This window comes from Mesorhizobium shangrilense (genome assembly GCF_028826155.1).
In the GTDB taxonomy this organism is placed as follows: Bacteria; Pseudomonadota; Alphaproteobacteria; order Rhizobiales; family Rhizobiaceae; genus Arvimicrobium; species Arvimicrobium flavum.
Map to the genome: position 1 here is coordinate 3364294 of NZ_JAQGPN010000001.1, position 225543 is coordinate 3589836.

A 225543-nucleotide genomic window follows, 5' to 3' on the forward strand; every position below is an offset into this window, starting at 1 on the left:
CCAGCAAAACCCCAGATGACCAACACGTCGCGACTTGATTGTACCAAGCTGAGGCCGGATGACCATTGAATTCACTCGGCTGACAGCTCGATAGGCGACGGGATGCATAATCCGTCACGCTGCCCCCGGCAAATCGGTCGGCTTGGCGAGTTGGCAGGGGACCGCATGCAAAAGAGCGGTCCCGCCGGGAAGGTCGAGCGCGGCATGTTCACTGCCGCTCTCGACCACAGCAGCCTGCCATGATTGGACGCACCCGAATTCAGGCCGCCTGACGATCCGGCGCATGCGCCTCGAAGGCGTCCAATTGCCCCTTCAACGCACGCTGGAAGGCCGGGCGCGCCTCACAGCGCTCCTTGTAGGCCTTCAGTTTCGGGTAGCTGTCGAGCAGGTCCGTATGGCGCAGGATGCGCAGCACATGCGTCATCATGATGTCGCCGGCGGTGAAGCCGCCATCCAGATACTGCTTGTCGTCCAGCCAGGTTTCGAGATCGTCCAGGCGTGAACGGAGAAACGCCTCCGCCTGCGGACGCCGCTCCTTGGCCCAGGCTTCCTCAGGATGGAACAGGTCGATGACGGCGAGTTCCTGGACGAAAGGCTCGATCGAATTGAGCGCCGCAATGACGTTCTGCGCGACCCGCGCCCTGCCCGCGTCGTCGCGCGGCATCAGTATATCGCTTTTCCCGGCGATGTGCAGCACGATGGCGCCGGATTCGAACAGGACCAGTCCCTTGTCCTCCAACACCGGGACCTGGCCGAACGGCTGCATGGCTCGGTAGGCTGCCGATTTCTGGTCGTCCGTGTCGATGAGGCGGACCTCATAGGGTAGCCCGGCTTCCTCCAGCGCCCAGCGGACCCGCAGGTCGCGCACCAGTCCCTGCGCCATCAGCGGCACCCACTTGAACGCGGTCAGCGTAATCATGCGGCTTCTCCCTTCGCCAGCTTCTCGACATAGTCCTGTTCGCGATCGAGGCACTCGTTCCAGCCGCTGACATGGCTGTCGCGGGACTCGACCGACTTGAACGGCGTCTGGTGGAAACTCTGCACGGTCTTGCCGCCTGCTTCCCGGAAGGTGACGGTGATCAGCGTGTCCATGCCCGGTTCCGCGGGCGTCCCGTCCCAGGCAAAGCTGTAGACGATCCGCTTGTCCCGTTCGATCTCCTTGAACTCGCCGCCCATCCAGTTCTCCCCGTATTGCTCGCTCGCAATACAGGCGCGCCACTTGCCGCTGGGGCGGAAATCGAGGTCCAGATGTGTGCAGGTAAAATCCTTCGGTCCCAGCCAGCGCATCATGTGGTCGCGGCTCTCCCAGATTCGGAAAACCAGCGACACGGGCGCATCGAAGGTGCGTTCGATCAAAAGCTCGTCATCACGCAACTGCTTGCGATCAGTGCTTGCGTCCATCGTCATCTCCTTTCGTGAGTTCCGCGAGGTAGGCATCCATCTTGTCGAAGCTGCCCTGCCAGAAACGCCGGTAGCTCTCGAGCCAGTTGTCGACCGCCTTCAACGCCTCCGGTTCCAGCCGGCACGGCCGCCATTGCGCCTCGCGGCCGCGGGAGATCAGCCCGGCGGCCTCGAGCACCTTCAAATGCCGGGAAATCGCCGGCAGGCTGATGGCGAAGGGTTTTGCCAGATCATTGACCGTCGCCTCGCCTTCGGAGAGCCGCGCCAGGATGGCCCGGCGGGTCGGATCGGCGAGAGCCGAAAGCGTCGACGATAGCTCATCGTGCATTATTTTACCAGCTTGTTATTTAACTGCATTGCTAAATACAGGAGGAAAATGCCGCCGTCAAGCAGGCAGCTTGGACGCGACCAGCAGTCGTCTCCGCCACGTTCGGGGTCCTCACCACCAGCCGAAGCCGAAACCCGCTAGGTATACACCGACAAGTACGACGACTGCGCCGCCGCCCAGATACAGCGGCGGTCGATTGACGGCTTCCAAGACGCTCTCAATGGCGTCGTCAGGCAGCAGCAGGAAGAGCGCGCCTTCAATGACGGCGATCCAGCCGAGCAGCGAAATGATGGCGGCGGGCGTCGGCGACCAGACATTGTGGCCAAACACGAGAAACAGGCCGGCGAACAGTTCTATGACCGACATCACCGTCCGCAGCAGCCGCTCGCGTCCGTAGGCGCCGAACACGGGGACGAAATAGCGCCGCCGCAACAAGATGCCGGCGCCCATGATGACAAGGGCAACACCCAGAACCTTGGCGAGATAGAGGCTTAGCTGCATGGTCGGCGTTGCCAGCTGCCGTGCGGACCGACGCGAGGGACGACCTGCACGAAGGTGCGGATGCGCGACTATACGGCAGCCTCGCGGCTTTCGCTCAATCCTTCTTCACGTGCTCGGGTTTCCCCTTGCGCTTGGTTTCGGCGAACTCCTTGAGCTGCTTCTCGCTCATGGACTCATACATCTCTTTCGATGCGCCCTTGAGCTCGCTCTTTTCGGTATCGCCGCGCTTGGCGGAAAGGGCGGCGCCAGCGGCCTTCTGTTGCGCCTTGGACTTGGCAGGCATCGGCTGATCCTCATGACATTGACCATGCCGGAGAACGCCACGCTTCGGATGCGGTTCCGTCGCGAGAAGGATGGACCTTACGCCAGGGTGAGGCCGAACCCCTGCAGCAATCGCTGGGTGGCGAAGTCGACCTTGCCCGACGTGAAGAAGGCGAGGTCGCGCATGTCGCTCGACGGAGAGGCCTCGCTTCGCGGCCGGATCTCGCTGAGCAGCGAGGCAGCTCGCCTGGCGATCGCTTCGGCTGGATCAAGCCAGTCCACCGGCCACGGCGCCGTCTTGCGCATGCGGTTCACCAGGAAGGGATAGTGGGTGCAGGCCAGCACCACGATGTCGGTGCGCTTGCCGTCCTGCTCGATGAAGCAGGGGGCGATCTCCGCCCTCACCGCCTCCTCGTCGACAAAACGGTCACGCATGTAGATTTCGGCAAGCCGGGCGAGTTGCGTGCTGCCGACCAGCCTCACATGGCATTTCTGTGCCCATTGGGTGATCAGGTCGCGCGTATACTGCCGCTTGACCGTGCCGGGGGTCGCCAGAACCGAGACCAGTCCCGAGCGGGTGCGTTCCGCAGCCGGCTTGATCGCCGGCACGGTGCCGACGAAAGGAGTGCCGGGATAGGTCTCGCGAAGGGCTGCGAGCGACAGGGTGGACGCCGTGTTGCAGGGAATGACGGCAATTTCCGGCTGGAATCGCTTCAGCAGGTCGCCGAAAAGTTCGATGATGCGGGCGTTAAGCGCCGGCTCCTCCCAATCGCCATAGGGAAATGCCGCGTCATCGGCGACATAGATGAAGCGGCGGTCGGGCATCAGCACCCGCGCCTCGCGCAGCACCGTGAGGCCGCCGATGCCAGAATCGAACATCAGCACCGGCCGATCAGACATTCGTTTCGTTTCCGCCGCTGGAGCCATCTTCGGGCGCAACGTCTTCTCCATGCGCCTCGCGGTCGGCTTTGGCCTTCCGTTCCGGATAGCCAGCGCCGCGCGGCTCCTTCGGCGAGAAATAGTCGAGCGAGGCGACGACGCCGCGCAGCACCTTTATCTCCGCCTCCGAGAACCCGGGCCTGGTCAGCACGGCGCGCAGATTGTCGACCATCTTGGGCTTCTTCGGCTTGGGCCGGAAGTAGCCGCGCGTGTCCAGCGCCTCTTCCAGATGATCGAACAGGCCCTGCAACTGCACCTTCGGCGCGGGGGGCATCTCCGGACTGCCGAACGCCGTGTCGGTTTCGCGCTCGAGCCCCGACTTCATCCACTCATAGGACATCAGCAGCACCGCCTGCGCGATGTTGAGCGAGGCGAAGGCTGGATTGACCGGAAAGGTCACGATTTCGTCCGCAAGCCCTACCTCGTCGTTGTAGAGACCGAACTTCTCGCGGCCGAACAGAACGCCGACGCGCTCGCCTGCAGCGAATCGGCTGCGCAGGCCCCTGCCCGCCTCGACCGGCCCGCGCACGGGCTTGAAGTTGTCCCGCTCGCGCGCCGTCGTCGCCATCACGAAGTTGAGATCGGCGATTGCGGAGGGCAGGTCGTCGAAGAGCCTGGCATTGTCGATGACATGGTCGGCGCGACTCGCCGCCGCGCGCGCCTTTTCGTTCGGCCAGCCGTCGCGCGGCTTGACCAGCCTCAGCTCGGAGAGGCCGAAGTTCGCCATGGCCCTCGCCACCATGCCGATGTTCTCGCCGAGCTGTGGCTCGACAAGAATAATGGCCGGTCCTTCTGTCAGCATCGTGCGGTCGCGGTCGGTCCCAGCCATTTCAAATCCAGTGTCGATGAGGCGCCGCACCGTAAAACGTTCGCGGCCGGCAAAATCAAGGCGGGCATCCCAAATGGGGAAGCCATTTCTGAATCACCGCACCTTCATCTGCCTGTCAAACAACGCCCTTATCAAGCCGCCCGACAAGCCACGCAACGCGAAAAGCATGACGGAGCGACAAACGATGGACGACCACACCCAGCGCAACGACCAGAATTTTCCGACCAGCCAGCTGGAAGCCGCCGACGGCCCCGGCCGCAACCCTACGCACAACCTGACGATGGGCGAGATCATCTCGGCGCGGTTCTCGCGGCGCGGGCTTCTCAAGGGCGCGCTGGCGGTGTCGGCGATCTCCACGACTGTCGGACCGATGGCGTTGATCGCCGCCGACACGGCGCGCGCCGCCACGGCAGCATCCGCCTTCGCGTTCCCTGAAGTGGATGCGGGCGTCGACGCCGATCATCACGTCGCGCAAGGGTATGACGCGGACATCCTGCTGCGCTGGGGCGATCCGATCTTCGCCGACGCGCCGGAGTTCGATCCCGTCAACCAGACCGCGGATACCCAACGCCGCCAGTTCGGCTACAACAGCGACTATGTCGGCTATGTCCCGATGCCAGGCGCCGAAGATCCCAGCAGCCACGGCCTGCTGGTGGTCAACCACGAGTACACCAACGAGCACCTGATGTTCCCCGGCATCGTCAAGATCGTCGACGGCAAGCCCGAGGTCGCCGCCGCGGACCAAGCCCGCGTCGACATCGAGATGGCCGCGCATGGCGGCTCCATCGTCGAAATCCGCAAGGCGGAGGGCAAGTGGCAGGTGGTCAAGGACTCGCCCCACAACCGTCGGATCACCGCCGACACGGAGATGGCGATCAGCGGCCCCGCCGCCGGTCACGACCGCATGAAAACCGGCGAAGATCCTGCCGGCCGCAAGGTGCTGGGCACGCTCAACAACTGTGCCGGCGGCGTCACCCCGTGGGGCACCTACATCATGGCGGAGGAGAATTTTCACGGCTATTTCGTCGGCGAACTCCCGGCGGACCACGCCGAAGCCGCGAACTACGACCGTCTCGGCGTGCCTGACGCGACTTACGCGTGGGGCAAATACTACTCCAGGTTCGACGTGTCGAAGGAGCCAAATGAGCCGAACCGCTTCGGCTGGATCGTCGAAGTCGATCCGTTCGACGCCAACTCGACGCCCAAGAAGCGAACCGCACTCGGTCGCTTCAAGCACGAAGGCGCCGAGTCGATCGTAGCGCCCGGCGGTCAGGTCGTTTTCTATCTCGGCGACGACGAGCGTTTCGACTATGTCTACAAGTTCGTGACGACGGGTCGCTTCAATCCGGACGATCGCGCCGCCAACATGGACCTGCTGGACGATGGCACGCTCTACGTCGCGCGTTTCGACACCGACGGCGGCATGGAATGGCTGCCGCTGACGCACGGCGCCGGCCCGCTCACCCAGGAAAACGGGTTCAACAGCCAGGCCGACGTGGTGATCGAAACGCGCCGTGCGGCCGACCTCCTCGGCGCCACCAAGATGGACCGTCCCGAAGACGTCCAGCCGAACCCGAAGAACGGTCACGTCTACGTGATGCTGACCAACAACACGAAACGCGAGGCCGACCAGGTCGATGCCGCCAACCCGCGCGCCAAGAACGCGTTCGGGCACATCATCGAGATCATCGAGGATGGGGGCGACTTCGCGGCGACGAAGGGCCGGTGGGAGGTCCTGCTGCAGTGCGGCGATCCTTCCGTCGCGGAGGTCGGTGCGACGTTCTCGACCGCCACGACGGCCAACGGCTGGTTCGGCATGCCCGACAACTGCGCCATCGACGCCGCCGGCCGGCTCTGGGTGTCGACAGACGGCAACAACCCGAAGGCGACCGGCCGCACGGACGGGCTTTGGGCGGTCGATACCGAGGGCGAGGCCCGCGCCACCTCGAAGCTGTTCTACCGGGTGCCGGTGGGCGGCGAGCTTTGCGGCCCGGTGTTCACGCCGAACGACGAAACCCTGTTCCTTGCCGTCCAGCATCCGGGCGACGGCGGCGACGACTGGGAAGGCTTTGGTCGCGCTTCCTACTATGAGGACCCGTCGACCCGCTGGCCGGACTTCAAGGACGACATGCCGATGCGGCCTTCCGTGGTGGTGATCACCCGCCAGGGCGGCGGCAAGATCGGCGTCTGACGCCCCTCGCTACGGCGGGCCGCGCATCAACGGCCCGCCGCTTTCCGCGTCAACTCCCGAAGCTTGCGACCCGAGTCCCGTTCTTCTTCTCGAGCTTGGCTGGGAGCGGTTCGACGAACAGGGCAGTTGCAACACGGCGCCCCGCCTCGCGCCTCCTGCGTCCGAACGAGATCACGCCAGCGTTCAGACAAATTGAGCCGTTTGCGTGCATCAAGCCCCTTTGCTATAGGCCGCATCCAGAACGCGGCTCCTGCCGCATCCGACCATCCATTTCCCGAAAGAGGCTTTTCCCATGGCGAAGATCAAGGTCGCGAATCCGGTCGTCGAACTCGACGGCGACGAGATGACGCGCATCATCTGGCAGTTCATCAAGGAAAAGCTGATCCACCCCTATCTCGACATCGATCTCGAGTATTACGACCTCAGCGTCGAGCATCGCGACGCCACCAACGACCAGGTGACGATTGACGCGGCGAACGCCATCAAGAAGCACGGCGTCGGCGTCAAGTGCGCCACGATCACGCCGGACGAGGCGCGCGTCGAGGAGTTCAAGCTCAAGAAGATGTGGAAATCGCCGAACGGCACCATCCGCAACATCCTCGGCGGCGTCATCTTCCGCGAGCCGATCATCATGAAGAACGTGCCGCGCCTGGTGCCCGGCTGGACGCAGCCGATCATCGTCGGCCGTCACGCCTTCGGCGACCAATACAAGGCGACCGACTTCAAGTTCCCGGGCAAGGGCAAGCTGTCGATCAAGTTCGTCGGCGAAGACGGCCAGACGATCGAGCATGAGGTCTTCGACGCGCCGGGCTCCGGCGTCGCCATGGCCATGTACAACCTCGACGAATCGATCCGCGAGTTCGCCCGCGCCTCGATGAACTACGGCCTGCTGCGCGGCTATCCAGTCTACCTGTCGACCAAGAACACAATCCTCAAGGCCTATGACGGCCGCTTCAAGGATATCTTCCAGGAAGTCTACGAAAGCGAGTTCGAGGCCGCCTTCAAGGAAAAGAAGATCTGGTACGAGCACCGTTTGATCGACGACATGGTGGCGTCGAGCCTGAAGTGGTCGGGCGGCTACGTCTGGGCGTGCAAGAACTATGACGGCGACGTCCAGTCCGACACCGTTGCGCAGGGCTTTGGCTCGCTCGGCCTGATGACCTCGGTGCTGATGACGCCGGACGGCAAGACGGTGGAAGCGGAAGCCGCCCACGGCACCGTCACCCGTCACTACCGCCAGCACCAGAAGGGCGAGGAGACCTCGACCAACTCGATCGCCTCGATCTTCGCCTGGACCCGCGGCCTGGCGCATCGCGCCAAGCTCGACGACAACGCAGAACTCAAGAAGTTCGCCGAGACGCTGGAGCGGGTCTGCATCCAGACCGTCGAGGCCGGCCACATGACCAAGGATCTGTCCTTGCTCATCGGTCCCGACCAGCCGTGGCTCTCCACCACTGGCTTCCTCGACAAGATCGACGAGAACCTGCAGAAGGCGATGGCCTGACGCCATTGCGCAAACCCGTTCTCTACGGCGCCGACTACAGCGTATACGTCCGTATCGCGAGGTTGGCGCTGCTGGAGAAGGGTGTTGAACACGAACTCGCCGCCCTCGACATCTTCGCCGAGGGCGGCGCCCCCGAATGGTACCGCGAACTGCACCCTTTCGGTCGTATTCCGGCATTCGAGCATGACGGCTTCCATCTCTTCGAGACCTCCGCCATCACCCGCTATGTCGACGAGGCGTTTGCCGGCCCTGCCCTCCAGCCCGAAGAGCCGCGTCGACGCGCCGTGATGAACCAAATCATCGGCCTGCTCGACGCCTACGCTTACCGAGCCATGGTCTGGGACATTTATGTCGAGACCGTTTCCAAGTCGAAGTCGGGTAGCGAGGTGGATCAGGCGCGCGTCGATGCGGCGATCCCTATCGCGGAAAAAAGCCTGGCGACGCTTGCCCGACTCGGCCATGGCGGCCGCTGGCTCGTCGGCGACGAGCTGTCGCTCGCCGACCTGCATGCCGCGCCGATTTTCGCATATTTCGCCAAGGCGCCCATCGCCGCGCCGATGCTCGACCGCTACGGCGAGCTCCGCGCCTGGTGGGAACGCATCCAGGCACAGCCGTCCTTCGCCTCGACCGAACCGACGAGCTGAAGCCCTACACGGTTGCAGGCCGCGCGCCACCTCGCTACATGCGCCCCATGAAAGCATCCGAAGCCGATATCGTCATCGTCCCGGGCCTCGGCAATTCCGGTCCTGATCACTGGCAGAGCCGTTGGGAAACACGCCTCTCCACCGCTCGGCGCGTCGTTCAGGATGATTGGCTGTTCCCGGAGCGTGAACCCTGGGTGTCGCGCGTGGCCGACACGGTCAACCGGGCCGAGCGGCCGGTCGTCCTCGTCGCGCACTCGCTCGGCGTTCCAACCGCGATCAACGCTATCCCAAAATTCGAGACCGCGGTTCGCGGCGCGCTCTTCGTCGCGCCACCCGACCTAGAGAGGCCGAACCTGAAACCGAAGATGGCGAAGCCCTTCGGCCCCTACTCCCGCGATCCGCTGCCTTTCCCCTCCATCACGATCGCGAGTCGCAATGATTTCTACTGCGATTTCGCGGTGGCGGAGGAATTGGCGGACGCCTGGGGATCGCTGCTCGTCGATGCCGGCGAAGCCGGCCACATCGACGCCGAGTCCGGCTTCGGACCATGGCCGGAAGGCTCGCTGATGCTGGCGAAACTCCTGTCCCGCCTGTAGCGCCTATTTCGCGCTCAGGGACTGCCGCGCCGCCGAGAGGATGCTCTCCGCGCCGCGCGCGATGAGCATCGGTTCGGAAGCGGTTGCGAAAAGCTGAAAGCCCATCTTCGTGTAGCGGCCCGCCATCCTCGGATCGACGACGAAGATCGCGCGCAGCTTGTTCGCCTGTTGCGCCCGTCTGGCGATGTCGGCGATCGCCTCCATCATATCCTCGAGCGCGGTGTTGACCGTCTTGCCGCGGGTCCAGGCGATCGAAAGGTCGGAGGGGCCCACAAAGACGCCGTCGATGCCGGGCGTCTCCAAAATGCCGTCGAGCGCGTCGATCGCCGCACGCGTCTCGATCATCGCGAATGCCAGGGTACGCTTGTTGGATTCGGCCAGCCAGGCGGCGAAGTCGCCCTGGCCGTGGCGTGGGAATGCGTAGGTCGGCCCCCACGACCGCTCGCCGAGCGGCGGATACTTCATCGAGGCGGCAAACGCCCTGGCGTCGGCAACCGAGTTGATCATCGGCGCGATGACCGCTTCGGCGCCAAAATCCAGCGCTCGGCTCGCCATGTCGAAGCGGCCGACCGGGATGCGCACGATGGCATGCTTCCTGGCGTTGAGGATGGGGACGATGCCGCGCAGGACGCTGTCCTCATGGTGCCCGCCGTGCTGCATGTCGAGCGCCACGGCGTCAAAACCCTGTCCCGCGATGATCTCGACCGTCAGCGCGTCGGGGACGCCCGACCATGCAGTGAAGAGCGTTTCGCCAGCTTCGAGACGTGATCTGAGAGACATTGCGGGTTCCTGGGCAACGAAGGTTCCCGCAATCAAATCATAGGCGATTGAGATCGCAACAAAAATCGGCCGCTCGCGCGAGCAGCCAATTGGTCCAGCTGAGATCAGCTGTTCTTCACGGACTCGACCGCCTGCGCCATGAGTTCTTCCATGGTACGACGGATCTGGTGATCGGACTGGTCTACGCCGGCAGCGTCGAAGTCCTTGCGCACCTTGCGGAACACATCGTCATCCCCAGCTTCCTCGAAGTCGGACACCACGACTTCCTTGGCATAGGCCTCGGCGTCCGGGCCCGACTTGCCAAGCTTCTCCGCCGCCCACAGGCCAAGCAACCTGTTGCGTCGGGCGGTCGCCTTGAACCGCAGCTCCTCGTCGAGCACGAACATCCGCTCGAAACCCTCCTCACGGTCCTTCATGCTCGTCATCGGATACTCTCCATGTGCAAAGGCGTTTTGGCGTATGTAGTCGGTTCCCGCTCAAACCAAAAGGCGCGCCCGCGGTCAATACGTCGCGTATCATGTTGCACCGCAACGAGGTAACGGGGAAAGCGGTTGATTGCGGGATTTCGCCGTTGAGCATACGTGACGATTAGGATAGACAGCCCTACATACACATCGAAGCCGCATTTTTGCCGCAGAATCGAAGGGTACGGTCCAGTGTCGACTGCCCTCCCAACCTCAGAGATACATTGATGAACCGTCGCCGCCGCATTTATGAAGGCAAGGCCAAGATTCTCTATGAGGGTCCTGAGCCCGGAACGCTGATCCAGTTCTTCAAGGATGACGCCACCGCCTTCAACAAGAAGAAGCACGAGGTGGTCGACGGCAAGGGCGTGCTGAACAACCGCATTTCCGAGCACATCTTCAACCATCTGAACCGCATGGGGATTCCGACCCACTTCATCCGCCGCCTCAACATGCGTGAGCAGCTGATCAAGGAAGTCGAGATCATTCCGCTCGAGGTGGTGGTCCGCAACATCGCGGCCGGCTCGCTGGCCAAGCGTCTCGGCATCGAGGAGGGCACGGTGCTGCCGCGCTCCATCATCGAATTCTACTACAAGGCCGATGCGCTCGACGATCCGATGGTCTCCGAGGAGCATATCACCGCCTTCGGATGGGCCTCCCCCCAGGAGATCGACGACATCATGGCGCTCGCCATCCGCGTCAACGACTTCCTCTCCGGCCTCTTCATGGGCGTCGGCATCCAGCTCGTCGACTTCAAGATGGAATGCGGCCGCCTCTACGAAGGCGAGATGATGCGGATCGTGGTGGCGGACGAGATTTCGCCCGACTCCTGCCGCCTGTGGGACGTCAACACCCAGGACAAGCTGGACAAGGACCGCTTCCGCCGCGACATGGGCGGCCTGGTCGAGGCCTATCAGGAAGTCGCACGCCGCCTCGGCATCATGAACGAGAACGAGCCGCCGCGCCCCACCGGACCGGTGCTCGTCGCGTCGAGCGACATGCCGAAGGGCACCAAGCCGCATTGAGCGGCGATGCTCAACCCATCACAGTTCCCAGAAAGCAGGATAGCCGCGTGATCAAGGCCCGCGTCACAGTCACCCTCAAGAACGGCGTGCTCGACCCGCAGGGAAAGGCGATCGAGCATGCGCTCGGCGCCCTCGGCTTCGGTGATGTCGGCTCTGTGCGTCAGGGCAAGGTGTTCGACGTGGAGTTGCAGGCCACCGACCGCGCAAAGGCCGAGGCCGAGATCAAGGCCATGTGCGACAAGCTGCTGGCCAACACCGTGATCGAGAACTACACTGTCGCGCTAACCTGAGGTTGCAGGAGGCGACGGTGACCGAGGTCACGAACGAGTTGATGTATGAGCTGCTGAAGAAGATTCATCAGCGAATGGACAAGTTTGAGAATGCGCTGGGCGAGGCCAAGCACGAAATTGTCGCAATGAGGCTTCAAGGCCTAAGCACCCAGACCGACATCAACAATATCTACGCCGTCACCGCGCGCATAGACCAACGTCTTGAACGGATCGAACAGCGCTTGGAACTGCGCGAACTCGCCGAAAAGCCCCAAGCACCCTACACGCCACCATCATGAAATCAGCCATCGTCCTCCTCCCCGGCCTCAACCGCGACCGTGACATGATCGCGGCGCTGACCAAGATCGGTGGCAAGGCCCCTGCCACCATCTGGGAAACCGACACCGAGATTCCGGATGTCGACCTGATCGTCATCCCGGGCGGCTTCTCCTATGGCGACTATCTGCGCTGTGGCGCGATCGCGGCGCGCATGCCCGTCATGCGTGCGGTCGCCGAGAAGGCCGAGAAGGGCGTCATGGTGATGGGCGTCTGCAACGGCTTCCAGATCCTGCTCGAAGCCGGCCTGCTGCCAGGCGCACTGATGCGCAACGCCTCGCTGCGGTTCGTCTGCCGCGAAGTGAAGCTGCAGGTGGCGAACGCCAATACGGCCTTCACCCGCAACTACCAGCCCGGCCAGATTATCCGCTGTCCGGTCGCCCACCACGACGGCAACTTCTTCGCCGACCCGGATACGCTGGCCCGGATCGAAGGCGAAGGCCAGGTCGTGTTCCGCTATGCCGAGAACACCAATCCTAACGGATCGATCAATGACATCGCTGGTATCGTCAGCGCCAAGGGCAACGTGCTCGGCCTGATGCCGCATCCGGAAAACCTGATCGAGAAAGCGCATGGCGGTATCGATGGCCGCGCCCTTTTCGAGGGCGTGCTCGGCATCGCCGCCTGATGGGGCTCAGCTTGATGCAATTTCGTGAAATGCCTTTGGCGAGCGCCCTGTTGCTCGCCTGCGCCGTCGCGCTTGCCGCGTGCCAGTCCAAGCCAAGCAATACGAGCAGTGGAGGCTCCGGAAAGAGCGCCGCGTTGCGCACCATGGAGCAGGTGGCGATCGCCGCCCACAAGTGCTGGTTCGAAAGCAAGGACAAGGCGTTCCAGGCTTACCGCTTCGCCAACGAACTGAACTCCATGAGCAGCCAGCCCCGTTTCCTGCTGGTGCCCGCGAAGAACTTTGGCGGGCTTCCTGCGCTGGTCGTCCAGGCGCGCGGCAATTCGAGCCAGGTCGAAGCGTTCGGGCCGCTTCTCTCCGAGCCGCTGGGCGCGCGCATCTCAGCCGATCTCGAGCGGTGGCGGACGGGCAACCCAAGCTGCAGCGCCGCGGCCTGATCGGCCGCAGAGCGCCTGTTTCTAGCTATAGGTTGCGACGGCGATCATGCCGCCTCGCTGAAATATTCGCCACTTCCCGCGACTCAAGCGTAGCCACTTGAGCGACGCACGCTACAGTGAACCCAACTTATGCGCGAAAGGGGGGCGGCATGAGCAACACCATTTTGGACATGCTTTTCGGTTGGGAAGGCGCGCCAACAGCGTGGCTTACTTTTGTCGCCGCGATTGCAGGTACATTGATTGCCCTGCGGACGTCCGGACGCTCTACCTATGGCAGTACCGTGACTTTGGAGCGTTCTCGATGGATAAACTCACTGCGTGAAAACATCGCGGGCATGACTTCGGCTGTATCCAGCGCGCGTGCTCAGGCAGATATCGGCCAATATGCAGGTGCCGAAGCGCTCGAAAGAATACACAGATTGGCTGGCACTCTAATGCTTCAGCTAAATCCGAACGGAGCTATTGAGCAAAACCTTCTGAAACTAATTCAGCCCTACATCATTAGCGCAGCCAATCCCCAAGGCGCACAGCAGTTTACAGACTATCAGAACGCAATCTTCATTCATTCACAATTTTTGCTCAAAGAGGAATGGGAGAAAGTTAAGACTGAAGCTTCAAGTTCGCTTTGGAATTGGACTGTTGGAGGCCGCCGGCGGCGGCGGCGCAAGCGGGAGTATGAACGCTACTGTCGCACTAAGGAAGCTATGCTACACGAGACTACAGGGTCCCCATCCCACCCCCCGATGCCCGTCGCAGGCACCGAGTTCATACCCCGAGGCTAAACTGGCCTTGGCGCTGAGGATACAGGCGGGTCGCCAAACCCTCGCTGATGGAGCGATCATTGGATCGCGGCACGTGGTCGATTGCGATACGATCGAGTTCTCGCGAGCGCATTCGCCGCTCATGCGCTCGACATAATTCCTACACCCTCTAATCCCAAATCCGCCGGACGCCTTCGCGATGCGCGTCCGAGCGTGAGACGCCGATGTCCTTCAACTGATAGTCGGTGAGCTCCAACAGCGCCAGGCGGGTGCGCCGGCGCTCCATCATCCGCGCCATAGCGTTCACACATGACATGATGGCGATTGCGCCCCGGCGCAGCACGCTATTCCCGTTTGTGGCGGACTGTCTTTGCGGAATTGTCTCTATTGTCATCATCGCCATGATCCGACTTGGTACATGCTGGTGACAATTCAATTGCTTGACTCGAATGCAGTGACAATCTACTGAATTGTCATGATGACAAATTGGCTTCCCGATCTCTCTTCGGGCTCCGGCCCGCTCTATCTGCGCCTGGCGGACAAGGCCGAGGCGGACATCGCCTCCGGCGCCCTGCCCGCCGGCCGAAAGCTGCCGCCGCAGCGTGACCTCGCCTACGACATCGGCGTGACGATCGGCACGGTCGGTCGCGCCTATTCGCTGCTGCGCGAGCGGGGGCTGGTCAATGGCGAAGTCGGGCGCGGCACTTATGTGCTCGAGCGCGAGGCCGACAAATCGCCGGCCGTCGCTCCCGTTCTTGCCCATTCGGGCGACAGCACGCGTCATCTCGACGCCCCGGCCGGAAAGCTGCGGTTCGACAGCACGGCAGCTCCGGACATCGGCCAGAGCGCGGCCATCGCGGAGCTTTTGTCTACGATCATGCGCGAGCATCCCGGTGAGATGGCGAGCTATACGCGCACGTTCCCAGACCATTGGTCCGAAGCGGGCGCCAACTGGCTATCGCGAAACGGTTTCCGGCCGGATCCCGGAGGGATCGTGCCAACCCTCGGTGTCCATGCAGCGGTCATGTCGGTCATTGCCGCCCTCACCGTCCCCGGCGACTACATCGTCTACGAGCACGTCACCTATGCGCAGCTGGCGCGCAGCGCCGGCCTGATCGGGCGACGGGCCGCCATGGTCGAAGTGGATGCGCAAGGTCTCGATCCCGAAGATTTCGAGCGTGTCTGCGCCCAAAAGCACCCGAGGATGGCCTTTGTCATGCCGACCGCGCAGAACCCGACCGTGGCTAGCATGCCGGGGGAACGGCGCGCCGAGCTGGTGCGCATCGCACGCGCTTATAACGTGCTACTGATCGAGGACGACCTCTACGGGGCCATGGCCGAGGATGCGACGCCCCTACTGACGGAGCTTGCGCCCGAACGCACGTTTCTGGTCGGCGGCCTGTCAAAGGCCGTCTCCGCGGGGGTGCGGGGTGGCTGGGTCGCCTGCCCGCAACACTATCGCCATCGTGTCCGCGTCGCCCATAAGATGCTGACCGGCGGCATGCCGTTCCTGCTTGCCGAGCTCGGAGCGCGGCTCGTCCTGTCTGGTGCAGCGCGCGACATCCGCACACGCGCCCTCGACGAGGTCAACGCCAGGCTTGCGATCGTGAGAACCGCGCTCGACGGCTACGACTACCGGATGGAGCCCAACATCCCTTTCATCTGGATCGCGCTGCCCGAGCCCTGGCTCTCCGGCACCTTCAAGCAGGCAGCCTATGAAGCCGGAGTGCTGATCGACGACGAGGACGAGTTCAAGGCCGGCCGCAGCGACAAGTCCTTTCACCGGGTGCGCATCGGCATTTCGGCCCCGAAGAGCCGGGAGGACGTGACAAGGGGGCTCGCCACGCTGCGCCGCCTGCTCGACGAGGGTCGCGCCGGCTACGACAGCTTCGGCTGAGGCCGCGACATATCCACATTCCGGCGATTTTCTTGCGGTTTGCGGTGTATCGCTCCGCCCGCTTGCGCTATGGAGCCGCTGACGCCGCAACCGGACACGCCTCGAGACGATGACGATCCCCAACGACGTGAAGATCACCGACGAACTGGTCAAGGCCCATGGCCTGAAACCAGACGAGTATCAGCGCATCCTCGACCTGATCGGCCGCGAGCCGACGTTCACGGAACTCGGCATCTTCTCAGCCATGTGGAACGAGCACTGCTCGTACAAATCCTCCAAGAAATGGCTGCGCACCTTGCCGACCAGCGGCCCGCAGGTCATCCAGGGCCCGGGCGAGAACGCCGGGGTGGTCGACATCGGCGACGGCGACTGCGTCGTCTTCAAGATGGAGAGCCACAACCACCCCTCCTACATCGAGCCCTACCAGGGCGCGGCGACCGGCGTCGGCGGCATCCTGCGCGACGTCTTCACCATGGGCGCGCGGCCCGTCGCGGCGATGAATGCGCTGCGCTTCGGCGAGCCCGACCATCCCAAGACCCGGCATCTGGTTGCGGGCGTGGTTGCCGGCGTCGGCGGCTATGGCAACTCCTTCGGCGTGCCGACGGTCGGGGGCGAGGTCAACTTCGATGCCCGCTACAACGGCAACTGCCTGGTCAACGCCTTCGCCGCGGGCCTCGCGAAGACCGACGCGATCTTCTACTCCAAGGCCGAGGGCGTCGGCCTGCCGGTCGTCTACCTCGGCGCCAAGACCGGGCGCGACGGCGTCGGCGGCGCGACCATGGCTTCGGCCGAGTTCGACGACAACATCGAGGAGAAGCGCCCGACCGTCCAGGTCGGCGACCCCTTCACCGAAAAATGCCTGCTGGAGGCCTGCCTCGAGCTGATGGCATCCGGTGCGGTCATTGCCATCCAGGACATGGGCGCTGCGGGCCTTACCTGCTCGGCAGTCGAGATGGGCGCCAAGGGCGACCTCGGCATCGAGCTCGATCTCGACCACGTGCCCGTGCGCGAGGAGCGCATGAGCGCCTATGAGATGATGCTGTCGGAAAGCCAGGAGCGGATGCTCATGGTGCTGCGGCCAGAAAAGGAAGAGGAAGCCGAAGCGATCTTCCGCAAGTGGGGCCTCGACTTTGCCATCGTGGGCCGGACCACGGACGACCTGCGCTTCCGCATCCTGCATCAGGGCGATCAGGTCGCCGACCTGCCGATCAAGGATCTTGGCGACAAGGCGCCGGAATATGACCGCCCGTGGACTGAGCCGAAGAAGCCGGCCGCTTTGGCGGCTAACGACGTTCCCCAGGCCGACGTCGCCGATTCCCTGCTCAAGCTCCTGAACTCTCCGAACGGTTCCAGCCGCCGCTGGGTGTGGGAGCAGTACGACACGCTGATCCAGGGCAACTCGCTGCAACTCCCGGGCGGCGACGCCGGGGTCGTGCGGGTCGAGGGCCACCCGGCCAAGGCGCTCGCCTTCTCGTCCGACGTCACGCCGCGCTACTGCGAGGCCGATCCCTATGAGGGTGGCAAGCAGGCAGTCGCGGAATGCTGGCGCAACCTGACGGCAACCGGCGCGCTGCCGCTGGCCGCAACCGACAACCTCAATTTCGGCAACCCAGAGCGCCCGGAGATCATGGGCCAGTTGGTCCATGCCATCAAAGGCATCGGCGAGGCCTGCCGCGCACTCGATTTCCCGATCGTCTCGGGCAACGTTTCGCTCTACAACGAAACCAATGGCCAGGGCATCCTGCCCACCCCGACGATCGGCGGCGTCGGCCTCGTCGCCGACTGGTCGAAGATGGCGCGCATCGCATTCGCCGACGAGGACGAGGCGATCCTTCTGATCGGCGCACCGGCCGCCTGGGGAACCCACCTCGGCCAGTCGGTCTATCTGCGCGACATCCACGGGCGCGCGGACGGCCCGCCTCCGCCAGTCGACCTGTCGCATGAGAAAGCCGCCGGCGTGCTTGTGCGGGGTCTGATCGAGGAAGGCGTCGTGACGGCTGTCCACGACCTGTCGGACGGCGGCCTCGCCGTCGCATTGGCGGAGATGGCGATGGCTTCAGGCATCGGTGCAACCATCAGCGCCCTGGAGAACACGGACCCGATCCCGGTCTTCTTCGGCGAAGACCAGGGCCGCTATCTCGTGACCATGCCGCGCGACAGGCTGGATTGGTTCTTCAACACGCGCATGAAGGACGCAGGGATCTTCGCCCCCTGGATCGGCACCACCGGCGGGGCCGAGTTGAAACTCGGGAACGCCCGTGGGATAGCTGTTTCGGACCTCAAGGCAGCCCATGAATCATGGTTCCCGCGGTTCATGGAAACGGAGTTTGTGTGATGGCTATGGACGCGCGCGAGATCGAACGCATGATCAAGGAAGGCATCCCGGATGCCAAGGTCACGATCCGCGATCTTGCCGGCGACGGCGATCACTACGCGGCCGAAGTCGTAGCCGAGAGTTTTAGGGGCAAGTCGCGCGTCCAGCAGCACCAGATGGTCTACAACGCGCTCCAGGGCAACATGGGCGGCGTGCTGCATGCGCTGGCGCTGCAGACCAGCGTCCCGGAATAGCCCCCTCTTCTGTCGGACTCTTTCTTCTTGCCGGCTGACGCGCAGAGATCGCGTCGCTGGCTCGTAGACTACCCTCACCTCTCAAGGGCAGAAGGTCTCGCCCTCACCTTCCCCTCACCGCCACCATGGGCCCGGTCGGAAAGCCGCCGCCCTCCACATATTGCTGACCGTCGTGCAGCGCCGAGATTGCGCCGTCGAAGAACAGCGCATTCGGGCAGCCCAGGCCGTCGCGGAACAGCCGCGCAAAGCTCCCCAGGCTGACCGGCTCGCGTGAAATGGCGAATACCACGGTCTTGGACTCGCTCACGCCGACGCCATTGCGAATGTAGCGTGAGGAGCCGTTCGGCTCGAAGCGTGGATGAATGCTTCCGTCGATGACCAGCATCGGCCCGGACTGTGTCGCCATCCAGACATCGTCTCCCGCAGCGGCGAATGCCTCTGTCTCCTCGACGCCCGCCCTTCCCTGCCGGTCGACAAAGAACACCCCATTCGGCTTCATGAAGAAATTGCCGAAGCCATCGCTTCTGTTGAGCGGCGTGCGCTCGACGCCGTTCTCTACATAGAGCCCGACCGGCGACGTGTCCTCGTGATACATGCCGGCGTTCATGGCGAAGTCGAACGGCGCCTCCAGCGCCAGCGCGCCGAGGCTGCCAAACGGCTTGCCGGCGCGATCCGTGTGGTGGAGGCTGATCTCGTGGCTGGCCGCATCGACCTCGCAGACGACGTAGAGGACTGCTTCGAACGCGAGTTCGCGGCAGGATGCGGGCAGTGTCTTGTCAGCAGTCATGGTCGGTCCCATGCGTAGGCGCAGAACGAGAGCTCCCCAGACGACCAGCACGGCTACGATGGCGATGCCGACGACTCCTGCCAACCATTTCATTTGCTGAAACTAGCCACTGCCCGCGAGCGCGCCTGCGCAGGAACATGATGCGCGCACGACGCTGCCCGAGTTACGTGCTTTCGGCACGGAAAGCAAAAGCGCTCCCTCCCCTTCCTCACACGAGGCGGCGGTGAGATGGTGAGAGATAGAGGACGGCTGCATCTCGCATGCGGAAACCCGGTCGGCGCGGGGTTCTTCGAACACGGCGAGGCTACGATGAAGGGAAAGCTGAAATGACAGGCAGTACACCCATCCGGCTGGGCATCGTCGGCGTCGGCAAGATCGTCCGCGATCAACACATTCCGGCCTTGGCCCGGAATCGTGACTTCGAACTCGTCGCCGCAGCCAGCCGGCACGGTCGGATCGACGGCATTCCCAATTTCTCGTCCATTGACGAATTGCTGGCAAATGTCGCCAATCTCGACGCGGTCTCGCTGTGCATGCCGCCGCAGGCGCGCTACGAGCCGGCACAGAAAGCGCTTGCCGCGGGCAAGCATGTTTTCCTCGAAAAGCCGCCTGGCGCGACCGTGAGCGAAGTCGACGATCTGAAGGAACTCGCGCACACCATGGGCGTGTCGCTGTTTGCGAGCTGGCACTCGCGATATGCGCCGGCGGTGGAGGCGGCACGCAGGTTCCTCACCGCAACCAAGGTGAGGTCGGCGGCCATCGTCTGGAAGGAAGACGTCCGGCGCTGGCATCCGAACCAGGCATGGATCTGGGAGCCTGGCGGGTTCGGCGTCTTCGACCCCTTCATCAATGCGCTTTCGATCGTCACGCACATCCTGCCGCCGCTCCATGTGACCAAGGCTGTTCTCGACTTTCCCGCGAACCGAGATGCGCCGGTGGCCGCACGCATTGAGTTCGCCGGCGCCGGCGGCCTGTCGGCGACTGCGGACATCGACTGGCTGCAGACGGGACCGCAGACCTGGGACATCACCGCCGATACGGACACGGGACGCATGGTGCTCTCAGGCGGCGGCGCGCAGCTCTCGATCGACGGCCAGCTCATCCAGGATGATCAGGAGCGCGAGTACCCTGCACTCTACGAGCGCTTTGCCGAGATCGTGCGCGCCGGCGTTTCGGACGCCGATGTCGCCCCGCTCCAGCACGTTGCGGACGCCTTCATGCTGGCCAGGCGCAACGTGGTCGAGGCGTTCTACGATTGAAGCCTGGGGCGAAGTCCCGCAACCCTTCTTGCAATCAATGAAAAAGCCGCCGGGTCACCCCGGCGGCTTCTTCGCATATCGATGAACGCAGCGCCTACTGCGCGGCGGTCGACATATCCGTGAGCATGGCGTCCGCCACCTCGGCGCCGGAGGTCTTGCGGCGCTCGTCGAGGATCAGTTCGTCCCGCGACTTGGCGATGCGGCGGATCGCGCTCATCTGGCCACCAGTGCCGGCCGGGATCAGGCGACCGACGATGACGTTCTCCTTGAGCCCCTGCAGCGTGTCCATCTTGCCGGCAACGGCCGCCTCGGTAAGGACGCGGGTGGTTTCCTGGAAGGACGCGGCGGAGATGAAGGACGGCGTCTGCAGCGAAGCCTTGGTGATGCCGAGCAGCACCGGCTGGCCGACTGCAGGATTCTTGCCGTCCTCGATCAGGCGTTCATTCGCCTCGTCCAGTTCGATCACGTCGACATGATCGCCCGGGATGTAGACGGAATCGCCCTGCTCCGTGATCTCCACCTTCTGCAGCATCTGGCGAACGATCACCTCGATGTGCTTGTCGTTGATGACCACGCCCTGCAAGCGGTAGACTTCCTGGATCTCGTTGACGAGATAGGAAGCCAGCGCCTCCACGCCCTTGATCGCCAGGATGTCGTGCGGCGCCGGGTTGCCGTCGAGCACGTAGTCGCCCTTCTCGATGACGTCGCCGTCCTGAAGATGGAACGGCTTGCCCTTCGGGATCAGGTATTCGACCGGCTCCAGCGTCGAGTCGTGCGGCTCGATGATGATGCGGCGCTTGTTCTTGTAGTCGCGGCCGAAGCGGACCGTGCCGTCGATCTCGGCGATGACGGCGTGATCCTTCGGACGGCGAGCCTCGAACAGCTCGGCAACACGCGGCAGACCACCGGTGATGTCCTTGGTCTTGGCGCTTTCCATCGGGATACGCGCCAGCACGTCACCCGGCTTCACGTGAGCGCCCGGCTCGACCGAAAGGATGGCCTCGACCGAGAGCATGAAGCGGGCGTCGCCGCCCTTCGACAGCTTGCCGACCTTGCCCTTGGAGTCGAGCACGGTGAGCGCCGGCTTGAGGTCCGCGCCACGCGGCGTCGAGCGCCAGTCGATGACCTCGCGCTTGGTGATGCCGGTCGACTCGTCGGCCGTCTCCTGAACGGAGATGCCGTCGACGAGATCCTCGAACTCCACCCGGCCCTCGATTTCGGTGAGGATCGGACGGGTGTACGGGTCCCACTCGGCGATGCGCTGGCCGCGCTTCACCTTGTCGCCGTCGTCGACATAGACGCGGCTGCCGTAGGTGACGCGGTGCGTCGCACGCTCCTTGCCGGCCTCATCGAGGATCAGCACCGCCATGTTGCGGCCCATCACCACGAGCTGGCCGTCCGAGTTGCGGACGACGTTGCGGTTGCGGATCTGCACCGTGCCCTCATACGAGGCTTCCAGGAACGACTGGTCGACGACCTGCGCCGTGCCGCCCATGTGGAAGGTACGCATGGTGAGCTGGGTGCCCGGCTCGCCGATCGACTGCGCCGCGATCACGCCGACCGCTTCACCCTGGTTGACCGGGGTGCCGCGAGCCAGGTCACGGCCGTAGCAGACCGCGCAGACGCCGACGCGCACTTCGCAGGTGAGCGCCGAGCGGATGCGCACCGACTGGATGCCCGCCTTCTCGATCACGTCGACATCACGCTCGTCGATCAGCTTGCCGCCCTTGACCAGCAGATCGCCGGTGAGCGGGTGGTTGATGTCGTCGAGCGCGGTGCGGCCCAGCACACGCTGACCGAGCGATGCCACGACCTGGCCGGCGTCGACGATCGGCTGCATGGTGAGGCCCTTGTCGGTGCCGCAGTCGACCGCATTGACGATGCAGTCCTGCGCCACGTCCACAAGGCGGCGGGTCAGATAGCCCGAGTTCGCGGTCTTCAACGCAGTATCGGCGAGGCCCTTGCGAGCGCCGTGCGTGGAGTTGAAGTACTCCAGAACGGTCAGACCTTCCTTGAAGTTCGAGATGATCGGCGTCTCGATGATCTCGCCAGAGGGCTTCGCCATCAGGCCGCGCATGCCGGCCAGCTGACGCATCTGGGTCGGAGAACCGCGGGCGCCCGAGTGGCTCATCATGTAGATCGAGTTCATCGGCTTCTGGCGGCCAGTCGCCTTGTCGAACTCGACCGCCTTGATGCGGCCCATCATCTCGTCGGCGACCTTCTCCGAGCACTTGGCCCAGGCGTCGACGACCTTGTTGTACTTCTCGCCCTGCGTGATCAGGCCGTCATTGTACTGCTGCTCGTACTCCTTGGCCAAAGCCTCGGTGTCGGAAACCAGCTTCTCCTTTGTGTCCGGGATCAGCATGTCGTCCTTGCCGAACGAGATGCCGGCCTTGCACGCGTGGCTGAAGCCGAGCGCCATGATGCGATCGCAGAAGATTACGGTCTCCTTCTGGCCGCAGTGGCGGTAGACCGTATCGATCATCTTGGAGATGTTCTTCTTCGTCATCTCCTGGTTGGCCGTCTCGAACGGGACGTTGTGGTTCTTCGGCAGCAGCTCGCCGAGGATCATGCGGCCGGGCGTCGTGTCGTAGATCTTCGAGACGACGTTGCCGTCCTTGTCGACAGTCTTGAAGCGGCCCTTGATCTTGGCGTGCAGCGTCACCGCCTTGGTCTCAAGCGCATGCTGCAGTTCGCCCATGTCGGCAAACGCCATGCCCTGGCCCGGCTCGTTCTCGTTGACGATCGACAGATAGTAGAGACCCAGAACCATGTCCTGCGACGGCACGATGATCGGCGCGCCGGAAGCCGGATGCAGGATGTTGTTGGTCGACATCATCAGCACGCGCGCTTCCAGCTGCGCTTCGAGCGACAGCGGGACGTGCACGGCCATCTGGTCGCCGTCGAAGTCCGCGTTGAAGGCGGTGCAGACCAGCGGGTGAAGCTGGATCGCCTTGCCTTCGATCAGGGTCGGCTCAAACGCCTGGATGCCCAGGCGGTGCAGCGTCGGCGCGCGGTTGAGCAGGACCGGGTGCTCGCGGATGACCTCGTCCAGGATATCCCAGACTTCCGGCTTCTCCTTCTCGACCAGCTTCTTGGCCTGCTTGACGGTCGAGGAAAAACCCTTCGCGTCGAGGCGGGCGTAGATGAACGGCTTGAACAGCTCGAGCGCCATCTTCTTCGGCAGGCCGCACTGGTGCAGCTTGAGCTCCGGACCGGTCACGATGACCGAACGACCGGAATAGTCGACGCGCTTGCCAAGCAGGTTCTGGCGGAAGCGACCCTGCTTGCCCTTCAGCATGTCGGACAGCGACTTCAGCGGGCGCTTGTTGGCGCCGGTGATGACACGGCCGCGACGGCCGTTGTCGAACAGCGCGTCGACGGCCTCCTGCAGCATGCGCATCTCGTTGCGGATGATGATGCCGGGCGCGCGCAGCTCCTTCAGCCGCTTGAGGCGGTTGTTGCGGTTGATGACGCGCCGGTAGAGGTCGTTCAGGTCGGACGTGGCGAAACGGCCGCCGTCCAGCGGGACGAGCGGGCGCAGGTCCGGCGGGATGACCGGGATGACGTTGAGGATCATCCACTCCGGACGGTTCCCGGATTCCATGAAGTTCTCGACGACCTTCAGGCGCTTCAGCAGCTTCTTCTGCTTCAGCTCCGACGTCGTGGAGGCGAGTTCGGAGCGCAGCTCACCCGCGATCTTCTCCAGCTCCATGCCGGCAAGAAGCTCCTGGATGGCCTCGGCGCCGATCTTGGCGGTGAAGGCGTCTTCGCCGAAGTTGTCGACGGCGAGCATGTACTCCTCTTCGGAGAGAAGCTGATGCTGCTTGAGGTCCGTCAGGCCATTCTCCATGACGATGTAGTTCTCGAAATAGAGAACCCGCTCGATGTCCTTGAGCGTCATGTCGAGCAGCGTGCCGATACGCGACGGCAGCGACTTGAGGAACCAGATGTGGGCGACCGGCGCAGCCAGTTCGATGTGGCCCATGCGCTCGCGGCGCACGCGCGACAGTGTTACCTCGACGCCGCACTTCTCGCAGATGACGCCCTTGTACTTCATGCGCTTGTACTTGCCGCACAGGCATTCGTAGTCCTTGATCGGACCGAAGATGCGCGCGCAGAACAGGCCGTCACGTTCCGGCTTGAACGTGCGGTAGTTGATCGTCTCCGGCTTCTTGATCTCGCCGAACGACCAGGACAGGATCTTGTCCGGGCTGGCCAGCGAGATCCGAATGGAATCGAAAACCTGCGCCGGCGCCTGATTGTTGAAGAGATTCATGACCTCTTGGTTCATGCCGTTCTCCTTTGCGGGGCCTCGTGACCCCCTGAAATTCTAGTAGGCGGCGTCACCGCCCTTGCGTTGCCGTGGCAGCGCTGGGAAGGCGCTGCCGGGCTTCAGTCGACGGCCGCCGCTGCGGCCGTCGAGGGATGCTGCTACTCGGCGGCATCCGGCAGCCGCTGCGGCTGCTCGTCGACCCTGGTGTTCTCCAGTTCGACGTTGAGGCCGAGCGAACGCATTTCCTTGACCAGCACGTTGAAGCTCTCCGGGATGCCGGCCTCGAAGGTGTCGTCGCCACGCACGATCGCCTCGTAGACCTTGGTGCGGCCGGCCACGTCGTCCGACTTCACCGTCAGCATCTCCTGCAGCGTGTAGGCCGCGCCGTAGGCTTCCAGAGCCCAGACCTCCATCTCGCCGAAGCGCTGGCCGCCGAACTGCGCCTTGCCGCCCAGCGGCTGCTGGGTGACGAGGCTGTACGGGCCGATCGAACGGGCGTGGATCTTGTCGTCCACCAGGTGGTGAAGCTTGAGCATATAGATGTAGCCCATCGTCACCTTGCGGTCGAACGGCTCGCCCGTACGGCCGTCGTACAGCGTCGACTGACCGCTCGAGTGCAGACCCGCCTGCTCAAGCATCTCGTTGATGTTGACCTCGTGCGCGCCGTCGAAGACCGGGGTCGCGATCGAGACGCCGCGCTTCATCTGCTCGCCGAGGCGAACGATGGAGTCGTCGTCGTAATTGCGCACCGGCTCGTTCCGGTCGTTTGCCGGAATGATGTCCTCGATGGTCTTGCGCAGCGGCTTGATGTCGCCGCTCTTCTTGTAGGCCTCGATCAAGTCGCCGATCTTCCTGCCCATGCCGGCGCAGGCCCATCCCAGATGCGTCTCCAGGATCTGGCCGACGTTCATGCGGCTCGGCACGCCCAGCGGGTTGAGCACGATGTCGGCATGCGTGCCGTCCTCGAGGAACGGCATGTCCTCGACCGGTACGATGCGCGACACGACGCCCTTGTTGCCGTGACGGCCGGCCATCTTGTCGCCCGGCTGCATCTTGCGCTTCACGGCCACGAAGACCTTGACCATCTTCATGACGCCCGGAGGCATTTCGTCGCCGCGCTGCACCTTCTCGACCTTGTCCATGAAGCGCTGCTCGAGCGCCTTCTTGGACTCGTCGTACTGGCCGCGCAGAGCCTCCAGCTCGCTCTGAAGCTTCTCGGACTCGACGGCGAACTGCCACCACTGCGACCGCGGATAGTCGGCCAGCAGCTCCTTGGAGAGCGTGGTGCCCTTCTTGAAGCCCTTCGGCCCGGCAATCGCTTCCTGGGCTGCGAGCATGTCGGAAAGACGGCTGTAGACGTTGCGGTCGAGGATCGCCTGCTCGTCGTCGCGGTCCTTGGCGAGACGCTCGATCTCCTCGCGCTCGATTGCCATGGCGCGTTCGTCCTTCTCCACGCCGTGGCGGTTGAAGACGCGCACTTCGACGACCGTGCCAAAGGTGCCCGGAGGCATCCGCATGGACGTGTCGCGGACGTCGGAAGCCTTCTCGCCGAAGATGGCGCGCAGGAGCTTTTCCTCCGGCGTCATCGGGCTCTCGCCCTTGGGCGTGATCTTGCCGACCAGGATGTCGCCCGGCTGCACTTCCGCGCCGATGTAGACGATGCCGGCTTCGTCGAGGTTCTTCAGCGCCTCTTCCGAAACGTTCGGAATGTCGCGCGTGATCTCCTCCGGCCCGAGCTTGGTGTCGCGGGCCATGACCTCGAACTCCTCGATGTGGATCGAGGTGAAGACGTCATCGGCGACGATGCGCTCCGACAGAAGGATGGAGTCCTCGTAGTTGTAGCCGTTCCACGGCATGAACGCGACGAGCACGTTGCGGCCCAGCGCCAGATCGCCGAGATCGGTCGAAGGACCGTCCGCGATGATGTCGCCCTTCTCGATCCGGTCGCCCATCTTCACCAGCGGACGCTGGTTGATGCAGGTGTTCTGGTTCGAGCGCTGGAACTTCATCAGACGGTAGATGTCGACGCCGGACTTGCCGGCCTCGAGGTCTTCCGTCGCGCGAATGACGATACGCGTCGCGTCAACCTGGTCGACGATGCCGCCGCGGCGAGCGCCGATGGCGGCGCCGGAGTCACGGGCGACGATCGGCTCCATGCCGGTGCCGACGAACGGCGCTTCGGCGCGCACCAGCGGCACGGCCTGACGCTGCATGTTCGAACCCATGAGGGCGCGGTTGGCGTCGTCGTTTTCCAGGAACGGGATCAGCGCCGCGGCGACCGACACCATCTGCTTCGGCGACACGTCCATCAGGTCGACGTTCTCGCGCGGCGTCATCATCACCTCGCCGGCGTTGCGGCAGATGACGAATTCGTCGACGAAGTGCCCTTCCGCGTCCAGTTCGGCGTTGGCCTGCGCAACGAAGTGCTTGGCCTCTTCCATGGCGGAGAGGTAGACCACGTCATTGGTCAGCTTGCCGTCGACGATCTTACGGTACGGGCTCTCGATGAAGCCATACTTGTTCACGCGAGCAAACGTCGCCAGGCTGTTGATAAGACCGATATTCGGGCCTTCCGGCGTCTCAATCGGGCAGATACGGCCGTAGTGGGTCGGGTGAACGTCGCGCACCTCGAAGCCAGCGCGCTCGCGGGTCAGACCGCCTGGCCCGAGCGCCGAGAGACGACGCTTGTGCGTGATCTCGGAGAGCGGGTTGGTCTGGTCCATGAACTGCGACAGCTGCGAGGAACCGAAGAACTCACGCACTGCGGCGGCGGCCGGCTTGGCGTTGATCAGGTCCTGCGGCATGACCGTGTCGATCTCGATCGAGGACATGCGCTCCTTGATCGCGCGCTCCATGCGCAGCAGACCGACGCGGTACTGGTTCTCCATCAGCTCGCCGACCGAGCGCACGCGGCGGTTGCCGAGATTGTCGATGTCGTCGATCTCGCCCTTCCCGTCGCGCAGCTCGACGAGCGTCCTGACCACGGCAAGGATGTCCTCCTTGCGCAGCACGCGCACGGTGTCCTCGGCGTCGAGTTCGAGGCGCATGTTCATCTTGACGCGGCCGACCGCAGAAAGGTCATAGCGCTCGGCATCGAAGAAGAGCGAATTGAACATCGCCTCGGCCGTCTCCAGCGTCGGCGGCTCGCCGGGGCGCATGACACGGTAGATGTCGAACAGCGCGTCCTGACGGCTCTCGTTCTTGTCGACGGCGAGCGTATTGCGGATGTAGGCGCCGACGTTTACATGGTCGATGTCGAGGATCTCGATCTCCTCCTCACCGGCCTCGATCAGCACCTTAAGGGTCTTCTCGTCGATCTCGTCGCCGGCCTCGAGATAGATCTCGCCGGTCGCGTAGTTGACGATGTCCTCAGCGAGATAGGAGCCGAACAGATCGTCCTCGGTCGCCTTGATCGCCTTCAGGCCCTTGTCGGCCAGCTGCTTGGCCTGGCGCGCGGTGATCTTCTTGCCCTGCTCGACGACGATCTCGCCGGTGTCCGCGTCAACCAGGTCGTTGACCGCCTTCAGGCCCTTGAAGCGCTCCACGGAGAACGGGATGCGCCAGTGGTCGCCGGACTTCGTGTAGGTGATCTTGTTGTAGAACGTGGACAGGATCTCCTCGCCGTCCATGCCGAGCGCCATCAGAAGGCTCGTGGCCGGGATCTTGCGGCGACGGTCGATGCGCGCGTGCACGACGTCCTTGGAATCGAACTCGATGTCGAGCCAGGAGCCGCGATAGGGGATGACGCGGGCGGCAAACAGCAGCTTGCCCGACGAGTGGGACTTGCCCTTGTCATGGTCGAAGAAGACGCCCGGCGAACGGTGCATCTGCGAGACGATGACGCGCTCGGTGCCGTTGATGATGAAGGTGCCGTTCGACGTCATCAGAGGCATGTCGCCCATGTAGACGTCCTGCTCCTTGATGTCCTTGATCGACTTCGAGCCGGTGTCCTCATCGACATCGAACACGATCAGGCGCAGCGTCACCTTGAGCGGCGCGGCGAAGGTAAGGTCGCGCTGGCGGCATTCGTCGACGTCGAACTTCGGCGCCTCGAACTCGTACTTGACGAACTCGAGCATCGACGAGCCGGAGAAATCGGAAATCGGGAAGACCGACTTGAAAACAGCCTGCAGGCCCTCGTCGGGACGGCCGCCCTTGGGCTCGTCCACCATGAGGAACTGATCATAGGACGCCTTCTGGACCTCGATCAGATTCGGCATCTCCGCAACTTCGGGGATCTTCCCGAAGAACTTGCGTACGCGTCTGCGGCCATTGAAAGTCTGTGTCTGGGCCATCGTCGCTCCTTGGCTATCCTCTTGGGGAGGGCCCCGCCGGACCCGCCTTGCAATTCTCGACCGCCGACAGCGGCCCTTCTTATGCCTCCGCCCTCGGGCGGCAATTCCAAAACGGCTGAAAACCCGTTTCCTGAAAGCCGGATCCGGCGTTCAGGAAAGAGGTTCTCCAGCATTTCCCCGACGCACGGGCGCCCCGCCAGGCGAGGCTGACGGGCGGCAGTGGCGCCGCCCGTCAGGTACCCGTGTTACTTCAGCTCGACCTTGGCGCCAGCCTTCTCAAGCTGTTCCTTGATCTTGTCGGCCTCGGCCTTGTTGACGCCTTCCTTGACCGGCTTCGGAGCGCCTTCGACCAGGTCCTTGGCTTCCTTGAGGCCGAGACCGGTGATGGCGCGGACTTCCTTGATGACTTCGATCTTCTTGTCGCCAGCGGCGGCGAGAATGACGTCGAACTCGGTCTTCTCTTCAACCGGCGCAGCGGCGGCAGCAGCGCCACCGGCAGCAGCGACAGCCACCGGAGCAGCGGCGGACACGCCCCACTTCTCTTCCAGCAGCTTCGACAGCTCGGCCGCCTCGAGGACGGTCAGAGCGGAGAGGTCTTCTACGATCTTGCTGAGATCAGCCATTTTGGTTTTCCTTGTTCGAACACGTGTATTGCTTGACAGCGAGGAACGGCCTCATGCCGCCTCGTCCTTCCGGGCATAGGCGCCAAACACGCGGGCCAACTGGCCTGCAGGTGCCTGGACGACTGCGGCGATCCGGGTTGCCGGCGTCTGAACCATGCCGACCAGCTTGGCGCGCAGCTCGTCGAGCGACGGGAGCGTGGCCAAAGCCTTGACTCCGTCGGCATCGAGAGCGGTCGAGCCCATCGCGCCACCGAGAATGATCAACTTGTCATTCCCCTTGGCGAAATCGGACGCGACCTTCGGCGCCGCAACCGGATCCTCCGAGTAAGCGATCAACGTCTGTCCAGTGAACAGATCGACGATGTTCTCGGATTCCGTGCCCTGAAGAGCGATCTTGGCGAGACGGTTCTTCGCGACTTTGACGGTGCCGCCGGCAGCACGCATCTTCGTACGAAGATCGTTCATCTGCGCAACGGTGATACCGGCATAGTGGGCCACGACGACCGAGCCGGCGCTCTTGAAAGCGTCGTTCAGGTTCGTGACGAGCTCGCGTTTTTCCGCTCTATCCACTGCCTATCTCCAGTTGACCTCCGCTCGGACTTCTCGAGACGGAGATCGGGTTGCCTTTTGCCGCACGGAACACCTCAAGGAGGAGCCCGTACGACGCTCGAGGATCCTGTCCCCTTTCGTTGCGCCGACTGTTGCCAGACGGCGTGCGGACAAAAGGCACACACGGTTCGAACCTTTCATCGGAGCATTCGCTCCTTTGTCGGGTCTTCACCCGTCTCATGCAGGCCAGATGATTAAGGTCGAGCGGGGCTCGGCCGCCTGCAATCTCGGACAGGATGTCCGGAAGCTTTCGCCTCCGGTTCCGGATCCCGATCTCCCGGGATCCGGAATTCTTCATGGCGCCGGCAATCACGACCGGCGCCCCATTCATCAGGACGCGGGCGCGAGGCTCGACGGATCGAGCTTCAGGCCGGGACCCATCGTTGTCGACAGCGACACCTTCTTGACGTAGTTGCCCTTGGCGCCGGTCGGCTTGGCCTTGGTCACCGCATCGGCGAAGGCGCGGATGTTCTGGGCGAGCGCCTCGGCATCGAACGACGCCTTGCCGACGCCGCCATGCACGATACCAGCCTTCTCGACGCGGAACTCCACTGCGCCGCCCTTCGACGCCTTGACGGCGCCTGCGACGTCCATCGTGACGGTGCCGACCTTCGGGTTCGGCATCATGCCGCGCGGGCCGAGCACCTTACCGAGGCGACCGACGAGGGCCATCATGTCGGGGGTCGCGATACAGCGATCGAAATCGATGGTGCCGCCCTGGACGATCTGGACCAGGTCTTCGGCGCCAACGATATCCGCGCCGGCAGCCTTCGCCTCATCCGCCTTCGCGCCCTTCGCGAACACGGCGACGCGCACGGTGCGACCCGTGCCGTTCGGCAGATTGACGACGCCGCGGACCATCTGGTCGGCATGGCGCGGATCGACGCCGAGATTCATCGCGACCTCGAAGGTCTCGTCGAATTTCGCCGACGCACGATCCTTGAGCAGCTTCACCGCCTCGTCGAGCGAGTAGGCTTTGTTGCGGTCGATGCCCTCACGGGACTTGGCTACACGCTTTGCGATCTTTGCCATCGTCTCAGCCCACCACTTCGAGGCCCATCGAGCGGGCGGAGCCCTCGACCATGCGCATGGCCGCCTCGACGTCGTTTGCGTTCAGATCCTTCATCTTGGCTTCGGCGATCTCGCGCACCTTGTCGCGGCTGATCTGCCCTGCCTTCGCCTTGCCCGGCTCCTTGGAGCCCGACTTCAGATTGGCGGCCTTCTTCAGGAAGTACGTCACCGGCGGCGTCTTCATGACGAAGGTGAAGGACTTGTCCTGATAGTAGGTGATCACCACCGGGATGGGCGAACCCTTCTCCAGTTCCTGCGTCTGAGCGTTGAACGCCTTGCAGAATTCCATGATGTTGATGCCGCGCTGACCAAGCGCAGGACCGATCGGGGGCGACGGAGTCGCGGAGCCCGCAGCGACCTGGAGCTTGAGCTGGCCGGCTACTTTCTTAGCCATCTCTTTGTCTGCCTTTTCTGATGCCGGATGTCCGGCGGTTGCAGTTCGGTGGTACGGTTCGAATGGCCGGCTAAGCCAACCTCACCTCCCACCACTTCGACGAAGACAACTCGCCCTCGCCCGCTGGCCGGAAATCCGGCCAGGCTTCGATCAGCCCTTTTCGACCTGACCGAATTCCAGATCGACGGGCACCGCGCGCCCGAAGATCGAAACCTCCACCTTGAGGCGCGCACGCTCCTCGTCGACTTCCTGAACGAAGCCATTGAACGAGGCGAACGGCCCATCGGATACGCGCACCTGCTCACCGATCTCGAAGGTGATCGAGGGCTTCGGCCGCTCGACGCCTTCCTGCACCTGATTGAGGATGCGCTGCGCCTCCGATTCCGTGATCGGCACAGGCTTGGCCTTGTCGCCACCGAGGAAGCCCGTCACGCGCGGCGTATTCTTCACCAGAGAGAAGATCTCGTCGGTCAGATTGGCCTTGAGCAGCACATAGCCAGGAAAGAACTTGCGCTCGGCATCGACCTTCTTGCCGCGACGGATCTCGACAACCTTCTCGGTCGGCACCACGATCTGCTCGATCTGATCGCTCAGACCCTTCTGGCGCGCCTTGTTTTCGATGTCCTCCGCGACCTTCTTTTCGAAATTCGAATAGGCGTGGACGATGTACCACCGGGCAGTCATATCGATAATGTCTCCGTAGGACCGGTGTTAGCGCCCAATGCCGAGGATCAGCTCAACGCCAAATGCCATCAGCTGATCGGCAGCAAAGAAGAAGATCATAGCAAGCGCAGCAAAGGCCAGGACCATAGCCGTCGAGATCATGGTCTCGCGCCGGGATGGCCACGTCACCTTTGCAGTCTCCTGCCTTACCTGCTGCAAGAACGTGAAAGGGTTCGTGGTCTTCGATGCCATCTGCCGCTCTGTCTCGCGAGGACCCGTTGATGCCAGGCCTTCTCAGTCTTCCGATGAAGGCGTGAAGCCCCACCATCTCGACGAAACTACACGCGACTTGCGCTTCGTTCCGCCATGCGATTTGGGCGCGTCAAGCTGATCCCTCAGCTCCACGCGCCGCGTGTCCGTCGCGCCTACATAAAGCCGATTCTCGCCACATGCAAGTGCCGAGCTCCGTTTCACGCAAACGCACCGGTTCGGAACCATCCAATCGTCCCGACAACGGCTGTCTCATATGATTCCCAGGCTCGAGGCCTGGCTGGCAGGGGCAGCAGGGCTCGAACCCGCGACCTGCGGTTTTGGAGACCGCCGCTCTACCAACTGAGCTATACCCCTAGTCCGCCGGCTTGCCGACGCGAGCGTGCTTTAACGGGTCTTTGCCGCCGCTTCAAGTCGGAATCTCTGTCGATCGCTCAGTCGCGCGATCGTAAATGCAGTATCTCGCCATCACGGCGATCCAGCCTGCTGCGCGGCGCCGTCGGAGGCGGCCTCGCAGGCGCCTTCCCCGAGAGGACCGGTTCTCCACGACGTTGGCCCCTGCCGGACGCCGATTGCGATTCGGGCCAATGCCTGACGCCTCGACACCGATATGATCGGAGGAAAGTCGCCCGATTCGTTCGTGTTGCGGCCCGCAATGTCAGGATGGCCGACAAGAACGGGAACATGCCGGGCTGCACGGTTGACGGTGCGGGGTCGGTTCCATTTAATTGCGTGGCTCTCGGACATGACGAGAGCCCCTTCCTCCGACAATTCCGGGGTGTGGAAGGATCGTTGTCCGCCGCGGTTTTCTCCATCACGCATAGTTTGAAAGAGTTTTCGATGAAGATCGCCACCTGGAATATCAATGGAGTGCGCGCCCGCATTGGCAATCTGCTCCACTGGCTGCAGGAAAGTCAGCCCGACATCGCCTGCCTCCAGGAAATCAAGACCGTCGACGAGCAGTTCCCCCGCGCCGAAATCGAGGCGCTCGGTTACAACGTCGAAACGCACGGCCAGAAGGGTTTCAATGGCGTCGCGATTCTTTCCAAGCTGAAGTTCGACGAGGTCAATCGCCGGCTGCCCGGCGACGACGAGGACGAACATGCGCGCTTCATCGAAGGTGTGTTCTCCACCGACCAGGGCGCGCTGCGCGTGGTCTCGCTCTATCTGCCGAACGGCAACCCGATCACCGAGGAGCGCAAGTTCGGATACAAGCTGAAGTGGATGGAACGGCTGGAGCGCTGGGCGGAGTCTCGCCTCGATCTCGAAGAGCCCCTTGTACTGGCGGGCGACTACAACGTGATCCCCGAGTCGGTCGACGCCAAGTACCCGCAGCAGTGGGTGAATGACGCCCTCTTCCAGCCCGTGACCCGCCAGTCATTCCGACGGCTCGCCGCGCTGGGTTTCACGGACGCGATTCGCAATGTTACCGACGCCGGCGACACATTCACGTTCTGGGATTACCAGGCAGGCGCGTGGCAGAAGAACAACGGCATCCGCATCGACCATCTGATGCTGTCGCCAGAAGCGGCGAACCGACTGACGTCCGCTTCGATCGAAAAGCACGTCCGCGCCTGGGAAAAGCCGTCGGACCATGTGCCGGTGGCCATCGACCTGGCGCTTTCGGCGCCGGCAGCCTGACGACCACAACCCTGATCGAGACGGAGCCATGTCACTCCTAGATCGCCTCTTCGGCCGCACCCCGACCACAACCGAAGCGTCTCGCGACGGCGCCGGCGTCCCGGGCGGCCTCGCGCAAGAGCAACTCGACGCCGCGGTCGAGTACGCCCGCCATCTTTGGAGAGTCATCGACGAGAAATACGAGCCTATCCTCGCCGAGGCAGAACTGACTTGCATCGTCTGCGGCCACACGGACCGGCGCAGCGGCTATGGCCTGCACCACGACAATTGCGTGTTCGGCGGCGGCGCGCTCGAACGCTACGAATGTCCCGCCTGCGGCTGCATCTTCGGAACCAAGAAATACCTGGACCTATCCGACGCGGCGGTCGATGCCGACTATCGGTTCCTCTACTCCTACTACTCGGAATCCGATTCGACCCCGAATGAGATCCGCACCTTCAATTCCCTGACGCCCAGGCAGGACGGGCTCTATCTCGACTGGGGTTGCGGCGGCATCTGGAGCAAGACCGTCTCCACCCTGCGCGAACGGGGGTTCGATGTCTGGGGTTACGAGCCGAGCGCGCCGACGTCAGGAAACCATGTCGTCCGCTCGCGCGCCGAGATAAGCGGACGCTTCGACGGCATATTCTCAAACAACGTCATCGAGCATTTTCGCGACCCGGTGGCGGTCTTCAGGGATTTCCATGGCCTGTTGAAGGCGGGCGGTGTCATGGCGCACTCCTCACCCTGCTACGACAAGAACTATACCTTCACGCGGTTTCACACCCTGTTTCTGACCGGCCGATCCGCCGACGTGCTCGCCAAGCGCACCGGTTTTGCCGTTGTCGACGAGATTCGGGACGGCGAGTACATCAATGTCGTCTTCCGCAAGGTCGACGACTGACCGACCGCACTGCGATGGCGCTGCCTGCCGCTCCGGCCGATGGGGCCTGCTGATGGCGGAAAGCAGTCTTCCGTGCTAACGTCGTCGCATGAAGACGGCTCTGCTCGGCCTGATCATCCTCGGCGCGCTCGATTTCGCGGTGACGCCGGCGGCAGCCGATTGCAAGTGTCGCGCCAACGGCAAGCTCTTCCATCATGGCGAGGTCGCCTGCCTCAGCCTGCCGACGGGCCAGCAGCTTGCCCGATGCGACATGGTTCTCAACAATTCTTCGTGGCAAAAGGTTCAGGACGGTTGCCCGGAAGCTGCCGCCCAATCGCCTGCCGCGGCATCGCCTCCCGAACCGCATGCGCAGCCGCCCGTGCTTCCGATCGATCCAGCGGCACTCTAGGCTAACCGGGAACGCTTGGCTCAGAGCGACAGCCGCATCAAGGGCCGGTTGTTTGTCTTGCGGTTCACCTCCACGAACCCTGCCCTGTCGAACACGCGCTTCGACCCGACGAACAAACCGACCGAGCTTGCGTCCCGCGACAGCTCCATCGGGCATGCGTCCAGCAGACGCGCGCCGTTTTCCCGCGCCAAGTCGATGCCTGCCGCCACTAGGCGGTGCGTGAGCCCGGCGCCCCTTGCCGTCGATCGCAGAAAGAAGCAGGAGATCGCCCAGACACCATCATCTGCGATTTCGGCGCGGTCCAGCGGCGCGGAGCTGCGCTGGTGGTTGTTCCATTCGGGCACGTCGGCGCGTGGGCCTATCTGCATCCAGCCGACCGCCCGGCTGCCGTCCAATGCCAGCAACCCCGGCGGCGGACCGGCCTCGATGCGACGCCGGATGAAGGCCTTCTTCTCCTGGCTGTTGTTGTCCCGCCGCGCCTTCGGGGACATCCTGAAATAGGTGCACCAGCAGCCGTAGCAGGCGCCCTGCTTGCCGAACAGATCCTCGAAGTCCGGCCACAGGTCGGGGGTGAGCGGGACAATTCTTGTGGTCATCGTCGGCTCCCCAGCGAGGCGTCTTGTCCGAGCAATCGGACTCGCGTAGCATTTCGATTGTTCTCTATATGTTCGCAAACATGGGCGCAGCTGTCAACGATTCGAGCGACGGATTCTGCCGCGACTGCCTTGCGCGGCAGCACGGGGGCGAACGCCGCTGCCACCGCTGCGGAAGCCCAAGATTGCTGCGCCATCCTGAGCTCAGCGCGCTGCATGTCGCGCACATAGATTGCGACGCCTTCTACGCCGCGGTCGAGAAGCGCGACCGCCCAGAACTCCGCGACAAGCCGGTCATCATCGGCGGCGGCAAGCGTGGCGTGGTGTCGACCGCCTGCTACATCGCCCGCATCAACGGCGTGCGTTCGGCGATGCCCATGTTCAAGGCGCTCGAAGCCTGCCCCGAGGCGGTCGTCATCAAGCCTGACATGGAGAAATATGCGCGCGTCGGCCGCGAGGTACGGGCCATGATGCAGGCGTTGACGCCGCTGGTGGAGCCTGTTTCCATCGACGAGGCGTTCCTGGACCTGGCAGGCACCGAGCGCCTGCATGGGCTGCCGCCGGCGCATGTGCTCGCGCGGTTTGCGCATGAGGTGGAGAAGACGATCGGCATCACCGTCTCCGCCGGCCTGTCCTATTGCAAGTTCCTGGCGAAGGTCGCCTCGGACTTCCGAAAGCCGCGGGGCTTTTCGGTGATCGGCCGCGCCGAGGCAAAGGATTTCCTTGCGGATCAGCCGGTGACGCTCATCTGGGGCGTCGGCAAGGCCTTTGCGGCCGTGCTGGAACGCGACGGCATCCGCACCATCAGACAGATCCAGAAGCTCGAGCGCAACGACCTCATGCGCCGCTACGGCACCATGGGCGACCGGCTGTTCCGCCTCTCCCGCGGCGAGGACGACCGGCGCGTCCAACCCGACCACGACGCCAAGAGCGTGTCGGCGGAGACGACCTTCGAGACCGATCTCGCGACGTCGGCCGAGCTGGTGCCCGTCCTGCGCGCGCTGTCCGAGAAAGTTTCCTCGCGCCTGAAGCGCTCGGACATCGCCGGCCGCACCGTGGTGCTCAAGCTGAAGACCCACGACTTCAAGCTCCGTACGCGCAACCGCCAGCTCGCCGATCCTACGCGCCTTGCCGATCGGATCTTCCAGACCGGCCTTCAGCTGCTCGCCAAGGAGACCGACGGCACCAGGTACAGGCTGCTCGGGATCGGCGTCAGCGACCTGACCGGCGCAGAACGGGCCGATCCGCCGGACCTGGTCGACCTGCAGGCCCGCAAGCGCGCGCTCGCCGAGGGGGCGATCGATTCGCTGCGCGAAAAATTTGGCCGCAGCGCGGTCGAGACGGGGTACACCTTCGGCAGAGGCCGAAATGCACACCCGTCGGAGGCGCCGGAAGACTGACGTCTTCCCTTCACCAAAAATCCCTGGATCAGCCGTTCCGGTCTCCCGGCCGTTGCGATGCGCTTCGCGAGTTGGCATCAAGCGCGCATGAATGAGCAATCAATCCCGAAAGCCGCCATCTGGATGGCGTGCTCGATCGCATGTTTCCTGACGATGTCGGTCGCCGGCCGCACCGCCACCGCGGAGCTCGACGTGTTCCAGGTGATGGAGATCCGTTCCGTCATCGGCTGGTTCATGCTGTTGCCGCTGGTGATGCGCGCCGGCGGCTTCGCGGCGATGCGGACCAGACGGCCTGTCCAACATCTCGGGCGCAATGTCGTCCACTACGCCGGGCAGTACGCATGGCTTTACGCCCTCGGCCTCATACCGCTCGCGGAGCTGGTGTCCATCGAGTTCACGACGCCGGTATGGACCGCGATCTTCGCGGTCGCTTTCCTGGGCGAAAAGCTGAACCCCGGCAAGATCGTCGCCATCGTGCTCGGCATTGTCGGCGTTGCAATTATCGTACGGCCCGACGGACAAAGCGTCGAACCCGGACACCTGATCATGCTCGCAGGCGCCCTGGCGTTTGGCGCTTCCCTCGTGATGGTGCGGTCGCTGACCCGCACAGAAAGCGTCGTGCGGATCATCTTCTGGATGCTGGTCATCCAGTCGTTCATTGGCATCGTACCGGCGATCCGGGCCTGGGAGACGCCTTCCGCGGAGGTTTGGCCTGCCCTCCTGATCGTGGCGTTCACCGGCACCTTCTCGCATTATTGCCTGGCCCGTGCGCTCTCCCATGCCGAGGCCACCGTTGTGTCGCCGATGGACTTCGCGCGTCTTCCGCTGTCGGCGCTGCTCGGCTGGGCGCTCTATGCGGAGCAGATCGATATGCTGACGGCCGCGGGCGCGGCGCTGATCCTGGCCGGCAACCTCGTCAACATGCGGCGCGCGAATGGCAGACCGACGGATCAGGAAGCCGTGCAGAGGTCGAACAGCTAGGGGTGTTGCGAAGCGCAAAAGAGTGGTGCGGATGAAGGGACTCGAACCCCCACGCCTTTCGGCACCGGAACCTAAATCCGGGGCGTCTACCAATTCCGCCACATCCGCGTGCGACCGCATTCCCATGTGCGGAGGCCGCTGTCAATCAACCTGCGTCGATCAGTATGGCGGTTCTTCGTAGACCGGCGCGGCGCCGTCCATCAGCGCCTTGATCTGCGGCGCGCCGTCTGAAGCGAGCGCGACGAGCACGCCGAAGCTCCTGACGCGCATGTCCTTCTCCATCTGGAGCCCCTCGCCTTCCGGCAGATAATAGCGTTCGATGCCGTAGGTCACGGACAGCCTCGAGCCGCTGTCCAGACCCCAGGCGGCCGCCGCCGTGCCGCGGATCACGAGTTCTCCCTCGCCGACTGGCGCGTCGCCCGGAACGCCGAGGGTGGCCGATCGGACGCGCCAGTATCCATCGCCATCCTTGCCGATCCGCACGAAGATCTGCCCGGCTTCGCTGGTCGCCTGGCCGGCCGGCAGGTTGGCTACCAGGTCGGTCGGGATGCTGGCGATCTCGTAGCCCAGCCGCACATAGTCGCCACGCAGCAGATCGCGGGGATCGACGGGCTCCACCTTGAGCAGCACTTCCGCGCCCTTGCGCAGGACTGACGCCCGACCGGCGATCATCCACCCCAGAAACGCTATCTGCAGCAGCGCGACCAGCACGGCGAGCAGGATTGAACGACGCATCGTCATGCGACCCTCCCGGCAACCACCGGTCTTGCGCCCAGGCGCCTCTCGATCCGGCTGATAATGAAAGCGACGGCAGCCAGCGCCAGACCTGAAAACAGGAACAGCCCAGCCGTGTCCATCATGGTTCCGACGGTGATCACATAGGCAAGGCAAAGTTCGACCGTGAATGCCGCGTAGGCGATCCAACGCATCAGGGCGCTCTCCCGGCCGCGAAGCACCAGGGCTGCCACGATGCCGGCGAAAGCCACCAGGGTGGTCAAAAGCATCGGCCCGAACTGGTCGTAGACCTCGACCTGGATCATCGACATGCCGACCATGAAGCCGATCAGCGGGTGGGCCGGATAGGGACCGCCGAGCTGGGCGAGCCGTTCGACGGCGTCGCCGGCCCACAGGGCCGCGGCGAACACGATCGCCGACACGACGACCAGCGCGACGCCCATCTCCATCTGCCGCCCGTCGATACCATAAAGAAATGCGTAGAGGATCGCCGACAGGACGAGAAGATGGCGCGCCGCGCGGCTGCGGGTCCAGTATGAGATTGCCCAGCTTGCGGCGCCAAGCAGCAAGAAGCCATGCGGGTGGCCGGTCGACGGATAGTCGAACTCGCGCATCAACAGCCAGACGACAGCTATGATCACCGACGCATTCGTGAGGACGGGCGATCGCAGGCCGATCGCGGCAACCATCGTACCAGCGCACCAGATGAGGATGGCTTCAGTCTCGTCGCCGGCAAAGTGGTACATCTGGCCGATCAGGGCGATCGAACCTCCGAAGGCCACGGCGCCAAGCACGAAGAGCGCTTCGCCGAAGCCCGGATGATCCCGCTGCTTCAAGACGGCGCCGCCGACATAGCTCGTTGCGATCAGCGCGAACAGGCCGAGCACGCGGGCGATGCGCGGAATGCCTTCCCAATTGGCCGCCACGAAGATCAGAATGGACGCCCCAAGCAGTATTGCCGCCATGATGGCCAGTACCGATCCGAAGGATGCGCCCGCCGTTTGGCGCGACCCGACATCCCGGTCGAGCAGGTCCGCCGTCCTGGCATCGATCAGCCCTTCACGGGTCCATCGCTCAATGTCCCTTCGAACCCGCATCTGATAGTCGAACATCCGTTGACCCCAACCCTTGCGCGCAGCGCGGCGCCACTTCCGCCAAGCGCCGTAAACCCCTGACGCGACGTCACTTTCGAGTCGACGACACAGTTTGGCCCCAGGTGCTAAAACCGATTAATGTTGCATTGCACAATACGCATTGCTGCTATGCACCAATAGCAGTTCAAATGCGGATTGGGCGCGCCTATCTAGGCTTCGTACACAGACAGACAAAAAAACGAACCGAAGACGAAACGAGCACTACCATGAACCTGATCCGCAACTACCGCAACTGGCGCCGCTACCGTGAGACGGTGAGCGAGCTGAACCGGCTGACCAACCGCGAACTGAACGACCTCGGCATCACCCGCAGCGACATCCCGTTCGTCGCGCGCAAGTCGGTCTAAGGCATATCCGCGCCGACAGTGGCGCGACAAGGACACGTGAGAACGAAAATGAAACTGATCCGCACTTTCCGTGACTGGCGCGCTTACCGCGCGACGGTCGCCGAGCTGGGTCGACTTTCGGACCGCCAGCTCTTCGACCTCGGCATCAACCGGGGCAGCATCGAAATGGTCGCCCGCAGGGCGGTCCGTTAGCTATAGGAACTTCGTCGGCGCCTACCTCCTCCCAGGCAATGACGAATACGGCCGGCAATCACCTCCTCCCGATCGCCGGTCGGACCATAGCGCACCCGCCGAACCTCCTCCCTCGGCGGGTGCAGCTTTCCCAGAGGCCTCCGCAGCCTCTCTAAATATTGGCGGAAGGAACTTCGTCGGCGCCTACCTCCTCCCAGGCAATGACGAATACGGCCGGCAATCTCCTCCTCCCGATCGCCGGTCGGACCATAGCGCACCCGCCGAACCTCCTCCCTCGGCGGGTGCAGCTTTCCCAGAGGCCTCCGCAGCCTCTCTAAACACTGGCGGAAGGAACTTCGTCGGCGCCTACCTCCTCCCAGGCAATGACGAATACGGCCGGCAATCTCCTCCTCCCGATCGCCGGTCGGACCATAGCGCACCCGCCGAACCTCCTCCCTCGGCGGGTGCAGCTTCTCCAGAGGTCTCCGCAGCCTCTCTAAACACTGGCGGAAGGAACTTCGTCGGCGCCTACCTCCTCCCAGGCAATGACGAATACGGCCGGCAATCTCCTCCTCCCGATCGCCGGTCGGACCATAGCGCACCCGCCGAACCTCCTCCCTCGGCGGGTGCAGCTTCCCAGAGGCTTCCGCGGCCTCTCTAAACACTGGCGGAAGGAACTTCGTCGGCGCCTACCTCCTCCCAGGCAATGACGAATACGGCCGGCAATCATCTCCTCCCGATCGCCGGTCGGACCATAGCGCACCCGCCGAATCTCCTCCCTCGGCGGGTGCTGCTTCCCAGAGGTTTCCGCAGCCTCGCTAAACAATGGCGGAAGGAACTTCGTCGGCGCCTACCTCCTCCCAGGCAATGACGAATACGGCCGGCAATCTCCTCCTCCCGATCGCCGGTCGGACCATAGCGCACCCGCCGAACCTCCTCCCTCGGCGGGTGCTGCTTCTCAACCGACAGTTTCGCCCAATCGATGTGACCGCTTTCGGCTCAGCGCACGCCGCCGACGCCGCGCCGTTTCCATTCGTCGAGCGGCATGACGTCAGGAGCGCCGCCGCCGGGCTCGTACCAGCTGTCGATCGCCCACTTGCGTCCAGAGGGATCGACGAGGACGGCGGTGAAGTGCGGATAACGTCCATCCGCGAAGAATCCGCGCGAGACATTGCGGGACACCGTGTGATGCTTGAGCAGGCCACGGCTCGCCAGCAGCTTCAGCAGGGAGGATGTGTTGGTGGATTCGTCGACGCAATCCATCTGGCCGCGTTCGCGGCCGCGTCCGAAGTCGGATTTCGGTCGATCCTTGATTCCAACGGCCGCCACCGCCCGCCGCTCGTAGAACTGAACGACCTTTGCCACCGCGCGCCGTTCCGCCTCGGGCGACGACGCGCCCGACTTCATGATGGATGCGATTTGCCTCAGATCAGCCGCGCCGAAGTCGATGCGCGTCTTGTAGTAGCACGAGTAGCCGTGACAGACCGTGAGGCGATCGCCGGCATTCGCGGCTTGGACGGAAAAGACCGCCAGAACCGGCAGAATGAGACGACAAAGACAGGAACCGATTCCCCCGAGCCTCATTCGAACGAGCATAGTTTGCATTCGAACGCGCGCAACAGCGTTTCGCCACATTGCTTTCGGCAGCCCGGAGGCATATTTCCGGCGGCATGACACTGAAGCCAATCCACATCATAGGCGGCGGTCTCGCCGGTTCCGAAGCTGCCTGGCAGGCCGCCGAAGCGGGCGTGCCGGTGATCCTGCACGAGATGCGGCCGGTGCGAGGCACCGACGCGCACAAGACCGAGAGCCTGGCGGAACTCGTCTGCTCCAATTCCTTCCGCTCCGATGACGCGGCGACGAATGCGGTCGGTCTTCTTCACGCCGAGATGCGGCTGGCGAACTCCCTGATCATGGCTTGCGGCGACGCGCACCAGGTGCCGGCCGGCAGCGCGCTTGCCGTCGACCGCGACGGGTTTTCGGCGGCGGTGACCGCAAGGCTCGAAGCGCATCCGATGATCACGATCGTGCGGGAAGAGGTGGCAGGACTCCCGCCCACGGACTGGGATCAGGCGATCATCGCCACGGGTCCCCTCACCGCGCCTTCGCTGGCGGACGCGATCGCCCGGGAGACCGGCGCCGATGCGCTCGCCTTCTTCGACGCCATCGCGCCCATCATCCATTTCGACACGCTCGACATGGACGTGTGCTGGTTCCAGTCGCGCTACGACAAGGTGGGGCCGGGCGGCACCGGCAAGGACTACATCAACTGCCCGATGGACAAGGCGCAGTATGAGGCATTCGTGGCCGCGCTGCTGGAGGGCCAGAAGACCGAGTTCAAGGATTGGGAGGGCACGCCCTATTTCGACGGCTGCCTGCCGGTCGAGGTCATGGCCGAACGCGGACCGGAAACGCTGCGCCATGGCCCGATGAAACCGATGGGGCTCACCAATGCGCACAATCCCACCGTCAAGCCCTACGCCGTGGCGCAACTGCGTCAGGACAATGCGCTGGGCACGCTCTACAACATGGTCGGCTTCCAGACGAAGCTGAAGCACGGGGAGCAGGTGCGCATCTTCAGGATGATCCCGGGTCTGGAGAACGCGGAATTCGCGCGACTGGGTGGCTTGCACCGCAACACCTATATCAACTCGCCGACTTTGCTCGACGGCTCGCTGCAGTTGAAGTCCCGGATCGGCCTGCGCTTCGCGGGGCAGATTACCGGCTGCGAGGGCTATGTCGAAAGCGCGGCGATGGGCTTGCTGGCCGGCCGATTCGCAGCCTCCGAACGCCTCAATCGACCGCTCGCGCCGCCGCCGGCGACCACCGCCTTCGGCGCACTGCTGAATCACATAACGGGCGGCCACATCGTGTCCGACGACGAACCCGGAAAACGCTCTTTCCAGCCGATGAACATCAATTTCGGCCTGTTCCCGCCCCTCGAGCCGGGCACAAAGCTGCGGCCGGACGATTTCGAGGGGCGCTTCCGCGGCAAGGACAAGGCGATCGCCAAGAAGAAGGCGACCACGGCGCGCGCCCTGCGCGATTTCCGATTCTGGCTGGAGGCCGCGGCGGCTGCGCAGGCGGCCGAATAGCGTCGCCGCGCCTTCCGCTGCACGTCCCGGACAGACCTACTCCGCCGGCTGCACCGCAGCGCCGCCTTGCGTCGTGCCCTTGCCTGGCAGCCCGGGCATCCCCGCCTGGTCGGGATGCATCCTCACATATTGGGCCTTCAGGTCCTCGGATGTCTTGCGGCTGCCGTCATGGCTCCAGCCGGGCGGCGCGAACATGTAGAGCAGCCGTTGGCGCATCGTCAGCCCGGGTCTGCGCACGTCGCCCAGGATCGAGATCCACTCGTGGAAGGCCACGTAGAAGAGGTTGAAAGTTCCGATATTGTGGACGATGCCGAACTTCGGCACGTCCTCGTCCCGCTCCTCCACGAACGTGCCGAACATCCGGTCCCAGATGATGAAGGTCGCGCCGTAGTTGGCGTCGAGATAGCGCGGATTGTTCGAATGGTGCACGCGGTGGTGGGAGGGCGTGTTCATGACGAACTCGATCGGCTTCCACAGCTTGCCGACCAGTTCCGTATGCAGCCAGAACTGGTAGGCGAGATTGATGCCGCCGACGAACAGGATCATCAGCGGGTGGAAGCCCAGCCAGGCAAGCGGCAGGTAGAGCAGGAACGAGCCGGTGAAGATCGTCGTCCAGGGCTGCCGCAGCGCCGTCGTCAGGTTGAAGTGCTGGCTGGAATGATGGTTGACGTGGTCGGCCCACCACCACCGGATGCGGTGCAGCCCGACGTGATAGACGTAGCGGCGGAAGTCATCGAGGATGAAGCACAGAACCACGGCCCACCAGCTAAATCCGGGGTCGAAAACCCGGTACTGATAGGCCCACTGCATCATGGCGATCAGCACGACGGCGTAGATGATGCCCGTGGCGACGTTGCCGACGCCCATCAGCAGGCTGGTCATCGCATCCCGGTGCTCATACTGCCCCTTGCCCTTGCCCAGCCAGATCAGGCCGAGCTCGATCAGGATGCCCGCCACGTAGAGCGGGATCGCCAGTTGGCCCGTGTTTGGAAAGTGGATGTTCGCCAGACTGTCCACCCCGGCCCTCCCCCGTTAACAATCGGTTTACTATGCCCGACGGCGCGATGGAGGGGAAGCCGCAACCAGAGCGCGCAACCCAGTCAATCCAACATCTTTATGAAATTGGTAAAAATGCGTCAGGGCTCGGCGGCTGCAGAGCCCCGGCTGCAAAGTCGCGATCTTCGGAGCGGGCGAACTGGAAATGCATGCGCCGCAACGTGACGTCGTTGAACCGCACGGTCAGGACATCGCTCCCGTCGCGGACGACTTCCGCAACGTCGGGCGAAGTGAGCTGACGCGTGACGAACCGGTCACCCATCCCGTGAACGAAACCCGTCGCGCCGGCGTCCATCGCGAGGAAGGCCGTGCGGCGGTCGCGCGTCAGCACGATGCCGCCGAACTCTTCGACGCCAACTTCGGGATAGTCGCGGCGGAACTGCGCGACTGCGTCCTCCTCGCCAGCGAGAAGAGCGCGCTCCTTCTTGCCGACGAACCGGAGCAAGATATCGACAACGAGAAGGCCGCCGACGATTAGGCCGATCAGGACGGGCAGGCTCACCGATGATCCTCCGAGCGCCGGTCCCCGCCGGCTTCGGGCCGTTTGGTAGCACAGGACGCAGTGGCGTCAAACGCGGGCCGCGTCACCAGCCGCGGGCAGCCTTTCTGAACAGGGTCCAGTGTCTTTTCCACCCGGCAATGTCGGTCGTCTCGGTGAGAGCCTTGCCACGCTTTCGCAACAGTCCATCGAGATAGGCCGGCGTCAGCGCTGCCGGGAGGAAAGCGGGACGCAGGGTCTCCGGAATGACGGCCGCGGCGGCGCTGAATTTCCCGAGGTGCTCCCGTGCCAGGGCAATTGTTGCATCGATCGCGCGCACGCCAGCCTCTTCGGCATGATCGGCGATGAACTCCTCCGGCGAGGTGCCGGCCGCAGCCAGTATGTCGCGCGGCACAAAGCACTGCCCACGCGCCCGGTGGAGCGGCAGAAGCCGCAGCAGGCCGGTGATCGCCTGGGCGCAGCCGGCATGACCGGCAAGGTCCGGATGCTTCGGCGCAGCCGTGGAATCCAGCACAAGCGCCGCGAGCTGCATGATGGTCGACGCCGTCTCGCCGCAATAGCCCTCGAGGTCGCCTCGCGATGGCATCGGGTCGTTGAACAGATCAAACATCCGCGCCTCGAGGTAGTTCTCGAACGCCGCGCGCGGCAATCCGAACTCGGTGATCGCGCTGAGCAGCGCCTCAGCGACGGGATGTCCGTCCGCAGAGCGTTCCGAACCGCTGTCGATCACCTCGCGCCACCATTGCAGGCGAATCTCGGCTGCAAGGATTTCGCTCGTGCGGTCGCGAATCCCGGATATCTCGGCATTGAAGGCGTAGAGGGCGAAGAGCGCCCCGCGCTTGGCCTCGGGGGCGTAGAGCGCGGAAAGATAGCGGTCCAGGTCGGCATCCCGGACCGCCTTCATGACGATCGATTCGTGCGCTGTCACGTCAATCGACGGCAATCAGGGCCGCCGCAACCGCCCGGTCTTCGGCAAGCAGGACGTTGTAGGTACGAACGGCGGCTCCGGTCGACATCGGGTCCGCGGCGATGCGCACGTTCTTGAGTGCCGCCCGCAGGTCGCGTGGCAACGGCCGGAGTTCCTGGCCCATTCCGACCAGCAGGATCTCGATATCGCCCGCCTCGGCCAGAACCTTCTCGAAATCGGCGACGTCGAGGGCCGTCCTGTCAGCCGGCTCCCAGCCATGGATGCCGCTGGGCAGGCACAGCAGCGAACCGCGATGCGACATGTCGGCAAAGCGGAAGCCACCGTTGCCATAGGCTTCGATGGGCGCGCGGCCGGGAAAGTGCGCCGCGCGCATGACGAGGCCCGCCGACATCGCGATCAGGTCTTCGACGGTTCGGCGCCCGGCGGCAGAATCGTCTGCTGCTCCGGCTTCTCGGGAGCCAGGTTCTCGGGCCGCAGCTTGAACAGGATCAGCAGCGGACCGGCGACGAACACCGACGAATAGGTGCCGACCAGGATGCCGAAGATCATCGCGAAGGTGAACGAGCGGATGACCTCGCCGCCGAACAGGTACAGCGCGATCAAGGCAAGCAGCGTCGTCACGCCGGTCAGGATCGTTCGGGACAGCGTCTGGTTCATCGAGAGGTCAAGCAGCTGCTCGATCGGCATCTTCTTGTATTTTCGCAGGTTCTCTCGAACACGGTCATACACGACGACGGTGTCGTTGATTGAGTAGCCCACGATGGTCAGGATGGCCGCGATGCTGGTTAGGTTGAATTCCAGCCCCGACAGCACGTAGAGCATGACCATCATAGTCACGTCGTGGATCGTCGAAATGATCGCGCCGAGACCGAACTGCCACTCGAAACGGAACCAGATGTAGATCAGCATCGCCACCATGGAGGCGAGCACGCCCATGGTTCCGTACCAGGCGAGTTCCGAGGACACGGTCGGACCGACGGACTCTACACGCCGGAAATCATAGTCGGCGGCGAGTTCGCTGCGGACCTTCTCGACGACCGATTGCTCGGCATTGTCGCCCGCCTGCTGGCCCTCGATGCGGATGAGGAGTTCGCGATCCGAACCGAACTCCTGGACCTGAACGTCGCCCAGGTTCAGGTCGCCGAGGCGGGACCGGACGTCGCCCGAGTCGGCAGCCCCCTGCTTCGCCTGGACCTCGATGCTCGTGCCGCCGCGGAAGTCGATGCCGTAGTTCATCTCGATCGAGAAGAACAGGACGACGGCAGCGATCGAAAGGGCTGCCGAAATGACGAAGGCATAGCGCCGCAACGACATGAAGCCGATCTTCGTGTCGTTGGGAATGAACCGGATCATCCCGTTCGGCAGTTCCTTCGGCCGCATCTTCTTCAGCCAGAGCGCGATCATCCAGCGCGTCAGCGTAAACGCGGTGAACACGGTGGTGATGATGCCGATCGCGAGCGTGACGGCAAAGCCGCGTACAGGCCCCGAGCCGAGATAGAACAGGATCACGGCCGCAATGAAGGTCGTGAAGTTCGCGTCAACGATTGTCGCGAGGGCTCGCTGGAAGCCGGAATCCAGCGACTGCACGAGCGATCTGCCCGATCGTCGCTCCTCGCGCACGCGCTCGTAGATGATGACGTTCGAGTCGACCGCCATGCCGACGGTCAGCACGATACCGGCGATGCCTGGCATCGTGAGCGTCGCCCCAAGCACCGACAGGATGGCGATGATCAGCGCGACGTTCGCCATCAGCGCAATATTGGCGATGACGCCCAGCGTCCCGTAGGCCGCCAGCATGAATCCGACAACCAGGATGCCGGCAATGATCGAGGCGAACTTGCCGGCGGCAATGGAGTCGGCGCCCAGGCTCGGGCCAACCGTACGCTCTTCCACGATCGTCAGGTCGGCCGGCAGCGCGCCGGCGCGCAGCAGCACGGCAAGGTCGTTGGCGCTCTGCGGGGTGAAGTTGCCGGAGATCTGGCCGCTGCCGCCGAGGATGGGCTCGTTGATGCGCGGCGCGGAGATCACCTGCTTGTCCAGAATGATGGCGAACAGCCGTCCGACATTCTGCTGCGTTGCCTGACCGAAACGCGTTGCGCCCTTGGCGTCGAAGCGGAAGGACACGACGGGCTCATTCGTGCGCTGGTCGAAGGTGGCCTGCGCGTCGACGAGGTTCTCGCCGGAGACGATGACGCGATCCTCGATCAGATAGGGAACCGGTGGATCGTCCATGGAATACAGGACCGACGAGCCGGCCGGCGGGCGGCCCTCGATGGCCTCCTGCACCGAGGCGGACATGTTCACCATCTGGAAGGTCAGCTTGGCGGTCTGGCCAAGGATTTCCTTGAGCCGCTGCGGGTCCTGGAGACCGGGTACCTGGACCAGGATACGATCGCCGCCCTGCCGTTGGATGATCGGCTCGGTCGTGCCCAGCTCGTTGACGCGCCGCTCGATGACCTGGATCGACTGCGTCACCGCGTTGTTCAGGCGGTGCTGAAGACCGTCCTCGGTCAAGGTGTAGCGCAGGAGCCCCGGCTCTGGCTCTTGCAGGGACAGCTCGGAAACGACGCCGGTGCCGAACAATCCGGAATTGATCGGCTGGGTGAGCTGCGCCAGGGCCTCTTTCGCCTTCTGCAGTTCGGCAGCATCGCGAATGCGCACCTGCACGCTGTGGCCCGAACCCGACAGGCCCGTGTATCCAATCTTGGCATCGCGCAACAATGTGCGGATGTCGTCCCGGGTCGCCTGGAGCCTCTCGTTGACGAGATCCTGTTCATCGATCGCGAGCAGGATGTGCGAACCGCCCTGCAAGTCGAGGCCGAGCGTCATCGGCCGTTTCGGCGCCCAATCCGGCAGCGCGTCAAGCGCCGACTGCGGGAGCATGTTGGGAAGCGAAAACAGGACACCGAGAAGGACGACCGCCCAAATCGAGATCGTCTTCCAGCGCGAAAAGTAGAGCATGTGGTTCGTCCGTTAAGGCGGCGCCCCGGCGGCGCTGCTCGGAATGCGGCTATTTCTTGGCGTTCTGATTGGCGATCGGCTCGCCTTTCACGCGGACATCGGAGATCGTCGCGCGCAACGCCGTGACCTTCATGCCGCCGCCGAGGTCGATCTCGAGCTCGTTGTCATCGGTGACCTTGGTCACTTTGCCGACCAGCCCGCCACCGGTCACCACCGTATCGCCGCGGCGGATCGCCGCCAGCATCTCGGAACGCTTCTTCAGCTGCGCTCGCTGGGGGCGGATGATGAGAAGATACATGATCACGAAGATCAGGACAAACGGCAATATCTGGATCATGATATCAGCGCCGCCGCCGCCGGCGGCCTGTGCGTATGCCGGTGTCACAAACATCAAAGTGCTCCCCAAGTCGGATGAAAAAGGCGCGATTGAGCGCCCGAAAAGTTGCGCGGAATATAGTTACTCGAACAATCAATGCAACCGCTCCTGCTGTCGCGGCCGGTTCTTTCCCCCACCTCTCTCGCGTGCTAGAGCCGAGCGCCTGTCAACGCCGTGAAAATACTGAAGAATGTCCGACACCCCAATCGATACGCTGAACCGCAAGCTGGACCTCCTCATCGAGGCCATCTCGCGCATCGCTCCGCCCACTCCCCAGCCCACGGACCTCGACATCGCCGATTGCTTTGTGTGGTCTGCCGAAGCCTCCTTGCTGGAGCCGGTCTCGCGGGTGAACCGCGTTGACATCGGACTTATCAAGGGCGTCGACCGCGTGCGCGACATCCTGTTCGACAACACCGAACGCTTCGCTTCCGGGCTGCCCGCAAACAACGTGCTGCTCTGGGGCGCACGAGGCATGGGCAAGTCATCCCTGGTCAAGGCCGTTCACGCCAAGATCAATTCTGCTCGCAAGCCGGCAGCCGCGGCGCTCAAGCTGATCGAGATCCACCGCGAAGACATCGACACGCTGCCCAGGCTGATGACGCTGCTGAAGGCCTCGCCCTACCGGTTCATCCTGTTCTGCGACGACCTGTCCTTCGACCATGACGACACATCGTACAAGTCGCTGAAGGCGGCGCTGGAAGGCGGCGTCGAAGGCCGTCCGGACAACGTCATTTTCTACGCGACATCGAATCGCCGCCACCTCCTGCCCCGCGACATGATCGACAACGAGCGGTCGACTGCCATCAACCCGTCCGAGGCGGTTGAGGAGAAGGTGTCGCTGTCGGACCGCTTCGGCCTGTGGCTTGGCTTCCACAAGTGCTCACAGGACGAATACCTGGAGATGATCGACGGCTATGTCCGCTATCACGACCTGAAGATCGACGCCGATCAGCTGCGCGCCGAGGCGCTGGAGTGGGCGACGACCCGCGGCAGCCGTTCGGGGCGCGTCGCCTGGCAGTTCACGCAGGATCTCGCGGGACGCCTGGGTTCTCCCTTGAAGGACTGAAGTGTCGTCATATGCGCGTTTCGGAGGCGCTCCGGCGCCTTTCCGGGAATGCGTGCGGCGTATCGTCGAAAACGCAACCGCAAAAATGTGAAAGACCCGCCCCCTTTGGGGACGGGTCGATCGGACGGGCCTGGAGGTCCGGTGGCCCGCTCCCGAAACTATTCGAGGAAGGTTTTCGGATCGACGGGAGCCGAGTTCTTGCGCACCTCGAAATGCAGCTTGGGCGTCGCGGCGTTGCCGCTCATGCCCGAAACCGCGATCTCGTCGCCACGCTTGACCTTCTGGCCGCGCTGGACCTTCAGCTCGCTGGCGTGGCCGTAGACGGTGACCAGCCCGTTCTCGTGTCGCACCAGAACGGTGTTGCCGAACTCCTTCAGCCCGTCGCCTGCGTAGATGACGACGCCGTTTTCGGCAGCCTTGACCGGCGTGCCCTTCGGCACGGCGATGTCGATGCCGTCGTTCTTTGAGCCGCCGCTGCTGCCATAGCCGGAGACGACCCGGCCACGCACCGGCCAGCGCATGCGGCCGATCCCGGTGGCGTCGGGCGCCGCATCGCTGCTCTCCTGCTCAGCCTGCTCGATTGCCTTCTTGGGCGGGGTGTATCCGGCGACCGTCCCGCCGTTCTTCTCGGCTGGCGATATGGACGCAGTCTTGGCCGCGTTATCGACCGCAGCCGGGCTTGCAGCGGCGACAGCCGCCTTGCCGTCCAGCCTCAGCACCTGGCCGATGCGGATGTTGCCATTCTTCAGACCGTTCGCCTCTTTGAGCGCAGTGACTCCGACGCCGGTCTTGCGTGAAATCTTCGACAGCGAATCGCCCTCGACCACCGTGTAGGACCCACCGGCCGGCGCTGCCTTCGGCTGCGCTGCGTCAGCCGAGGCGGTTGGCGTCGTCGAAACTTCGCGCACCTTGGGCGCGTTGGGCAGCACGGCGACGTTTTCGCGCTGTTCGGCGGGCTTCGGCGCATCCGTCGGCTTGACGCCGCGCGACGACTTCGCCTCGGCGGTCTTCGGGTCGTTGTCCGGAGCGGAGATCCCGGCCTTTGCGGAATAGACATAGGTAGGAATCACGACCGTCTGACCCGTCTTGAGACCGTTCTCGGCCGAGATGCCGTTCATTTTCATGATGATGTCGGCCGGCACGCCAAAACGCCGCGACAGGTTGTAGACGGTCTCGCCGTCCTTGGCCGTAACCTGGGTTCCGCCGGCGCGCGACCAGCCCTTGATGGTGTCCTCGACCGCCGGCGCGGCCGCTACCGCCCTCGGCGTCACTGCAACCGGGGCCTGTTCGACGGCAGTCTGGGCGCGGGCAACGGCATTCTGCGCTGCAGGCGGTGCGGCGCGGGGCGAGGCAACCGGCGGCAGAGCGCCGCGGCTGACGCTGCCGCGCGACACGTCGACCGGCTGCACCGCCTCGCGATTCGCGACCGAGTTGGGAGACTGATCGCCCGGATAGGGCTGATCCTGGATGATCTGGCGCTGGTTGGCCGTGGACCCGGTGAACAGCCCATCGGTGATATCACCGAAGCGCATCGCGCTCGAGCTGCACCCTGCAGCGAGCCCGCCGAGCAGGATCACGGCGCTGTGCGCCAGAATGCGCTTTCTTTTGATTGGAAGACTGACCCGCATGACACCGAACCCGTACCCACACCGACTAATTACAATTAAAGCGTGTTAATGTTACCGGGCGGTTAAGCCGCGCTGACTGACGCAAAGGTTCGCACGATTTTCCATGCAGGCCCTGTAGCGCAGAGGACCCGAGCAGCCGGATGATGACGTCCTCGCCGCAAAATTCGCCGGAGGGCAGAGCGGCGGCAGGGAAGCGGATCCGGACGCGTCCGCGCATAACCGGACCTGAATAGATGACTTCCCACGCTACGAAGGAGGCGCCTATGACCGCCAGTCAGTATTCTCTGCTTGCAGCCGTGATCTTCTCTGTCGTTGCTGTCCTGCAAATCGTTCGCGCAGCCAGGGGTCTGCCGGTCACGGTCGGGCAGACGTCCATTCCGATTTGGGCGAGCTGGCTCGCCTGCGGCGTCGCGCTCATCCTGGCCTGGCTTGGGTATACGGCTTCCAACGGCTGATCCGGCCCTGATCCGGATCGAACGACGAAGCCACACCTAGAGTGAGGTAGCGATTCCCTGGATCATCGGCTGGAAACGCACCTGGCCCAGGTCTATCCGGTCGAACCGGCTCCCGACCTTGGTGAGCCTGGTGAGGAGTTGCGGCTCCTCAGCGGCGCCGATGACGGCGATCATGGTGCCGCCGCTCGCAAGCTGGTCGGCAAAGCTGCGCGGCAGGCTATCGAAAGCCGCCCAGACCACGATTCGATCGAACGGCCCCTCGCCCGGCAGCCCGTTGGCCCCGTCGGCGTGGCGCACGTGGACATTGGTGATGGCCATGGCCTCGAGCCGCTCCTTGGCGAGGTCTGCCAGCGTCTTATAGCGCTCCACCGTGGCGACCCTGCCGGCGAGCCTGGACATCACCGCAGCGGTGAAGCCCGAGCCCGTGCCGATCTCCAGCACCCGATTGCCCGGTTCGATGGCCAGCGAATCGAGCACCATCGCCTGCAGGTCGGCGCCCTCGATGGCTTCGCCGCACTCGATCGGCGCCATTCGGTTGGACCACGCGACATTTTCCCAGCGCTTCGGGATGAACGCGCTGCGCGGCGTCGCTTCGAAAGCCGCCACCAGCTCCTTCGAGGCAATGCCCTTGGCTCGAAGCCGCAGGAGGAACGCGGCGAAAGCCTCGCGGTCCTCTGCGCCGTTCTTCATGCGATGGCCTTCGCCAGACCGGCCTTGACCTCATGCGCCGTGAAATCGAGCTTCAGCGGCGTCACGGATATGCAGTTGTTCTGCAGCACGGCGATATCGGTGCCCTCGGCCAGATCGGCCGGCTTGCGGCCGAACCGCAGCCAGTAGTACGGGAAGCCGCGCCCGTCAGCGCGCTCGTCGACCCAGATGCCGTAGGCGAGCTTGCCCTGGTCGGTGACCACCGCCTCGCGCACTTCGTCGGGCCGGCATTTCGGGAAGTTCAGATTGACCAGAACGCCCTGGGGCAGTTCCATCCTGGCGATGCGGTCGATCAGCCGCGGCGCATGCGCTTCGGCCGTCTCATAAGGGATGATGCGGGCGCCGTCTTCGTAGTTGTAGGCTTGGCTCAGGGCAATCGAACGGATGCCGAGCAGCGTACCCTCCATCGCGCCTGCGACCGTTCCCGAATAGGTGACGTCGTCGGCGACGTTGGAGCCGGAATTGACGCCCGACAGGATGAGATCGGGCGGAGAAGGCATGACATTCTTGACCGCCATGATGACGCAGTCCGTCGGCGTGCCGCGCACCGCGAAGTGGCGATCCCTGACCTTGCGCAGCCGCAGGGGCTGCGAGATCGACAGCGAATGGGCGAAGCCCGACTGATCCGTCTCCGGCGCGACGATCCAGACGTCGTCGGTCAGCTGCCGCGCAATGCGCTCCAGCGAAGCGATGCCTTCGTCGTGAACGCCGTCGTCGTTGGTAAGGAGAATTCTCATCAGACTGCTTCGATCTTCTCGAGTCCGCCCATATAGGGCCTAAGCACTTCAGGAATGGTTACGCTTCCGTCCGCGTCCTGATAATTTTCCATCACCGCGATGAGCGCACGGCCGACGGCCACGCCCGATCCGTTCAGCGTGTGGACGAAGCGCGTGCCCTTGCCGATCGAGGCCTCGTCCGTCGGACGGTAGCGCGCATCCATGCGCCGCGCCTGGAAATCGCCGCAGACCGAGCAGGACGAAATCTCGCGATAGGCGTTCTGGCCGGGCAGCCAGACCTCGATATCGTGGGTCTTGCGCGCACCGAAGCCCATATCGCCGGTGCACAGCACGATGGTGCGATAGGGCAGTTCGAGCCGCTTCAGCACCTCTTCGGCGCACTGCGTCATCCGCTCGTGCTCGTCGACAGAGGATTCCTGGTCGGTGATCGACACGAGTTCGACCTTGTAGAACTGGTGCTGCCGCAGCATGCCGCGCGTATCGCGCCCCGCCGAGCCTGCCTCGGAGCGGAAGCACGGCGTCAAGGCAGTGAAGCGCATCGGCAGCTTTTCGTGCGCGGTGATTTCGTTGCGCACGAGGTTGGTGAGCGGGACCTCGGCGGTGGGGATGAGCCCAAGCCGGCTCTCCCCGTGCGGCACGAAGAAGAGATCCTCCTCGAACTTCGGCAGATTGCCGGTGCCATAGAGCACCTCGTCACGCACCAGCAGCGGCGGGACCACCTCGCTATAGCCATGCTCCGTCGTGTGCAGGTCAAGCATGAACTGGCCGAGCGCGCGCTCCAGCCTCGCCAGCTGACCCTTCAGCACGGTAAAGCGCGAGCCGGACAGCTTTGCCGCCCGCTCGAAGTCCATCATGCCGAGCTTCTCGCCGATCTCGAAATGCTCGCGTGGCTTGTTGCCCATGCGCGGCTGGCGCGCGGCGATCAGTTCGTTTCCCCAGCGCCTGATCTCGACATTGTGGTTTTCGTTCTTGCCGAGCGGAACGTCGTCCAGCGGCACGTTCGGGATGACCGCCAGCGCGTTCTCCAGCTCCTTGTCGAGCCGCCGCTCCTCGGCTTCGCCACCCTGGATGAATGCCCTGAGTTCAGCCGCCTCGGCCTTGAGCGTATCCGCGAGCGCCATGTCCTTGGCGCGCATGGCGTTGCCGATGTCCCTGGAGACCAAATTGCGACGCTCCTGCGCCTCCTGCAGCCGGCCGAGATGAGCGCGACGCGCCTCGTCCCTGGCGATCACTTCCTCGACCACGGACTCCGCTGCCTCCGGCGACTGCCCGCGCTTCTCCAGCGCCGCAGCGAGAGCCTTCGGGTTTTCGCGTATCCACCTTATGTCGAGCATCGTGCTGAGTATCCGTTACAGAGTGCATCGGCCCGATACCGTAGCATCGCCACGCTGCATCGGAGCCGACTGATTCACCTAATCTCAAACCTTGAATCGTGGTTGGAGAAGGGCGCTGCGCGAATGGCCGTGCACGACGAACGGGCCGACCGTAACGCGAAGCAAAAGCCATGACGGGGTAAACCGACCGGCGAAAAGGTGCAAGCCCATGTCGCCGGAGACGGAGGACGCGAACCGATTTCGCGTCACACGTGCGAGGAAGGCGTTAGCTCTTGAGCGTGGCGGGCGTGGAGGTCTCTTCCGCTTCGCTGCTTTCAGAAGCCATACGTTCTTCTTCCCGCTTCCTCTCGATCAGCCGCGCCGTCCAGATCGAGATCTCGTAGAGCAGGATGGTCGGCAGCGCGAGGCCGATCTGGCTGATCGGATCCGGGGGCGTCAGAACGGCGGCGACGACGAAGGCGATGACGATCGCCCATTTGCGCTTCTCGGCCAGCGTCTGGGAGGTCAGCAGGCCGACGCGCGCCATCAGCGTGGTCACGACGGGCAGCTGGAAGACCAGACCGAAGGAGAAGATCAGCGTCATGATGAGGCTGAGATATTCCGACACCTTGGGCAGCAGAGAGATCTGAACGTCGCTGCCAGGCCCGCCCTGCTGCATGGCCAGGAAGAACCACATCACCATCGGCGTGAAGAAGAAATAGACCAGCGCCGCACCCAGCAGGAAGAGGATCGGCGAAGCGACGAGAAACGGGAAGAAGGCGCGCCGCTCGTTCTTGTAAAGGCCGGGGGCGATGAACTTGTAGATCTGCGTCGCGATCAGCGGGAAGGCGATGACCAGTCCGCCGAACATGGCGAGCTTGATCTGGGTAAAGAAGAATTCCTGCGGCGCGGTATAGATCAGCTCGACCTTGTCGTTCGGCAAGCCTGCCCAGTGCACCGCCCATTTGAACGGGATGACCAGCAGGTTGAACAAGTCCTTGGCGAAGAAGAAGCAGACAAGGAAGGCCACGAAGAACCCGCCGATCGACCACATCAGCCGCGTGCGCAGCTCGATCAGGTGTTCAATCAATGGAGCTGACGATTGATTGATCTCGTCCTCGTCGGAAGTCTTCGTCACGTAGCGCTTCCCACGGTCTTCTTTGCCTTGGCCGGCGACTTTGCGCTCGCCCGCACTGCAGGTTTGTCGGTTGTCTTCTTCGGAGCCTTCGCAGCAGCCGTCTTCGCCTCAACCTTGGCAGCCGCCTTGCGTGCCGGCTTTGCGGTGGAGGCGGCCGGGGCCACGGGCTTTGCCGCGGCGGCCGCGCTGGACGCTTTGGCGCCCGCCGGCTTCGTGGCCTCGGCCGTCGGCGTGATGACCGGCGGTTCGGGCATCGTAGTGGGTCCGGCAACCGGCATCGCGGTGGCGCCGCTCTTCAGCGGCTCAGCGGCGACCGGCTGATCCGACACAGCCTCGACGGAGGCAGGTTCGGCAGGCTTGGGCGGCGTCTTGAGGCTCTCCAGCCCGGCGCGGACGTCGGCCGCCGCCTTCTCGAACGGATTGAGAGATTTCTTGATCTCGTTCGCCGGATTCAGACTGCGCAGCGAATCGACCGACTTCTTGACGTCGTCAAGCTCGGCTTCCTTCATCGCCTCGTTGAACTGCTTCTGGAAATCGCCCGCCATGGTGCGCAGCTTCGACGTCGTGCGGCCGAAGGTCCGCAGCATCTTGGGTAAATCCTTCGGCCCGACGACCACGATCATCACGACCGCGATCACCAGCATTTCGGTCCAGCCGATATCAAACATGGCTCAACTTTCGGCCCGGAGCTGCCGGGGGCGTCCGGTTAGCTCTTCGCTTTCTCGGAGGGCTTGACGGTCTCGTCGAGGCGATGCTCGACGGTCTTCGCGTCGTCAGCGGCGTCCTCGTCGGACATGCCCTTCTTGAAGCTCTTGATGCCCTTCGCCATGTCGCCCATCAATTCAGGGATCTTGCCTCTGCCGAACAGCAGCAGCACGACCACCAGCACGATGAGCCAGTGCCAAATCGAAAACGAACCCATTGCTACTCTCTTTCGAAGTGTGTCCTCGGCAGTGATCTATGCGTTTTCTCCGCCGGTTTCAAACACAAGTACATCTGAAGCGCGCAATGTTAACCAGATGTCTCTCGCCTGCGGCGACAAGGCGCCGCATCTGACCCGTGCCCTGATCGGCGTCTCGGATCCGGAGACCGCCAGTTCGAGCAGTTCGACGACGCCCAGATATCGTCGCGAGACGATGCGGGCCTCGGTCTCTCCCTTTTCCTCGCTGACGTCGAAACCGGATGTCCGGACCGCGACGGACAGCTCTGTTCCATCCTGATGGGCGCTGGCGGCCACCCGACCGACCGGCAGCTCGACCGCCCCTCCTTTCGCGCGCCCCTGAAAGACGTTGAGCTCCGAGAAGAACCCGGCCGCGAACAGGCTTGCGGGTCTGAGATACAGCTCTTCGGCCCTGCCGGCCTGGACCAGCCGCCCGTCCTTGAGCAGTGCGATGCGATCGCCCATGCGCATGGCCTCTTCGGCGTCATGGGTGACGACGATAGCGGTCGCCCGGCTTTGCCTGAGCACGTCCAGCGTCTCTGCGCGCACGCTGTCCTTCAGCCTTGAATCCAACCCGGAGAACGGCTCGTCCATGAGAAGTACGGCCGGGCGCGGCGCCAGCGCGCGGGCAAGCGCTACCCGCTGCTGCTCTCCACCCGACAGCACGTGCGGATAGGATTTGGCGTAGTGCTGCAGTCCGACCCGCGCGAGCGCGATCATCGCCTCCTCGCGGGCTTCCTCGCGGGACAGCGCGGTCAGGCCGAATTTCACGTTTTCGAGGATCGTCAAATGGGGGAACAGCGCGAAGTCCTGGAAGACCAGGCCGATCGAGCGCTGCTCCGGCGGCAGGAACACGGACGGACCGGCGATCTCCCGGTTGTTGAGCAGCACCCGTCCGGAGGACTGGCTTTCTATCCCCGCTGCGATCCGAAGAAGCGTCGTCTTGCCGGAGCCGGAAGGACCCAGCAGGCAAAGCACTTCGCCTGGCTCGGCGGTCAGCGACAGGTCGCGCAAGGTTTCTGCATCCGGCCCGAAATCGTGGCGGATGTTCTCGAATTCCAACCGCGCGGCAAAGGTGACGCCCGCCGTCACGCGCGACGCGGCTTGCCGGCGTTCGTTCTGCAAGCTCGAAGCTCCGTTACGGGGTCCGCTCAATCATCCTGGGGACGCGGTGTCAACAGCCCGAGTTCTTCCAGGTCGATGTCGGTCAGCGGATCCTCGTCTTCCGTGAGGGCGTCTGCATCGCTCGGCGGCACAGGCATCGAGAAATTGGCGGGCATGCGCGTCGACAGCAGTCCGGCGCCCTTCAGCTCTTCGACGCCCGGCAGGTCACGCAGTTCTTCCAGCTGGAAGTGGTCGAGGAACTTGTCGGTCGTGCCATAGGTTACCGGCCGGCCCGGCGTCTTGCGACGGCCGCGGATGCGCACCCACTCGGTTTCCAGCAGGGTATCCAGCGTTCCCTTGGACGTCTCAACGCCGCGGATCTCCTCGATCTCGGCGCGCGTCACCGGCTGGTGGTAGGCGATGATGGCGAGAACCTCCAGTGCGGCGCGCGAGAGCTTCTTCTGCTGGACCGCATCGCGGCTCATCAGGAAGGCGAGATCGCCCGCCGTCCGGAAGGCCCACGCATCGCCGATCCGGACCAGATTGACGCCGCGCCGCTGGTAGACGGCCTGCAGTTCGGCTAGCGCCCCCTTGAGGTTCACGCCCTCGGGAAGCCGCGCCGCCAGCGCCCGCTCGCTCACCGGCTCGGCGCTGGCGAAGATGATCGCTTCGGCCATCCGCGCGGCTTCCGCGAGCATCATGCGCTCGGCGGGATTCGTAATCGCCGCAGCTCCGTCGTCAGCCAACGGCAGGGGAATGACCGTAGCACTCCCGGTCTCGTTCATGACGCTGCCTCTGCTGCGTTGATCTCCGGAGACTTGCCGCGCAGGTAGAGCGGCGCGAAAGCTTCGAGCTGGCGCATCTCAACCTGGCCTTCGCGCACAAGCTCCAACGTCGCCGCGAAAGAACTCGCTATCGCGGTCGAACGTTCCTCCGGCGTGCTGACATACTGGATGAGGAAGCTGTCGAGCGCCGTCCAGTCACCGGCCGAACCGATCAGCCGCACCAGAATCTCGCGCGCCGCCTTGAGCGTCCAAACACCGCGTCGCGCGATGGTGACGTTGGTGACGGCCTGTTTCTGCCGCTGCGCCGCATAGGCGCTCAGCAGGTCGTAGAGCGTGGCCGAGTACTCGTTGCGCTTCTCGACGATGACAAGCTCGGGCATGCCGCGCTGAAAGACGTCGCGGCCGAGGCGATTGCGGTTCACCAGCCGTGCGGCTGCGTCGCGCATCGCCTCCAGACGCTTCAGGCGGAACTGCAGCACCGCCGCCAGTTCCTCGCCGCTTTCGCCCTCGTCGCCCGGCTTTTTGGGTATGAGCAGGCGGGACTTCAGGTAGGCGAGCCACGCCGCCATCACGAGGTAGTCAGCCGCGACCTCGAGCCTTAGAGCCCTCACCTGTTCTATGAACGCAAGATACTGCTCGGTCAGCGCGAGGATCGAGATGCGCGCCAGATCGACCTTCTGGTTCCGCGCCAGATGGAGCAGGAGGTCGAGCGGTCCCTCAAAACCGTTGACGTCGACGACGAGCGCAGGGTCTCCGGTAGCGCGCGAGTCGTTCTTCTCGCTCCAGAGCGCTTCCATTGGGACGGGTTTGCCCGCCCTGCTCTCCGCTGGATCCGCCAAGCTCTCTCCGGTCAGGCCACCGCCTCGAAATAGGTCGCGAACTCCGCCCGCACCGCTTGCTCCTGCTCGGCGTCGCGCGCCGCGACGGCGGAAAGCGCCCGGTTGGCTCTCTCCAGCGACTTGCCGGCCAGCGGCTTCACCTTCGACACGATGCCCGTCATCTCTTCCATCACCCCGTTGCAGTGAAGGACGATATCGCAGCCGGCGGCAAGGATCGCTTCGGCCTTTGACGGGAAATCCCCAGAAAGCGCCTTCATCGACGTGTCGTCGCTCACCAGCAAGCCGTCGAATCCGATCTCGCCGCGGATGATCTCATCCACCACCTTCGCCGACGTCGTCGCCGGATGATCGGCGTCGACAGCGCTGTAGACGACATGCGCGGTCATCGCCATCGGCAGATCCTTCAGGGCCTTGAACGGCGCGAAATCGTGCGCGCGGAGCTCCGCGATCGGCGTGTCCACCGTCGGCAGCTCGAAATGCGTGTCCGAGAAGGCGCGGCCGTGTCCGGGAATGTGCTTCATCACCGGCAGAACGCCACCCGCCATCAGCCCTTCCGCCGCGGCGCGCCCGAGCGCGGTCACGCTTTCAGGATCCTTCCCGAAGGCGCGCGCGCCGATCACGTCGCTGGCTCCCTCGATCGGCACGTCAAGCACCGGCAGGCAGTCGACGTTGATGCCGAAGCGCAGGAGGTCGAAGGCGTGCAGTCGCGCCAACAGCCACGCGGCGCGCAAGCCGGCCTGCCGATCCTGCCGATAGAGCGCGCCGATCGCCGAGCCCGCCGGATAGTTCGGCGCGATCGGCGGCCGAAGCCGCTGCACGCGCCCGCCCTCCTGATCGATGAAGACCGGGGCGTCGGGTCGGCCGACAGAGTCGCGCAGCGCCGCCACGAGATCTGTGATCTGCGCCGGTTCACCGATATTGCGCGCAAACAGGATGAAGCCCCAAGGCCGCACGCCGCCATAGAACAGCGCTTCTTCCGGGGTGAGTTGCTTGCCGGCGCAGCCGAGGATAACGGATTGTGATTCGCTCATGGCGCCAACCTAGCGTGAAGTGCACTGCCTTAAAAGCAATCGGCGCGGCCCGGGGGCCACGCCGCAGAAATCCGCAGGACGAAGTCGTCTACTTCGAAACGAAGCAGTTGCCGCCGGCAGCCTTGTAGCTCTCGCAAAGCTTGATCGCCTCGTTCCGGCTGCCCGCCGGCACCCGCACGCGCCAGAAGGTGCCCTTGCCCGCAATCTCCGCCTTGACGATGTGAGCGTTGCGGTCGCCCAGCACGCTGGAATAGCGGCGCGAGAGATCCTGGTAGGATGACCGGGCGGCCGCCTCGCTGGGCTGCGAAGCGATCTGCACCGCCCACGATCCCGCGGCTGGCGCTTCCGTCGTCAATGCGGCGACCTGGTCGGCCTTGACCTCGCCGACGATGTCGAGCGGCTGGTCGGCGGGACGCGACGGCGCCACCGGCACCCGCTCGGGGATCGACGCGCGCGGCTGCGCCGGCGGATTGGCGACGGCGGCCGTTTCCTCTGCGGCCACGGGCTGCGCAGCCGCTGGCGTATTTGCCCCGGACGTCGCTGCAGCAGCCGTATCCGGCCCAGCAGCGGCATCCCTCGCTCCCGCATCAAGTCCCTGTTCCGCCGTCCCGGAGATGGTCGGGGCGGTCAGCGAACCGGCCGCGGTCGTCGAACCGACCGAATCCGGCTCAGGCGCGACATCCTCGCGAGGAACCAATGTTCCGTCCGGCTTGACGACCATGGTGCGGACCTTGCGCGGGGCAACGGCGGCGACCTCCTCGACCGGCTGCTCGTTGTCCGCGGCAATCGCCTGCTCGATGCGGTCGGCGTCCTTCGTGACGTCGCCAGCCAGATCCTCGATGTCGGCCGATTCGTCGATCAGCTGCGGCGCGGCTTCCGGAAAGCGCTCGGCCATGTCGACCGGCTCTTCCTCGGTCGAGATCAATGCTTCCTGGTTGGGCTGCGACGCCGGCGCACCGGCCGCACGGTCGAACACACCGCTTTGCTGGTTCGGGACCGCGGTCCCGCCAGGGTTCTCCGGCTTCACCTTGACCGGCTCAGCGTCGGCCTTGACCAGGGCGGGCTCGCCTGATCCGCCGCTACCGCCGGACAGCGCGAACGCTCCCACCGCTCCGATGACCGCGATGCCGCCGACGATGGATGCGATGATGAGTCCGCGCCGGGGAGAAGGCCGCCGGACGGCCGCCAGCTCGCCGGCCATCGCCGCGTCGTCCTCGAAATCCGGATCGACCTCGAAGTCGCGCACGCCTGTGTCGTACCCCTGAGCCTGCGACGCATCGCGCCTCACCTCGAAGTCGCTCGCCTTGCTCCGCTGCGCAAAGTGTGCTGCCGCCGCTCCAGCGCCAGCCACTGCATAGGGCGCGGCTGCGAAAGCCGCTGCGCGCCCTTCGTCGGCGTCGTAGCCGGACTCCAGGTCAAAAGCCGGGGCTGCCTCAGGCTCGGGTTGGGCGGCCTGGATGGTTTCAATAGCCGGCTCGCCGAAGGCTGCGGCGAGTTCGGCGTCCAAATGATCGAAGGACGGCACGTCGTCCTCCGCATACTGGACCTCTGGGATATCCAGGTCGTCGGCGAGCGCAACCGCATTCTCGGGCACGTCGATGGTCTCGATATCGGGAACTTCCTCGACCTCGACCGGCAACTGCTCGACGGGCTGATAGCTCTGCGGCGCCGCCTGCGGCTGCTGCGGGCGGTCATAGCCACGCACCACCGCGGCGAGCTCCGCGATGGCGTCGTTTATGTCATCCTGCTCGGGGCCATCCTCGGTTCCCGCCTGCAACTCCTCCTCGCGGGACCCTTCAGGGGCCTGGGTCCGGTAATCCTCCGCTTCGGCAGCATATACAGCCACATGTCCGGCTTCGAAGCCGGCATCGGCCGTCTCGTCCGCATCGTGGGAGATCGCCTCGTCCCACTGGGTCTCCTCGGGCGTGTCCTCGCCAGCCACGCGGGCGGCTGCATCGTCGCCGTCAGACCACTGCGCGGCTTCCGCATGGAGCCCGCCGGCAAGCAGGGATTCCAGATCGTCCTCGAAGTCCGTCGGCGTCACGTCGCCCGGAGCGGCATGGGCCTCCTCGAACGAGGCGGCATCGTCGGCCTCTAAAGTGGCTTCGTCGGCCTCGAAAGACGTGGTTTCGTTCTCCTCGAACGACACGGCTGGCGCTGACGACGCGGTAAAGTCCATGTCGACTTCGGCCATGGCGGCATCGAACGCGCCGGCAAACTCATCGGCTCGGGGCGAAGCGACGTACTGAGCTGCGGGGGCTTCCTGCTCGGTGGCGGCGACGGCGTCGGCCTCCGGCTCGGACATCCACTCCCGATCGTCATCCTCAAGCGCATCCTCGAAGGACGCCACCAGCGCGTCGTCCAGATCCGCGGCAAGCGCGGCGCCGTGATCGAACTCGTCGACATAGCCCTGGACGTCGGCGTATGACTGATCGGGATGATCGCGGGCTACGTCACTCTCGTCGCCGTAGCCATCCTGGGCGAACCCATGCGCCTCGGCGGCATAGGAGCCACGGGCCTCCTCGTACGCGGGAGCCTCATAGGCCGCCTCATCCGCCACACCGCTCGGCGCGGAGTCGTCAGACCCGACGTTCGCCGCGTAGTCCATGTATGTGGGCTCGTCCTGCTCATCGGAACCGCGCTCGTTCTCCGCTGGGTAGGCAGCCTGGTCAGGCGTGGCGTAGGTTCCGGAATAATCCACGGACGCGACGTCGCCATAGGCCTGCTCATCGAGCGGCGGCTCTTCCTCGGCCAGAACCGCTGGCGCCTGCTCGCGCTGGAAGGACACGGCGGCGCTTGCCCTGCCGTCATCCAGGGCGACGTGGGAGGGCTGCGACATGGCCGACAGCTCCGGCTCGAGCGCTCCCATCAGTTCCTGCTCGAGATCGATCGAGAAATCGAGATCGTCGTCGCTGACATCCACCTTCGGCGCCTCGACCTGATGAGCCGTCACCGGCTCCAGGGTCGCCGTGGACTGCGGGCTGCGAAACGGAACCCGGGGATCGAAACCCATGATTCTGGTCAATTCCGCGAACGGGTCGTCGTTATTCTCCGACGTTGCCGGAGGCGCTTTTTTCAGCCAGTTTGCGTCTGCCATGGTGTGTCCACACTCGTACTCGGTTCGCACGCCGCCGACGTGACGAAGGGTTGGCCCCTACCAGCGCAATGTGGGCGAAAGGTGGCGGTATCCCGGCGCTTTTCTAGCGCATCTCGGTCGGCGCATCCGCTCCGATCAGCGCCAGTCCCGACGTCAGGACGCTCGAAACCGCCTGAACCAGCCCTAGCCTGGCGAGCGACAAATTAGGGTCGTTAACCTTAACAAACCGTAAGTCCGGGTTGTCCGTACCGCGATTCCATTGCGTGTGGAACGCACTGGCCAGATCAAAGAGGTAGAAAGCGATCCTGTGCGGCTCCTGGGACAGCGCCGCAGCCTCGATCATGCGCGGATATTCGGCCAGCTTCCGGATCAGCGCGACCTCGCTCTCGTCCGTGAGCATCGCTACGTTTGCGATCAGGGCGTCCGTTCCGATCTGGTCCATGCCCAGTTGCTCGCGCGCCTGCCTGAACACCGAATGGCTGCGCGCCGAAGCATACTGCACGTAGAAGACCGGATTGTCCTTCGACTGCTCCGTGACCTTGGCGAAGTCGAAATCGAGCGGCGCGTCGCTCTTGCGGTAGAGCATCATGAACCGGATGGGATCGCGGCCAACCTCATCGACCACGTCGCGCAGCGTGATGAACTCCCCTGCCCGCTTCGACATGCGGACCGGCTCGCCTTCGCGGTAGAGTTTTACCAGCTGGCAGAGCAGGATGGTCAGGCTGACCTTACCGTCAGTCACCGCCTTGGCCAGCGCCTCCATGCGCTTGACGTAGCCGCCATGGTCGGCGCCGAGCACGAAAATGAGCTCGTCGAAGCCGCGCGCCACCTTGTCGTAGATGTACGCCACATCGGCCGCGAAATAGGTGAAGGAGCCGTCCGACTTGATGAGAGGGCGGTCGATGTCGTCGCCCACCGCTGTCGAGCGGAACAGCGTCTGCTCACGATCCTCCCAGTCGTCGGGCTTCTCGCCCTTCGGCGGCGGCAGCGTGCCCTTGTAGATGTGGCCCTTCATCGTCAGGTCGTTGATGGCCGTGCGGATCATCCTGGCATTGTCCGCATGCAGCGTGCGTTCCGAGAAGAAGACCTCATGGCGCACGTCGATCAAGGCCAGATCCTCGCGGATCACCTCCATCATGGCCTCGACCGTACGGTCCTTGACCAGCACCAGCGCCTCGTCCTCCGGCATGTCGAGCAGCGTGCGGCCGAACTCCTTGGCGAGCGCCTGGCCGACCGGAACGAGATAGTCCCCCGGATAGAGGCCGGGCGGTATATCGCCGATTTCCTCCCCGAGCGCCTCACGGTAGCGCAGCATGGCGGAGCGCCCGAGCACGTCGATCTGGGCGCCGGCGTCGTTGATGAAGTACTCCTTGGTCACGTCATACCCGGCGAAGGCGAGCAGGTTGGCGAGCGCGTCGCCCACCACTGCGCCGCGGCAATGGCCCACATGCATGGGTCCGGTCGGGTTGGCCGACACATATTCGACATTGACCTTGCGTCCTGCGCCAAGGACCGAGCGCCCATAGTCGAGGCCGCCTTCCAGCATGCGGACGAGCAGATCGTGCCAGTAGCTGTCCGCCAGCCTCAGGTTGACGAAGCCCGGACCGGCGACTTCCGCCGACACGACGGCCGGATCGGACTTCAGCGCCGCGACAAGCCGGTCCGCAAGCGCGCGCGGGTTCTGGCCGGCAGGTTTCGCCAGCACCATGGCCGCGTTGGTGGCGAGATCGCCGTGACTCGAATCGCGCGGCGGCTCGACCGCGATGCGCGAAAGATCCAGTGCGCCACCATCTTTGTCTTTGAGTTCAAGCGCTTCGACTGCGTTCCTGACGCGTGCGCTGAAATCGGCGAAAATGTTCATCTGGTTGTCTCTGGACCGAGAGAGGGCGGCGCAAGGGCGCGCGGCCCCAATATTTCCTGGGCCGTCCGCCTATCCCAAATCCGGCGTATGGTCAAACAAGCGCCGGTGCTCCTTGAGCGCATATGTGTCCGTCATGCCCGCCAGGAAATCCGCGACGTGACGCGCTTTCACGCGATCGTCCGCGCGGCCAAGCGTTTCGCGCCAGCCCTCGGGCATGATCGAGGGATCGGCGAAATAGGCGTCGAAAAGGTCGAACACCACCTGTTCGGCGCCCATTCGCATGCGAAGGACGTCGGGGTGCCGGTAGAGATTCTTGTAGAGAAACGCCTTCAGCTGCTTCTCTTCCTGGGCCATGCCCGGAGAAAAGGTCACGATCGGGCGGCCAGCGGCGCGCACCGCGTCTGCGTTCTTCGGGTTCACCTCGGATAGATTGGCCTTGGCCGCCACGATCACGTCCTCGACCATGATCGTGATCTGCCGCCGCATCAGCTCGTGCCCGGTGCGGACGGCATCGAGGGCGGGATAGCGCTCACGGACGGCGGCGAGGATCGATCCCGGCAGGGCAACCTCCTCCAGCATATCGAGCGTCAGCAGGCCGGAACGGAGGCCGTCGTCGATGTCATGCGTGTCGTAGGCGATATCGTCGGCAATGGCAGCGCATTGCGCCTCGAGGCTGGCGAAGCGGTCGAGCTCGAGATCATACAGTTCGTTGAAGTCGCGGATCGGCTGCGGGAGGGGTTTTTCCAGCCCCGCGCCATTCACGTCGGCCAGCGGCCCGTTGTGCTTGACCAGTCCCTCGAGCGTCTCCCACGTCAGGTTGAGGCCGTCGAACTCTGCATAGCGCCGCTCCAGCTTGGTGACGATCTTCAACGACTGGGCATTGTGGTCGAAGCCGCCCCATTCCTTCAGCTTGGCGTCGAGCGCATCTTCGCCGGTATGGCCGAACGGGGTGTGCCCAAAATCATGGACCAGCGCGATGGCCTCCGCCAGATCCTCGTCGCAGCAGAGCGCCCTGGCGAGCGCGCGCGCGATCTGCGCAACCTCGATCGTGTGGGTTAGCCGCGTGCGGTAATGGTCGCTCTCGTGGACGACGAACACCTGCGTCTTGTGCTTCAGGCGGCGGAAGGCGGTCGAATGGATGATGCGATCGCGGTCCCGCTGGAAGGGCGTGCGCGTCGGGCTTTCCGTCTCGCCATAGAAGCGGCCGCGTGAGCGCGCAGGGTCGCAGGCATAGGCTGCGCGGGGGCGGTAGCCGAAACCTATGTCGCGCAGTTCAGGTGCCTCTGTCATCGCCCGCCGAGAATCTGGCGGCGCGCCGTCGATCGGTGCGCCTGACCTGAGAGGTAAAGCCGCCTGCGAGGTTAGGCAACAAGCAGATGGCCCGATCGGCCGGGGCGTTGACTTGGCGTCGGGCGCTTCATACCTATCTGGAAGACCATCGATGAAGGCCAGGACCATGGGCGCAGACGCAAAAACCGGCATGAAGGTCGAGATGACCGAAGCCGCCGCCAAGCGGATTTCCTCGATCCTGTCCAAGGAAGCAGGCAAGACGGCGCTACGCGTTTCGGTGGAAGGCGGCGGTTGCTCGGGATTTTCCTACAAGTTCGACCTTGTCGAAGGCCGCAACGACGACGACGTCGCCATAGAGAAGAATGGCGCTACCGTGCTGATCGACGATTTGTCCCTCATCTACATGGGCGGCGCGGTCATCGATTTCGTCGACGACCTGATGGGCCAGTCCTTCCAAATCAGGAACCCCAATGCGGTCGCTTCCTGCGGCTGCGGGACGAGCTTTTCCATCTGAAGCACCGCCGCAAAGCAGCCGTTCGGCCGGGTTCAGGCCGGCGGCAGGAACGGCTGACTGAGCTTCTGGAAGACCGGAAGCGCCTCCAGCCGCGCGGCATGGGCGGCAAGCGCTGTGTGCTTCGCGATCAGCGGCGCGAGATCCGGATGCGAATCGCCCAGATGCCGCAGCGCGACGGTCACGGCGATATCTGCGTGGCCGATCCTTTCCCCGAACCAATAGGACGTCGACGCGCTCTTCCGACTCTCTTCCAGCACTCCCAGCGTATTGGCGATCTGTGTCGTGCACCGTTCGACCCAGAGCGGCGACACGCCTTCCTTGTGCAACACCCTTTCGTAGAAGAGGCTGACCGCCTTGTCGGCGAGCCCGGTTGCCAGCGCCGCGATCCCCAGGGCGCGATGGCGCTCAGGCTCCGTCTGCGGATACATGCGCCGCCCCGCGGGAACCAGCCCGTCGACATAGTCGAGTATGACATGGCTCTCGACCAGAACGTCGCCGCTGTCGAGCACCAGCGTCAGCACCCTCAGGAGCGGATTGTATTCAGCCAGCCGTTCGGCATCACCGAAGGTCGACCATGGACGATGTTCGAACGGGATCTCGTAGAGCGCCAGCGCAATGCCGACACGGCGAACGTAGGACGAATCGTACTGACCGATCAGGATCATGGGCGTCGCTCTCCGGTTGACCGGACAGTGAAGGGTCGCGGGCTTTCCCGCAAGCGGGGACTCCACGGGTGCGGCCACGCCTCCTGCCGCGACCTGACAGCCCGAAGGTCGCGCTGACCGCCAAAAGAAAAGGGCGCCGCAGGGGCGCCCTTCCCGATCCAGACTTGTTCGCCGGATTACTCAACAATCGCGGCGACGATGCCGGCGCCGACGGTGCGGCCGCCTTCGCGGATGGCGAAGCGCAGGCGCTCCTCCATGGCGATCGGCACGATCAGCTCGACGTCGACCGTGATGTTGTCGCCGGGCATCACCATCTCGGTGCCTTCCGGCAGCGTCACCACGCCGGTCACGTCCGTCGTGCGGAAGTAGAACTGCGGACGGTAGTTGGTGAAGAACGGCGTGTGGCGGCCGCCCTCCTCCTTGGTCAGGATGTAGGCCTCGGCCTTGAACTTCTTGTGCGGCTTCACCGAGCCCGGCTTGGCCAGAACCTGGCCGCGCTCGACGCCCTCGCGGTCGACGCCGCGCAAGAGCGCGCCGATGTTGTCGCCGGCCTGGCCCTGGTCGAGCAGCTTGCGGAACATCTCGACGCCGGTGCAGGTCGTCTTCGAGGTCGGACGGATGCCGACGATCTCAAGCTCCTCGCCGACTTTGACGATGCCGCGCTCGACGCGACCCGTCACCACCGTGCCGCGGCCGGAGATCGAGAACACGTCCTCGATCGGCATCAGGAACGGCTTGTCGATCGGACGCTCAGGCGTCGGGATGTAGCTGTCGACGGCCTCCATCAGCTTGCGGACCGCGTCCTCGCCGAGCTCCTTGTTGCTATCCTCGAGGGCGGCCAGCGCCGAGCCCTTGATGATCGGAATGTCGTCGCCCGGGAACTCGTACTTCGACAGAAGCTCGCGCACCTCCAGCTCGACCAGCTCGAGCAGCTCCGGATCGTCGACCATGTCGCACTTGTTCAGGAACACCACGATCGCCGGAACGCCGACCTGACGGGCGAGCAGGATGTGCTCGCGGGTCTGCGGCATCGGGCCGTCGGCCGCCGACACCACCAGGATGGCGCCGTCCATCTGCGCCGCGCCGGTGATCATGTTCTTCACGTAGTCGGCGTGGCCGGGGCAGTCGACGTGCGCATAGTGACGGTTCGGCGTCTCGTACTCGACGTGCGACGTCGAGATCGTGATGCCGCGCGCCTTCTCTTCCGGCGCCGCGTCGATCTGCTCGTACGCCTTGAACTCGCCGAAGAACTTCGTGATCGCCGCCGTCAGCGACGTCTTGCCGTGGTCGACGTGTCCAATCGTCCCAACGTTCACATGAGGCTTCGTACGCTCGAATTTACCTTTGGCCATCGTCTCTTTCCCTGCACAGCAATGCTGATGTGGTTCTCGAATGCGGCGCGATTAGCGACTACGGCCTCAAAAGACAAGACCCAAGCAGAAGAGATGCTCGCGCCTGGACGTTTCTGGCCAGCATGGTCAAGCCGCAGTCCGTTTCGTGGAGCCGCAGATATGGGTATTCTCCTCGCCAGTTGAAAGGCCTGCCGGAAGCCCCTTGGATCAAAGAAAAAACTGCGACTGCCGGGATTGGCGGCCTTCAACCGCCACCGCAGTCGCGCGCCACGCCCATCATGTTACGCGCGCGTCTAAAGGTTGCGCAGGCACGGCAGCGCTCAGCGCGTCTTGCGGGCCATGAGCGTGTAGGCCTTGTGCAGGATTTCCAGGTCGTCGCGGTGTTCGTCGAGAAATCGGTCGATGCCCTGCTGCGGGCGGTTTTCCACCGGGCGGTGCAGACGCCACTCATAGTCGTCGAAGCTGACGATGCCGCCCGGCTTCAACATCGGCCAGCAGAGACTTGCATCGGAATAGACCTCCGCCGCCGTGTGTCCGCCGTCGATATAGATGGCGTCATAGCGATTGCCCGCGAGCGTGGGCAGCACGTCTTTCGAAAAACCCTTCAGCTTGGTCCAGCGGCCCGCATGGCCGGAAACCGCGACGTTGTGGTCGAACCGCGCCTCGTAGCCGGTCGCCTCGAAGAAATCCACGCAGGTCATCGTGGACGAGGGATCGGTGAGGATATTGTCGAGGAACCAGAGCGCAGTGCGCCCCTCGAACGTGCCGACCTCGAGGAAGTGGACGTTTGGCTTCCCTCGGAAGACGCCCAGATGCTCGTTCCAGAACGGAACATAGGGCGTGATATAGTCTTTAGTGAACCTGTAGCGGCCTTCGTCATCAGCCGTTGCGACCGTATCCGAGCCTTCCATACCGCCTCCCGCGGATCACCTCGCGAACCGGCGGCCCCACGACCGATCGACGGCTGCGACTGGACAACTGCATTCGACGCAAACGGCAAGCACGTTACCGTTACCCCGGGATCTGGATATTGTCGAAAATTCGCGTGCGGCGCCAGTCGTGTCGGTGACGATGCATCGATGAAAATCGAACTTTTTAAAGGTGAACTGGAGCGGGTGAAGGGAATCGAACCCTCGTATTCAGCTTGGAAGGCTGCTGCTCTACCATTGAGCTACACCCGCTTCGCTGTGTCCGGCAAGCTCCATCGGAGCTTGCGCGTGGCTCTCGGGCCGGCAGTGGTGGAGGAGGTTGGATTTGAACCAACGTAGGCTGAGCCAACGGATTTACAGTCCGTCCCCTTTAACCACTCGGGCACTCCTCCAGACTGCAGCCGGAGCCATGCAACGAGGCGTATTTCGCGCCCTTCGGCCGAACATCGCTGTCCGCCCGAACTTGCGAAGCGCCTTATGGCGACAAGGCTATTGCCTGTCAACCACAACGATGCGGGTTATACCAAATTGGCAAGCAGCCCGCCCCGGCGCTGTGGATGGTTTACATTTTGCCTCCGGCAGGACATCTCAGAGGCAGCCGCGCGCGGCGCATAGAAGCACACGTCCCCAGGAAGTCATATGAACGAGAAGAAGCCCGGAACGCCAAAGGACGCGCACTACGCAAAGCTTCGACGCGCCCACCGCGACCAGAAGGCGGGCGGACCGCCAAGGCATCGGCCGCGGCCGGATGTGCCGGCGGGTCCCGCTGCGGTCGACGGGCTGGTGCGGCTCTACGGCCTGCACACGGTGCGCGCCGCGCTCGACAATCCGCGCCGCACGATCCGCCGCATGCTGGTCACGCGCAACGCGCTGGAGCGGCTGGGCATCGCCGACGTCGCCGCCCTGCCCTTCGCCGCCGAACTGGTGGAGCCGCGCGACATCGACAAGATCACCGGATCGGAGGCCGTTCACCAGGGCGTGGTGATCGAAGTCGAGCCTTTGCAGGCGAAAAGGCTCGACGCGCTGGGCGACGTCTCGCTTGTCGTCGTGCTCGACCAGGTGACGGATCCTCACAATGTCGGCGCCATCCTGCGCTCGGCCGTCGCATTCGGAGCCGGCGCGCTGATCACGACGCAGCGCCACAGCCCGGCCGAGAGCGGCGTGCTGGCGAAGTCGGCGTCCGGCGCTCTGGAGCACATCGACCATATCGAAGTGCGCAATCTGGCCGACGCCCTTGATCAGCTGCACGAAGCCGGTTTCCAGACCGTCGGACTCGATTCGGACGGCCCCGCGGAGCTGGAAAGGAGTTTTTCCGGCGACAGGATCGCGCTGGTGCTGGGAGCGGAGGGCAAGGGCCTGCGGCAGAAGACGCGCGAGACGGTGACGACGCTGGCGCGGCTCGACATGCCGGGAGTGATCCGCTCGCTCAACGTATCGAATGCGGCGGCTGTGGCGCTCTATGCGGCGCGGCGATGGCTGGTGACGGGAGGCGAGTAGGGCTCGATCGCACGCACCGCGGGCTTTCCCGCCGCGCCCGCCCCGCCTGCCGTGAGGGTCCATCTCCCGGAAGTCGCATGGCAACCGGAATCACGGATGCCCCACATGGCGGCGCGCCATGCCAAACTGTCCAGGAGCCTCCGCATGGCCGTCGCGAGCGGCCTTGCCGGCGCTTAGGCCTAGAAATCGCAGGGTGCCTCGATGGGATCACTCGCCCGCACTGCGCGCGCCAACGGCCGGGCGCGAGACTACTCGCCCACCCGGTTTCCCGCCATCAGCTCGAGCGCCTTGACCAGCGCGGAGTGATCTTCCTTCGCACCGCCATTGGCAACGCAGGCGGAAAAGAGCTGCTGCGTCGTCGATGTGTTGGGCAGCGCGACGCCGAGCGACCGGGCCCCTTCAAGCGCCAGATTGAGATCCTTCTGGTGCAGTTCTATGCGGAAGCCCGGCGCAAATGTGCGCTTGATCATGCGCTCGCCATGCACTTCGAGGATTCGGGAGGCGGCCAGGCCGCCCATCAGCGCCTGCCGCACCTTGGCCGGATCGGCGCCGGCCTTGGACGCGAAGACCAGCGCCTCGGCGACGGCCTCGATGGTGAGCGCCACCACGATCTGGTTGGCGACCTTGGTGGTCTGGCCGACGCCGTTGCCGCCGACCAGCGTGATGTTCTTGCCCATCTTCTCGAAGACCGGCCTCGCCCGTTCGAAGGCATGCTCCGGCCCGCCCACCATGATGGTGAGCGACGCAGCCTTGGCGCCGACCTCGCCGCCCGACACAGGCGCATCGAGATAATGTGCGCCAGTCGCCTCGACCTTTTTCGCGAATTCCTTGGTGGCAATCGGCGAAATGGAGCTCATATCTATGACGAGCTTTCCAGGTGAAAGACCTGAGATCGCACCATTTTCTCCAAGGAGAACGTCCTCCACCTGAGGCGTATCGGGCACCATCAGCACGACGAAGTCCGTGGCCGCGGCGACGGCGCGATTGCCGGTCACGGCCTTCAGTCCCTTTGCCGTGAGGTCGCGATGCGGCTTGCTGCGGTGATCCGTGGTGATCACCTCATAGCCGGCGTCCAGCAGGTGCCCTGCCATGGGCGCGCCCATGATGCCGAGGCCGATGAAGCCGATCTTGTCCATCATTTTCTCCCAGTTTGAGGAGGGGCGTGCCGTCCTCATCTGCCAGCCGAGGCCGTGCGTGCCGCCTGTCTTGCGAATGCACTGAACCAGCCGAGCCCGACTTCCGTGCCCTCCTTCGGCTTGTATTCGGCCCCGACCCAGCCGGCGTAGCCGATGCGATCGAGGAAATCGTACAGGAACGGATAGTTGATCTCGCCCGTCCCCGGTTCGTGACGGCCCGGATTGTCCGCGATCTGGATGTGCGCGATGCGGTCGAGATTCTTCTCGATGGTCCGGGCGAGATCCCCCTCCATGATCTGCATGTGGTAGATGTCGTACTGGAAATAGAGGTTGTCCGAGCCGACCCGGTCGAGGATCGCCATCGCTTGCGCGGCGCCGGTGAGGAAGAAGCCCGGGATGTCGATCGTATTGATCGCCTCGACCAACAGCTTGACCCCCGCCTCTTTCAGCTTCGGCGCAGCATATTTCAGGTTTTCCACGAAGACGTCTTCCAGGACCGCGCGCTCGACGCCGACAGGTGCGATTCCCGCCAGGCAGTTGACCCGTTCGCAGCCCAGCGCCCTGGCATAGGCGATTGCCGTGTCGACGCTGCTGCGGAACTCTTCGACGCGATCCGGCAGGACCGCGATGCCGCGTTCGCCCCTGCCCCAATCGCCCGGCGGCAGGTTGAACAGAGCCTGCGTCAAGCCGTTGCGTTTCAGCCGTTCGGCGACAACTTCCGGCGGATGGTCGTAGGGCCCGACATATTCGACAGCCTCGAAGCCGGCGCGAGCGGCGGCATCGAACCGGTCGAGGAACTCATGCTCAGTGAAGAGCATCGAAAGATTGGCTGAAAAGCGTGGCATTGTGATTTCGCCCCCCCGATCAGTCGAGCAGCACGATCGCCGTCGGTGCGTCTTCGTTTTTTTCGGCGAGTTCCTCGAACTCGGTGATGCTGTCGATCTCGGCGCCCATCGAGACGTTGGTGACGCGCTCAAGGATGAATTCGAGGACGACGGGGACCCGATGCTCCTCCATCAGCCGCTTCGCCTCGGCAAAGCTGGTCGCGAACTCTTCCGGTCGGCGGACCCGAACCGCCTTGCAGCCCATGGCTTCGGCGACCGCGACATGGTCGACGCCGTATCCGGCCTGCGGATCGTTGGCCCTGTTGATGTTCTCGAAGGCCAGGCTGACCTCGAAATCCATCGAGAAACCACGTTGCGCCTGACGGATGAGGCCCAGATAGGCGTTGTTCACGACGACATGGATGTAGGGCAGCTTGTGCTGGGCCCCGACCGCAAGCTCCTCGATCAGGAACTGGAAGTCGTAGTCGCCCGACAACGCGACGATGTTGGCGTCGGGATTCGCGGCGCGCACGCCAAGCGCCGCCGGCAGCGTCCAGCCGAGCGGCCCTGCCTGGCCGCAATTGATCCAGTTGCGCGGCTTGTAGACATGCAGGAACTGTGCGCCGGCGATCTGACTGAGTCCGATGGTGGTGACATAGGTCGTGTCGCGGGGAAACGCTTTGTTCATCTCCTCATAGACGCGCTGCGGCTTCAGCGGCACGTTGTCGAAGTGGGTCTTGCGCTTCAGCGTCTTCTTGCGCTGCTGGCATTCGCCGACCCAGACTGACCAGTCGCGCAGCCTGCCAGCCGTCTTCCACTCGGTGGCGACGTCGAGCAGCATCTTGAGCGCGGCCCCAGCATCGGAAACGATGGCGAAGTCCGGTGCGAAGACACGGCCGATCTGCGTCGGTTCGATGTCGATGTGCACGAACTTGCGGCCGGCGGTGTATTTCTCGACCGATCCTGTGTGGCGGTTCGCCCACCGATTGCCGATTCCCAGCACGAAGTCGGACGCCAGCATCGTCGCGTTGCCGTAGCGGTGCGACGTCTGCAGGCCGCACATGCCGGCCATCAGCCGATGGTCGTCGGGGATGGATCCCCAGCCCATCAATGTCGGAATGACGGGAACGCCGGTGATCTCGGCGAACTCGATGAGCAAATCCGACGCGTCGGCATTGATGATGCCGCCGCCGGCCACGATCAGTGGCCGTTCAGCCTCATTGAGCATCGCCAGCGCCTTCTCGGCCTGGGCGCGGGTGATCGACGGCTTATAGGCAGGCAGCGAGGCGTAGGTGTCGATGTCGAACCCGATCTCGGCCAACTGGACGTCGACGGGCATATCGATCAGCACGGGGCCTGGACGCCCCGAACGCATCAGGTGAAACGCCTTCTGGAAAGCCATCGGCACGAGATATGGCTCCATCACCGTGACCGCCCACTTGGCGACCGGACCGGCGATCGCGGCGATGTCGACGGCCTGGAAATCTTCCTTGTTGAGACGTGCACGGGGCGCCTGGCCGGTGACGCAGAGGATCGGGATGGAATCGGCCGATGCCGAATAAAGCCCGGTAATCATATCCGTCCCCGCCGGCCCCGACGTGCCAAGGCAAAGACCGATGTTTCCGGCCTTGGCTCGGGTATAGCCTTCCGCCATATGCGAGGCCGCCTCGACGTGACGGGCCAGTATGTGACGGATCGAGCCCCTCGCCCTCAGCGCCGAATAGAAGGGATTGATGGCTGCGCCCGGCACGCCAAAGGCGGTGTTGACGCCCTCTTTTTCCAGCACGAGAACCGCCGCATCGACTGCGCGCATCCTTGTCATGACCCGATCTCCCGGTTCGACTGGAGGGAAGTCTCACACGGGCAGATGCATTTCGCAATTTTTTCAAAAAACTTTTTCGTTTTCAAATGAGAAACGTATTTGATTGTTTTCAAATCGTTTTTGTTTTTCAACATTGACGCCATTCCAACTTTCGAAAAAGTTTTTTATGCTCGGAGAAAATCAGGAGCGGCTCACCAAATGGAGACAAACGAGAAGCGCCAGCGTGGCCGACCACGCGCTTTCAACCCCCAGCCGGACGCCGGCGCGGTGCAGTCCCTGGACCGGGCGTTGCGCATCCTCGGGATCGTCGCCGCCAGGGACGGCCTGTCGCTGAGCGAGGTCGCCGCAGCGTCCGAACTGCCAGCGTCGACTACCTACCGCATGCTGACCACGCTCGAGGCGCATGCCATGGTGGAATTCGACAAGAACGAGCAATTATGGTCGATCGGCGTCGGCGCCTACCGCATGGGCGCCGCCTTTCTGCGCCGACGCAAGCTGGTCGACCGCGCGCGCCTCATCATGCAGGAGATCATGGAGAAGACGGGCGAGACGGCCAATCTCGGCGTCGCCGAGGACGATTGCGTGGTCTTCGTCAGCCAGGTCGAGACCCACCAGGCGATCCGGGCGTTCTTCCGGCCGGGCACCCGCAGCCCGTTTCACGCCTCCGGCATCGGCAAGGCGATATTGGCGCACCTGCCGCCCGAGCGCGTCGCCTCTATCCTGCGCAGGGCAGGTCTCGAAGCCTTCACCGACAAGACGCTGTCGACTGGCCCTGCCCTGGCTTCCGATCTTGCCGCGATCCGCGCGCGCGGCTGGTCAGTGGATGACGAGGAGCGTCACCCAGGCATGCGCTGCATCGCAGCCGCCATCTTCAACGAATTCGGCGAACCCATTGGAGGCATTTCGGTTTCCGGCCCGACGATCCGCGTGACCTCAGAGCGCGTGTCCGAGATCGGGCCGCGCGTCCGCGACGCCGCGGCCGCCATCACCGCCATGATCGGCGGGCATCGGCCTGATTAGCGGTCCAGCGAGCGGGGGTTCCGACATCATGCCGCCATCATCGCACAGCCAAGACATTTCGATGCGCACCGTCGTCCCCGCCTTGCTGTTCCTGGCGACCCTCTGTTTCGGGCTGGGGATCGTGCTGCCGCTCCTGCAGGTCGATCGGCTCTATGTGTTCATTGACGAGCCGTCGCTCGCCGGCATCGTCGCGAGCCTGTGGACTGGAGGCGACAGGGCGCTGGCAGCGGTCGTCGCCCTGTTTTCCATCGTCTTCCCTGCCGCCAAGCTGGCCCTGCTCAACGTCTGGGCCTATGCGGGGCGGGAGGCGCACGATCGCATCCCGGAATGGTTCCGGGCGCTTTCGAACTGGTCGATGCTGGACGTGGTGCTCGTGGCGCTGGTCATATTCGCCGCCAAGACCAGCGGCTTCGCCACGGCTTTCACCAGACCGGGACTCTGGTTTTTCACCGCTTCGGTACTGTTGACCGTCGCGGCGTCCTACGTGCTGAAAAGGCAGAAACTTTTAGACCAAAGTCAATGACGGTACTGCTGGATGCGCGTGGTCCTGAGACCCGCGAGGCCATATTCATCGATCGAGGACTGCCAGGACAGAAACTCTTCCGTGGTCAGCTTGTAACGCTGGCAAGCCTCCTCCAGGCTCAGCAGTCCGCCGCGCACCGCAGCCACGACTTCCGCCTTGCGGCGGATGACCCAGCGGCGTGTGTTCGACGGCGGCAGATCGGCGATCGTCAGCGGGCTGCCGTCCGGCCCGATGACGTATTTGACACGCGGTCTAACGAGATCGGTCATCGTACTCTCTACAAAACCAAGACCCAATCACGCTCAACTTACCGTGACAGCTTTAAAAATGCATAAACCGGATCAAGCTTCGGGCAAGGTTGCCAAATCCTCGGTCGACGTGGCGGGAACGCCTCGCTTGACCTATATTGGCGGCGCATGCATGAAGCCGCCACGGCAGGAACCGCAAAGCCCATGAACAGCCTCGACCTTCCCAACCGACCCGAAGACACGCGCGTCGTCGTGGCGATGTCGGGCGGCGTCGACTCCTCGGTCGTCGCCGGACTGATGAAGCGCGAGGGCTATGACGTGGTCGGCGTGACGCTGCAGCTCTACGACCATGGGGCCGCCGTTCACCGCACCGGCTCCTGCTGCGCCGGCCAGGACATCGACGACGCCCGCCGGGTGGCCGAAACGCTCGGTATTCCCCACTACGTGCTCGACTACGAGGAGCGTTTCAGGAAGGCGGTCATTGACCCGTTCGCCGAAAGCTACGTCGCCGGCGAGACGCCGATCCCCTGCGTGTCGTGCAACCAGACGGTGAAGTTCGCCGACCTGCTGACAACTGCACGCGAGCTCGGCGCGGACGCGCTGGCGACCGGCCACTATATCCGCAGCCGCCCCAACGGGGCGCATCGGGCGCTCTACCGCCCTGTCGACGCCGACCGCGACCAGAGCTACTTCCTCTTCGCCACGACGCAGGAGCAGATCGACTACCTGCGCTTCCCGCTGGGCGGCATGTCGAAGCCGGAGGTTCGCGCCATCGCCGAGGAAATGGGCCTGACCGTCGCCGCGAAGGCCGACAGCCAGGACATCTGCTTCGTGCCGCAGGGCAAGTACTCCGACATTATCGCGAAGCTGAAGCCGACGGCCGCAACCCCCGGAGATATCTTGCATATCGACGGCCGGGTGCTCGGGCGTCATGAAGGAATCCTCCGCTACACGATCGGCCAGCGGCGCGGTCTGGGCGTCGCCTCGGGAGAGCCGCTCTATGTGGTCCACCTCGACGCCGAACGCGCCCGCGTGATCGTCGGCCCGCGCGAGGCCCTGGAGACCCACCGGATCTTCCTGCGCGACATGAACTGGCTGGGCGACGGCGCCTTCGCCGCTATTCCGGCCGAAGGCCTCGAAGTCTACGCCAAGGTTCGCTCCACGCGCCCGCCGCGCCCGGCCGTCCTGCGCCATGCCGATGGTCGTGCGTCGGTGGAGCTTGCCGATGGCGAGGCCGGCATCGCGCCGGGCCAGGCCTGCGTGCTCTATACCGACGACGGCAACGAGGCCCGGGTACTCGGCGGCGGCTTCATCGAGCGTTCGGAGCGCGGGGCGGAAGCAGAGCGGATGCTGTCGAGGCTCAGGACCCTGCCCGTCACGACGTCGGTCGCCTGAGCGCCGCCCAGAGAGCGACGGCATCGACGCACCCGTTCAGGCGGTCTCGTAACGCGTGCCCGAAGCGCGGCGACTGATCCGGCGCTTCCTGTAGGTCGCCATCGGCGCCTCGATGAAGTGGTAGGTCGCGATCGCGAGGGGAAAACTCAGCGCGAACGTGACCGCTGCAGTCACGGGCCACGCCTGGGTTTCCCGCAGCACATAGGCGATCGGGAAGTGCCAGAGATAGAGCGCATAGGACCATCGGCGTGTGCATCGCCACGGCTGCGCCAAGCAGCAGCCCCCGCTAACCGGGAGTCGAAGCGGTGGTAGCTGAACTTCGGGTCGGAAAACACCTCGTAGGACGCGTATCGCCACACGCACGCCGCGGCAAAGAGGCCGAACACCCAGCGCGCCGGGTGCTCCTTTCTGAGCAGGGGCGCCAGCAGGATCGGCCAGATCAGATAGAAGTGCTCTTCGACCGCGAGGGACCAACTGTGAGCGACTGGCCCGGTCGGGTTGAACGGTATCACGATGTCACCCAGATAGAGGGCGGCGACAAGGACCTGTTCCGGCGCGGCGATGCCCAGCGCCAGCATCATCGCCAGCATCGCGTAGAGTGGCGGCGTGAGACGCAAGAACCTGTTGCGATAGAAATGCAGCAGATCGACGCGTCCGTAGGACTTGATCTCCTCGACCAGGATCGAGGTGATCAGATAGCCGCTGAGCACGAAGAACAGGTCCACCCCGAAGGATCCGCCCGAAAACCCCGGCACCTTGCTGTGCATCGCGATCACCGGAATGATCGCAACGGCCCGCAAGCCCGTTATCGCGGGATTATAGCGCACGTCGCCCACTCAACCCTCGATCGCGCAAGATAAGGGCGACGCCTTTAAATTGCGTTGAGGCGGCCGAAGTCGCGCCAATGCGCGGTTACGCCCTCCGAATCGGGCGGCTGACCGCCAGACGCATGCGCAGACTCAGTCGTGCGTGACGGTTCCCGCAGTCAGGATCCTCAGCACCATGATCGCCTCTTCCCCCGTGGTGCGGGGAGTGTCGCGCGTCTCGATGCAGCGGATGAATTCGTGAAGCTCTCGGGTCAGCGGCATTCCCTGCGCGACGTCGATATAGGTCGGCTCGTTGGTGGTGAACGCCCATTGTCCGCTGTCCATCCAGACCGCGTGGCGGTAGACGGCGAGCTTTTTCTCCCACGGCTCGACGTCGTCGAACACCGCCATGGCCTTGTTGCCGACCACCGTCAGCCGCCTCTCGCGGTAGGGGTTGAGCCTCGAGGTGAAGAGATGGCTGCGCAGGCCGTTGGGGAAGCGCATGTGGAGATGCGCAAAATCGCTCAGATTGTCGAGCAACGCTGCCCCCTCACCCCGCACCTCAAGCGGCGCCGTGCCGGTGATGGCCAGAATCATGGACAGATCGTGCGGCGCGAGATCCCAGAGCGCGTCGTTCTCCGTGTGGAACTTCCCGAGGCCCAGCCGGTGCGAATGGATGTACCGAACTTCGCCGAGCTCCCCCTTGTCGATCAGCTCCTTCAGCTTCTCGAAAGCCGGGTGGAAGCGCAGCACATGCCCGACCATGAAGATGCGCCCGTTTGCCGCGGCGGCCGCCACCGCGCGTTCGGCGTCGGCCACCGTCAGCGCGATCGGCTTCTCGACCAGCACGTCCTTGCTGTTCTCGACGGCGCGGATCGCCGATTCGGCGTGGAACTGGGGCGGCAACGCCATGACGATGGCGTCGACGTCGTCGCGGGTGAAAATCTCGTCCGGAGCAATGGCCAGGCAGTCATGATCGCTGGCAAAACCCTCCGCACGCGCAGCATTGGCGTCGGAGACGGCATGGAGGGCGCCGAGCCCTTTAAGGGTGCGGATGTGATTGGATCCCCAATACCCGCAACCCAGCACAGCGATACGCGGCTTCATTCGAAAAACAAGAAATGTCCGAAAACTAGGTTGGCGGAGACATAGCGGCGCGGCGGTCCGAACTCAACCCCGACGACGACTGGCATCGGAGGATGGAGCAGGACGCGGCTCAGCGGATGGACGCATGCGCCGTCCAATAGTCACCTCCAGCAGCGTCAACCAGGTCGACTATGGAGATGAAAAAACCCGTGCCGAGTGTGCTTGACAGGGCGGACCGGTCAACCTTATATCCGCCCGTCCTTGGCGAGCCCCCGGCGGTTCGCGGCCGCTGACGCGGCAGATCGGGGCGGAGTAGCTCAGCCGGTAGAGCGCGGGAATCATAATCCTAAGGTCGGGGGTTCGAGTCCCTCCTCCGCTACCACTTTTAACACAGCACCCCAGAGCCCCTCGCCCCCGCGATCGTCTTACGATCGATGCTTCGGCCAGACACGCGGTGCTGCCAGGTTCGAGGCCCCTTCAATGGCAACGCCGGCTCAATCCGCCTTGCGGATGAATATGAAGCGGCTGCTGACCGTATAGTTGAACAGAAAGACCGAAAGTATCGCGATGCACTGCGCCAGCATGTAGTACATCACCTGGTCGAGCAGCAAAAATATCATCAGATTGACCACTCCCCCGAGCACCGCCATGCCGAAGAATTTCGGCAGTGCGATCAGGTGCGGCTCATCGGACTGAAAGGTGTATCGGCTCTGGAGGAAGTAGTTCACGACAACCGCCACCGAAAAGGCCGTCGTAGAGGCGAGCCCGGCTTGGACGCCTGCGATCTCGACGAGCAACGCCAGGATGAGCAGGTGCACCAGCGAGGCCACGCCCCCGCAGATGAAGTAGCGAACAAACTGGGAGTCTAGCAGGGAGAGCGGCCAACGTCTCTCGACGCCGCTGCGCAGCGCCAGCAAACGCCGTCGCCCCGGACCGCGGTCCACGATTCGGTTGGCTCGAATGGCAGACACGAGAAATCGTCCTCCCATGGTCCTGCCGGATCCAGCGGACACGCCGGATCGCCCCGCAGGCGGATGCGCTTCAATGCGGCACGTTCTCGCGAGCAGCGTTCGCGTGCCCCGTAACCTTGAAAAACACCTCGTCCCGATAGTCGCGAAACGTATCGATCCCGGTGATCGGCTTCCGGCTCCGTATCAGCGCGCGCATGCCGTGCGCATGCGCAACGGCCCAGTCGCGATCCACCCTGTCACCGATCATGATGGCGGCGCTTGCCGGCACGCGGGCGCGTTCGAGAACGCGCTGGAGGCCTGCAGGATGGGGTTTGAGCACTCCGACCCCAGGATCGCCTGCCCAAACCACGATGTCGGCGGCCAGTCCCAGCGCCCTCAACTTCTCGAAAGCCGGATAGTCCGACAGGACCGCCAGCGTCTTGCCGCGCGCCGCAAGACCATCAAAGACGCGTTCCACATTGGGGTAACGGCATGGCAGCAGGACATCCAAGGGCCGCGTCTCGATCCATTCGCGGACAACGGCCTCGACGGCTTCGGCTGAACGACCGGTCCTGCTCGCGGTCAAGGCATATTGCTGGGTCTCGAAATCCTGCGTCTGCGCCTCGCCCAGCCTCTCGCGACATTGGCGGAAGGCGCGAAGCACGCGCGCGGCGCCGAAGCTGCGCGATGCGACAGCTTCGCGCGCGAGGCGGAACAGCATGGCCATGCGCAGGCGGCGCTGGTCGTAGAGCGTACCGTCGAGGTCGAAGACGACGAGACGTATCCTGTCCCAGTCCACCGGCCCGTTCGGCAATGCCACGTTCTTCATGGCAGCGGCGTGATGCTCGGCAGGAACGGCGTGGCGATGAAGTCGAGGAACGGCATGTCGACGACCGTCGCGAACAGGAACACGACAATGGTGGCGGCAAGCATCACGTCGAGCCGGCGCGAGTGAAACAGCCTCTCGGGACGCTGCGCGACCGACCCCGGCCGTGTCGCCAACCACAGGTAGACCGCGAAAAGACCGCTGACGAAGGGGAAAACCAGAATGTATTCCACCCTGTACTTGACCAGGAAAACCCCCATCAGGAATGCCGACATCATGGCGTATACGAAGCAGGACACCATCAGGCTCTCCTCCGTGTAGTAGCGGAAGGAGCGCCTGTACCGCGCAAGCACGGCCACCCCGGCAGTCGCCGAGATGTCGCGGTATTCGCAGTAGCGCTTGGCGGCCATCAGGAACGCGCCCGCCATCCAATAGGCAGCGAGAACGCTGATCGGCGGCACCATCGTCGTCTCCACCATGGCCCAGCCGAGCAACAGCCGTATCGGGTTGTTGAGGCATTCCATGAGGACGTCCAGGTAAGGCTTATCCTTGGCCCTGATGGGAGGCACATTGTAGAGGATGCCTGAAACAAGGAAGGCGACCGAAGTGGCGAAGAAGAGCGTCCCCAGCAGGTAGGCGATGAGCAGCCCCACCACAGCGAACAGCGCATATTCGGCATAGACGAGCCCAGGCAGCAGGGCGACCGTCACGGAGCGCCGCTGCGACTTGGTAGGGTGCGCCGCATCGTATTCGCGATCCAGCCACTCGTTGATGACATAGTTCGAGGAAGCGATGCAGATCGCACTGGCGATGCCGGCAGGCACCGTGACAAGAAGCTTTGCCGGTTCGGGCGTCCCCAGGGCACAGGCGAGAACGATGCCCGGCAGAATGAATACGTGCTTGGTCGTATGGTCCAGTCTGGCCAGTGAGAGATAGTCGACAGCCCGGCCCAGGCGCAGCGGCTTCAGCGGCTCTATCGGTCTGGTGGCTTCCTGATTGGCTTGCATGGCGTTTCTTTCCGCGACGCTAGGGGGCTCTCGGGATCGCAGGGCCTATCCCCCGGTTCCCGCTTGTGCCTGACGAAATCCGGCCTGCGGGCGAGCGGGCGCCAAAAGGCAGGACGAAGGAACTGAAGACGGCGCAGGGGCATCGAGCAGCAGGCGAGACCAGGCGTGGTCATCCCGCGCCACACGGGGATCCAGCGGAGCTCCGGTGTAGGGAGACCGGCCGCGGATCCAAACAGCAAGAACAGGTTGGCCAATGCGGCCTCGCATACGAGGCACGCGTGCAGGCGCTGCGATGCTAGTAATGGCCAGTGGACCTGCGCCCATTCGCACTCGCTTCTTCGATCTGTTGTCGCCGTCGACCCTGAAAAGAACGGTCAAAACCCCACCCGTTGCTCGGTCCCCCGAGCAATTCCGTCGGTCAGGTCTCAGCTCTGATCATGCAGAACTCTGGACGACGGACCTAGAATAGGCAAGTGCCGCACCCCGACGTTGCTGTCGGGAATACTCGCATCTGGCGATAACCCAATGCCATCGTTTCGATCGGAATCCGCGATCGAGCTCGCGCCGGACCGCGCGGAAACCGATTGATCCTCAGTCACGGTGGCGGGATCCATTTTTCTCTTATTTTCAGTCGTTTATAGACTTAGACTAACGTATCGAGGCGACATCAACGCGGCCCTGAAGCCCGTTCTCGATTCTGTCCTGCAACGAACACGCGCGTGCGGCAGTTCGCGTTTCGATCTCGCAAAATCCGAAGGACCTGCGGGGTTTTACTGACAGGTCGTAGGCTTCGCTCTCCTTTGCAAACGGCACTCGTTGGACCACCATTGCTGCGGTGCGGATCTCCATGTTCGCGTGACGTAGCAGAGAGGGACCTTCTCCCCTCGAAGACATCTATTTGCACTGTTATTACTCTCTAAGCATCTCATTGTTCTTCATTTGTTTTTTCCGACGAGACTTGAAAAAGGCAACCACTTCGCAGTCTGGGATCGAAGTATTTCATGGAAAAGAAGCTGGAGATGTTCGGGCGCACACTTGTCATCGCCCCCCACCCGGATGACGAAGCGCTTGGCGCTGGCGGCGTCATCGCGAGGCTCAGCAACGCCGGACACGATGTGTACGTGGCCATCGTGACGACCGGCCGCGAGCCGGAATTCTCGCGCGCCGACGTCGCCAGGGTTCATGGCGAGGCAGAAACAGCTCACGCGATCCTCGGGGTCAGGCGAACGCTCTGGCTTGATCTGCCGGCCGCGCAACTGGTGGATACGCCGCGCCAGAAGCTCAACGCAGCCGTGCGGGAAACCATCCTCAACGTGCGACCCGACACCGTTCTCCTGCCCTATGCCGGAGACGTGCATATCGACCATCAACTGGTTTTCGAGGCGGCGCTGGTGGCTGTGCGGCCGCACCAGGCGGAGTATCCGTCGACCGTGCTCGCCTACGAGACACTTTCGGAGACCAACTGGAACGCGCCCTACCTGACGCCGTCCTTCCAACCGAACGTGTATGTCGACATCAGGGAGACGCTGGACCGCAAGATCGAGGCGATGAAGGCGTACGCCTCGCAGCTTCGCGCAAGTCCGCATGAAAGATCGGTCGAGGCGCTCAGGGCGCTCGCGACCCTGAGGGGAGCCACTGTGCATCGCGCAGCGGCGGAAGGCTTTGTGCTCGTGCGTAGCGTAGTCAACCCATAACCCCCGGGAGCTCGATCATGAACCTGCGCCAGGGCGCCAAAGAGTTCGAGCAGCCGCTCGCATACAACTGGCCACAGTACGATGAGGAACAGATCCGCGACGTGGTCGCAGTGCTTCGGTCGGGCAAGGTCAATGCGTGGACCGGCACCCTGGTGCACCAGTTCGAACAAGCCTACGCCGCGCTTTTGGGGCGCAAGCATGCGATCGCCCTCTCCAACGGCACGGTTGCCCTCGATGTGGCGCTTCACGCGATCGGGCTGAAGACCGGAGACGAGGTCATCGTAACGCCGCGGAGCTTCGTCGCATCGGCGTCCTGCGTTCCGATGGCAGGCGGGGTCCCGGTCTTTGCGGATGTCGATCCGGACAGCCAGGCGATCACGGCCGAGTCGATCGCCGCGGTGCTGACGCCGCGGACGCGGGCCGTCATCGTCGTTCATCATGCCGGCTGGCCGGCCGACATGGACGCCATCATGTCGCTCGCCGATCGCCATGGCTTCCTGGTGATCGAGGATTGCGCGCAGGCCCACGGGGCGGAATATGCGGGACGGCCTGTGGGGAGTTTCGGGCATCTTTCCGCTTTCTCCTTCTGCCAGGACAAGATCATCACCACGGGCGGCGAAGGCGGACTGCTCCTGCTGGACGACGATGTCCTGTGGAACCGGGCCTGGAGCTTCAAGGACCACGGCAAGGATTACGGCGTGCTGTCCCAGAACCTGGCCGTAACCGGCTTCCGCTGGCTGGTGGGGTCGTTCGGATCGAACTACCGCATGACGGAGATGCAGGCCGCGATCGGTTTGCGGCAGCTGCAGCGATTGCAAGGCTGGTCGGACCAACGCGCCGCCAATGCGCAGATACTCATCGACGCGTTCCGCCAGGTTCCCGGATTACGAACGCCGGAGCCCCCGCCGAACATCCGTCACGCATGGTATCGCTTCTACACATTCGTGGAGCCGGAAAGGCTCAAGCGGGGGTGGGACCGCCGACGGATTCTGACTGCCATCAATGCGGCCGGCGTCGCCTGCTTTGCGGGAACCTGCCCGGAAATCTACCGGGAAAGGGCATTTGTCGAGGCAGGCTTCCAACCGCCAGCGCGCTTGCCCAATGCAGCTGCGCTCGGAGAGACGAGCCTCGCCTTTCTCGTCGATCCTTGTCAGACCTCCGTCGGGATGCAGCGCGCGGCCGAGGTGGCGACAACGGTGATGCGGAGCGCGACGCGAAAGCTCGTGACATCGCTGAAGAGGAAACCGGCTCCCGAAAGCCGATCGATCCGGTGGATTGGAACCAAGGGCAATGCACGCAACCGTGTTGGTCTCGTCGGCAGGCAGGCGGGTGGGGCTAATTGATTGCTTCCGCCGATCGGCGTCGGCGGCTGGCATCGATCTCCGCGTGCTGGCGTGCGACCTGGAGCCGGAGCTCAGCGCTGCCTGCCAGGCGGCGGATCGCGCATATGCCGTCCCCCGATGCGACGATCCCGGCTTCATCGATGCGCTGCTCCGCATCGCGGCGGATGCGGACGTGGACCTGATCGTCCCGACGATCGACACCGAACTGGGTCCGCTAGCCGCCGCTGCCCAGCGCTTCAGGACGATCGGCACGCAGGTCCATGTAAGTCCGGTCCCGGTGATCGATGTCGTGCGCGACAAGCTTAGAACCACCGAAGCGCTGGACGCGGCTGGCGTTCCCGTCCCCTGGGCCATTCCGATGGAGGCGGCTCGCGCCGCCTCCGATCAGGTGTCGTGGCCGGCATTTCTCAAACCGCTCAGCGGTAGTGCGAGCCGGGGCATCAGGATCGTGCGCAGCGCCGACGAACTTCCGGCAGAGCCCGATGAGCCGATGATGTTGCAGCAGCTTCTGGTCGGGCCCGAGTACACGGTCAACATGTTCATCGACGCCACCGGCTCGCTCCGCAGCGCAGTGACCCATCGACGGCTGCGGGTGCGCGCCGGCGAGGTCGAGAAGGGGCGCACCGAGCGGGACCCGCTGTTTCGCAGACTAGCGGAAGGCGTGGCGCGCGCCCTGCCCGCGGCGCGCGGGGTGCTCTGCTTCCAGCTCATCATCGATGAATCTGCCGGCCCGCGCGTCTTCGAGATCAACGCCCGATTCGGTGGCGGCTATCCCCTGGCGCATTTCGCGGGCGCCGAATATGCGCGTTGGCTCCTCGAGGAACTGGTGGGGCTGCCTTCCACCGCGCATGACAGCTGGCGTGCCGGCGCACTCATGCTGCGCTACGACGCCGCCGTGTTTGCAGGCTGAACGGAGATCCCCAAGATGCGTCCGCTCACCATCATCTTCGACCTCGACGACACGCTCTATCTTGAGCGGGACTATGTGCGCAGCGGCTTCGCGGCCGTCGGCGACTGGCTCGAGCAGGAGACAGGCGTAGGCGGTTTCAGTGCAAGCTGCCAGCGACTGTTCGATGCGGGCCGTCGGTCCCGCATCTTCCAGAAAGCTCTGGTCCTCCATTCCATCGATCCGGATCCGACGCTGGTGGAACTGCTGATAGGGGTCTATCGCTCGCATTCGCCGGCCATCAATTTGGCGCCGGACGCGGCGCGCTATCTCGAGACGCGACGCCGGACGTCCCTCCCCTCTGGCCTGATCACCGATGGTCCATGCGGCACCCAACAGAGGAAGGTACACGCACTCGGCATCGCGGAGCAGCTCGATCTTCTCGTCTATACCGACGCCCTCGCGCCCGGCTGCGGAAAGCCGCACCCGCGCGCCTTCGAGGTGACGGAAGCGTGGGCTGCCCCGACCGGCCTGCCCCTGGCCTACGTCGCTGACAATCCGACGAAGGACTTCCTCACGCCCCGCCAGCGCGGATGGCTCAGCGTGCAGGTGGCGCGGCCCGAGCGAGTGCACCTCGCGAGAGCGCCGAACGCGGCCTACGAAGCGCAAGCGACGATTTCCTCGCTGGATGAACTCGAGCCGTGCCTGCAACGGCTGCAATCGCAGCAACAACCGGCCGAGGCGCGGCGCGACGCCGCCCGTTCCGATGCTTTCGCCTGAATTCCCAGAGGTTACCGGCTGCTCGAAGGCTGGTATCCTGCGCGACGTGGTGGTCGCACAATGGTACCCGGACGCAACAGAAGATAGGTGATCGAGTGCTTCTCGTAGCTCCGGTCCGATCCTTCGGCAGACGACTGCGGCAATCGTGGCAGGCAGAAGAAGCGCTGCGCTCCCGGCTGGTCAATGTCGGCCACCTCCTCACAGGGAACCTGGCCAGCTCGATCGTCGGAATGCTGAGCTTCGTCATCACCGCGCGGGCGCTGGGCGCAACGGACTACGGCATTCTCGCCCTTACCTACAGCTACACGCGGGCGGTCGGCTGGTTGTTCGGGTCCCAGTCCTGGCAGCCTCTCATCAAATATGGGGCCGAACTCACCGGCCAGGAGCATCACGACGACTACCGCTCTCTGTTGAAGTTCGGCCTCGTCGTCGACGTCCTGGCCGCCGCCCTCTCCTATGTCGCTGCGGTCGGCGCGGCGCTCCTCTTTGGTGATCTTGCGGGCATTCGCGGCGACACGCTCAACCAGGTGCTGATCTACTCGACGGCGCTGCTCTTTCAGATCAACGGACTCCCGACGGCCATCCTCAGGCTTGCAGGCCGCTTCCGGCTCGTCGCCTACAGTTCCGTCATCGGTGGTGTTGTCAGGCTTGTCCTCTGCGCCGCGGGCCTGCTGGCCGGCTGGGGTCTCATGTTCTTCGTCATCGCCTGGGCCTTCTCGCAGATCGTCGGCTCGATCGCGCTGCTGGTCCTGGCGCTGATCGAAGCCAGGCGTCAGGGCGTGCGCCGCCTGCTCAGCGCTCCCCTGGCGGGCATAAGAAAGCGCTTCGACGGTCTTCTGCGTTTCACCATCGGCAGCAACCTGGAGCTTACCATCCGTTCGAGCGCCAACGAATTCGATACGCTGCTGGTGGGCCTGCTCACCGACGCAGCCGGCGCGGGTTTTTATCATATCGCCAAGCGGCTTGGCCGCCTGATGCTGCAGATCGGCGTGCAGGTTCAGGCGGTCGTCTATCCCGATGCGGCCCGCCTGTGGGCGCAGGGAGCCGTCGACGAGTTTCGCCGCACGGTGTTCCAGACCGCCGTCATGCTCGCCTTGTTCGGCGCGGTGATGGTGGTGGGCACGATCGTGGCGGTTGGGCCGTTCCTGAACCTGACGATCGGAGCTGAATTCGCCGCCGCTGCGCCGCTTGCCATCGTGCAGATGATCGCCGTCGCCATCACGTTGACAGGAAGCGCGCATCGAACCGCGCTCCTTGCCATGGGCAAACAACCGACCGTTTTGAAGATCGTTCTGGTGGTTACGCTCTTGTTCCACGCAACCGCGATCGCGACGATCCCCTTCATCGGCGCCATGGGCGCCAACGTCGCCCATGTCGTAATGGCGATCGCGTGGTCGGTTGCGCTGCTGCAGGCCTATCGCGCGGTTCTCGCGGAGCCGGCAGACGCTCTGGGGCCTGCGGCGGAGAAGTTGCCCGCGGAGTGACGAGGCCAGGCCGTCAGGCCGGCACTCGCTGCATCCAACGCGAATGCCAGGCGTTGAACACGAGGATCGTCCAGAGCTGCGGACCCCAGTTGCGACGGCCGGACAAGTGCTCGCTCCACCTTTGCCGTACCGCCGCCGCGTCGAACACACCCGTCCGCTGCAGGAGGGAGTTCGACAGCAGTTCCTCCGCGAACGACCTCACGGGTCCCCTAAGCCAGTCGTTGATCGGAACGCCGAAGCCACGCTTCGGACGATCCACGATGCTCTTCGGCAGGTGTCGCAAAAGCAGCTTGCGCAGCGCCACCTTGCCCTGTCCGTTCGAGATGCAAAGGCTCCTCGGCGAGCGCCATGCCGCTTCGACGAGCCGGTAGTCCAGCAGCGGCGCCCGCAATTCGAGCCCGACGGACATGGATGCGCGGTCCACCTTCACCAGTATGTCGTCCGGCAGGTAGGCGACGGTATCCTTGAACATCATCCTGTCTGCGCCGTCCGCGCCCTCGGGATATTGCCTGGACGACATTGCGGTGGCCGGCTCGTACCCTCGGATCACCAGCCTCGAGGGGTCATTCCATTCGGAGAGGAAGTTCAGATACCGGAGATCAAAATCGCGGATCAGGGCCAGATCCGCAAGTTTCTTCAACCTGTCGCCGGTGAGTTCATCACCCAGTTCCGGCCGGAAGTAACGCCCGACCTGCGCGAGCTTCTCGGTCAGGCCGATGGGTGACACGGCGATGGCGCGAAACGCGAAACGGGGAATCCGGTTCGCAAGCCGCTGTATCTGCAGCATCTGCTGATAACGGGCATACCCTCCGAACAACTCGTCGCCCCCGTCGCCCGAGAGCGCCACGGTGACATGCTCGCGCGCGAGCCGCGATACCACAAGCGTCGGAATCTGGGACGGATCGGCGAACGGCTCGTCATACACTTCGGCAAGATCGCCTATGACATCGAGCGCCATCCGCGGCGAAGCAGTGATCTCGGTATGGTCGGTGCGCAGACAGCGTGCGACCTCAGCCGCGACATCCGCTTCGTTGTACGCCTTTTCGTGGAACCGAACGGTGAATGTCCGGATCGGCGTCGGCGACATTTCCTGCATCACCGCGGTGACGAGTGACGAGTCCACACCGCCCGACAGAAACGCGCCGACACTGACATCGGACACCATCCGCTCGCTAACGCTTGTGCGCAGGGTGCTCTCCAGGGAGCGCATCGCCTCGATCTCATGCTGCCCCCGATCCGCGATGGATCGTTCTGCGATCTCCTGCACGTCCCAGTAGCGGACGATCAACGCCCGCAGATCATCGATCGACACCGGACGTTGAACGGTCGAGACGCTGAGGAACGAGCCCGGCGGCATCTTCAACACCCCGTCATATATCGCGTAGGGCGCCGGGACATATTTGTATCTCGCATAGAGCGTCACCGCGCCCATATCGAGCGATGGATTGGCGAAATCGGGGTGTTTGCGGATTCCCTTGAGCTCCGAGGAGAAGCAAAGCGAGGCCCCGGAAAGCGCCACGTAGAGAGGCTTCTTGCCAAGTCGGTCACGCGCAAAGGTAACTGTCCGCTGCAGCCTGTCGAAGAGGGCGAAGGCGAACATCCCGTTGCAGCGCCTGAGGGTTTCCTCAAGACCGTACATCTCGACGGCCGCCAGCAGGACCTCGGTATCGGAGCGTCCGCGGAACGCCACCCCCTGCGACGCCAGTTCGTCGCGAAGTTGCAGGAAGCCGTAGATCTCGCCGTTGAACACGATGGTATAGCGGCCGCTTGCCGAGTGCATGGGCTGCGCGCCCAGCTCCGAAAGATCGACGATCGAAAGCCGTCGATGACCGAGACCGACCTGGCATTCCGGGTCGAGCCATGTTCCGCCGGCGTCAGGCCCGCGATGCGCCAGGGCTGCGGTCATGTCGCGCAGGGTCGCTTCCGCCCGGCCGTTGTAGCTCGGTCGATAACTCACAAAGCCGCAAATGCCGCACATGACAGCCTCCAGCCACGCCGCCGTTGGCGTCGAAACGCGTTACTCGGATCATGCAACATCATGGGGAGGATCGCCTCTCCCGGGGAATTTCGAAGCTCCCCTTGAACGCCGTCTTGTGGCGAAGGAGCGAGGCATACAGATCGGATATCTTCTGTACGTGCGTCGAGGTGCTGTATGCCGAGCGGGCGGCGGCGCCGGCGGCTTCGGCGATCCGGTTCCTGAGGCTGCGGTCCGTCAGTATTCGATGCACGGGCTCCAGGAAGGCATCCGGATCGTCCGGAGGCACGAGGAAGCCGGTTACCTCGTTCTCGATCGCCTCCGGATTGCCGCCAGAATTGGTCGCGACGACCGGGGTTCCGAGCAGCATCGCCTCTATCAGCGTGCGGCCAAAGGGTTCGCGCACGGCCGGCACCAGCAGGACGTCGGTCCCGCACATCCAGGTTTCGACCGGCGACCGGAAGCCCATGAAATGGATCTTGTCGCCAATGCCCAGGTCGCGCGCATAGGCTTCCGCCGTTCTGTCCGCTCCGACGTCCTCCACGGGAACGCCGAACACGAGGCCGGCGACTGGAACGTCGGGATAGCGCTCGGTGAACCTGCGAACGACGTCGATGAACACACGTGGGCGCTTGCGCGCGATCAGCGTGCCGAAATAGCTGAGGATTCGCGTGTCCTCACGAAGCCCAAGGTGGCTCAGCACCGCCCTGCGCGCTTCGCTTCGGTCGGGCGTCTGCATCGGATGGTCGAACGGACTGTGGATGACCGACAGCTTGTGCGAAATCGGCAGGATCGGCGAGGCGGGGCTGGCAAAGCCCGAAACGCTGACGATGTGGCTGGCCAGAATGGGCGCCAGCAGGTTCACGCCGCGCGTTTCAGGATCCGCTCGATGATGCCACACATGGCGCACCCCCGCCAGGCGCGCCGGCAGTGACCAGGCTGCGTGCATCTCGCCGTCATTGGTGTGCACGATTGCTATCTGGTTCTCGCGGAGAAATCTGGTGAACGGCCCGATGCAGCCCAGGAAGGGCATTGCCAATTGACCGAACCCTGTTCTGGAACCGATGCGCAGCCGGCCTGGAAGGTTCGTGCTTGGACCGGCCACAAAATCTATCCCGTGCGCGGTGAGCAGCGCCGCCAGTTCTCCCCCGCCATCGAGCAGGACGACAATCGGGCGCCACAGCTTGCGATCGAGAGCCTTGATCAGCCCGATCGACGAGATGTGACTGCCCCCGAACTCCTCGCCTCTGAATGGAAAAAGTACATTTCTGGATCCGCAGGTCACCGCACTTTTCTTCCGGATGAGAGCACGTGTCCGATAGAAGCACGTCGCGGGGCGCTGTCACGTCAGGCAATTCCAACGGACACATCGACGATCAGCCGCCGCAACACGACATGTGGTCAGCGCCTCGCGAACACCCATTCGTCGCAACCGATGACCAGCCGATCGACGAATGTCTTTCGTGGACGCAGGAAAGCCTTTTGCAGCGTGAAGCCGCGCTTGCGCAAAAACTCGACCAGTTCTTTGGAAGCTACGGATTCATAAGGGTATCCGCCCATCCAGTCATGCAGGTCGGTCGCATGCTCCATCCCGCGACGCTGCTTGCCGGCGCCGCCGTTGAGAACGTAGCGCACGGCAGAGACGGCCGCGGAATAGGCGCCGCGCAGAGTGGCCTGAACCACCGCCGGTGAAGATTTGTAGAGCCGTTTCTCGACACGCCAGACGCCACACAGCGGCGTCTTTCGATAAAGGGCCAGGGCCAGGCGGCCGTTTTCATTCACGGCGTCGGCCGCGCATTCGATCGCATCCCACATTGCGCCCGTGTGGTGGAGCACGCCCCACGAATACACGTAGTCGAAGCGTCCAAGCGCCGCGTCGTGCAGCCCGAACACCGATGCTTCAAGCGCCCGGAAGTCGGCGCCCGGTGCAAAGCGTTCGATCACACTCCGCGTGGTCGCCACAGACTCCGGGTCGATGTCGATGCCCACGACCCTCCCGGCGCCGAGGCGCAAGGCAGCAAGGCTGTGCAAGCCGCTTCCGCATCCGATGTCGAGGAAGGACCGGCCCTGCAGCGCATCGACACCCAGCAGCCGCTTCAATTCGTTCGCTGCATCTCGTATCCGGTTCTCGTCAATGAGGGCCGAGTATCTTTTCCAGTTCTCTCCGAACGCGAAATGCGTGGAGACGTCCTTCAGACCGTTCTCACTCTTGCTGGCAAAAGCTGTCATTTCGCTCTCCACGCCGGACGCCCCACCGATGCCGGCCCGACCGACCAGGCAACACTGCGCTGATCGGCGAAGCGCAGGCACAATCATGCAGACCCGGCAAGCCTGTCAGGTCAGGCAAAACCGCGAACGGCGGTCGCCTCCTTGTCGTCTCCGCGCCGCGCGGCTCAATCCCTAGAGACCAGAACCGGTCTATGCCGCCGGGTTTTGTGCCGCACCTGCCGCCATGCCGCAGCGGTCCCGCGCCGTTTCGCAAAGAAATGCCCTGTAGCGCGCCGCCACATGCTGCAGCGAATAGGTGCTCTCGATGCGCTGCCTTGCCGCCCGCGACATTGCCGCGTACCGGCTGGGATCTATGCTGACCATCCGCTTCATGGCTTCAGCCAGGGCTGGAGGATCGCTCGCGGGCACAATGAAGCCCGTGTCCTCCACGATTGCGGCCGCATCGCCGACATCCGTCGATATGACCGGCTTGCCCAGGCTCATCGCCTCGGCGACCACGTTCGGAAACCCCTCGGTACGCGACGACAAGACCAGACAGTCGATGTCGCGATAAAAGCCCACCATGTCGGACACGTTGCCGCGAAGCTCCACCGCATCGGCCGGAAGGCCTGCCGCGTCGAGCATGTGGCGGACGGCGTCGCTGTCGGGTGTGAGCCCCGCGCCTGCCGCGATGAAGCGGGCATCGGGATGTGCCCGATGCACCTGCGCCGCCGCCGCAAAGAACGTGCCGTAGTCCTTCTGCCGATGCAGCCGCCCCGCAATGCCGAAGACGGTCGGGGTGACGTGGCCGACCGGGGCGTGCGGAACCGGGTCGAACCCGTTGGGGATGACGATGCAGTTCTGATTGCGGTAGCCGTAGCTGCGGTGCAGGTCGAGCGCACGGCGGGAATTGAACACGATGCCGGCCGGTCGGGACGACAGCAGCCGGGTCAGCCGCAGCGCCATCCTCGTGCTGGCGCTCAGCGAACCGATATCGTCGAGCGACTGCCTCACGTTCCAATAGACAGGCACATCGAGGCGGGAGTGCCACGCTCCCAGCTGGCCGACGATCATGGCATGGTACAGCCAGCACATGACGGCGTCCGGACTCTCATCCCGGATGATGCGCCCAAGCTTCATTCCAGCGCCCAGAAGACCTGCCGTCGAACGTGCGTTGAGCGAGCGGACGTCCAGCCCGTACTCGGCGACCAGCGCCTGGTGGCGGTCGGACACGTCCATCAGCGAAACGATGATGGGGCGGTCCTCCGCCGAGGCGCGCGCCAGCCGCAGCAGCATGACCTCGGCCCCGCCGCTTGCAAGCATGTTGGTGATGAGATGCAGGACACGCATGGCCGGACGGATGCCCTCCCCGCTTAACCGGCAGACGGGGCGATGGCGCCAACGGGCCGGGCGGCCGCGGCGACGTCCGGCCTGATCGGCGCATCGGTGTGCCGGATCGTCGGGTCCCCGCGCACGTCGAAGACCTTACGATCCCCCGTCAGTATGGCCTGCGCGGCGAGCAGCCCGGCAAGGCTCGCCCAATCCGAACCAGGCCGGTTGACATGGTATAGATCGGGATAGCGGGTGAGGCCGTGCAGCAGCGACTGGCGGCGCTCGGTCTGCTGCTCGCGCCAGCTTGCGGCGGCATTGGTGCGCGGCAGGCGCCGGACCTCGGTTCCGATCAGCCGCGCTCGATCAATCAGGCTGCACGACGCCAGCTGCTCGATCGCAAGCTCGGCTACCTCGTCCTCGCCGCGCGCCATGATTGCGTCGTCGGACTGGCAGAAGAACTCGACGCAGAGCGCAGTATGGCCCGCGGGCACCATGCCGCCGCCGAACGCCGCATAGTTGGTCACGCGCCCGACCGGCATGTCGGGATCATTGACCTCCAGCCAGGCGTGGGGAAACCGCGGGGGCTCGTCGAGGAAGAGGTAGACGAGGATAACGCTGCGCTGGAACTCGCGCGAGTCGGACCGGCCGTCGACCGGCCATCCGAGCAATTCGACGAGTCGCTCGATCGGCAGACTGGAAATCACCTTGCGGGCCGTGCGCAGGTGCGATTTTCCACCTTCCGCAAACTCGATCTCGAATCCTTCCCCGGGACGCGGGCGAATGGCCACGACTTCCGCATGAAACCTCACCCTCCCGCCTTCGGTCTCGATCTGGCGGTGAAAGGTCTCGAACAGTTGGCCGGTGCCCCGCATCGGATGCCGCCACGCCGACTGGGTCTGGACACCGCCGCGGCGGGCAAGACTGAGGGCCTGGCGGACCATGCCGCCCGAGGCGGATGGCCCGGACGCGGCCTCCGGCTCCGGCGCAGCCATCTCCGACCAGCGCCGCCCCCGGAACTTTTCCCAGTATCCCTGAGCCAGCACGCGGGCGAAGACGCTGCCGACGCGGCCATGCCAGTAGGCCTCGTAGGATGACGGCGATCCCGCCCTCGCACCGAGCCAGCCGCGCAGCATCGCCCAGCCGCCGGCAAGCAGCCACGAGGGCGGGATGCCGCGCAGCATCCCGCGATATCGGCTGGACAACTCCACGATACGGCCCTGATACAGGCTGCCGACGCGGTGGGGATAGGGCCCATACTCCTCCCCGAGCGCCTGGCTCCACAGGGTGTCGACTTCCGGAAAGCGTGTGTAAAGTTCCTTGCGGCCCAGATCGACGATGAAGTCTCGCCATCTCAGCGATCGCATCAGCCCCCCGACGCCGTCGTCCCGTTCGAGGATGAGGGGCCGGACGCCGCCGCGGCACAAGGCGAGCGACGCGGCCAACCCCGACGGCCCCGCCCCGATCACGATGACGTCTTCACGATCTGCGGGGGCTGTGTTCTGGGGCATTGGCGGCTGTTCGTCAGTTGGCGTGTGGAACCCTTCAAAGCTGATGATACAGGCGGCCGTCTGCCGAGGCCGTCAGGAAATCCCCTTCTTTTGCGGTTGCCGCCCTGCACGTAGCGTGCCTTAGCAAGAGAATTCTTCTTCACCGATACATCGCGGCCTGACCTCCAAGCCGCGGAGGCCTAAAGGGAATCTCGTCCACTTTGAATTTCGCGTGGGGTGTTGTCATGCGCGAGGGGGATGCGCGCAATAGCGGTGGTTTCGTCCTCTCGCTCGACTTCGAGCTGATGTGGGGCGTCAACGGCACGCGCACGATCGATCAGCATGGTGAACACGTGCTTGGCGCACGCCAGGTGATCCCGCGCCTGCTGGACCTGTTCGAACAGCATGGCATTGGATGCACCTGGGCAACCGTCGGCTTCCTGTTCTGTCACGATCGCGACGAGCTTCTGTCGTCGCTGCCGCAGATCAGGCCGGCCTATGTCGACCGAAAGCTGTCGAACTACGCCTATCTGGACCAGGTGGGCGCCGACGAGCGCCGCGATCCCTACCATTTTGCTCCCAGTCTCATCAGCCGCATCGCCGAACGGCCGCGTCAGGAGATCGGGACGCACACGCTCAGCCACTACTATTGCCTCGAGGACGGGCAGACGGCGGAGGCTTTCAGGGCCGACCTAGACGCAGCGCTGAAGCTCGGGTCGGCTGCAGGCCACAGGATTCGCTCGATCGTGTTCCCGCGCAACCAGGTCAGCAACGAAGCGCTCGGCGTCTGCAGGGACGCCGGGGTGACCATCTACCGTGGCGCGGGCCGCCCCGCCGGCGGGCTGGGGGTGCCGCGCAGTCGCGACAGTCGGCTCCGGCGCGTCATCCGGTTGGCCGACAGCTATGTCGAAATGGGTCCTCGCGCCGAGCCATCCGTCGAGACGCACGCCGGCATGGTGGACGTGCCGGCAAGTCTTTTCCTTCGGCCATTCTCCCGGCGGATGGCTGCTGGTGAACGCTTCAAGATCCAGAGGATCCTGGCCGCCATGAGGCGGGCAGCGCAGCGTGGAGGGCTTTTCCACCTGTGGTTCCATCCCGAGAATTTCGGTGTCGACCAGGAGCGCAACCTCGGCATGATGGCCACGATCGCCAAGGAAGCAGCCCGCCTCCGCGAGCTTCATGGCTGGCCGTCCCTCAACATGGCCGAGGCGGCGGCCGTGGCCATCTCCGCGACGGGCGCCTCCGCACAGCGTCTGGAGAGCGCGAGCGCCAGATGAGCCCTGCACAGATCGACGCGGTCACCGCTCCGGCGCAATTCCCCGCCTCCTCTTCCGAACGGCGTCCCAGGATCGCCGTCATCGCAAGCCTCACCTCTTCTCTGGTAAATTTCCGGCTCGAGCTCCTGCGCGGGCTGGTGCAGCGTGGCTGCGAGGTCCACGCCTTCGCCCCCGAGGACGACCGCGAAACCATCGAAAGGCTGCGGGCCCTCGGCGTCGGCTTTACCCGCATTCCGATGTCGCGCACGTCGGCTCGCCCGACGGAGGACCTCGCCACGCTGCTGGCGCTCGTGCGCGGCTTCCGCGCCTTCCGACCAGACATCGTCCTGCCCTACACCATGAAGCCGATCATCTACGGCGGCATCGCCGCGAGGCTCACCGGCACGCCCCACCGTTTCGCCCTGGTGACGGGCCTTGGCTACGTGTTCATCGATCGCACGCGCAGTCTGCGGGCGGCAGCGCTGCGCTGGCTGAGCGTGCGCCTCTATCGGACGGCGCTACGCGGCGTGGAACGCGTTTTCGTCTACAACGAGGCCGATGCTGCCGAGCTCCACGCACACGGCATCGTGGCCGACGAGCTGGTCTCCCGCGTGCCCGGATCAGGCGTGGACACCACTCATTTCGCGGCCAGCCCGCCACCGGCCGGACCACCCGTCTTCCTGATGGTCGCTCGGCTGCTGAGGGACAAGGGCGTGGCGGAATACGTGGCGGCGGCAAAGTTGCTGCGCGCCCGGCATCCACAGGCGCGCTTCCAGCTGCTGGGTCCCTTCGATCCCAACCCTGCCGCCATCTCGCGCGCGGAGGTGGACGCCTGGGTCCGAGACGGGGCCATCGAATATCTCGGCCAGACGAAGGATGTGCGTCCCTATCTTGCGGCTTGCTCGGTCTTCGTGCTCCCTTCCTACCGCGAGGGCATGTCGCGCACCATTCTCGAAGCGATGGCGACAGGCCGTGCGGTCGTGACCAGCGATGGCCCGGGCTGCGCCGAGCCCGTCGCCCACGGCTTGACCGGTTTCGTTGCGCCCGTCAGGAACAGCGAGGCGCTGGCTGCTGCAATGGAGACGTTCGTGATCGATCCCTCCCTGATAAGCGACATGGGCGCCGCTGGACGGCGTCGGGTGGAGGAGAACTACGACGTGCGCGTCATCAACCGCGTCCTCTTCGCGGGCATGCGCCTCGATCAGACCATGGCGGAACTGGAGGCCCTCTCCGCAAGCGGCCGGGCGCGCACAGCATGAGTGACTTTCCGGTACGCGAGCGCATCGCCGTCGTGGGTCTCGGCTATGTCGGCCTTCCGGTGGCCGTCGCCTTCGCAAGAGTGGCAGAACACACGGTCGGCTACGACATCGCGGAGGCTCGTGTTCGCGCCCTCAACGAGGGCCGCGACGAGACCGGAGAACTCTCGGCGTCGGAGCTGGGCTCGACGCGCCTCCGCCTGTCGAGCCAGGCCGAAAGCCTCGCCGGGGCAACCATGTACATCCTGACGGTTCCGACGCCCGTCGACGGCGCCCGACGACCGGACTTCCGTCCGCTCCTGTCGGCCTGCGCCGCTGTCGGTCCACACCTGCGCCAGGGCGCGATCGTGGTCGTCGAAAGCACCGTCTTCCCGGGCGCCACGGAGGAAGTCTGCGGGCCGGCGCTCGAGCGGGCGTCGGGGCTCAAATCAGGGCACGACTTCTTCCTCGGCTACTCTCCCGAACGCATCAATCCGGGCGATCGCGAGCATCGGCTAGAGACCATCGTCAAGGTGGTCTCCGGCCAGGACGCGGCGACGCTGGAGCGGGTGGCGGACGCCTACGGCGCCATCGTCAAGGCCGGCATTCACCGCGCGAGCTCGATCCGCGTCGCCGAGGCGGCCAAGGTCATTGAGAACACGCAGCGTGACATCAACATCGCCCTGATGAACGAACTCTCGATGATCTTCGAGCGGCTCGACATACCGACCAAGGAAGTGCTCGCGGCGGCCGGTACGAAGTGGAACTTTCTGCGCTTCTCGCCCGGCCTGGTCGGCGGCCATTGCATCGGCGTCGACCCTTACTACCTGACCGCCAAGGCCGAGGAAGTTGGATATCAGCCGCAGGTGATCCTCGCCGGACGCCGCATCAACGACGGCATGGGCAGGTTCGTCGCCCAGAAGGCGATCAAGCTGATGGTTTCGGCCGGCATCGCGCCGAGCAGCGCCAGGGTCGGGGTGCTGGGCATCACCTTCAAGGAGAACGTGCCCGACCTGCGCAACTCCAGAGTCCCGGACATCATCGACGAGCTGAAGAGCTTCGGCATCGATCCGCTGGTCCACGATCCGCATTGCTGCGCCCTGACCGCGAAGCACGAATACGGCCTGTCTCTCGACGAACTGCCTCGCTTCCGCAATCTCGACGCGCTGATCCTCGCCGTGCCCCACGCGTCCTATCTCGCCGCCGATGCAGGCGTCGGCGACATGGTCCGCTCCGGAGGCGTGCTGATCGACCTGAAGGGCACGCTGGCGGATGGTCGCAGGTCAGACGACCTCGTGCGGTGGAGCTTGTGACCGCAGCTATTCGGCGGCAGCCGGCCTCACATCATAATAGTCGCGATACCAGCGCACGAATTCGCGTATTCCCTCGCTGACCGGCGTGTCCGGGCGGTAGCCGGTCAGTCGCTGCAGCAGCCCGGCATCGGCCCACGTCGCCGGCACATCGCCTTTCTGCATCTCCATGTAGTTCCGCTCGATGGGACGACCGATCTCCTCCTCGATCGCTTCTACGAACTCCATCAGGGGAACGCTCTCGGAGTTGCCGATATTGACGACCCGGTATGGCGCCGCGGCGCTCAGGCTGTCACCCTCGACCGGCTCGCCCCGCCCCTGGACCGCCGGCGGCGGCACGTCGATCAGCAGCCGGATGCCGCGCACGAGATCGGTCACATAGGTGAAGTCCCGCGCCATCATGCCGTGATTGTATACGTCGATCGGCCGCCCCTCGAACCCCGCGGCGACGAACTTGAACAGCGCCATGTCGGGCCGTCCCCAGGGTCCGTAAACCGTGAAGAACCGGAACATGGTCGTCGGGATGTTCCACAGATGGGCGTAGGAATGGGCCATGCTCTCATTGGCCTTCTTGGTGGCTGCGTAGAGCGTCAGCTGGGTGTCGGCCTTCTGCCGTTCGCTGAACGGCATCACGTCGTTGGCGCCATAGACCGAGGACGTCGAGGCCATCAGGAGATGGCCGACGCCGATCTCGCGCGCGCATTCGAGTACGTTGAAAGCGCCGACGAGATTCGCGTCGACATAGGCGCGCGGGTTTTCCAGGCTGTAGCGGACCCCCGCCTGGGCGGCGAGATGCACGATGACATCCGGCTTTGCCTGTGCACAGGCGGCGCGGAGCCGGTCCATGTCCTCCAGTAGATCCTCATGAGCCGAAAAGTGGGGATGCTGGTGGAGCATCGCGTGGCGCCGCCGCTTCAGCGCCGGGTCATAGTAGTCCGTCATGGCGTCGTAGCCGACGACGCGGAAACCTTCGCGCAAGAGGAGCTGCGAGAGGTGAAAGCCTATGAAGCCTGCCGACCCTGTGACGAATACCGTGCGCATCGATGATCTCTCTTGATTAAAGAGCAAATTCCAATTGATTTTCGAACCGGGTTCGCCAGTTCCCCCGAATGACGCCTCAAGGCAAGCTTTTCCGCTCGGGCGAACAAGATCCTACGCCCTCGACGTTCCACCTGCCATCGGGTGATCCCGCCCCAGGGATGGTGTGACAATGAATGAATGCCGCCGTGCAGTCCGCCGCGAGTCAGGTTTTTCCTCGTGGGAGCCCGCAAGGTCAAATCACATCACCGGGCTGCCTTTCCCGGACAAGAATGCCCCGCTCGCAACCCTTGCCGTCCCAGCGCCGGAAACCCATGGCCGCGCAGGCGTTCTGCATCGACGTTAGTCATGCCGCCCCAAGGCTGCCGATCGTGCGGGAATCGCCCGATCCCCTACAACGCGCGGTCGTTTTCCTGACCTGACAAATGGAACCAGTCCGTCGATTCTGCACACTGAGCTACTGACCGCGTAGGCTGCAGTTCGTGTGGAGGGCGCGGGGAATTCACGCTTTTGCGCGCGGATAGCCCGCGCGGAGGACACGGAGCCGATCGCGTGCGCCCGATCGAGAGCAACACCTCGCGCCACGGCACACCGGCAATCAGTCCCGGCGGGCTTCTCAATTCGAGGAAGCGCCCCTTGCGCGGGTATGCGCCAAGCGATCGAAGCGACGTCTCCGAGACCTTCCGGGTGCCCGACTACATCCGCCTTGCGAACATCCGTTCGGTTGTGGAGGTCGTCCCCGACGCCACGGACGAGCCGTCCGAACAGCTGCTCTGGCACGCCTACCACACGAGTTGGACCGGCGTCGTCGCGCTCGCCCTCAACGGCGTCGCCACAACCGCCGTGGACCGGGTGATGGACCGGATCGTTCCCTACTTTCCCCTGACCATACCAGGCGTCGTCTATATCGATGCGCGCAACGACGCCCTGCTCGCCTGGGTCCTTGCAAAGTCGGATCTGGTGATCGGGAAGACGAAGTGGTTTTACCGCAGGGCTGACCGATGCCCGGGGCGGTTGATCCCGTCCTCGCTTTGGCTCTCAGCCAGTCCCCAGTTCACCGATGCGGCGGAATTGCCCGTCTCGCCTTCCAGGCAGAGCCTCGATTCGGTCGCCAGGCCGCGCGCCTGGGCAGATTTGCTCTGTGCGCCGGCGAACCTCGACGGTGGCGCCGGATGGGTGGCAGGCGCAGGTCTCGTGGAAAGCGCGCCCCATATCGCAACAGCAGAGAACCCCTGAGGAGAGGCGGATGAGTGGAGGCTTTCATGAACCCCTTGTTCGGCACGAGCCGACCGTAGGGCCCTCCGACCGGAGCTTCGGACTGACGGTGGGCGGCATACTGGCGGCGATCGGCGTCGTCAGGAGCGCGTTCCACTGGGAGGTCGGCGTGGCCTCGGCGGTGATGCTCGCCATCGCCTCCGTTCTGATTGTGCTGGCGCTAGTCCGCCCGACCGCGCTGGCCGGCGCGAACCGTCGGTGGATGCAGCTCGGCGCCCTGCTCGCCCGGATCGTGAATCCGCTGGTGCTGTTCGTCGTCTACGCGGTGGCGTTTGTGCCGATCGGCCTGTTCCTGCGGCTGCGCGGCTACGATCTGTTGCGACTGAAGCCAGCCCCCGCAGGCGCAAGCTATTGGATCAATCGAACGTCCGACACGATGGTCGAACGCATGACAAAGCAATTCTAGGGAGCACTGAGATGGAATTGGTTCACGAGGTATTCGACTATTTCAAGACGCGCAAGAAGTACTGGCTTGCGCCCATACTGGTGTTCCTGGCGCTGTTCGGCGGCCTGCTGTTCCTTACGCAGGGAACCGCGGTGGCTCCGTTCGTCTACACCCTCTTCTAGAAGCCGTGGGATCATTTGGATGAACATCCTGGGTATCTCCGCCCTGTATCACGACAGCGCCGCGGCGCTGGTCAGGGACGGCCAGATCATCGCGGCCGCGCAAGAAGAGCGGTTCACGCGCATCAAGCACGATTCGGACTTTCCGCATCGGGCCATCGCCTATTGCCTCGAGGAAGCTGAATGCGACCTCGAGGCCATCGATCACGTCGTCTTCTACGACAAGCCGTTCCTGAAGTTCGAGCGTCTGGCGGAAACCTATCTGGCGACCGTCCCGCACGGCTTTCAGTCCTTCCGCACAGCGATGCCGGTCTGGGCCAAGGAGAAGCTGTTTCAGAAATCGCTTCTCCGCAAGGAACTGGCCAAGCTGCCGGGGGCAAAAGGATGGAACGGATCGCTGCTGTTCACCGAGCATCACCAGTCGCATGCCGCCAGCGCGTTCTTCCCGTCGCCCTTCGACAGGGCGGCGGTCGTCACGCTCGACGGCGTCGGCGAATGGTGCACGACCTCGGTGGGCCGCGGCAACGGCAACCGACTTGAGATCGACCACGAGATCCACTTCCCGCATTCTCTCGGACTGCTCTACTCCGCCTTCACCTACTACACCGGCTTCAAGGTCAATTCCGGCGAGTACAAGGTGATGGGCCTCGCGCCTTACGGCGTACCGCGTTTTGCGAAGCTCATACTGGACAACCTTCTCGACCTCCGTGACGACGGCTCGTACCGGCTGAACCAGGACTACTTCAACTACTGCACCGGCCTGACGATGACCTCCGAGAAGTTCCACGATCTGTTCGGGGGACCGCCACGCAAGCCGGAGGCGCCGCTGACCCAGAGGGAGATGGACCTTGCCGCCTCCATCCAGGAGGTGACGGAACAGGCCGTCATGCATATTGCGCGGTTTGCAAGGCGCAGCACAGGCGAACGCAACCTCTGCCTGGCTGGCGGCGTCGCTCTGAACTGCGTGGCGAACGGCAAGCTCCTCAGAGCCGGCGTGTTCGATTCCATCTGGATTCAGCCGGCCGCAGGCGACGCCGGCGGCGCGATCGGCGCGGCGCTGGCGGTTTGGCATCAGCATGCCGGCATGCCGCGACCCGAACTGAACGGCAGCGGCGATCACATGAAGGGGGCCTATCTCGGCCCCGCCTTCTCCAACGAAGCCATCGAACTGCGGCTCAACGAAGCCGGAGCGCGCTATGAGCGCCTCGACGACGACGAGGTGATCTTCAAGACCGCGGATCTGCTGGCCGGGGGACAGGCCGTCGGCTGGATGCAGGGACGGATGGAGTTCGGGCCGAGGGCGCTTGGGGCGCGCTCCATACTCGGGGATCCCCGCTCGCCGACCATGCAGAAGACCTTGAACCTGAAGGTCAAATACCGCGAGAGTTTTCGACCCTTCGCACCGTCCGTCCTGCGGGAGGATGTCAACGATTGGTTCGACTGCGATGTCGACAGCCCGTACATGCTCTTGGTCGCCGACGTCGCAAAGCGCCGTCAGCGCGACATGACCTCGAACGAGCGCGCCCTGTTCGGCATCGACAAGCTCAATGTCCCGCGGTCGGACATCCCTGCCGTGACGCATGTCGACTACTCGGCGCGGGTGCAGACCGTGCACCAGGAGACCAATCCCCGCTACTGGGCCCTGTTGTCGGCCTTCAAGCAACGAACCGGCTGCCCCGTCCTTGTCAACACCAGCTTCAACGTCCGCGGCGAGCCCATCGTCTGTACGCCCGAAGACGCCTTCCACTGCTTCATGGGGACAGAGATAGAAAGCCTCGTCGTGGGCAACTGCCTGCTGAGGAAGGAACACCAGGACAGCAAGCTGGCGGTGAACTACAAGGAGCAATTCGCTCTCGATTGACAGATTGGCATTCGCGAGGTTCGCCATGTCCCGGCGAAACTGTCTTGATTGGGACCGCGCCGAACGCGCATTGCGTGCGGGGCACGACGGAAGAAGCATGAAGCTTGCGCCAAAATGCTTAAAGGCGCTGCGGATGCTGACCCTGGCGTGCTGCCTTGGCGTGGCCGTTGGCGCGTCCCCGAGCGGTGAGAGTTCGGCAGCACCCCAATCGGATGATGATCTCCTGGCTGCGGCCGTCCGCGTCGCCGGCCTGTTCGCCCACCACCTCGCAGCCGGCGGCGGCTATGTTTGGGCATACTCTCCCGATCTTGTCACACGTCGTGGCGAAGGCGGCGAAGTGGAACCGGGTGTGATCCTCAACCAGCCGCCTGGCACGCCTGCGGTGGGCGCAGCATTCATCCGTCTCTTCGAACTGACCGGGGATCCGCAATGGATGACAGCCGCCGACGCCGCAGCCCAGGCGGCTGTAAACACCCAGCTTGTGTCCGGCGGCTGGTACAATTCCGCTGACACGGAGCCCAACGCGCGTCAGAAATGGTGCTACCGCGTTCGGGTCGACAAGGATCAATGCGATCTGATCGAAGGGAACAAGCAGCGCAATCACAGCACGCTCGACGACAACATCACCCAGAGCACTCTGGGATTTCTCCTGTGGTACGACGCGATCTCCAAAGGCCGCAACCCTGCCGTCGCGAGGGCGATCGACTACGGCCTGGATCGCCTTCTGACGGCGCAATACGCAAATGGCGCCTGGCCCGTCAAACTGGAGCGCGTCTACCCGCCCCGCCTGTTTGCTGCGGCGTGGCGGGCAAGGCTGCCTGCGAACTGGCCGCGGGAGTGGGTAAAGCCGCCCAATCCGACACTGATCTTGAACGATCACGTGATGCGCGACATGATGAGCCTGCTTCTTGCGGCCGACCGGCATGTCGAGCGGGACGATCTGCTGCCGGCGGCACGGCGAAGCGGCGACTTCCTGCTCGCCGCACAATTGCCGGCGCCCCAGTCCGGCTGGGCGCAGAGCTACAATCTCGACCTCGAGCCCATCTGGGGGCGGAAGTTCGAACCTCCAGCGGTGGCATCGGACGAAACGACCGGCGCCATCAATGCGCTGCTCCAAATCTACCTGAAGACAGGTGAGAAACGATATCTGGCGGGAGCCCTGGACGGAGCCAAATGGCTCGAGCTGAGCCGCCGGCCGACCGGGGACTGGGCGCGCTTCTATGAACTCGGTTCCAACCGCCCCCTCTACGTGACCGAGGAAAACCGGTTGACTTATGACGAGGACAATCTGCGCAAGGGCTATACGTTCGCCAGTGACTTCAATATTCCGGCAACGCTGCAACTGGTCGAGCGGGTTGCCCGCGGCGAAAGGCCCGAAGAATTCGACAACTGGGATTGGGTCGTCGGGCTCGGGCACCATAACCTTGACGCCGCGCGCGCCAAGATCCGTCAGGCGGACCCTCAGGGAAAGATCGTCGAAGACGGATGGATCCAGAGCAGCACCTTCGTCGAGGGTGTGTGGTCCCTCGGCGAACCGCTCCATGAGTAGCGAAGGGGCAGATCGGGGTACGCGCGCTTCGATCGAGCAACGGCGCGCTCGCTGCGTTTACTGCACGACTCGACCGATTGTTTCCGGCCTCGAACCGCTCGCGATTTTCCGCGCCTCGGCCCGCCACCCTTCGCCGAAGCGCACCACAAGGAGGTCCGCTGCCAGGTCATTCGCCTCCGCGCTGGCGTGCGTATCGAAACGGTTGACGATCAGCCGCTCGTGTTGCTTCTCCGCCCGGAGCGCCGAGCTCAGATCGACACAGACGATATGTTCCTCTTCGCACAAGACGAGCATGTGCTTGATCAGTGCGTCGTTGGGGCTGGTGCCCAGGGGCCTTGTCAATTCGGGCCACATGTAGACACCGATCGGCACGCCGGCCTCGCGCGCGACCTGGATGAGATCGCGAAACCGTTCGTCCCCGCGGCGCGCCAGCGGATCGTCTGGATTGAGAAAACGCGCGTAGTACGCGTCGACGTCAATCTTGCCCATCTTGATCTGCGCTTCGTCGAACGCGCGGGCGGCCAACCAGTACAGGACCGACACGGCGGTAAGCTCTCGATGCAGGAACCCCGCCAGCCTCATCGGGCGCGGAAGGGGCTCCTCGGGATCGTCCAGATCGTTCAGATACCATTGCAGGAGAATGAAGTGGGGATTTGCTGACTGAATGGCCAGGCGCATGTTGACTTCGTGCTGCTCATAGTTTGCGCCGGACACCCCAAAATTCAGCACCTCGAACCTGAGATCTCCGGCCGAATTGAGTTTGGCATCGAGACGGTTGGAGACGCGCTCATTCTCGAGGAGACCGGGAGCCCAGGTGAAGGAGTCGCCGACCACTGCGATCCTCATCACGCCCGGCGCCGGAGCGTGGGTAAATTCCCGCTCGCGGAACTTCAGCTTGTTCGCCTGAGGGGGATTGGCCGCATACCATTGGCGCGACATATAGGAGAACCGATCACCCGTCGTGGAGATATCCGACAGCGCCCACCGCGCTGCAAACTCGACCGCAAGATACGACAACACCACAGCCACCGCGACGAGCAGGCCGTTCGCTATTCCCTTCTTTGTCAGGATCACCATGAATGCCCCGTTTCGTCGCGTCAGAACGTGAGATCTGGAGACCTCTCTTTTTCACCTTCCAAGTCATATGACGCGGATATCCGCCCGGACGCAGTAGTGCCATGCACCGCGGCAAAGTCATGCCGGGATTTTTCCTATCGGCGAGCGCGTTTTCAGACGCGCGATGACCTCTGGATCTTCGATCATCACTCGGGCCGAGCCTCTGCGCGGACGACACGACCCCTCGTTTCCGCAATGCTTGGACCTTGATAAGATAGCACTGCAGGGAAGTTGCTCGCTTGCAAGCAGGGATGCCCGCGTCATCAGTCAAGGAGCCACACGCACCTTGTCTCTTCTGCGCCTTGTTCTTTGACATCGTGTTGACGCTGAACCGCTTCCACGCATATCGTCTGACTGCGTGAAGGAACCAGCCGGCGAGCGGGAGGAACGCTTTCTCGTTGCGGGTTTCCGGCGCAGGTCAGGAGACACCATCCGGCGCCGCGCGCCGGTCAAACGGGAGGGTTTGAAGTGCTTGACGATCTCATTGAAGAATCCAGATCTCGCCGCGACGTGTTCAAGGCGATCGGAGCAACCGCACTGGCCGGCGCACTGCTGGGCTCGGCCGGGTTCGACCCCGCCATTGCGCAGGAGCTAAAGCCCTCCGGCAAGCCGCTGAAGGCCGCCATGGGCAATGCAGGCCTTCAGGCGACGTGGTGCGCCCAGGGCAAGCAGGCCGCAGAAGCCTGGGGCAAGCTCATGAATGTCGAGATCACCTGGTTCGACGGGGAACTCTCCGCCACCAAGCAGCGTGCCGCCATCGACAACCTCGCGACGCAGAAGTGGGACTTTGTCGCCCTGCAAACGTTTGGCATCGGCACGCTGAACGACCCCATCAAGAAGGTCATCGACTCCGGTACGCCGGTCATCGCCATGGACACGATGATGGCTCCGGAAGGCCAGTTGGCCCTCCACACTTTCATCGCCCCCGACAACATTTTCATGGGCTCGGTCGTAACCACCGAGATCATGAAGAAGATCGGCGGCAAGGGTAACGTCATCATGACACAGGGCGCGCTCGGCCACACCGGCGCCCAGGGCCGCGCCAAGGGCTTCAAGGAAGTTGTCGCCAACTACCCCGACGTGAAGGTGCTCGACGAGCAACCGGCCGACTGGGACGTCACCAAGGTGGCGCGCATCTGGGAGTCCCTGCTGACGAAGTATCCGGACATCGCAGGCGCCTTCTTCCACAATGACGACATGGCGCTGGCCGCCCACAATGTCATGAAGGCGAAGGGGCGCACCGGCATCGTCATCGGCGGCGTCGACGCCATGCCGCCGGCGGTGAACGCCGTGCTCGACGGCACGATGGTCGCGACGGTGCGCAACCCGTCCAGCCGCATCCACGGCTGGGCCGTCGCCGCCGGCGTAGCTGCCGTCACGGCGGGCGAAGGCGGCAAGGAGATCCCGAAATACATCTGGGCGGACGGACCGGTCATCACGGCCGACACCGCGCCGGGCAATCTCTGGCTGCAGTCGAACTTCCTGATGTGATCGGCCGGAACGTTGGCTGACGACACCGTAGCAATGGCCGGGGGTTCATTCGAACCCTCGGCTTTACCCTCGGTTGCTCCCGAGGCGACGCCGATCCTCGAGATGGTCGGGGTCTCGAAGGCGTTCGGCGGCATCCATGCGCTGCGGGACGTCGACTTCTCGCTCATGGAAGGCGAGATCCACGGCCTCGTCGGCGAAAACGGTGCCGGCAAGTCGACCATGATGAAGATCATCGCCGGCGTCTATCACGGCTTCGAGGGCGAGATGCACGTGGCTGGCCAGACGGTCCTGTTCCGGTCGCCGCGCGACGCTCTGGCCGCCGGCATCGGCATGGTGCACCAGGAACTCTCCATCGTTTCCGACCTGACCGTCGCGGAGAACGTCTTTCTCGGTGTCCAGCCGACGGCTGGCGGGGTGGTGAACTGGTCGCGCATGAAGCGCGAAGCAAAGGCGCAACTGGCGAGCCTCGGCCTCGACATCGACCCCAGCGCTCGCATGGGCAGCCTGCCGGTCGGCATCCAGCAATTGATCGAACTGTCGCGCGTGCTCTTCTCAGGCGCGCGTATCATCATCCTGGACGAACCGACCTCCGCGCTGTCTCCGCCCGAAGTCGCCCGCCTGTTCGAGGCGCTGCGGCGCCTCAAGCGTCAGGGCCGCACCATCGTCTTCATCTCGCACTTCCTCGATGACGTGCTTGAGATCTCCGACCGCATCACCGTGTTCCGCAACGGACGCAAGGTGGTGACGGAACGGACGGAAGCGCTGACCAAGGACAGCATCATTTCGCACATGATCGGCCGCGGCTCGGCCGACATGCACATGGGCGAGAGCACAGAGCTTTTCGGCGACGACACGCGCCCCGTCGTGCTCGAGGCGCAGGGTCTCAGTGACGGAGCGATGATTAAGGACATCTCGCTAAAACTGCGCGGCGGCGAAATCACCGGCATCTATGGCTTCATGGGCTGCGGCCAGGTCGAGTTGTCCCGCGCGCTGTTCGGAAAGGGCAAGCTCGTTTCCGGAACGCTGACCCTCGACGGCAAGTCGGTGCACTTCCGTTCGACGGCGGCCGCGCGTCGCGCCGGCGTCGCCTACCTGCCGGAAAGCCGCGGCATGATGCTGTTCCGCACCGAGCAGGTGTTCAAGAACATCTCCATCTCCATCCTCGACCGCATCCACAGTCTGCTCCTCAAGCCACGCCGCGAGCGCGAGATCTCAGAGGCCCAAATCAAGGACCTGCAGATCCGGCCGCCCAGGACCGACATCGCGCTTGGCAACCTGTCCGGCGGCAACCAGCAGAAGGTCGCGCTCGCCAAGTGGCTGACCTACCTTCCGAAGGTGCTCATCCTCTCCGAGCCGACACGCGGCATGGATGTCGGCGCCAAGGAGGACGTCATCCGTATCGTGAAATCGCTGCGCGACAAGGGCGTCGCGGTGCTCGTGCTGTCGACCGAGCCCGAGACGATCCTGACGCTGGCCGACCGGGTGACCGTCCTCAAACGGGGCCTCGTCGCCAGGGAATTCACCACCGGCCACATCGAGAAGGCGGACCTGCTCGATGCGGCGTGACGCCTTGAACCGACACTAGGGGAAAACCACTGCATGACGACGGTCACCGAAGCCGGGCAGCCCTTCGACCTCAAGCGGTTCCTGGCCGAGCAGATGCGCAACATCGCGCCGGTCTTCACGCTGATCGTGCTTATCATCTTCTTCTCGGCGCAGGCGCCGAGCTTTCGCACGGTCGACAACATGATGAATATCCTGAACCAGGCGTCGATCACCGGCATCATCGCGGTCGGGCTCACCTTCGTCATCCTGACCGCCGAGATCGACCTTTCGGTTGCGGCCATCGCCAACGCCATCGGCATCACCATCGCCTACTTCACGATCCAGCCCGACTACGTGAACATCGCCAACGTGCCGATGCAGGGCTGGATCGCCATCATCCTGACGCTGACGGCATGTTTCGCGCTCGGACTCGTCAACGCCTTCGGGGTGACCGCCGTCGGCATACCGTCCTTCATCATGACGCTGGCCATGATGCAGATCGCCAACGGCATCTCGGCGCTGCTGGTGCGCGGCCAGATCGCCTACACCTACCCCGACCTCATCACGACGCTGGGATCGGGAAGCATCTTCGGCATAAAATGGTCGATCATCGTCTGCGCGCTGTTCCTGCTCGTCGCGCATCTGGTGCTGACCTACACGCGCTTCGGCCGCTACGTCTACATGGTCGGCGGCAACCGCGAGGCGGCCGAGTATTCGGGCGTCAACGTCAAGCTGATCCTGGGATCGGTCATGGTCATCTGCGCCATGTGCGCGGGCATCGCCGGCATGATCGGCGTCGCCTATTTCGGCTCGGCCCAGCAGAACCAGTTCGACACCTTCCTGCTGGACGCGATCGCCGCCGTCGTCGTCGGCGGCACCAGCCTGTTCGGCGGGCGCGGCGGCATCGGCAACACGATCATCGGCCTCCTGGTGCTGGGGGTTCTCAACAACGGGCTCGACCACATCGAGATCGACAGCTTCCTGAAGATCCTGATCCGCGGGCTTATCCTGCTCGCAGCACTGGTCATCAACGTCTACGCGCAGAAGCTAAGGGAGAGCGCCAGGGAGTGACGCCGGCGGCCTAAGCTCCCTCCCCGGCAATGATCCGCGCCAAGTCGTTCACTTCGTCGATGGAGTGGATGCGGGTGCGGTTCACCGCGATCTGCCGTCCGAAGCGTAGCGCCGGGCGTTCGCAGTTCGCCCGCAGATCCGGGTCCTCGATCGTCTCGAAGTCGGCATTGTGGGCGAGCCCGAGGATGCGGCGGTGCACCTCGACGCCGGCGAAGCCCAGCAGGTCCGTCCAGATCTCAGCGAGCATCGCGTTGAGCGCCTGTTCCGAACCCAGCGCATCCTCCTGGTCCTCGAACAGGCTCTTTGCGTAGAGAATGCCGGTGCGCTCGGTGCGCCACAGACGCGCGAACTCCGTCCTGAACACCGACCAGATCTCTGCTGCCACGCCGAGCAGCCATTCCCGCATCTCTGCGCGGTCTCCGTTTCTTTCATGGCCTGGCTGCGCAAAAAAGCTCATCCAGAAATTGGCCAGCAGCATGCCGACATCGAACGCCATCGGCCCGTAGAACGCGAACTCGGGATCGATGACGCGCGTGTCCGCGTCCGTCACCATCACCGAGCCGGTGTGCAGGTCGCCGTGCAGCAGCGTCTCTGCCTTGGCGGCGAACAGATGCTTCATGCGCTGCGCCTCAACTTTCAGATCGCGGTCAGCGCGCAGTTCCGCGACCACCGCGTCGAGCTGGGGCGAGGTGTGCCGGTTCATCTTCGCGTCGAAATAGGGATCGGTGAAGACGAGGTTCTCGGTGATGTCGCAGAGCTCGACATTGTCGGCGAACAGCGCAAGGTCTTCCTTGCGCTTGCGCGTCGGCATGCAGAGATCCGAGCCTTGGAACAGCGTGCGCGCGCAGAACAGGCCGAGGTCGCGGCCAATCTTCGGCGGCATGGCGCCTTCGATAAGCCGGCGGCGCAGGATAACATGGGGGCTGAGATACTCCATGACGATGAGCGCTTGGCGCTCATCGAAGTGGTACACGGCCGGCACCGTGCCGACGCCGGCGCGCGCCTCCTGTCGGATCAGCGCGTGGTATTCGAAGAACGAGCGCTTTAGCGGCAGCGGCCAGCTCTCGCCGACCAGCCGGACATAGGGAAGCGCCTGCTTGACCACGACGCCGCCGGCAGGACCTTCCACGATGAATACCAGGTTCAGATTGCCGTCGCCGACCTCGCGGATCTTCCACTTCGAACTGTCCGGTCCGACCCTTTCGGCGACGGCGGGGATCTCCTGCAGCCGCGCACCAAGGCTTTGTGCGTCGAGCGCCGCGAAGGCGCGTCCTTCTCCCGTGACGCTATGCAAGTCATCCCTCCCCGTCTGACAGGCCCCGTTCCACGGCCGGGTCGTGCTTTTAGTGCCTCAACAATGGGCCTTTGCAAAGCTGAAATGACCTTGAGGCCGATCCCGCCGGCACATCGAGCGACCGAGGAAGCCGCCAGGATGGGGAGCCCGGGAAATGGTTGGCGAAACGGGCCGGCCCGATCAGAACGGCCAGCCGTACCGGCCGATCATGAGGGCGAGGACGACGAGCGTCAGGGGGAACAGGAGATCGAACGCCCAGGCAAGCGCCCGTGGCGTCCTGCGAGGCTGTTCCGGCCGGTCGTAGTCAGTTCCGAGATTCTTGGTCATCGTTGCAAGCCCCGCCTGACGCACAGAGTTTGCCACCGACCTGTTAAGCGGACCCTGCGAAATCCGATCGGATTTTCACGATGGGCAAAAGGGACCGGAAACGCTTCACTGCGTCAGGCGCCCTCTGGCGGCAGCAGGCTGAGTTTCAGGTGCTGCAGCAGCATGATCGTCTTGGAATCGACGATGCGGCCATCGAAGATCGCGTTCATCGCGTCGTCGAAGGTCATCTCCAGCACCTCGATATCCTCGCCCTCGTGGGCATGCCCGCCCCCATCCGAGATGCGGTCGGTCGGCGTGTAGTCGGCGACGAAGAACGACAGGCGCTCAGTCAGGTTGCCAGGGCTCATGAAGGGCGTGTAGAGATGCCTCACCTGCCGCAGACGGTAGCCGAGTTCCTCCTCGGCCTCCCGGCGTATCGCCGTTTCGGGGTCGTCGGCGTCCAGCAGGCCGGCGCAGGCCTCGATGAGCGGCTCCTCGTGCCCCGCGACATAGGCCGGGAAACGGAACTGGCGGGTCAGCAGGACGGTCTTGCGCTCGGCGTCGAAGGGCAGGATGACTGCGCCGTCGCCGCGACCGTAGGTTTCCCGGGTCTGCATATCCCAATCGCCCGCACGGGTGCGGTATTCGAAGCGCGTCTTCTTCAGCGTGCCCCAGTCTTCGGACAGGGTTTCGACGGAATGAATCCTGATGCGGTCCTGCATGCGAGCCCCGGCGCTTTGAGAGACCCGCGGCATATCGGGGATCATACTGGGCCGCAACGCAATTCCGTCATGTGCGTTGGTGCGGGATGGACGAAACCATTCCCATGGAAGCGGTCACGATCGAGCTTCGACCGCAACAGGCGCTCACAATATCCGGCGTGCGACAGGCCCTGCGCGTCCTGACGGAAGACTGGCCGCAGGCACGAGGTCCGCGACATCGCGATGCGGTCGAAACCTGCCTGAAGGTCATCGACGGCCACCGCTCGGCATCGGAAATTCGGCGCGTTCTGATCGAGGCGGCAGCGGAGGCCGGCCTGTCGGCGACATAAGCGCTCGAGGTTGCGGTCGGCTCAGCGCACCTGGTCAAGCAGGCGCTTGCATTCCAGAAGGTCGAACAAGGCCTCCTGAAGCAGCGCCCGGTTGTCGCGGGAGAGTTTCCCGTCGCCAGCCGGCACCGGGCCCTCGTCCTCCGCCTTGCCAAGCCCGAAGAAACGGCGGCTCGGCTTCACCTTGGGCTCGCCCAGCAGCACCTCGTCGTCGGCGCCGCGCGGTTGCGCTGCCGGTGTCAGCGGCACGGTCGCTTCTGCCTGTTTGCGCTGGGTGATCGCCTCGATGGCGGCGACGTCTCCGTTGGCGACGGCGACCAGGAACTGGTTGCCGTTTTCGCGGAGCAGTTTCTGCACGCCCTTGATCGTGTAGCCCTGATCATAGAGCATGTGGCGTATGCCCTTGATCAGCTCGACATCGTGGGGACGATAGTAGCGGCGTCCGCCCCCACGCTTCATAGGCTTGATCTGGTTGAACCGCGTCTCCCAGAACCTCAGCACGTGCTGCGGCAGATCGAGGTCTTCTGCGACCTCACTGATGGTGCGGAACGCGTCTGGACTCTTATCCATGAGGCAATCCTCGGTGCGGCGCTTGAATCACAAGGCATTTCGCCTGCTTGCAAGCCGATTTTCAAGCGGAAAATGCGCCCGGCACAGGAAAGGTTGCGCCTCGAGAATCAGCTTACTTGTCGTTCTTCAGCTTACCGCTGTTGTGCGCCTTAAGGATACGGGCCTTTAGAACGTTCGAGGCCTTGAAGGTCATCACGCGGCGGGGAAGAATAGGCACCTCCTCGCCGGTCTTCGGGTTCCTGCCGATGCGCTCGTTCTTGTCGCGCACATGGAAGGTGGCGAAGGATGAGAGCTTTACCGTCTCGCCGCGGACGATGGCCTCGCAGATCTCATCGAGAACCGCCTCCACGAGCTGAGCTGATTCGGTGCGCGATAACCCAACCTTGCGGTAGACAGCCTCAGCGAGGTCGGCGCGAGTGAGTGTGTTTCCCCCCATCCGAACGTCCAACCATCCTCATGAAAAATACAGCAACAGTTCCAAACGCCTAGACGTTAGGAAATTGGTCAGGCTGGGTCAAGGAGCCGATGCTGCTTCACCAGCGAAGTAGGACGGCGCCCCAGGTGAAACCGCCGCCCATGGCTTCCAGAAGCACCAGGTCGCCCTCCTTGATGCGCCCATCGGAGACCGCGGTCGAAAGAGCGAGCGGCACCGATGCAGCCGAGGTGTTGCCGTGAAGGTCGACCGTGATGACCACCTTCTCCTCTGCAATCCCGAGTTTCCTGGCCGAGGCGTCGATGATGCGCTTGTTGGCCTGATGCGGCACGAACCAGTCGAGGTCCTGCGGACCGATGCCGGCCTCCTCGAATGTCGCCTCGATCACGTCGGTAATCATTCCCACAGCATGCTTGAAGACCTCGCGGCCCTCCATCCTGAGATGACCCACGGTCTGGGTGGTAGACGGCCCACCGTCGACAAAGAGCTTGTCCTTGTGGGTTCCGTCGGAGCGCAGGCTCGCCGCCAGCACGCCACGGTCTCCGATGGTGCCTTCGCCCTCTTGCGCCTCCAGGACAAGCGCGCCCGCGCCGTCGCCGAAGAGCACGCAGGTCGAGCGGTCCGCCCAGTCAAGGATACGGGAGAATGTCTCGGATCCGATGACCAGCACGCGCTTGGCGAGGCCGCCGCGGATGTAGAGATCAGCCGTTGTCACGGCGTAGACGAAACCGCTGCACACCGCCTGCATGTCGAAGGCGAAGCCGTGCCGCATGCCGAGGCGGTTCTGGATCTCGACCGCCGTCGCCGGGAAAGTGTTGTTCGGGGTCGAGGTGGCGAGCACGATCAGGTCGATATCGGCCGGCGTCAGCCCCGCATGGTCGAGGGCAGCGCGTGCCGCCGCCTCGCCCAGAGACGCCGTCGTCTCGTCGTCGGCAGCGATATGGCGCTGGCGAATGCCGGTACGCTGGACAATCCATTCGTCGGAGGTCTCCACCATCCCTTCGAAATCGGCATTCCTCATCAACCGGCGCGGCAACGACGACCCCACGCCGCGCACGACAGAACGTATCATTCAGTCAAATCCTTTGTTGCTCGGTCTCGTCGACCGGTTGCCGCAATTTCATCATGGCCTGCGGCAGGCGAGAGTGAAACGCATCGAGATCGCCTTTGATCCGCTCGATCAGGCGAGTGCGCACCATGTCGTAGCCGAGTTCGATCGCTGCCGCGAAGCCCTCTTCGTCCGTGCCCCCGTGGCTCTTGACGACGATGCCGTTGAGACCCAGGAAGACGCCGCCGTTTGATTTCCTCACATCCATCTTCTCGCGCAGTCGCTCGAAGGCAGGCTTCGCGAAGAGATATCCGATGCGGGCGCGCCAGGTCCGGCTCATGGCGGCGCGCAGATAGCCGCCGATCTGGCGGGCGGTGCCTTCAGCGGTCTTCAGGGCGATATTGCCCGCGAAGCCTTCCGTGACGACGACGTCCACGGTGCCCTTGCTGATGTCGTCGCCTTCCACGAAGCCATGATAGCTCATCGACGGAAGATCGGCCTCGCGCAGCAGGCGCCCGGCCTCCTTGACCTCTTCCTGGCCCTTGATCTCTTCCACGCCGACGTTCAACAGGCCGACGGTGGGCTTTTCGATCGAGAACAGGGCGCGGGCCATCGCCGCTCCCAGTATGGCGAAGTCGATCAGCTGATGGGAATCGGCGCCGATGGTGGCGCCGACGTCGAGAACCACGCCCTCTGCCCGCGCATTCGGCCAGATGGCGGCGATCGCGGGTCGCTCGATGTTCGCCATCGTGCGCAGGCAGAACTTGGACATCGCCATCAGGGCGCCAGTGTTGCCGGCCGAGATGCAGACTGCCGCTTCGCCGCTCTTCACCGCCTCGATCGATTTCCACATCGACGATTTCCAGCGGCCCTGGCGAAGGGCCTGGCTGGGCTTGTCGGACATGCCGACGGCGATCTCGCAAGGCACGAAGGTGCTGGCTGCGGAAACACGCGGATACTTGGCCAGCCAGGGACGTACCTGATCCTCCAGGCCGAAGACCAGGAAGCGGACCTCCGGGCGACGTTCAATCACGCGGTCGAGCGCCGGCACCGTAACGGAGGGACCATGGTCGCCCCCCATGGCGTCGATGGATATTGTGATCACGCGTGGGTCATCTCGTATCTGTCCCTGGACGGGACCGGAAAGTCCGGCGAAAATAGCGGTTTCGGCCCGGCGCACAACGTCTAATCGGTGTGCTCCCGGCCTTTTCAGGTTTTCCGGGTAAAGGACAACAGTTTTTCCCGCAACTGCCCGCCAGTTGCACCAGCATCCTCTTCGTCCGCCGGCCCAGCCAGCCCAGCGCCGGACTTTCGCGGATAAGGATCGATGGCCAGGCCGAAGAACTCTTCGGCAAGCGCACCGACGTCGATCGTGTCACCCGAAAACGTCTCGGGGCTATCTGGGCCTTCCGCATCCAGCAGGATCTCGCCGCCCTCGTGGAAGCCGAGCCTGCCCAGCTTCGAATCCTCCGGCAGGTAGACCTGTGAAATCTCCTCCGCGATGGTGGCGTCGAGAGGTTCGAGCGTCACGCCGCACTGCTGCACGAGTTCCGCGTCGACGCGCCCGGCGACCTTTACCCCGTTCCTCCTCCAGTTGGTGACCAGAAGTTCGGCCCTGAAGGAACGCACCGCGAACAGTCCATGCTCCTCGGCGAGGCGCACGCGCTGCTTCTCGTCGGCAACGATCGTGACCGGCATACCCTTCTGCGGCAGCCGCGCCACATTGACGAGGAAGGATACGGGGCTGTGCTCGAAATTGGTCATTGTTCTGCCTTTCCGGCGGCCGGCAATGCGATCCGCCCGGCGAGGAACTCCTCGCTGTCTTGCGCGCGCAACGACGCCGCGACCGATGTCACATAGTCCGAGAGCGGGCCGGCGCCTGCCCACCCGTCCAGATCCGGGCGCACGTTACGGCCGAGCGCAGCCGCAAGGGCCTCGCGATCGCCACGGTCGAGCGCGTCGCCGTAAGACGCCGCGCGCCCATAAAACATCTTCGCAAGCTTCTTTGCGCGCTTGGGAACGCCGGCATCTCCGATCCCCAGTTCGCGAAGGGAACTGTCGACATCGGCGAAGAATTCGTCGGTCAAGGTCTGGGCGATCTCGGCGATGGTGCCCTGCTCCCCCCGGACCCGATGCAGGAAGAGGAAGACATGCAGCCCGACCATCTCGAAGCGGCCGAGCGGCGTGTCGGGCACGTCCCATTCCGCATAAAAGACAGGTTGCCGCGCCGCCGCCACGATTCGCTCGTAAAGGGCGTCAGTAACCGCCCTGTTGGCATGGCGATTGCGCCCAAACCAGCGCTGGAACATCAAGTATGGCCTCCGGGGAGTGTTTCGGGCCGCGCTCGGTTGCATCGGCGAGTAAGCTGGTTTACCGGTTTTGCCGCTTCGTGCAAACCATTGCCGGGGCTGATGCAGCATGGAGTCGTTCTTGGATTCTCGGATTTTCAAGTCCAGCCTGATTTGGGGTGCCGCGGTCGTCTCGTCAATCGCGGTTTCTGGATGCACGGCGTCCTCGATGAACCTCGGCACCAGCGAGACTTTTCATCAGGGTTATGTCATCGACGAGCAGCAGCTGGAGCTCGTCCCGGTCGGATCGAGCCGCGAACAGGTCATCCTGGCGCTCGGCACACCGTCGACGACCGCGACCTTCGACAACGAGGTGTTCTATTACATCTCGCAGACGCGCAAGCGCAGCGTGGCGTTCCAGCAGCCGCGCCTGGTCGACCAGCGGGTGCTTGCGGTCTACTTCGGCGCAGATGGCCGTGTCACCAACATCGCCAACTACGGCAAGCAGGACGGCAAGGTGTTCGACTTCATCTCGCGCACGACGCCGACCGCCGGCAAGGACCAGAGCTTCATCGGACAGCTTCTGACCGGCGTGCAGGGCATCCCGAGCGTGCCGGGCTCGAACCAGCCGCGCTGACGTCCTTCACCGTTCCCATCGCAAAAAGGCCCGCGGGATCGCTCCCGCGGGCCTTTTCCTTAGGCAGGCCGATGCGCGGCTACACGCCGCTATGCGCCAGCACCGCAAGCAGCAGCAGGGCCACGATGTTGGTGATCTTGATGGCGGGGTTTACGGCCGGGCCGGCGGTGTCCTTGTAGGGATCGCCGACGGTGTCGCCAGTGACCGACGCCTTGTGGGCCTCGGATCCCTTCAGGTGCTTCACGCCATCCTTGTCGATGAAGCCGTCCTCGAAGGACTTCTTGGCGTTGTCCCAGGCGCCGCCGCCAGAGGTCATGGAGATCGCCACGAAGAGGCCGTTGACGATGACGCCGAGCAGCGAAGCCCCGAGCGCGGCGAAGGCAGACGCCTTCGAGCCCGAGATCAGCAGCACGCCGAAATAGACCACAAGCGGCGCCAGCACAGGCAGAAGCGAGGGGATGACCATCTCCTTGATCGCCGCCTTGGTCAGAAGGTCGACGGCGCGGGCATAGTTGGGCTTGGACGTGCCCTTCATGATGCCTGGGTCCTCGCGGAACTGCTTGCGCACCTCCTCGACGATGGCGCCGGCGGCGCGACCGACCGCCGTCATGGCGATGCCGCCGAAGAGGTACGGGATCAGGCCGCCGAAGATCAGGCCGGCGACCACATACGGGTTCGACAGGTCGAACGAGACCGTGCCCAGGTCCGCGAAATACGGGAACTGCGCCGAGTTCGCCGCGAAGTACTGCAGGTCGTAGCTGTACGCAGCAAACAGCACCAGTGCGCCGAGACCGGCGGAGCCGATCGCGTAGCCCTTGGTGACCGCCTTCGTCGTGTTGCCGACCGCGTCGAGCGCGTCGGTCGACTGGCGGACCTCCTTCGGCAGGCCGGACATTTCCGCGATGCCGCCGGCGTTGTCGGTGACCGGGCCGAAGGCGTCGAGCGCGACGATCATCCCGGCGAGGCCGAGCATGGTGGTCACGGCGATCGCGGTTCCGAACAGGCCGGCCAGTTGGAACGTGGCGATGATGCCGCCGACGATGACGATGGCCGGCAGCGCAGTCGATTCCAGCGAGACGGCGAGGCCCTGGATGACGTTGGTGCCGTGACCAGTCACCGAGGCCTGTGCGATCGAGTTCACCGGCCGCTTGTTGGTGCCGGTGTAGTACTCGGTGATCACCACGATGAGGGCTGTCACCACGAGACCGATGAGGCCGCAGATGAACAGGTTGAACCCGTTCACCAGATGCGCGCCCGCGCCGATGTCCCCCCAGCCGATGGTGAGCGAGGTCGCGGCGCCAAGGCCGATGATAGACAGCAGGCCGGTCACGATCAGCCCCTTGTAGAGCGCGCCCATGATCGAGCCGTTGGAACCCAGCTTGACGAAGAAGGTGCCGACGATCGAGGTGATGATGCAGGCGCCGCAGATCGCCAGCGGATAGAGCATGATGTCGGAGAAGTTGGCGGCGGTTCCGAAGAAGATGGCCGCCAGAACCATGGTGGCCACGACCGTCACCGCGTAGGTCTCGAACAGGTCCGCCGCCATGCCGGCGCAGTCGCCGACATTGTCGCCGACATTGTCGGCGATGGTGGCCGGATTGCGCGGATCGTCCTCGGGGATGCCGGCTTCCACCTTGCCGACGAGGTCGCCGCCGACGTCAGCACCCTTGGTGAAGATGCCGCCGCCGAGACGCGCGAAGATGGAGATCAGGGACGCGCCGAAGCCGAGCGCGACCAGTGCGTCGATGACCATGCGGTCCGACGGGCTGTATCCCATCGCGCCGACGAGAACCCAGTAGTAAACGGAGACGCCGAGCAAGGCGAGACCGGCGACCAGAAGGCCGGTGATCGCGCCCGCCTTGAAGGCGATGTCGAGGCCGGCGGCGAGGCTGTTCGAAGCGGCCTGGGCCGTGCGCACGTTGGCGCGGACCGACACATGCATTCCGATGAAGCCGGCGACGCCCGAAAGCACCGCGCCGATGAGGAAGCCGATCGCGGCCGTACCCGAAAGAAGCCACCATGCCAGCAGGAAGACCACGACGCCGACGATGGCGATGGTGGTGTACTGGCGGGTGAGATAGGCCTGCGCACCCTCACGGATGGCGCCGGCGATTTCCTGCATGCGAGCGTTTCCCTGGTCGGCCGCGAGGACCGACTGCGTTGCCCATATGGCGTAAAGAATGGAAAGCAAGCCGCAGGCGATGACGACGTAAAGCATGGTCATTGCCGATTCTCTTCCCTGATTTTGTCCGGCAGAACCCCTCCCCGGACCAAAGTGAGGAAGCCGCCCTCCAGCAGCCTCCATCCCGGTGTATGCGAAAGACTGCTCGTATCGTCAAGGTTTCGTTCGTTTTCTGCCCAGCTTTCGCCCGCTCCGCGAAGCCCGGAACCAGCGTGGACTTGCCGCCACGATTGTTCCGATGCTTCGCCTTCGGGAGTAAGCCCGCGTGTTTATCCGCGGCGCAAGTCGCGATCAGGCTGGACGACGTAGATCAGCACGGCGAGCATCGTCATGTAGAACTTGAAAGCAGCGTCCTGACCATTCCAGGTACTGGACTGCCACATGGCGAACCATTCGCCGCCGACGACCATGAAGCCGAAATACCAGACAAGAAAGCCCATGGTCGTGCCGACGATCACGAACTTCTTCGCTTCGTTGAAGTCTTCGCCGCTGGCGTTGCGCGCCTGCCAGAGTTTCCACGAGGCGATGAGGAAGAACACGCAGGTCAGCGCCTCGCCGAAGATGATCAGCCAGTAGCCCGCGGTCCAAAGCGACGGATTGGTGATCGACCGGTACATCAGGGCATTGCCCGGAAAGGTGGTGTCCATGCTCAGCACATGCTGGACAAAAGCGAAGTTCGAGCCGTAATCGGTGATGTTGCCGAAGGCGACAAGGAAGGCGAATGCCGCCAGGCACAGGCACAGGATGATTTTGGAGATTCGCGACGTCATGGCAAAGCTTCCTGCTGGGGTTGAGCGTGAACCCAAGCCATCGCCGAGTCGCTACCCGCAGGCAAATCCAGAGGGTGTGATCATCGCGCTGTCGGCGAGCGCCGAGCGCCATGTGTCGCGTCAGGGTATCCTGGAGGCCGTCTACGCGCTCGCGCTCGGCCGCGATTGTGCGATCGGCGACATGGTCTCTGTGACGCATGGTGGGACCGAGCACAATTTCATGGTGATCCTGCGCCGCTGGATCGCAGGGGCCGAAACGGCGGTCCTGGAAATCACCCTCGACCATCCAGCGAGGCCGACAACTGCACGGCCCCGGTAGTCGGCGGGGGGCTGCGCCTCACGCTGGCTGGCGAACCTTCACGAGCCTCAGCGCGCCGAGCGCCAAGAGGCAGAGGCCGGCCACGGGGAAAACGATCCAGTTCAGCATTTCCCAGCCCCAGCCGTTGTACACCTGACCGGCCATAAGGGAGCCGAAGGCGACCGAGCCGAACAGGACGAAGTCGTGCAGGCCCTGGATCTTGCCCTTTTCGGACTGCTCGTAGGTTTCGGCGACCATGGCGGTCGCGCCGATGAAGCCGAAGTTCCAGCCAAGGCCGAGCAGGATGAGAGACGTCCAGAACTGCCACAGGGCGATGCCGGAGAGCCCGACGATGCCGCAGGCAATGAGCAGCAGGAGGCCGAGTGCGATGATCGTCTCTTTGCCGAAGCGCTGGATCAGCGCGCCGGTGAAGAAGCTGGGGCCGAACATCGCCATCACGTGCCACGAGATGCCGAGCGTTGCCTCCTCCGTCGAGAACCCGCAGCCGACCATGGCAAGCGGCGCGCCGGTCATCACGAAGCTCATCAGCGAGTAGGATGCGACCGCGCACAGAAGCGCCACGACGAAGCGCGGCTGCGAGATGATCTCCGCCAAAGGCCTGCCGGTGTCGGTGGTTGTCTCTACGGTCTGTGCGGCAGGGGCGACGCGCAGAAACGAGAGGATCACCGCCCCGACAGCAGCAAGCGGAAGTATCGACGCGAACGCGCCGGCGAACATCACCGGGAAAAGCAATTCGCTGGTGAATATGACGATCTGCGGCCCGAGGATGGCCGTCACGATGCCGCCCGCCAGGACGAAGGAAATTGCGCGCGCCTTGAACTGCGGCGGCGCATTGTCGGCCGCCGCAAAGCGGAATTGCTGCACGAAGGCTCCGCCGAGGCCAATCGTCAGCAGCGAGATGACGAAGAGCCAGAAGTTCGACTGGAAAAGCGCGAAGGTCGCGAGCAACCCGCCCATCGCCGTGACGATGGTGCCCGTCATGAAGCCGTTGCGCTGGCCGAGCTTGCGGATGATGAAGGCTGCCGGAAGAGCACCGATTGCAACGCCGACGTTGAAGCCGGTGATCGGTGCGGTCGCCAGCGACTTGTCGGGGCCGAGCAGATAGGCGCCGGCCAGCCCGCCGATGGAGATCGCGATAGGCGCTGCCGAACCGACGATGGCCTGCGACGCGGCCAGGATGATTGCGGTGCGCCGCGCCTCCGATTCGGCGCTGGCCATCAGGCGTCCTTGCCTCGGCCTTCGCCTCTCACGCGCCGCGCAACCCGATCGAGCACGGCGTTCACAAGCTTTGGCTCATCCTCTTCGTAGAATGCCTTGGCGATGTCGACATATTCCGAAACGACGACGGCCACCGGCACGTCTTCCCGCTTCATCAACTCATAGACGCCGGCGCGCAGAATGGCGCGCAGGGTCGAATCGAGCCGCGACAGCGGCCAGTCTTCCGTCAGGGACTGGCGGATGATCGGATCGACCGTCTTCTGATTCTCGACGACGCCGGAGAGGATGGCGCGGAACCATTGGGCATCGGCCTCGCGGTAGAGCGCCCCGTCGACTTCCTTGCCGAGGCGGAAAGACTCGTATTCCGCGGTGATCTCGAGCAGGCCGCTGCCCGCCACATCCATCTGATAGAGGGCCTGGACGGCGGCAAGGCGCGCAGCGCCGCGCTTGTTGGCGTGGCGCATGGCCTGGGCGACCTTGGCTGGAGGCTGCTGGCTCACCATCAGGCTCCGAAGCGCTCGCGCAGCGCGATCATGGTGAGGGCCGCGCGCGCCGCGAACCCGCCCTTGTCGCCCTCGCTCTTCCTTGCCCGTGTCCATGCCTGCGCATCGTTCTCGGTGGTCAGGATGCCGTTTCCGATCGCCAGCGATTCCTCCACCGCAAGATCCATCAAAGCGCGGCTCGACTCGTTGGCGACGATTTCGAAGTGATAAGTGTCTCCGCGGATGACCGTGCCAAGGGCCACGAAACCATCATACTCGGTGCCACCATTCTCGGTCCCGTCCAGCGCGAACGAGATCACAGCCGGGATCTCCAGCGAACCCGGGACCGTGACGACGTCGTAGGTCGCGCCGGCTTCCTCGAGCGCGCTGGTGGCGCCTTCGAGCAGCGCGTCCGCGAGACCGTCGTGGAAACGCGCCTCGATGATCAGCACATGCGCCCTATCGGGGCGGATGAATGCTTTGCCGTGCTGGGATATGCCTGCCATTTTCGTCTCCGGTCGAGCGGGTCACTTAGGCCGAACCGGACACTGCTACAAGCCTCTGATGCAGGTGCTCGGCGCTTTTGTCGCCATGCGTTGCGAGCGCCCTGCTTTCAGTGATTGTAGCGTGTCAGAAAGGCCTCGATCTCGTCAAAGAACCGATCGAAGGCCGACGTCCCTTCCACGAGCAGATGGTTGTTGCCGGGCAGTTCGACGAAACTCGCTCCGGGGATCAGCCTGGCCATCCGCGTTCCCTCGTCGATCGGGGAGACGCGGTCGCCGGCACTGTGCAGGATCAGAGTCGGTACGCGCACCTGCCGGGCCAGATCGCTGAGGTCGATGCGCGCATTCATGGTCCACAGGCGCAGCGCATTCTGCGGGCTGGTGGAGATGCGCTGCAACTCGTCGAAGCTTGCCGCCATGTCCGGCGGCGCGTCCGGGATGAAGCTCGACGTGAAGACCTGCCGGAAGACGGGGTTGGGCGAGCCCCAGCCATCGCGGATGATCAAGGAGATCGCCTCGAACAGCTTTTTCTGCTCGGGATCCGGCCGCATGAGCCGCCCGCGCAGGTAGCCGCCCAGGATGATCAGACAGGTGATCCGTTCCGGGTGCTCGACCGCGTAGCGTATCGAGAAAGCGCCGCCCTGCGAGATGCCGAGCAACGCGAAGCGCTCCAGTTCCGCCGCGTCGGCCACGCAGGCCATGTCGTCGACCATGGTCCGTTCGGAAACATCCTCCACCTCCCAATCGGAAAGGCCGTTGCCGCGCTGGTCGAAGCGGACCAGTTGGCACTGGCCGACCAGCCGGTCGAACAACGGCCCGAAGAGCGGGCTGCGCCACTCGTATTCCAGATGGTTCATCCAATTGGGCGCCTTGAGGACCGGCGCTCCTTCCCCAAGCCGCGTCCAGGCGATTTGCGTCCCGTCGGCGGCAGTCGCGAAGCGGATCTGCTGCTTCAGCATCGCCGGATCAACCTTGCGATGCGGCGGCGGCGCATCGGGCGTCCACTGCCAGACGCGGATCGGACGCGAGATGTTCTTGACGCGCTGACTGCCCATGTCGCGGAAAGGCTGGTCGAGCCGGTCGCCGACGGTCTGATGCACGACATCGGAAATGCACACGCCACCCGGCTCGGCGAGGCCCTGCAGGCGCGCTGCGACATTCACGCCGTCGCCGAAGAAATCATCGTCCTCGAAGACGATGTCGCCGAGATTGATGCCGACGCGATAGACGATGCGCCGATCCGCATCGCGCTCCCGTTCGCGGTCGGCCATCGCCGCCTGGATGGCGATGGCGCACCGCACCGCGCTCTGGGCGGACCCGAACTCGCAAAGCATGCCGTCGCCGGTGGTCTTGATGATCCGCCCGCCGCAGCGTGCGATTTCGGGATCGATCGTTTCGCGCCGGTGCGCCTTCTGGCGCGCTATGACGCCATCCTCGTCCCATTCCATGAGACGGCTGTAGCCGGCCATGTCGGCGGAGAGAACGGCTGCCAGTCGGCGTTCCATGACCGATTTCCTTCCTACCGGAAGGTTAGATCAAGACAAGCCTCATGGACAGCGCCGTTCGCTGCAAAGCCTGTCGATCGGCGGGTGCCGCCCGCCGATCGGAGGCTGGTTTCAGAGGCCCTGCTCTGCGGCTTCCGTCAGCCGGGCCGCGTAGCGGGCCATGGTGTCGACCTCGAGATTGACGCGGTCGCCGACCTTGCGGTCCGCCCAGGTGGTGACGGCGAGCGAGTGCTGGATCAGCAGCACGTCGAAGCGCGTCCGCTCGACGCGGTTCACCGTCAGAGAAGTTCCGTCCAGCGCAACGGAACCCTTCGGCGCGATGAATTTTGCCAGATGCTCGGGAGCTTCCAGCGTGAAGCGCACCGCCTCGCCTTCGTCCTTGCGGTCCACGATCTCGGCCATGCCGTCGATGTGGCCGGAGACGATATGCCCGCCAAGCTCGTCGCCGACCTTCAGCGCGCGCTCCAGGTTGATGCGCGTTCCCGCAGCCCATGCGGCGGCTGTCGTCAGCCGAAGCGCCTCTTCCCACGCCTCCACCTCGAACCAGCGAGCGTTCGCGCCGCCCTCGGGCAGCGTCACGACAGTCAGGCACACGCCCGAACAGGAGATGGAGGCGCCGATGTCGATGGTCGAGGGATCATAGGCAGTGTCGACGCGCAACCTGACGCCTTGGTCGAGTGGGGTCACGCGGGCAACCGTGCCGACGTCTGTGACAATTCCGGTGAACATCAGCGCTGCCTCACGTATTCGGTATATGCATCGTCGCCGAACCTGGCTTCCCGAAGCTTCCGGAAGCCCGCCGGCGGATTGTCCGGATCGACCGGCGACGGCACGCCGTCCGCGCCAACGACCACGGGGCTCCTGAACAGCGCCAGCCGGTCGACGACACCGTCCGCCAGAAATGCCCTCGCCGCTTCCGCGCCACCCTCGACCAGCAATGAGGAGATGCCTTGGGCGGCGAGATCCTCGGTCAGTTCCGGCAGCGCGATGCGGTTCTCGAATGTGTCCGTCGCCAGCAAGCGCACCCCGGCCGCCTCGTAGTCACGCCGCCGTTCCGCCGAAATGTCGATCGAGGTCGCCAGAAGCAGCGGCACGTCGCGCGCGCTCGCCACCAGCTTCGACGCGAGCGGAAGGCGCGCGCCATGGTCGAGCACGATTCTTGCCGGCGAGCGGGATTCGAGGCCGGGCAGTCGCACGGTGAGGAGCGGATCGTCCGCGATTGCCGTTCCGATGCCCACCAGGATCGCGTCCGCCTCGGCGCGCATCATCTGCACCTGCCGACGCGAGATCGACCCGCTGATGGCGACCTGGCCCTCGCCTCGCCGACCGATCATGCCGTCGGCCGAAATCGCAAGTTTCAGAGTCACTTCCGCGCGTTTCTGAAGCGAACGGATCAGGTAGCCGGCAAGCTGGTCCGCCGCCATGTCGGCATGCACGCGCTCGACCACCTCGATCCCGGCGTCACGCAGGATCGCATAGCCGCGACCCGCCACCCGCGGATCGGGGTCGCTGGCGGCGCCGACGACCCGGGCTATACCGGCCGCGACCAGCGCATTGGCACAGGGCGGCGTCCGGCCATGATGCGCGCAGGGCTCCAGGGTGACATAGGCGGTTGCCCCTCGCGCCCTCGCGCCCGCCTCGGCCAGCGCTTCGGCCTCCGCGTGCGGCCTGCCGCCGATCGCGGTGACGCCGCGCCCGACGATGATCGGTCCCGTACCGTCGTCGCGCACGATCAGCGTTCCGACAGACGGGTTGGTCGAGGTCAGGCCGGCATGCTTGCGCGACAGCCGGATCGCCGCCGCCATGAATCGCTCATCGGTCGTACGGTCATGTGCCTTCGGCGAAGCCATGGGTCAGGCCGCGTCCTCATCACTCTTCAGTTCGCCGAGCACCTCGTGAAAATCCTTGGCCTCGCGGAAATTGCGGTAGACCGAGGCGAAACGCACATAGGCGACGTCGTCGAGCGACTTCAGAGCCTCCATCACCAGCTTGCCGATGTCCTCGGAGGCAATCTCGATCTCCCCCGAACTCTCGAGCTGACGCACGATGCCGGACACCGCCCGCTCGATGCGTTCGGGATCGACGTTGCGCTTGCGCAGGGCAATCTCGATGGACCGGGCGAGCTTGTCGCGGTCGAACGGAACCTTGCGGCCGGATTTCTTGACGACGACGAGGTCGCGGAGCTGGACGCGTTCGAAGGTCGTGAAGCGTCCGCCGCAGACCGGGCAGACACGCCGCCGCCGGATCGCCGCCCCGTCTTCCGCGGGGCGGGAATCCTTCACCTGGGTATCGTCAGACTGGCAATAGGGACAACGCATGGATCACTCAGTTCAGTTGCGGCGCAATGAGGCGCAGGTCCGGGAAGTATGTACGATAGCGGCGTACATCGCGGGTCAGGATCGGAATATCAAGAACGACAGCGTGACCGCCAATGAAGAAATCGGATAGAACGCCGGTCCTTGAACCGCCAGCGGCGCGATACCGGCCAAAGGCCTTCGCCGCGAGGAAAGCCGCCTTTCGCGGAATGTCAAGAAACTGAACCCCGGCTATGTCGATGAACTCATCGACCTCGGCAGCCGTCGAATAACGGGCCGAGAGTTCGGCATAGATGATCCCGTTGATGTAGAGGGGCCCTTGTATGGCTGCACCCTTGACGGCATCCAGCGACCATTCCCACCACGCGGCGTCTCGCGTCGCCAGATCAAGCAGGATATTGGTGTCGACGAGCGTCAATCGTCATCACCGCGCAGCAAGGCCATCATCTCATCCGTTGTCGGCCCTGGTCCCGCATGGCCGAGCAGCTTCTCGAATCGGCTCGGGGGACGCTTGCCGTCGGCGCGCTCGAGGATGATCTCCCGGTTGGGACCATATCTGAACGTGACCTCGCTGCCTGCCTTCAGATCGAGCAGGTCGCGAACGGCCTTGGGGATGGTCACCTGGCCCTTGCTGGTGACTTTCGTGCTCATCGCAGCCTCGGTAAGAATTGCTTTCGCAAAGGTATTACCGAGGCGAATGGGAATCAAGATCGGCCGCAGGCGGCCGACCCTGAGGCTTTACCCCTGATACGAATACAGCGGGAACCTCTCGGTGAGCGCCACTATCTTCTCCTTGACGGCCGCCTCGACGACGGCGTTGCCTTCGTCGGAGTTGGCGATCCTCAGGCCATCCAGAACCTCAGCGATCAGCTTACCGATCTCGCGGAACTCGGCGACGCCGAAGCCGCGCGTGGTGGCCGCCGGAGTGCCCAGACGGATGCCGGAGGTGACGAAGGGCTTCTCGGGATCAAACGGGATGCCGTTCTTGTTGCAGGTGATGTTGGCGCGGCCGAGTGCGGCCTCGGCGCGCTTGCCCGTGGCGTTCTTCGGACGCAGGTCGACCAGCATGAGATGGTTGTCGGTGCCGCCGGAAACGATGTCGAGACCCGTCTCCTTCAGGCTTTCGGCGAGCGCCTTGGAGTTGGCGACGACGTTGTTGGCATAGTCCTTGAAGGACGGCTGCAGCGCCTCGCGGAAGGCAACCGCCTTCGCAGCAATGACGTGCATCAGCGGTCCGCCCTGCAGGCCCGGGAACACTGCCGAATTAATCTTCTTGGCGATGTCCTCGTCATTGGTGAGGATCATGCCGCCACGTGGGCCCCGCAGCGACTTGTGGGTGGTCGTGGTGACCACGTGAGCATGCGGCACCGGAGACGGGTGAACACCGCCGGCCACGAGGCCGGCAATGTGCGCCATGTCGACCATCAGATAGGCGCCGATGGAATCGGCGATCTCGCGGAACCGCTTCCAGTCCCAGATGCGCGAATAGGCGGTGCCGCCGGCGAGGATGAGCTTGGGCTTGTGCTCCTGCGCCAGCCGCTCGATCTCGTCCATGTCGAGCAGGTGGTCGTCGCGGCGCACGCCGTAGGACACGACCTTGAACCATTTTCCGCTCATGTTGACCGGCGAGCCATGCGTCAGGTGGCCGCCCGAGTTCAGGTCGAGGCCCATGAAGGTGTCGCCGGGCTGCAGCAGAGCCAGGAACACGGCCTGGTTCATCTGGCTGCCGGAATTCGGCTGAACGTTGGCGAACTTGCAGTCGAACAGCTTTTTGGCGCGCTCAATGGCGAGTTCCTCGGCGACGTCGACGAACTGGCAGCCGCCATAGTAGCGCTTGCCCGGATAGCCTTCGGCGTATTTGTTGGTCATGATCGAGCCCTGTGCCTCGAGCACGGCCCGTGAAACGATGTTCTCGGAGGCGATCAGTTCGATTTCGTGGCGCTGGCGACCGAGCTCGTTGCGGATGGCGCCGAAGATCTCGGGGTCGGCATCGGCAAGAGAGGCATTGAAGAACGTTTCGTACGTTCCGGCGGCAGCAGCGATTGCCATGGCTGGATTTCCTCAGACGCGAGAGATGGGCGAAGCCGCGCATTAACACAGTTGCCCGTGGGCCGCCACGCTCGCGGCGCGAATAAGGCCTCCAATCGGCCACACGCGAGCGCGGCTTATCACCGCGCCGCTCATCCCGCCGAAACGAAAAAGCCGCCCGGAGGCGGCTTCATCGACAGTGCTGAGCTCAGGCCCGGCAGATCGAAATCAGAGCGCCGCCGAGATCTTAAGCTCGTCAACTCCGTCGCGGCCGTAGATGTCGTCGCGGAAGTGCACGACGCCGTCGCCGGTCGACCAGGCCGACACGTAGGTGAAATAAACCGGCACCGGGTTGGCGATCTGCACCGGCGTGCTCTCGCCGGTCTTGATGGTCTGCTCGAAGGTCTGGCGGTCCCAGCCGGGCGTGTCGCGGATCAACCAGGTGACGAGGTCGCGCACGTTCTGTACGCGCACGCAGCCCGACGAATCGAACCGCATCAGCTTGGAGAACAGGCTCTGCTGAGGCGTGTCGTGCATGTAGACGGCGTGCGGGTTGGGGAAGTTGATCTTCACCGACGCCATCGCGTTGATCTCGCCCGGGTCCTGGCGGAAACGGAACTTGGCCGCATCCTCCGTATTCCAGTCGATCGTCGTCGGGTCGATCTCCTTGCCATCGGGCCCGAGAATTCGGATGCTGTTCTTCGTCAGATACTGCGGGTCTTTACGCATCAGCGGGATAATGTCCTTGCGGACGATCGATTCCGGCGCATTCCAGTACGGATTGACGATGACTTCGTTGATCTTCGAGTTGAGGATCGGCGTCTGGCGGTCGATCTTGCCGACGATCGCGGTGTGGCGCAGCACGACGCGGTCGCCCTCAACGGCCTCGATCTGCGCGGCCGGAATGTTCACCATCACGTAGCGATCGCCCAGGAAGCCCGACATCGAGCGCAGCCGCACCAGATTGGTCTCGAGCTGCCCCAGGCGCACATCCGCCGAGACGTTCATCGCGGCATAGGAGTACTTGCCCAGCACGCCGTCGGCGGGCAGACCATGGCGGGCCTGGAAGCGCTTCACCGCGGCATCGACATAGGTGTCGAAGGAATTCGAGACGCCGGCCGTGCGAGACAGGTCGCCGGAGATCATCAGACGCTTGCGCAATTCGGCCACGGCAGGATCGGACATGCCGAGCTTCAGCTTGTTGACCATCGGGACGGTAGGCCAGCCGCCCTGCGCCACGATGTTCGCATACTGGGAGATCGCCTGCTCGATGTAGACCACCGTCTGCGGGCTGAAGATCGGCATGGTGGACTCGACCTTGCCGCCCTCGCTGGCGCGCGCGTCGAACTGGTCGTTCCAGTTGCCGCGCCGGGGCGCGTTCAGCAGGTCATGGATGACATCCTGAGCCATCGCGCTGCCCGAAAGCGTCGTAGCGGCCAGAGCTCCAGCGTTGACGAGAAAACGGCGGCGGCTTGTTTTCATTGGAAGTCCTGACATCTACCGAACATGACAATGGTGAGGACACGGGCCGGACCCGCGGCACGCCAACCGCAATGCTACCGACACGACGTTAACAATTCGCATACCATGCGAGCACGTCCGTCGGCCGTACGGCAAAAACCCATTTGCGACGCATGCCCTCTCAGCCTCCCCCGCTCCCATCCGAATATGGCGACAGCGTGGCCGTGTCGCGACACGATGGCGTGAATGCCTTGGGCTTTCCCCGACATGCGGCCCACAAGACACAGGACCAGCGCCCTGGCGGACGCCGGTCCCCGTATCCGCGCAAGCAGGAAGCCCCCGTCACATGCGGTAGGCGATCGTATCGTTCCAGAACCGGTCGAGCCGCTGGAGCGCACGGTTCATCTGCTTGAATTCGTCCTGATTGATGCCGCCGACCTGCTCGATCGAACCGATGTGGCGCTCATAAAGACCCGCCACGATCTCAGCGATGTCGGCGCCCTTCGGCGTCAGGCTGACGCGAACGGAACGGCGGTCGATACGCGACCGCTGGTGGTTGATGAAGCCGAGATCGACGAGCTTCTTCAGGTTGTAGGAGACGTTCGAGCCGAGATAGTAGCCGCGGGAGCGCAGCTCGCCGGCGGTCAGCTCGGCATTGCCGATGTTGAACAGCAGCAGCGCCTGGATGGCGTTGATGTCGCTGCGGGCATTGCGGTCGAATTCGTCCTTGATGACGTCCAGCAGACGCCGGTGCAGGCGCTCCACCAGTTGCAGGGACTCGAGGTAAAGGGAGCGGATCGCATCGCGACGATCGTCGGTCACCACAGCGGTCTTCGCCGCCGAACGCGTGTTGATCATGATATTCGCCTCTCGTTTGTCGCCAGGTGACGTTGTTGTTTTCTCACCTTGAAACGGACAGTAGCGAACACCGATAAAATTCGACTTAAACGCCAGCCTTAACAAAGGCTTGCCGGCGACGGAGCGTGAACAGGACTAACAAAGGGCTAATGTTCCCGGCGGCTTTGGAAGTATATGACGGCGCGGAAGACGAGGTAGAGCGTCACGACGCCGAGATGCGAAATCCCGATGGTCGGCTTGAAACCGAAGATGTTCGGAAAGCCGAGATACATGATCATCTCGGCGGCAGCGCAGATGATCCAGATGACCGGCCCCCACGACGACAGCATCCACAGCCCGATCGCGGCGAAGGGGAACAGGACGGCGAGCGTCACGGCGGCGACCTGCCAGTGCAGCGGCATGAGATCGAAGCGCCAGAGCTCGCCTGGATAGACCCCCACGAGGCGGATCCAGTAGAGCACGCCGAACAACAGGCAGTAGCCGGCCATGACGCGCTGAAACCAGATGAAGGCCGTTTCGGCCGCAGTCGGGTGAAGCGTGCGGCGCCGCTCGGCCAAATTGGTCACAGATTGAGCTCGCCGCCGGCCAGCGGCTGAAAATATGCCTCCACCGCAGCCTCGTCGACTTCTGCCAGCGTGGCCGGCCGCCACTCCGGCTTCGACCCCTTGTCGATCAGCGCCGCTCGGATCCCCTCATAGAAGTCGACGGCGCGCAGCATGCGGTGGAGGATCCTGAACTCCATGCGCATGCATTCATCCATGGAGAGCATCTTGCCCGCCTTGATCTGCCGGAAGGTGACCGCGAGACTGGTCGGTGACTTGCCTGCCATCACCTCAAGCGTGGCTTTCGCAAACGCATCGGAATTGTTGGCCGAGTTCTGCAGGCTTGCAAACACTTCCTCGAGCGTGTCGTAGGCGAAGTGCTGAGCGATCGCGTGGATGGCGGCGTCATCGGTTTCGCGCGGCGGCGTTACCAGATGCGGAGTCAGGGCTGCGTCCACGTCGCCGGTCTCTGCCAGCTTCTCCACCAGCGCCGGGAGGTCGGCCGCCGCCACGCAATGCGTCGCCAGTCCCGACCAGAGCGCATCGCCCTGGCGCACGCGCACGCCCGTCAGCCCCAGATACATGCCAAAACTGCTCTTGAGCCGGGGCAGCAGGTAGCCGCCGCCGACGTCGGGAAAGAAGCCGATGCCGACTTCGGGCATGGCGAACTGGGCGTTTTCCGTCATGACACGATGCGAGCCGTGGAAGGAAATGCCGACGCCGCCTCCCATCACGATGCCGTCGATCAGCGAGACATAGGGCTTGGGAAAGCGCGCGAGTTCGGCATTGAAGCGATATTCGTCCGCGAAGAACGTGTCGTTCGGCCGACCTTCCATGCCGGCCTTGTAGACGTCGAGAATGTCGCCCCCGGCGCTGAAGGCGCGTCCTTCCGCCTTGAGGATGACGAGCGCCACGCTGTCGTCGACGGCCCATGCGGCGAGCGCCTTTGCGAGCGCCGTCAGCATGGAATGGGTCAGGGCGTTCAAGGCCTTGGGCCGGGTCAAGGTGATGACGCCGGCGTTGCCGACGCGCTCGAATCTGATCTGGTCGCCGCCGCCGAAATCCATGCGTCTTCATTCTCCCGTTTGGGGCACTGCTAAGCGCGCCGCCGAACGCCGTCAATGCTTTGGCGACAAGGCGGGAAGCACCCTTCCCCGGCTTGCCGCTCCGCGGATGCAAACCGGCTCGCCGGCGGCACGGGTTTTATGCAAAACTCACCTCCTTTTCATGCAAACCGACACGGTTTTCATGCAGAACTCGTGTCGATTTAGGCCAATGAGGGGGAATCGACGATGCGTTTCAGGCTCGGATTCGCGCTGCTCACAACAATGGTCATTGGAACCGGCGCGGCGTCCGCCGACGATTCGGAGCTCTACGAGACCCAGGCGGTCGTGACCGGCACGGGCGAGACAAACCGGCAGCTCGGGTTCGAAGAGTGCTTCCGCGACGTCCTGGTCAAGGTTTCGGGGGACCAGCGCCTGCTTGCTGACCCCCGCGTTGCAGCCGCGCTGCCGACATCCGGCGACCTCGTCGCTTCGTTCAGATATCGGGATCGCCTCGAAGGCATTCCGATCCACGACGAACAGGGATCGTACGACCGGCCCCACGACCTCACCTGCACATTCGACCGCGCCAAGGTGGACGCCGTCCTGGCCGGGCTTGGCAGCACGCCGTGGCTGGCCGAGCGTCCCCGCCTCATCCTGTTCCTAGCGGTGGAGCGCGGTGACCAGCGCTTCATGCTCGCGCGGGACGGCGACGAGAGCCCCTACATGCGCGAATCGCTACTCGGTGCCGCCGCGCCGCTCGCCATGGAGGTCGACGTGCCGGACAGGCAGGAACTGCTCGCGGCGGAGCTCGACGCGACGAGCCTGTGGAACGCCGCGCAGGACGGACTGGGCGACGTCGCCCGGCGAAGCGGAGGCGATGCGCCGATGGCCGGCCGCCTGGCGTGGAGCGACGCCGACCGCGGCTGGGTCGCCGACTGGCAGCTGGCCTCGGACGGCGCGCATTACGGCTGGCAGATTCGCGGCGTGAGCTTCGACGACGCCTTCCGAAATGCCATGAGTGGGGCGCTGCAGATCCTTTCGGGCAATGGCCCGCCCAAGTGAAGCGCACTGTCGCATTGGAAGCGGGCTGTCCGGCGTGGTAGGAGGCCACGACGGAGATTTGTGATGAACCGACCCACCTCCCCCAAGGCAGCTGGCGCGCGCAGCGTCGACGAGATAACCGGCGGACGCCGCCTGCGACGCATGCGCAAGGCAGCCTGGTCGCGGCGGCTGGTCCGCGAGAACACGCTGACGGTCGACGACCTGATCTGGCCGATCTTCCTCACCGACGGCGAAAATGTACGGGAGCCCATCACGGCCATGCCCGGCGTCTTCCGGCTGAGCGTGGACGTCGCGGTCCGGGAGGTGGAGCAAGCAGCCAGACTCGGCATCCCGGCGATCGCGACGTTCCCCCAGGTCGACGGCAGCCGCAAGGACGTGACCGGCTCCCACATCCTCGATCCGGACAACCTCATCAACAGGGCGACGCGCGCGCTCAAGGCTGCCGTGCCTGAGATCGGCGTCATCACCGACGCTGCACTCGATCCCTTCACCAGCCATGGGCATGACGGCATCCTGCGCGACGGCGTCATCGTCAACGACGAGACTGTGGAACAGGTCGCGGCTGCAAGCGTACTGCAGGCCGCCGCCGGCAGCGACATCATCGCGCCGTCCGACATGATGGACGGACGCATCGGCGCGATCCGGGACGCTCTGGACGCTAACGGTTTCCAGGACGTGGCCATCATGTCCTATGCGACCAAGTTCGCATCGGCCTTTTACGGCCCCTTCCGCAATGCCATCGGCACCCAGGGCCTGCTGAAGGGCGACAAGAGCACCTACTACATCGACCACGCGAATTCGGACGAAGCGGTCCGCGAGACCGAGCAGGACATTCTCGAGGGCGCCGACATGATCATGGTCAAGCCCGGCCTGCCCTATCTCGACATCATCCGGCGACTGAAGGACGAGTTCGCGCTGCCGACCTTCGCCTACCAGGTCTCTGGCGAATACTCGATGATCAAGGCCGCATCGGCGAACGGGTGGATCGACGGGGAGAAGGCGATGCTGGAAAGCCTGCTCGCCTTCAAGCGCGCCGGCTGCGACGGCATCCTCACCTATTTTGCTCCGGAAGTCGCCCGCCTACTGAAGGGCTGAAGCGATAGTTTCGCAGTTTCAGCCGATCCGCTAGGATGTTGCCATGAACAGGTCGACGGCGATTGAGACCTTGCGGCGCAACGCGAACATTCTTCGCGATATGGGCGCAACGTCGCTATATCTGTTCGGATCAACCGCACTTGGCGAAGCGCGTCCCGAAAGCGACCTCGACATTTTCATAGACTATGATCACGCGAGCCGTTTCTCGCTCATGGATCTGGTCGGCATAAAGCTGTTCCTGGAAGAGAACGTAGCGGCGCACATTGACATAACGACACGCGACAGCCTGCATCCGATGCTCAAGAGCGACATCGAGCGCTCCGCCATTCGCGTATTCTGATGCCCCCGCGTCGCGCCGAATTGATCTGACCGAAATGAAGAACGCTCTCGACGGAGTCGCCGCAGCGACGGAGGGAAAGACGCTCGAGGATTTTCGGAATGACTGGCTCTTGCGCAACGCCGTGGAGCGAGCCATCGAGATCATCTCGGAGGCCGCTCGTCACTTGCCGGACGAGCTTGTCGCAAGTGCCCCGCAAATACCGTGGAACAAGGTGCGCGGCATCGGCAACATCCTGCGTCATGAGTACCACAAGGTCTCAGAGCCCCTCGTCTGGGGTGTTGTGACGGACAGCCTTCCACCGTTGCGGGCTGCAATTGTGCAGATGCTGGAATTTCCTGATAGCGGCGGCAACCCGCCTGAGCGTTCTCCGGGCGAAAATTAGATGTCGAGTCGCGACGAGTTGTTCTTGGAGAGGGCGAACCTCCTGGCGGGCGGGCTTTGCGGAGCCGCGGGCGTAGGTTTGTCGGCAGCGGCAGCACATGTCGGCGGGGGCAACCTTGCGACCGTCGCCGGCTTCCTGCTGGCCCACGCGCCGGTATTCCTGCTGCTGGGCCTGAGCCGTCGGGGGCGGCTCATGCGTGCTGGAGGCATCGGGCTCTTGATCGGTCTGCTGTTGTTCTGCGGCGATCTGCTTGCCCGCCACTATGTCGGTGCGCGCCTTTTCCCCATGGCGGCGCCTCTGGGCGGCCTGATGATGATCGCCGGATGGCTTACAATCGCTGCATCCGCGTTTGAGCACCGACCGCCCGAAGCCTGAAGTCGGCACTTTCGGACGGGGAGCCAGGCACGCCTTGCGCGCCAACGCCAACCGCATGACAATCCCTGCATGGGCGACCTGTAGCGGACGCGTCGCAAGAGCTGGGAGGACGGAACCATGGAGTACCGATATCTCGGACGGTCGGGCCTCAAGGTTTCGGCCATCACAATGGGTACGATGACATTCGGCGGCGGCGGCGCCTTCGCAGCAGCAGGGACCACGCAGCTCGCGGAAGCGCGTCGCTTCATCGACCTTTGCATCGATTCGGGCGTCAACCTGCTCGACACCGCCAATATGTATTCCGGCGGCCTGTCCGAGGAGATCATCGGCGACGCGCTGGGCGGCAAGCGCAAGGGCGACGTTCTCATCGCCTCGAAGGTGCGCATGCGTGTCGGCGACGGTCCCAACGACGAAGGGCTGTCGCGGTATCACATCATCCGGGAGTGCGAGCGCAGCCTGAAGCGGCTGAAGACCGACGTCATCGACATCTACTATCTGCACGAATGGGATGGCAGGACGCCGCTCGAAGAGACGATGTCCGCGCTCGACACGCTGGTCGGCCAGGGCAAGGTCCGCTACATCGGCTGCTCCAACTTTTCCGCCTGGCACATGATGAAGGCGCTCGGCGTCAGCGACCGCAACAGCTGGCCGCGTTTCGTGACGCAGCAGATCCACTACACGCTCGAGGCGCGCGAGGCAGAGTACGAACTGGTCCCGGTCTCCGTCGACCAGGGTCTGGGCATTCTCGTATGGAGCCCGATCGCGGGTGGCCTGCTCTCCGGAAAGTACCGGCGGGGCCAACTGACCTCCCGGCAGTCGAAGGGCTGGAAGGAACCGCCTATCCGCGACGAGAACCGGCTATGGGACATCGTCGACGTGCTCGCCGAGATCGCCGCTGCAAGAAATGTATCCGGGGCCCAGATCGCGCTCGCCTGGCTGCTCGGCAGGCCGGGCGTGACATCGCTGGTCGTCGGCGGCAATTCGGAAGCCCAGTTCCACGACAATGTCGCGGCGGTCCAGCTCCAGCTCACCCCGGAAGAACGCGGCCGCCTCGACGTCGTCAGCGCGCCGCCCCTGCTCTACCCCTACTGGCACCAGCACGCGACCGCGCGCCGGCGCTTCGGCCCGGCTGACTTCGATCTCGGGGCCGTAGGCAAAGTCGGAGCCGGCCCGAAGCAGGACTAGGCCGAAGCCCGCCACATTTATCGCTTCCCATTGCGCATCCTGCCATGCAGGCTTGCGGGACACGCGGGCGCGTGCAGCGGCTACGATTTCGTTGAGTCGTCCTGTCGGGGCGGCCGCGACCGGAACCATTTGCCCAGCGCCTCCCGTCGGCGCACGCGGCCCTGCCGCCTCTCAGGGATGCCCCAGTAGTCGTGATAGATTTCGTCCATGAGGAATTTGACCGGATGCATTTCAGCCTCCTGCTGGATCGATTCAATTGGTAAATGACACAGCCTTGGATCGATTCAAACTACCTGCCGCTAGCAACGAAGTCAAGGAAAATTGAATCGATCCAAGAAACATGCTACCGACTGCGAATGAACGAGGCTTTTGGCGCGTGACAACAAAACCGATCCGGCTGGCGGACGTGGCGAAGGAAGCCGGCGTCTCCCACGGCACCGCCTCCAACGTGTTCAGTCGCCCCGAGATCGTCCGCGAGGAGGTGCGCGAGCGCGTACTGGCAGCCGCGGGCAGGCTTGGATATGCCGGACCCGACCCTCGCGGCCGCATGCTGCGCGCCGGAAAGGTCAATGCGATCGGGGTCGCCACCGCCGAGCCCCTCTCCTACTTCTTCGACGATCCATTCGCCCGCATCGTCATGTCGGGCATCTCGCAGGTCTGCGACGCCACCGGCGCCGGCCTCTCGCTGGTTTCAGCCGCCAACGACCAGCAGCTCGCCTGGAACATCCAGAGCGCACTTGTGGACGGGTTCGTCGTGTTCTGCATCGAGGGCGGCTCGCGCCTCGTTGAACTGACTCGCGAGCGGAAGCTGCCTTTCGTCGCGCTCGACTTCGGTTTTGACGACGATACGATCGCCACCATCGGCATCGACGACCGTGAGGGCGCACGGCTTGCGGCCGGCCATCTGGCGTCGCTGGGCCACCAGCGCTTCGCCGTGCTGGCCATGCAGTTCGATGAGCGGGGCCCCGGCCCTGCGCCGGCAGATCGCGCGCGGACGGCCATCTATGCCGGCACGCGCGACAGATTACACGGCTACTTCGATGCACTGGAGCTGGCCGGTATTGAAACCGCGCGCGTCCCGATCTACGAGACGCTCAACGACGAGGCCAGCACATGGGCAGGCCTCGACCATCTCTTCAGCGCCAGCGAACGGCCTACCGCCATTCTTGCGATGTCCGACAAGATCGCGCTCCACGCCCTCGACTGGTTGCGCACGCACGGCATTGCCGTCCCCGGCCAGGTCTCCATCATCGGCTTCGATGGCGTACCGGAAGCGGCGAACGCCGAGCCGCCGCTCACCACGATCGCCCAGCCGATGGTGGAGATGGGGCGCCGGGCGGCACATGCGATCCTGAACTTCGACGGTGTCGTACGCCGCCAGAAGATGGAGGTGGAACTCGTCGTGCGAGGCTCTACCGGCCGCCCGGCGCTGTCCCGGCACCGCGCGGATGCGCCTTCGAGCCTGAGGTTGGATTTTTGATTTCCGGGCGTTCGTTCCCATATGTGGCTGGATGGCGCAAATAATCGCGCCTTTCGTTGACAGGACAAAGGCATGACGACGCGAATCCTCGACGGCGAGATCATCGAGACCAGGCTGGAGGACAGGCGGGCCTTTCAGGGCGTGCTCACGCGACGCGTGTTCGCGTTCCTGATCGACTATCTCATCGTCGGCCTGCTGCTGATCCCGTTTGCGATCATCGTCCTGCTGCTCGGCATCCTGACTTTTGGCCTCGGCTGGCTGCTGTTCGGCATCCTCGTGCCCGCAGTTGCGCTCGTCTACATCTGGATGACTCTGGGCGGCCCCAACCAGGCGACTGTCGGGATGCGGATGATGGGGATCCGCCTGGAGAGGCTGGACGCCCGCCCTGTAGACGGGATGCTGGCCGTCGTGCACTCGGTGTTGTTCTGGGCCGGCAACGCGCTGCTCACGCCGCTTATCCTGCTCGTCACGCTCTTCAGCGACAAGAAGCGCGCGCTGCACGACCTGCTTCTGGGTACGGTCGTCACGCGAAGCGACGTGTAGAAGGCAACGCCAGCGTTCAACCCCATTCTGCAGGCGTACCGCCACGGGACGTGAGGCGCAGACGCTAAGCTGCCGGAACCCACGGCGTTCCGCCCGCCGGGCTCGGGTCAGTCAGAGCCAATCGAGACCCTTCACCGGCCGCCAGTTGGCAGCTATAGTCAGCAAATCACGGTTCGCCAATCGATGGGCATGCCGCACTAGATGACTCACCATTCGCCCCAGTCACCCCAATTCTTCCTGACTGCGCCGTCGCCCTGCCCTTATGTCGAGGGCCAGTTCGAGCGGAAGGTTTTCACGCACCTAGTCGGCGACAAGGCGCCGGAGATGAACGACCTGCTGACCCAGGGCGGTTTCCGGCGCTCCCAGAACATTGCCTATCGCCCCGCATGCGAATCCTGCCGCGCCTGCGTCTCGGTGCGCATCCTGGCGCAGGAGTTCATGCCGACCCGGAACATGAAGCGCGTGCTGCACCGCAATTCCGACCTGGTGGGCGCGATACACGACGCAGAACCCTCGACCGAACAGTACGCACTCTTCCGCCACTATCTCGACGCCCGCCACCGGCGCGGCGGCATGTCGGACATGACGGTTCTCGACTATGCGATGATGGTCGAGGACACCCACGTCGACACCAAGGTGATCGAGTACCGCCGGCGCGGACCGGATACCTTCATCACCGGCCGCGGAACCGGCGAGCTGATCGCCGTCGCCCTCACCGACAAGATGAGCGACGGCCTGTCGATGGTCTATTCGTACTACAATCCGGACTTCGAAGACCGCTCGCTCGGCACATTCATGATTCTGGATCACATCCAGCGGACCGCCGCCGCCGGCCTGCCCCATGTCTATCTAGGCTATTGGGTCAACGGCTCGCGGAAGATGAACTATAAGGTCCGCTTCCAGCCGCAGGAGCACCTTGGTCCGAAGGGCTGGGGACGTTTCAATCCCGGCTGAGTTCAAAGCCCCCCCAAAAATCGGGAAATGTTTTCGCTGCGGACATGGCTGGCGACGACGCGGGTGCGTGGGCAGGTGCGGGCAAATCACAATAGGACTTTCCAAATCTCACAATGAGTACTGCATCTTCGAACCATGCCAGAGGCTTGCTGCTGACCGCCATTGGCGGGCTGGCGCTGACGGTCGACATCCCGCTCATACGCCTTGCCGATGGCGACCCGTGGCCGATCCTCATGTTGAGGACCGGCACGACATTCGTCGCAGCCCTGCTCATCTGGGCGGTCTGGCGCAGCATCACGCCGAAAGCGCCGGCCCTCGTGCCGGGGCGGACAGGAGCGATCGTTGCGGCGCTCTACGGGGTCGGCTCGATCTGCTTCGTCACCGCCGTCTACAACACCTCAACCGCCAACCTGGTGTTCATTCTCGCCTTCACCTCGATGTTCGCGGCCCTGCTCTCCTGGGTTTTCCTGAAGGAGCGGCCGGCCAACGTCACGCTGCTCACCATGGCGGTGATGGTCGTCGGCGTCCTGATCATCGTTGCGGATGGGCTGGGCTCAGGCCACCTGTTCGGCAACATCCTCGCGATGTGCTCGTCGTTTCTGGTGGCCTCGGCGATCACCATCAGCCGGCGCAGCGGCCGCGACATGGGTTTTACGGCGCTCGTCGGCGTGATCCTGCCCTTCATGATCGCGGGGGCGATGGTCTCCTCGACCGGCTACCGGGTGGAGGCGCCCTGGTGGATCATCTTCAACGGCGCGGTGATCATGCCGATCGCGTTCTTCTGCCTTGCGAACGGTCCGAAATATCTCTCGGGACCGGAAGTCGCGATGTTCTACCTGCTTGAGACCGTGCTCGCGCCGGTATGGGTGTGGCTGGTCTTCTCCGAAGTGCCCAGCCGCAATGCGATAATCGGCGGAACCATCCTCATCGTGGCCCTGGTGGCCCATTCGTCGTGGCAGATCCATCAGGGCCGGAAGCGGCGCGCCGCAGGGAACCTGCGGCACGCCATGTAGCGGAGGGGTCGCCGCCTTCAGGCGGCGTCGCCTGGCCGCCGCCTAGCCGAACTTGCCCGTCCTCGGAAAGCCCTTCGGCACCATGCGGCCGGTGGCTGCGCGGTTGCCGACCCACTCCGCCAGTTCCTCGCGCTTGCGAACGAAGACGCGCTCGGCCGAATCCTGCCAGGACAGCCCCTCCTCCATCGCGAAGGTCTTGAGGTCGTTGACCCCGCCATCCTTATACTTCTGCAGGCGCACGCCCTTGCCGCGCGTCATCTCGGGAATCTCCGAGAGCGCGAAGACGAGCATCTTGCGGTTTTCGCCGACAATGGCGAGGTGATCGCCGCTCACCGGGATGCATCTCACCGCCTCGTCGGGCGTCTTCACGTTCATCACCTGCTTGCCCTTGCGGGTATTGGCGACCACTTCGCTTTCGGGAACGGTGAAGCCGTAGCCATCGCGTGAGACGAGCAGCAGGCGTCGCTTCGTATCGTGGACGAAGGCCGTGACGATGTCCTGGTCGTTCTCCATGTCAACGATGATGCGGATAGGCTCGCCGTGGCCGCGGCCGCCGGGCAATCGGTCCGCGCCGATCGTGTAGAACTTGCCACCGGTGGTGAAGACGAGAATCTTGTCGGTCGTCTGGGCGTGGAAGGAGAGCTTGAGCCCGTCGCCCTCCTTGAAGGAAAGCAGCGACAGGTCGTTTATGTGGCCCTTCAGCGCCCGCAGCCATCCCTTCTCCGAGACGACGACCGTGATCGGCTCCTTCTCCACCATGGCATGATGCATGTCGACGTGATCGTGCTCCGGCGCGGCCGAGAAGTCCGTTCGCCGGCGTCCGATGTCAGTGTCGAGACCGAAGCGCTTGCGGGTGTTGCTGACCTCCCAGCGAATCGCCGCCCACTGTTTCGCTTCGGAGCCCAGCAGCGCCTCGATCTGCTTCTTTTCCTCGCTCAGACCGTCGAATTCCGTGCGAATCTCGATCTCTTCAAGCTTGCGCAAGGCGCGCAGCCGCATGTTGAGGATGGCTTCCGCCTGCACGTCGGTCAGGGACCAGCGGGCCATCATGACCTTCTTGGGCTCATCCTCCTCGCGGATGATGCGGATCACCTCGTCGATGTTCAGGTAGGCGATCAGGTAGCCGGCGAGGATCTCTAGCCGTCGCTCGATCTCGGCCAGGCGGTGCCTCGAGCGCCTGACCAGCACTTCGCGCCGATGGTCCAGCCACTCACGCAGCACGCCCTTCAGCGACAGGACGTTCGGCACCTTGCCGCGCGACAGGACGTTCATGTTGAGCGGGAAGCGAACCTCGAGCTCGGTCAGTTTGAAAAGCGATTCCATCAGGATGGCCGGATCGACGGAACGGCTCTTGGGGACCAGCACGACGCGGATATCCTCGGCGCTCTCGTCGCGCACGTCCTCCAGCAGCGGCAGTTTGCGCGCCAGCAGCAATTCGGCGATCTTCTCGATCAGCTTGGACTTCTGGACACCGTAGGGCACCTCGGTGACGACGATGTTCCAAGTTCCCCTGCCCTGGTCTTCCTGTTCCCAATGCGCGCGAATCCTGAAGCCGCTGCTGCGGCCGGATTCGTAGGACGCGACGATCGACTTCCAGTCGTCGACGACGGCGCCGCCGGTCGGAAAGTCTGGGCCGCGCACCTTGCACTCGAGCCGCTTCGCGGGATCGTTCCTGATCTGCTCCCACTGGTCAGGTGAGGTCATCAGGTCCCCGACCGTCGCTTCGGGATGGTCGATCAGGTAGAGCGCGGCGCTGCAGAGCTCCGCCGCGTTGTGCGGGGGGATCGAGGTGGCCATGCCGACCGCGATGCCGGACGAGCCGTTGGCCAGCAGGTTGGGGAAGGCGCCCGGCAGGACGACAGGCTCCTCGTCCTCTTCGTTGTAGGTCGGCCGGAAGTCGACGGCATCCTCGGTGATGCCTTCGAGCAGCAAGGCAGCGACGTCGGTCATCCGCGCCTCGGTGTAGCGCATGGCCGCCGCGTTATCGCCGTCGACGTTGCCGAAGTTGCCCTGGCCGTCCACCAGCGGGTAGCGCACGGAGAAATCCTGCGCGAGTCGCACCAGCGCGTCGTAGATCGACTGGTCGCCATGCGGATGGAACTTGCCCATCACGTCGCCGACGATGCGCGCGCATTTGGCGAAGCCCTGGTCCGGATTGAGCCGGAGCAGGCGCATCGCATGCATGATGCGGCGGTGGACCGGCTTCAGCCCGTCGCGCACGTCCGGCAGCGCGCGGTGCATGATGGTCGACAGCGCATAGGCCAGATAGCGCTCTTCGAGCGCCTTCTTCAGATCGACCGGCTCAATATGATCGCCGCCCTCCGAACTGGGCGGAACAAGGCTTTTTCCCATGCTTTCGGTTATCCGGGATGGTGATTCGCGGCAAGTGACAGAGGCGACTTAAGATCGGCGAGAATGCAGCCTCGCCAACTTCGCCCGTAGATTGCGTTTTGACCGAATTTGCGGCCTAAGTGGGCCCACGCGCCTTTTTCCCGTCCAGTTCTTTGCAGACAGGGTAGGCGCATAGAATCAATGCGCTCTCAGGGACCTTATCAATGACGAAACGTCATACGTTGCTCAAGAAGCTTTTCATCACGACATGCCTGGTCTCCATCTCCGCCAGCGCTTCATTCGCGCAGGACATCAATGCAGTCGGAGACCGCCTGAAAGCGGCGCTGGAGACACAGGGGATTGCCATCGCCTGGACCGGAGCATCAGGCGACGCCTCGGAGATGGTGCTCGACGGCGTCACCATGAGCATGGCGGGAACGCCCGGCCAGATTGCCGTCGGCCAGGTCACGCTCTCCGACATCACCGAGGAGAATGGAGCCTACACCGTCGGCTCCGTGACGTTGCCCGATTACAGCATCACTGAAGACGGCGCCACGATCGCCATTGGCGGCATGGAACTCGCGGGGCTGAAGCTCGGCGCCGCTGGGGACACCGATCCCCTCGCCAGCATGATGCTGTACGATTCGGCCGACGTGGAGAGCTTCAGCGTCACCGTCGGCGGCAAGCAGGCCTTCGCCATGCAGGGCGCGCATACTGAAATCGCCATGCCGGCCGACGGCAAGCCGATGACCTTCGTAATGACCACCGAGGGCTTCAGCGCCGACCTTTCGCTCGTCGAGGACCCGAAGTCGAAAGCAGTCATCGACGCGCTCGGCTATCAGACGCTGAACGGAAACATCGAGCTCGAGGGCTCCTGGCAGCCGACCGACGGCCGCCTCGCGATCTCGCAGTACGACCTCACTGTGGACAAGGCCGGCACGCTCGGCATGACCTTCGACCTCGGCGGCTATACGCCGGATTTCCTGAAATCCATGCAGGAAATGCAGAAGAAGTTCGCCGATCAGCCGGAAGGGTCCGACAACTCGGCGGCCGGGCTGGCGATGCTGGGGCTGATGCAACAGCTGACCTTCCATGCCGCCTCGGTGCGCTTCGACGACGATTCTCTGACCGGCAAGGTGCTGGACTACGTCGCCAAGCAGCAGGGCATGAAGGCCTCCGACATCGCCAACCAGGTCAAGGCCCTGGCGCCCATAATGCTGGCGCAGGTCGTAGCCGACCAGGCGCTCATCAAGAACGTGGCGGATGCGGTCAGCGCCTTCCTCAGCGATCCGAAGAGCCTCGAAGTGACGGCCGCGCCGGGGCAGCCGGTGCCGTTCGCATTGATCGCGGCCGGCGCGATGTCGGCTCCGCAGGAACTGCCGAAGACGCTGGGCGTGACGGTCACCGCCAACCAGGACTGATTGCGCGACGCGTCCCGTCGACTATCTCAACATTGAAGCGGCCTGGCCAAGCGCCGGGCCGTTTCACTTCGCAGCGAGGAATGCGGCGACGCAGTTCCAGATAACCAGATCGACGCCGGCGAGAAACAGATCGTCGCCGAACCCCACAGACGATGAAGGGGTGAGCGACGGCACGTGCACGAAGCCGCTCATGGTCGGGTGGAAATCATCGACTGCGCGCGCAAGCGACAGCGTGAAGACGGTGTTGCACAGATAGCCACCGGCATCATCTGACCATTCCACCGGCAGTCCCGCCGCCTCAAGGGACCCGTGTATCGCCGCCAGCGGCAAGGACGACGCAAGCGTTTCCGGCCCCGCGCAGATCGGGCCGGAAGCCGGGACGAAGCCCAGATTGTCCGCATGGCTCGCCACAAAGCGATTGCGCGCGAAACGTTCGAGACGAAAGCCCTTGCAGGCTTGGGCGAGGCCGAAATGGATCGCGATATCCGGGCGAAACGCCCTCCCGATCTCGGAAAGCCGCAGCCCGACCGCCTGGTAGGATACCGGGAGCGTCTCAGCGCGAAACGCTCCCATTCGTTCGACGGACGGCGGCGTTTCCCGCAGTCGACTCACCAGCCATTCCGTCGGATTGACTGGCGCGCCTGGAAACGGCTCGAAGCCGGTGATCAGAACGCGCGGACCCGACTTGGCCGTGGTCAGGCTTCCTTCTTCTGTGGCGCCACGCGCAGTTCCAGTTCGCGCAGCTGCGTCGGGGTCGCTGGCGCAGGCGCGTTCATCAGCAGGTCGTAGGCCTGCTGGTTCATCGGGAACATGGTGATCTCGCGCAGGTTCTTAGCGCCGCACAGAAGCATCACCACGCGATCGATACCCGCCGCCATTCCGCCATGCGGCGGAGCGCCATACTGGAACGCGCGATAGAGGCCGCCGAAGCGATCCTCGACCGTCTGGCGATCGAGACCGACGATCTCGAAGGCCTTGACCATCGTTTCCGGGAGGTGGTTGCGGATGCCGCCCGACGCGATCTCGAAGCCGTTGCAGACCATGTCGTACTGGAACGCCTTGATCGACAGCGGATCCTGACCGTTCAGGGCATCGATGCCGCCCTGCGGCATGGAGAACGGGTTGTGGCCGAAGTCGACCCGCTTCTCGTCCTCGTTCCACTCGTAGAAGGGGAAGTCGACGATCCAGCACAGCTCGAAACGGTCCCGGTCGACGAGGTTCAGTTCCTCGCCGGCGCGGGTGCGCGCCGCGCCTGCGAAGGACACGAACTTCTTCGGATCGCCCGCGACGAAGAAGGCGGCGTCGCCGTCCTCAAGTCCGAGTTGCAGGCGGACGGCCTCGGTGCGTTCCTCGCCGATGTTCTTGGCGATCGGCCCCGCGCCTTCGAGCTTGTCGCCCTCCTTGCGCCAGAAGATGTAGCCGAGCCCAGGCTGTCCCTCGCCCTGCGCCCACGAATTCATGCGGTCGCAGAAAGCCCGGCTGCCGCCGGTCTTGGCGGGAATCGCCCAGACTTCCGCCTTGGCGTCGTTGGCCAGGATGTTGGCGAAGACCTTGAAGCCCGAGCCACGGAAGTGTTCAGAAACCTCCTGCATGACGATCGGGTTGCGCAGATCCGGTTTGTCGGAACCGTATTTGCGCATGGCCTCGTCATACGGGATGCGCGGGAAGTCCTGCGTGACCGGCTTGCCTTCCGCGAAGGTCTCGAAGACGCCGCGCATCACGGGCTCCATCGTCTTCAGGACGTCGTCCTGCTCGACAAAGCTCATTTCGAGGTCGAGCTGGTAGAATTCGCCGGGCAAGCGGTCGGCGCGCGGGTCCTCGTCGCGGAAGCATGGCGCGATCTGGAAGTAGCGATCGAAGCCGGACACCATGATCAGCTGCTTGTACTGCTGCGGCGCCTGGGGCAGCGCATAGAAGTTGCCGGGATGGATGCGAGACGGGACCAGGAAGTCGCGAGCGCCCTCCGGCGAGGAAGCCGTCAGGATCGGCGTCGAGAATTCCGTAAAGCCCTCCTCGCCCATTCGCTGGCGCATCTCGGCGATGATCCTGGTGCGCGCCATGATGTTCTTGTGGAGCGTGTCGCGGCGCAGGTCGAGGAACCGGTACTTGAGGCGGATGTCCTCCGGATAGTCTGGCTCGCCGAACACCGGCAGCGGCAGTTCCTTGGCGGCCGACAGGACCTCTATCTCGCGGGCGAAGACCTCGATCTCGCCGGTGGGAAGGTTGGCGTTGACCGTCTCGTCCATGCGCGCCTTGACCTCGCCATCGACGCGAATCACCCACTCGCCGCGAAGCGTCTCGGCGGTCTTGAAGGCCGGCGAGTCGGGATCGGCGACGATTTGCGTGAGACCGTAATGGTCGCGCAGGTCGATGAACAGAAGTCCGCCGTGATCGCGGACGCGATGGACCCAGCCGGACAGGCGGGCGGTTTCACCGACATGGCTCTTGCGCAACTGCGCGCAGGTGTGGCTGCGATAACGATGCATTGTGACAATCCGACGTGTGGAAGCGGCGGCCTGAACGCGCCACCCGAAAATTCGCGCGGACAAGCGCATCAAAGCCCCGCTTTGTCAAGGAAAAGGCGGTGCGACGCCCTACCTCGCGGCGGCTCCCTCGCGGATCGAGCGCGGGTGACTTGCCTCGACGGACCGTTAAGCCAGTAGCGTTTAGTCGATGGTCAACCGACGGCATAGATGCCAATAGTGCGGGCTCCATATCGCCGGCATTTCGCGCATGTCCTCCATACGTCCGTTGCTCCCCTTGCTGATCGCCGCTGGCACCTTGCTCGGCGGCAACGGACTTCAAGGCACTCTGATCGCTTTGCGCGGCGCGCTCGAAGGCTTCGAGCCCAGCACCATCGGCTTCATGGGGACGGCATACTTCGCCGGCTTCCTCATCGGATGCCTGTTTATCACGCGGATCATGAAGGCAGTCGGCCACATTCGAGCCTTCTCCGCGCTTGCGGCCATCGCTTCGGCCGGCACCCTGCTGCTGGTCCTGATGATCGATCCCTATGTCTGGTCGGCGATCCGCTTCGTCAGCGGCTTCTGCTTCGCGGGCCTGTTCACGATCATCGAAGCCTGGCTGAATTCCGGGGTGCGCAACGAGGATCGCGCCCGGGTTCTCGCCATCTACCGCATCGTCGACATCACCGCGGTAACCGGCGGCCAGTTCTTCATCCCGGTATTCGGCGCAGAGGGCTTCGCCATCTTCGCCATCATGTCGATCCTCACCACTCTGTCGCTCGTCCCGGTGTCGCTGGGCGACCGCTCGAACCCCGTGCCTCCCCACGAGGTGAAGCTCGACCTTCGCCGGGTCTGGCAAATCTCGCCGCTGGGCTGCATCAGCTGCATTGCCGTCGGCCTTTCCAACAGCTCCTTCCGGACCCTCAGCCCCGTCTATGCCGAGGAAATCGGGATGTCGGTGACGGATGTGGTCACCTTCGTCAGTGTCGGGATCATTGGCGGCGCACTGGTCCAGTACCCGCTCGGCTATCTTTCCGACCGCTGGGACCGGCGCAAGGTGCTGTTGATCACCACGACTGGAGCGATGATCGCCGCACTCGTGCTGACCTTCTTCGCCGGCACCAGCACCCTCTTCACCTTTGCGATGGTGTTCGTTTTCGGCTCCTTCGCCATGCCGCTGTTCTCGCTCTCGGCCGCCCACGCCAACGATCGCGCCGGCAAGGGGGAATTCGTGCTCGTCAATGCCGCGCTGATGCTCTTCTACTCGTTCGGGGCCGTGGGCGGGCCGTTCATCGCCTCCACCTTCATGCAGCGGTTCGGGCCTCAAATGCTGTTCGCGTTCAGCGCCGCCATTTACATCGGCCTGATCGGCATCATCCTGTACAGGATGCGGACGCGCGCCAGCGTGCCCGCCGGAGCCCGCGGAAAGTTCATTGCACTGCTGAGGACCTCGACCGTCTTCGCGCGCCTTGCCAAGCGGCCGGCGGGCGAGGACAAAGAGGACGGACAATGACCACGCGCCTTGACGAACGACCGACGCGTGCGGTTTAGGAATGGCTGCAACCACCGGAAAAGCGACTTGATGCACGTCATTACCGAGCAAACAGAACTTGAAGACGCGATCGCGCGGTTCGAGACATCCGAATTCGTGACCGTCGACACGGAGTTTATTCGCGAGACGACCTTCTGGCCGGAGCTGTGCCTGATCCAGATGGCGATGCCCGGCTTCTCCGCGCTGGTCGATCCGCTGGCGCCCGGGATAGATCTGGCTCCCTTTTTCCGGCTGATGGCCAACGAGGCGATCGTCAAGGTCTTCCACGCCGCGCGGCAGGACATCGAGATCATCTTCCATCTCGGCAACCTGATCCCGCATCCTGTCTTCGACAGCCAGGTCGCCGCGATGGTCTGCGGCTTCGGCGACAGCGTCTCCTACGACCAGCTCGTCCAGAAGATCACCGGACAGCACATCGACAAGTCGTCGCGCTTCACGGATTGGCGCCATCGCCCCTTGTCTGACAAGCAACTGACCTATGCGCTTGCCGACGTCACCCATCTCATCGACATCTACCAGAGCCTGAAGGCAGAACTGGAGCGCGAGAACCGCGGGCACTGGCTTCATGAGGAGATGGAAGTCCTCACCAACCGCGAAACCTATGATCCGCACCCCGAGGATGCCTGGAAGCGGCTGAAGATGCGCCTGAGAAAGCCGATCGAGCTTGCCGTCCTCCAGTCCGTGGCCGCCTGGCGCGAGCGGGAAGCGCGCGAGCGCAACGTGCCCCGCCAACGCGTCGTCAAGGACGACGCCGTCTATGAGATCGCCCAGCAGCAGCCGCGAGACACGACGGCACTGGCCAAGCTGCGCACCACGCCCAGGGGCTGGGAACGGTCATCGACGGCAGCGTCGCTGCTGGAAGCCGTGAACGCCGCGTTGATCCTCCCGAAGGAGGAGCTACCCAGGCTTCCCAGGCAGACCAGTGCGCCGGAGGGTTCGAGCGCGGCGGTCGAACTTCTCAAGGTGCTCCTGCGTATCGTGTCCGAGAAGAACAACGTGGCGCCGAAGCTGCTGGCCTCGAGCGATGATCTCGACCGTATCGCAGCCGAGGGCGACAAGGCCGACGTGCCGGCCATGCACGGCTGGCGGCGCGAAGTGTTCGGCAATGCCGCCCTGAAACTCATCAGCGGCGAGATGGCGATAAAGTTCGAGAATCGAAAGATCAGGATCTTCGAACTGCCGCCCCGCGACTAGAGCGGCGGACATCAGCTGCCGACGACCAGCTCCAGGTTGCGTCCCACGACCTTCGAAAGCACGGCAAGGCGGCCGGCCGGCCGCTCGCCGTCCAGCGCGGCGCGCGATGGGGGTATCACCAGGGCCATCGATCCATCCTCACGCGGCTCCCATCGAAGCAACGGGATGACGCCGGGCATGGCCGCGGACAGAAGATAGACGACGCGCATCATGGCGCCGAGCAGCCGCGCCCGCTCCAGGTACCGCGGCGGGATCAGCTGCAAGAGGCCCGGCGCAATCGCCTCGTCGAAGACGCCCTCGTGGCGGAACATGATGGCAAGCGAAATGAACGCCCGCCCCGGATGGTCGATGCCGATGAAGGACGCGTGCGAAATGATATTGAGCGACTGCGTCCCGCGATATTCGGGATGCGCGCGCCAGCCGATGTCGGCGAGCAGGCAGGCAGCCACACGGTAGCGCGCCTCCTCCTCTGTCTCCTCGATGCCGAACGCCTTTAGCGTTTCCCCGGTCCAGGCCGCCAGCTCATGCGCATGGGTGAGCGACCGCGCCCGCAGCCTTGCCAGTTCTTCTGCGGCGGAAATCAGCGGGTCGGCGCTCTTCTCGTCGTCAGCCAGCAGGGAGTACAGATAGCCTTCGCGAACGCCGAGCGCCGACACCACGATCTTCGAGGGCTGCATGCTGGAGATGATCTCCTGGAGCACGGCCGCACCGTAGGGAAGCAGCGCACGACGGTTCTTGGAGACGCGTTCGATGCCCCTGATCTGCGCCAGGTCCCCCTTCGCGACCTGGCGAAGGAACGGCGCCAGCCCTTCCAAGATCATCTCGTAATGATGCATGACCGCGAGAGGGTAGTCCGTCGCGTTCATGTGCAGCCGGGCCAGGTTTCGCCACGTGCCGCCGACGGCGTAAAAGGTTCTTGCACGGCCGTTCTCGAGGAAGGCGGCCCGCCGCAGTTCCCGCCTGGCGATCTTCACGGCGTCGGCCGGGGATCCTTTCGCCATGTCCTGGAGCCGCAAGCCTCCGAGCGGCAAAGTTATACCATCCCCGATGGTCTCACCCCTTACATCGAACAGCTCCAGGCTCCCGCCGCCGAGATCGCCGCCGATTCCGTCGGCGGCATGAAAGCTCGAGGTGACGCCCAGCGCTGAATAATGCGCCTCCTCGCGGCCGGTGAGCACGCGGATCTCGGTGCCCAGTATGTCCTCGGCGCGGCGGATGAATTCCGGTCCGTTGATCGCCTCGCGGGCCGCGGCGGTGGCGATCACATGCAGGCTCTCCGACCCCGCCTGCTCCGCCAGCGCGCGAAAGCGGCGAAGCTCCTGGACGGCGCGCAGCACGGCGCCGGGATCCAGCTTGCCGGTCGACACGATCCCACGACCGAGGCCAGCCAGCATCTTCTCGTTGAAGAGCACCGTGGGAGAGCGGGCAATGCCCTCATAGATGACGAGGCGAATCGAGTTCGAGCCGATGTCGATGACCGACAGCGGCCGACGGTCCTGCAGCCGACCCTGGGAGTTGGCTATCATGACTTGGCGACTGCGTTCGCTTTCCTCTGGCGCTTGAACTGAGCGATGCGTTTGGGAGCGTGCGATTTCAGGGCGTCGCCGCGGCCGGACAGGCTCGGATTCGTCATGAAATATTCCTGCGCGTTGAACGGTTCTTCGCCTTCGTCGGGCGTGATGCGCCGCGACGTGCCATCTGCCAATACTTCGAAGCTTTGCTGATTGTCCACGATATTTCCGAGCATGATCTGGCCGAGCACCTGTTCATGCACGGTCGGATTGGTGATCGGCACCAGCGTCTCGACGCGGCGATCCAGGTTGCGCGGCATCATGTCGGCCGAACTGAAGTAGACAACGGCGTCGTCGGAGGGCAGCCCGTGTCCGTTGCCGAAGCAGTAGATGCGGCTGTGCTCCAGGAATCGGCCGACGATCGACTTGACCCGAATGTTCTCCGAAAGCCCGGGCACCTGCGGCCGCAGACAGCAAATGCCGCGAACCACCAGATCGATTTCCACACCGGCGTGGCTCGCCGCGTAAAGCGCGTCGATCACCTGCGGGTCCACTAGAGAGTTCATCTTCATCCAGATCTGCGCCGGCGCGCCACGCCCGGCATGGGCGATTTCCTCGGCGATGTGCTCGAGGATGCGGCTGCGCAGCGTGTAGGGCGACATCGCGAGCTTCATCTCCTCCATCGGCTCGGCGTAGCCGGTGATGAAGTTGAAGATATGGGCCACATCCCTTGCGATGGCCGGGTCGGAGGTGAAGAAGGACAGGTCGGTATAGATGCGCGCGGTGATGGGATGGTAGTTGCCGGTGCCCAGATGCACGTAGTTGCGGAACTTTCCATCCTCCCGCCGCACGATCAGAGACATCTTGGCGTGCGTCTTCAGCTCGATGAAGCCGAACACGACCTGCACGCCCGCCCGCTCCAGGTCCCTCGCCCAGCGGATATTCGCCTCCTCGTCGAAGCGCGCCTTGAGCTCGACCAGCGCAGTGACCGACTTGCCGGCTTCCGCCGCATCGATCAGCGCGCGCACGATCGGGCTGTCGTTGGAGGTGCGGTAAAGCGTCTGCTTAATCGCCACGACTTCGGGATCGGCGGCTGCCTGGCGCAGGAACTGTACGACCACGTCGAACGATTCGTAGGGGTGGTGGACGACGATGTCCTTCTCGCGGATCGCCGCGAAGCAGTCGCCGCCGTGATCGCGGATGCGTTCGGGAAAACGGGGATTGTAGGGCGGGAACTTCAGGTCGTCGCGCGGGATAGCGACGATCTCCGATATCTGGCTGATCGCCAGCGGGCCTTCCAGCACGCTGACACGGTTCGGCGGCACGCCGAGCTCCGAGGCGACGAAGTCGCGCAGTTCCGCCGGCATCTGGCGGTCAAATTCGATCCTGATCACCGAGCCCCGGCGCCGACGCTTCAAGGCGGTCTCGAAATAGCGGACCAGATCTTCCGCCTCCTCCTCCACCTCGATGTCGCTGTCACGGATGAGGCGGAAGGTCCCGGAGCCCTTGACCTCATAACCTGGGAACAGCTTTGCGATGTTGAGGCCGACGACGTCCTCCAGCGTGATGAAGCGCACAATTTTCTTGTGGTCCGGCAGGCGGATGAAACGCCTCAGAGCCACCGGCAGGCGCAGCAGCGCGTTCATCTCCTCGCCGTTCTTGCGGTGCCTGAGTTGCAGCGCCACGGAGAAGCCGAGGTTCGGAATGAACGGGAAAGGGTGGGCCGGATCGATCGACAGCGGCGTCATCACCGAGAAGATCTGCTCCATGAAGTGGGCGTCGAGCCACGCACGCTCGTCCCTCGAAAGGCGGTCGCCCGAAACGGTCTCGATTCCTTCCGCCTTGAGCAGTTCCATCAACGCGGAAAGGCTCGCCTGCTGGTCCTCCTGCAGGCGGCCGACCTCCAGAAGAATCTGCTCCAGCTGCTGCTCCGGCGTGCGTCCGTCAGGGCTCTTGATCGCGATCCCCTGCCGCACCTGACCGGCGAGGCCTGCAACCCTGACCATGAAGAACTCGTCGAGGTTGTCAGCGGAGATCGACAGGAAGCGCACCCGCTCCAGGAGCGGATGGTTGAGGTTCTGCGCTTCCTCGAGCACGCGCCGGTTGAATTGCAGCCACGAGAACTCGCGATTCACGAAACGGTCGGGATTGGTGGTTGGCGCGGCATCCGGCTCGCCGGGCACGGCATTGGCGAAGTCGATCTGGATAGGCCGCAATTCGGTCATTTGATCCTTCGTTGGCTTCGTGTGGGTCTCGGAACTGAAGTATCCTAACCCCTGTCATCGTTTTGCGACAGTTTCATATCAACGGCTTGCAAATCGGCGGCGCGTGCGCCAAACGCTTCTCAAGTTCGAGCAGGAGACGAGCCATGGCAGGTGGCGCCATCCCCCATTTCCAGAACGATGCCGGTCACAAACTGATCGAGATCGGTGTCAAGGAATTCATGTGCGTCGGCGCGGCGGCGCCATTCGATCATCCGCACGTCTATCTCGACATGGGCGCGGACGACGAAAAGGTCTGTCCCTACTGCTCGACGCTCTTTCGGTACGATCCCACATTGAGCGCCGACGAGACGCGCCCGGCGGGCTCCGTCTATCGCGACGAGGCGGCCTAGCCCGCCAACGTCCATGAGTGGCGCGGCGCCTTTCCAGATCGTCGTCGCGGGCGCCGGCGTTGCCGGTCTCACCGCCGCGCTAGCCTTCGCATCGCGAGGCTTCACGGTCCAGATATTCGAGCGCGCGCCCGAACTGGAAGAAGTCGGCGCCGGCCTCCAACTCTCGCCCAATGCGACGCGGCTGTTGAAGCGCATAGGCGTGCTGGACGACCTGCTGCCAGTGGCGGTCGCTCCGGAATCGGTGATCCTCAGGGATGGCCGAACGCTGCAGGAGCTTGCGCGGGTCCCCCTGGGCAAATACGCGGAGAAGAGGTGGGGCGCACCCTATCTCGTCGCCCATCGCGCTGACCTGCAGAGCGCCCTGCTCGCCCGCATCGGCGCTGAACCAAAGATCAGGCTTACGCTCGATGCGCAGTTGCGCGGGGCGGACAACCGCGGCAGGAGCCCGACCGTGTCGGTCGAGACCGGGGGCCGCATCAATGATGTGCCATGCGAGTTCCTCGTCGGCGCGGACGGGGTCCACTCGGCTACGCGCAAGCTGGTTTCGCAGACGCATGACAGCAATTTCGGTCGCGAGATCGCCTGGCGGTTGACTGTTGAGACGGGGAGCCTTCCTGAGTTGGGCCTGTCAGACGCCGTGTCGGGTCACGCCGTCACGGCGTTCCTGCGCCCCGATTTCCACCTCATCGCCTATCCGGTGCGTGCCGGCGCCGCCGTCAACCTGGTGGCCTTCACGAAGGCGGCCTCCTTACCCCGTCCGGGCGCATCGCCGGCAGACGGAGATCCAGCCCGAAAGGGGCTGGCGGACGAACTGGCGCGATGCGCGCCTCCGTTGCGCGCCCTCGCACGCAACATCTCGGCATGGAAGCACTGGCCGATCCACGTTGCCGATGCCGGGCTGCCCTGGACGTCGGCGCGGGGCGTCGCGCTGATCGGCGACGCTGCGCACGCCATGACGCCGTATGCCGCACAGGGCGCGGCCATGGCGATCGAGGACGCCGTGACGCTCGCCGATGCGGTATCGGCGGGCCCCGACCGGATCGGCGCGACCCTGGCGACCTGGGAACGCGAGCGGAGGACGCGCATCGCCGCGGTGGCGCGGCGTGCTGCCTTCAACCGCTTTGCGTGGCACGCGGCAGGGCCGATCGCGCTCGCCCGCAATCTCGTGCTCGCCATGCGCAGCCGTGAGAGCCTCGCGGCCGATATGGACTGGCTCTACGGGTGGAAGCCCGGCGCAACGCTTTAGAGGCGCTGCGCCGCCTCGAAATCCTCAGTGCAGGATCTGGCTCAGGAAAAGCTTCGTGCGCTCGTGCTGCGGATTGTCGAAGAACGCGGCCGGCGTGTTCTGCTCGACGATCTGGCCCTGATCCATGAAGATGACGCGGTTGGCGACCTTGCGGGCGAACCCCATCTCGTGGGTGACGCAGAGCATGGTCATGCCCTCTTCGGCCAGCCCCACCATCGTCTCCAGCACTTCCTTGATCATCTCCGGATCGAGCGCGGAGGTCGGCTCGTCGAACAGCATGATGCGCGGATTCATGCACAGCGAGCGCGCGATAGCCACGCGCTGCTGCTGACCGCCGGAGAGCTGTCCCGGATACTTGTTCGCCTGCTCTGGGATCTTCACCCGGCGCAGAAAGTGCATGGCGGTCTCCTCCGCCTGCTTCTTCGGGATCTTGCGGACCCAGATGGGCGCCAGCGTGCAGTTCTCCAGGATAGTCAGATGCGGGAAAAGGTTGAAGTGCTGAAACACCATCCCGACTTCGCGGCGGATTTCGTCGATCTTCTTGAGATCGTTGGTGAGTTCCTTGCCGTCGACGACGATCTTGCCCTTCTGGTGCTCCTCCAGCCGGTTGATGCACCGGATCAGAGTCGACTTTCCGGAGCCTGACGGGCCGCAGACGACGATCCGCTCGCCGCGCATGACCTTCAAGTTGATGTCCCGCAGCACGTGGAACTCGCCGTACCATTTGTGCATCCCGGTGATCTCGACCGCGACGTCGGTCGCCGAAATATGCATCTTCGACCGATCGACGCTGATCTCCTCGGCGCTAACTGCATTTTCCGTGCTCATCAAAGTTCCCCTTACGCCCGCGTTGCGGGTCATTTCCGATAGCTGGTGTCCAGCCGACGTTCCATGTACTGCGAGTAGCGCGACATGCCGAAGCAGAAGATCCAGAAAATGGCCGCAGCGAACACGTAGCCCGTTTTGGCCGTTTGCGGCGTCGCCCAGGTCGGATCGCCGGATATGTTCTGCTTCACCACGCCCAGAAGATCGAACATCGAGATGATGAGCACCAGCGTGGTGTCCTTGAACAGGCCGATGAACGAATTGACGATGCCTGGGATCACCAGCTTCAGGGCTTGCGGCATGATGATGAAACTCATCTTCTGCCAGTAGCCGAGGCCCAGCGAATCCGCACCCTCGTACTGCCCCTTCGGAATCGCCTGCAAGCCGCCACGGATGACCTCGGCCATGTAGGCGGAGGCGAACAGCGCAACGCCGATCAGCGCGCGGAGGAGCTTGTCGAAGGTCATTCCAGGCGGGACGAAGAGCGGCAGCATGAAGCTCGCCATGAACAGGACCGTCACCAGTGGCACGCCGCGCACGGTTTCAATGAAGATCACCGAGAGCAGCTTCACGATCGGCATCTTCGAGCGCCGCCCGAGCGCCAGCAGGATGCCTAACGGCAACGAGACGACGATGCCGACATAGGAGAGCACCAGCGTGACCAACAGTCCGCCCCAAAGCGGGGTCTCCACAAAGGGCAGGCCGAAATAGCCGCCCACCAGCAGCCAGAACGCCACAAAGGGAAACACTGCGAAGAAGAGGATGGCGTTGAGGCCCTTGTATGGAACCCGCGGAATGAGCAGCGGCGCCAGCAGGAGGACGAAGATGACGCCCGTCAATATGACGCGCCAGCGCTCGTCGACTGGGTATCGGCCGAACATGAATTGCCCGAACCTGCCGCTGACGAACGGCCAGCAGGCCCCCGACCATCCCGGCGGCAGCTGGCCGCCCTGTTCCGTCGTCAGGCAGGCGGTGCGGTCGGCGCCGCTCCACACGGCGTTGAAGAACAGCCAGTTGAGGATCTGCGGCAGGAACCAGGCGATGGCAAGCAGCGCCAGGACCGTGAGGGCGGCGTCCGTGGGCGTGGCGAAGAGATTCTTGCGCAGCCAGGCGGACGGACCGAACTGAGAACGCGGCGCCCGCTGCGCCAGCGCCATTTCCGTCCGTACCCAGGAGAGATCATGTTCTTGCATGGTTCATCTCTCCTTGAGAGCCATCTTCGAGTTGAACCAGTTCATGAACAGGGAGGTCAGCAGGCTCAGGCTCAGATAGACGACCATGAATATGACCACGACCTCGATCGCCTGACCGGTCTGGTTGAGGATGGTTCCGCCGATCGCATAGAGATCGGGATAGCCGATCGCCACCGCCAGCGACGAGTTCTTGGTCAGGTTGAGATACTGGCTGGTCAGCGGCGGGATGATGATGCGCAGCGCCTGCGGAATGACGACCAGACGCAGCGCCGGTCCCGACCTCAAGCCCAATGCCGACGCCGCCTCCGTCTGTCCACGGTTCACGCCCAGGATGCCGGCGCGCACGATCTCGGCGATGAACGAGGCGGTGTAGAGCGACAGGGCCAGGAAGAGCGACAGGAACTCCGGCTTCACATTGATCCCGCCGCTCAGGTTGAACGTACCCTTCTGCGGAAGTTCGACGGTGACCGGAAATCCCGCCAGCAGGAAGCCGAGCAGCGGCATGCCGACAATCAGCCCGGCAGCAGTCAGGAACACGGGGAACTGCTGCCCGGTCGCCGCCTGCCGCGCCCTGGCGCGGCGCGCGACGAAGATGCTGAGTGCGATGCCGACGGCGAGGCCAGCCAGGATGAGCCAGGCGCCCTCGCCCCAGATCAGGCGCGGAAAATAGAAGCCACGGACGTTGAGATAGGACCCGAGCGGAAGCGCGTAGCTGTCGCGTACGGCCGGCAGCAGCGCCAGCACGCCTTGGTACCAGAACAGGATGACGAGCAGCGGCGGAATGTTGCGGAACAGCTCGACATAGACAGTGGCGACCTTCCGAATCAGCCAGTTGTGCGAAAGCCGCCCGATGCCGACCAGGAAACCGACGATCGTCGCCGTCACGATCCCGGCGAGCGCGACCACCAGCGTGTTCAGAATGCCGACGACCAGGGCCCGTCCGTACGACGAGTCGGACGAGTAGGCGATCAGCGTGTCCGCAATATCGAAGCCGGCGCGGCCCCTGAGAAAATCGAAGCCCGTCGAGATGTTCGAACGCCGCAGGTTTTCGATCGTGTTGTCGACGATCCACCAGATGCCCATCGCCAGCAGCGCCACCAGAACGATCTGGAATGCAATGCCTCGGGCGCGGGGATCGTAGAGCAGCGAACCCCTGGAAGGTTGGCCGACATCGGTTATGTCATGCGTCGCCATAGGGTTCCTCTTCCCATGACTTCCCGCTTGCGGACGGATACTGCTGACCCACCGCCTTCAAGCAATAAGGCCGGAGGGGATCCCCTCCGGCCGTTCTCAGGGCCGATCAGCGGATCGGCATGCCGTATTGCAAGCCGCCCTTGGTCCAAAGGGCGTTGATGCCGCGCGCAATCTTCAGCGGGCTGCCGGAGCCGACGTTGCGCTCGAAGATCTCGCCGTAATTGCCCGTCGCCTTGATGATATTGACGACCCAGTCGTTGGTCAGGCCCAGATCGGTGCCGATCTTGGTCTCGGCCTCAACGCCGAGCAGGCGGCGGATGTCCGGGTTCTCGGAGTTCTTCATCTCCTCAACATTGGCCTGCGTCACCCCGGCCTCTTCAGTGTTGAGCAGCGCGTAGTAGGTCCACTTGACGATGTCGAACCACTGGTCGTCGCCCTGGCGCACGGCCGGCCCGAGGGGCTCCTTCGAGATGATCTCCGGCAGCACCACGTGATCGTCCGGCGCCGCCATCTGGAGCCGCACCGCATAGAGGCCCGACTGGTCGGTGGTGTAGGCGTCGCAACGGCCGGCGTCGTAAGCCGCGTTCGCTTCCTCGAACTTCTCGAAGACGACGGGGTTGTACTCCATCTTGTTCGCCTTGAAGTAGTCGGCGAGGTTGAGTTCCGTCGTGGTGCCCGACTGCACGCAGACCGCGGCGCCGGAGAGCTGCAGCGCGGAGTTCACGCCGGGCAGCTTCTTCGCATTGATCATGAAGCCCTGGCCGTCATAATAGGTGACGCCGCCGAAGTTCAGTCCCAGCGCGGTATCGCGGTTGATCGTCCAGGTCGTGTTACGCGACAGGATGTCAATTTCGCCCGACTGCAGAGCGGTGAAGCGGTCCTTGGCGCTGAGACCGGTGAACTTCACCTTCGTGCCATCGCCGAAGATGGCGGCTGCGACCGCACGGCAGAAGTCGACGTCGAGGCCGGTCCACTCGCCCTTGTCGTTTGGCGCAGAAAACCCGGCGAGGCCGGTGTTCACGCCGCACTGGACAAAGCCCTTCGCCTTGACGTCGTCAAGCGTCGCCGCGGAGGCCGCCGACGCGGCGAAGCCCAAGCCCGCGACGGCGAGAATCCCTGTCAGAATTTTTTTCATGTCCCTCTTTTCCCTTTTCGAGTTCTTTTATTCCCAGCCCAGCCTGGTTCCCTGGAGGCGCGCCTCATGATGAAGCCCGGGAGCGCCCGAACGATGCCACGGACGCTTCTGCCTCCCCCAAGTCAGAAACGGCATCGAAGGCGATTATTGTTTCTGGGTCAAGTGCGAATGGTCCAGCGCCTGCACTGCATTTCAGTATTTTGTTCCAGCGGAACGAGAGCGGAAGACGACGATATGGGGCCGCCCTTATTCAAGGCAGTTCATCGCATCAACCTGCAGATATTCTGTCGTGAAGAGCCGCGTGCGCGTCAAAACGATTCATCGCGATCTGTGCATTTGCGCTCGGCGGTAGAGCAAGCGACCAGCTGGAAGCTGTGAAGAAAAAGCCGGCCGGGGAGCACTATCCTGGCTCCCCGGCCGATGTCTCCGATCAGCGGATCGGCATGCCGTACTGCAGTCCGCCCTTGGTCCAGAGCTCGTTGACGCCGCGTGCGATCTTCAACCTGCTGCCCAAACCGAGGTTCCTCTCAAAGATCTCGCCATAGTTGCCGGTGGCCTTGACGATATTCACGACCCAGGCGTTGTCGAGGCCGAGGTCGGCGCCGATCTTGGTCTCTGCCTCGACGCCGAGCAGACGACGAACGTCCGGATTCTCAGACTTCATCATATCGTCGACATTTGCCTGGGTGATGCCCGCCTCTTCCGTGTCGAGCAGCGCGTAGTAGGTCCACTTGACGATATCGAACCATTTGTCGTCGCCTTGGCGAACAAGCGGTCCCAGCGGCTCCTTTGAAATGATTTGCGGCAGGACGACATGATCGTCCGGGTTGCTCAGTGCGAGACGGATACCATAGAGACTTGCCCCATCGGCAGTGAAGGCGTCGCAACGGCCGGCGTCATATGCCGTGTTGGCTTCTTCCACCTTTTCGAAGACCACAGGATTGTAGTCCATCTGGTGGGCCTTGAAGTAGTCGGCGAGGTTCATCTCGGTTGTCGTGCCAGACTGCACGCAAACCGCTGCGCCCGAGAGCTGCAGCGCCGAGGTGACGCCCGGCACCTTCTCGGCGTTGACCATGAAACCCTGGCCGTCATAGTAGGTCACGCCCGCGAAATTGAAGCCAAGCGCGGTATCCCGGCTTAGCGTCCAGGTCGTCTGGCGCGACAGAAGATCCACCTCGCCAGACTGCAGGGCGGTGAAACGATCCTTGGTGCTGAGCGGGGTGAATTTCACCTTGCTTCCGTCGCCGAACACGGCCGCCGCCACGGCCCGGCAGAAATCGACGTCGAAGCCGACCCAATCGCCCTTGTCGTCAGGCATCGAAAAGCCGGCTTGCGACGTGTTGACGCCGCATTGCACAAAGCCCTTTTCCTTTACGTTTTCGAGCGTGGCGGCCGAAGCGGCGCCAGCTGCCATCACGAGCGCGGTCGCCCCAATGACTATCTTCAATTTACTCAATTATTCCACTCCGTTATAAATTACCGCCTGCTAGCGAGATAGCAACGCCTTCGAAATGATTTATGTCAGGAAAATTTATTCTAACACGATACTGACAAGAGATCATATCCGATAATAACTTCCCCCGAAAAATCTCTCTGAACGTCCCTGCGCATTTCTTCCAGGATCTCGGGAGGCTTAATTCGAGGATGAGTAAGAACCAGCTTGCGAACACCAGCCTTTGTGGCGATAGCGCCTGCGGTGTCAGCAGAGGCCAGCGTGTATTTCGCGATGCGCTCCAAATGCTCGCCCACGATCTCGGAGCGCGCCAGATAGCAACACTGGACGAGGATGTCGGCGCCGGCTGCAAGTCGTTGCAGCCCCTCGCAATCGACGGTGTCGCCGCTGAAGGCGATCACGCCGTCGTCACACTCAAACCGGAAGCCGAGGCAAATCCATCGGCTTCTGAATGCATCAGAGAAAGCCAGGCCGTCGCCATGGTTCATCCTGTCCGCATAGATGCGATAGCGGTCAGTTTCGCACACCAGGCCCGAAATGACTTCCGTCACGGGCGTCGGTGGAAAGGTTCCATGCACAGGCTCTCCGGTGACGCGGAACTCGATATCCTTGTCGTAGACCTGCGTGAGCAGGACATCGACGATACGCCTGGTTTCAGGTGGACCATAGATATCCAAGGAGCCGGTGCGCCCGGACAGCCATGACGTCAGGATCACGTCATGCAGCTCGCCTATATGGTCGTAGTGATGGTGGGTGATGAGGACGGGATTGACCTGATCGATCGGAAAACCCAGCTTCGTCAACTGCCGAACGACGCCGCGGCCGGCGTCGATCAGTATCGCGTCACTTCCATAGCGGATCAGCAGACTGGTGCCGCCGCGCAGCGCTTCCGGCCTCGGCGTACCCGTTCCCAGCAATGTCACCGACGGCTTCATGCCCCCTCCCCGAAGACACGGTCAAAGCTCCGTGTGCAAGTGGTGGTCACCCAACCGGACGAGCCTCCCGTAGCGCCAGAACGCGATCTATACAAATGCCTGCAATGCGCAACCTGCAATGCGCGATAGCGATGACGCGATGGTGGACGAAAGTGACAGACAGTCATCTCTGTCTGGCTCAAACCGGTCCGGTTGCAGCTAGTGCCCAGCCGTTCTAAGGCTGACAGTGATCCAATCGAGGGCAATCATGGCAGACGGAAAACTGGGGCTGAACACACAGCTCGCCCACATAGGCAACAACCCGCGCGATTTCTTCGGATTCGTCAATCCGCCCGTGGTGCATGCCTCGACCGTGCTCTACCCGGACGCCAAGACGATGTCAGAGCGCAACCAGAAATACACCTACGGGACACGGGGCACGCCCACGACCGACGCGCTCGCCAATGCGATCAACGAACTGGAGGGATCGGCCGGCACGATCGTCGTCCCCTCCGGCCTCGCGGCTGTCACGGTGCCGTTGCTGTCCTTCCTTGCGGCAGGCGACCATATCCTGCTCGTGGATTCGGTCTACGGCCCCACCCGACACTTCGCCGACACCATGCTGACGAGGCTGGGCGTCCAGGTCGAGTACTACGAGCCCCACATCGGTGCGGGCATCACCGGCCTGCTCAGGCCCAACACGAAGGTCGTGTTCACCGAGTCCCCCGGCTCCAACACCTTCGAGGTCCAGGACATTCCCGCTATCGCGAAAGCCGCCAGGGTGGCCGGCGCCATCGTCATGATGGACAACACCTGGGCGACGCCGCTCTATTTCAGGCCGCTCGACCACGGCGTCGACATCTCGATTCACGCCGCCACCAAGTATCCGGCCGGACACTCCGACGTTTTGATCGGCACCGTCTCGGCCAACGAAACGCACTGGAAAGCGCTCTATGAGGGTTTTGTGACCCTCGGAACCTGCTCCGGACCGGACGACGTCTACCAGACTCTGCGCGGGCTGCGGACCATGGGCGTTCGGCTGGAGAGGCATCAAAAGAGCACGCTCGAGATTGCAGCCTGGCTTGAGGGACAGAAGGGCGTGGCGCGCGTCCTTCACCCCGGTCTGCCGAGCCACCCCGATCACGCCCTATGGAAGCGCGACTTCACTGGTTCCAGCGGCATCTTTTCGATTGTCCTCGACGGCGGCGGAAAGCCTCAAGCGCATGCATTCCTTGACGCGCTCCAGACATTTGGGCTCGGCTATTCCTGGGGCGGGTTCGAAAGCCTTGCGGTCCAGGTATTCCTGGGCGACCGCACCATTGCGAAGGGCCAATACGAAGGCCCCCTCCTGCGCCTCCAGATCGGGCTCGAGGACGTCGACGACCTCAAGGCTGACCTGACTAGGGGCCTCAACGCCGCCGCAGCCGCCGGAGCATGAAGCTGAGCCGGTCGCAAAGCTGACGTGCCTTGCGACCGGCATGACACGAAGACGGGCCGATCAGGAGGGGTCGACTGTCAGGCGCGCCTTCATGTTGGGGTGGAAGCGGCAGTAGTAGGCAAAGTCGCCGGGCGCTTCTACGATGAAGCTCCCCGTCTTCTTCGCCGGGATCATGACCTCCCAGCCGTCCTTTACCGTAGCAGTGTGCGCCAGGTTATCCTTGTTTATCCATTCGATCGTGTCGCCGACCTTGGCGCTGACCTCCGCCGGCGAGTAGACAAGCTTTTCAATGGTGATCTGGATGGTTTCGGCCTCGGCCGGAACGACGCCCGCGGCGAGCACGAGCATCAGCGCCATCCCCAGGCATCGTCTCTGGATCATGATCCGATGCCCTACTTCAGGTCTGCCGCAACGTGCTCGGCGTGTTGCTGGTGCCCCTGGAACAGCTTCAACCCCGTCTCAAGCAGACCCTTGAGCTCGGCGTTTTCGGCCGACGGGATCAACAGGGTTTCAAGGGCTCCATTGACCTGTTTGTGGTAGGCGACCTCGTTGTCGATATAGGCCTTGTCGAATTCGGCGCCGTCGAGCTTGGCGAGTTCGGCGCGCTTGGCCTCCGCCGCCTGGCTCAGCGATTTGCTGGTGTCGTTGTCCTCGGGCGTCACGTTGAGCTTCTTGACCAGATCGAGAGCCTGCACGTTCACCGCCTCGTGGTCGCGCACCATACCCTCGGCGAACTCCACGACCTCCTTGGTCTTGGATTTCGAGATGGCGAGCTTGGCGGCCTCGACATCGATGACGCCCGCCGTATAGGCGATGTGCGCGATCTGCGGATCGGTGGGCTTGTCCGCGGCGCCGGCCGGCGCGGCGATGGACAGGGCGCAAAGGGTCGCCGCGGCGACCATCGTACGAAAGAGCATAAGGAACCTCCTTGGCCGACGCGGGAGTGCGCCGGACATCGCTTGGATTTACGTTCATTGGATGCCGGTGGACGGCAAACGTTCCCGGGAAAAATCAGTCCGGGAAACCGAGCCGCCGCATGACGGCGGACGTCAGCCGCTCGCACCGCCGCCCCGCAAAGGGGAACGCGTCCAGCAAGACCGGACCCATCTCTGCCTCCAGCCGCTCGCGGACGAGATGCCGCGCCCGGTGCAGCCGCGTCTTCACCGTCCCCTCGCGAACGCGGAGCAGCTGGGCCGTCTCCTCGATCGACAGGCCCTCGATGACCCGCGCCACGAAGACCGCCCGGTAAGCCAAGGGCAAGGAATCGGTCGCCCGCTCGACCAGTTGCAGGATCTGACGCTGAGCCATCGTGCGTTCCGGATCGTCGTTTGCGTGCGGGAACTGGATGATCTCGGCTTCGAGGAGCCGATCGCCTGAATACCCGACTTCGGGCCGCCTTCGCCGCTTGCGCAGCCGCCCGAGCGCCTCGTTGATGACAATGCGGGTGAGCCATGTGGCGAGGGTCGAATCGCTGCGGAATCCGTCGAGATGCGTGAAGGCGAGCACGTAGGCTTCCTGGACGACATCCTCGGCCTCGCGATCGTCGCGGACGATGCTGCGCGCGGTGCGGTAGAGCCGCTGGTTGCACATCTTCATGATCGTGCGGAAAGCGCCGCCGTCGCGTGCCCTGGCGCGCCGCACAAGGTCCGCATCGCTCGAAATGACATTCGCTCCGGGTATCGCCGTTCGCGCAGCACGCATGAGCCGTCTCCTCATTCGGCTATTGGAGTACCTTCGCGGAAAAAGGTTTCCGCATCGATGCCATTCGTTGCGGCTGCGCCGCGCGGCGCGGAGAGTCAGACTGCGCTGTGGGCCAGATCGATGAGGACGCGCCGGTCGTCGATGCCGCGGACGCCGGCGACATTCTCGGCGAGGATCCGGGACGCCCTTCTCTCCTCGTCGGACTGGCACGCCCCTCTGAAGGCGACGACGCCATCCTTCACCAGGACGTCGGACGTCCCCACCGAGGCCCAGGTCTCGCCGCGCATGGCGTCGATCACGTCACGCCTTATATCGCGGTCGTCACGCGCGGGCATTGCGGGACTGGCGTTTCCTGCCGCCGCAATGGCCCGGACAAGACTTGCACGGCTGAACAAGCCCACCAGTTCGTCGCCGCGCATGACGGGAACCCATTTGATCCGCTTGCGCTCGAGGAGGTCGACAATCTCGGTGACCGGCGCCCCTTCCTGAACGGTGAAGACGTGCGACGTCATCACGTCGGCCACGTGGGTCGAGTGCGATTTGACATATTCCGTCGCCAAGGTCGCATTGTCGGTGATCAGGCGCAGCCACCAGGCACGCTGACGCAGCGCTGTCCCGATCTCGGCCCGATGGATGAGATCGCCTTCAGTGATGATCCCCACGAGCCGCTTCCCGTCCAGGACAGGGAGCGCGCCCACGTCGTGGGCGACCATGAGGTCGGCGGCTTCGCTCATCGTGCTGTCGGGAGCGACGCTCACGACACGCGACGTCATCAGGTCCCTCGCTTCAAGCATCGCATCCTCCTTCCCGCAGGTTGCGCGAACGGGTCGCTTCCCGGTCAGGCGACGGGACAGCGTCCGCATAATACTGGATGGCCCGGTAGAATTCCTTGGCGTGAAAAGCGAATGCTTCCACGTTGCCGGCATCGCCGGAGTAGATTCCCAGCTCGCTGGCCTTGCGGAAGAACCAGTGCGCCGGAATTCCCGGCTCGAGCGTGCTCACGATGAGGGCGGACAGGAAGGGCCTGCCCTCGCCTGCATCCTCCTCCATCATCTCCTCAAACGCCCGCTCAAGCGATCCCTCCGAGCGCGCGGAAGCGCGGTCTATCCTGCCGACGAGCGCCGACCGCGTTATCGGCGACCGTGACGCGGCGTGCCTGAGCAGTTCCCGGCGCAAGGCGAGCTTGACGCGCTCTGCGCCTGCCTGATCGTCGCGGCGCTGCTCGACGTCGGCCGCATCTGCAGCGGTCCTTGCGTTTCGGGGATTGCGGCGCGAAGCGACTTCGCTCAAGCCGCCATGCGGCTGGTCCATAGTCACGGCAAGCTCCCTCGGATGCCTGCGCGACACATCGCGGGACCTCGGTCCCGGCGTCAGACTCCAGCGATCGGCATCCGATGCTGTCAACTCGATGCAATCGAGAATGGCGCTGGGTTCAGCGCAATGCAAACGAATTTTCCGTGGGTTTCAGCGCAAATAAATTGCACTGATCCGCATCCTGCACGCCAGGGTCGAACGATTCTCGCCGACGCGACCCTAGGCTCGATGCCTCTCACATGACGCCGAGGTCCGCCTACGCGGTAACGACCTCCTTCAGCCCGCGCAGGGCCTCCTGGAGTTCCGGACGCGCCTCGCCGCCCTCCGGATAGACCGCGTAGGCGGGATAGGTGAATTCGGGCGCGCCAGCGACCACCTCCAGGTCCCCGGCCTCGATGTAAGGCGCCGCCGCCCCCTTCCTGAAATAGCCCATGCCGCCCACCCGCAACACGTAGCTCAGCCCGAGCGGGCCCAGCCCGACCGACAGCCCCGGCTCCCCCGCCCCCTCGCGAAAGTCGTGCTGCGCCGTGAAGCTCGGACCCCAGTCCACGTGGACATAGTCGCGCGTGCCGTGCGGCTCGCCGCCATTGCCCGGCGTCCGCACGAGGATGAGTTGCTCCTCTTCCACCAGCTCCACCTTGAAACCAGGCAGAAGCTTCGGCGCATAGAGGACGGCGATGTCCAGAATCCCTACCCTCAATTGCTCGACCAGTTGTTCGGGAACACCGACATGCGCGCGGATGGCGACCTCGGGACTGGCCTGCTTCATCCAGACAAGCCAGTCGAGAAGCAGCGGGTTCCACAGGCTCAGCTCACCGCCCAAGGCTATGACGCTCGTCCGCCCCGACGGAATGGCGAGCTGATGGCGCGCACGCTCCCAGATCTGGACGAAGGACTGGGCGTAGCGTTCGAAGTCGCGGCCGGCGGACGTCAGCTGCGCGCCGTTGCGATTGCGGATGAAGAGCTGCCTGCCCAGCTCGTCCTCCAAGGTACGTATCCGGGCGCTGACCGTCGTCTGGGTGACGTGAAGCCGGTCCGCCGCTCTTAGAAAGCTGCCGGAGTGCACGATCTCCAGGAAGGTGCGGGCACGATCGATATCCATTCGCCCCCCGAGTTAGATGCAAAATTATTGCATCTATCGAGCATTTAATTCCGTTTGCCTTCCGTTATCAAGCGGCGCACCTTCCCGCCGTCGCAATAGAACGGCACCACGCACATGGCGATCGACGACAACGACGCGGAACCGGCACTGGGCGAGTACGCCTCGCCGCCCTGTTTCATGCACGAACTTTCTCCCGACTATCGGCCCGACGCGGCGCCTTCCGACGCATGGGCCGACGTCGCCCGCTGGCGCAAGGCGGAACGCCAGCGTCTGATCGAGGAACGCCTCGCGGTAGACGTGGACGAGCGCAAGGCGAGGTCGGAATGCATCGCCGCCAGGCTTGACGCCGCCATCGGCAGGATCAGCGGGCGCATCGTCTCCGCCTACTGGCCGTTCCGCGGCGAGCCAGACCTGCGCAACTGGTCGATCAAGGTCATCGAGCGCGGCGGCCGCATCGCGTTGCCGGTGGTCATCCGCAAGGGCTGGCCGCTCGAGTTCCGCATCTGGGCGCCCGGCGACCCGCTGGAGCGCGGCGTCTGGAACATCCTCGTTCCCTCTCACGGCCCATCGGTGCAGCCGGATGTCGTCGTCGCGCCAGTCGTCGGTTTCGACGCGGCGAACTACCGCCTGGGCTATGGCGGCGGCTTCTTCGACAGGACGCTTGCGGCCATGACCAACCAACCGCTCACGGTGGGCGTGGGCTTCGCCGGAAGCCGTCTCCGGACGATCTACCCGCAGCCGCACGACATACCGATGAGCGCGATCGTGACGGACGAATAGCGAAAGCGCGGGCAGGGCAAAGCGTCCTTTCCGGGCGACGTCCACACGCCAGACGCCGCTCTGCCTGCGCGCATTGATGCAGGTGGTGACATGGCCGATGCCGAAGCGCTGGCGGGGAATGCAAAGCCCCGCTTCCTGGTACGATGGCTTTTCTCGACGAACCACAAGGACATCGGGACGCTCTATCTACTGTTTTCGGCCACCGCCAGCCTGCTCGGGACGGCGCTGTCGGTGGGCATCCGAATGGAGCTCCAGGAACCTGGGCTGCAGATCTTCACCAACCCCGACGCCTACAACATGTTCGTCACCTCGCACGGCCTGGTGATGATCTTCTTCGTCATCATGCCGGCGCTGATCGGAGGCTTCGGCAACTGGTTCGTACCGATCATGATCGGCGCGCCCGACATGGCCTTCCCGCGCATGAACAACATCTCGTTCTGGCTGCTCGTCGTCTCGCTGTGCCTGTTCGTCATATCGATGTTCGTTCCCGGCGCGCCGGGCTCCCACGGAAGCAGCGGAGGGTGGACGCTCTACCCGCCCTATTCGACCAACGGCCAGCCTGGCCCCGCGGTGGACCTGGTCATCCTGTCTATCCATCTCTCGGGCGCGTCGTCGATCCTCGGCGCGATCAACTTCATCACCACCATCTTCAACATGCGGGCGCCGGGCATGACGCTGCACAAGATGCCGCTGTTCGCATGGTCCATGCTTGTAACCGCCTTCATGCTCCTGATTGCCCTGCCGGTGCTTGCCGGAGCGATCACCATGCTCCTGACCGACCGCAACTTCGAGACGACATTCTTTGCGCCGTCAGGCGGCGGCGACTCGATCCTTTACCAGCACCTGTTCTGGTTCTTCGGGCACCCTGAAGTCTACATTATGATCCTGCCGGGGTTCGGCATCGTCAGCCACGTCATCTCGACCTTCGCGCGAAAACCCATCTTCGGCTATCTTGGCATGGCCTATGCGATGGTGGCCATCGGCGGGATCGGCTTCGTGGTCTGGGCCCATCACATGTTCACCGTCGGCCTGTCGGTCGGGTCGCAGCGCTATTTCGCCTTCGCCTCGATGGTCATCGCGGTGCCCACGGGAGTAAAAGTATTCTCCTGGCTTGCCACGATGTGGGGCGGGTCGATCGAATTCAAGACGCCGATGCTCTGGGCGACCGGCTTCGTGCTGCTCTTCACCATCGGCGGCGTCACCGGCGTAATGATCGCCAATCCGGGCGTGGATCGGCTGCTGCACGACACCTACTACGTGGTGGCGCATTTCCACTACGTGCTGTCGCTCGGCGCAGCATTCGCCATCTTCGCGGCGTTCTACTACTGGTTCCCGAAGATGACCGGCTACATGTACAGCGAGACGCTGGGCAAGCTGCATTTCTGGCTGATGTTCATCGGGGTCAACCTCGTCTTCTTCCCGCAGCATTTCCTCGGGATGGCAGGCATGCCCCGCCGCTATGCCGACTATCCGGACGCATTCGCAGGCTGGAACTTCATCTCGTCGATCGGCTCCTACGTGGCGGCGGCGGGCGTGATCGTCTTCCTGATCGCCGTCGCGGAGGCGTTTGCCCGCAGGCGGGCGGCTGGCGCCAATCCGTGGGGCGAAGGCGCGGTCACCCTCGAATGGGCCCTGTCGTCGCCGCCGCCATACCATTAGTTCAGTTCCCTGCCCCGGATACGCTGACCGGGAGAGCTCCCTCCCCGGCCGGATTGCGAGATCGACATGAATGAAGCAGCCGACGTCACAACAAGCCTTCCGACACTGGTCCTTCTGGCCTTCTGGTGGGCGTTCGTCTCCATCTTGAGCGTCTTGTCGTCCGGCGCCCACCCCGAGAGCCCGGACATGGCAAAACCGGCCGGCGCCGCGAAGACGGACGACAAGCGCGCCGCAAGTCCGCAATCCCGGAACATCCGTGAGGCCGACCCCAGTTTCGATGAGAGAATGTTCCTGGAGGGTGCTGCGAAAGCCTACGAGATCATCCTCAACGCCTTCGCCACCGCGGACGTCGCCGCACTGCGCCCGCTCCTGGCGCCGGACGTACTGGCCGCCTTCGAGGTAGCAATCACCGAACGCAAGGGGCGGCAGGAGGCGAGCCAACTCAGCTTCGTACGCCTGAAGGACGCTTGCATCGAAAGTTCGTCAGCGGCCGCGGAAGGCATCGAAGTCACCGTCCGTCTCGCGGCGGAGATCATCAGCGCAACGCGCTCCGCCTCAAACGAGGTGGTGGACGGAGATCCCGATCGGATCGTCGCGACGCATGATCTGTGGACGTTCGGCCGCAGACGCGGGGACAAGGACTGGCGCCTGGTCGCCACGGACGAAGCATGAGCGGCTGCGCCGGCGCAACTCCCTTCAACGACGACGCGATGTTTCGCCAAGGACGTCCCGGAGCACCACCGCATTGTTATGTTCGGTGTCGGCGGCCGCGTACAGAAGTGTCGCGGACTTTCCATGAATGCGATCCGACAGGGCTTCGATCGCCGCGCTGTTCTGCCTGAGTTCAGCCTCGTAGCGACTGCGAAACTCCCCCCATTTCTTCGGGTCATGGCCAAACCAGCGGCGCAGCTCCGCCGTCGGCGCGATCTCCTTCGGCCAAAGATCGACGCCGGCCTTCGTCTTCCGCAACCCGCGCGGCCACAGGCGGTCGACGAGGATGCGCAGACCGTCCTCCGGCGCAGGCGGTTCGTAGACCCTCTTCAGGCGCAGCATCGCATCACCCCCCTTCGAGAGGCAGCGGGATAGGCGCCATCCAGTCCAAGGTGCGGGGCGCCTCGGCTGCACGCTCGGCGGCCACCGCCTCCGCCAGAATCGACAATGCGAGATCGGCGGCGCTGCGAACACCCGGCAACAGGCCGGCCGGCCCTCTGATCCGGCCGATCTGCGCCGCACCCAAGCCCATCGACCGCAGCGCCGCCAGCCGCTTCCGGTGCGTTTCCCGACTTCCCATCGCCCCGATATAGAAGGCGTCCGTCCGAAGCGCCGCCGGAAGCAGCGAACTCTCCCAGTCGTGGTCATGAAATACCAAGGCGATCGCCGTCCGCCAGTCGGCCTCCACGGTCGCCGAGCCGGGACTGGTCAGATGCCGGGTCTGGGCCTGCGTCGCGTCGACGGCCTCCAGCGTCGCCGCGTCGTGGGAATGGAGAAGCACTTCGAAGCCGCTTCGCGGGGCGAGCCTTGCGAGGTGAACCGCGACGGGCCCCGCGCCGAGGACCGCAAGCCGGCGGCGCGGCAGATAGGACCGCAGGAGCGAAGAAGCGCGGTTGGCGTCCGTTCCCGGATCACTGGCTTGCAGCGGAACCGCCATCGTTGCCGGGAGGCGCCGGGCCAGCCGCCGGTCGATCGCCTCCAACTCTTCACGTGACCGTCCGACGTCGAACATCAGTTCGATTGCACTTCCGCAGGGAAGACTGATGTCAATGTAGCGCGAGCCACGGCCATAGCGCACGCGGCGGTTGCGATCCGCCCTGATTGCGGCAACCGCCTCCGCCGCGACCGCCCGCTCGATGCAGCCCCCCGACAGATAGCCGACCCAACTGCCGGATTCGGAGACCGCCATCTGCGCGCCGATCGGCCGGGGCGACGATCCTTCAACCTCCACGAGGGTGACGATGGCAACCTTCTCGCCCGAACGCATCCGCTCGATGGCGAAACCGAGCACATAGTCGTCAAAGCGATCCCAGGACCCATCCGCCAGCCTCATGCCCTGCATCTCCATGACGCCGCTGCCGCAGCGACAACCGCAACAGGCATTTCGGACATGGCGGGCGACCTCCGCATGAGCGCCAGCCGCCCCCTACGAACCCAAGCAATCGGGAGCAGGCCGTCGCATGCCAGTATCGGGAGCAGCGGGATCGGCGGCAAATGAAATAAAATCAGTGCTCCACGCAAAATTCTTGCACTGAAGAACGCTGCGCCGCGGCATGTCAGTGGTCCCCCGCAGGCGAGACAGGCGCGCCGCGTTCAGGCCCGGCCCCAGGCTCCCCTGGATCGGGCGGTCCCAAGTGTGACCTTTGGTCACGAAGACCGCTTGCCCCCGACTTTCCCGCACTTTCGGTCGCCGCGGCGCGAATTCGTCCTTGCGTGGAAACTGTCGGGACTATAGGGGTTCGGGCGCCTCGGAGTGTAGCGCAGCCTGGTAGCGCACCTGATTTGGGATCAGGGGGTCGCAGGTTCGAATCCTGCCACTCCGACCACTCCTTAGCCCCCCGTCGGCACGGGCTCGCCACATCGGGACTATTGACCATCGGGGCCGAGTGCGCGAAGGCTCGCGCGCCATAACGTTCGAACCAGCCAGGGAACATCTGCATGTCCGCCCGAATCTACAGCCCCGCCAAGACCGCCATGCAGTCCGGCAAGGCAAAGACCGGCCATTGGGTTCTGGAGTTCGATCCCGAGCAGCGCCGCAAGATCGACCCGCTGATGGGCTACACCACGTCGGGCGACATGAAGAGCCAGATCCGCCTAACCTTCGAGACGCGCGAGGAGGCTGTCGCCTACGCCACGCGGGAGGGCATCGCCTTCCGTGTCCAGGAACCGAAGGAAGGCAAGCGGCGGCAGATTTCCTATTCGGATAATTTCCGCTATGACCGCAGGACGCCCTGGACGCATTGACGCCAGCGCAAAGCAGTCCGGTCCCGTAGCTCAGCTGGATAGAGCACCGGCCTTCTAAGCCGATGGTCGCAGGTTCGAATCCTGCCGGGATCGCCAACTTTTCAATGAGTTAGCCGATCCAACAAACAAAAGTTCCAACTCCTCGGAAGCGCGAGTTGCACCCTTCGTCCAGGCCAACGGCGACGACCTCGTTCTCGGATACGACTGGAAGAACGGTTCCTTGAGGCTGCGACCCGCCGACTGCGCCATTGCGTGATCCGGTCGGCATGCACGTCAAACTGCCGGGAGAGTTCCGCCAGGAGTCTTCCTCCTTGATCGCGGTCCAGCCACCTTTGCCTTTAAAAAATGGGTGTGATTGCGGCGGGCTCGTATCGTCAGGCTCGCTCCTGTTCGCGACCATACTGGCGGCCATCAGGCACATAATCCGCTTGTGCAACCGTCCGAATCCCGCGCCAAGTCTCGACCCGGGAATCAAACGCCTCATCGACAACGAAACCTCATGGGTTCGAATGAACCCGGACTGGATTAGGCTGTTCCGTTTTGGTCGCCCCGGCCGCCGCGTAGCGCTTCGCCAATCCAGCACAAACCATCAGCTGCAACTGATGGAAGATGATCATTGGCAGCACGATCAGGCCCAGGGCTTGTCCGGCGAAGATGATGTTCGCCATTGGCAAACCGCTGCCCATGCTCTTCTTAGAGCCGCAGAACACGATCGTGATCTCATCCTCGCGGGAGAAGCCCAGCAACCGGCTGAACGTGCGCGTCGCATAGAGCACCACGGCCAACAGGACAGCGACGATCAGGAAGATGACGAGTAGATCGAGCGCACTCAATCGGAACCATACGCCGTCTGTTATCGCATCGGAGAAGGCGAGATAGACCACGCAAAGGATTGATCCTCGTTCGACGAGACCGACCAGCTTGCGGTTGTTGCGTACCCAGCCGCCAATCCACCGCTGCGCCAGCTGCCCAAGCACGAAAGGCAGCAGCAGCTGCATCGCAATGCTCTCTACCGCGTCAGCATTCACGCCGCCTTCCGTCTTGAAGAACAGTGTTGCAAGAACGGGCGTCAGCACGACACCGAGCATGTTGGAGGAAGAAGCTGCGACAACGGCTCCGGCAACGTTTCCTCCTGCAATCGACGTGAATGCGATCGAAGACTGGATCGTGGAGGGCAGGATGCAGAGGTAGATGAAGCCCATGTAGATGGCCGGATCGATCACGCTCGGCGACAGGAGCCCAATCGGGATCGACAGCAACGGAAACATCACGAAGGTGCAGGCGAGAATCGTTAGGTGAAGCCGCCAATGCGCAAAACCTTGCAGCACCGTCTGCGGCATCAGCCGAGCACCATGGAGGAAAAACAGGAGCGCCACGCTTCCGATCGTGAAGTCCGACAGATAGTCCGCGCCCTTGCCGTGGACCGGGAGCAGCGTTGCAATCGTTGCGGTAAGAAGCAAGGCCAGGACAAGGTTGTCCGGGCGGAAGCGGGATAGTGATTTCATTCGGCAGTTATTTCCTTAGGGGATCAGCGTTCCATCGGAGGCAATCAGCTCGGATAGGCGCGTCCAAATGCTGAAAACGTGCGTGCGGAGTGCCTGGGCGGCAGCCGGCGCGTTTCGATCCTGTAGAAATTGCAGCAGCTCTTCATGCTCGCGTACGGCTGCGTCCCACGCCACGCTCGTCTGGTGGGCGAGATAACGCAGCCGATACACGCGCGCATTGAGGATACGATGATGTTCCATCAGCGTGTCGTTGCCGGAGGCGCGCACGATGGCGAGATGAATGGCCTGATTGTTGTGGAAGTAATCGAGCCGCGCCTTTCGGGCCTTGAAGGCGAGCATCTCGTAATGCAGCGCCCAAAGCTCATCCATCTGCTCCTGGGTCATCGCTTCGCAGGCAAGTTCGGCAGCGAGGCCTTCCAGCGCCGAAAGAACCTGGACGATCTGAAACACTTCGTTGCGGGTCAGAATGGAGACCCAAGCCCCGCGATTGGGGCTAAGCTCGACCAGGCCCTCCGCAGCGAGTATCTTCAGCGCTTCGCGCGTCGGGGTTCGGGAGACGTCAAGTCTCTCCGCGAGCGCGCGCTCGCGGATCGGAAAGCCGGGTTTCAGCTCGTCGCGCAAGATCATCTCACGGATCTGTTGCGTGACACGCGCGACCTTATGGCTGTCGCTTTGCTCCGGCGACGCGACCTCAGAGCCAGGAATTGCCCTTTCTTCAGCCAATGGTCTCTCCTGCTGTCGCCGCGGCTTGCTGCTTCAATCTACGATTGCGGCAGAGATCCGCCCCAGCAACTCGTCGGCATGGGCTTTTTCGACCCAGCGAATGACAACCACAAGTTCCTTGGCGTGATCTACCCAGATGATGTTGGAGCCGCCGCCAAGCGCAAAGACGCTTGCTTCGGAGGCAGACGCGTACAGCGCCTTGCCAGGATTCAACCACCACATCAGTCCATAGGTCGGCTCTGCCCTGGAGGGGGTGAGCATCGCATCGATCCAGCTCTCCGACAGCAGTTGCTGATCGTTCCAGCGCCCGCGATTGAGGATAAGTTCACCGACGCGCGCGTGGTCGCGCGCGCTGATGACGATTCCGCCACCCCAGTGGCCACCGCCGGGGACCGATTGCACTCGCTTTCCGTCTACATCGACCCAGCTTGTCTCGTAGCCGTTCCACTTCCATGTGGATGAACAGCCGAGCGGCGACATGATGTGGCGATCCAGCACCTCGGGAAGGGGCTCCTTGAAGATGCGAAGGAGGCTGAGGCCGAGCCGGTTCACCCGGACGTCATTGTATTCGAAGTGGGTCCCCGGCGTGCTCAAGGTCCGTTCGGAGCCCTTGTTCTCGTTGCCGGTGGCCGCATCAGCGCCCGCGTAGCGGTTCCAGTCGACCGAGTCCGGTCGCTCGAAGAGCTCGCCGTGCCATTCGCTGGTCTGATCCAGCAGTTGCCGCCAGGTGATCTGCGCGTTGTGCGGATCATCGAACCCGCCGTCCTTCACCCTCTCGCCGACGCGTTCATCGATGGAGGAGATCAGGCCTTTTTCCACCGCGATGCCGGTCAGAATAGCCAGATAGCTCTTGGCAATACTGAAGGTCATGTCGTTGTGGCGGGTGTTGCCCCACTCGGCAACGAGCGCGCCGCGGCGCAGCACGATCCCATTTGCCCCGCCGCGCGGCACGACGGGTCCCATCGGCTGATTGTACGGCGGCTTGTCGTTGACGAATGCCGAGCCGACGAAAATTCCGTCGACGTACATGTCGCGCGGCCATGTGGTTTCATGCGTTTCGGCGAAGGCGACGGCTTCTGCAAGCCGAACAGAATCAAATCCGGCTTCCTGCGGAAGGACGTTCTGCCACTGGGGAAAGCCACTGAATTCTGCGGTCACGATCCACCCTTTCCCATCCTCTGGTTGCCATTGCGGCAAACCCGGCATTTTTATGGTTGCATTGCCTTCATTTGGTATGCAATCTAGTTTTGTTCGTCAACTAACCGATCCTGAAAAAATGGAAGCAACTCCCAACCCTGTTCTTTCTGTGCGCGATCTCGTCGTTCACCTGCGCAGCGGCGACGGACCCGTACGCGCTGTGGACGGAGTCAGCTTTGAAATCCGTCCGGGTGAAACGGTCGGTCTGGTGGGAGAATCCGGCAGCGGAAAAAGCATCACTGCGCTTTCCATTCTCTCGCTTATCCCTAGGAATAATATAGGTTTTCGATCTGGAAGCGTGCTCTTCGAAGGCACCGACCTCAATACCATGTCGGACCGCGACGTGCGGTCTGTTCGCGGCAACAGGATCGGGATGATCTTCCAGGAGCCAATGACCTCGCTCAATCCGGTACTCACCATTGGACGGCAGATCGGTGAATCACTCGTTCGCCATCGCGGTCTGTCGGATCGTGAGGCTGAGCTGGACGCGATTCAGCTTTTGGATCGAGTTGGCATACCATCTGCAAAGGCCCGCGTTCGCGAGTACCCGCATCAGCTGTCAGGCGGAATGCGGCAGCGCGCGATGATCGCAATCGCCATTGCGTGCAAGCCGAAGCTTCTGATCGCCGATGAGCCGACGACCGCACTCGATGTGACGATCCAGGCTCAAATCCTCGAACTGATCGATGAACTGAAGCGTGAGCTCGACATGGGCGTTCTGATGATCACGCACAATTTCGGCGTCGTCGCCCAGACGGCTGATCGCACCGCCGTCATGTATGCCGGACGCATTGTGGAGCAGGCCGACACGGTCAGTCTCTTTGACGGGCCGGCGCATCCTTATACGGCAGGTCTGCTCGCGGCGATGCCCAGGTTGGGGGCCAAAGCTGCCTCGGGCCGCCATAAGCTCAGGGAGATTCCCGGGATTGTTCCGCGCCTGACCGTGGAACGCCAGCACTGCGCATTCGCGGCGCGGTGCAGCCACCGCGTTGAGGCGTGCCTGAGCAGTCAGCCTTCGATTTCGGTCACTGAAGCCGGCCATCAGGTCCGATGCTTTGTGCCGCAAGCACGCTTGGGGCAGGAACTTGCAATGGAGACCGGCTCGTGACGACCGAGGAACCGCTTCTCAAGGTTCGCGGATTGACCAAGCATTTCATCGTGCGCGGTGGATTGCTTGGCCGCGAGGTTGGCCGTGTGCGCGCGGTCGATGGTCTGGATATCGAGGTTTCGCGCGGGCGCACGCTCGGCCTTGTCGGTGAAAGTGGTTGCGGCAAATCTACGGCTGGCCGTCTCATCCTGCGGCTGATCGAACCGGACGCCGGTCAGGTTCAGTTTGAAGGCCGCGACCTCCAGGCAAATTCCGCCGGCGAGATGCGCAAGCTCCGCCGCGACATGCAGTTCGTGTTCCAGGATCCGTTCGCTTCGCTCAACCCGCGCATGACCGTCGGCGAGATCATCGAGGAAGCACTGATCGTGCACGGCCTCGGCACAGCAGAACACCGCCGCGAGAAAATCGCTACGACGTTGCGGAGCGTTGGCTTGCGGCCTGAGATGATGGACCGCTATCCGCATGAGTTTTCAGGCGGGCAACGTCAGCGCATCGGCATTGCCCGCGCCCTCGTGCTTGAGCCGAAACTGATCATCGCCGATGAGCCGCTTTCCGCGCTGGATGTCTCAGTCCAGGCAAGCGTCATGAACCTGATGCAGGACATCCAGGACCGGTTCGGCATTGCGTTCATCCTGATCGCGCATGACCTTGCTGCAGTGGAGCATCTGAGCGATGACGTCGCGGTCATGTATCTCGGCAGGGTCGTGGAAATCGCCAGCGCCGAATCCATCTACGCAGACCCCAAGCATCCTTATACCCGCATCCTGCTGGCGTCCGTTCCCTCGCTCGACCCCCGTGCACCGCGCAACTGGAGCAGGATCGAGGGCGAAATACCAAGCCCGATGCGGCCGCCGAGCGGTTGCCCGTTCCATACGCGGTGTCCGGCGCGCATGGATGTCTGCAGCCACAAGCGGCCTGCCCTTCAGACGCTGCCCGATGGCGGCCGGGTGGCGTGTCATCTCTATGGTGAGACGGACACAGAAGCCGTTCGCAATCTTCAACATTAGCAGGGGGATCCAAATGCTAAGACTGCTTACCAGACGTCTATTTCTGACTGCATTCGCAGCCAGTGCAACCATGCTGGCGGCTTCGACCATACCGTCGGCGGCACAGACTTCAGTGCTGCGCTACGCCACCGGTACTGATGCGCAGACACTTGATCCGCAATTCGTGACCGACATTCCGACGTCGCGGGTCGTCATGCAGCTTCATGAAACCCTGGTCTATCCAAACGCGGAAGGCGATATCCAGCCGGTGCTGGCCGAAAGCTGGACCGTGAGCGAGGACAATCTGTCCTGGACGTTCAAGCTGCGCGAGGGTGTGACGTTCCACGACGGCACTCCATTCAACGCCGATGCCGTCAAGTTCACGTTCGACCGCATTCTGGCCGAGGCAACAGGCTCTCCCCGCAAGAGTTCGGCAGCTGCCATCGACACGGTGGAGGTGGTTGACGAGCACACCGTCACCATCAAGACCAAGGCGCCGTTCGCTCCGCTTCTGGCGCAGCTGTCCGCATACAATCTCTCGATTATCAGCCCCAAGAGCGGCACGGCGATCAAGAGCGATTACAGCAAGGCGCCGGCCGGGACCGGCCCGTTCAGGCTCGGCGACTGGACACCCGGCGAAAAGCTGACGGTCATTCGCAATGAAGACTACTGGGGCGAAAAGGCCAAGCTCGACGAAGTCCGTTTCACGGTTGTCCCGGAAGACAGCGCGCGCGTGCTGATGCTGCTTTCGGGTGAAGTGGATATGGTGTCGAACATCCCGCCTGTGATGGTTGACCGTCTTCAGGGTGCACCGGGCGTCCAGGTCGTTGAGAAGACCGGCGTGCGCACGATCTATGTTGCCTTCAATCTTGCAATGAAGCCGTTTGATGATCTTCGCGTCCGTCAGGCAATGGCTCACGCGATCAACACCGAAGCCTTGCTCAAGGGCGTCATGAACAATCTCGGCACACCGGGTGGCGGATTGGAATCCGTCGTGATTCCTGGTTCCGCGGCTATCGATCCCTATCCGTACGATCCCGAGCGCGCCCGCGCGCTTCTCGCTGAAGCAGGCCTGTCCGACGGTTTCTCGGTGGATTTCTATCTGCCGACCGGTCGCTACATCAACGACCGTCAGCTTGGCGAAGCCATTCAGGCCCAGCTTGCCGAAGTGGGCATCACGGCCAACCTCCAGGCGCCGGAGTTCGGTACTTACCTTTCGATGCTGGAGGCGAAAGACAAGATCCCGATGTTCCTGCTGGGCAAGGGCAGCCCGACAGGTGATCCTGACTTCACGCTCACCATCAATGTGGGCTCCGAGGGCACCGGCAACTATGGCAACTATCACAACAAGACCATCGACGATCTGCTTCTGAAGCAGCGCGGCACGGTCGATGTCGAGCAGCGCCGCGCGATGCTGCGCGAGATTATCCAGACCGCCTATGATGACGTGCCGTGGATTGTTCTTTTCTACGAGAACCAGATTTTCGGCCAGCGCGAGAACGTTTCAGGCGTCGCGGTTCTCCCCAACGAGAACCTTCGCTTCGTCACCGCCACGGTGAACTGACCACTCCCTTGGCCGGGCGCCCTGCCCGGCCGCCTCCCCTTTCCGAGAAGTGCCATGGCCACCTTTCTTGCGCGGCGCCTGCTTCAGGTCATTCCCGTTATCATCGGCGTATCGATCGCCGTTTTCCTGATGCTACATCTCATCCCAGGCGACCCGGCCCGGCTTGTCGCCGGCATGGACGCCACGGCTGAAGATCTGGAGAATGTGAGGCGGGCGCTCGGTCTGGATCAGCCGCTTCCGGTCCAGTACGTCAATTTTGTGGGCCGCGCCCTTCTTGGTGATTTCGGTGAAAGCTTCCGCACCGGCCGCGCGGTTCTGGACGAGATCGGCTTCCGCTATTGGAACACGATGCTTCTCGGCTTTTGCGCCATCGTGTTCGGTACCCTGCTCGGCGTTTTCACGGGGGTCGTCACCGCCGTCTACCGCAACAGCTGGATAGACAGTTCAGTGCTGGCGGTTTCTCTGCTGGGAATTTCCATACCGCCGTTTTTCCTGGGCCTTGTGCTGATGCTGGTGTTTTCGGTCTGGCTGGGCTGGCTTCCGCTCACCGGCATGGAGGGCTGGCAGCACGTCATCTTGCCGGCTGCCACGCTTGGCATCCCGAACGCAGCCATCATCTCGCGGATCACCCGTTCAAGCCTCGTGGAAGTCCTGAGCCAGGACTACGTGCGTACTGCGCGCGCCAAGGGGCTCGCCGAGATCGTTGTCATCATACGTCACGCCGTGCGCAATGGGATGATCCCGGTCGTCACCGTTGCCGGGCTGCAGATGGGCTATCTCCTCGGCGGTGCGGTGGTCACGGAAACCGTATTCGCCTGGCCGGGCATTGGTCGTCTGATCGTTCAGTCGATCGGTGCGCGCGACTTTCCGGTTGTGCAGGCGTCCGTTCTGCTGCTGGCGCTCACCTTCGTCGTCATCAACCTCCTGACGGACCTTCTCTACCGATTGCTCGATCCGCGGATTAAGTTGCAATGACCACCGACGTGCTTTCCATGACACGCCAGCCCGTACCACTCCCGCCCGAGCTGGCAGATGACGACGTGCCGGCGCGTCGCCCCCGCTGGAGTCGCGTTTTGCGCCAGATGCGCAAATCGAGACTTGCGTTGCCGGGCGGCGCCATCGTGCTGGCTTTCGTCATTCTGGCAATTCTTGCGCCGTGGATCGCGCCGCATGATCCCTATCGCAACGACCTCATGCTGATGCTTCAGCCGCCAACCTGGACCCATCCGTTCGGGACCGACGAGCTTGGACGCGATATCCTTTCACGCGTCCTTCATGGCGGCCGCCTGTCCATCCTTGAAGGCTTGTTTGCCGTGGGGCTTGCGATGAGCGTGGGCGTGCCCGTCGGAATGATTTCCGGTTATGTCGGTGGCAAGACCGATACGATCATCATGCGCCTGATCGACATCATGCTGGCATTTCCCGGCGTGCTGCTGGCCATCGTCATCGTCTCTATTCTTGGCCCCAGCCTCGTCAACGCGATGATCGCCGTTGCGGTCTACACCATCCCGATTTTCGCCCGTCTTGCCCGTGGTTCTACGTTGTCGGTCAAGGAGGAGCCCTACATCGAGGCCTGCCGGGCTGCCGGCATGGGGCATTTCCGTATTCTTGCCAAGCACATCTTCCCCAATATCGCCAACACGCTTTGGGTCATGGCGGCCCTGCGCGTCGCCCTGGCGATCCTCACAGCGTCGAGCCTTTCATTCCTTGGTCTGGGCGCGCAGGCGCCTTCTCCGGAATGGGGGGCGATGCTGGCCAATGGCCGCAACTACATGCTGATCGCACCGCATGTGGTCATCTTCCCGGGCGCAGCCATCGTACTGCTGGTGCTCGGCATTAACCTGTTCCAGGACGGCCTTCGGCTGGCTCTGGATCCTAAAATGGCAGAGCGTTAGAAAATGACTGATATTGAAGCCCGCCTCGACGCCTATATCGAGGAACACCGCGAACGCTTTCTTGAAGAGCTTTTCGTGTTTCTTCGCCAGCCGAGCATTTCGACGCGGGACGAGGGCATGGGCGAATGTGCGGAAATGCTCGCCGGCCTGATGCGCGATGTCGGCATCGAGACGCGCATCATCGAAACGCCGCGCCACCCGATCGTCTATGGCGAGATCTTCAAGGACGCCAATGCGCCTACGGTGCTGGTCTATGGCCACTATGACGTGCAGCCGCCAGAGCCGCTCGACCTGTGGACCTCGCCGCCCTTCGAGCCGGAAATCCGCAACGGCAAGATCTACGGACGAGGCACGTCTGACAACAAGGCGCAGATTTTCGTCTACGTGAAGACGATGGAAGCGCTTCGCGCAGTCACCGGCGACGTTCCGCTCAACATCAAGTTCATCTATGAGGGCGAGGAGGAAATCGGCAGTCCGAACCTCGAACCATTCATTCGCGAGAACAAGGAGATGCTGAAGGCCGATCTCGCCTACTTCTCCGACAGCCACATTCACGAGTCCGGCCGCCCCATCGTGATCCTCGGACTGAAGGGGATGCTCTATGTCGAGTTGACCGCGCGTGGCGCCAGCACCGATCAGCACTCCATGCGCGCGACGGGCGTGCCGAATGCTGCCTGGAAGCTGACCTGGGCGCTGAACACTCTCAAGGCGCCTGACAACAAGGTTGCAATACCTGGCTTCTATGATGATGTCCGGCCGCTCACGAACCTGGAGCGCGACACCGTTGCGCAGATCCCGGTCGACGAGAAAGAACTCCTCACCTATTTCGGCATTGACCGTTTCCTACCTGGCCGTGTTCAGGACGGTTACTATTACAACCTTGTTGCCGAGCCCACCTGCAACATTGCCGGCCTGGACAGCGGATATACCGGACCGGGCAGCAAGACGGTTCTTCCGTCGGTCGCTCGCGCTAAGATTGACATGCGCCTTGTGCCCGACCAGCGCCCTGAAGACATCATGAAAAAGCTGAGGGCGCATCTGGACGCGGAAGGCTATGCCGACATCGAGATCGAGGAATTCAACCACCTGATCCCGTCACGCACGCCAATCGACAATCCGGCGCTTCCGGTCATCGTCGGGGCGCTCCGCGACAGTTACGGCAAGGAGCCCATCGTGTTCCCGAACATCGGCGGCGCCGGTCCAAACTATGTCTTCACGGACATTCTGGAGCAGCCGTGCTTTGTCGTGCCGCATGCGACCCACGATCAAGCCAACCACGCACCCGATGAAAGCATGGATCTCGAGGGCTTCTTCAACGGCATCCGCACCGGGGTGCGCATCTTCCCCCGCCTTGCGACTGCATTGGTCCGGAACTAAGCGCTCTGATTTCAAGGGGCTGTCACCGACAGCCCCTTGACCAAGAATTTTTCGACGAGGTGAAAGATCACTTCCGCCTCAGTCGAACGGTCACCTGGATCTCGACTGCACCTTGCAGGGCTACATGGTGATCGTGGGATGCAATGAACCGCGCCGGGTCTGCCGGATTGACTCTAGAATGGCGCGAGTGACGGAAGCTCGAACCCCCGGTCTCCGTGTGACAAGTCGGCGCCCCAGAACTCCGGGGCGCCGGACCAGAATTCGCGGTCAGGCCAGCCCTTCGGCCTTCAGTGCCTGGACCACGGCCGGCCGTGCGGCGACCGTCGCCATGAAGCGCTGCACGTTGGCGAACGGCGAAAGGTCGACGGCGGCGAATTTCGTCCAGCCCAGAACCGTCCACAGATAGGCGTCGGCCGCGGTCAGCGTATCGCCGGTGAGGAACGTCTTGCCGTCCAGGTTCGCATCGACATGCTTGAGACGCCGCTCGAGATGCTCGCGGTTCGCCGCCTTGGTCTCCTCCGGGGTTCCCGGCTTGAAGAAGACGCCGAGGCTCTTGTGCAACTCGGTGGCGACGAAGCTCAGCCATTGCTGCACGCGGTAGCGCGCCATGCTGCCCGCCGGGGGCATGAGGCCGGTATCCGGCTTCCGGTCGGCGAGGTACTGCACGACCACCGACGCCTCGGTCAGCATGTCGCCGTCCTCCAGAATCAGCGCGGGCACGTAGCCGTTCGGATTGGCGTCCAGGAAGTTTTCGCCGTCCTCGGTCGTCTTGGCCTTGCCGTCGACCTTGCGAAGCTCGAGCGGGATGCCTGCTTCATTGGCGACGATATGGGGGGCGAGCGAGCACGCGCCCGGCATGTAGTACAGTTTCATTCGCAGAATGCTCCGATATGTGGACAGCCGTCCCCTGCCACGTGCGCGCAGCGGTTTCAAACCCTCAAACGATGAACACAGCGTGCTGCCGGCGTGCCGGACGGCCCTCAGTCCAGCCAATCAGGGCGCGAGCGGCTCCGCCTCCGCATCACGTCCGCCGATCACCTCCGCCGCCAGCGCCCGGCTGATGCGCGACTTGGTTTCCAGAGCCGTGCGATCGATCGCGCCGACGACGTCGATGGCCGCCGACAGCGACCGTTCGATTCGCCGGACGATGAACTGGACGACGTGCGGCTCCACCTCGATCTGGCGGTCGGCGAAGAGTTTTGTGACGACGCCGGAAAGCAGCGCGTCGTCGGGTTCGCCGATCTCCACCGTCGCCGCCGTCTTCAGCCGCGAGGTCAGGTCGGGCAGCGTCAGCCCCCAGGCGCCGGGGAAGCGTCGCGAGGTGAGCAGCAGATGGGTGCCCGCCTGGCGCGCGGCATTGATGAGGTGGAACAGGCCCGCTTCGTCGATGGGCGCCGAATCCACGGCGTCGATGAGCACGGCGCCCTTCGCAGCAGCTTCGACCGCCTCCGACAGGGCTTGCGGGCCCACCGCCGTCGCGCCGCTCATCTCCCGCCAGATCGACGCGATGTGCGATTTGCCCGAACCGGTCGGGCCGGCAAGGACGGTGACGGCGGAAGGCCAGTCGGGCCAGCGGTCGATCAAGGCGACCGCCTCCGCGTTCGCGGCCGAGACGATCAGGTCGTCGCGCGACAGCGCCGGCGCATGGCCGAGTTCCAGCGGCAGCTGTCGCGGAGGCGGAGTATCTCGGAGTGCGGTCACGATGCGTTGTCCCGCTTCTTTTCCGCGTCCGCTTCAGCGTAGGCGGGAAGCGGCACTGCCTCTCCGTCGTGGCCCCGATAGAGGGGCGACGCAAGATAGCGCGAGATCGCGAAGCGCACCACGACCGCGATCGCCGCCGCCGCCGGCACCGCGACCAGAAGGCCGACAAAACCGAACAGCGCGCCGAAGGCGAAAAGCGCGAACATCAGCCAGACCGGATGCAGGCCGACGCTCTTGCCGACGAGGCGCGGCTGCAGGATGTTGCCCTCGATGAACTGGCCGAGGAAGAAGACGCCCGCCGTCGCCGCGATCCACACCCAGTCCGGCCAGAACTGCACGACGGCGACGCCCATCGACAGCAGCAGGCCGACGAGCGACCCGACATACGGAATGAAGCTGATCAGTCCGGCGAACAGGCCTATGAGGATGCCGAAATTCAACCCGATAACCGTCAGGCCGATGGCGTACATGATCCCCAGGATGAGGCACAGCGTGCCCTGCCCGCGCACGAAGCCGGCCGTCGCCGAATTGATGTCGGCCGCAATCTCGCGGACAGTCTCGACATGGTCCCTCGGCACCCAGCTGTCGACCACGTCGACCATGCGATCCCAGTCCAGAAGCATGTAGAAGGCCACGACCGGCGTCACCACGAACAGGCCGACGATGCCGAACAGCGCAACGCCCGAACTCCAGATCGACTGGAAGATGGTGGTGACGAATCCGGCCGCCGAACCCAGCAGCGAGTTGAGCCCCTCCTTGAGTTCGTCCGGCTGCACGCCAAAACGGCGTTCCAGCCACTCTGGATCGAAGCTGGTGATGAGTTGCTGCAGCTTGCTGAGATATTCGGGCACGCGCGCGGTGAAATCGGCGAGCTGCGACGCCAGCACCGGAATCACGATCATCAGCGCGAGCGCCAGCAGCACGACAAAGGTGAACAATATGATGACCGTCGCCATCACGCGCGACAGGCCGACGCGCTGCAGCCGATCGGCGACGGGGTCGAGGAAGTAGGCGAGCGCCATGCCGGCCACGAAAGGCAGCAGCACATCGCTGAACACGTACAGGAACAGGCCGAAGACGACCGTTATGATCAGCCAGAATCGGATCCTCTGGCGGAACACCGTCGCGGCTGCGGCTTCGGCCGCATCATGTGGGGTTGGTCTGGTCGTCGCCATGTCCGCTCATGTGCCTCAGCCAGCCGACGAGATAGGCCGCAGCCGAACCGACGGTCAAGAGCCCGGACACCACTATGAGGATGTCGCGCAGCGGACCGAACGTCATCGAGAAGGCCAGCTCGCCGAGCACAAGCGCCGCCAGCACGATTTGCGTGGCCGTATTGGCCTTGGACACCATCAGCGGCTTCATGGCGACGGGGCGCGCCATGATCGTGGAGAGAAGGACGCCGCCGACTATCAGGGCATCGCGGGATACAGCCACGATGACCAGCCAGAGCGGCAACTCGCCCATATAGCCGAGCACCACGAAGACGCTGACCAGGAGCAGCTTGTCGGCCATCGGATCGAGGTAGGCGCCGAGTTCCGTCTTCTGATTGAAATGACGTGCGATGAAGCCGTCGACGGCGTCCGAAATGCCCGCAACGAGGAAGCCCGCGAGCGCCCAGTCCATGCGATGCGACAGCAATGCGAAGACCACACCCGGCACCAGGAAGAAGCGCATGAGCGTGATCAGTGTGGCGACGGTCAATTCCTGAGGTCCTTCCAGCTTCTCCGTTCGATAGGGTCGCGCTCCCGGCGGCGCAAGCTGTATGATATGGGCCGCGGCCCGCCGCCTGCAAGGTACGCGGACGCTTGCGACGCCGCGGCGATCATGCGAAGAGCCGGCACCGACACCGAAACGGGACAACGATGCGCGACACGAAGAACGGCCTGACTTATGCCGCGGCAGGCGTCGACATCGACGCGGGCAACCGCCTCGTCGACAAGATCAAGCCGCTGGTGCGCGCGACGCGCCGCCCCGGCGCTGATGGCGAGATCGGCGGTTTCGGCGGACTGTTCGACCTCAAGGCCGCGGGTTTCACCGACCCCATCCTGGTCGCGGCGAACGACGGCGTCGGCACCAAGCTGGTGATCGCCATCGAATCCGGCAGGCATGACACCATCGGGATCGACCTCGTCGCAATGTGCGTCAACGATCTCGTGGTGCAGGGCGCCGAGCCCCTGCTCTTCCTGGACTATTTTGCCACCGGCAAGCTGGACCCTGACCAGGGCGCGGCCATCGTCGGCGGCATCGCCGAAGGCTGCCGGCAGGCGGGCTGCGCGCTCATCGGCGGCGAGACGGCCGAAATGCCGGGGCTCTATCGCGACGGCGACTACGACCTCGCGGGCTTCGCAGTCGGCGCGGCCGAGCGCGGCCAGCTGCTGCCCACCGACGACATCGTCGAGGGCGACGTGCTGCTCGGCCTCGCGTCCTCGGGGCTGCATTCGAACGGCTTCTCCCTGGTTCGCAAGATCGTCGAGGTGTCCGGACTTGGCTGGCAGGACAAGGCGCCTTTCGCGCCGGACATGACGCTCGCCGAGACGCTGCTTGAGCCGACGCGCATCTATGTGAAGTCGGTGCTGAAGGCGATCCGGAACACGCATGGCATCAAGGCGCTGGCGCACATCACCGGCGGCGGCTTCCCCGAGAACATCCCGCGCGTGCTGCCCAAGGATTTCGCCGCCGAGCTCGATCTCGGCTCGATCGACGTGCCGCCGGTCTTCTCGTGGCTCGCAGCAACCGGCGGCGTCGCCCCGGAAGAGATGATGCGCACCTTCAACTGCGGTATCGGCATGATGATCGTGGTCGCGGGCGGTCAGGCGGCGCAGGTCGCCGCCGTCCTGCAAGAGGCCGGCGAGACGGTGACGCCGATCGGCCGCATCGTGCCTCGGCGCGACACAGGCGTCATCTATCGCGGAACGATCGGGCTGTAGTGATGATCCAGCGCAAACGCACCGCAATCCTGATTTCGGGGCGCGGCTCGAACATGACGGCGCTGATCGACGCCGCCGCCGAACGGGATTTCCCGGCCGACATCGTCACCGTCATCTCGGACAAGCCGGAGGCCCAGGGGCTTGTCCTGGCAAGGGCACGGGGCATTTCGACCAGCGTCTTCGAACGCAAGGATTTCGACAACAAGGACGCACATGACGCAGCAATCGACGCCGCCCTGCGCTCCGCGGACATCGAGATCGTCTGCCTTGCCGGATACATGCGTCTGCTGACGGCCGGCTTCGTTGACAAATGGCGGGGCCGGATGATCAACATCCATCCTTCGCTCTTGCCCCTCTTCAAGGGCCTCGACACGCATCGCCGGGCGCTCGATGCCGGAATGCGCCTGCATGGCTGCACGGTGCATTTCGTGACGCCGGAAACCGACGACGGCCCGATCATTGCGCAGGCGGCCGTGCCCGTGCTGGCGGCCGACACCGAAACAGCCTTGATTGCGCGCGTGCTGAGGGCCGAACACACGATCTATCCGATGGCGCTGAGGATGCTGGCGGAGGGCAAAGTCCGCATGGACGGCGCGGTTGCCCTGTTCTCCGAGGACATGCGCCGCGCGACCGACGCGGATGGGATCGTGATCTCGCCGCCCAGACTTTCCGGCCCGGTGGATCTCGAGCAACTGGCGAGAATTACGCCGTAGCGGCTGCGTCGTTTCGTTCACGTGATCTGACTGCGCGTCTCTAAGCCGCCCGCACCCACACCTTGTTGTCATGCACGGCAGCGCCACCATAGGGCGCCGGCGCGTCGGCGCCGGTGAGGACGTTGATGCCTTCGCCGCGCTCGTGCGCGCTGTTGGGCCAGATGCCTTCGGCTATGACGACGCCGCGCTTCACGCCATCGAAAAACTTCGCGTGCAGCACCACCTCGCCCCGGAGATTGCCGACCTCGACGCGATCGCCATCGCCGACCGAAAGCGCCGCCGCGTCGTCCGGATGGATGAGCAGTTCCGGCCGGCCCTCGCGGGCCTTCGACGTGGGCGTCTCCGCGAAGGATGAGTTGAGGTAGGAGCGCGCCGGTGACGTCGCCAGCCGAAACGGGTGCTCGGCGTCCGCCACCTCGATCAGGTCCACGTGGTCCGGGAACTCCGGCAGACGTTGATACGGTCCGAAGATGCCCATGCTTCTTGGCGGGCGGTTGGCGGCGGCCTGGCCGGTCCAGTCGGGCCTGAAGCGGAATTTTCCGTCGGCATGTCCAAATCCGTTGAGGAAATGCGCGTCCTCGAATTCGGGCTGCAGATCGGCCCAGCGCTGCTCTTTGAAGGTGTCGAACGTGCCGAGCCCCTTCTTGTCGAGCATCACGTCGATGTGCTCGCGCTCGGTCATTCTGAAGCCCGGCCGGTCGGCGACACCCAATCGCTTCGCAAGCTCCTCGATGACGTAGTGGTTGGTGCGCGGACCTTCGGGCGGGTCGATCAGCTTCGGGCCAAGCGTGACGTGTTGGTTGCCGCCGCCCTTGTAGATGTCGTCATGCTCCAGGAACATGGTCGCCGGCAGCACGACGTCGGCCAGTTTCGCCGTGTCGGTCATGAACTGCTCGTGCACGCAGGTAAACAGGTTTTCGCGCCTAAAACCCTCGACCACCAGCCGCTGCTCCGGCGCGACATTGGCCGGATTGGTGTTCTGGATCAGCATCGCCGTGACCGGCGGGCCGCCGAACAGCGCGTCCTCGTGTCCCATCAACACCGGGCCGATGCGCGAATGGTCGAGGTAGCGCACGCTCGGGTCGCGCATCCGCGTGCCTTCCAGCAGCTCCGTGTTGAACTTGAGGATGCCCGAATTGGAGTGGAACGCGCCGCCGCCCTCGTACTGCCAGCAGCCCGTTACGGTGGCGACCGACAGGGCGGCATGCATGTTGATGGAGCCGTTGCGCTGACGGGCGAAGCCATAGCCCAGCCGGAAGAAGGTCCGTCTCGTCGTCCCGATCAGCCGCGCGAAGGCCTCGATCTCCTCGACCGACAGGCCGGTGATCGCGGCGGCCCATTCCGGCGTACGCGTCCTGAGATGTTCTTCCAGCCCGGCCGGATCGTCGGAGTACTTTTCCAGATAGGCGCGGTCCGCGAGGTCTTCGCGGAACAGCACATGCATGACCGCGCAGGCCAGTGCGCCATCCGTGCCTGGCTTCAGGATCAGGCCCATGTCGGCCTGCTTCATGGTCGCATTGTCGTAGATGTCGATGACGACGATCTTGGCGCCGCGTTCCTTGCGGGCCTTCACCGCATGGGTCATCACATTGACCTGGGTGACGACCGCATTGGTGCCCCAGATGACCACGCAGTCCGACTTCGCCATCTCGCGGGGATCCGCGCCGGCCAGCTTGCCTGCGCCCATCATCCAGCCGGTCCAGGCAAGGTTGGTGCAGATCGAGCCGAAGAAGCCGGAATACTTCTTGGCGTGGCGCAACCGCTCGATGCCGTCGCGCTGCACCAGGCCCATCGTGCCGGCATAGAAATACGGCCATACGGTCTCGCTGCCGTACCTTTCCTCCGCGGCGATGAATTTTTCCGCGACGAGGTCCAGCGCTGCGTCCCAGCTTGCCTCCCTCCAGACCTCCTCGCCCTTGCCGCCGGCGCGCACCAGAGGCTTCAGCAACCGGTCGGGGTGGTGAACGCGCTCGGCATAGCGCGCCACCTTGGCGCAGATGACGCCAGCCGTGTACGAATTGCCCTTCGCGCCGTGGACGCGGCCGATCGTCCTCTCATCCAGCAGTTCGACATCGAGCGCGCATGTCGAGGGACAGTCATGCGGACAGGCCGAATGACCGATCCGAACTTTTGAAGGCTGGCCGGCGATCTTCGCGTGCTGGTTCATGGCTGCCAATCTAGCGGCTTTGGCTCACTCCGTGTAGAGCCAGATCGGACACGGCCAATTGCACACCATGAATTATCGTCACATCTATCATGCCGGAAACTTCGCGGACGTGGTCAAGCACGCAGTGCTCGCCCGCGTCATCGAGTATCTCAAGAAGAAGGATGCCGCATTCCGCGTCGTCGATACGCATGCGGGGCGGGGCGGCTACGATCTCTCGTCGGAGCAAGCCCAGAAGACCGGTGAATGGCGCGACGGCATCGGCCGCCTGATGGAAGCCAAACTACCCGCCACGGCCGCCGCCCTGCTCGCGTCCTATCTAGATGCAGTTCGGGCGGCCAATCCCGACGGCGGGGTCACCCGCTATCCGGGCTCTCCGGCGATCGCGCGCCATCTCCTGCGCCGGCAGGATCGCCTCTCCGCGATCGAACTGCATCCCGAGGACGCCGCCGCCCTGGCCGAGCGATTCGCCGGCGACGTCCAGACGCGGGTCAACCACCTGGACGGCTGGCTGGCGCTCGGCGCCCATGTGCCACCGAAGGAGAAGCGCGGCCTCGTCCTCATCGACCCGCCTTTCGAGGAGGCCGGGGAGTTCGACCGCATGATCGACGGTCTAGCCAAGGCGTACCGCCGCTGGCCGGGCGGCATCTATCTGTTCTGGTATCCGATCAAGGACCGGCGCGCCGTCAACGCCTTCCGCAGCGGCCTGAAGGAAAGCGGCATCCCGAAAATCACCGACATCGCCTTCGAGATCCGGCCGCCCTCTTCCGAGCCGCGCCTCGACGGTTGTGGCATCGCCGCCGTCAACCTGCCCTATGGCGTCGACCACGAACTGAATGCGATTCTGTCGGCTCTCAAGCCCGTGCTCGGCGAGGCCTCACGCGCCCGGTTCGCCATCAACGCGTTAACCGGCGAAAACAGCTCCGCTTGACCAGTTTCGCGCAAGCTCGCAAAGTGCACACTATGCAGTGAATCGGCCCGATCCGCGGCCAGTTTGGAGGACTCTGATGAGCCGCCTTGCTTCACTCATCGTCGCAGCGTGCGTCGCCGGCTGTTTCGCCGGAGCGCCACGCCCGGCTCTTTCCGCCGACGTACCGGTCGTCACTCACTATGGCGATACCGGGCCGTGCGCTGACGCCAGGGTTCTGGGCCGCATCACCAACAAGTTCCGCTACCAGGTGCGCCATGTGCCCCATCTGCCGGACGTCGCAATCGTCGAATTCCGCGGAATCCATCAGCATCGCTACGAGCCGCGCACCGAAGAGTGGCCTATCGGCCGTCGTTATTGCGGCGCCACGGCGATGCTGTCGAACGGGCACGATCGCACCATCTGGTATCTGATCGAGGAAGGCATGGGCATTATCGGCATTGGCAACAATGTCGAGTTCTGCGTTTCCGGCTTCGACCGCTGGTACGTCTACAACGGCCACTGCCGCGTGCTGTGGTAGGCTTCTTGCGCCGCCGGGCGAGCCCGGCGCGCCGCTTCGCCCTTGCGGCGCTTTCCGGCGCCGCGCTTCTCCTGGCTGCGTGCGATTCCTCGGGCGAGACGCAGACGCCGATCGCCAAGGGACAGACCGCGCTTCCCACCGGCTCAGGCTTCGACTTCTACGTTCTCGCGCTGTCGTGGTCGCCGAGCTACTGCGAGGCCGAGGGCGAGGACGCCAACCGGCAGCAATGCAAGGCCGACCGGCCCTACGCCTTCATCGTACACGGTCTCTGGCCGCAGTTCGAACACGGCTACCCCCAGGACTGCCCGGTCGTCGAGACCGAGGTGCCGAGGCAGGCGCTGCGCACGCTCTACGACATCATGCCCTCCGCCGGGTTGATCCGTCATCAGTGGCGCAAGCATGGCAGTTGCTCCGGCCTTTCCCAGACCGACTACTTCGCCGTGCTGCGGAAGGCGCGCCAGGCGGTGACGGTGCCCGGCGAGTTTGCAGGGCTGAATGACTACCGAACCGTCGCGCCCGACAACGTGGAGCGGAGCTTCCTTCAGTCCAATGCCGGGCTGCCGGGTGACGGCATCGCCGTCACCTGCGACAAACACTATCTGCGCGAGATCCGCATCTGCCTGAGCAAGGATCTGGAGTTCCGGTCCTGCCCGGAGGTCGACAGCCGCTCCTGCCGGCTGTCAACCACCGTCATGCCGCCGGTGCGTGGAGGATGATTTCCGTGCAGTCGGCCATTGCCCGCGGCAGCCTCGCCGCATAGCGTGCGCGCGCTTTCCAGGAGAATGTGATGCCCAGACTGCTCTACTCGCCGCCCTCGCCCTACAGCGCCAAGGTGCGCATGGCTGCCGCCCATGCCGGGATTGCTGTCGACGCCGTCGTCACAGACACCAATGCACAGCCACCGGAGCTGACTGCCGCCAATCCGCTTGGCAAGATCCCTGTGCTGATCGCCGACGACGGGCAGGCGATCTACGACAGCCGGGTCATCACGCAGTATCTCAATCGAGAATCAGGCGGGAAGCTGTTTCCGCGCAACGCCGCGAAACGACTTGAAGCTGAGCGCCTTGAAGCGCTGGCCGACGGCATCTGTGACGTGCTCCTTGCCCACGTCTACGAGCGCCGCATGCGGCCGGAGGATAAGATCCACGAGCCCTGGCTGGAAAAGCAATGGTCGAAGGCCGTTCGCGGGCTGGACGCGCTCTGCGCCGACATGCCGAAGCTGCCGCTGAGGATCACCGCCGGTCACATCGCGCTGCGGGCGACGATCGGCTATCTGGATCTGCGCTTTGCCGGCAAATGGGAGCGCGGCCACACGAAGCTGAAACGGTGGGCCGCCCGCTTCGACCAGAAATTCCCGGAACTCGCGACGCTCGTCCCCTCCTGACCGGCACGCCCAAAAAGAAAGGGCCGGCTCTCGCCGACCCTTTCTATTTTTGCCAATCCGCTCCGGATCAGAACTTGAGACCGACACCGAAGGTGACGCGGTGGTCGGAAGCATCCACGTCGCGGACGCCAAGGCCGGTTTCGATCTGATCGCTGCCGTAATCGGTGTAGCGATACTCGACACGCCCGAAAACGCGCTCCGAGAACATCATGTCGGTACCCGCGCCTGCGGTCCAGCCGATCATGGTGTTGCTGTCGGAGCCGATCGGGTCCCGGACCTTCAGGCTCTGAGCCGCGCCACCGGCGGTAGCGTAGATCAGAACGTCCGGCGTCACAGCATAGCCGAGACGGGCCCGCAGCGACCCATCAATGCTCGACTCGGACTCAAGGGCGCCATTGTCGCTCTCGCCGTCCATGCCGTTGTAGTTGACATCGCCTTCGATACCATACACCCAGCCGCCATTCTGCCACTGGTAACCGGCGAAGGCGCCACCGATGAAGCCGTCGGTGTCAATGTCGGTTTCGAGACCGGTCCCGGGGATCGTCTCGGTCGTCTGGCCCGAAAAGCCGTAGCCAGCCGAAAGACCGACATAGGCTCCAGCCCAGCTTGCGACCGGCAGGGTCTCGACAGGCATCGGAGCCGGCGGCTCTTCCATCACCACGTCGGCGGCGAATGCGGGGGCGACGCCAAGCAGCGCCACCATGCCTGCCACTGCGAGCGACGATCGCGTGTTTCTTGAGGTAATGTTCATTTACTTACTCCTTGGTCCCGAACTCGCGGACCTTCTGCAATCCTTGATCCCGCACCGTCCCGCCCAAACGGCCATCGGGGCTTGCAGTTCCAATTTCGGCAGCAAATGCGGCTGAAGCGTTCCCCAATCTGGGTGTTTACCCGGCAGGAATGCGGCCAAAGCGAGACGTTGCACGACTGCAACAACGCGGTGTCAGCAGGCGAGAGGCGGAGCGCGAAGACAGCTTGGTGCAAAGGGTTGCGACCCCTATATAGCCAAGGACTTTAACAGCCCGGAGGCGGCAGAAGCGTTCCCGCGGGCGTCCCGCCACAAAGTTGCCGCATCCCTGAATGGATCGTAACCCTACCTTGTCATATTCGGGTCTTAGAAATTGTCCGGAACAATGATGCTTCAGGCGGCCAGAACCGCGTTGGTTACCGGCGGCGCCAAGCGCATCGGTCGCGCCATCGTCGAAAACCTTGCCGCGCATGGCTTCGGCGTCGTCATCCATTGCAATCGCTCGCGCGCCGACGCCGATGCGCTGGCGGCGGCGATTCGCGGCAAGGGCGGAGAGGCCGCGGTGGTCACCGCTGATCTCAGCGAACAGCGGGCGGTTGGCGGACTGATCGATCAGGCGACTGCCACGCTCGGGCCCATCGGCCTTTTGGTCAACAATGCCTCCGTCTTCGAGCCCGACACGGCCGACGATTTCGAGTGGGAGGTGTGGGACCGCCACTTCGCGCTCCACCTCAAGGCGCCGGCCATGCTGACGCGCAACCTGGCCGCCGCCCTGCCCCCGAACCAGGAAGGCCTGGTGGTCAACATCGTCGACCAGCGGGTTTGGAAACCGACGCCGCACTACTTCTCCTACACATTGTCGAAGTCCTCCTTGTGGGACGCAACGCGGACCATGGCGCAGTCGTTCGCCCCGCGGCTCCGCGTCAATGCCATCGGTCCCGGTCCTACGCTCGCCAATATCCGGCAGAGCGCCGCCGACTTCGAGGCCCAGGCCGGCAGCGTGCTGCTCGGCCGCGGCCCTTCGCTTGATGAATTCGGCGCGACGATTCGCTATCTATGGGAAACACGGTCGATCACCGGCCAGATGATTGCGATCGACGGCGGCCAGCATCTTGCCTGGGAGACGCCTGACGTAACAGGCAACGAATGAGTTCAGACGACCATCCATCCTCGCCCACGCGCTCCGGGGCATCGAAAGCGGCAGCCGCCGACGACGTGGCCGGCTACATGCCGGGCGGCGACATCGACGATGAGGACGCGGACGCGCCGGAGCCGCAACCGGAGGTCCCGGCGGTCGGCTTCACCGCCATCGAATGGGACGCCTACAAGGCCGACGCTGACGGCAAGGCCGGAGCGGACGTCATCCATGCGCTCGCCAAACAGCTGCCGAACCGCCCCGGCGTCTATCGCATGATGAATGCGGCCGGAGACGTGCTCTATGTCGGCAAGGCCCGCAGCCTCAAGAAGCGGGTCACCAACTACGCGCAGGGACGCTTCCACACCAACCGCATCGGCCGCATGGTGCGCGAGACGGCGACGATGGAGTTCGTCGTCACCCGCACGGAAACCGAAGCGCTGCTGCTCGAAGCGAATCTTATCAAGCGCTTGCGGCCGCGCTTTAATGTGCTGATGCGGGACGACAAGTCGTTTCCGTACATCGTGCTAACCGGCGACCACCCCTCTCCCGGCATCTTCAAGCATCGCGGCGCACGCTCGCGAAAGGGCGACTATTTCGGACCGTTCGCCTCGGCAGGCGCGGTCGGGCGCACCATCAACTCGTTGCAGCGCGCCTTCCTCCTGCGCACCTGCACCGATTCGGTCTTCGAAAGCCGCACGCGCCCTTGCCTGCTCTACCAGATCAAGCGCTGCTCCGGCCCTTGCACCGGCGAGATTTCGGCGGCGGACTACCAGGAGCTCGTTTCCGAAGCCCGGGACTTTCTCTCCGGGCGCAGCCAGAAGGTGAAGAGCGAGATTTCGGGCGCCATGCAGCGCGCCTCCGAGAATCTCGATTTCGAGCAGGCCGCGGTGCACCGCGACCGGCTTGCTGCGCTCTCGCACGTCCAGGCGCATCAGGGGATAAACCCGCAGTCGGTAGAGGAGGCCGACGTCTTCGCCATCCACACCGAAGGCGGGCAGAGCTGTATCCAGGTGTTCTTCTTCCGAACCGGCCAGAACTGGGGCAACCGTGCCTATTTCCCAAAGGCGGACGCCTCGATCGAGCCGGCCGAGATCCTGGGCTCGTTCCTTGCCCAGTTCTACGACGACAAGCCCTGTCCCCGTCATGTCCTGCTGGCGAGCCCGGTGGACGAGCAGGATCTGCTCGCGGAAGCGCTATCAACGCGCGCCGGCCGCAAGGTCACGGTTTCCGTTCCGCAGCGCGGCGAAAAAAAGGACCTGACCAACCACGCGCTGCAGAACGCGCGCGAGGCGCTGGGCCGTCGCCTGGCCGAAACCTCGACTCAGGCCCGGCTGTTGGCGGGATTCGCCGAGACGTTCGGGCTGGAGAAGACGCCCGTTCGCATCGAGGTCTACGACAACTCGCACATCATGGGCACGAACGCCGTCGGCGCCATGATCGTCGCCGGGCCGGAAGGTTTTGTGAAGAACCAATACCGGAAGTTCAACATCCGCTCGACCGAGATCACCCCCGGCGACGACTTCGGCATGATGCGCGAGGTCATGCAACGCCGCTTCTCGCGGCTTCTCAAGGAGAACGCGCGCGACCTGGAGCCGGACGGCGCCGCCACGCCTGGCGAGGACGAAGACGCCTTCCCCGCCTGGCCGGACGTCATCCTCATCGACGGTGGTCAGGGCCAGATGTCGGCGGTGCGCGGGATCCTTGCCGAACTCGGCGTCGCCGACAAGGTCGTCGCTATCGGCGTCGCCAAGGGCCAGGACCGCGATGCGGGACGCGAGCGCTTCTTCTGCGCGGACCGTGGTTCGTTCACCCTGCCGGTCCGCGATCCGGTGCTCTATTTCGTGCAGCGCCTGCGCGACGAGGCGCACCGTTTCGCCATCGGCTCGCACCGGGCGCGCCGGAAAAAGGAGATGACCAAGAATCCGCTCGATGAGATCGCCGGCATCGGTCCTACCCGCAAGCGCGCGCTCCTGCTGCATTTCGGCACCGCCAAGGCGGTCAGCCGAGCGGCCGTGTCGGACCTGATGGCCGTCGACGGCATTTCCGAGACGACGGCGCGCCTTGTTTACGACCACTTTCATGAGAAGTGATGGGCCATAGCCGCCTTTCCCGCGACATCGAGCCGCGCCGCGATTGACCAATCCCTGGTCACTCTGATTTGAGTATGAGCTTATTTGTTAGGAACCATGGCCAAGCACGCCTTCAACCTCCCGAACATGCTGACCTACGCACGGATCCTCGCCGTGCCGTTGATCATGCTGTGCTTCTATCTCGAGCTGAGGACGCGCCCGACCGACGCGGCGCGTTGGGCAGCACTTGGCCTGTTCGTCGCGGCGAGCATAACGGATTATCTCGACGGCTACCTGGCGCGCATCTGGCAGCAGACCTCCAACATCGGCCGCATGCTCGATCCGATCGCCGACAAGCTGCTCGTCTCGGCCGTCCTGCTGCTGCTGGCGTGGGACCGCACGATTGACAAGTGGTCGCTGTGGGCGGCGATCATCATTCTGTGCCGCGAAGTGCTGGTGTCGGGCCTGCGCGAGTATCTTGCAGGCCTCAAGGTGAGCGTGCCGGTGACGCGGCTGGCGAAATGGAAGACGGCGATCCAGATGGTGGCCATCGGCTTCCTCCTCGCCGGACCGGCTGGCGACAAGATCTGGCCCTACATCACCGAGGTCGGCCTCGCGCTGCTCTGGATCTCTGCTATCGTGACGCTTTATACGGGCTACGACTATTTCCGGGCCGGCCTGAAGCACATCGTCAACGAGTGACGGCATGAAGCTCATCTATTTCGCCTGGGTACGCGAACGGATCGGCAAGTCCGAAGAAGACGTCGAACTGCCTGACGACGTCACGACGGTGGGCGAGCTGCTGCGCTGGCTGCATTCGCGCGGAGACGGCTACGAGGCGGCTCTGCAGTATCCGGACGTGATCCGCGTGGCGATCAACCAGGAACACGTCAACCATCGCGAACCCCTCGCCGGCGCGCGCGAGGTGGCGCTGTTCCCGCCGATGACGGGCGGCTAGCACCGTGAACGCCCCCTTCTCGCCAACCGTCAGGGTGCAGGCGGAGGACTTTGACCTCTCCGCGGAGATCGCGAGACTGACGGCGGGCGACAGGGATGTCGGCGCGGTGGTGACCTTCTCCGGCATGTGCCGAGACGACCAGGGGCGGCTCACCGCGCTCGAGCTCGAACACTATCCAGGCATGGCCGAGGTCGAGATCTCGCGCATCGCGGCCGAGGCCGCGGGGCGTTGGCCGCTGTCGGGCCTGACCGTCATCCACCGTTTCGGCAAGATCAGGCCAGGCGAGAACATCGTGCTGGTGGTCGCCGCATCTGCGCATCGCCAGGCCGCCTTCGAGGCCGCGTCCTTCCTCATGGACTATCTCAAATCGCGCGCGCCCTTCTGGAAGAAGGAGCATCGGGCCGACGGCAGCGCCGGCGACTGGGTCACGGCCAAGGAAAGCGACGACGAAGCCGCCGCGAAGTGGTCGCACCGCCAGCGATAGGGCGCGGATGCTTTTTACGCCAGGGCCGCCTTGGAACCACCGCAATCCGCTCGAATTCTGCCGCGCAACAACGGGGTGTCGGCATGTTCGCGATCAGGTTGGAAGAGTTTCTCCTGTTTGGTCTGGCGCCTCTGTTCCTGAGCTTCTTCGCTCTGCCGGACGCGGTCGCGGCGGAGGAACGCATGATCGAAGGCGAGATCACCTATCGTGAGCGGATCGCATTGCCTGCGCAGGCAATGGTGACGGTGGAACTGGCCGACGTTTCTCATGCCGAGGGGTCGGCAGCCGTCCTCGGCAGGCAAGAGATCAGGGGGCCAATACAGGCGCCGGTGAAATTCACCCTCCGCTTCGACCCGTGGGTTATCCGGCCGGAAGCGGCCTACACGCTGCAAGCGCGTATCACTGTCGACAATGAATTGTGGTTCAGCAACGAAATGCGCTACGAGGCGCACTCAGCCTCGCCCGTTGAACTGGTGCTGAAATCTTCTCGATAGAACGTTGACAAAGTCTATCCGGCTATCCGTCTAAATCGGTCGAAACATTAGCGGATTCGAAATCCACAAGTGTTATTCGTGTCTCACAGCGTCGCTGCGCGAGACCGATGACAGAGTACTTTCAAACTCTGATTGCGATGGGAGGCGAACAGGCCTGGCTGATTGCCGCCGGTCTGGGCATCATCATGCTCGTCGCCTTGCCGGGGGTCCGCTACCGCCGGCTCTACCTGCGGGCGCAGCAGAGCGAACAGAACTACGCGACGCTGATCGACAATCTTCCCGAAGGCATCTACCGCTCCACGCCCGACGGCCGACAGATCAGCGCCAACAAAGCGCTCGTGAAGCTCAACGGCTACTCCACCGAGGCGGAAATGCTGGCCTCGGTGAAGGACATCGCAACCGAGTGGTATGTCGACCGGAACCGGCGGCAGCAGTTTCGTGATCTGCTGCAGCGGAATGGGCGGGTCGAGGACTTCGTCTCCGAGATCCATCGTCACAAGACGCGCGAGCGCATCTGGATCTCCGAATCCGCGCGGCTCGTGCAAGACGAAAAGACGGGTGCGCCACTTTTCTACGAAGGTTCGGTCCGCGAGATCACCGACACTGTGAAGCGTCTGGCCGCCGAGGAGCAGTTGCAGAAACTCACCAGCGAGGCCCCCGGCGGACTGTTCCAGTTCACAATGTCCCACGACGGCAACAGCACCGTCCACTACCTCAGCAGCGGTTGCGAGCGCATCCACGGCGTGCCCCCGCACGAGCTCCGCAGCAATCCCAGGCTGTTCCGCGACATGGTGATCGCCGCAGACCGCGAGGAGTTCGACCGGACGCTGCAGGCTGCGTCGGCGGAGCTCGCTTCCTGGGACCACGAGTTCAGGATGCGTGTCCGCGACGGGACGGAGAAATGGGTGCATCTGCTGGCCCGCCCCGAACCTGCGGCCGGCGGGATCACGTGGCACGGGTATTTTTCCGACATCTCGGTGCGCAAGCGCCAGGAACTCGAGATCGAGGAACTCGCCTATTACGACCCGCTGACGCGCCTGCCCAACCGACGCATGTTTCTGCGCCGCATGTCGCGGTCCTTCGCCGACTGCGCCAAGCGGGGCGACCATGGCGCGCTGCTGTTCATCGACCTGGACAACTTCAAGACCCTGAACGACACGCAGGGCCACGACATCGGCGACCGCTATCTCACCGAGGTCGGCAACCGCCTGCGCGGCTGCGTCAGCTCGCGTGACACGGTGGCGCGCATCGGCGGCGACGAGTTCGTGGTCATCCTGGAACAGGCCGGCAGCACGTCCGCCCAAATGACGCGTGGGGCAATCGTCGTCGCCGGCCGCCTGCTTGCGGCCCTGCGCGACGAATTCAAGCTCGGCGAGCTGCGCCACGTCGGCTCGGCCAGCGTCGGCATCGTCGTGTTCGACGGCGCCGAGCCGCGCGTCGAGCAGATTCTGAAACGCGCCGACATCGCCATGTACGAGGCGAAGGCCTCCGGCCGGAACGGCATGGCGTTGTTCGACCCGGCGACGCTGGAGCGCGAACAGGAGCGCTACCGCCTGCTGAACGAGCTGCGTACAGCCCTGGCGGAGAACCAACTCGAGCTGCATTTCCAGCCCCAGCTGGACCACAACCGCTGCATAACCGGGGCCGAGGCGTTGGTCCGCTGGAACCACCCTGCCCGCGGCATGATCCTGCCGGAGGCGATCATGCCCCTCGTCACGCAATTCGGGCTGGGTCCGGAGCTCACCTCCTTCGTCCTGGAGCGGGGGCTCCGTACGCTCGCCCAATGGCAGGATGACGCGCGGACGGCACATCTGAGGCTGGCGATCAACATGAGCCTGCAGACGATTGGCAGCGACGGCTTCGTTCTGCAGCTCGCCCGGCGCATCTTCGAGCACGGCGTTGACCCGCGGAAGCTGACATTCGAGCTCACCGAGGACGTCAGCACCCGCGACCAGCAGCGCGCCGCGTATCACATGCGCCAGTTGAAGGAGCTGGGCATCCGCCTTTCCCTGGACGATTTCGGGACGGGCTATTCGTCGCTCACGTTCCTGAAGAAGCTGCCCTTCGACGAGGTCAAGATCGACGGCAGCTTCGTCAGCGACATCGAGAAGGACGATACCGACCGGGCGCTGGTGAAGACCATGCTCGCAATGGCCAGCAATCTCGGCCTGATCGTCGTCGCCGAGCATGTCGAGAACGTACGCCAGGAGGCTTACCTGCGCGCCTTCGGCTGTGACTTCCTACAGGGATACCTCTACTGCAGGCCGGTGCCTGAGGCGGAATTCCTCGCATTCATGCGTGATGCGCCCACGCTGGCGCCTATTCCAGCGCAGTCGGCGGCTGGCTAACGCCCGGCGCCTTAACGGACCCGAGGCGCGGCACGTGAAAAAAGAAACCGGGCGCATCGCCCGGTTTCCAAAGCATCGTCAATCGAGGGCTGCTTCAGCCCACGACCTCGGTGTCGGAGAACCAGTAGCGGATCTCCTGCGCAGCCGTCTCCGGGGCGTCCGAACCGTGCACCGAGTTCTCGCCGATCGACAGCGCATGCACCTTGCGGATGGTGCCTTCGGCGGCGTTGGCCGGGTTGGTCGCGCCCATCACTTCACGGTTCTTGGCGATCGCGTTCTCGCCTTCCAGAACCTGAACCACGGTCGGCCCTGAAGACATGAACTCGCAGAGTTCGTCGAAGAAGGGGCGTTCCCTGTGCACCGCGTAAAAACCTTCGGCCTCGCGGCGGCTCATCCAGACGCGACGCGACGCGACGACCCGCAGGCCGGCCTCTTCGAGCATCTTGGTGATAGCGCCGGTCAGGTTGCGCTTGGTCGCATCGGGCTTGATCATCGAAAACGTGCGTTCGATCGCCATGAGAAATCCTTGTCCTGAAGAAGCATGTATGAGGGTGGCGGGCTCTATACCGGCCGCCATGCCCATTGCCAAGAGGCCGGAAAGCCGCGGTTCAGGCAGCGGCGGCGACTTTGCGCCCGACGCCGCCGTGCAGATCGAGGCAGCGCCCGACCCAGGCGGTCAGCGGGTCGTCTTCCGGAAGGAACGCGAAGGTCGACGTCACGCGCACCCACTGGAAGGCGCCGAACACGATGTAATCCGCGAAGAGCGGAGAGGAACCGCCGATGAAGGGCTGATAGGTCAGCAGGCTGCGCAGCGGTTCGAGCTTCTTCAAGAACTCCGGATGGCGCGCCTCGCGCTCCGACGCGACGCTTTCGAGCGTTCTGCCGAGGTTGCGCTTCTCGCGGCTGTCTCGGAAATAGGCCTGGTCGGCCGGCGCAAGGCGGTCGTGGATGTCCATGATCGCGGCCGCACCAAGGAAGGGGTGGATCGTATGTTGCGTCCAACGCTCGACGAATCGTGCCATTGCCTTGCCGCCCTCACCGCCGAACAGGCTGGGGCGGTCCGGATAAGCGTCCTCGAGATAGAGCGCGATGTCGAACGAGTCGGCCACCAGCTTTTCACCGTCGCGAATCACCGGGACGGTCCGTGAAAAGCCGCCCTCCACGCCTGCAACCCCGGTGAACGGGGTCGGCACGCTGCGGAAGGCGAGCCCCTTGTGCGCCAGCGCCATCGCGACTTTCCAGCAGTGCGGACTGAACGGCCGCGCGGGGTCCTGGCCCACCAGATCGTAAAGCAAAATCGTCATTGCACCCTCGTCTCGGTTCCGCGGTCTGATAGGTTCGGGGCTGTCGCACCTTTCTGGAAGAAGCCCGTGAAGCAGCACTTCATGATGTTCGCCGCCTACAACGCATGGGCCAACCGCCGCATTTATGATGCTGCAGCGGGGCTGACGGTGGAGGAATGGCAGCGCGACACCGGAACCTTCTTCAAATCCCTCATGGGCACGCTGAACCACATCCTGGTCGCAGATCGGATCTGGCTGAAGCGGATGACGGGCGAAGGCGACGCGCCGACAAAGCTGGACGCGATCATCCACGCTGAATTCGGCAAACTGCAGAAGGCGCGCGAGGCGGAGGATCGTCGCATCATCGATTGGATCGGCGGATTGCGCGAGGCGGATCTCGCGGGACGCTTCACCTATATCACGGTGACCGACGTGCGAACCGTATCGCAGCGGCTCGCGCCGGCGCTCTCGCACCTGTTCAATCACCAGACGCATCACCGGGGCCACGCCCACGCGATCCTCACGGCGCTCGGGAAGCCGAGCGTCACTCTCGACCTAATCTACTTCCAGCGCACGCCTGAGGGGGTGGCCTTCGCGTAACTCCGGGAAGCGGACGCCGGTCTCGACTTCATCTCAATGGCCGGCGGAAGAGATCACATTCCGGGCACGGATGCACATGATCCACCATGCCGCCGCTGCATGGGTAAAATGCGAACGATTACCGATACTTTTCGATAACCTCATCGGACGTCTCGCCCCCTGAGAAAGAAACCCCTCGCCTCCATTCCCCTTAACCCCTCGCTGGGCAAGCAATTGTTCCGCATCGACCAATCCAACTCTGCGAGGAGAACATCATGGCGACGATTGTTCGGAGACTGACCATCGCATTGACGTGCTGCGCCTTTGCATTCGGGATGCCCGCATACGCCCTTGATCTAGGAGGCGCCAGCGGTGGTCTCAATGTCGGCGGAGTATCCCTTGGCAAGGATGGCGTCGGCGTCTCCGTCGGCGGAGCCAACGGCGTCAATGCGGGCGTCGGTGTCGGAACAAGCAGCGGCCGCCTCGGCGTGGACGTTGATGCCTCGATAGGTGGGAGCGGTGGCGTAAAGGCCGGCGTCGATGCGAACCTTGGGGGGAACTCAGGGGTTGATGCGGGCGCAGGCCTCTCGGTCGGCGGAAACAGCGGCGTCCGGGCCGACGCCGGGGCGTCCGTCGGCAATGACGGCATTGACGCCAGCATCGATGCGTCGGTCGGCGGCAGCGGCGGCGTCAATGCCGGCGTGGGCGCCTCAATCGGCGGAGGCGGCGTCGGAGCTGGCGCAGGCGTCAGCGTGGGCGGCAATGGCGGCGGGGGGAACGGCGGCAATAGTGGTGGCGGCGGCAACGGCGGCAATAGCGGTGGCGGCGGCAACGGCAATGGTGGCGCCGGCGGAAACGGTGGTGTTGGCAACGGCGGCGGTGGAAGCCCCGTCGGGAGCATTGGCGGCTCAAGTTCCGTGGCGGTCGCCGGCATGTCCGACGCCCAGGTAACCCGGCTGAGGAAGCGCTGCGGCGAGATCGTTACGAACGCCGGTTCCTACGATCTGCAGCTCGTGGCACTGTGCAGGCTGCTTCGCGGCAGGTAGCCTGTCCGCGCCAGCGGCCAGCCTCGGCGCTCTGGCCGCTGGCGTCACGTCCGTCCACACGCAGAGCTTGCGGGCGAAGGCGCTCCCGTGCGAAAGCCCGCGCATGCTTACGATCACCGATCTATCGCTGCGCATGGCAGGACGCCTCCTGATCGACCACGCATCGCTGTCGCTGCCGGCCGGAACGAAGGCGGGTCTCGTCGGGCGCAACGGCACCGGCAAGACGACGCTTTTCCGCGCCATCACAGGCGACCTTTCGTCGGAAACGGGCTCGATCAATCTGCCGAAGAACACACGCATAGGACAGGTGGCGCAGGAAGCGCCGGGTACCGAGGAGCCGCTGATCGAGATCGTGCTCAAGGCCGACACCGAGCGCGCCGCCCTGTTCGCCGAGGCGGAAACCGCGTCCGACCCGCACCGGATCGCCGAGATCCAGACGCGGCTGGCCGACATCGACGCGCATTCGGCGGAAGCGCGCGCCGCCACGATCCTGGCGGGCCTTGGTTTCGACACTGAAGCCCAGGCGCGGCCGGCCTCGTCCTTCTCGGGCGGCTGGCGCATGCGCGTCGCGCTCGCTGCCGTGCTGTTCGCGGAGCCGGATCTGCTGTTGCTCGACGAGCCGACGAACTATCTCGACCTCGAAGGCACGCTGTGGCTGGAAAACTATCTTTCCCGCTACCCGCACACGGTGCTGCTGATCAGCCACGACCGCGACCTCCTCAACCGCGCCGTCAACTCGATCGTCCACCTCGACCAGCAGAAGCTCACCTTCTGGCGCGGCGGCTACGACCAGTTCGAGCGCCAGCGCAGCGAGCAGCTGGAGTTGCAGGAGAAGAGCCGGGTCAAGCAGGAGGCACAGCGCAAGCACCTGCAATCCTTTGTCGACCGGTTCCGCGCCAAGGCGTCGAAGGCGCGCCAGGCGCAGTCGCGCATCAAGGCGCTGGAGAAGATGAAGCCCATCGCCGCGCTGATGAACGATACGGTCAAGCCGTTCAGCTTTCCGGAGCCGGTAAAGACCGTCGCCTCGCCGATCATCGCGATGGACGGCATCAGCGTCGGCTACAAGCCCGGCCACCCTGTGCTCAAGCGGCTCGGCCTGCGCATCGACGCCGACGACCGCATCGCCCTGCTCGGCGCCAACGGCAACGGCAAGTCGACTTTCGCGAAGCTCCTGTCGGCACGGCTGGAACCCGACAGCGGCACGATGACGGTGGCGCCAGGCCTCAAGGTAGGCATGTTCGCGCAGCACCAGCTCGACGACCTGAGGCCCGAGGAGAACGCCTACGAGCATGTCCGCCGGATGATGCCGGACGCGCCGGAATCCAAGGTGCGCGCGCGGGTCGCGCAGTTCGGCCTGACGACGGAAAAGATGAACACGGCCGCTAAGGACCTTTCGGGCGGCGAAAAGGCGCGTCTGCTGATGGGCCTTTCGGCCTTCGAGGGCCCGAACCTGTTCATCCTCGACGAGCCGACCAACCACCTCGACATCGATTCTCGCGAGGCGCTGATCCACGCCCTCAACGATTTTCCGGGCGCCGTCATCCTGATCTCGCACGACCGTCACCTGATCGAGGCGACCGCCGACCGGCTGTGGCTGGTGAAGGACGGGCTGGTCAAGCCCTTCGACGGCGACATGGCCGACTATCGGCGCGAGGTCGTCGGCGATTCAGCCGACCGGCGCGACCGCCGCGAGGCGGACAAGGCCTCGAAGGCGGATCGCCGCCGCGAGGCCGCGCAGCGGCGCGCCGCGCTGGAACCGCTCGCCAAGCAGATCAAGGCGACGGAGGCGCTGATCGAGCGAATCCGCAAGCGGCTCGACGGCATCGAGGACCAACTCGCCGATCCGACTCTCTACGAGAGGGACCCGAAGGCCGCGACCCAGCTTTCCAAAGAGCGGTCGGACCTCGCCCATGCGCTCTCGGGCCATGAGGACACGTGGCTGACGCTGTCGACGGAATACGAAGAAGCGATGGCGGAGTAGAGACTTCCGTCAGAAGGTTGTTCCGTTCGTCCATGAGCCTGCGGCGTCGCCACGGAGTGCGATAGTCACTCGGGCAGCCTGATCGCTGCCCGCTTGTCCGCAGGTGGTTCGCGGCGTTATTCTGGACGGTTAGCGAGCCTGGCCCCCGGCGCGCGCCGGGAGAGCTGGCGACGCGCGGAGGCCTATCATGAAAATCGCTTCGATACTCGCAATCTCTTGCTTCGGATTCTGCGGAATCGTCTCGTATGCCTCGGCGGAGAATGTGCACCAAATGGTCACTCCCGGCGATGTCAAATGGGGGCCGGCTCCCAAAATGCTGCCTGCCGGCGCACAAGCTGCGGTCCTGTTCGGCGACCCGACCAAGGAAGGCTTGTTCGCACTTCGGCTCAAACTACCCGCCGGCTATGCGATCGCGCCTCACACCCATCCTGCGGATGAGGTGGTGACGATCATATCGGGCGCGACCAACCTCGGCATGGGAAAAACCGCCGACCGGAGTGCGACGAAGGCGCTCCCTGCGGGCAGTTTCTTCGCCCTCCCACCAGAGACGCCGCATTTCGTCTTCTTCGATGAGGAAACCGTCCTCCAGGTGAACACGAATGGTCCGTGGGGGCTCAAGTACATCAACCCGGCTGATGATCCCCAAAAGTCGCAATAGGGAGCAACCGGGCTGCAGGCCATTGGCCTTGCCAGCCGACACAGTGCGCGGAAGCAAGATCGCCGGAGATGTCTGAACGCGATTGCGCTCAACGATCGCCCGCGTTCCTGCCCCACCGCGGCGGCGGGGGCTGCGAGTTCGGGTTTTGCGGTGGGCCGCCGCGCCTGCGCCGACTCGCCGCAACGAGGCCGATGAAACCGACCGCCATCAGCGCAAAGCCCAGCGGCTGCGCGCGCGGGTCGAGCATCGCGGCGTCGGACCGCAGCACGACATCGACCGAGCGCATGTTGATGGCATCGGCATCGCCGGGCCCCAGTGTGAAGGTGTAGATGCCGGGCGCGACCGGGTCGATGAGACCGGCCTCAGCGCGGAAGATCTTGTCGCTGGTCTGCGGGCTGACCTCGCGCGGCGACGCGGAATTGTGAAACGACAAGGTGTCGGCAATCACCGTGCGGCCGCCGGTCGCCGCCGTGATGGTCAGCACGGTCCGGTCCTGCTCGAAGGTAGGTGTGCCAAGCGCAGTCAAGTCGACCAGCACGCGCACCGGCGCGTCCGCCTCGGCCAGGGGCGCATCGAAAGACCGGAACCCGGACGCCCTGTCGTAAGCCCGCCACGTACCGATCAGATCGCCGGAGAAATTGTGCACGTACCACGGATAGCCGACGCCGACCGCCGCGCCCGACAGCAAAACCAGTAGGAAGACGAAGCGCATCAGGCCTGCCGCTCCCAGCGGCCGCCGGATGTCTGCTGCCAGTAGGTGACCGCATGCCCGGCCGCCCTGGTCTCCTTCCAGTGACGCCGCGCAGCTTCCAGCTGCGCCGCGTCATGGCCGTCGAACATGAACACCGCGCGCTCGTATGGCGTGAGGTCAGGCGGCGAAGCCCCGTCGACGATGAACCGGATCTTCGCGTCGTTCAGGTTCGAATCGGCCGTCGTCAGCAGGACCGCCTGGTCGGCCGGATGTGCGTCGCGATCGGTCCCGTGAGCCAGAAAAGAATCGTCGCGATAGGTCCACAGATGGATATCGAGCGCATCGCGACGCTCTTCGCTGCCCGCCTGCACCACGACGTTCCAGCCGCGCTGCAGGCTCTTCTCGAGCAGCGGAGGCAGCGCCTGCTCCAGCGTCGATTCGGTCAAATGGTAGAAAAACGCCTCGGCCATCAGGATTCGTAGTTGTCGCGAACGAGCCTGTCGAGCAGGCGCACGCCAAACCCGCTCGCCCAGGACTGGTTGATCTCGCTGGCCGGCGCCGCCAGCGCAGTGCCCGCGATGTCGAGATGCGCCCATGGCGTGTCCTTGACGAAGCGCTGCAGGAACTGGGCCGCCGAGATTGCGCCGCCGTGGCGTCCGCCGATGTTCTTCATGTCGGCGTTCTTGCTGTCGATCAGCTTGTCGTACTCGGGGCCAAGGGGCATGCGCCAGACGCGTTCCTGGGTCGCCAGGCCTGCCGCCGTCAGCTTGCCCGCAAGGGCGTCGTCGTTGGAGAAAAGACCTGCGTGATGCTGGCCCAGCGCCACCATGATAGCCCCGGTGAGGGTCGCCAGGTCGATCATCGCCTTCGGCTTGAACTTTTGCTGGCAGTACCACATGGCGTCGGCCAGAACGAGCCGCCCTTCCGCATCGGTGTTCAGCACCTCGATGGTCTGACCCGACATGGAGGTGACGATGTCGCCCGGCCGCTGCGCGTTGCCGTCGACCATGTTCTCGACGCAGCCGATGATGCCGATCACGTTTGCTTTGGCCTTGCGGGCCGCGATCGCGTGCATGGCGCCCACCACCGCAGCCGCGCCGCCGACGTCGCCGCGCATGTCCTCCATGCTGGACGCCGGCTTGATCGAGTTGCCGCCGGTGTCGAACACCACGCCCTTGCCGACGAAGGCGACCGGCGGTTCATTGGCGTTGCCGCCGCGCCACTGCATGACCGCCAGGCAGGGCGGCCGAACAGAGCCCTGGTTGACACCCAGCAGCGCCCCCATGCCGAGTTTCTTCATCTCCTTCTCGCCGAGAATTTCGACCTTCACCCCGAGCTTCGTGAGTTCTCTTGCGCGCTCGCCGAACTCCACCGGCCCCAGCATGTTGGCCGGTTCGTTGACGAGGTCGCGCGCGAGGTCGACGCCGTCCGCGAGGCCCTCCAGCACGACGAAGGCGCGCTTCGCCTGCGTGGGCTCGGCACAGAGGATGGTGAACTTCGGCCGCTTGGAGGCGTCTGCCTTGCCGGCCGAATCGTTCCTGGTCTTGTACTTGTCGAAGCCATAGGCGCGCAGGAGCATGCCCGCCGCCAGGTTCGCGGCTTCGACGCCGGAAACCGCCCGGCCGTCCAGATCGAGCACGATGGCGCACTCGCCGGCCCGGCGGAAGTGGCCGGAGATGACCCCGCCCAGCTTCATCCAGGCAAACTCATCGAGCGCCTCCGGATCTCCCACGCCCACCGCGACGATGCTGTCGAGGTCGGAACCCGCTGGCGCGAGCACATCGACGACAGCGCCGAACTTGCCGGAGAATTCGGCGACGCCGAAGGCGCGCGTCAGGGCAGCGGCGGTGTCCAGATCCTTCGCCAGCGGTCCGAGCTTCGCCTTCTGGGCCGCAAGCACGAGGACGCTTCCCTTCTTCGGGACCGTCATGCCCGCGAATTTGACTGATGGCCTGTTCTTCATGATCTCCCGCTCCGCCCGATGGGTCGCCTGGCTCCGACTCTTGGTCGAACGGCAGTGATTGGCAAGCGCGCGCGTCAAAATTGCGGACCGTCAAGATGGACCGACTGTTGATAACCGGGGTGCGCCAAAGCGCTGCAGCGCAGTATCCACAGGGCGCCGTTAACCAACTTTGTTGGCCATTTATTAGGTGATGACCCAGACAATTTGAACGAAGCTGACGCGGCGGCCGATAGTTACGAACTGGAAACCGGTTGTGCCTCGGGCGGCGGGACACTACGTTGCGCGCCAACGCGTGACCAGCCGAAACGAGCATCCACGGATTCAATGAAGATCATTGAACGCTATATATTTCGTCGGGCGTTCGTGGTTTTTGCCGCGGCCCTCGGCTGGACGCTGGCGATCGTCTGGACGACGCAGGTGCTCGAGCGCATCGACCTGGTCACCACGAACGGGCAATCGGTACTCTCCTTCCTCGAGCTGGCGACGCTGATCCTGCCTTCGGTGGCGCCGATGGTCATGCCCTTCGCCGTGGCGCTCGGCGTCTCGCAGACGCTGTCGGTGATGAACACCGATTCGGAGCTGGTCGTCATCAACGCCTCGGGAAGCTCGCGCACCACCGTCATCAAGCCGATGCTGCTGCTCGGGCTCGCGGTCAGCCTCGTCTCCTTCGTCGTCGACAACGCCGTCGACCCCTATGCCCGCCAGCGCGCGCGTGAACTCGTCGCGGAAGCGCGCGCCGACCTGCTGTCCACGATCATTCAGGAGGGCACCTTCCGCAAGGTCGAGGACGGGCTCTATTTGCAGATCGGCGAACGGCTCGCCAACGGCACGTTGGGTGGCATTTTCGTTGCCGATTCAAGGGACCCGGAGGTTGAGCTCGCCTATTATGCGAAGAACGGGCGGGTCGCGCGCCTCGGCAATCAGGATGTGCTCCTCATGCAGGATGGCGTCGTGCACCGGAAGCGCCCGGGCAGCGACGTCTCCGTCGTGCGGTTCGAGACCTACGCGTTCGACCTGTCGCTCTTCGCGCCGCAGGACCAGGTGATCGTGATGTATCCGAAGGACCAGACGATCCCCTACCTGCTCAATCCCGATCCCAACGACTACCAGTTCAAGCGCAATCCACAGCAGTTCCGGGCCGAGTTGCATCGTCGATTCGCTGAATGGACGTACCCGCTGATCTTCGCCCTCATCGCAGTCGCGGTGGCAGGCGATGCGCGCTCTCACCGGGAGGCCCGCATCCATCCCACTCTGACGGTGCTGACGCTCGCACTGCTCGTGCGATGGGCTGGCTTCATCGTCGCCAACGAGGCGCATACGACTGCCTGGCTCGTCCCGTTCATATACGGCGTGCCGATCATCACCGCCGCCATCTGCATCCGCTTCATTCTTGCGAATCGAACGCTGGAACTCCCACAGGCCTTCACCGAGCGCTCGGCCGGACTGCTGCGCAGTTGGATCGACCGGATCGATTCCCTGAGGAAGCGCTTGCGGCGCAATTCGCACACTGCGGAGGGCGGCGTCTGATGGGATGGACTCTCGGAAGATATCTGTTCCAGCGCTACGTCGTCATCACGATTTGGCTGTTCCTCGGCATGTTCGCGCTGGTCTTCATCATCGACTTTGCCGAGTTCTCGACCCGGATGTCCGGTCTGCCGGACTTCTCCTTCATCAAGACGCTCGGCATCGTCGCGCTCCGCGTGCCGATGTTCATGCTCCAGACGGTGCCGTTCGTGGCTCTGTTCTCGGCGATGGCGCTGCTGGTTTCGCTCAACCGGCGCTCCGAACTGGTGATCACGCGCGCCGCCGGCATCTCCGTCTGGCAGTTCCTGCTGCCGCTCGGCGTAGCGGCCTTCCTGCTCGGCATCATCATGATCGTCGCCTTCAATCCGCTGGCGGCGGCAGGTCTCGCGCGCTCGCAGATGTACGAGGCCGACATGAAGGCCACGGACCCCAAGCGGGCGGGCGCGACCGTGCCCTGGATCCGCCAGAAGACCGACGACACCGACACCATCATCGGAGCCCAGGCCTCCCTCAACCAGGGGATGGAATTGGCCGGCGCCAGCTTCTTCCGTATCGATTCGGACGGCAACATCTTCGAGCGGCTGGACGCCAGCCGTGCCTATCTCCGGGACGGCTATTGGGAACTCGTCGACGTCGACCGGTACAAGGACGGCGTTCAGGAAATGAACATCCCGGACCTGCAGATTCCCACGAATCTGCGTGAGGAGTTCGTACAGGAGCGGCTGGCGCGTCCCGAAACGATTCCACTTTTCGAATTGCCGTCGAAGATCGAGGTCGCACAATCGTTCGGGTTGCGCGCCAATGCCTTCTCGATGCAATTGCACTCCCTGCTGGCGCTGCCTCCCCTGTTGGTGGCGATGACGCTTATCGCGGCCACCGTGTCGCTTAAATTTACGAGGCTAGGACAATCCGTTCCTTTGATTCTGGGTGGCGTAGTCGCCGGCTTTCTGCTTTATGTCGTATCGGTTTTGGTCAAAGCGTTCGGGACCTCGGGGATTGTCCCTCCGGTCGTGGCGGCATGGTTTCCGGTCGTGGTGGCAATCTTTCTCGGTGTGACATTCCTGCTCTACAGGGAAGACGGCTAGTGGGCTCGGTGTCAGCCCTCCGTCAGCGGCCGCGGCGTCTGTCGCGCCTGCTGGGTGCCACAGCGCTCGCCTGCGTACTGGCATATGTCGCAGCGCCTCTTCACGCGCAGAACCTGGCGCTCGAGCAGAACGTTCCCGAAAACTCGCAGTTGCTGCTCGAAGCGGACACGCTGGTCTACGATCAGGACCTTTCGACGGTCACCGCAGTCGGCGGCGTTCGCCTCGAATACGGCGGCAATCGCGTTGTGGCCGAGAAGGTCATCTACAACAGCGAGACGGGCCGCCTGCTGGCTACCGGCAAGGTCGAGATCGTCGATCCCGAAGGGACGAAATTCTACGCCAGCGAGATCGACATCACCGACGATTTCGGCGACGGCTTCGTCAACGCCCTGCAGGTCGTGACCACGGACAAGACCTATTTCGGCGCTGAGAGCGCCGAGCGGCGCAGCGGCGTCCTCACCACCTTCAACAACGGCGTCTACACGGCCTGCGCACCCTGCGAGGACAAGCCCGACAAGGCCCCCATCTGGCGAATCAAGTCGCAGAAGATCATCTGGAACGGCAAGACCAAGATGATCCGCTTCGAGAAGCCGCGTTTCGAAATGTGGGGCATGCCGATCGCGCTGCTGCCCGCATTCGAGATCCCGGATCCGTCGGTCAAGCGCAAGTCGGGCTTCCTGCTGCCCGGCCTCGCCTACAAGTCCGACCTCGGCTACGGCGCCTACATCCCGTACTACTTCGCGCTGTCCCCAACCTATGACCTGACTGTAACCGGCACCGGCTACTCGGAGCAGGGTTTCCTCGGCGAGGCCGAGTGGCAGCAGCGCTTCAACAACGGCCAGTACAACCTCAAGATGGCGGGGATCTACCAGGCCGATCCTGAGGCGTTCGATCCAAACACCGTGGACCGCGGCAAGCCGGATGATCTCAACCGCTTCCGCGGCATGATCGGCAGCAAGGGCGACTTCGTCCTCAACCCGCGCTGGAGCTTCGGCTGGAACGCACTGGCGCAGACCGACAAGGACTTCGCCTATACATACGGCATCGCCGGGTTCGACAACTATGTGTTCCGCTCGGAGACCTACCTGACGGGTCTCAACGACCGCAACTTCTTCGACCTTCGCGCCATGAAGTTCGACGTGCAGGAAGACGTCTTCAACGGACGCGACGAGAAGCAGCCATTGGCGCTGCCGACCTTCGACTATGCCTATACGCCGGACGAGCCCATCGCTGGCGGCGAGATCAACATCGACGTCAACGCACGCACCCTCTACCGTGATACGCAGGACGTGGCGCTGACCGCGCCGGTCGTGCGCGGAGTCGACGGATGGAGCGGCCGCATGACCGCCGAGGCCGAATGGCGCCGGTCGATCGTCGGTCCCGGCGGCCTTGTGGTCAGCCCGCTGCTTCAGATGCAGGGCGACGCAATGTACTCTGATGTCGCCAACATATCGGTGGCGAGCATCGACATCATGGGCAGGGAGCTCGGCGTCGCGGCGGACGTGCGCTCGGCGCTCTATCGCTACATGGCGACCGCAGGGCTCGACGTGCGCTGGCCCGTGCTGTTCTCGACGACGAGCTCGACCCATGTGCTCGAGCCGGTCGCGCAGGTCTTCGCCCGGCCGGATGAGCCCTATAGCGACGAACTGGGGATCATCAACGAGGACGCCCAGAGCTTCGTCTTCGACGCCACCACGCTGTTCGAGCGCGACAAGTTCTCCGGCTATGACCGCATCGAAGGCGGCACGCGGGCGAATCTCGGCGTGCGCTACTCCGGCTCATTCGCCCACGGATGGACCACGAACGGCATTTTCGGCCAGTCCTACCAGCTCGCGGGACGCAATTCCTTCGCCTCCCCGGACCTGGTCAACGCCGGCGCATTTTCGGGCCTGGAAACCGAGACCTCGGACTATGTCGGCCTGATCGGCTTCGGCACGCCCTTCGGCCTGTCGGCGTCGCTGAGCGCCCGCCTCGACGAGGAGACGTTCGACATCCGCAGGACCGAGGTCAGGGCCGGATATGTCGCCGACCGCTTCTCCATCAACGCAAAGTATGCGTTCATCGAGGCGCAGCCCCTTTACGGCTTCGCCGTCGACCGGGCAGAGGTCTCTGGCGGTGCGTCGGCCAAGATCGGCGAGAACTGGCGCGTCTTTGCGTCGGCGACCTTCGACGTCGAGAACGAGCGCATGCTCAACCGCGGCGTTGGCGTCTCCTACGCCGACGAGTGCTTCACCTACCTGATGACAGTTTCGCAGTCGATCAACCGGGTCAGCGAGGAAACTTCCACCAGCATCGGCTTCAATCTTTCCTTCCGCACTCTTGGCGATATCGGGGCTGGGATATAGACAACAGTCCGACTGACATGCTTTCGCCGCATAAGGGTGGCACCCGAACACTTTGGTGTGGCCGGATGGGAATGGGGAAGATCTGGATGTTTTCGCCGCGAATGCTAGGATTTGCAGCAGCAGTCGCCGTGCTGACGGCGAGTGCTCACCTGCCGATGGGCATGGATCTAGTCGGCGTCGCTCAGGCGAGCGAGATCAAATACGTCGTCAACAACATCCCCATCACCAGCTACGACATCCAGCGACGCGCCGCCTTCATCCGCCTGCAGCGGGGCAAGGGCAACGCATCCGACCAGATGATCGAGCAGACGCTGCGCAACGCCGAAGCCGCGCGCCTCGGCATCAAGGTGACTGACGAGCAGGTGGACACCGCCTACGCGCGCTTCGCCAAGGACAACAAGATGCCGCTCGATGCGCTGGACAAGATCTTGGGGCAGGCCGGCGTGACCAAGTCGCACTTCAAGGAATACATCCGTTCGCAGATGGCCTGGAACCAGGCGCTCGGCGCCCGCCACCGCTCGACCGGCGCTGGCGGCGGAGCCGGCCCGGGCGCCAAGGGCGGATCCCGCGAGCAGAACCTCGTCCGTCAGATGCTCCAGAGGGGCGGCGAAAAGCCAAAGGCAACGGAATACATGCTGCAGCAGGTGATCTTCGTGGTGCCTGCCGGGCAGCGCGGCGATATCGCCAAGCGCAAGCGCGAAGCCGAGGCCATGCGCATGCGCTTCCGCAGCTGCGAGACGACCCGCAGCTTCGCCAAGGGCCTGATCGACGTGACCGTGCGCGATCTCGGCCGCGTGCTCGAGCCGCAGTTGCCGGCGGACTGGGCCGAGCCGATCAAGGCGACCAAGAGTGGCGCGGCCACGCCGGTGCGCCAGACGGAACGTGGGATCGAGTTCATCGGAATCTGCAGCGCGCGCGAGGTATCGGACGACCGCGTGGCGGAGCTGGTGTTCCAGGCCGAATCCAGCAAGGGCGCCAACGCCGACGAGCTCAGCAAGACCTACACGCAGGAATTGCGCGAGAAGGCGAAGATCGTCGAACGCTGACGCACTCCTCCGCCCTGCTCCCATAGATGGCTGATCACGCAAAACCTCTCGCGGCGACGGTCGGCGATCCTGCGGGCGTCGGCCCGGACATCGTGCTGGCCGCATGGGCGCAGCGGCAGCAGGCCGGCATTCCCCCCTTCTATGTGATCTGCGACCCGGATTTCCTGGTGGACCGGGCGGCCGCGATGGGGCTTGCGGTGCCCATCGCCTCGGTCATGCCGTCCGAAGCGACGTCGACATTCGAGCAGGCGTTGTCCGTCGTTCCGCTCGGCGCCCGCTTCAGCCGGCAGACAGGGCGCGCCGACCAGGCCGACGCCAAGGGAATCGTCGCGGCCATCGACCGTGCGGTCGAGGACGTCGTGACAGGCGTTGCCGACGCGCTGGTCACCGGCCCCGTCGCCAAGAAGTCGCTCTACGACGCGGGCTTCGACTTCCCCGGCCACACGGAATACCTTGCGCATCTGGCCGAGGCCTGCACCGGCGCGCCTGCCTTCCCTGTCATGATGCTGGCGGGCCCCGAGCTTCGCGCCGTACCGGTCACGATCCACGTGCCGCTGGCTGCCGTGCCGGGCCTGCTGACGCAGGATCTGATCGTGCAGACAGTGCGCATCACCCACAACGACCTGCGTCGCCGCTTCGGCCTCGCCAGGCCGCGGCTTGCTGTCTCCGGACTTAACCCTCACGCCGGAGAGAGCGGCGCCATGGGCCGGGAGGACGTCGACGTCATCGCGCCCGCGATCGAACAACTGCGCTCCAGCGGAATCGAAGCGTTCGGTCCCCTGCCCGCGGACACCATGTTCCATCCCCAAGCCCGCGCCGCCTACGACGCCGCCATCTGCATGTATCACGACCAGGCGCTGATTCCCGCGAAGGCGCTCGCGTTCGACGAGACGGTCAACGTGACGCTGGGGCTGCCCTTCATTCGCACCTCGCCGGACCATGGCACCGCCTTCGACCTCGCCGGCAGCGGCAGGGCGCGGCCCGACAGCTTTTTTGCCGCGCTGAGGCTGGCGCGCCAACTCGCCGACCGCCAAGCGGCCGCTTCATGAGCATCGACGGCCTGCCGCCCCTGCGCGAGGTGATCGAGCGCCACCAACTCGCCGCCAAGAAGTCGCTCGGCCAGAACTTCCTGCTCGACCTCAACCTGACGGGTAAGATCGCGCGTGCGGCAGGCGACCTTTCAAACGTCACCGTCGTCGAGGTCGGTCCAGGACCCGGTGGTCTCACCCGCGCGCTGCTGCTGCACGGCGCACGCAAGGTCGTCGCCATCGAGCGGGACGAGCGCTGCCTGGCGGCGCTGGAGGAAGTCTCGGCGCACTATCCCGGACGGCTCGAGGTCATCCCCGGCGACGCCCTGAAGACGGATTTTCGCGAGATCGCCGGCTCCGGTCCGGTCAAGATCGTCGCCAACCTCCCCTACAATGTCGGCACCGAACTGCTGGTGCGCTGGCTTACCGTCGACGAGTGGCCGCCGCTCTACATGTCCATGACGCTGATGTTCCAGCGCGAAGTGGCCGAGCGCATCATCGCGAAGCCGCGAAGCGACGCCTACGGCCGTCTCGGAGTCCTGGCCGGTTGGCGCACGGAAGCCGGGATCGCCTTCGACGTGCCGCCGCAGGCCTTCGTGCCGCCGCCAAAGGTGACGTCCTCGGTGGTACATCTCGTGCCCCGCGCCGAGCCGCTGCCGGCCGACGTCCGCACGCTTGGCCGCATCACGGAGGCGGCGTTCGGGCAACGCCGCAAGATGCTCCGCCAGAGCCTGAAGCCGGTCGGCGGCGAGCGCCTGCTCGAAGCCACCGGCATCGATGGCACGCGGCGCGCTGAGACGCTGAGCGTCGCCGAGTTCGTGGCGCTGGCGAACGCATTTCGAGGATAGCGATCGCCCTCTGGGCGTCGCTGCCGGCCCTTACATACAGGCGAGTATCGATGAAGGAAGACGCCGCTAACGCCGGCGGCCCCACCCGCCTGCAATCCTAAGTCGTCTTTTCGTCAAGCAGCGACGAAACGAACTCGAACAGGCCCGGCCGGCGATCGCGGCGCAGGCGTTCCGCCGTCACGATCGCCCGCACTTCCGCGAAAGCCCGGTCCAGGTCGTCGTTGACGACGACGTAGTCGTACTCGCGCCAGTGCTCGATCTCGATCTTCGCGTTGTTCAGCCGGCGCTCGATCGACTCGGCCGCATCTTCCGCGCGCCGCTGCAGCCGCGCCTTCAGCTCCGCCATCGAAGGCGGCAGGATGAAGATCGAGACGATGTCGCCGCGCATCTTCTCCTTGAGCTGCACCGCGCCCTGCCAGTCGATATCGAACAGCATGTCGCGGCCATCGGCCATCGCCCTTTCCGCCGGCTTGCGGGGAGTCGCATAGAAGTTGCCGTGCACCTCCGCCCATTCCAGCAGTTCGTCGTTCTCACGCAGGAACTCGAACTCGCGCTGATCGCGGAAATGGTAGTGCACCCCGTCTATCTCGCTGCCGCGCCGCTGGCGCGTCGTCACGCTCACCGACAGCTCGAAGCCATGGTCGATTTCCAGCAGGTTGCGGGCAATAGTGGACTTTCCTGCCCCCGATGGGGAGGAAAGCACCAGCATCAGCCCCCTGCGGCTGATGCCATCCGCTGACTTCGGTCGCGTCATTCCTCGATCTACTCCAAATTCTGGACCTGTTCGCGAAACTGGTCGACGACCGCCTTCAGTTCGAGGCCGATCGCGGTCACCGAGGCCGCATTCGATTTCGAACACAAGGTATTAGATTCGCGATTGAATTCCTGCGCCAGGAAGTCGAGCTTGCGGCCCACCGCTCCGCCGGCGGCCAGCAGCGCGCGGCCGGACGCGACATGCGTCTTGAGACGATCGATCTCCTCGCGAATGTCAGCCTTGGTCGCCAGGAACGCCGCTTCGGCGTGGAGGCGAGCCTCGTCGAGGCCGGCAGCCGCGTCGAGCAGCAGGCTAACCTGCTCGGCCAGCTTCCTCCGGATCGACTCGACCTCACGCGACGGGTCGGCTTCGGCCTTGAGCGTCAGCGCTTCCATCTGGTCGAGGTGAGAGGACAGCAAGGCGCCCAGGGCTTCCCCTTCGCGCTGACGCGCCGCCTCCAAGTCGGAAAGCGCCGTATCGAACACGGCAAGGATCGCCACGTCCAGCGCGGCGCGGCCCTCTTCGCTCTCCACCGCCTCCGGAATATCCAGCACGCCGCGTAGTGCGAGCAGGCCGTCGGCGCTCGCCGGAGCCGCCCCGAACTGCTCCTGGAGACGCTTCGCAAGACCCGCCAAGTCCTTGAGAAATGCCTCGTTGACGACAGGCTGAACCTGGATAGCGGGCCGCGTCAGCGTGAGCGTCGCCTGGAAGTTGCCCCGCGCGAAGGTCTTCTGGAGCCTCTGGCGCGTCACCGGCTCGATCCGCTCGAAGCCCGGCGGCAGGCGGAAACGGCCGTCGGCGCTCTTGCCATTCACCGATTTCACTTCCCACGCGATCTGCGCGCCGGCGAACTGTGCGCTGGCGCGCGCAAATCCGGTCATGCTCTGCAATTTCATTGCGAGCGCCCCCTATTTAGAGACCGGCTACTGGCCGGTGGTCGATGCTGCGCCCTGCGAGGCGGCGGCTGCCGCCTCCGCGGCCTTCTTCTTCTCGATCACCCGCCAGCGCGCCACGTTCTCATTGTGCTCATCGAGGGTCTTGGCGAAGACGTGGCCGCCGGTCCCGTCCGCGACGAAGTAGAGGTCTGCGGTCTGCGATGGGTTGGCGACCGCTTCGAGCGCGGCGCGGCCGGGATTTGCAATTGGCGTCGGCGGCAGGCCGTTGATGAGATAGGTGTTGTACGGCGTCTGCTTCTTCAGGTCGGACTGGGTGATCGGCTTTTCGGCGGGCTTACCCTTGCCGCCGTAGATGCCGTAGATGATCGTCGGATCCGACTGCAGGCGCATGCCCTTGTTGAGCCTGTTGACGAAGACGGCCGCCACACGCGAGCGCTCGTCGGCGACGCCCGTCTCCTTTTCCACGATGGACGCGAGGATGACAAACTCATCCCTGTTGGCCAGCGGCAGGTCGCGGGCGCGCCTATTCCAGATGTCCTCGACCAGTTTGTCCTGGTCGGCAAGCAGCTTGTCGACGATCTGCTGGCGGGTGGTGCCGCGCGTAAAGCGTTGCGTGTCCGCGGCAAGGCTGCCCTCGACAGGAACAGAAGCCGGCATGTCGCCCGACAAGGCCTCGTGTTCCGCGATCCGCTGGAAGGCCTGCTCCACCGTCAGCCCCTCCGGGATGGTCAACGAATAGAGGATCGATTTGCCGCTCTTCAGCACTTCCATGATGTCGCGCATGGAAGCGCCGGCCTTGACCTCATACTCGCCGGCCTTCAGCTTTCCGTCTGCACCCAAGGCGCGCGTGCCGAGCCAGAAGATTCGCGCATCGGAGATGAGGCCGCGGCGTTCGAGCTGATCGGCAATGTCCTGGACGCCGGAGTTCGGCTTGATCAGCACCGTGGATGCCGTCGTCGACGGCCCTGGCGCCTCGAATGTTCGCTTTCCGAAGTAGAGAGCGACGACCGCCGCGATCGCCACCAGGAAGAGGGCCGAAACGACGAAGTTCAGGAACACCACGAACTGGTTGCGAGATCCCCGCGACCGTTTCGGAGGTGGCGTGCCAGCCTCGGGGCGCAACGCATCGCTGGCGGATTTCGGCACGATCGTCTGCGCGCCATCGGCGGCTCTGCCGAAACTGCCGGTGCTTTCGGTTTCGATTGTCATCGGTCGACGGCGCTTTCTGGTGAATCAGGCGTGACCGGCAGACTATAGGCGAATATGGCAAAAATCACGGCACGATGCGCCGGTCAGCCATTGTAACGCTGGAACACGAGCGATGCGTTGGTTCCGCCAAATCCGAACGAGTTGGACACTGCGACATCGATCCGGCGCTCGCGCGGCTTGTGCGGCACGAGATCGATCGCCGTCGCCACAGACGGGTTGTCCAGATTGATGGTGGCGGGAGCGATGTTGTCGCGGATGGCGAGCACAGAGAAGATCGCCTCGGCTGCGCCGGCGGCGCCCAGAAGGTGCCCGATCGAAGATTTCGTCGACGACATCGAGATCTTCGACGCCGCATTTCCGACCAGCCGCTCGACAGCGCCGAGTTCGATCGTGTCGGCCATGGTCGAGGTGCCATGGGCGTTGATGTAATCGACGTCAGCCGGAACGATGTTCGCACGCTTGAGCGCCGCACTCATGCAGCGGAAGGCGCCGTCCCCGTCCTCGGAGGGTGCGGTGATGTGATAGGCGTCGCCCGTCAGGCCGTAGCCGACGACCTCGGCATAAATCTTGGCGCCGCGTGCCTTGGCATGCTCGAGCTCTTCGAGCACGACTACGCCGGCGCCCTCGCCCATCACGAAACCGTCGCGATCCTTGTCATAGGGCCGCGATGCGATTTCCGGGGTGTCGTTGCGCTCGGTGGAGAGCGCGCGGCAGGCTGCGAAGCCCGCCATCGACAGGCGGTCGATCGGCGATTCGGAACCGCCGGCCAGCATCACGTCGGCGTCGCCGAACATGATCAGCCGCGCCGCATCGCCGATGGCGTGTGCGCCGGTCGAGCAGGCCGTGACGACGGCGTGATTCGGGCCCTTCAGCCCGTGCCGGATCGACACCTGGCCCGAGACCAGATTGATTATGTTGCCGGGAATAAAGAAGGGGCTGATGCGGCGCGGGCCGCGTTCCTTCAGGATCAGGGCGTTCTCGGCAATGCCCGAGATGCCGCCGATGCCGGAACCGATCATCACGCCTGTGGCGTTGCGGTCGGCTTCCGTTTCGGGCTTCCAGCCGGAGTCCGCCAGCGCCTCATCCGCTGCGGCGATGCCGTAGAGGATGAAGTCGCCGATCTTGCGGAGTTCCTTGGGCTCGAGCACCGCCTCGGGATTGAACGTGCCGTTCGCGCCGTCGCCGCGCGGGATGACGTTCGCGATCTTGCACGGCAGATCGTCGACCTCGAACTCGGTAATCCGGCGGCAGGCGCTCTTGCCTGTCAGCAGTTCCCGCCAGCTATGCTCCGCCCCCATTCCGAAGGGCGAGAGGAGTCCGATACCAGTAACAACGACGCGTCTCATGACCGCCTTTCCTGAAAAAACGACGGCTGAGGCGGAAGGACTAGGCCGAAGCCTTGTCGATGTACTTGACCGCGTCGCCCACGGTCAGAATCGTCTCGGCCGCGTCGTCAGGAATCTCGACGCCGAATTCCTCTTCGAACGC

General features: G+C 64.0%; 224 protein-coding genes and 7 tRNA genes (1 of these 231 only partly in view). 100 read left to right on the top strand and 131 right to left on the bottom strand.

Annotation, left to right across the window (positions count from 1 at the left end; translation table 11 throughout):
* Positions 1 to 259 precede the first annotated feature (259 nt).
* From PD284_RS16210 to PD284_RS16240, 7 genes are all read right to left on the bottom strand, one after another.
* Complete coding sequence (locus tag PD284_RS16210; RefSeq protein WP_274629204.1) at positions 260 to 919, bottom strand: glutathione S-transferase family protein; 660 nt, start codon at positions 917 to 919, stop codon at positions 260 to 262.
* Positions 916 to 1401, bottom strand: a complete 486-nt coding sequence (locus PD284_RS16215; protein ID WP_274629205.1) for an SRPBCC family protein — start codon at positions 1399 to 1401, stop codon at positions 916 to 918. The genes PD284_RS16210 and PD284_RS16215 overlap by 4 nt, the downstream gene beginning before the upstream one ends.
* Positions 1385 to 1729, bottom strand: coding sequence for an ArsR/SmtB family transcription factor (locus PD284_RS16220; protein WP_274629206.1), 345 nt, complete (start codon positions 1727 to 1729; stop codon positions 1385 to 1387). The genes PD284_RS16215 and PD284_RS16220 overlap by 17 nt, the downstream gene beginning before the upstream one ends.
* A 111-nt stretch (positions 1730 to 1840) precedes the next feature.
* Positions 1841 to 2230 carry a hypothetical protein gene (locus PD284_RS16225; protein WP_274629207.1) on the bottom strand — a complete coding sequence of 130 codons (390 nt, stop codon included), beginning with the start codon at positions 2228 to 2230 and terminating at the stop codon, positions 1841 to 1843.
* A gap of 94 nt (positions 2231 to 2324) precedes the next feature.
* Entirely contained in the window at positions 2325 to 2513 is a 189-nt protein-coding gene (locus PD284_RS16230; RefSeq protein WP_274629208.1) for a DUF3008 family protein, read from the bottom strand.
* A 77-nt stretch (positions 2514 to 2590) separates the two neighbouring features.
* Entirely contained in the window at positions 2591 to 3391 is an 801-nt protein-coding gene (gene murI / locus PD284_RS16235; protein WP_274629209.1) for a glutamate racemase, read from the bottom strand.
* Positions 3384 to 4259 carry an RNA methyltransferase gene (locus PD284_RS16240; protein WP_274629210.1) on the bottom strand — a complete coding sequence of 292 codons (876 nt, stop codon included), beginning with the start codon at positions 4257 to 4259 and terminating at the stop codon, positions 3384 to 3386. The genes murI and PD284_RS16240 overlap by 8 nt, the downstream gene beginning before the upstream one ends.
* Positions 4260 to 4443: 184 nt before the next feature.
* Here PD284_RS16240 and PD284_RS16245 point away from each other — a divergent pair, with 184 nt between their 5' ends.
* The 4 genes from PD284_RS16245 (at position 4444) to PD284_RS16260 (ending at position 9194) form a co-directional block, all read left to right on the top strand.
* Positions 4444 to 6450, top strand: a complete 2007-nt coding sequence (locus PD284_RS16245; RefSeq protein ID WP_274629211.1) for a PhoX family protein — start codon at positions 4444 to 4446, stop codon at positions 6448 to 6450.
* Between the two features lie 292 nt (positions 6451 to 6742).
* Positions 6743 to 7954: an NADP-dependent isocitrate dehydrogenase gene (locus tag PD284_RS16250; RefSeq protein ID WP_274629212.1), complete on the top strand. Its 1212-nt coding sequence runs from the start codon at positions 6743 to 6745 to the stop codon at positions 7952 to 7954.
* Positions 7955 to 7959: 5 nt separating this feature from the next.
* Positions 7960 to 8598 (top strand): glutathione S-transferase family protein, encoded by a 639-nt coding sequence (locus tag PD284_RS16255; RefSeq protein WP_274629213.1) that lies wholly within the window; start codon positions 7960 to 7962, stop codon positions 8596 to 8598.
* 47 nt (positions 8599 to 8645) lie between these two features.
* Positions 8646 to 9194, top strand: coding sequence for an RBBP9/YdeN family alpha/beta hydrolase (locus PD284_RS16260; protein WP_274629214.1), 549 nt, complete (start codon positions 8646 to 8648; stop codon positions 9192 to 9194).
* Between the two features lie 3 nt (positions 9195 to 9197).
* Here the strand turns inward: PD284_RS16260 and PD284_RS16265 are convergent, their stop codons facing one another.
* Together PD284_RS16265 and PD284_RS16270 are read right to left on the bottom strand one after the other, a co-directional pair.
* Positions 9198 to 9974, bottom strand: a complete 777-nt coding sequence (locus PD284_RS16265; protein WP_274629215.1) for an HpcH/HpaI aldolase family protein — start codon at positions 9972 to 9974, stop codon at positions 9198 to 9200.
* Between the two features lie 104 nt (positions 9975 to 10078).
* A complete protein-coding gene (locus tag PD284_RS16270) occupies positions 10079 to 10399 on the bottom strand; it encodes a DUF1476 domain-containing protein (protein ID WP_274629216.1) in 321 nt (106 codons plus the stop codon).
* A 266-nt stretch (positions 10400 to 10665) separates the two neighbouring features.
* On the opposite strand from PD284_RS16270, the gene purC reads away from it, so the two are divergent.
* From purC to PD284_RS16300, 6 genes are all read left to right on the top strand, one after another.
* The gene (gene purC / locus PD284_RS16275) at positions 10666 to 11463 is read left to right on the top strand and encodes a phosphoribosylaminoimidazolesuccinocarboxamide synthase (protein ID WP_274629217.1); all 798 of its coding nucleotides are present in this window, start codon (positions 10666 to 10668) and stop codon (positions 11461 to 11463) included.
* A gap of 47 nt (positions 11464 to 11510) precedes the next feature.
* Positions 11511 to 11753, top strand: a complete 243-nt coding sequence (gene purS / locus PD284_RS16280) for a phosphoribosylformylglycinamidine synthase subunit PurS (RefSeq protein ID WP_274629218.1) — start codon at positions 11511 to 11513, stop codon at positions 11751 to 11753.
* A 17-nt stretch (positions 11754 to 11770) separates the two neighbouring features.
* The gene (locus PD284_RS16285; protein WP_274629219.1) at positions 11771 to 12031 is read left to right on the top strand and encodes a hypothetical protein; all 261 of its coding nucleotides are present in this window, start codon (positions 11771 to 11773) and stop codon (positions 12029 to 12031) included.
* Positions 12028 to 12696, top strand: coding sequence for a phosphoribosylformylglycinamidine synthase subunit PurQ (gene purQ / locus PD284_RS16290; protein ID WP_274629220.1), 669 nt, complete (start codon positions 12028 to 12030; stop codon positions 12694 to 12696). The genes PD284_RS16285 and purQ overlap by 4 nt, the downstream gene beginning before the upstream one ends.
* Positions 12697 to 12710: 14 nt before the next feature.
* A complete protein-coding gene (locus PD284_RS16295; RefSeq protein WP_274629221.1) occupies positions 12711 to 13130 on the top strand; it encodes a hypothetical protein in 420 nt (139 codons plus the stop codon).
* A gap of 149 nt (positions 13131 to 13279) precedes the next feature.
* Entirely contained in the window at positions 13280 to 13912 is a 633-nt protein-coding gene (locus PD284_RS16300; RefSeq protein ID WP_274629222.1) for a hypothetical protein, read from the top strand.
* A 148-nt stretch (positions 13913 to 14060) separates the two neighbouring features.
* On the opposite strand, the gene PD284_RS16305 is transcribed toward PD284_RS16300, so the two are convergent.
* Positions 14061 to 14288, bottom strand: coding sequence for a DUF1127 domain-containing protein (locus tag PD284_RS16305; RefSeq protein ID WP_274630665.1), 228 nt, complete (start codon positions 14286 to 14288; stop codon positions 14061 to 14063).
* A gap of 81 nt (positions 14289 to 14369) precedes the next feature.
* On the opposite strand from PD284_RS16305, the gene PD284_RS16310 reads away from it, so the two are divergent.
* From PD284_RS16310 to PD284_RS16320, 3 genes are all read left to right on the top strand, one after another.
* Complete coding sequence (locus tag PD284_RS16310) at positions 14370 to 15788, top strand: aminotransferase-like domain-containing protein (protein ID WP_274629223.1); 1419 nt, start codon at positions 14370 to 14372, stop codon at positions 15786 to 15788.
* Between the two features lie 109 nt (positions 15789 to 15897).
* Positions 15898 to 18123: a phosphoribosylformylglycinamidine synthase subunit PurL gene (purL, locus tag PD284_RS16315; protein WP_274629224.1), complete on the top strand. Its 2226-nt coding sequence runs from the start codon at positions 15898 to 15900 to the stop codon at positions 18121 to 18123.
* Entirely contained in the window at positions 18123 to 18356 is a 234-nt protein-coding gene (locus PD284_RS16320) for a BolA family transcriptional regulator (RefSeq protein ID WP_274629225.1), read from the top strand. The genes purL and PD284_RS16320 overlap by 1 nt, the downstream gene beginning before the upstream one ends.
* A gap of 103 nt (positions 18357 to 18459) precedes the next feature.
* Here the strand turns inward: PD284_RS16320 and PD284_RS16325 are convergent, their stop codons facing one another.
* The gene (locus tag PD284_RS16325) at positions 18460 to 19227 is read right to left on the bottom strand and encodes a phosphodiester glycosidase family protein (RefSeq protein WP_411956223.1); all 768 of its coding nucleotides are present in this window, start codon (positions 19225 to 19227) and stop codon (positions 18460 to 18462) included.
* 242 nt (positions 19228 to 19469) lie between these two features.
* Here PD284_RS16325 and PD284_RS16330 point away from each other — a divergent pair, with 242 nt between their 5' ends.
* Complete coding sequence (locus PD284_RS16330; protein WP_274629227.1) at positions 19470 to 20402, top strand: Gfo/Idh/MocA family protein; 933 nt, start codon at positions 19470 to 19472, stop codon at positions 20400 to 20402.
* A 94-nt stretch (positions 20403 to 20496) separates the two neighbouring features.
* Here the strand turns inward: PD284_RS16330 and rpoC are convergent, their stop codons facing one another.
* The 9 genes from rpoC to PD284_RS16375 form a co-directional block, all read right to left on the bottom strand.
* On the bottom strand, positions 20497 to 24696 hold the full coding sequence (gene rpoC / locus PD284_RS16335) for a DNA-directed RNA polymerase subunit beta' (RefSeq protein WP_274629228.1): 4200 nt from the start codon (positions 24694 to 24696) through the stop codon (positions 20497 to 20499).
* Positions 24697 to 24836: 140 nt separating this feature from the next.
* Positions 24837 to 28973, bottom strand: a complete 4137-nt coding sequence (rpoB, locus tag PD284_RS16340; protein ID WP_274629229.1) for a DNA-directed RNA polymerase subunit beta — start codon at positions 28971 to 28973, stop codon at positions 24837 to 24839.
* A 245-nt stretch (positions 28974 to 29218) separates the two neighbouring features.
* Positions 29219 to 29596, bottom strand: a complete 378-nt coding sequence (gene rplL / locus PD284_RS16345; protein WP_274629230.1) for a 50S ribosomal protein L7/L12 — start codon at positions 29594 to 29596, stop codon at positions 29219 to 29221.
* A 51-nt stretch (positions 29597 to 29647) separates the two neighbouring features.
* Positions 29648 to 30166, bottom strand: a complete 519-nt coding sequence (gene rplJ, locus PD284_RS16350; protein WP_274629231.1) for a 50S ribosomal protein L10 — start codon at positions 30164 to 30166, stop codon at positions 29648 to 29650.
* A gap of 369 nt (positions 30167 to 30535) precedes the next feature.
* Positions 30536 to 31237, bottom strand: a complete 702-nt coding sequence (rplA, locus tag PD284_RS16355) for a 50S ribosomal protein L1 (RefSeq protein WP_274629232.1) — start codon at positions 31235 to 31237, stop codon at positions 30536 to 30538.
* A 4-nt stretch (positions 31238 to 31241) separates the two neighbouring features.
* On the bottom strand, positions 31242 to 31670 hold the full coding sequence (gene rplK, locus PD284_RS16360) for a 50S ribosomal protein L11 (RefSeq protein WP_274629233.1): 429 nt from the start codon (positions 31668 to 31670) through the stop codon (positions 31242 to 31244).
* 150 nt (positions 31671 to 31820) lie between these two features.
* Positions 31821 to 32354, bottom strand: a complete 534-nt coding sequence (gene nusG, locus PD284_RS16365) for a transcription termination/antitermination protein NusG (protein ID WP_274629234.1) — start codon at positions 32352 to 32354, stop codon at positions 31821 to 31823.
* 27 nt (positions 32355 to 32381) lie between these two features.
* Positions 32382 to 32585: a preprotein translocase subunit SecE gene (gene secE, locus PD284_RS16370; protein ID WP_274629235.1), complete on the bottom strand. Its 204-nt coding sequence runs from the start codon at positions 32583 to 32585 to the stop codon at positions 32382 to 32384.
* 299 nt (positions 32586 to 32884) lie between these two features.
* Positions 32885 to 32960: transfer RNA gene (locus PD284_RS16375), tRNA-Trp, on the bottom strand.
* Positions 32961 to 33266: 306 nt separating this feature from the next.
* Between PD284_RS16375 and xth the strand changes: the two genes are divergently transcribed.
* The 3 genes from xth to PD284_RS16390 all read left to right on the top strand — a co-directional run bounded on the left by xth (position 33267) and on the right by PD284_RS16390 (position 35515).
* Entirely contained in the window at positions 33267 to 34244 is a 978-nt protein-coding gene (gene xth / locus PD284_RS16380) for an exodeoxyribonuclease III (RefSeq protein ID WP_274629236.1), read from the top strand.
* A gap of 28 nt (positions 34245 to 34272) precedes the next feature.
* Entirely contained in the window at positions 34273 to 35127 is an 855-nt protein-coding gene (locus PD284_RS16385) for a class I SAM-dependent methyltransferase (RefSeq protein WP_274629237.1), read from the top strand.
* Between the two features lie 88 nt (positions 35128 to 35215).
* Complete coding sequence (locus PD284_RS16390) at positions 35216 to 35515, top strand: hypothetical protein (protein ID WP_274629238.1); 300 nt, start codon at positions 35216 to 35218, stop codon at positions 35513 to 35515.
* Positions 35516 to 35535: 20 nt separating this feature from the next.
* On the opposite strand, the gene PD284_RS16395 is transcribed toward PD284_RS16390, so the two are convergent.
* The gene (locus PD284_RS16395; RefSeq protein ID WP_274629239.1) at positions 35536 to 36111 is read right to left on the bottom strand and encodes a GNAT family N-acetyltransferase; all 576 of its coding nucleotides are present in this window, start codon (positions 36109 to 36111) and stop codon (positions 35536 to 35538) included.
* Positions 36112 to 36179: 68 nt separating this feature from the next.
* Between PD284_RS16395 and PD284_RS16400 the strand changes: the two genes are divergently transcribed.
* A complete protein-coding gene (locus PD284_RS16400) occupies positions 36180 to 37508 on the top strand; it encodes a DNA polymerase IV (RefSeq protein WP_274629240.1) in 1329 nt (442 codons plus the stop codon).
* A gap of 87 nt (positions 37509 to 37595) precedes the next feature.
* Positions 37596 to 38489, top strand: coding sequence for a DMT family transporter (locus PD284_RS16405; protein ID WP_274629241.1), 894 nt, complete (start codon positions 37596 to 37598; stop codon positions 38487 to 38489).
* A 23-nt stretch (positions 38490 to 38512) separates the two neighbouring features.
* Here the strand turns inward: PD284_RS16405 and PD284_RS16410 are convergent.
* The 3 genes from PD284_RS16410 to PD284_RS16420 form a co-directional block, all read right to left on the bottom strand.
* Positions 38513 to 38597, bottom strand: a tRNA-Leu gene (locus PD284_RS16410).
* A gap of 51 nt (positions 38598 to 38648) precedes the next feature.
* Positions 38649 to 39230 (bottom strand): GDYXXLXY domain-containing protein, encoded by a 582-nt coding sequence (locus PD284_RS16415; protein WP_274629242.1) that lies wholly within the window; start codon positions 39228 to 39230, stop codon positions 38649 to 38651.
* Positions 39227 to 40336 (bottom strand): DUF2157 domain-containing protein, encoded by a 1110-nt coding sequence (locus tag PD284_RS16420; protein WP_274629243.1) that lies wholly within the window; start codon positions 40334 to 40336, stop codon positions 39227 to 39229. Before PD284_RS16420 ends, PD284_RS16415 begins: the two co-directional genes overlap by 4 nt.
* Before the next feature lie 248 nt (positions 40337 to 40584).
* Between PD284_RS16420 and PD284_RS16425 the strand changes: the two genes are divergently transcribed.
* Entirely contained in the window at positions 40585 to 40725 is a 141-nt protein-coding gene (locus PD284_RS16425) for a DUF1127 domain-containing protein (protein WP_274629244.1), read from the top strand.
* Between the two features lie 48 nt (positions 40726 to 40773).
* A complete protein-coding gene (locus PD284_RS16430) occupies positions 40774 to 40917 on the top strand; it encodes a DUF1127 domain-containing protein (protein WP_274629245.1) in 144 nt (47 codons plus the stop codon).
* Between the two features lie 978 nt (positions 40918 to 41895).
* Here the strand turns inward: PD284_RS16430 and PD284_RS16435 are convergent.
* Entirely contained in the window at positions 41896 to 42492 is a 597-nt protein-coding gene (locus PD284_RS16435) for a hypothetical protein (RefSeq protein ID WP_274629246.1), read from the bottom strand.
* 74 nt (positions 42493 to 42566) lie between these two features.
* On the opposite strand from PD284_RS16435, the gene trmFO reads away from it, so the two are divergent.
* Positions 42567 to 43991: a methylenetetrahydrofolate--tRNA-(uracil(54)-C(5))-methyltransferase (FADH(2)-oxidizing) TrmFO gene (gene trmFO / locus PD284_RS16440; protein WP_274629247.1), complete on the top strand. Its 1425-nt coding sequence runs from the start codon at positions 42567 to 42569 to the stop codon at positions 43989 to 43991.
* 36 nt (positions 43992 to 44027) lie between these two features.
* On the opposite strand, the gene PD284_RS16445 is transcribed toward trmFO, so the two are convergent.
* The 6 genes from PD284_RS16445 to yajC all read right to left on the bottom strand — a co-directional run bounded on the left by PD284_RS16445 (position 44028) and on the right by yajC (position 49826).
* The gene (locus PD284_RS16445; protein ID WP_274630666.1) at positions 44028 to 44999 is read right to left on the bottom strand and encodes a sterol desaturase family protein; all 972 of its coding nucleotides are present in this window, start codon (positions 44997 to 44999) and stop codon (positions 44028 to 44030) included.
* 106 nt (positions 45000 to 45105) lie between these two features.
* Positions 45106 to 45549, bottom strand: a complete 444-nt coding sequence (locus PD284_RS16450; RefSeq protein WP_274629248.1) for a hypothetical protein — start codon at positions 45547 to 45549, stop codon at positions 45106 to 45108.
* A gap of 82 nt (positions 45550 to 45631) precedes the next feature.
* The gene (locus PD284_RS16455) at positions 45632 to 46474 is read right to left on the bottom strand and encodes a phytoene/squalene synthase family protein (protein ID WP_274629249.1); all 843 of its coding nucleotides are present in this window, start codon (positions 46472 to 46474) and stop codon (positions 45632 to 45634) included.
* A gap of 1 nt (position 46475) precedes the next feature.
* Positions 46476 to 46865 (bottom strand): Mth938-like domain-containing protein, encoded by a 390-nt coding sequence (locus PD284_RS16460; protein ID WP_274629250.1) that lies wholly within the window; start codon positions 46863 to 46865, stop codon positions 46476 to 46478.
* 5 nt (positions 46866 to 46870) lie between these two features.
* On the bottom strand, positions 46871 to 49435 hold the full coding sequence (gene secDF / locus PD284_RS16465) for a protein translocase subunit SecDF (RefSeq protein ID WP_274629251.1): 2565 nt from the start codon (positions 49433 to 49435) through the stop codon (positions 46871 to 46873).
* Between the two features lie 49 nt (positions 49436 to 49484).
* A complete protein-coding gene (gene yajC / locus PD284_RS16470) occupies positions 49485 to 49826 on the bottom strand; it encodes a preprotein translocase subunit YajC (RefSeq protein WP_274629252.1) in 342 nt (113 codons plus the stop codon).
* A gap of 175 nt (positions 49827 to 50001) precedes the next feature.
* Between yajC and PD284_RS16475 the strand changes: the two genes are divergently transcribed.
* The gene (locus PD284_RS16475; RefSeq protein ID WP_274629253.1) at positions 50002 to 50880 is read left to right on the top strand and encodes an ATP-binding protein; all 879 of its coding nucleotides are present in this window, start codon (positions 50002 to 50004) and stop codon (positions 50878 to 50880) included.
* Between the two features lie 158 nt (positions 50881 to 51038).
* Here the strand turns inward: PD284_RS16475 and PD284_RS16480 are convergent, their stop codons facing one another.
* A complete protein-coding gene (locus PD284_RS16480; protein ID WP_274629254.1) occupies positions 51039 to 52508 on the bottom strand; it encodes a peptidoglycan DD-metalloendopeptidase family protein in 1470 nt (489 codons plus the stop codon).
* A gap of 263 nt (positions 52509 to 52771) precedes the next feature.
* On the opposite strand from PD284_RS16480, the gene PD284_RS16485 reads away from it, so the two are divergent.
* Positions 52772 to 52963, top strand: a complete 192-nt coding sequence (locus PD284_RS16485; protein ID WP_274629255.1) for a hypothetical protein — start codon at positions 52772 to 52774, stop codon at positions 52961 to 52963.
* Between the two features lie 36 nt (positions 52964 to 52999).
* Here the strand turns inward: PD284_RS16485 and PD284_RS16490 are convergent, their stop codons facing one another.
* The 13 genes from PD284_RS16490 to PD284_RS16550 all read right to left on the bottom strand — a co-directional run bounded on the left by PD284_RS16490 (position 53000) and on the right by PD284_RS16550 (position 67806).
* Entirely contained in the window at positions 53000 to 53653 is a 654-nt protein-coding gene (locus tag PD284_RS16490; protein WP_274629256.1) for a protein-L-isoaspartate(D-aspartate) O-methyltransferase, read from the bottom strand.
* Positions 53650 to 54408, bottom strand: coding sequence for a 5'/3'-nucleotidase SurE (gene surE / locus PD284_RS16495; RefSeq protein WP_274629257.1), 759 nt, complete (start codon positions 54406 to 54408; stop codon positions 53650 to 53652). Before surE ends, PD284_RS16490 begins: the two co-directional genes overlap by 4 nt.
* A complete protein-coding gene (serS, locus tag PD284_RS16500) occupies positions 54408 to 55742 on the bottom strand; it encodes a serine--tRNA ligase (RefSeq protein ID WP_274629258.1) in 1335 nt (444 codons plus the stop codon). The genes surE and serS overlap by 1 nt, the downstream gene beginning before the upstream one ends.
* A 265-nt stretch (positions 55743 to 56007) precedes the next feature.
* Positions 56008 to 56859, bottom strand: a complete 852-nt coding sequence (tatC, locus tag PD284_RS16505) for a twin-arginine translocase subunit TatC (RefSeq protein ID WP_274629259.1) — start codon at positions 56857 to 56859, stop codon at positions 56008 to 56010.
* Positions 56856 to 57527 carry a Sec-independent protein translocase protein TatB gene (gene tatB / locus PD284_RS16510; RefSeq protein WP_274629260.1) on the bottom strand — a complete coding sequence of 224 codons (672 nt, stop codon included), beginning with the start codon at positions 57525 to 57527 and terminating at the stop codon, positions 56856 to 56858. The genes tatC and tatB overlap by 4 nt, the downstream gene beginning before the upstream one ends.
* Before the next feature lie 38 nt (positions 57528 to 57565).
* On the bottom strand, positions 57566 to 57781 hold the full coding sequence (locus tag PD284_RS16515; protein ID WP_274629261.1) for a twin-arginine translocase TatA/TatE family subunit: 216 nt from the start codon (positions 57779 to 57781) through the stop codon (positions 57566 to 57568).
* Positions 57782 to 57817: 36 nt separating this feature from the next.
* Entirely contained in the window at positions 57818 to 58924 is a 1107-nt protein-coding gene (locus tag PD284_RS16520) for an ABC transporter ATP-binding protein (protein WP_274629262.1), read from the bottom strand.
* Positions 58925 to 58950: 26 nt separating this feature from the next.
* Positions 58951 to 59688, bottom strand: coding sequence for an SMC-Scp complex subunit ScpB (scpB, locus tag PD284_RS16525; protein WP_274629263.1), 738 nt, complete (start codon positions 59686 to 59688; stop codon positions 58951 to 58953).
* The gene (locus PD284_RS16530; protein ID WP_274630667.1) at positions 59685 to 60485 is read right to left on the bottom strand and encodes a segregation and condensation protein A; all 801 of its coding nucleotides are present in this window, start codon (positions 60483 to 60485) and stop codon (positions 59685 to 59687) included. The genes scpB and PD284_RS16530 overlap by 4 nt, the downstream gene beginning before the upstream one ends.
* A 53-nt stretch (positions 60486 to 60538) precedes the next feature.
* A complete protein-coding gene (gene nagZ, locus PD284_RS16535; protein WP_274629264.1) occupies positions 60539 to 61558 on the bottom strand; it encodes a beta-N-acetylhexosaminidase in 1020 nt (339 codons plus the stop codon).
* Positions 61559 to 61646: 88 nt separating this feature from the next.
* Entirely contained in the window at positions 61647 to 64655 is a 3009-nt protein-coding gene (locus PD284_RS16540) for an SPOR domain-containing protein (RefSeq protein WP_274629265.1), read from the bottom strand.
* Positions 64656 to 64758: 103 nt separating this feature from the next.
* Positions 64759 to 66516 carry an arginine--tRNA ligase gene (gene argS, locus PD284_RS16545; RefSeq protein ID WP_274629266.1) on the bottom strand — a complete coding sequence of 586 codons (1758 nt, stop codon included), beginning with the start codon at positions 66514 to 66516 and terminating at the stop codon, positions 64759 to 64761.
* Between the two features lie 69 nt (positions 66517 to 66585).
* Positions 66586 to 67806 (bottom strand): deoxyguanosinetriphosphate triphosphohydrolase, encoded by a 1221-nt coding sequence (locus PD284_RS16550; protein WP_274629267.1) that lies wholly within the window; start codon positions 67804 to 67806, stop codon positions 66586 to 66588.
* Between the two features lie 166 nt (positions 67807 to 67972).
* On the opposite strand from PD284_RS16550, the gene erpA reads away from it, so the two are divergent.
* Positions 67973 to 68320, top strand: a complete 348-nt coding sequence (gene erpA, locus PD284_RS16555) for an iron-sulfur cluster insertion protein ErpA (RefSeq protein WP_274630668.1) — start codon at positions 67973 to 67975, stop codon at positions 68318 to 68320.
* A gap of 32 nt (positions 68321 to 68352) precedes the next feature.
* Here the strand turns inward: erpA and PD284_RS16560 are convergent, their stop codons facing one another.
* The 5 genes from PD284_RS16560 to PD284_RS16580 all read right to left on the bottom strand — a co-directional run bounded on the left by PD284_RS16560 (position 68353) and on the right by PD284_RS16580 (position 71658).
* Positions 68353 to 68985, bottom strand: coding sequence for a glutathione S-transferase family protein (locus PD284_RS16560; RefSeq protein WP_274629268.1), 633 nt, complete (start codon positions 68983 to 68985; stop codon positions 68353 to 68355).
* Between the two features lie 176 nt (positions 68986 to 69161).
* Positions 69162 to 70337 (bottom strand): elongation factor Tu, encoded by a 1176-nt coding sequence (gene tuf, locus PD284_RS16565; RefSeq protein ID WP_274629269.1) that lies wholly within the window; start codon positions 70335 to 70337, stop codon positions 69162 to 69164.
* Positions 70338 to 70657: 320 nt separating this feature from the next.
* Positions 70658 to 71248 carry a class I SAM-dependent methyltransferase gene (locus PD284_RS16570; RefSeq protein ID WP_274629270.1) on the bottom strand — a complete coding sequence of 197 codons (591 nt, stop codon included), beginning with the start codon at positions 71246 to 71248 and terminating at the stop codon, positions 70658 to 70660.
* A 196-nt stretch (positions 71249 to 71444) separates the two neighbouring features.
* Positions 71445 to 71518, bottom strand: a tRNA-Gly gene (locus PD284_RS16575).
* Between the two features lie 55 nt (positions 71519 to 71573).
* Positions 71574 to 71658: transfer RNA gene (locus PD284_RS16580), tRNA-Tyr, on the bottom strand.
* A 247-nt stretch (positions 71659 to 71905) separates the two neighbouring features.
* Here PD284_RS16580 and rlmB point away from each other — a divergent pair.
* Complete coding sequence (rlmB, locus tag PD284_RS16585; RefSeq protein ID WP_274629271.1) at positions 71906 to 72763, top strand: 23S rRNA (guanosine(2251)-2'-O)-methyltransferase RlmB; 858 nt, start codon at positions 71906 to 71908, stop codon at positions 72761 to 72763.
* Positions 72764 to 73011: 248 nt separating this feature from the next.
* Here rlmB and PD284_RS16590 read toward each other — a convergent pair whose 3' ends face one another.
* From PD284_RS16590 to gcl, 3 genes are read right to left on the bottom strand one after another with little or no spacing between them, the layout of a single operon-like run.
* Positions 73012 to 73899, bottom strand: coding sequence for a 2-hydroxy-3-oxopropionate reductase (locus PD284_RS16590; RefSeq protein WP_274629272.1), 888 nt, complete (start codon positions 73897 to 73899; stop codon positions 73012 to 73014).
* 35 nt (positions 73900 to 73934) lie between these two features.
* Entirely contained in the window at positions 73935 to 74744 is an 810-nt protein-coding gene (otnI, locus tag PD284_RS16595) for a 2-oxo-tetronate isomerase (RefSeq protein WP_274629273.1), read from the bottom strand.
* Between the two features lie 19 nt (positions 74745 to 74763).
* Positions 74764 to 76545, bottom strand: a complete 1782-nt coding sequence (gene gcl, locus PD284_RS16600; protein ID WP_274629274.1) for a glyoxylate carboligase — start codon at positions 76543 to 76545, stop codon at positions 74764 to 74766.
* 198 nt (positions 76546 to 76743) lie between these two features.
* Here gcl and bhcR point away from each other — a divergent pair, with 198 nt between their 5' ends.
* Both bhcR and PD284_RS16610 read left to right on the top strand, forming a co-directional pair.
* Positions 76744 to 77565, top strand: a complete 822-nt coding sequence (gene bhcR, locus PD284_RS16605) for an HTH-type transcriptional regulator BhcR (RefSeq protein ID WP_274629275.1) — start codon at positions 76744 to 76746, stop codon at positions 77563 to 77565.
* Positions 77566 to 77626: 61 nt separating this feature from the next.
* A complete protein-coding gene (locus tag PD284_RS16610) occupies positions 77627 to 78088 on the top strand; it encodes a paraquat-inducible protein A (RefSeq protein WP_274629276.1) in 462 nt (153 codons plus the stop codon).
* Here PD284_RS16610 and sciP read toward each other — a convergent pair.
* A complete protein-coding gene (gene sciP, locus PD284_RS16615; protein ID WP_274629277.1) occupies positions 78082 to 78357 on the bottom strand; it encodes a CtrA inhibitor SciP in 276 nt (91 codons plus the stop codon). The genes PD284_RS16610 and sciP overlap by 7 nt on opposite strands.
* A gap of 183 nt (positions 78358 to 78540) precedes the next feature.
* Between sciP and mnmA the strand changes: the two genes are divergently transcribed.
* Positions 78541 to 79731: a tRNA 2-thiouridine(34) synthase MnmA gene (mnmA, locus tag PD284_RS16620; protein ID WP_274629278.1), complete on the top strand. Its 1191-nt coding sequence runs from the start codon at positions 78541 to 78543 to the stop codon at positions 79729 to 79731.
* A 36-nt stretch (positions 79732 to 79767) separates the two neighbouring features.
* On the opposite strand, the gene PD284_RS16625 is transcribed toward mnmA, so the two are convergent.
* The 3 genes from PD284_RS16625 to PD284_RS16635 all read right to left on the bottom strand — a co-directional run bounded on the left by PD284_RS16625 (position 79768) and on the right by PD284_RS16635 (position 81644).
* Entirely contained in the window at positions 79768 to 79905 is a 138-nt protein-coding gene (locus tag PD284_RS16625) for a hypothetical protein (protein ID WP_274629279.1), read from the bottom strand.
* Positions 79902 to 80567, bottom strand: a complete 666-nt coding sequence (locus PD284_RS16630; RefSeq protein WP_274629280.1) for an acyltransferase family protein — start codon at positions 80565 to 80567, stop codon at positions 79902 to 79904. The genes PD284_RS16625 and PD284_RS16630 overlap by 4 nt, the downstream gene beginning before the upstream one ends.
* Before the next feature lie 123 nt (positions 80568 to 80690).
* Entirely contained in the window at positions 80691 to 81644 is a 954-nt protein-coding gene (locus PD284_RS16635; protein WP_274629281.1) for a Gfo/Idh/MocA family protein, read from the bottom strand.
* Between the two features lie 285 nt (positions 81645 to 81929).
* On the opposite strand from PD284_RS16635, the gene PD284_RS16640 reads away from it, so the two are divergent.
* Positions 81930 to 82005, top strand: a tRNA-Met gene (locus PD284_RS16640).
* Positions 82006 to 82117: 112 nt separating this feature from the next.
* Here PD284_RS16640 and PD284_RS16645 read toward each other — a convergent pair.
* The 3 genes from PD284_RS16645 to PD284_RS16655 form a co-directional block, all read right to left on the bottom strand.
* A complete protein-coding gene (locus PD284_RS16645) occupies positions 82118 to 82540 on the bottom strand; it encodes a GtrA family protein (protein WP_274629282.1) in 423 nt (140 codons plus the stop codon).
* A 124-nt stretch (positions 82541 to 82664) separates the two neighbouring features.
* On the bottom strand, positions 82665 to 83402 hold the full coding sequence (locus PD284_RS16650) for an HAD family hydrolase (protein ID WP_274629283.1): 738 nt from the start codon (positions 83400 to 83402) through the stop codon (positions 82665 to 82667).
* Positions 83399 to 84406, bottom strand: a complete 1008-nt coding sequence (locus PD284_RS16655) for a UbiA family prenyltransferase (protein ID WP_274629284.1) — start codon at positions 84404 to 84406, stop codon at positions 83399 to 83401. Before PD284_RS16655 ends, PD284_RS16650 begins: the two co-directional genes overlap by 4 nt.
* A 1001-nt stretch (positions 84407 to 85407) precedes the next feature.
* Between PD284_RS16655 and PD284_RS16660 the strand changes: the two genes are divergently transcribed.
* From PD284_RS16660 to PD284_RS16680, 5 genes are all read left to right on the top strand, one after another.
* Positions 85408 to 86100 (top strand): PIG-L deacetylase family protein, encoded by a 693-nt coding sequence (locus PD284_RS16660; protein ID WP_274629285.1) that lies wholly within the window; start codon positions 85408 to 85410, stop codon positions 86098 to 86100.
* A gap of 17 nt (positions 86101 to 86117) precedes the next feature.
* Complete coding sequence (locus tag PD284_RS16665) at positions 86118 to 87443, top strand: DegT/DnrJ/EryC1/StrS family aminotransferase (protein ID WP_274629286.1); 1326 nt, start codon at positions 86118 to 86120, stop codon at positions 87441 to 87443.
* Positions 87391 to 88353, top strand: a complete 963-nt coding sequence (locus PD284_RS16670; protein WP_338036662.1) for an ATP-grasp domain-containing protein — start codon at positions 87391 to 87393, stop codon at positions 88351 to 88353. Before PD284_RS16665 ends, PD284_RS16670 begins: the two co-directional genes overlap by 53 nt.
* Positions 88354 to 88368: 15 nt before the next feature.
* Positions 88369 to 89109: an HAD family hydrolase gene (locus PD284_RS16675; RefSeq protein ID WP_274629288.1), complete on the top strand. Its 741-nt coding sequence runs from the start codon at positions 88369 to 88371 to the stop codon at positions 89107 to 89109.
* A 95-nt stretch (positions 89110 to 89204) separates the two neighbouring features.
* Positions 89205 to 90593 carry a lipopolysaccharide biosynthesis protein gene (locus PD284_RS16680; protein ID WP_274629289.1) on the top strand — a complete coding sequence of 463 codons (1389 nt, stop codon included), beginning with the start codon at positions 89205 to 89207 and terminating at the stop codon, positions 90591 to 90593.
* 13 nt (positions 90594 to 90606) lie between these two features.
* Here the strand turns inward: PD284_RS16680 and asnB are convergent, their stop codons facing one another.
* From asnB to PD284_RS16705, 5 genes are all read right to left on the bottom strand, one after another.
* Positions 90607 to 92571 carry an asparagine synthase (glutamine-hydrolyzing) gene (asnB, locus tag PD284_RS16685; RefSeq protein WP_274629290.1) on the bottom strand — a complete coding sequence of 655 codons (1965 nt, stop codon included), beginning with the start codon at positions 92569 to 92571 and terminating at the stop codon, positions 90607 to 90609.
* Positions 92572 to 92629: 58 nt separating this feature from the next.
* The gene (locus tag PD284_RS16690; protein WP_274629291.1) at positions 92630 to 93853 is read right to left on the bottom strand and encodes a glycosyltransferase family 4 protein; all 1224 of its coding nucleotides are present in this window, start codon (positions 93851 to 93853) and stop codon (positions 92630 to 92632) included.
* A 116-nt stretch (positions 93854 to 93969) separates the two neighbouring features.
* Positions 93970 to 94797 (bottom strand): class I SAM-dependent methyltransferase, encoded by an 828-nt coding sequence (locus PD284_RS16695; protein ID WP_274629292.1) that lies wholly within the window; start codon positions 94795 to 94797, stop codon positions 93970 to 93972.
* Between the two features lie 189 nt (positions 94798 to 94986).
* The gene (locus tag PD284_RS16700) at positions 94987 to 96126 is read right to left on the bottom strand and encodes a glycosyltransferase (RefSeq protein WP_274629293.1); all 1140 of its coding nucleotides are present in this window, start codon (positions 96124 to 96126) and stop codon (positions 94987 to 94989) included.
* Positions 96127 to 96149: 23 nt separating this feature from the next.
* Entirely contained in the window at positions 96150 to 97616 is a 1467-nt protein-coding gene (locus PD284_RS16705) for an FAD-dependent oxidoreductase (RefSeq protein WP_274629294.1), read from the bottom strand.
* Between the two features lie 224 nt (positions 97617 to 97840).
* Here PD284_RS16705 and PD284_RS16710 point away from each other — a divergent pair, with 224 nt between their 5' ends.
* From PD284_RS16710 to PD284_RS16720, 3 genes are read left to right on the top strand one after another with little or no spacing between them, the layout of a single operon-like run.
* Complete coding sequence (locus PD284_RS16710) at positions 97841 to 98872, top strand: polysaccharide deacetylase family protein (protein ID WP_274629295.1); 1032 nt, start codon at positions 97841 to 97843, stop codon at positions 98870 to 98872.
* The gene (locus PD284_RS16715; protein WP_274629296.1) at positions 98869 to 100110 is read left to right on the top strand and encodes a glycosyltransferase family 4 protein; all 1242 of its coding nucleotides are present in this window, start codon (positions 98869 to 98871) and stop codon (positions 100108 to 100110) included. Before PD284_RS16710 ends, PD284_RS16715 begins: the two co-directional genes overlap by 4 nt.
* Positions 100107 to 101399, top strand: coding sequence for a nucleotide sugar dehydrogenase (locus PD284_RS16720; protein WP_274629297.1), 1293 nt, complete (start codon positions 100107 to 100109; stop codon positions 101397 to 101399). Before PD284_RS16715 ends, PD284_RS16720 begins: the two co-directional genes overlap by 4 nt.
* A 6-nt stretch (positions 101400 to 101405) precedes the next feature.
* Here PD284_RS16720 and PD284_RS16725 read toward each other — a convergent pair whose 3' ends face one another.
* Positions 101406 to 102437, bottom strand: a complete 1032-nt coding sequence (locus PD284_RS16725; protein ID WP_274629298.1) for an NAD-dependent epimerase/dehydratase family protein — start codon at positions 102435 to 102437, stop codon at positions 101406 to 101408.
* Between the two features lie 549 nt (positions 102438 to 102986).
* Between PD284_RS16725 and PD284_RS16730 the strand changes: the two genes are divergently transcribed.
* From PD284_RS16730 to PD284_RS16750, 5 genes are all read left to right on the top strand, one after another.
* On the top strand, positions 102987 to 103670 hold the full coding sequence (locus PD284_RS16730; RefSeq protein ID WP_274629299.1) for a hypothetical protein: 684 nt from the start codon (positions 102987 to 102989) through the stop codon (positions 103668 to 103670).
* A 10-nt stretch (positions 103671 to 103680) separates the two neighbouring features.
* A complete protein-coding gene (locus tag PD284_RS16735; protein WP_274629300.1) occupies positions 103681 to 104115 on the top strand; it encodes an SxtJ family membrane protein in 435 nt (144 codons plus the stop codon).
* Between the two features lie 11 nt (positions 104116 to 104126).
* The gene (locus PD284_RS16740) at positions 104127 to 104276 is read left to right on the top strand and encodes a DUF5989 family protein (protein ID WP_274629301.1); all 150 of its coding nucleotides are present in this window, start codon (positions 104127 to 104129) and stop codon (positions 104274 to 104276) included.
* Between the two features lie 19 nt (positions 104277 to 104295).
* A complete protein-coding gene (locus PD284_RS16745) occupies positions 104296 to 106134 on the top strand; it encodes a carbamoyltransferase family protein (RefSeq protein ID WP_274629302.1) in 1839 nt (612 codons plus the stop codon).
* Between the two features lie 133 nt (positions 106135 to 106267).
* Positions 106268 to 107683 carry a pectate lyase gene (locus PD284_RS16750; protein ID WP_274629303.1) on the top strand — a complete coding sequence of 472 codons (1416 nt, stop codon included), beginning with the start codon at positions 106268 to 106270 and terminating at the stop codon, positions 107681 to 107683.
* Between the two features lie 57 nt (positions 107684 to 107740).
* Here PD284_RS16750 and PD284_RS16755 read toward each other — a convergent pair whose 3' ends face one another.
* On the bottom strand, positions 107741 to 108760 hold the full coding sequence (locus tag PD284_RS16755; protein ID WP_274629304.1) for an SGNH/GDSL hydrolase family protein: 1020 nt from the start codon (positions 108758 to 108760) through the stop codon (positions 107741 to 107743).
* Between the two features lie 507 nt (positions 108761 to 109267).
* Between PD284_RS16755 and PD284_RS16760 the strand changes: the two genes are divergently transcribed.
* Genes PD284_RS16760 through PD284_RS16770 form a run of 3 tightly spaced genes read left to right on the top strand, consistent with a single transcriptional unit; the run spans position 109268 to position 112906 of the window.
* Entirely contained in the window at positions 109268 to 110290 is a 1023-nt protein-coding gene (locus tag PD284_RS16760) for a sugar ABC transporter substrate-binding protein (RefSeq protein WP_274629305.1), read from the top strand.
* A 33-nt stretch (positions 110291 to 110323) separates the two neighbouring features.
* Positions 110324 to 111856 (top strand): sugar ABC transporter ATP-binding protein, encoded by a 1533-nt coding sequence (locus tag PD284_RS16765; RefSeq protein WP_274629306.1) that lies wholly within the window; start codon positions 110324 to 110326, stop codon positions 111854 to 111856.
* A 33-nt stretch (positions 111857 to 111889) separates the two neighbouring features.
* Entirely contained in the window at positions 111890 to 112906 is a 1017-nt protein-coding gene (locus PD284_RS16770) for an ABC transporter permease (protein WP_274629307.1), read from the top strand.
* A 10-nt stretch (positions 112907 to 112916) separates the two neighbouring features.
* On the opposite strand, the gene mtnK is transcribed toward PD284_RS16770, so the two are convergent.
* The 3 genes from mtnK to PD284_RS16785 form a co-directional block, all read right to left on the bottom strand.
* Entirely contained in the window at positions 112917 to 114200 is a 1284-nt protein-coding gene (mtnK, locus tag PD284_RS16775) for an S-methyl-5-thioribose kinase (protein WP_274629308.1), read from the bottom strand.
* A 180-nt stretch (positions 114201 to 114380) separates the two neighbouring features.
* Complete coding sequence (locus PD284_RS16780; RefSeq protein WP_274629309.1) at positions 114381 to 114527, bottom strand: hypothetical protein; 147 nt, start codon at positions 114525 to 114527, stop codon at positions 114381 to 114383.
* Positions 114528 to 114640: 113 nt separating this feature from the next.
* Entirely contained in the window at positions 114641 to 115228 is a 588-nt protein-coding gene (locus tag PD284_RS16785) for an NUDIX domain-containing protein (protein WP_274629310.1), read from the bottom strand.
* A 104-nt stretch (positions 115229 to 115332) separates the two neighbouring features.
* Here PD284_RS16785 and PD284_RS16790 point away from each other — a divergent pair, with 104 nt between their 5' ends.
* Entirely contained in the window at positions 115333 to 115557 is a 225-nt protein-coding gene (locus PD284_RS16790) for a DUF982 domain-containing protein (protein ID WP_274629311.1), read from the top strand.
* A 21-nt stretch (positions 115558 to 115578) separates the two neighbouring features.
* Here the strand turns inward: PD284_RS16790 and PD284_RS16795 are convergent, their stop codons facing one another.
* The 6 genes from PD284_RS16795 to PD284_RS16820 all read right to left on the bottom strand — a co-directional run bounded on the left by PD284_RS16795 (position 115579) and on the right by PD284_RS16820 (position 119914).
* Positions 115579 to 116124: a MerR family transcriptional regulator gene (locus PD284_RS16795; RefSeq protein ID WP_274629312.1), complete on the bottom strand. Its 546-nt coding sequence runs from the start codon at positions 116122 to 116124 to the stop codon at positions 115579 to 115581.
* 112 nt (positions 116125 to 116236) lie between these two features.
* Positions 116237 to 116560 carry an integration host factor subunit alpha gene (locus PD284_RS16800; protein ID WP_274629313.1) on the bottom strand — a complete coding sequence of 108 codons (324 nt, stop codon included), beginning with the start codon at positions 116558 to 116560 and terminating at the stop codon, positions 116237 to 116239.
* Between the two features lie 97 nt (positions 116561 to 116657).
* A complete protein-coding gene (locus PD284_RS16805) occupies positions 116658 to 117629 on the bottom strand; it encodes a beta-ketoacyl-ACP synthase III (protein WP_274629314.1) in 972 nt (323 codons plus the stop codon).
* A gap of 4 nt (positions 117630 to 117633) precedes the next feature.
* Entirely contained in the window at positions 117634 to 118710 is a 1077-nt protein-coding gene (gene plsX / locus PD284_RS16810) for a phosphate acyltransferase PlsX (protein ID WP_274629315.1), read from the bottom strand.
* Between the two features lie 104 nt (positions 118711 to 118814).
* Positions 118815 to 119369: a YceD family protein gene (locus tag PD284_RS16815; RefSeq protein WP_274629316.1), complete on the bottom strand. Its 555-nt coding sequence runs from the start codon at positions 119367 to 119369 to the stop codon at positions 118815 to 118817.
* A complete protein-coding gene (locus PD284_RS16820; RefSeq protein ID WP_274630669.1) occupies positions 119366 to 119914 on the bottom strand; it encodes a ubiquinol-cytochrome C chaperone family protein in 549 nt (182 codons plus the stop codon). The genes PD284_RS16815 and PD284_RS16820 overlap by 4 nt, the downstream gene beginning before the upstream one ends.
* A gap of 109 nt (positions 119915 to 120023) precedes the next feature.
* On the opposite strand from PD284_RS16820, the gene PD284_RS16825 reads away from it, so the two are divergent.
* The gene (locus PD284_RS16825; protein ID WP_274629317.1) at positions 120024 to 120530 is read left to right on the top strand and encodes an outer membrane protein assembly factor BamE; all 507 of its coding nucleotides are present in this window, start codon (positions 120024 to 120026) and stop codon (positions 120528 to 120530) included.
* Between the two features lie 79 nt (positions 120531 to 120609).
* Here PD284_RS16825 and PD284_RS16830 read toward each other — a convergent pair whose 3' ends face one another.
* Together PD284_RS16830 and PD284_RS16835 are read right to left on the bottom strand one after the other, a co-directional pair.
* Positions 120610 to 122754 carry a sodium-translocating pyrophosphatase gene (locus PD284_RS16830; RefSeq protein WP_274629318.1) on the bottom strand — a complete coding sequence of 715 codons (2145 nt, stop codon included), beginning with the start codon at positions 122752 to 122754 and terminating at the stop codon, positions 120610 to 120612.
* A 227-nt stretch (positions 122755 to 122981) separates the two neighbouring features.
* Positions 122982 to 123482 carry a DUF2165 family protein gene (locus tag PD284_RS16835; RefSeq protein ID WP_274629319.1) on the bottom strand — a complete coding sequence of 167 codons (501 nt, stop codon included), beginning with the start codon at positions 123480 to 123482 and terminating at the stop codon, positions 122982 to 122984.
* On the opposite strand from PD284_RS16835, the gene PD284_RS16840 reads away from it, so the two are divergent.
* Positions 123481 to 123801, top strand: coding sequence for a hypothetical protein (locus PD284_RS16840; protein ID WP_274629320.1), 321 nt, complete (start codon positions 123481 to 123483; stop codon positions 123799 to 123801). The two genes, PD284_RS16835 and PD284_RS16840, sit on opposite strands and share 2 nt — an antisense overlap.
* Positions 123802 to 123819: 18 nt before the next feature.
* On the opposite strand, the gene PD284_RS16845 is transcribed toward PD284_RS16840, so the two are convergent.
* The 14 genes from PD284_RS16845 to PD284_RS16910 form a co-directional block, all read right to left on the bottom strand.
* Positions 123820 to 125019: an MFS transporter gene (locus tag PD284_RS16845; protein WP_274629321.1), complete on the bottom strand. Its 1200-nt coding sequence runs from the start codon at positions 125017 to 125019 to the stop codon at positions 123820 to 123822.
* Positions 125019 to 125483 carry a transcription antitermination factor NusB gene (gene nusB, locus PD284_RS16850; RefSeq protein ID WP_274630670.1) on the bottom strand — a complete coding sequence of 155 codons (465 nt, stop codon included), beginning with the start codon at positions 125481 to 125483 and terminating at the stop codon, positions 125019 to 125021. Before nusB ends, PD284_RS16845 begins: the two co-directional genes overlap by 1 nt.
* Before the next feature lie 38 nt (positions 125484 to 125521).
* Entirely contained in the window at positions 125522 to 126007 is a 486-nt protein-coding gene (gene ribH, locus PD284_RS16855) for a 6,7-dimethyl-8-ribityllumazine synthase (protein ID WP_274629322.1), read from the bottom strand.
* Positions 126008 to 126114: 107 nt separating this feature from the next.
* Positions 126115 to 127509 (bottom strand): alpha/beta fold hydrolase, encoded by a 1395-nt coding sequence (locus tag PD284_RS16860; RefSeq protein ID WP_274629323.1) that lies wholly within the window; start codon positions 127507 to 127509, stop codon positions 126115 to 126117.
* A gap of 111 nt (positions 127510 to 127620) precedes the next feature.
* A complete protein-coding gene (locus tag PD284_RS16865; RefSeq protein ID WP_274629324.1) occupies positions 127621 to 128238 on the bottom strand; it encodes a riboflavin synthase in 618 nt (205 codons plus the stop codon).
* Positions 128238 to 129359 (bottom strand): bifunctional diaminohydroxyphosphoribosylaminopyrimidine deaminase/5-amino-6-(5-phosphoribosylamino)uracil reductase RibD, encoded by a 1122-nt coding sequence (gene ribD, locus PD284_RS16870; protein ID WP_274629325.1) that lies wholly within the window; start codon positions 129357 to 129359, stop codon positions 128238 to 128240. Before ribD ends, PD284_RS16865 begins: the two co-directional genes overlap by 1 nt.
* Positions 129360 to 129362: 3 nt before the next feature.
* Positions 129363 to 129827 carry a transcriptional regulator NrdR gene (nrdR, locus tag PD284_RS16875; RefSeq protein WP_274629326.1) on the bottom strand — a complete coding sequence of 155 codons (465 nt, stop codon included), beginning with the start codon at positions 129825 to 129827 and terminating at the stop codon, positions 129363 to 129365.
* Between the two features lie 7 nt (positions 129828 to 129834).
* Positions 129835 to 130242, bottom strand: coding sequence for a type II toxin-antitoxin system VapC family toxin (locus PD284_RS16880; RefSeq protein ID WP_274629327.1), 408 nt, complete (start codon positions 130240 to 130242; stop codon positions 129835 to 129837).
* The gene (locus PD284_RS16885) at positions 130239 to 130475 is read right to left on the bottom strand and encodes an AbrB/MazE/SpoVT family DNA-binding domain-containing protein (RefSeq protein ID WP_274629328.1); all 237 of its coding nucleotides are present in this window, start codon (positions 130473 to 130475) and stop codon (positions 130239 to 130241) included. The genes PD284_RS16880 and PD284_RS16885 overlap by 4 nt, the downstream gene beginning before the upstream one ends.
* Before the next feature lie 87 nt (positions 130476 to 130562).
* Positions 130563 to 131873 (bottom strand): serine hydroxymethyltransferase, encoded by a 1311-nt coding sequence (gene glyA, locus PD284_RS16890; RefSeq protein ID WP_274629329.1) that lies wholly within the window; start codon positions 131871 to 131873, stop codon positions 130563 to 130565.
* 207 nt (positions 131874 to 132080) lie between these two features.
* Positions 132081 to 133334, bottom strand: coding sequence for a L,D-transpeptidase family protein (locus PD284_RS16895; RefSeq protein WP_274629330.1), 1254 nt, complete (start codon positions 133332 to 133334; stop codon positions 132081 to 132083).
* A gap of 321 nt (positions 133335 to 133655) precedes the next feature.
* The gene (gene ldtR, locus PD284_RS16900) at positions 133656 to 134171 is read right to left on the bottom strand and encodes a transcriptional regulator LdtR (RefSeq protein ID WP_274629331.1); all 516 of its coding nucleotides are present in this window, start codon (positions 134169 to 134171) and stop codon (positions 133656 to 133658) included.
* Positions 134172 to 134317: 146 nt separating this feature from the next.
* Positions 134318 to 134737 carry a DUF6163 family protein gene (locus PD284_RS16905; RefSeq protein ID WP_411956224.1) on the bottom strand — a complete coding sequence of 140 codons (420 nt, stop codon included), beginning with the start codon at positions 134735 to 134737 and terminating at the stop codon, positions 134318 to 134320.
* Positions 134734 to 135780 carry an enoyl-CoA hydratase/isomerase family protein gene (locus PD284_RS16910; protein WP_274629332.1) on the bottom strand — a complete coding sequence of 349 codons (1047 nt, stop codon included), beginning with the start codon at positions 135778 to 135780 and terminating at the stop codon, positions 134734 to 134736. The genes PD284_RS16905 and PD284_RS16910 overlap by 4 nt, the downstream gene beginning before the upstream one ends.
* Positions 135781 to 136005: 225 nt before the next feature.
* Here PD284_RS16910 and PD284_RS16915 point away from each other — a divergent pair, with 225 nt between their 5' ends.
* The 6 genes from PD284_RS16915 (at position 136006) to PD284_RS16940 (ending at position 140198) form a co-directional block, all read left to right on the top strand.
* A complete protein-coding gene (locus PD284_RS16915) occupies positions 136006 to 136821 on the top strand; it encodes a DUF2066 domain-containing protein (protein WP_274629333.1) in 816 nt (271 codons plus the stop codon).
* 63 nt (positions 136822 to 136884) lie between these two features.
* On the top strand, positions 136885 to 137916 hold the full coding sequence (hemB, locus tag PD284_RS16920; RefSeq protein WP_274629334.1) for a porphobilinogen synthase: 1032 nt from the start codon (positions 136885 to 136887) through the stop codon (positions 137914 to 137916).
* A 43-nt stretch (positions 137917 to 137959) separates the two neighbouring features.
* Positions 137960 to 138256: a nucleotidyltransferase family protein gene (locus PD284_RS16925; RefSeq protein ID WP_274629335.1), complete on the top strand. Its 297-nt coding sequence runs from the start codon at positions 137960 to 137962 to the stop codon at positions 138254 to 138256.
* Between the two features lie 34 nt (positions 138257 to 138290).
* Positions 138291 to 138638: a HepT-like ribonuclease domain-containing protein gene (locus PD284_RS16930; protein ID WP_274629336.1), complete on the top strand. Its 348-nt coding sequence runs from the start codon at positions 138291 to 138293 to the stop codon at positions 138636 to 138638.
* On the top strand, positions 138639 to 139013 hold the full coding sequence (locus tag PD284_RS16935) for a DUF423 domain-containing protein (RefSeq protein ID WP_274629337.1): 375 nt from the start codon (positions 138639 to 138641) through the stop codon (positions 139011 to 139013).
* A gap of 117 nt (positions 139014 to 139130) precedes the next feature.
* Positions 139131 to 140198 carry an aldo/keto reductase gene (locus PD284_RS16940; protein WP_274629338.1) on the top strand — a complete coding sequence of 356 codons (1068 nt, stop codon included), beginning with the start codon at positions 139131 to 139133 and terminating at the stop codon, positions 140196 to 140198.
* An 80-nt stretch (positions 140199 to 140278) separates the two neighbouring features.
* Here the strand turns inward: PD284_RS16940 and PD284_RS16945 are convergent, their stop codons facing one another.
* Positions 140279 to 140428 (bottom strand): hypothetical protein, encoded by a 150-nt coding sequence (locus PD284_RS16945; protein ID WP_274629339.1) that lies wholly within the window; start codon positions 140426 to 140428, stop codon positions 140279 to 140281.
* 146 nt (positions 140429 to 140574) lie between these two features.
* Between PD284_RS16945 and PD284_RS16950 the strand changes: the two genes are divergently transcribed.
* The 4 genes from PD284_RS16950 (at position 140575) to PD284_RS16965 (ending at position 144188) form a co-directional block, all read left to right on the top strand.
* On the top strand, positions 140575 to 141678 hold the full coding sequence (locus PD284_RS16950) for a LacI family DNA-binding transcriptional regulator (RefSeq protein ID WP_274629340.1): 1104 nt from the start codon (positions 140575 to 140577) through the stop codon (positions 141676 to 141678).
* A gap of 72 nt (positions 141679 to 141750) precedes the next feature.
* Positions 141751 to 142221: an RDD family protein gene (locus PD284_RS16955; RefSeq protein ID WP_274629341.1), complete on the top strand. Its 471-nt coding sequence runs from the start codon at positions 141751 to 141753 to the stop codon at positions 142219 to 142221.
* A gap of 201 nt (positions 142222 to 142422) precedes the next feature.
* Positions 142423 to 143175, top strand: a complete 753-nt coding sequence (locus PD284_RS16960; protein WP_274629342.1) for an arginyltransferase — start codon at positions 142423 to 142425, stop codon at positions 143173 to 143175.
* Between the two features lie 113 nt (positions 143176 to 143288).
* Entirely contained in the window at positions 143289 to 144188 is a 900-nt protein-coding gene (locus PD284_RS16965; protein ID WP_274629343.1) for a DMT family transporter, read from the top strand.
* Between the two features lie 42 nt (positions 144189 to 144230).
* On the opposite strand, the gene parC is transcribed toward PD284_RS16965, so the two are convergent.
* Positions 144231 to 146540: a DNA topoisomerase IV subunit A gene (parC, locus tag PD284_RS16970; RefSeq protein WP_274629344.1), complete on the bottom strand. Its 2310-nt coding sequence runs from the start codon at positions 146538 to 146540 to the stop codon at positions 144231 to 144233.
* Between the two features lie 203 nt (positions 146541 to 146743).
* Here parC and PD284_RS16975 point away from each other — a divergent pair, with 203 nt between their 5' ends.
* Positions 146744 to 147940: a hypothetical protein gene (locus PD284_RS16975; RefSeq protein WP_274629345.1), complete on the top strand. Its 1197-nt coding sequence runs from the start codon at positions 146744 to 146746 to the stop codon at positions 147938 to 147940.
* Between the two features lie 63 nt (positions 147941 to 148003).
* Here PD284_RS16975 and PD284_RS16980 read toward each other — a convergent pair whose 3' ends face one another.
* Both PD284_RS16980 and aspS read right to left on the bottom strand, forming a co-directional pair.
* The gene (locus tag PD284_RS16980) at positions 148004 to 148639 is read right to left on the bottom strand and encodes a pyroglutamyl-peptidase I (protein ID WP_338036688.1); all 636 of its coding nucleotides are present in this window, start codon (positions 148637 to 148639) and stop codon (positions 148004 to 148006) included.
* Positions 148636 to 150426 carry an aspartate--tRNA ligase gene (aspS, locus tag PD284_RS16985; protein ID WP_274629346.1) on the bottom strand — a complete coding sequence of 597 codons (1791 nt, stop codon included), beginning with the start codon at positions 150424 to 150426 and terminating at the stop codon, positions 148636 to 148638. Before aspS ends, PD284_RS16980 begins: the two co-directional genes overlap by 4 nt.
* A 247-nt stretch (positions 150427 to 150673) precedes the next feature.
* On the opposite strand from aspS, the gene PD284_RS16990 reads away from it, so the two are divergent.
* Both PD284_RS16990 and rnd read left to right on the top strand, forming a co-directional pair.
* A complete protein-coding gene (locus tag PD284_RS16990) occupies positions 150674 to 151918 on the top strand; it encodes an MFS transporter (RefSeq protein ID WP_274629347.1) in 1245 nt (414 codons plus the stop codon).
* 69 nt (positions 151919 to 151987) lie between these two features.
* The gene (gene rnd / locus PD284_RS16995; protein WP_274630673.1) at positions 151988 to 153151 is read left to right on the top strand and encodes a ribonuclease D; all 1164 of its coding nucleotides are present in this window, start codon (positions 151988 to 151990) and stop codon (positions 153149 to 153151) included.
* Positions 153152 to 153162: 11 nt separating this feature from the next.
* Here the strand turns inward: rnd and ppx are convergent, their stop codons facing one another.
* Entirely contained in the window at positions 153163 to 154677 is a 1515-nt protein-coding gene (gene ppx / locus PD284_RS17000; protein WP_274629348.1) for an exopolyphosphatase, read from the bottom strand.
* The gene (locus PD284_RS17005) at positions 154674 to 156887 is read right to left on the bottom strand and encodes an RNA degradosome polyphosphate kinase (protein ID WP_274629349.1); all 2214 of its coding nucleotides are present in this window, start codon (positions 156885 to 156887) and stop codon (positions 154674 to 154676) included. Before PD284_RS17005 ends, ppx begins: the two co-directional genes overlap by 4 nt.
* 143 nt (positions 156888 to 157030) lie before the next feature.
* Between PD284_RS17005 and PD284_RS17010 the strand changes: the two genes are divergently transcribed.
* Positions 157031 to 157276, top strand: coding sequence for a zinc-finger domain-containing protein (locus PD284_RS17010; RefSeq protein WP_274629350.1), 246 nt, complete (start codon positions 157031 to 157033; stop codon positions 157274 to 157276).
* 13 nt (positions 157277 to 157289) lie between these two features.
* Positions 157290 to 158522, top strand: a complete 1233-nt coding sequence (locus PD284_RS17015; RefSeq protein WP_274629351.1) for an FAD-dependent monooxygenase — start codon at positions 157290 to 157292, stop codon at positions 158520 to 158522.
* A 24-nt stretch (positions 158523 to 158546) separates the two neighbouring features.
* Here the strand turns inward: PD284_RS17015 and PD284_RS17020 are convergent, their stop codons facing one another.
* The 6 genes from PD284_RS17020 to PD284_RS17045 all read right to left on the bottom strand — a co-directional run bounded on the left by PD284_RS17020 (position 158547) and on the right by PD284_RS17045 (position 165257).
* Complete coding sequence (locus tag PD284_RS17020) at positions 158547 to 159350, bottom strand: amino acid ABC transporter ATP-binding protein (protein WP_274629352.1); 804 nt, start codon at positions 159348 to 159350, stop codon at positions 158547 to 158549.
* A 29-nt stretch (positions 159351 to 159379) separates the two neighbouring features.
* Entirely contained in the window at positions 159380 to 160540 is a 1161-nt protein-coding gene (locus PD284_RS17025) for an amino acid ABC transporter permease (protein WP_274629353.1), read from the bottom strand.
* Between the two features lie 3 nt (positions 160541 to 160543).
* A complete protein-coding gene (locus tag PD284_RS17030; protein WP_274629354.1) occupies positions 160544 to 161734 on the bottom strand; it encodes an amino acid ABC transporter permease in 1191 nt (396 codons plus the stop codon).
* Between the two features lie 106 nt (positions 161735 to 161840).
* Entirely contained in the window at positions 161841 to 162869 is a 1029-nt protein-coding gene (locus tag PD284_RS17035; protein WP_274629355.1) for an amino acid ABC transporter substrate-binding protein, read from the bottom strand.
* Between the two features lie 430 nt (positions 162870 to 163299).
* Positions 163300 to 164283, bottom strand: a complete 984-nt coding sequence (locus PD284_RS17040; RefSeq protein ID WP_411956275.1) for an amino acid ABC transporter substrate-binding protein — start codon at positions 164281 to 164283, stop codon at positions 163300 to 163302.
* Positions 164284 to 164405: 122 nt separating this feature from the next.
* Entirely contained in the window at positions 164406 to 165257 is an 852-nt protein-coding gene (locus PD284_RS17045; protein ID WP_274629357.1) for an MBL fold metallo-hydrolase, read from the bottom strand.
* 247 nt (positions 165258 to 165504) lie between these two features.
* On the opposite strand from PD284_RS17045, the gene PD284_RS17050 reads away from it, so the two are divergent.
* Positions 165505 to 166674, top strand: a complete 1170-nt coding sequence (locus PD284_RS17050) for a cystathionine beta-lyase (protein WP_274629358.1) — start codon at positions 165505 to 165507, stop codon at positions 166672 to 166674.
* Positions 166675 to 166734: 60 nt separating this feature from the next.
* On the opposite strand, the gene PD284_RS17055 is transcribed toward PD284_RS17050, so the two are convergent.
* The 6 genes from PD284_RS17055 to PD284_RS17080 all read right to left on the bottom strand — a co-directional run bounded on the left by PD284_RS17055 (position 166735) and on the right by PD284_RS17080 (position 170791).
* On the bottom strand, positions 166735 to 167055 hold the full coding sequence (locus PD284_RS17055) for a cupredoxin domain-containing protein (RefSeq protein WP_274629359.1): 321 nt from the start codon (positions 167053 to 167055) through the stop codon (positions 166735 to 166737).
* A gap of 11 nt (positions 167056 to 167066) precedes the next feature.
* The gene (locus PD284_RS17060; protein ID WP_411956225.1) at positions 167067 to 167591 is read right to left on the bottom strand and encodes a DUF4142 domain-containing protein; all 525 of its coding nucleotides are present in this window, start codon (positions 167589 to 167591) and stop codon (positions 167067 to 167069) included.
* Between the two features lie 94 nt (positions 167592 to 167685).
* Positions 167686 to 168375 carry an RNA polymerase sigma factor gene (locus PD284_RS17065; protein WP_274629360.1) on the bottom strand — a complete coding sequence of 230 codons (690 nt, stop codon included), beginning with the start codon at positions 168373 to 168375 and terminating at the stop codon, positions 167686 to 167688.
* A 95-nt stretch (positions 168376 to 168470) separates the two neighbouring features.
* A complete protein-coding gene (locus PD284_RS17070; RefSeq protein ID WP_274629361.1) occupies positions 168471 to 169169 on the bottom strand; it encodes a CBS domain-containing protein in 699 nt (232 codons plus the stop codon).
* Positions 169162 to 169692, bottom strand: a complete 531-nt coding sequence (locus PD284_RS17075; protein WP_274629362.1) for a hypothetical protein — start codon at positions 169690 to 169692, stop codon at positions 169162 to 169164. The genes PD284_RS17070 and PD284_RS17075 overlap by 8 nt, the downstream gene beginning before the upstream one ends.
* A gap of 253 nt (positions 169693 to 169945) precedes the next feature.
* A complete protein-coding gene (locus tag PD284_RS17080; RefSeq protein ID WP_274629363.1) occupies positions 169946 to 170791 on the bottom strand; it encodes a LysR family transcriptional regulator in 846 nt (281 codons plus the stop codon).
* A gap of 114 nt (positions 170792 to 170905) precedes the next feature.
* On the opposite strand from PD284_RS17080, the gene PD284_RS17085 reads away from it, so the two are divergent.
* The 3 genes from PD284_RS17085 to PD284_RS17095 all read left to right on the top strand — a co-directional run bounded on the left by PD284_RS17085 (position 170906) and on the right by PD284_RS17095 (position 173902).
* Positions 170906 to 171571: a 5-formyltetrahydrofolate cyclo-ligase gene (locus PD284_RS17085; RefSeq protein WP_274629364.1), complete on the top strand. Its 666-nt coding sequence runs from the start codon at positions 170906 to 170908 to the stop codon at positions 171569 to 171571.
* 90 nt (positions 171572 to 171661) lie between these two features.
* The gene (ctaD, locus tag PD284_RS17090) at positions 171662 to 173230 is read left to right on the top strand and encodes a cytochrome c oxidase subunit I (RefSeq protein ID WP_274629365.1); all 1569 of its coding nucleotides are present in this window, start codon (positions 171662 to 171664) and stop codon (positions 173228 to 173230) included.
* Between the two features lie 66 nt (positions 173231 to 173296).
* The gene (locus PD284_RS17095; RefSeq protein ID WP_274629366.1) at positions 173297 to 173902 is read left to right on the top strand and encodes a Tim44/TimA family putative adaptor protein; all 606 of its coding nucleotides are present in this window, start codon (positions 173297 to 173299) and stop codon (positions 173900 to 173902) included.
* Between the two features lie 24 nt (positions 173903 to 173926).
* On the opposite strand, the gene PD284_RS17100 is transcribed toward PD284_RS17095, so the two are convergent.
* Complete coding sequence (locus PD284_RS17100; protein WP_274629367.1) at positions 173927 to 174283, bottom strand: DUF488 domain-containing protein; 357 nt, start codon at positions 174281 to 174283, stop codon at positions 173927 to 173929.
* A gap of 4 nt (positions 174284 to 174287) precedes the next feature.
* On the bottom strand, positions 174288 to 175274 hold the full coding sequence (locus PD284_RS17105) for an XdhC family protein (RefSeq protein ID WP_274629368.1): 987 nt from the start codon (positions 175272 to 175274) through the stop codon (positions 174288 to 174290).
* Positions 175275 to 175690: 416 nt separating this feature from the next.
* On the opposite strand from PD284_RS17105, the gene PD284_RS17110 reads away from it, so the two are divergent.
* The 3 genes from PD284_RS17110 (at position 175691) to PD284_RS17120 (ending at position 176281) form a co-directional block, all read left to right on the top strand.
* Positions 175691 to 175767: transfer RNA gene (locus tag PD284_RS17110), tRNA-Pro, on the top strand.
* Between the two features lie 112 nt (positions 175768 to 175879).
* A complete protein-coding gene (locus tag PD284_RS17115) occupies positions 175880 to 176185 on the top strand; it encodes an ETC complex I subunit (protein WP_274629369.1) in 306 nt (101 codons plus the stop codon).
* Between the two features lie 19 nt (positions 176186 to 176204).
* Positions 176205 to 176281: transfer RNA gene (locus tag PD284_RS17120), tRNA-Arg, on the top strand.
* Positions 176282 to 176682: 401 nt separating this feature from the next.
* On the opposite strand, the gene PD284_RS17125 is transcribed toward PD284_RS17120, so the two are convergent.
* From PD284_RS17125 to PD284_RS17135, 3 genes are read right to left on the bottom strand one after another with little or no spacing between them, the layout of a single operon-like run.
* Complete coding sequence (locus tag PD284_RS17125; RefSeq protein ID WP_274629370.1) at positions 176683 to 177690, bottom strand: bile acid:sodium symporter family protein; 1008 nt, start codon at positions 177688 to 177690, stop codon at positions 176683 to 176685.
* Between the two features lie 15 nt (positions 177691 to 177705).
* Positions 177706 to 178413 (bottom strand): GntR family transcriptional regulator, encoded by a 708-nt coding sequence (locus PD284_RS17130; protein WP_274629371.1) that lies wholly within the window; start codon positions 178411 to 178413, stop codon positions 177706 to 177708.
* Between the two features lie 33 nt (positions 178414 to 178446).
* On the bottom strand, positions 178447 to 179571 hold the full coding sequence (locus PD284_RS17135; RefSeq protein WP_274629372.1) for a serine hydrolase domain-containing protein: 1125 nt from the start codon (positions 179569 to 179571) through the stop codon (positions 178447 to 178449).
* A 118-nt stretch (positions 179572 to 179689) separates the two neighbouring features.
* Between PD284_RS17135 and PD284_RS17140 the strand changes: the two genes are divergently transcribed.
* The 6 genes from PD284_RS17140 to PD284_RS17165 are packed head-to-tail and all read left to right on the top strand — an operon-like array spanning position 179690 to position 186540.
* Entirely contained in the window at positions 179690 to 180718 is a 1029-nt protein-coding gene (locus PD284_RS17140; protein WP_411956276.1) for an ABC transporter ATP-binding protein, read from the top strand.
* Positions 180715 to 181725 (top strand): ABC transporter ATP-binding protein, encoded by a 1011-nt coding sequence (locus PD284_RS17145; RefSeq protein WP_274629374.1) that lies wholly within the window; start codon positions 180715 to 180717, stop codon positions 181723 to 181725. Before PD284_RS17140 ends, PD284_RS17145 begins: the two co-directional genes overlap by 4 nt.
* 13 nt (positions 181726 to 181738) lie before the next feature.
* Complete coding sequence (locus tag PD284_RS17150) at positions 181739 to 183268, top strand: glutathione ABC transporter substrate-binding protein (protein WP_274629375.1); 1530 nt, start codon at positions 181739 to 181741, stop codon at positions 183266 to 183268.
* A gap of 54 nt (positions 183269 to 183322) precedes the next feature.
* Positions 183323 to 184243, top strand: coding sequence for an ABC transporter permease (locus PD284_RS17155; RefSeq protein ID WP_274629376.1), 921 nt, complete (start codon positions 183323 to 183325; stop codon positions 184241 to 184243).
* Entirely contained in the window at positions 184240 to 185163 is a 924-nt protein-coding gene (locus tag PD284_RS17160; protein ID WP_274629377.1) for an ABC transporter permease, read from the top strand. The genes PD284_RS17155 and PD284_RS17160 overlap by 4 nt, the downstream gene beginning before the upstream one ends.
* Positions 185164 to 185166: 3 nt before the next feature.
* Positions 185167 to 186540: a M20/M25/M40 family metallo-hydrolase gene (locus tag PD284_RS17165; protein WP_274629378.1), complete on the top strand. Its 1374-nt coding sequence runs from the start codon at positions 185167 to 185169 to the stop codon at positions 186538 to 186540.
* 267 nt (positions 186541 to 186807) lie between these two features.
* On the opposite strand, the gene gstA is transcribed toward PD284_RS17165, so the two are convergent.
* From gstA to PD284_RS17185, 4 genes are all read right to left on the bottom strand, one after another.
* On the bottom strand, positions 186808 to 187413 hold the full coding sequence (gene gstA / locus PD284_RS17170; RefSeq protein WP_274629379.1) for a glutathione transferase GstA: 606 nt from the start codon (positions 187411 to 187413) through the stop codon (positions 186808 to 186810).
* 120 nt (positions 187414 to 187533) lie between these two features.
* Positions 187534 to 188241, bottom strand: coding sequence for a DnaA regulatory inactivator HdaA (hdaA, locus tag PD284_RS17175; protein ID WP_274629380.1), 708 nt, complete (start codon positions 188239 to 188241; stop codon positions 187534 to 187536).
* Positions 188238 to 189416: an AI-2E family transporter gene (locus tag PD284_RS17180; protein WP_274629381.1), complete on the bottom strand. Its 1179-nt coding sequence runs from the start codon at positions 189414 to 189416 to the stop codon at positions 188238 to 188240. The genes hdaA and PD284_RS17180 overlap by 4 nt, the downstream gene beginning before the upstream one ends.
* On the bottom strand, positions 189388 to 189945 hold the full coding sequence (locus PD284_RS17185; RefSeq protein WP_274629382.1) for a CDP-alcohol phosphatidyltransferase family protein: 558 nt from the start codon (positions 189943 to 189945) through the stop codon (positions 189388 to 189390). Before PD284_RS17185 ends, PD284_RS17180 begins: the two co-directional genes overlap by 29 nt.
* A gap of 161 nt (positions 189946 to 190106) precedes the next feature.
* On the opposite strand from PD284_RS17185, the gene purM reads away from it, so the two are divergent.
* Complete coding sequence (gene purM / locus PD284_RS17190; protein WP_274629383.1) at positions 190107 to 191171, top strand: phosphoribosylformylglycinamidine cyclo-ligase; 1065 nt, start codon at positions 190107 to 190109, stop codon at positions 191169 to 191171.
* 2 nt (positions 191172 to 191173) lie between these two features.
* Entirely contained in the window at positions 191174 to 191884 is a 711-nt protein-coding gene (gene purN, locus PD284_RS17195) for a phosphoribosylglycinamide formyltransferase (RefSeq protein ID WP_274629384.1), read from the top strand.
* Positions 191885 to 191924: 40 nt separating this feature from the next.
* On the opposite strand, the gene PD284_RS17200 is transcribed toward purN, so the two are convergent.
* A complete protein-coding gene (locus PD284_RS17200) occupies positions 191925 to 194051 on the bottom strand; it encodes a molybdopterin-containing oxidoreductase family protein (protein ID WP_274629385.1) in 2127 nt (708 codons plus the stop codon).
* Between the two features lie 67 nt (positions 194052 to 194118).
* Between PD284_RS17200 and PD284_RS17205 the strand changes: the two genes are divergently transcribed.
* From PD284_RS17205 to PD284_RS17220, 4 genes are all read left to right on the top strand, one after another.
* Positions 194119 to 194979, top strand: a complete 861-nt coding sequence (locus PD284_RS17205) for a 23S rRNA (adenine(2030)-N(6))-methyltransferase RlmJ (protein WP_274630675.1) — start codon at positions 194119 to 194121, stop codon at positions 194977 to 194979.
* 76 nt (positions 194980 to 195055) lie between these two features.
* Positions 195056 to 195496: a hypothetical protein gene (locus tag PD284_RS17210; RefSeq protein WP_274629386.1), complete on the top strand. Its 441-nt coding sequence runs from the start codon at positions 195056 to 195058 to the stop codon at positions 195494 to 195496.
* 5 nt (positions 195497 to 195501) lie between these two features.
* Positions 195502 to 196212 carry a ribonuclease T2 family protein gene (locus PD284_RS17215; protein WP_274629387.1) on the top strand — a complete coding sequence of 237 codons (711 nt, stop codon included), beginning with the start codon at positions 195502 to 195504 and terminating at the stop codon, positions 196210 to 196212.
* Positions 196213 to 196283: 71 nt separating this feature from the next.
* Entirely contained in the window at positions 196284 to 196880 is a 597-nt protein-coding gene (locus PD284_RS17220) for a glutathione S-transferase (protein ID WP_274629388.1), read from the top strand.
* A 67-nt stretch (positions 196881 to 196947) separates the two neighbouring features.
* On the opposite strand, the gene PD284_RS17225 is transcribed toward PD284_RS17220, so the two are convergent.
* A complete protein-coding gene (locus tag PD284_RS17225) occupies positions 196948 to 197631 on the bottom strand; it encodes an outer membrane protein (RefSeq protein WP_274629389.1) in 684 nt (227 codons plus the stop codon).
* Between the two features lie 385 nt (positions 197632 to 198016).
* On the opposite strand from PD284_RS17225, the gene PD284_RS17230 reads away from it, so the two are divergent.
* From PD284_RS17230 to PD284_RS17260, 7 genes are all read left to right on the top strand, one after another.
* Complete coding sequence (locus PD284_RS17230; RefSeq protein WP_274630676.1) at positions 198017 to 198778, top strand: SDR family oxidoreductase; 762 nt, start codon at positions 198017 to 198019, stop codon at positions 198776 to 198778.
* Positions 198779 to 198855: 77 nt separating this feature from the next.
* Positions 198856 to 200856, top strand: coding sequence for an excinuclease ABC subunit UvrC (gene uvrC, locus PD284_RS17235; protein ID WP_274630677.1), 2001 nt, complete (start codon positions 198856 to 198858; stop codon positions 200854 to 200856).
* Between the two features lie 96 nt (positions 200857 to 200952).
* A complete protein-coding gene (gene pgsA, locus PD284_RS17240; protein WP_274629390.1) occupies positions 200953 to 201537 on the top strand; it encodes a CDP-diacylglycerol--glycerol-3-phosphate 3-phosphatidyltransferase in 585 nt (194 codons plus the stop codon).
* 4 nt (positions 201538 to 201541) lie between these two features.
* Positions 201542 to 201793: a molybdopterin converting factor subunit 1 gene (moaD, locus tag PD284_RS17245; protein ID WP_274629391.1), complete on the top strand. Its 252-nt coding sequence runs from the start codon at positions 201542 to 201544 to the stop codon at positions 201791 to 201793.
* Between the two features lie 4 nt (positions 201794 to 201797).
* Positions 201798 to 202277, top strand: coding sequence for a molybdenum cofactor biosynthesis protein MoaE (locus PD284_RS17250; RefSeq protein ID WP_274629392.1), 480 nt, complete (start codon positions 201798 to 201800; stop codon positions 202275 to 202277).
* A gap of 83 nt (positions 202278 to 202360) precedes the next feature.
* The gene (locus PD284_RS17255) at positions 202361 to 202771 is read left to right on the top strand and encodes a YbaY family lipoprotein (RefSeq protein WP_274629393.1); all 411 of its coding nucleotides are present in this window, start codon (positions 202361 to 202363) and stop codon (positions 202769 to 202771) included.
* Between the two features lie 107 nt (positions 202772 to 202878).
* Complete coding sequence (locus PD284_RS17260) at positions 202879 to 205119, top strand: putative bifunctional diguanylate cyclase/phosphodiesterase (protein WP_274629394.1); 2241 nt, start codon at positions 202879 to 202881, stop codon at positions 205117 to 205119.
* A gap of 94 nt (positions 205120 to 205213) precedes the next feature.
* Here PD284_RS17260 and ndk read toward each other — a convergent pair whose 3' ends face one another.
* Both ndk and PD284_RS17270 read right to left on the bottom strand, forming a co-directional pair.
* Positions 205214 to 205636, bottom strand: coding sequence for a nucleoside-diphosphate kinase (ndk, locus tag PD284_RS17265; protein WP_274629395.1), 423 nt, complete (start codon positions 205634 to 205636; stop codon positions 205214 to 205216).
* Between the two features lie 91 nt (positions 205637 to 205727).
* Complete coding sequence (locus tag PD284_RS17270; RefSeq protein ID WP_274629396.1) at positions 205728 to 206423, bottom strand: glutathione S-transferase family protein; 696 nt, start codon at positions 206421 to 206423, stop codon at positions 205728 to 205730.
* 66 nt (positions 206424 to 206489) lie between these two features.
* Here PD284_RS17270 and PD284_RS17275 point away from each other — a divergent pair, with 66 nt between their 5' ends.
* The 4 genes from PD284_RS17275 to PD284_RS17290 all read left to right on the top strand — a co-directional run bounded on the left by PD284_RS17275 (position 206490) and on the right by PD284_RS17290 (position 210666).
* The gene (locus tag PD284_RS17275; protein WP_274629397.1) at positions 206490 to 207002 is read left to right on the top strand and encodes a DinB family protein; all 513 of its coding nucleotides are present in this window, start codon (positions 206490 to 206492) and stop codon (positions 207000 to 207002) included.
* Between the two features lie 254 nt (positions 207003 to 207256).
* Positions 207257 to 208027, top strand: a complete 771-nt coding sequence (locus PD284_RS17280; protein ID WP_274629398.1) for a hypothetical protein — start codon at positions 207257 to 207259, stop codon at positions 208025 to 208027.
* A gap of 103 nt (positions 208028 to 208130) precedes the next feature.
* On the top strand, positions 208131 to 210008 hold the full coding sequence (locus PD284_RS17285) for an ABC-F family ATP-binding cassette domain-containing protein (protein WP_274629399.1): 1878 nt from the start codon (positions 208131 to 208133) through the stop codon (positions 210006 to 210008).
* 187 nt (positions 210009 to 210195) lie between these two features.
* The gene (locus tag PD284_RS17290) at positions 210196 to 210666 is read left to right on the top strand and encodes a cupin domain-containing protein (protein WP_274629400.1); all 471 of its coding nucleotides are present in this window, start codon (positions 210196 to 210198) and stop codon (positions 210664 to 210666) included.
* An 88-nt stretch (positions 210667 to 210754) separates the two neighbouring features.
* Here PD284_RS17290 and PD284_RS17295 read toward each other — a convergent pair whose 3' ends face one another.
* From PD284_RS17295 to PD284_RS17305, 3 genes are read right to left on the bottom strand one after another with little or no spacing between them, the layout of a single operon-like run.
* Complete coding sequence (locus PD284_RS17295) at positions 210755 to 211378, bottom strand: hypothetical protein (protein ID WP_274629401.1); 624 nt, start codon at positions 211376 to 211378, stop codon at positions 210755 to 210757.
* Positions 211378 to 211827 (bottom strand): DNA polymerase III subunit chi, encoded by a 450-nt coding sequence (locus PD284_RS17300; RefSeq protein WP_274629402.1) that lies wholly within the window; start codon positions 211825 to 211827, stop codon positions 211378 to 211380. The genes PD284_RS17295 and PD284_RS17300 overlap by 1 nt, the downstream gene beginning before the upstream one ends.
* Complete coding sequence (locus PD284_RS17305; RefSeq protein WP_274629403.1) at positions 211827 to 213320, bottom strand: leucyl aminopeptidase; 1494 nt, start codon at positions 213318 to 213320, stop codon at positions 211827 to 211829. The genes PD284_RS17300 and PD284_RS17305 overlap by 1 nt, the downstream gene beginning before the upstream one ends.
* A gap of 324 nt (positions 213321 to 213644) precedes the next feature.
* Here PD284_RS17305 and lptF point away from each other — a divergent pair, with 324 nt between their 5' ends.
* The 6 genes from lptF to rsmA all read left to right on the top strand — a co-directional run bounded on the left by lptF (position 213645) and on the right by rsmA (position 221196).
* Complete coding sequence (gene lptF, locus PD284_RS17310) at positions 213645 to 214847, top strand: LPS export ABC transporter permease LptF (protein WP_274629404.1); 1203 nt, start codon at positions 213645 to 213647, stop codon at positions 214845 to 214847.
* Complete coding sequence (gene lptG, locus PD284_RS17315; RefSeq protein ID WP_274630678.1) at positions 214844 to 215929, top strand: LPS export ABC transporter permease LptG; 1086 nt, start codon at positions 214844 to 214846, stop codon at positions 215927 to 215929. The genes lptF and lptG overlap by 4 nt, the downstream gene beginning before the upstream one ends.
* On the top strand, positions 215929 to 218274 hold the full coding sequence (locus PD284_RS17320; protein ID WP_411956226.1) for an LPS-assembly protein LptD: 2346 nt from the start codon (positions 215929 to 215931) through the stop codon (positions 218272 to 218274). Before lptG ends, PD284_RS17320 begins: the two co-directional genes overlap by 1 nt.
* Positions 218275 to 218360: 86 nt before the next feature.
* Positions 218361 to 219320, top strand: a complete 960-nt coding sequence (locus PD284_RS17325; RefSeq protein WP_274629406.1) for a peptidylprolyl isomerase — start codon at positions 218361 to 218363, stop codon at positions 219318 to 219320.
* 26 nt (positions 219321 to 219346) lie between these two features.
* Positions 219347 to 220369 (top strand): 4-hydroxythreonine-4-phosphate dehydrogenase PdxA, encoded by a 1023-nt coding sequence (pdxA, locus tag PD284_RS17330; RefSeq protein ID WP_274629407.1) that lies wholly within the window; start codon positions 219347 to 219349, stop codon positions 220367 to 220369.
* Positions 220366 to 221196 (top strand): 16S rRNA (adenine(1518)-N(6)/adenine(1519)-N(6))-dimethyltransferase RsmA, encoded by an 831-nt coding sequence (gene rsmA / locus PD284_RS17335; protein ID WP_274629408.1) that lies wholly within the window; start codon positions 220366 to 220368, stop codon positions 221194 to 221196. Before pdxA ends, rsmA begins: the two co-directional genes overlap by 4 nt.
* 97 nt (positions 221197 to 221293) lie before the next feature.
* Here rsmA and gmk read toward each other — a convergent pair whose 3' ends face one another.
* The 5 genes from gmk to PD284_RS17360 form a co-directional block, all read right to left on the bottom strand.
* Positions 221294 to 221950 (bottom strand): guanylate kinase, encoded by a 657-nt coding sequence (gene gmk / locus PD284_RS17340; protein WP_274629409.1) that lies wholly within the window; start codon positions 221948 to 221950, stop codon positions 221294 to 221296.
* Positions 221951 to 221958: 8 nt separating this feature from the next.
* The gene (locus PD284_RS17345; protein WP_274629410.1) at positions 221959 to 222846 is read right to left on the bottom strand and encodes a YicC/YloC family endoribonuclease; all 888 of its coding nucleotides are present in this window, start codon (positions 222844 to 222846) and stop codon (positions 221959 to 221961) included.
* A 27-nt stretch (positions 222847 to 222873) separates the two neighbouring features.
* Positions 222874 to 224055, bottom strand: coding sequence for an endolytic transglycosylase MltG (mltG, locus tag PD284_RS17350; protein ID WP_274629411.1), 1182 nt, complete (start codon positions 224053 to 224055; stop codon positions 222874 to 222876).
* A gap of 83 nt (positions 224056 to 224138) precedes the next feature.
* A complete protein-coding gene (gene fabF, locus PD284_RS17355) occupies positions 224139 to 225401 on the bottom strand; it encodes a beta-ketoacyl-ACP synthase II (RefSeq protein WP_274629412.1) in 1263 nt (420 codons plus the stop codon).
* A 40-nt stretch (positions 225402 to 225441) separates the two neighbouring features.
* Positions 225442 to 225543: the 3' portion of an acyl carrier protein gene (locus tag PD284_RS17360; RefSeq protein WP_018427111.1), read on the bottom strand. 135 nt of this gene lie beyond the right edge of the window; the window shows 102 of its 237 coding nt (coding positions 136-237); the start codon falls outside the window, past its right edge — the gene reads right to left on this strand; the stop codon is at positions 225442 to 225444.

Bases quoted from the DNA above. Each gene is read 5' to 3' on its own strand.
- PD284_RS16210 (WP_274629204.1), bottom strand. From the start codon at position 919: ATGATTACGCTGACCGCGTTCAAGTGGGTGCCGCTGATGGCGCAGGGA.
- PD284_RS16215 (WP_274629205.1), bottom strand. From the start codon at position 1,401: ATGGACGCAAGCACTGATCGCAAGCAGTTGCGTGATGACGAGCTTTTG.
- PD284_RS16220 (WP_274629206.1), bottom strand. From the start codon at position 1,729: ATGCACGATGAGCTATCGTCGACGCTTTCGGCTCTCGCCGATCCGACC.
- PD284_RS16225 (WP_274629207.1), bottom strand. From the start codon at position 2,230: ATGCAGCTAAGCCTCTATCTCGCCAAGGTTCTGGGTGTTGCCCTTGTC.
- PD284_RS16230 (WP_274629208.1), bottom strand. From the start codon at position 2,513: ATGCCTGCCAAGTCCAAGGCGCAACAGAAGGCCGCTGGCGCCGCCCTT.
- murI (WP_274629209.1), bottom strand. From the start codon at position 3,391: ATGTCTGATCGGCCGGTGCTGATGTTCGATTCTGGCATCGGCGGCCTC.
- PD284_RS16240 (WP_274629210.1), bottom strand. From the start codon at position 4,259: ATGGCTGGGACCGACCGCGACCGCACGATGCTGACAGAAGGACCGGCC.
- PD284_RS16245 (WP_274629211.1), top strand. From the start codon at position 4,444: ATGGACGACCACACCCAGCGCAACGACCAGAATTTTCCGACCAGCCAG.
- PD284_RS16250 (WP_274629212.1), top strand. From the start codon at position 6,743: ATGGCGAAGATCAAGGTCGCGAATCCGGTCGTCGAACTCGACGGCGAC.
- PD284_RS16260 (WP_274629214.1), top strand. From the start codon at position 8,646: ATGAAAGCATCCGAAGCCGATATCGTCATCGTCCCGGGCCTCGGCAAT.
- PD284_RS16265 (WP_274629215.1), bottom strand. From the start codon at position 9,974: ATGTCTCTCAGATCACGTCTCGAAGCTGGCGAAACGCTCTTCACTGCA.
- PD284_RS16270 (WP_274629216.1), bottom strand. From the start codon at position 10,399: ATGACGAGCATGAAGGACCGTGAGGAGGGTTTCGAGCGGATGTTCGTG.
- purC (WP_274629217.1), top strand. From the start codon at position 10,666: ATGAACCGTCGCCGCCGCATTTATGAAGGCAAGGCCAAGATTCTCTAT.
- purQ (WP_274629220.1), top strand. From the start codon at position 12,028: ATGAAATCAGCCATCGTCCTCCTCCCCGGCCTCAACCGCGACCGTGAC.
- PD284_RS16295 (WP_274629221.1), top strand. From the start codon at position 12,711: ATGCAATTTCGTGAAATGCCTTTGGCGAGCGCCCTGTTGCTCGCCTGC.
- PD284_RS16300 (WP_274629222.1), top strand. From the start codon at position 13,280: ATGAGCAACACCATTTTGGACATGCTTTTCGGTTGGGAAGGCGCGCCA.
- PD284_RS16305 (WP_274630665.1), bottom strand. From the start codon at position 14,288: ATGATGACAATAGAGACAATTCCGCAAAGACAGTCCGCCACAAACGGG.
- PD284_RS16310 (WP_274629223.1), top strand. From the start codon at position 14,370: ATGACAAATTGGCTTCCCGATCTCTCTTCGGGCTCCGGCCCGCTCTAT.
- purL (WP_274629224.1), top strand. From the start codon at position 15,898: ATGACGATCCCCAACGACGTGAAGATCACCGACGAACTGGTCAAGGCC.
- PD284_RS16320 (WP_274629225.1), top strand. From the start codon at position 18,123: ATGGCTATGGACGCGCGCGAGATCGAACGCATGATCAAGGAAGGCATC.
- PD284_RS16330 (WP_274629227.1), top strand. From the start codon at position 19,470: ATGACAGGCAGTACACCCATCCGGCTGGGCATCGTCGGCGTCGGCAAG.
- rpoC (WP_274629228.1), bottom strand. From the start codon at position 24,696: ATGAACCAAGAGGTCATGAATCTCTTCAACAATCAGGCGCCGGCGCAG.
- rpoB (WP_274629229.1), bottom strand. From the start codon at position 28,973: ATGGCCCAGACACAGACTTTCAATGGCCGCAGACGCGTACGCAAGTTC.
- rplL (WP_274629230.1), bottom strand. From the start codon at position 29,596: ATGGCTGATCTCAGCAAGATCGTAGAAGACCTCTCCGCTCTGACCGTC.
- rplA (WP_274629232.1), bottom strand. From the start codon at position 31,237: ATGGCAAAGATCGCAAAGCGTGTAGCCAAGTCCCGTGAGGGCATCGAC.
- rplK (WP_274629233.1), bottom strand. From the start codon at position 31,670: ATGGCTAAGAAAGTAGCCGGCCAGCTCAAGCTCCAGGTCGCTGCGGGC.
- nusG (WP_274629234.1), bottom strand. From the start codon at position 32,354: ATGACTGCCCGGTGGTACATCGTCCACGCCTATTCGAATTTCGAAAAG.
- secE (WP_274629235.1), bottom strand. From the start codon at position 32,585: ATGGCATCGAAGACCACGAACCCTTTCACGTTCTTGCAGCAGGTAAGG.
- xth (WP_274629236.1), top strand. From the start codon at position 33,267: ATGGCCGACAAGAACGGGAACATGCCGGGCTGCACGGTTGACGGTGCG.
- PD284_RS16385 (WP_274629237.1), top strand. From the start codon at position 34,273: ATGTCACTCCTAGATCGCCTCTTCGGCCGCACCCCGACCACAACCGAA.
- PD284_RS16390 (WP_274629238.1), top strand. From the start codon at position 35,216: ATGAAGACGGCTCTGCTCGGCCTGATCATCCTCGGCGCGCTCGATTTC.
- PD284_RS16395 (WP_274629239.1), bottom strand. From the start codon at position 36,111: ATGACCACAAGAATTGTCCCGCTCACCCCCGACCTGTGGCCGGACTTC.
- PD284_RS16400 (WP_274629240.1), top strand. From the start codon at position 36,180: ATGTTCGCAAACATGGGCGCAGCTGTCAACGATTCGAGCGACGGATTC.
- PD284_RS16405 (WP_274629241.1), top strand. From the start codon at position 37,596: ATGAATGAGCAATCAATCCCGAAAGCCGCCATCTGGATGGCGTGCTCG.
- PD284_RS16415 (WP_274629242.1), bottom strand. From the start codon at position 39,230: ATGACGATGCGTCGTTCAATCCTGCTCGCCGTGCTGGTCGCGCTGCTG.
- PD284_RS16420 (WP_274629243.1), bottom strand. From the start codon at position 40,336: ATGTTCGACTATCAGATGCGGGTTCGAAGGGACATTGAGCGATGGACC.
- PD284_RS16425 (WP_274629244.1), top strand. From the start codon at position 40,585: ATGAACCTGATCCGCAACTACCGCAACTGGCGCCGCTACCGTGAGACG.
- PD284_RS16430 (WP_274629245.1), top strand. From the start codon at position 40,774: ATGAAACTGATCCGCACTTTCCGTGACTGGCGCGCTTACCGCGCGACG.
- PD284_RS16435 (WP_274629246.1), bottom strand. From the start codon at position 42,492: ATGCTCGTTCGAATGAGGCTCGGGGGAATCGGTTCCTGTCTTTGTCGT.
- trmFO (WP_274629247.1), top strand. From the start codon at position 42,567: ATGACACTGAAGCCAATCCACATCATAGGCGGCGGTCTCGCCGGTTCC.
- PD284_RS16460 (WP_274629250.1), bottom strand. From the start codon at position 46,865: ATGTCGGCGGGCCTCGTCATGCGCGCGGCGCACTTTCCCGGCCGCGCG.
- secDF (WP_274629251.1), bottom strand. From the start codon at position 49,435: ATGCTCTACTTTTCGCGCTGGAAGACGATCTCGATTTGGGCGGTCGTC.
- yajC (WP_274629252.1), bottom strand. From the start codon at position 49,826: ATGTTTGTGACACCGGCATACGCACAGGCCGCCGGCGGCGGCGGCGCT.
- PD284_RS16475 (WP_274629253.1), top strand. From the start codon at position 50,002: ATGTCCGACACCCCAATCGATACGCTGAACCGCAAGCTGGACCTCCTC.
- PD284_RS16480 (WP_274629254.1), bottom strand. From the start codon at position 52,508: ATGCGGGTCAGTCTTCCAATCAAAAGAAAGCGCATTCTGGCGCACAGC.
- PD284_RS16485 (WP_274629255.1), top strand. From the start codon at position 52,772: ATGACCGCCAGTCAGTATTCTCTGCTTGCAGCCGTGATCTTCTCTGTC.
- PD284_RS16490 (WP_274629256.1), bottom strand. From the start codon at position 53,653: ATGAAGAACGGCGCAGAGGACCGCGAGGCTTTCGCCGCGTTCCTCCTG.
- surE (WP_274629257.1), bottom strand. From the start codon at position 54,408: ATGAGAATTCTCCTTACCAACGACGACGGCGTTCACGACGAAGGCATC.
- serS (WP_274629258.1), bottom strand. From the start codon at position 55,742: ATGCTCGACATAAGGTGGATACGCGAAAACCCGAAGGCTCTCGCTGCG.
- tatB (WP_274629260.1), bottom strand. From the start codon at position 57,527: ATGTTTGATATCGGCTGGACCGAAATGCTGGTGATCGCGGTCGTGATG.
- PD284_RS16515 (WP_274629261.1), bottom strand. From the start codon at position 57,781: ATGGGTTCGTTTTCGATTTGGCACTGGCTCATCGTGCTGGTGGTCGTG.
- scpB (WP_274629263.1), bottom strand. From the start codon at position 59,688: ATGAACGAGACCGGGAGTGCTACGGTCATTCCCCTGCCGTTGGCTGAC.
- PD284_RS16530 (WP_274630667.1), bottom strand. From the start codon at position 60,485: ATGGAAGCGCTCTGGAGCGAGAAGAACGACTCGCGCGCTACCGGAGAC.
- nagZ (WP_274629264.1), bottom strand. From the start codon at position 61,558: ATGAGCGAATCACAATCCGTTATCCTCGGCTGCGCCGGCAAGCAACTC.
- PD284_RS16540 (WP_274629265.1), bottom strand. From the start codon at position 64,655: ATGGCAGACGCAAACTGGCTGAAAAAAGCGCCTCCGGCAACGTCGGAG.
- argS (WP_274629266.1), bottom strand. From the start codon at position 66,516: ATGAACATTTTCGCCGATTTCAGCGCACGCGTCAGGAACGCAGTCGAA.
- PD284_RS16550 (WP_274629267.1), bottom strand. From the start codon at position 67,806: ATGACAGAGGCACCTGAACTGCGCGACATAGGTTTCGGCTACCGCCCC.
- erpA (WP_274630668.1), top strand. From the start codon at position 67,973: ATGGGCGCAGACGCAAAAACCGGCATGAAGGTCGAGATGACCGAAGCC.
- PD284_RS16560 (WP_274629268.1), bottom strand. From the start codon at position 68,985: ATGATCCTGATCGGTCAGTACGATTCGTCCTACGTTCGCCGTGTCGGC.
- tuf (WP_274629269.1), bottom strand. From the start codon at position 70,337: ATGGCCAAAGGTAAATTCGAGCGTACGAAGCCTCATGTGAACGTTGGG.
- PD284_RS16570 (WP_274629270.1), bottom strand. From the start codon at position 71,248: ATGGAAGGCTCGGATACGGTCGCAACGGCTGATGACGAAGGCCGCTAC.
- rlmB (WP_274629271.1), top strand. From the start codon at position 71,906: ATGAACGAGAAGAAGCCCGGAACGCCAAAGGACGCGCACTACGCAAAG.
- PD284_RS16590 (WP_274629272.1), bottom strand. From the start codon at position 73,899: ATGGACAAGATCGGCTTCATCGGCCTCGGCATCATGGGCGCGCCCATG.
- otnI (WP_274629273.1), bottom strand. From the start codon at position 74,744: ATGCCACGCTTTTCAGCCAATCTTTCGATGCTCTTCACTGAGCATGAG.
- gcl (WP_274629274.1), bottom strand. From the start codon at position 76,545: ATGACAAGGATGCGCGCAGTCGATGCGGCGGTTCTCGTGCTGGAAAAA.
- bhcR (WP_274629275.1), top strand. From the start codon at position 76,744: ATGGAGACAAACGAGAAGCGCCAGCGTGGCCGACCACGCGCTTTCAAC.
- PD284_RS16610 (WP_274629276.1), top strand. From the start codon at position 77,627: ATGCGCACCGTCGTCCCCGCCTTGCTGTTCCTGGCGACCCTCTGTTTC.
- sciP (WP_274629277.1), bottom strand. From the start codon at position 78,357: ATGACCGATCTCGTTAGACCGCGTGTCAAATACGTCATCGGGCCGGAC.
- mnmA (WP_274629278.1), top strand. From the start codon at position 78,541: ATGAACAGCCTCGACCTTCCCAACCGACCCGAAGACACGCGCGTCGTC.
- PD284_RS16635 (WP_274629281.1), bottom strand. From the start codon at position 81,644: ATGAAGCCGCGTATCGCTGTGCTGGGTTGCGGGTATTGGGGATCCAAT.
- PD284_RS16650 (WP_274629283.1), bottom strand. From the start codon at position 83,402: ATGAAGAACGTGGCATTGCCGAACGGGCCGGTGGACTGGGACAGGATA.
- PD284_RS16655 (WP_274629284.1), bottom strand. From the start codon at position 84,406: ATGCAAGCCAATCAGGAAGCCACCAGACCGATAGAGCCGCTGAAGCCG.
- PD284_RS16660 (WP_274629285.1), top strand. From the start codon at position 85,408: ATGGAAAAGAAGCTGGAGATGTTCGGGCGCACACTTGTCATCGCCCCC.
- PD284_RS16665 (WP_274629286.1), top strand. From the start codon at position 86,118: ATGAACCTGCGCCAGGGCGCCAAAGAGTTCGAGCAGCCGCTCGCATAC.
- PD284_RS16670 (WP_338036662.1), top strand. From the start codon at position 87,391: ATGCACGCAACCGTGTTGGTCTCGTCGGCAGGCAGGCGGGTGGGGCTA.
- PD284_RS16675 (WP_274629288.1), top strand. From the start codon at position 88,369: ATGCGTCCGCTCACCATCATCTTCGACCTCGACGACACGCTCTATCTT.
- asnB (WP_274629290.1), bottom strand. From the start codon at position 92,571: ATGTGCGGCATTTGCGGCTTTGTGAGTTATCGACCGAGCTACAACGGC.
- PD284_RS16695 (WP_274629292.1), bottom strand. From the start codon at position 94,797: ATGACAGCTTTTGCCAGCAAGAGTGAGAACGGTCTGAAGGACGTCTCC.
- PD284_RS16700 (WP_274629293.1), bottom strand. From the start codon at position 96,126: ATGCGTGTCCTGCATCTCATCACCAACATGCTTGCAAGCGGCGGGGCC.
- PD284_RS16705 (WP_274629294.1), bottom strand. From the start codon at position 97,616: ATGCCCCAGAACACAGCCCCCGCAGATCGTGAAGACGTCATCGTGATC.
- PD284_RS16710 (WP_274629295.1), top strand. From the start codon at position 97,841: ATGCGCGAGGGGGATGCGCGCAATAGCGGTGGTTTCGTCCTCTCGCTC.
- PD284_RS16715 (WP_274629296.1), top strand. From the start codon at position 98,869: ATGAGCCCTGCACAGATCGACGCGGTCACCGCTCCGGCGCAATTCCCC.
- PD284_RS16720 (WP_274629297.1), top strand. From the start codon at position 100,107: ATGAGTGACTTTCCGGTACGCGAGCGCATCGCCGTCGTGGGTCTCGGC.
- PD284_RS16725 (WP_274629298.1), bottom strand. From the start codon at position 102,437: ATGCGCACGGTATTCGTCACAGGGTCGGCAGGCTTCATAGGCTTTCAC.
- PD284_RS16735 (WP_274629300.1), top strand. From the start codon at position 103,681: ATGAGTGGAGGCTTTCATGAACCCCTTGTTCGGCACGAGCCGACCGTA.
- PD284_RS16740 (WP_274629301.1), top strand. From the start codon at position 104,127: ATGGAATTGGTTCACGAGGTATTCGACTATTTCAAGACGCGCAAGAAG.
- PD284_RS16745 (WP_274629302.1), top strand. From the start codon at position 104,296: ATGAACATCCTGGGTATCTCCGCCCTGTATCACGACAGCGCCGCGGCG.
- PD284_RS16750 (WP_274629303.1), top strand. From the start codon at position 106,268: ATGCTGACCCTGGCGTGCTGCCTTGGCGTGGCCGTTGGCGCGTCCCCG.
- PD284_RS16755 (WP_274629304.1), bottom strand. From the start codon at position 108,760: ATGGTGATCCTGACAAAGAAGGGAATAGCGAACGGCCTGCTCGTCGCG.
- PD284_RS16765 (WP_274629306.1), top strand. From the start codon at position 110,324: ATGGCCGGGGGTTCATTCGAACCCTCGGCTTTACCCTCGGTTGCTCCC.
- PD284_RS16770 (WP_274629307.1), top strand. From the start codon at position 111,890: ATGACGACGGTCACCGAAGCCGGGCAGCCCTTCGACCTCAAGCGGTTC.
- PD284_RS16780 (WP_274629309.1), bottom strand. From the start codon at position 114,527: ATGACCAAGAATCTCGGAACTGACTACGACCGGCCGGAACAGCCTCGC.
- PD284_RS16785 (WP_274629310.1), bottom strand. From the start codon at position 115,228: ATGCAGGACCGCATCAGGATTCATTCCGTCGAAACCCTGTCCGAAGAC.
- PD284_RS16790 (WP_274629311.1), top strand. From the start codon at position 115,333: ATGGAAGCGGTCACGATCGAGCTTCGACCGCAACAGGCGCTCACAATA.
- PD284_RS16795 (WP_274629312.1), bottom strand. From the start codon at position 116,124: ATGGATAAGAGTCCAGACGCGTTCCGCACCATCAGTGAGGTCGCAGAA.
- PD284_RS16800 (WP_274629313.1), bottom strand. From the start codon at position 116,560: ATGGGGGGAAACACACTCACTCGCGCCGACCTCGCTGAGGCTGTCTAC.
- PD284_RS16805 (WP_274629314.1), bottom strand. From the start codon at position 117,629: ATGATACGTTCTGTCGTGCGCGGCGTGGGGTCGTCGTTGCCGCGCCGG.
- PD284_RS16815 (WP_274629316.1), bottom strand. From the start codon at position 119,369: ATGACCAATTTCGAGCACAGCCCCGTATCCTTCCTCGTCAATGTGGCG.
- PD284_RS16820 (WP_274630669.1), bottom strand. From the start codon at position 119,914: ATGTTCCAGCGCTGGTTTGGGCGCAATCGCCATGCCAACAGGGCGGTT.
- PD284_RS16825 (WP_274629317.1), top strand. From the start codon at position 120,024: ATGGAGTCGTTCTTGGATTCTCGGATTTTCAAGTCCAGCCTGATTTGG.
- PD284_RS16830 (WP_274629318.1), bottom strand. From the start codon at position 122,754: ATGACCATGCTTTACGTCGTCATCGCCTGCGGCTTGCTTTCCATTCTT.
- PD284_RS16840 (WP_274629320.1), top strand. From the start codon at position 123,481: ATGGCAAAGCTTCCTGCTGGGGTTGAGCGTGAACCCAAGCCATCGCCG.
- PD284_RS16835 (WP_274629319.1), bottom strand. From the start codon at position 123,482: ATGACGTCGCGAATCTCCAAAATCATCCTGTGCCTGTGCCTGGCGGCA.
- PD284_RS16845 (WP_274629321.1), bottom strand. From the start codon at position 125,019: ATGGCCAGCGCCGAATCGGAGGCGCGGCGCACCGCAATCATCCTGGCC.
- nusB (WP_274630670.1), bottom strand. From the start codon at position 125,483: ATGCGCCACGCCAACAAGCGCGGCGCTGCGCGCCTTGCCGCCGTCCAG.
- ribH (WP_274629322.1), bottom strand. From the start codon at position 126,007: ATGGCAGGCATATCCCAGCACGGCAAAGCATTCATCCGCCCCGATAGG.
- PD284_RS16860 (WP_274629323.1), bottom strand. From the start codon at position 127,509: ATGGAACGCCGACTGGCAGCCGTTCTCTCCGCCGACATGGCCGGCTAC.
- PD284_RS16865 (WP_274629324.1), bottom strand. From the start codon at position 128,238: ATGTTCACCGGAATTGTCACAGACGTCGGCACGGTTGCCCGCGTGACC.
- ribD (WP_274629325.1), bottom strand. From the start codon at position 129,359: ATGGCTTCGCCGAAGGCACATGACCGTACGACCGATGAGCGATTCATG.
- nrdR (WP_274629326.1), bottom strand. From the start codon at position 129,827: ATGCGTTGTCCCTATTGCCAGTCTGACGATACCCAGGTGAAGGATTCC.
- PD284_RS16885 (WP_274629328.1), bottom strand. From the start codon at position 130,475: ATGAGCACGAAAGTCACCAGCAAGGGCCAGGTGACCATCCCCAAGGCC.
- glyA (WP_274629329.1), bottom strand. From the start codon at position 131,873: ATGGCAATCGCTGCTGCCGCCGGAACGTACGAAACGTTCTTCAATGCC.
- PD284_RS16895 (WP_274629330.1), bottom strand. From the start codon at position 133,334: ATGAAAACAAGCCGCCGCCGTTTTCTCGTCAACGCTGGAGCTCTGGCC.
- ldtR (WP_274629331.1), bottom strand. From the start codon at position 134,171: ATGATCAACACGCGTTCGGCGGCGAAGACCGCTGTGGTGACCGACGAT.
- PD284_RS16910 (WP_274629332.1), bottom strand. From the start codon at position 135,780: ATGGATTTCGGCGGCGGCGACCAGATCAGATTCGAGCGCGTCGGCAAC.
- PD284_RS16915 (WP_274629333.1), top strand. From the start codon at position 136,006: ATGCGTTTCAGGCTCGGATTCGCGCTGCTCACAACAATGGTCATTGGA.
- hemB (WP_274629334.1), top strand. From the start codon at position 136,885: ATGAACCGACCCACCTCCCCCAAGGCAGCTGGCGCGCGCAGCGTCGAC.
- PD284_RS16925 (WP_274629335.1), top strand. From the start codon at position 137,960: ATGAACAGGTCGACGGCGATTGAGACCTTGCGGCGCAACGCGAACATT.
- PD284_RS16930 (WP_274629336.1), top strand. From the start codon at position 138,291: ATGAAGAACGCTCTCGACGGAGTCGCCGCAGCGACGGAGGGAAAGACG.
- PD284_RS16935 (WP_274629337.1), top strand. From the start codon at position 138,639: ATGTCGAGTCGCGACGAGTTGTTCTTGGAGAGGGCGAACCTCCTGGCG.
- PD284_RS16940 (WP_274629338.1), top strand. From the start codon at position 139,131: ATGGAGTACCGATATCTCGGACGGTCGGGCCTCAAGGTTTCGGCCATC.
- PD284_RS16945 (WP_274629339.1), bottom strand. From the start codon at position 140,428: ATGCATCCGGTCAAATTCCTCATGGACGAAATCTATCACGACTACTGG.
- PD284_RS16955 (WP_274629341.1), top strand. From the start codon at position 141,751: ATGACGACGCGAATCCTCGACGGCGAGATCATCGAGACCAGGCTGGAG.
- PD284_RS16960 (WP_274629342.1), top strand. From the start codon at position 142,423: ATGACTCACCATTCGCCCCAGTCACCCCAATTCTTCCTGACTGCGCCG.
- PD284_RS16965 (WP_274629343.1), top strand. From the start codon at position 143,289: ATGAGTACTGCATCTTCGAACCATGCCAGAGGCTTGCTGCTGACCGCC.
- parC (WP_274629344.1), bottom strand. From the start codon at position 146,540: ATGGGAAAAAGCCTTGTTCCGCCCAGTTCGGAGGGCGGCGATCATATT.
- PD284_RS16975 (WP_274629345.1), top strand. From the start codon at position 146,744: ATGACGAAACGTCATACGTTGCTCAAGAAGCTTTTCATCACGACATGC.
- aspS (WP_274629346.1), bottom strand. From the start codon at position 150,426: ATGCATCGTTATCGCAGCCACACCTGCGCGCAGTTGCGCAAGAGCCAT.
- PD284_RS16990 (WP_274629347.1), top strand. From the start codon at position 150,674: ATGTCCTCCATACGTCCGTTGCTCCCCTTGCTGATCGCCGCTGGCACC.
- rnd (WP_274630673.1), top strand. From the start codon at position 151,988: ATGCACGTCATTACCGAGCAAACAGAACTTGAAGACGCGATCGCGCGG.
- ppx (WP_274629348.1), bottom strand. From the start codon at position 154,677: ATGATAGCCAACTCCCAGGGTCGGCTGCAGGACCGTCGGCCGCTGTCG.
- PD284_RS17005 (WP_274629349.1), bottom strand. From the start codon at position 156,887: ATGACCGAATTGCGGCCTATCCAGATCGACTTCGCCAATGCCGTGCCC.
- PD284_RS17010 (WP_274629350.1), top strand. From the start codon at position 157,031: ATGGCAGGTGGCGCCATCCCCCATTTCCAGAACGATGCCGGTCACAAA.
- PD284_RS17015 (WP_274629351.1), top strand. From the start codon at position 157,290: ATGAGTGGCGCGGCGCCTTTCCAGATCGTCGTCGCGGGCGCCGGCGTT.
- PD284_RS17020 (WP_274629352.1), bottom strand. From the start codon at position 159,350: ATGAGCACGGAAAATGCAGTTAGCGCCGAGGAGATCAGCGTCGATCGG.
- PD284_RS17025 (WP_274629353.1), bottom strand. From the start codon at position 160,540: ATGCAAGAACATGATCTCTCCTGGGTACGGACGGAAATGGCGCTGGCG.
- PD284_RS17030 (WP_274629354.1), bottom strand. From the start codon at position 161,734: ATGGCGACGCATGACATAACCGATGTCGGCCAACCTTCCAGGGGTTCG.
- PD284_RS17035 (WP_274629355.1), bottom strand. From the start codon at position 162,869: ATGAAAAAAATTCTGACAGGGATTCTCGCCGTCGCGGGCTTGGGCTTC.
- PD284_RS17040 (WP_411956275.1), bottom strand. From the start codon at position 164,283: ATGGCAGCTGGCGCCGCTTCGGCCGCCACGCTCGAAAACGTAAAGGAA.
- PD284_RS17045 (WP_274629357.1), bottom strand. From the start codon at position 165,257: ATGAAGCCGTCGGTGACATTGCTGGGAACGGGTACGCCGAGGCCGGAA.
- PD284_RS17050 (WP_274629358.1), top strand. From the start codon at position 165,505: ATGGCAGACGGAAAACTGGGGCTGAACACACAGCTCGCCCACATAGGC.
- PD284_RS17055 (WP_274629359.1), bottom strand. From the start codon at position 167,055: ATGATCCAGAGACGATGCCTGGGGATGGCGCTGATGCTCGTGCTCGCC.
- PD284_RS17060 (WP_411956225.1), bottom strand. From the start codon at position 167,591: ATGCTCTTTCGTACGATGGTCGCCGCGGCGACCCTTTGCGCCCTGTCC.
- PD284_RS17065 (WP_274629360.1), bottom strand. From the start codon at position 168,375: ATGCGTGCTGCGCGAACGGCGATACCCGGAGCGAATGTCATTTCGAGC.
- PD284_RS17070 (WP_274629361.1), bottom strand. From the start codon at position 169,169: ATGCTTGAAGCGAGGGACCTGATGACGTCGCGTGTCGTGAGCGTCGCT.
- PD284_RS17080 (WP_274629363.1), bottom strand. From the start codon at position 170,791: ATGGATATCGATCGTGCCCGCACCTTCCTGGAGATCGTGCACTCCGGC.
- PD284_RS17085 (WP_274629364.1), top strand. From the start codon at position 170,906: ATGGCGATCGACGACAACGACGCGGAACCGGCACTGGGCGAGTACGCC.
- ctaD (WP_274629365.1), top strand. From the start codon at position 171,662: ATGGCCGATGCCGAAGCGCTGGCGGGGAATGCAAAGCCCCGCTTCCTG.
- PD284_RS17095 (WP_274629366.1), top strand. From the start codon at position 173,297: ATGAATGAAGCAGCCGACGTCACAACAAGCCTTCCGACACTGGTCCTT.
- PD284_RS17100 (WP_274629367.1), bottom strand. From the start codon at position 174,283: ATGCTGCGCCTGAAGAGGGTCTACGAACCGCCTGCGCCGGAGGACGGT.
- PD284_RS17105 (WP_274629368.1), bottom strand. From the start codon at position 175,274: ATGAGGCTGGCGGATGGGTCCTGGGATCGCTTTGACGACTATGTGCTC.
- PD284_RS17115 (WP_274629369.1), top strand. From the start codon at position 175,880: ATGTCCGCCCGAATCTACAGCCCCGCCAAGACCGCCATGCAGTCCGGC.
- PD284_RS17125 (WP_274629370.1), bottom strand. From the start codon at position 177,690: ATGAAATCACTATCCCGCTTCCGCCCGGACAACCTTGTCCTGGCCTTG.
- PD284_RS17140 (WP_411956276.1), top strand. From the start codon at position 179,690: ATGGAAGCAACTCCCAACCCTGTTCTTTCTGTGCGCGATCTCGTCGTT.
- PD284_RS17150 (WP_274629375.1), top strand. From the start codon at position 181,739: ATGCTAAGACTGCTTACCAGACGTCTATTTCTGACTGCATTCGCAGCC.
- PD284_RS17155 (WP_274629376.1), top strand. From the start codon at position 183,323: ATGGCCACCTTTCTTGCGCGGCGCCTGCTTCAGGTCATTCCCGTTATC.
- PD284_RS17160 (WP_274629377.1), top strand. From the start codon at position 184,240: ATGACCACCGACGTGCTTTCCATGACACGCCAGCCCGTACCACTCCCG.
- PD284_RS17165 (WP_274629378.1), top strand. From the start codon at position 185,167: ATGACTGATATTGAAGCCCGCCTCGACGCCTATATCGAGGAACACCGC.
- gstA (WP_274629379.1), bottom strand. From the start codon at position 187,413: ATGAAACTGTACTACATGCCGGGCGCGTGCTCGCTCGCCCCCCATATC.
- PD284_RS17180 (WP_274629381.1), bottom strand. From the start codon at position 189,416: ATGGCGACGACCAGACCAACCCCACATGATGCGGCCGAAGCCGCAGCC.
- purM (WP_274629383.1), top strand. From the start codon at position 190,107: ATGCGCGACACGAAGAACGGCCTGACTTATGCCGCGGCAGGCGTCGAC.
- purN (WP_274629384.1), top strand. From the start codon at position 191,174: ATGATCCAGCGCAAACGCACCGCAATCCTGATTTCGGGGCGCGGCTCG.
- PD284_RS17200 (WP_274629385.1), bottom strand. From the start codon at position 194,051: ATGAACCAGCACGCGAAGATCGCCGGCCAGCCTTCAAAAGTTCGGATC.
- PD284_RS17205 (WP_274630675.1), top strand. From the start codon at position 194,119: ATGAATTATCGTCACATCTATCATGCCGGAAACTTCGCGGACGTGGTC.
- PD284_RS17210 (WP_274629386.1), top strand. From the start codon at position 195,056: ATGAGCCGCCTTGCTTCACTCATCGTCGCAGCGTGCGTCGCCGGCTGT.
- PD284_RS17220 (WP_274629388.1), top strand. From the start codon at position 196,284: ATGCCCAGACTGCTCTACTCGCCGCCCTCGCCCTACAGCGCCAAGGTG.
- PD284_RS17225 (WP_274629389.1), bottom strand. From the start codon at position 197,631: ATGAACATTACCTCAAGAAACACGCGATCGTCGCTCGCAGTGGCAGGC.
- PD284_RS17230 (WP_274630676.1), top strand. From the start codon at position 198,017: ATGCTTCAGGCGGCCAGAACCGCGTTGGTTACCGGCGGCGCCAAGCGC.
- uvrC (WP_274630677.1), top strand. From the start codon at position 198,856: ATGCCGGGCGGCGACATCGACGATGAGGACGCGGACGCGCCGGAGCCG.
- pgsA (WP_274629390.1), top strand. From the start codon at position 200,953: ATGGCCAAGCACGCCTTCAACCTCCCGAACATGCTGACCTACGCACGG.
- moaD (WP_274629391.1), top strand. From the start codon at position 201,542: ATGAAGCTCATCTATTTCGCCTGGGTACGCGAACGGATCGGCAAGTCC.
- PD284_RS17255 (WP_274629393.1), top strand. From the start codon at position 202,361: ATGTTCGCGATCAGGTTGGAAGAGTTTCTCCTGTTTGGTCTGGCGCCT.
- PD284_RS17260 (WP_274629394.1), top strand. From the start codon at position 202,879: ATGACAGAGTACTTTCAAACTCTGATTGCGATGGGAGGCGAACAGGCC.
- ndk (WP_274629395.1), bottom strand. From the start codon at position 205,636: ATGGCGATCGAACGCACGTTTTCGATGATCAAGCCCGATGCGACCAAG.
- PD284_RS17270 (WP_274629396.1), bottom strand. From the start codon at position 206,423: ATGACGATTTTGCTTTACGATCTGGTGGGCCAGGACCCCGCGCGGCCG.
- PD284_RS17280 (WP_274629398.1), top strand. From the start codon at position 207,257: ATGGCGACGATTGTTCGGAGACTGACCATCGCATTGACGTGCTGCGCC.
- PD284_RS17285 (WP_274629399.1), top strand. From the start codon at position 208,131: ATGCTTACGATCACCGATCTATCGCTGCGCATGGCAGGACGCCTCCTG.
- PD284_RS17290 (WP_274629400.1), top strand. From the start codon at position 210,196: ATGAAAATCGCTTCGATACTCGCAATCTCTTGCTTCGGATTCTGCGGA.
- PD284_RS17295 (WP_274629401.1), bottom strand. From the start codon at position 211,378: ATGCGCTTCGTCTTCCTACTGGTTTTGCTGTCGGGCGCGGCGGTCGGC.
- PD284_RS17300 (WP_274629402.1), bottom strand. From the start codon at position 211,827: ATGGCCGAGGCGTTTTTCTACCATTTGACCGAATCGACGCTGGAGCAG.
- PD284_RS17305 (WP_274629403.1), bottom strand. From the start codon at position 213,320: ATGAAGAACAGGCCATCAGTCAAATTCGCGGGCATGACGGTCCCGAAG.
- lptF (WP_274629404.1), top strand. From the start codon at position 213,645: ATGAAGATCATTGAACGCTATATATTTCGTCGGGCGTTCGTGGTTTTT.
- PD284_RS17325 (WP_274629406.1), top strand. From the start codon at position 218,361: ATGTTTTCGCCGCGAATGCTAGGATTTGCAGCAGCAGTCGCCGTGCTG.
- pdxA (WP_274629407.1), top strand. From the start codon at position 219,347: ATGGCTGATCACGCAAAACCTCTCGCGGCGACGGTCGGCGATCCTGCG.
- rsmA (WP_274629408.1), top strand. From the start codon at position 220,366: ATGAGCATCGACGGCCTGCCGCCCCTGCGCGAGGTGATCGAGCGCCAC.
- gmk (WP_274629409.1), bottom strand. From the start codon at position 221,950: ATGACGCGACCGAAGTCAGCGGATGGCATCAGCCGCAGGGGGCTGATG.
- PD284_RS17345 (WP_274629410.1), bottom strand. From the start codon at position 222,846: ATGAAATTGCAGAGCATGACCGGATTTGCGCGCGCCAGCGCACAGTTC.
- mltG (WP_274629411.1), bottom strand. From the start codon at position 224,055: ATGACAATCGAAACCGAAAGCACCGGCAGTTTCGGCAGAGCCGCCGAT.
- fabF (WP_274629412.1), bottom strand. From the start codon at position 225,401: ATGAGACGCGTCGTTGTTACTGGTATCGGACTCCTCTCGCCCTTCGGA.